Origin of the sequence: Mycobacteroides sp. H003, from assembly GCF_001440135.1 — a bacterium.
Taxonomy (GTDB): domain Bacteria; phylum Actinomycetota; class Actinomycetes; order Mycobacteriales; family Mycobacteriaceae; genus Mycobacterium; species Mycobacterium gwanakae.
Window position 1 is genome coordinate 1,028,895 of sequence record NZ_LJYL01000034.1, and the last position, 230,686, is coordinate 1,259,580.

Annotated in this window: 207 protein-coding genes, 4 pseudogenes and 1 riboswitch (2 of these 212 only partly in view); of the genes and pseudogenes, 94 read left to right on the forward strand and 117 right to left on the reverse strand. The window is 63.5% G+C overall.

Features of this window, described 5'->3' with window-relative positions; genetic code table 11:
• On the reverse strand, positions 1–22 hold the beginning of the coding sequence (locus AOT87_RS25050) for an SDR family NAD(P)-dependent oxidoreductase (RefSeq protein WP_057970147.1). Its footprint begins 806 nt before the window's first position; 22 of the gene's 828 nt are visible here — the first part of the coding sequence; it begins with the start codon at positions 20–22; its stop codon lies beyond the left edge, outside the window.
• Positions 23–120: 98 nt separating this feature from the next.
• Here AOT87_RS25050 and AOT87_RS25055 point away from each other — a divergent pair, with 98 nt between their 5' ends.
• On the forward strand, positions 121–753 hold the full coding sequence (locus AOT87_RS25055) for a TetR/AcrR family transcriptional regulator (protein WP_057970138.1): 633 nt from the start codon (positions 121–123) through the stop codon (positions 751–753).
• Between the two features lie 6 nt (positions 754–759).
• Here AOT87_RS25055 and AOT87_RS25060 read toward each other — a convergent pair whose 3' ends face one another.
• Positions 760–1,992, reverse strand: coding sequence for a glycosyltransferase family 4 protein (locus tag AOT87_RS25060; RefSeq protein ID WP_109398618.1), 1,233 nt, complete (start codon positions 1,990–1,992; stop codon positions 760–762).
• Between the two features lie 81 nt (positions 1,993–2,073).
• On the opposite strand from AOT87_RS25060, the gene AOT87_RS25065 reads away from it, so the two are divergent.
• From AOT87_RS25065 to mmsB, 6 genes and pseudogenes are all read left to right on the forward strand, one after another.
• Entirely contained in the window at positions 2,074–2,853 is a 780-nt protein-coding gene (locus tag AOT87_RS25065; protein WP_057967934.1) for a class I SAM-dependent methyltransferase, read from the forward strand.
• A 43-nt stretch (positions 2,854–2,896) separates the two neighbouring features.
• A pseudogene (locus AOT87_RS25070) lies at positions 2,897–4,097 on the forward strand (phosphotransferase family protein).
• Entirely contained in the window at positions 4,094–5,221 is a 1,128-nt protein-coding gene (locus AOT87_RS25075; RefSeq protein ID WP_057965492.1) for a hypothetical protein, read from the forward strand. The pseudogene AOT87_RS25070 and the gene AOT87_RS25075 overlap by 4 nt, the downstream one beginning before the upstream one ends.
• Complete coding sequence (locus AOT87_RS25080) at positions 5,218–6,675, forward strand: aldehyde dehydrogenase (RefSeq protein ID WP_057967932.1); 1,458 nt, start codon at positions 5,218–5,220, stop codon at positions 6,673–6,675. Before AOT87_RS25075 ends, AOT87_RS25080 begins: the two co-directional genes overlap by 4 nt.
• Positions 6,676–6,750: 75 nt before the next feature.
• Positions 6,751–8,097 (forward strand): MFS transporter, encoded by a 1,347-nt coding sequence (locus AOT87_RS25085; protein ID WP_057969256.1) that lies wholly within the window; start codon positions 6,751–6,753, stop codon positions 8,095–8,097.
• 15 nt (positions 8,098–8,112) lie between these two features.
• Positions 8,113–9,024 (forward strand): 3-hydroxyisobutyrate dehydrogenase, encoded by a 912-nt coding sequence (gene mmsB, locus AOT87_RS25090; protein ID WP_057969255.1) that lies wholly within the window; start codon positions 8,113–8,115, stop codon positions 9,022–9,024.
• On the opposite strand, the gene AOT87_RS25095 is transcribed toward mmsB, so the two are convergent.
• Positions 9,012–9,983 (reverse strand): cytochrome c oxidase assembly protein, encoded by a 972-nt coding sequence (locus tag AOT87_RS25095; RefSeq protein ID WP_057969261.1) that lies wholly within the window; start codon positions 9,981–9,983, stop codon positions 9,012–9,014. The genes mmsB and AOT87_RS25095 overlap by 13 nt on opposite strands.
• A gap of 153 nt (positions 9,984–10,136) precedes the next feature.
• Between AOT87_RS25095 and AOT87_RS25100 the strand changes: the two genes are divergently transcribed.
• Positions 10,137–10,361, forward strand: a complete 225-nt coding sequence (locus AOT87_RS25100) for a hypothetical protein (protein ID WP_030097333.1) — start codon at positions 10,137–10,139, stop codon at positions 10,359–10,361.
• A gap of 58 nt (positions 10,362–10,419) precedes the next feature.
• Here the strand turns inward: AOT87_RS25100 and AOT87_RS25105 are convergent, their stop codons facing one another.
• The 5 genes from AOT87_RS25105 to AOT87_RS25125 form a co-directional block, all read right to left on the reverse strand.
• On the reverse strand, positions 10,420–11,253 hold the full coding sequence (locus AOT87_RS25105) for an LLM class F420-dependent oxidoreductase (protein ID WP_057969254.1): 834 nt from the start codon (positions 11,251–11,253) through the stop codon (positions 10,420–10,422).
• A 47-nt stretch (positions 11,254–11,300) separates the two neighbouring features.
• On the reverse strand, positions 11,301–13,121 hold the full coding sequence (locus AOT87_RS25110) for a phosphoenolpyruvate carboxykinase (GTP) (RefSeq protein ID WP_057969260.1): 1,821 nt from the start codon (positions 13,119–13,121) through the stop codon (positions 11,301–11,303).
• A gap of 176 nt (positions 13,122–13,297) precedes the next feature.
• Positions 13,298–13,654: a DUF6802 family protein gene (locus AOT87_RS25115; protein WP_057969253.1), complete on the reverse strand. Its 357-nt coding sequence runs from the start codon at positions 13,652–13,654 to the stop codon at positions 13,298–13,300.
• Positions 13,655–13,662: 8 nt separating this feature from the next.
• A complete protein-coding gene (locus tag AOT87_RS25120) occupies positions 13,663–15,126 on the reverse strand; it encodes a hypothetical protein (RefSeq protein WP_057969259.1) in 1,464 nt (487 codons plus the stop codon).
• Entirely contained in the window at positions 15,123–16,187 is a 1,065-nt protein-coding gene (locus tag AOT87_RS25125) for a hypothetical protein (protein WP_057969252.1), read from the reverse strand. Before AOT87_RS25125 ends, AOT87_RS25120 begins: the two co-directional genes overlap by 4 nt.
• Before the next feature lie 264 nt (positions 16,188–16,451).
• Between AOT87_RS25125 and trmB the strand changes: the two are divergent.
• From trmB to AOT87_RS25140, 3 genes and pseudogenes are all read left to right on the forward strand, one after another.
• Positions 16,452–17,132, forward strand: a pseudogene (gene trmB / locus AOT87_RS28130) (tRNA (guanosine(46)-N7)-methyltransferase TrmB); the annotation flags it as partial.
• Positions 17,133–17,146: 14 nt separating this feature from the next.
• Positions 17,147–17,812 carry an NYN domain-containing protein gene (locus tag AOT87_RS25135; protein ID WP_057969257.1) on the forward strand — a complete coding sequence of 222 codons (666 nt, stop codon included), beginning with the start codon at positions 17,147–17,149 and terminating at the stop codon, positions 17,810–17,812.
• A 36-nt stretch (positions 17,813–17,848) separates the two neighbouring features.
• On the forward strand, positions 17,849–20,824 hold the full coding sequence (locus AOT87_RS25140) for an MMPL family transporter (protein WP_057969251.1): 2,976 nt from the start codon (positions 17,849–17,851) through the stop codon (positions 20,822–20,824).
• Between the two features lie 41 nt (positions 20,825–20,865).
• Here the strand turns inward: AOT87_RS25140 and AOT87_RS25145 are convergent, their stop codons facing one another.
• Positions 20,866–21,495, reverse strand: coding sequence for a TetR/AcrR family transcriptional regulator (locus tag AOT87_RS25145; protein ID WP_131727325.1), 630 nt, complete (start codon positions 21,493–21,495; stop codon positions 20,866–20,868).
• Between the two features lie 115 nt (positions 21,496–21,610).
• Between AOT87_RS25145 and AOT87_RS25150 the strand changes: the two genes are divergently transcribed.
• The 4 genes from AOT87_RS25150 to AOT87_RS25165 are packed head-to-tail and all read left to right on the forward strand — an operon-like array spanning position 21,611 to position 25,078.
• Positions 21,611–22,537, forward strand: a complete 927-nt coding sequence (locus AOT87_RS25150) for a metal-dependent hydrolase (RefSeq protein ID WP_070940472.1) — start codon at positions 21,611–21,613, stop codon at positions 22,535–22,537.
• Positions 22,534–23,664, forward strand: coding sequence for a PDR/VanB family oxidoreductase (locus tag AOT87_RS25155; RefSeq protein WP_057970141.1), 1,131 nt, complete (start codon positions 22,534–22,536; stop codon positions 23,662–23,664). Before AOT87_RS25150 ends, AOT87_RS25155 begins: the two co-directional genes overlap by 4 nt.
• 26 nt (positions 23,665–23,690) lie before the next feature.
• Positions 23,691–24,602 carry an alpha/beta fold hydrolase gene (locus AOT87_RS25160; RefSeq protein WP_081343270.1) on the forward strand — a complete coding sequence of 304 codons (912 nt, stop codon included), beginning with the start codon at positions 23,691–23,693 and terminating at the stop codon, positions 24,600–24,602.
• Entirely contained in the window at positions 24,599–25,078 is a 480-nt protein-coding gene (locus AOT87_RS25165) for a YiiD C-terminal domain-containing protein (RefSeq protein ID WP_070940453.1), read from the forward strand. The genes AOT87_RS25160 and AOT87_RS25165 overlap by 4 nt, the downstream gene beginning before the upstream one ends.
• A gap of 46 nt (positions 25,079–25,124) precedes the next feature.
• On the opposite strand, the gene AOT87_RS25170 is transcribed toward AOT87_RS25165, so the two are convergent.
• From AOT87_RS25170 to AOT87_RS25235, 14 genes are all read right to left on the reverse strand, one after another.
• Positions 25,125–26,996, reverse strand: a complete 1,872-nt coding sequence (locus tag AOT87_RS25170; protein WP_057967240.1) for a DUF2339 domain-containing protein — start codon at positions 26,994–26,996, stop codon at positions 25,125–25,127.
• Between the two features lie 47 nt (positions 26,997–27,043).
• Complete coding sequence (locus AOT87_RS25175) at positions 27,044–27,700, reverse strand: TetR/AcrR family transcriptional regulator (RefSeq protein WP_030097344.1); 657 nt, start codon at positions 27,698–27,700, stop codon at positions 27,044–27,046.
• A gap of 25 nt (positions 27,701–27,725) precedes the next feature.
• Complete coding sequence (locus AOT87_RS25180; protein ID WP_057967241.1) at positions 27,726–28,976, reverse strand: MCE family protein; 1,251 nt, start codon at positions 28,974–28,976, stop codon at positions 27,726–27,728.
• Complete coding sequence (locus tag AOT87_RS25185; protein ID WP_030097346.1) at positions 28,973–30,166, reverse strand: MlaD family protein; 1,194 nt, start codon at positions 30,164–30,166, stop codon at positions 28,973–28,975. Before AOT87_RS25185 ends, AOT87_RS25180 begins: the two co-directional genes overlap by 4 nt.
• The gene (locus AOT87_RS25190; protein WP_057967242.1) at positions 30,166–31,293 is read right to left on the reverse strand and encodes an MCE family protein; all 1,128 of its coding nucleotides are present in this window, start codon (positions 31,291–31,293) and stop codon (positions 30,166–30,168) included. Before AOT87_RS25190 ends, AOT87_RS25185 begins: the two co-directional genes overlap by 1 nt.
• Positions 31,290–32,336 carry an MlaD family protein gene (locus AOT87_RS25195; RefSeq protein WP_057967243.1) on the reverse strand — a complete coding sequence of 349 codons (1,047 nt, stop codon included), beginning with the start codon at positions 32,334–32,336 and terminating at the stop codon, positions 31,290–31,292. The genes AOT87_RS25190 and AOT87_RS25195 overlap by 4 nt, the downstream gene beginning before the upstream one ends.
• Entirely contained in the window at positions 32,329–33,387 is a 1,059-nt protein-coding gene (locus AOT87_RS25200; RefSeq protein ID WP_057967244.1) for an MCE family protein, read from the reverse strand. The genes AOT87_RS25195 and AOT87_RS25200 overlap by 8 nt, the downstream gene beginning before the upstream one ends.
• On the reverse strand, positions 33,384–34,952 hold the full coding sequence (locus AOT87_RS25205; protein ID WP_057967245.1) for an MCE family protein: 1,569 nt from the start codon (positions 34,950–34,952) through the stop codon (positions 33,384–33,386). The genes AOT87_RS25200 and AOT87_RS25205 overlap by 4 nt, the downstream gene beginning before the upstream one ends.
• On the reverse strand, positions 34,953–35,810 hold the full coding sequence (locus AOT87_RS25210) for an ABC transporter permease (RefSeq protein WP_030097351.1): 858 nt from the start codon (positions 35,808–35,810) through the stop codon (positions 34,953–34,955).
• Between the two features lies 1 nt (position 35,811).
• The gene (locus tag AOT87_RS25215; RefSeq protein ID WP_030097352.1) at positions 35,812–36,669 is read right to left on the reverse strand and encodes an ABC transporter permease; all 858 of its coding nucleotides are present in this window, start codon (positions 36,667–36,669) and stop codon (positions 35,812–35,814) included.
• Between the two features lie 491 nt (positions 36,670–37,160).
• Entirely contained in the window at positions 37,161–37,793 is a 633-nt protein-coding gene (locus AOT87_RS25220; protein WP_030097353.1) for a response regulator transcription factor, read from the reverse strand.
• 41 nt (positions 37,794–37,834) lie between these two features.
• Positions 37,835–39,010: an ATP-binding protein gene (locus tag AOT87_RS25225; protein ID WP_030097354.1), complete on the reverse strand. Its 1,176-nt coding sequence runs from the start codon at positions 39,008–39,010 to the stop codon at positions 37,835–37,837.
• 9 nt (positions 39,011–39,019) lie between these two features.
• Complete coding sequence (locus AOT87_RS25230) at positions 39,020–40,219, reverse strand: AI-2E family transporter (protein ID WP_057967246.1); 1,200 nt, start codon at positions 40,217–40,219, stop codon at positions 39,020–39,022.
• Positions 40,220–40,240: 21 nt separating this feature from the next.
• A complete protein-coding gene (locus tag AOT87_RS25235; RefSeq protein WP_057967271.1) occupies positions 40,241–41,119 on the reverse strand; it encodes an alpha/beta hydrolase in 879 nt (292 codons plus the stop codon).
• A gap of 142 nt (positions 41,120–41,261) precedes the next feature.
• Between AOT87_RS25235 and AOT87_RS25240 the strand changes: the two genes are divergently transcribed.
• From AOT87_RS25240 to AOT87_RS29540, 5 genes are all read left to right on the forward strand, one after another.
• Complete coding sequence (locus tag AOT87_RS25240) at positions 41,262–42,785, forward strand: adenylate/guanylate cyclase domain-containing protein (RefSeq protein ID WP_081343246.1); 1,524 nt, start codon at positions 41,262–41,264, stop codon at positions 42,783–42,785.
• Positions 42,786–42,812: 27 nt separating this feature from the next.
• On the forward strand, positions 42,813–44,021 hold the full coding sequence (locus AOT87_RS25245) for a YbhN family protein (protein WP_057965505.1): 1,209 nt from the start codon (positions 42,813–42,815) through the stop codon (positions 44,019–44,021).
• 55 nt (positions 44,022–44,076) lie between these two features.
• Entirely contained in the window at positions 44,077–44,616 is a 540-nt protein-coding gene (locus tag AOT87_RS25250; protein WP_057967247.1) for a YceI family protein, read from the forward strand.
• A gap of 30 nt (positions 44,617–44,646) precedes the next feature.
• Entirely contained in the window at positions 44,647–45,039 is a 393-nt protein-coding gene (locus AOT87_RS25255) for a DUF3054 domain-containing protein (protein ID WP_057967248.1), read from the forward strand.
• 66 nt (positions 45,040–45,105) lie between these two features.
• On the forward strand, positions 45,106–45,231 hold the full coding sequence (locus AOT87_RS29540; protein WP_256364535.1) for a hypothetical protein: 126 nt from the start codon (positions 45,106–45,108) through the stop codon (positions 45,229–45,231).
• An 84-nt stretch (positions 45,232–45,315) separates the two neighbouring features.
• On the opposite strand, the gene AOT87_RS25260 is transcribed toward AOT87_RS29540, so the two are convergent.
• Positions 45,316–46,062, reverse strand: coding sequence for a hemophore-related protein (locus AOT87_RS25260; RefSeq protein WP_030097361.1), 747 nt, complete (start codon positions 46,060–46,062; stop codon positions 45,316–45,318).
• Positions 46,063–46,415: 353 nt separating this feature from the next.
• Between AOT87_RS25260 and AOT87_RS25265 the strand changes: the two genes are divergently transcribed.
• The 3 genes from AOT87_RS25265 to AOT87_RS25275 all read left to right on the forward strand — a co-directional run bounded on the left by AOT87_RS25265 (position 46,416) and on the right by AOT87_RS25275 (position 50,270).
• Complete coding sequence (locus tag AOT87_RS25265) at positions 46,416–49,190, forward strand: MMPL family transporter (RefSeq protein ID WP_057967249.1); 2,775 nt, start codon at positions 46,416–46,418, stop codon at positions 49,188–49,190.
• Positions 49,187–49,717 carry a helix-turn-helix transcriptional regulator gene (locus AOT87_RS25270; protein ID WP_057967250.1) on the forward strand — a complete coding sequence of 177 codons (531 nt, stop codon included), beginning with the start codon at positions 49,187–49,189 and terminating at the stop codon, positions 49,715–49,717. Before AOT87_RS25265 ends, AOT87_RS25270 begins: the two co-directional genes overlap by 4 nt.
• A 109-nt stretch (positions 49,718–49,826) precedes the next feature.
• Positions 49,827–50,270, forward strand: coding sequence for a CD225/dispanin family protein (locus tag AOT87_RS25275; protein ID WP_030097364.1), 444 nt, complete (start codon positions 49,827–49,829; stop codon positions 50,268–50,270).
• On the opposite strand, the gene AOT87_RS25280 is transcribed toward AOT87_RS25275, so the two are convergent.
• Positions 50,271–51,506, reverse strand: a complete 1,236-nt coding sequence (locus AOT87_RS25280; protein ID WP_057967251.1) for a GNAT family N-acetyltransferase — start codon at positions 51,504–51,506, stop codon at positions 50,271–50,273. It abuts the gene before it with no gap.
• A 79-nt stretch (positions 51,507–51,585) separates the two neighbouring features.
• On the opposite strand from AOT87_RS25280, the gene AOT87_RS25285 reads away from it, so the two are divergent.
• Complete coding sequence (locus tag AOT87_RS25285) at positions 51,586–52,005, forward strand: CoA-binding protein (protein WP_057967252.1); 420 nt, start codon at positions 51,586–51,588, stop codon at positions 52,003–52,005.
• Here AOT87_RS25285 and AOT87_RS25290 read toward each other — a convergent pair.
• Together AOT87_RS25290 and AOT87_RS25295 are read right to left on the reverse strand one after the other, a co-directional pair.
• Positions 52,002–52,715, reverse strand: coding sequence for a hypothetical protein (locus AOT87_RS25290; protein ID WP_057967253.1), 714 nt, complete (start codon positions 52,713–52,715; stop codon positions 52,002–52,004). The genes AOT87_RS25285 and AOT87_RS25290 overlap by 4 nt on opposite strands.
• Entirely contained in the window at positions 52,712–53,191 is a 480-nt protein-coding gene (locus AOT87_RS25295; RefSeq protein ID WP_057967273.1) for a hypothetical protein, read from the reverse strand. The genes AOT87_RS25290 and AOT87_RS25295 overlap by 4 nt, the downstream gene beginning before the upstream one ends.
• 126 nt (positions 53,192–53,317) lie before the next feature.
• Here AOT87_RS25295 and AOT87_RS25300 point away from each other — a divergent pair, with 126 nt between their 5' ends.
• Positions 53,318–55,300, forward strand: a complete 1,983-nt coding sequence (locus AOT87_RS25300) for a M13 family metallopeptidase (RefSeq protein WP_057967254.1) — start codon at positions 53,318–53,320, stop codon at positions 55,298–55,300.
• A gap of 60 nt (positions 55,301–55,360) precedes the next feature.
• Here the strand turns inward: AOT87_RS25300 and AOT87_RS25305 are convergent, their stop codons facing one another.
• From AOT87_RS25305 to AOT87_RS25320, 4 genes are all read right to left on the reverse strand, one after another.
• On the reverse strand, positions 55,361–56,365 hold the full coding sequence (locus tag AOT87_RS25305) for a L,D-transpeptidase family protein (protein ID WP_057967255.1): 1,005 nt from the start codon (positions 56,363–56,365) through the stop codon (positions 55,361–55,363).
• A gap of 224 nt (positions 56,366–56,589) precedes the next feature.
• Entirely contained in the window at positions 56,590–57,750 is a 1,161-nt protein-coding gene (locus AOT87_RS25310) for an acyl-CoA dehydrogenase family protein (RefSeq protein ID WP_057967256.1), read from the reverse strand.
• Positions 57,747–59,705 carry a biotin carboxylase N-terminal domain-containing protein gene (locus tag AOT87_RS25315; protein ID WP_057967257.1) on the reverse strand — a complete coding sequence of 653 codons (1,959 nt, stop codon included), beginning with the start codon at positions 59,703–59,705 and terminating at the stop codon, positions 57,747–57,749. The genes AOT87_RS25310 and AOT87_RS25315 overlap by 4 nt, the downstream gene beginning before the upstream one ends.
• An 88-nt stretch (positions 59,706–59,793) precedes the next feature.
• Complete coding sequence (locus AOT87_RS25320) at positions 59,794–61,371, reverse strand: carboxyl transferase domain-containing protein (protein ID WP_057967258.1); 1,578 nt, start codon at positions 61,369–61,371, stop codon at positions 59,794–59,796.
• A 101-nt stretch (positions 61,372–61,472) separates the two neighbouring features.
• On the opposite strand from AOT87_RS25320, the gene AOT87_RS25325 reads away from it, so the two are divergent.
• A complete protein-coding gene (locus AOT87_RS25325; protein WP_057965514.1) occupies positions 61,473–62,075 on the forward strand; it encodes a TetR/AcrR family transcriptional regulator in 603 nt (200 codons plus the stop codon).
• On the opposite strand, the gene AOT87_RS25330 is transcribed toward AOT87_RS25325, so the two are convergent.
• The 3 genes from AOT87_RS25330 to AOT87_RS25340 all read right to left on the reverse strand — a co-directional run bounded on the left by AOT87_RS25330 (position 62,072) and on the right by AOT87_RS25340 (position 64,467).
• Positions 62,072–62,374 (reverse strand): metal-sensitive transcriptional regulator, encoded by a 303-nt coding sequence (locus AOT87_RS25330; RefSeq protein ID WP_030097375.1) that lies wholly within the window; start codon positions 62,372–62,374, stop codon positions 62,072–62,074. The two genes, AOT87_RS25325 and AOT87_RS25330, sit on opposite strands and share 4 nt — an antisense overlap.
• 6 nt (positions 62,375–62,380) lie before the next feature.
• On the reverse strand, positions 62,381–63,010 hold the full coding sequence (locus tag AOT87_RS25335; protein ID WP_057965515.1) for a DUF305 domain-containing protein: 630 nt from the start codon (positions 63,008–63,010) through the stop codon (positions 62,381–62,383).
• 74 nt (positions 63,011–63,084) lie between these two features.
• Positions 63,085–64,467, reverse strand: coding sequence for a wax ester/triacylglycerol synthase family O-acyltransferase (locus AOT87_RS25340; protein WP_078284797.1), 1,383 nt, complete (start codon positions 64,465–64,467; stop codon positions 63,085–63,087).
• Positions 64,468–64,576: 109 nt separating this feature from the next.
• On the opposite strand from AOT87_RS25340, the gene ilvD reads away from it, so the two are divergent.
• Positions 64,577–66,280: a dihydroxy-acid dehydratase gene (ilvD, locus tag AOT87_RS25345; RefSeq protein ID WP_057965516.1), complete on the forward strand. Its 1,704-nt coding sequence runs from the start codon at positions 64,577–64,579 to the stop codon at positions 66,278–66,280.
• Here the strand turns inward: ilvD and AOT87_RS25350 are convergent.
• The gene (locus AOT87_RS25350) at positions 66,277–67,089 is read right to left on the reverse strand and encodes an SDR family oxidoreductase (protein WP_057967259.1); all 813 of its coding nucleotides are present in this window, start codon (positions 67,087–67,089) and stop codon (positions 66,277–66,279) included. The genes ilvD and AOT87_RS25350 overlap by 4 nt on opposite strands.
• 50 nt (positions 67,090–67,139) lie before the next feature.
• A complete protein-coding gene (locus AOT87_RS25355) occupies positions 67,140–67,865 on the reverse strand; it encodes a TetR/AcrR family transcriptional regulator (protein ID WP_109365485.1) in 726 nt (241 codons plus the stop codon).
• A gap of 86 nt (positions 67,866–67,951) precedes the next feature.
• Between AOT87_RS25355 and AOT87_RS25360 the strand changes: the two genes are divergently transcribed.
• The gene (locus tag AOT87_RS25360; protein ID WP_057967260.1) at positions 67,952–69,670 is read left to right on the forward strand and encodes an aldehyde dehydrogenase family protein; all 1,719 of its coding nucleotides are present in this window, start codon (positions 67,952–67,954) and stop codon (positions 69,668–69,670) included.
• Between the two features lie 4 nt (positions 69,671–69,674).
• Here the strand turns inward: AOT87_RS25360 and AOT87_RS25365 are convergent, their stop codons facing one another.
• Complete coding sequence (locus tag AOT87_RS25365) at positions 69,675–70,121, reverse strand: hypothetical protein (RefSeq protein ID WP_057965519.1); 447 nt, start codon at positions 70,119–70,121, stop codon at positions 69,675–69,677.
• Between the two features lie 100 nt (positions 70,122–70,221).
• Here AOT87_RS25365 and AOT87_RS25370 point away from each other — a divergent pair, with 100 nt between their 5' ends.
• Complete coding sequence (locus tag AOT87_RS25370; RefSeq protein WP_057967261.1) at positions 70,222–70,866, forward strand: O-methyltransferase; 645 nt, start codon at positions 70,222–70,224, stop codon at positions 70,864–70,866.
• Here AOT87_RS25370 and AOT87_RS25375 read toward each other — a convergent pair.
• Positions 70,863–71,402, reverse strand: coding sequence for a TIGR04338 family metallohydrolase (locus AOT87_RS25375; RefSeq protein WP_075908922.1), 540 nt, complete (start codon positions 71,400–71,402; stop codon positions 70,863–70,865). The two genes, AOT87_RS25370 and AOT87_RS25375, sit on opposite strands and share 4 nt — an antisense overlap.
• A complete protein-coding gene (locus AOT87_RS25380) occupies positions 71,399–72,151 on the reverse strand; it encodes a DUF2786 domain-containing protein (protein ID WP_030097385.1) in 753 nt (250 codons plus the stop codon). The genes AOT87_RS25375 and AOT87_RS25380 overlap by 4 nt, the downstream gene beginning before the upstream one ends.
• A gap of 137 nt (positions 72,152–72,288) precedes the next feature.
• On the opposite strand from AOT87_RS25380, the gene AOT87_RS25385 reads away from it, so the two are divergent.
• Complete coding sequence (locus tag AOT87_RS25385; protein WP_276203759.1) at positions 72,289–73,542, forward strand: oxygenase MpaB family protein; 1,254 nt, start codon at positions 72,289–72,291, stop codon at positions 73,540–73,542.
• A 13-nt stretch (positions 73,543–73,555) separates the two neighbouring features.
• On the opposite strand, the gene AOT87_RS25390 is transcribed toward AOT87_RS25385, so the two are convergent.
• On the reverse strand, positions 73,556–74,374 hold the full coding sequence (locus AOT87_RS25390; RefSeq protein ID WP_078344344.1) for an alpha/beta hydrolase: 819 nt from the start codon (positions 74,372–74,374) through the stop codon (positions 73,556–73,558).
• 80 nt (positions 74,375–74,454) lie between these two features.
• On the opposite strand from AOT87_RS25390, the gene AOT87_RS25395 reads away from it, so the two are divergent.
• Together AOT87_RS25395 and AOT87_RS25400 are read left to right on the forward strand one after the other, a co-directional pair.
• On the forward strand, positions 74,455–76,149 hold the full coding sequence (locus AOT87_RS25395) for a DUF3556 domain-containing protein (protein WP_057967262.1): 1,695 nt from the start codon (positions 74,455–74,457) through the stop codon (positions 76,147–76,149).
• Between the two features lie 41 nt (positions 76,150–76,190).
• Positions 76,191–77,165 carry a sigma-70 family RNA polymerase sigma factor gene (locus AOT87_RS25400; protein ID WP_030097389.1) on the forward strand — a complete coding sequence of 325 codons (975 nt, stop codon included), beginning with the start codon at positions 76,191–76,193 and terminating at the stop codon, positions 77,163–77,165.
• Between the two features lie 57 nt (positions 77,166–77,222).
• Here AOT87_RS25400 and AOT87_RS25405 read toward each other — a convergent pair whose 3' ends face one another.
• The 5 genes from AOT87_RS25405 to AOT87_RS25425 form a co-directional block, all read right to left on the reverse strand.
• A complete protein-coding gene (locus AOT87_RS25405; protein WP_057967263.1) occupies positions 77,223–78,701 on the reverse strand; it encodes a M1 family metallopeptidase in 1,479 nt (492 codons plus the stop codon).
• A 74-nt stretch (positions 78,702–78,775) separates the two neighbouring features.
• Positions 78,776–79,177, reverse strand: a complete 402-nt coding sequence (locus AOT87_RS25410) for a glyoxalase (RefSeq protein ID WP_057967264.1) — start codon at positions 79,175–79,177, stop codon at positions 78,776–78,778.
• A gap of 71 nt (positions 79,178–79,248) precedes the next feature.
• A complete protein-coding gene (locus AOT87_RS25415; RefSeq protein ID WP_131727313.1) occupies positions 79,249–79,674 on the reverse strand; it encodes a DUF3137 domain-containing protein in 426 nt (141 codons plus the stop codon).
• A gap of 227 nt (positions 79,675–79,901) precedes the next feature.
• Positions 79,902–80,513: a LemA family protein gene (locus tag AOT87_RS25420; RefSeq protein ID WP_057965525.1), complete on the reverse strand. Its 612-nt coding sequence runs from the start codon at positions 80,511–80,513 to the stop codon at positions 79,902–79,904.
• Between the two features lie 9 nt (positions 80,514–80,522).
• A complete protein-coding gene (locus AOT87_RS25425) occupies positions 80,523–81,206 on the reverse strand; it encodes a DUF3137 domain-containing protein (RefSeq protein ID WP_057967266.1) in 684 nt (227 codons plus the stop codon).
• A gap of 113 nt (positions 81,207–81,319) precedes the next feature.
• Between AOT87_RS25425 and AOT87_RS25430 the strand changes: the two genes are divergently transcribed.
• The 5 genes from AOT87_RS25430 (at position 81,320) to AOT87_RS25450 (ending at position 86,970) form a co-directional block, all read left to right on the forward strand.
• Positions 81,320–82,867 (forward strand): long-chain-fatty-acid--CoA ligase, encoded by a 1,548-nt coding sequence (locus tag AOT87_RS25430; RefSeq protein WP_057967267.1) that lies wholly within the window; start codon positions 81,320–81,322, stop codon positions 82,865–82,867.
• Positions 82,868–82,916: 49 nt separating this feature from the next.
• Positions 82,917–83,657 (forward strand): glucose 1-dehydrogenase, encoded by a 741-nt coding sequence (locus AOT87_RS25435; protein WP_057967268.1) that lies wholly within the window; start codon positions 82,917–82,919, stop codon positions 83,655–83,657.
• A gap of 141 nt (positions 83,658–83,798) precedes the next feature.
• Entirely contained in the window at positions 83,799–84,923 is a 1,125-nt protein-coding gene (locus AOT87_RS25440; protein ID WP_057967269.1) for an NDMA-dependent alcohol dehydrogenase, read from the forward strand.
• A 73-nt stretch (positions 84,924–84,996) separates the two neighbouring features.
• Positions 84,997–85,743 (forward strand): pirin-like bicupin family protein, encoded by a 747-nt coding sequence (locus AOT87_RS25445; RefSeq protein WP_057967270.1) that lies wholly within the window; start codon positions 84,997–84,999, stop codon positions 85,741–85,743.
• A 114-nt stretch (positions 85,744–85,857) separates the two neighbouring features.
• The gene (locus AOT87_RS25450) at positions 85,858–86,970 is read left to right on the forward strand and encodes a phosphodiester glycosidase family protein (RefSeq protein WP_057965530.1); all 1,113 of its coding nucleotides are present in this window, start codon (positions 85,858–85,860) and stop codon (positions 86,968–86,970) included.
• Between the two features lie 5 nt (positions 86,971–86,975).
• On the opposite strand, the gene AOT87_RS25455 is transcribed toward AOT87_RS25450, so the two are convergent.
• The 8 genes from AOT87_RS25455 to AOT87_RS25490 form a co-directional block, all read right to left on the reverse strand.
• Positions 86,976–88,229: an MlaD family protein gene (locus AOT87_RS25455; protein ID WP_057969642.1), complete on the reverse strand. Its 1,254-nt coding sequence runs from the start codon at positions 88,227–88,229 to the stop codon at positions 86,976–86,978.
• Positions 88,226–89,434 (reverse strand): MlaD family protein, encoded by a 1,209-nt coding sequence (locus AOT87_RS25460; protein ID WP_057967157.1) that lies wholly within the window; start codon positions 89,432–89,434, stop codon positions 88,226–88,228. The genes AOT87_RS25455 and AOT87_RS25460 overlap by 4 nt, the downstream gene beginning before the upstream one ends.
• Positions 89,431–90,555 (reverse strand): MCE family protein, encoded by a 1,125-nt coding sequence (locus AOT87_RS25465; protein WP_057967156.1) that lies wholly within the window; start codon positions 90,553–90,555, stop codon positions 89,431–89,433. The genes AOT87_RS25460 and AOT87_RS25465 overlap by 4 nt, the downstream gene beginning before the upstream one ends.
• Positions 90,552–91,598, reverse strand: a complete 1,047-nt coding sequence (locus AOT87_RS25470) for an MlaD family protein (protein WP_057967155.1) — start codon at positions 91,596–91,598, stop codon at positions 90,552–90,554. Before AOT87_RS25470 ends, AOT87_RS25465 begins: the two co-directional genes overlap by 4 nt.
• Entirely contained in the window at positions 91,591–92,646 is a 1,056-nt protein-coding gene (locus AOT87_RS25475; protein ID WP_057967154.1) for an MCE family protein, read from the reverse strand. The genes AOT87_RS25470 and AOT87_RS25475 overlap by 8 nt, the downstream gene beginning before the upstream one ends.
• On the reverse strand, positions 92,643–94,160 hold the full coding sequence (locus AOT87_RS25480; RefSeq protein WP_057967153.1) for an MlaD family protein: 1,518 nt from the start codon (positions 94,158–94,160) through the stop codon (positions 92,643–92,645). Before AOT87_RS25480 ends, AOT87_RS25475 begins: the two co-directional genes overlap by 4 nt.
• Positions 94,161–94,376: 216 nt before the next feature.
• A complete protein-coding gene (fadD5, locus tag AOT87_RS25485) occupies positions 94,377–95,966 on the reverse strand; it encodes a fatty-acid--CoA ligase FadD5 (protein ID WP_057967152.1) in 1,590 nt (529 codons plus the stop codon).
• A 13-nt stretch (positions 95,967–95,979) separates the two neighbouring features.
• Positions 95,980–96,786 (reverse strand): enoyl-CoA hydratase, encoded by an 807-nt coding sequence (locus AOT87_RS25490; protein WP_057967151.1) that lies wholly within the window; start codon positions 96,784–96,786, stop codon positions 95,980–95,982.
• A 105-nt stretch (positions 96,787–96,891) separates the two neighbouring features.
• Between AOT87_RS25490 and AOT87_RS25495 the strand changes: the two genes are divergently transcribed.
• On the forward strand, positions 96,892–97,569 hold the full coding sequence (locus tag AOT87_RS25495; protein ID WP_057965537.1) for a GntR family transcriptional regulator: 678 nt from the start codon (positions 96,892–96,894) through the stop codon (positions 97,567–97,569).
• On the opposite strand, the gene AOT87_RS25500 is transcribed toward AOT87_RS25495, so the two are convergent.
• From AOT87_RS25500 to AOT87_RS25510, 3 genes are read right to left on the reverse strand one after another with little or no spacing between them, the layout of a single operon-like run.
• The gene (locus AOT87_RS25500) at positions 97,537–98,046 is read right to left on the reverse strand and encodes an SRPBCC family protein (RefSeq protein ID WP_044105407.1); all 510 of its coding nucleotides are present in this window, start codon (positions 98,044–98,046) and stop codon (positions 97,537–97,539) included. The two genes, AOT87_RS25495 and AOT87_RS25500, sit on opposite strands and share 33 nt — an antisense overlap.
• Before the next feature lie 4 nt (positions 98,047–98,050).
• Positions 98,051–98,968 (reverse strand): alpha/beta hydrolase, encoded by a 918-nt coding sequence (locus AOT87_RS25505; RefSeq protein ID WP_057967150.1) that lies wholly within the window; start codon positions 98,966–98,968, stop codon positions 98,051–98,053.
• A gap of 13 nt (positions 98,969–98,981) precedes the next feature.
• Complete coding sequence (locus tag AOT87_RS25510) at positions 98,982–99,668, reverse strand: TetR/AcrR family transcriptional regulator (RefSeq protein WP_057967149.1); 687 nt, start codon at positions 99,666–99,668, stop codon at positions 98,982–98,984.
• Between the two features lie 152 nt (positions 99,669–99,820).
• On the opposite strand from AOT87_RS25510, the gene AOT87_RS25515 reads away from it, so the two are divergent.
• The gene (locus AOT87_RS25515; RefSeq protein ID WP_057967148.1) at positions 99,821–100,975 is read left to right on the forward strand and encodes a low temperature requirement protein A; all 1,155 of its coding nucleotides are present in this window, start codon (positions 99,821–99,823) and stop codon (positions 100,973–100,975) included.
• Here AOT87_RS25515 and AOT87_RS25520 read toward each other — a convergent pair.
• The 14 genes from AOT87_RS25520 to AOT87_RS25585 form a co-directional block, all read right to left on the reverse strand.
• Positions 100,972–101,352 carry a hypothetical protein gene (locus tag AOT87_RS25520; RefSeq protein ID WP_057967159.1) on the reverse strand — a complete coding sequence of 127 codons (381 nt, stop codon included), beginning with the start codon at positions 101,350–101,352 and terminating at the stop codon, positions 100,972–100,974. The genes AOT87_RS25515 and AOT87_RS25520 overlap by 4 nt on opposite strands.
• An 89-nt stretch (positions 101,353–101,441) precedes the next feature.
• The gene (locus AOT87_RS25525; RefSeq protein WP_057967147.1) at positions 101,442–102,887 is read right to left on the reverse strand and encodes an NAD(P)(+) transhydrogenase (Re/Si-specific) subunit beta; all 1,446 of its coding nucleotides are present in this window, start codon (positions 102,885–102,887) and stop codon (positions 101,442–101,444) included.
• Positions 102,884–103,201, reverse strand: a complete 318-nt coding sequence (locus AOT87_RS25530) for an NAD(P) transhydrogenase subunit alpha (protein ID WP_030097415.1) — start codon at positions 103,199–103,201, stop codon at positions 102,884–102,886. The genes AOT87_RS25525 and AOT87_RS25530 overlap by 4 nt, the downstream gene beginning before the upstream one ends.
• Positions 103,202–103,203: 2 nt before the next feature.
• Complete coding sequence (locus AOT87_RS25535; protein ID WP_057967146.1) at positions 103,204–104,292, reverse strand: Re/Si-specific NAD(P)(+) transhydrogenase subunit alpha; 1,089 nt, start codon at positions 104,290–104,292, stop codon at positions 103,204–103,206.
• Between the two features lie 99 nt (positions 104,293–104,391).
• Complete coding sequence (locus tag AOT87_RS25540; protein ID WP_057967145.1) at positions 104,392–105,417, reverse strand: glutathione S-transferase C-terminal domain-containing protein; 1,026 nt, start codon at positions 105,415–105,417, stop codon at positions 104,392–104,394.
• 41 nt (positions 105,418–105,458) lie between these two features.
• Entirely contained in the window at positions 105,459–106,133 is a 675-nt protein-coding gene (locus AOT87_RS25545) for a hypothetical protein (protein WP_057967144.1), read from the reverse strand.
• A complete protein-coding gene (locus tag AOT87_RS25550) occupies positions 106,130–107,710 on the reverse strand; it encodes a hypothetical protein (RefSeq protein ID WP_057967143.1) in 1,581 nt (526 codons plus the stop codon). Before AOT87_RS25550 ends, AOT87_RS25545 begins: the two co-directional genes overlap by 4 nt.
• A 12-nt stretch (positions 107,711–107,722) precedes the next feature.
• The gene (locus tag AOT87_RS25555; protein ID WP_057967142.1) at positions 107,723–108,019 is read right to left on the reverse strand and encodes a hypothetical protein; all 297 of its coding nucleotides are present in this window, start codon (positions 108,017–108,019) and stop codon (positions 107,723–107,725) included.
• A gap of 78 nt (positions 108,020–108,097) precedes the next feature.
• Complete coding sequence (locus AOT87_RS25560) at positions 108,098–109,024, reverse strand: class I SAM-dependent methyltransferase (RefSeq protein WP_057967141.1); 927 nt, start codon at positions 109,022–109,024, stop codon at positions 108,098–108,100.
• Between the two features lie 11 nt (positions 109,025–109,035).
• Entirely contained in the window at positions 109,036–109,962 is a 927-nt protein-coding gene (locus AOT87_RS25565) for a class I SAM-dependent methyltransferase (protein ID WP_030097422.1), read from the reverse strand.
• A gap of 9 nt (positions 109,963–109,971) precedes the next feature.
• Positions 109,972–110,859, reverse strand: coding sequence for an SAM-dependent methyltransferase (locus tag AOT87_RS25570; RefSeq protein ID WP_057967140.1), 888 nt, complete (start codon positions 110,857–110,859; stop codon positions 109,972–109,974).
• 2 nt (positions 110,860–110,861) lie between these two features.
• A complete protein-coding gene (locus AOT87_RS25575; protein ID WP_057967139.1) occupies positions 110,862–111,794 on the reverse strand; it encodes a class I SAM-dependent methyltransferase in 933 nt (310 codons plus the stop codon).
• A 156-nt stretch (positions 111,795–111,950) separates the two neighbouring features.
• Positions 111,951–112,709 (reverse strand): crotonase/enoyl-CoA hydratase family protein, encoded by a 759-nt coding sequence (locus AOT87_RS25580; RefSeq protein WP_057967138.1) that lies wholly within the window; start codon positions 112,707–112,709, stop codon positions 111,951–111,953.
• Positions 112,710–112,748: 39 nt separating this feature from the next.
• Positions 112,749–113,840 (reverse strand): phosphotransferase family protein, encoded by a 1,092-nt coding sequence (locus tag AOT87_RS25585; RefSeq protein ID WP_057967137.1) that lies wholly within the window; start codon positions 113,838–113,840, stop codon positions 112,749–112,751.
• A gap of 103 nt (positions 113,841–113,943) precedes the next feature.
• On the opposite strand from AOT87_RS25585, the gene AOT87_RS25590 reads away from it, so the two are divergent.
• Together AOT87_RS25590 and AOT87_RS25595 are read left to right on the forward strand one after the other, a co-directional pair.
• A complete protein-coding gene (locus AOT87_RS25590) occupies positions 113,944–115,212 on the forward strand; it encodes a nucleoside permease (protein WP_057967136.1) in 1,269 nt (422 codons plus the stop codon).
• A complete protein-coding gene (locus AOT87_RS25595; RefSeq protein WP_030097428.1) occupies positions 115,209–116,039 on the forward strand; it encodes a tyrosine-protein phosphatase in 831 nt (276 codons plus the stop codon). Before AOT87_RS25590 ends, AOT87_RS25595 begins: the two co-directional genes overlap by 4 nt.
• 8 nt (positions 116,040–116,047) lie before the next feature.
• Here AOT87_RS25595 and AOT87_RS25600 read toward each other — a convergent pair whose 3' ends face one another.
• From AOT87_RS25600 to AOT87_RS25675, 16 genes are all read right to left on the reverse strand, one after another.
• The gene (locus AOT87_RS25600) at positions 116,048–116,527 is read right to left on the reverse strand and encodes a DUF456 domain-containing protein (protein WP_057967135.1); all 480 of its coding nucleotides are present in this window, start codon (positions 116,525–116,527) and stop codon (positions 116,048–116,050) included.
• Between the two features lie 11 nt (positions 116,528–116,538).
• Complete coding sequence (locus AOT87_RS25605; RefSeq protein WP_057967134.1) at positions 116,539–117,273, reverse strand: hypothetical protein; 735 nt, start codon at positions 117,271–117,273, stop codon at positions 116,539–116,541.
• Positions 117,274–117,318: 45 nt separating this feature from the next.
• A complete protein-coding gene (locus tag AOT87_RS25610) occupies positions 117,319–118,689 on the reverse strand; it encodes an MlaD family protein (protein ID WP_030097431.1) in 1,371 nt (456 codons plus the stop codon).
• Positions 118,686–119,858, reverse strand: coding sequence for an MlaD family protein (locus AOT87_RS25615; protein ID WP_057967133.1), 1,173 nt, complete (start codon positions 119,856–119,858; stop codon positions 118,686–118,688). The genes AOT87_RS25610 and AOT87_RS25615 overlap by 4 nt, the downstream gene beginning before the upstream one ends.
• Positions 119,858–120,997, reverse strand: a complete 1,140-nt coding sequence (locus AOT87_RS25620) for an MCE family protein (protein WP_057967132.1) — start codon at positions 120,995–120,997, stop codon at positions 119,858–119,860. The genes AOT87_RS25615 and AOT87_RS25620 overlap by 1 nt, the downstream gene beginning before the upstream one ends.
• On the reverse strand, positions 120,994–122,019 hold the full coding sequence (locus tag AOT87_RS25625; RefSeq protein ID WP_057967131.1) for an MCE family protein: 1,026 nt from the start codon (positions 122,017–122,019) through the stop codon (positions 120,994–120,996). The genes AOT87_RS25620 and AOT87_RS25625 overlap by 4 nt, the downstream gene beginning before the upstream one ends.
• A complete protein-coding gene (locus AOT87_RS25630; RefSeq protein WP_057967130.1) occupies positions 122,016–123,068 on the reverse strand; it encodes an MCE family protein in 1,053 nt (350 codons plus the stop codon). Before AOT87_RS25630 ends, AOT87_RS25625 begins: the two co-directional genes overlap by 4 nt.
• Positions 123,065–124,558: an MCE family protein gene (locus tag AOT87_RS25635; protein WP_030097436.1), complete on the reverse strand. Its 1,494-nt coding sequence runs from the start codon at positions 124,556–124,558 to the stop codon at positions 123,065–123,067. The genes AOT87_RS25630 and AOT87_RS25635 overlap by 4 nt, the downstream gene beginning before the upstream one ends.
• 1 nt (position 124,559) lies before the next feature.
• Entirely contained in the window at positions 124,560–125,420 is an 861-nt protein-coding gene (locus tag AOT87_RS25640) for an ABC transporter permease (RefSeq protein ID WP_030097437.1), read from the reverse strand.
• A 9-nt stretch (positions 125,421–125,429) separates the two neighbouring features.
• Entirely contained in the window at positions 125,430–126,296 is an 867-nt protein-coding gene (locus AOT87_RS25645) for an ABC transporter permease (RefSeq protein ID WP_030097438.1), read from the reverse strand.
• Positions 126,297–126,660: 364 nt separating this feature from the next.
• Positions 126,661–127,110, reverse strand: coding sequence for a MaoC family dehydratase (locus AOT87_RS25650; protein WP_057967129.1), 450 nt, complete (start codon positions 127,108–127,110; stop codon positions 126,661–126,663).
• Positions 127,107–128,069 carry an NADPH:quinone oxidoreductase family protein gene (locus tag AOT87_RS25655; protein ID WP_030097440.1) on the reverse strand — a complete coding sequence of 321 codons (963 nt, stop codon included), beginning with the start codon at positions 128,067–128,069 and terminating at the stop codon, positions 127,107–127,109. The genes AOT87_RS25650 and AOT87_RS25655 overlap by 4 nt, the downstream gene beginning before the upstream one ends.
• On the reverse strand, positions 128,066–128,932 hold the full coding sequence (locus AOT87_RS25660; RefSeq protein WP_057967128.1) for an SDR family oxidoreductase: 867 nt from the start codon (positions 128,930–128,932) through the stop codon (positions 128,066–128,068). Before AOT87_RS25660 ends, AOT87_RS25655 begins: the two co-directional genes overlap by 4 nt.
• Before the next feature lie 66 nt (positions 128,933–128,998).
• On the reverse strand, positions 128,999–130,417 hold the full coding sequence (locus AOT87_RS25665) for an aldehyde dehydrogenase family protein (RefSeq protein ID WP_057967127.1): 1,419 nt from the start codon (positions 130,415–130,417) through the stop codon (positions 128,999–129,001).
• 156 nt (positions 130,418–130,573) lie between these two features.
• A complete protein-coding gene (locus AOT87_RS25670; RefSeq protein WP_057967126.1) occupies positions 130,574–131,524 on the reverse strand; it encodes an SAM-dependent methyltransferase in 951 nt (316 codons plus the stop codon).
• Positions 131,521–132,438 carry a class I SAM-dependent methyltransferase gene (locus AOT87_RS25675; protein WP_030097444.1) on the reverse strand — a complete coding sequence of 306 codons (918 nt, stop codon included), beginning with the start codon at positions 132,436–132,438 and terminating at the stop codon, positions 131,521–131,523. Before AOT87_RS25675 ends, AOT87_RS25670 begins: the two co-directional genes overlap by 4 nt.
• Before the next feature lie 335 nt (positions 132,439–132,773).
• Here AOT87_RS25675 and AOT87_RS25680 point away from each other — a divergent pair, with 335 nt between their 5' ends.
• The 5 genes from AOT87_RS25680 (at position 132,774) to AOT87_RS28755 (ending at position 136,147) form a co-directional block, all read left to right on the forward strand.
• Entirely contained in the window at positions 132,774–134,033 is a 1,260-nt protein-coding gene (locus AOT87_RS25680) for a KasA/KasB family beta-ketoacyl-ACP synthase (protein WP_057965560.1), read from the forward strand.
• A 156-nt stretch (positions 134,034–134,189) separates the two neighbouring features.
• Complete coding sequence (locus tag AOT87_RS25685) at positions 134,190–134,564, forward strand: type VII secretion target (RefSeq protein ID WP_057969643.1); 375 nt, start codon at positions 134,190–134,192, stop codon at positions 134,562–134,564.
• Entirely contained in the window at positions 134,561–135,334 is a 774-nt protein-coding gene (locus AOT87_RS25690; RefSeq protein ID WP_057969644.1) for a hypothetical protein, read from the forward strand. Before AOT87_RS25685 ends, AOT87_RS25690 begins: the two co-directional genes overlap by 4 nt.
• The gene (locus AOT87_RS25695; RefSeq protein WP_057970264.1) at positions 135,327–135,590 is read left to right on the forward strand and encodes a hypothetical protein; all 264 of its coding nucleotides are present in this window, start codon (positions 135,327–135,329) and stop codon (positions 135,588–135,590) included. Before AOT87_RS25690 ends, AOT87_RS25695 begins: the two co-directional genes overlap by 8 nt.
• Before the next feature lie 365 nt (positions 135,591–135,955).
• Positions 135,956–136,147 (forward strand): hypothetical protein, encoded by a 192-nt coding sequence (locus AOT87_RS28755; RefSeq protein WP_131727314.1) that lies wholly within the window; start codon positions 135,956–135,958, stop codon positions 136,145–136,147.
• Between the two features lie 566 nt (positions 136,148–136,713).
• Here the strand turns inward: AOT87_RS28755 and AOT87_RS25710 are convergent.
• Complete coding sequence (locus AOT87_RS25710) at positions 136,714–137,895, reverse strand: acyl-CoA dehydrogenase family protein (protein WP_057967529.1); 1,182 nt, start codon at positions 137,893–137,895, stop codon at positions 136,714–136,716.
• A 119-nt stretch (positions 137,896–138,014) separates the two neighbouring features.
• Between AOT87_RS25710 and AOT87_RS25715 the strand changes: the two genes are divergently transcribed.
• From AOT87_RS25715 to AOT87_RS25730, 4 genes are read left to right on the forward strand one after another with little or no spacing between them, the layout of a single operon-like run.
• Positions 138,015–138,392 (forward strand): DUF427 domain-containing protein, encoded by a 378-nt coding sequence (locus AOT87_RS25715; RefSeq protein ID WP_057965561.1) that lies wholly within the window; start codon positions 138,015–138,017, stop codon positions 138,390–138,392.
• A gap of 45 nt (positions 138,393–138,437) precedes the next feature.
• Positions 138,438–139,082: a methyltransferase domain-containing protein gene (locus AOT87_RS25720; RefSeq protein WP_057965562.1), complete on the forward strand. Its 645-nt coding sequence runs from the start codon at positions 138,438–138,440 to the stop codon at positions 139,080–139,082.
• Positions 139,079–139,807 (forward strand): alpha/beta fold hydrolase, encoded by a 729-nt coding sequence (locus AOT87_RS25725; protein ID WP_030097452.1) that lies wholly within the window; start codon positions 139,079–139,081, stop codon positions 139,805–139,807. Before AOT87_RS25720 ends, AOT87_RS25725 begins: the two co-directional genes overlap by 4 nt.
• An 11-nt stretch (positions 139,808–139,818) precedes the next feature.
• Positions 139,819–141,006: an MFS transporter gene (locus AOT87_RS25730; protein WP_057967530.1), complete on the forward strand. Its 1,188-nt coding sequence runs from the start codon at positions 139,819–139,821 to the stop codon at positions 141,004–141,006.
• On the opposite strand, the gene AOT87_RS25735 is transcribed toward AOT87_RS25730, so the two are convergent.
• A complete protein-coding gene (locus tag AOT87_RS25735; protein ID WP_057965564.1) occupies positions 140,997–142,418 on the reverse strand; it encodes a short-chain fatty acyl-CoA regulator family protein in 1,422 nt (473 codons plus the stop codon). The genes AOT87_RS25730 and AOT87_RS25735 overlap by 10 nt on opposite strands.
• 119 nt (positions 142,419–142,537) lie before the next feature.
• Here AOT87_RS25735 and prpD point away from each other — a divergent pair, with 119 nt between their 5' ends.
• The 3 genes from prpD to AOT87_RS25750 are packed head-to-tail and all read left to right on the forward strand — an operon-like array spanning position 142,538 to position 146,087.
• Positions 142,538–144,052 carry a 2-methylcitrate dehydratase PrpD gene (gene prpD / locus AOT87_RS25740; RefSeq protein WP_030097455.1) on the forward strand — a complete coding sequence of 505 codons (1,515 nt, stop codon included), beginning with the start codon at positions 142,538–142,540 and terminating at the stop codon, positions 144,050–144,052.
• Positions 144,049–144,969: a methylisocitrate lyase gene (gene prpB, locus AOT87_RS25745; RefSeq protein ID WP_030097456.1), complete on the forward strand. Its 921-nt coding sequence runs from the start codon at positions 144,049–144,051 to the stop codon at positions 144,967–144,969. Before prpD ends, prpB begins: the two co-directional genes overlap by 4 nt.
• Positions 144,966–146,087: a bifunctional 2-methylcitrate synthase/citrate synthase gene (locus AOT87_RS25750; protein WP_030097457.1), complete on the forward strand. Its 1,122-nt coding sequence runs from the start codon at positions 144,966–144,968 to the stop codon at positions 146,085–146,087. The genes prpB and AOT87_RS25750 overlap by 4 nt, the downstream gene beginning before the upstream one ends.
• A 72-nt stretch (positions 146,088–146,159) precedes the next feature.
• Here AOT87_RS25750 and AOT87_RS25755 read toward each other — a convergent pair whose 3' ends face one another.
• The 3 genes from AOT87_RS25755 to metE form a co-directional block, all read right to left on the reverse strand.
• Entirely contained in the window at positions 146,160–146,690 is a 531-nt protein-coding gene (locus tag AOT87_RS25755) for a GNAT family N-acetyltransferase (protein ID WP_057967531.1), read from the reverse strand.
• A gap of 62 nt (positions 146,691–146,752) precedes the next feature.
• Positions 146,753–147,652 carry a mycobacterial-type methylenetetrahydrofolate reductase gene (locus AOT87_RS25760; protein WP_057967532.1) on the reverse strand — a complete coding sequence of 300 codons (900 nt, stop codon included), beginning with the start codon at positions 147,650–147,652 and terminating at the stop codon, positions 146,753–146,755.
• 99 nt (positions 147,653–147,751) lie between these two features.
• The gene (gene metE, locus AOT87_RS25765) at positions 147,752–150,016 is read right to left on the reverse strand and encodes a 5-methyltetrahydropteroyltriglutamate--homocysteine S-methyltransferase (protein WP_030097460.1); all 2,265 of its coding nucleotides are present in this window, start codon (positions 150,014–150,016) and stop codon (positions 147,752–147,754) included.
• A gap of 139 nt (positions 150,017–150,155) precedes the next feature.
• Positions 150,156–150,365, reverse strand: a riboswitch (cobalamin riboswitch).
• A 99-nt stretch (positions 150,366–150,464) separates the two neighbouring features.
• Here metE and AOT87_RS25770 point away from each other — a divergent pair.
• Positions 150,465–150,884: a PaaI family thioesterase gene (locus AOT87_RS25770; RefSeq protein WP_030097461.1), complete on the forward strand. Its 420-nt coding sequence runs from the start codon at positions 150,465–150,467 to the stop codon at positions 150,882–150,884.
• Positions 150,874–151,464: a TetR/AcrR family transcriptional regulator gene (locus tag AOT87_RS25775; RefSeq protein ID WP_057967533.1), complete on the forward strand. Its 591-nt coding sequence runs from the start codon at positions 150,874–150,876 to the stop codon at positions 151,462–151,464. The genes AOT87_RS25770 and AOT87_RS25775 overlap by 11 nt, the downstream gene beginning before the upstream one ends.
• Here the strand turns inward: AOT87_RS25775 and fadD8 are convergent.
• Positions 151,461–153,050, reverse strand: coding sequence for a fatty-acid--CoA ligase FadD8 (gene fadD8, locus AOT87_RS25780; protein ID WP_057967534.1), 1,590 nt, complete (start codon positions 153,048–153,050; stop codon positions 151,461–151,463). The two genes, AOT87_RS25775 and fadD8, sit on opposite strands and share 4 nt — an antisense overlap.
• Before the next feature lie 139 nt (positions 153,051–153,189).
• Entirely contained in the window at positions 153,190–154,287 is a 1,098-nt protein-coding gene (locus AOT87_RS25785; RefSeq protein WP_030097464.1) for an LLM class flavin-dependent oxidoreductase, read from the reverse strand.
• A gap of 51 nt (positions 154,288–154,338) precedes the next feature.
• On the opposite strand from AOT87_RS25785, the gene AOT87_RS25790 reads away from it, so the two are divergent.
• From AOT87_RS25790 to AOT87_RS28910, 4 genes are all read left to right on the forward strand, one after another.
• Positions 154,339–154,998 carry a VOC family protein gene (locus AOT87_RS25790; RefSeq protein ID WP_057967628.1) on the forward strand — a complete coding sequence of 220 codons (660 nt, stop codon included), beginning with the start codon at positions 154,339–154,341 and terminating at the stop codon, positions 154,996–154,998.
• Positions 154,999–155,019: 21 nt separating this feature from the next.
• On the forward strand, positions 155,020–155,904 hold the full coding sequence (locus tag AOT87_RS25795; protein ID WP_030097466.1) for an AIM24 family protein: 885 nt from the start codon (positions 155,020–155,022) through the stop codon (positions 155,902–155,904).
• 117 nt (positions 155,905–156,021) lie between these two features.
• Complete coding sequence (locus tag AOT87_RS28905) at positions 156,022–156,255, forward strand: hypothetical protein (RefSeq protein WP_157859034.1); 234 nt, start codon at positions 156,022–156,024, stop codon at positions 156,253–156,255.
• A 45-nt stretch (positions 156,256–156,300) separates the two neighbouring features.
• Positions 156,301–156,480 carry a hypothetical protein gene (locus tag AOT87_RS28910; protein ID WP_057965571.1) on the forward strand — a complete coding sequence of 60 codons (180 nt, stop codon included), beginning with the start codon at positions 156,301–156,303 and terminating at the stop codon, positions 156,478–156,480.
• A 91-nt stretch (positions 156,481–156,571) separates the two neighbouring features.
• On the opposite strand, the gene AOT87_RS25805 is transcribed toward AOT87_RS28910, so the two are convergent.
• Positions 156,572–158,281, reverse strand: coding sequence for an alpha/beta hydrolase fold domain-containing protein (locus tag AOT87_RS25805; protein WP_057967535.1), 1,710 nt, complete (start codon positions 158,279–158,281; stop codon positions 156,572–156,574).
• A 96-nt stretch (positions 158,282–158,377) separates the two neighbouring features.
• On the opposite strand from AOT87_RS25805, the gene AOT87_RS25810 reads away from it, so the two are divergent.
• The 3 genes from AOT87_RS25810 to AOT87_RS25820 are packed head-to-tail and all read left to right on the forward strand — an operon-like array spanning position 158,378 to position 160,603.
• Positions 158,378–159,382 carry a GlxA family transcriptional regulator gene (locus AOT87_RS25810; RefSeq protein ID WP_057965573.1) on the forward strand — a complete coding sequence of 335 codons (1,005 nt, stop codon included), beginning with the start codon at positions 158,378–158,380 and terminating at the stop codon, positions 159,380–159,382.
• A gap of 44 nt (positions 159,383–159,426) precedes the next feature.
• Entirely contained in the window at positions 159,427–159,801 is a 375-nt protein-coding gene (locus AOT87_RS25815) for a Rid family hydrolase (RefSeq protein ID WP_057967536.1), read from the forward strand.
• A 40-nt stretch (positions 159,802–159,841) separates the two neighbouring features.
• Positions 159,842–160,603 carry a DJ-1/PfpI family protein gene (locus AOT87_RS25820; RefSeq protein ID WP_057967537.1) on the forward strand — a complete coding sequence of 254 codons (762 nt, stop codon included), beginning with the start codon at positions 159,842–159,844 and terminating at the stop codon, positions 160,601–160,603.
• A gap of 75 nt (positions 160,604–160,678) precedes the next feature.
• Here the strand turns inward: AOT87_RS25820 and AOT87_RS25825 are convergent, their stop codons facing one another.
• Positions 160,679–161,536 (reverse strand): helix-turn-helix domain-containing protein, encoded by an 858-nt coding sequence (locus AOT87_RS25825; protein ID WP_081343248.1) that lies wholly within the window; start codon positions 161,534–161,536, stop codon positions 160,679–160,681.
• Positions 161,537–161,629: 93 nt separating this feature from the next.
• Between AOT87_RS25825 and AOT87_RS25830 the strand changes: the two genes are divergently transcribed.
• On the forward strand, positions 161,630–162,421 hold the full coding sequence (locus AOT87_RS25830) for an SDR family oxidoreductase (RefSeq protein ID WP_057967539.1): 792 nt from the start codon (positions 161,630–161,632) through the stop codon (positions 162,419–162,421).
• A gap of 22 nt (positions 162,422–162,443) precedes the next feature.
• Positions 162,444–163,517 carry a diacylglycerol kinase gene (locus AOT87_RS25835; RefSeq protein WP_057967540.1) on the forward strand — a complete coding sequence of 358 codons (1,074 nt, stop codon included), beginning with the start codon at positions 162,444–162,446 and terminating at the stop codon, positions 163,515–163,517.
• On the opposite strand, the gene AOT87_RS25840 is transcribed toward AOT87_RS25835, so the two are convergent.
• Together AOT87_RS25840 and AOT87_RS25845 are read right to left on the reverse strand one after the other, a co-directional pair.
• Entirely contained in the window at positions 163,482–164,000 is a 519-nt protein-coding gene (locus AOT87_RS25840) for a hypothetical protein (protein WP_057967541.1), read from the reverse strand. The two genes, AOT87_RS25835 and AOT87_RS25840, sit on opposite strands and share 36 nt — an antisense overlap.
• A gap of 37 nt (positions 164,001–164,037) precedes the next feature.
• Positions 164,038–164,613 (reverse strand): TetR/AcrR family transcriptional regulator, encoded by a 576-nt coding sequence (locus AOT87_RS25845; RefSeq protein ID WP_030097477.1) that lies wholly within the window; start codon positions 164,611–164,613, stop codon positions 164,038–164,040.
• Positions 164,614–164,733: 120 nt separating this feature from the next.
• Between AOT87_RS25845 and AOT87_RS25850 the strand changes: the two genes are divergently transcribed.
• From AOT87_RS25850 to AOT87_RS25875, 6 genes are all read left to right on the forward strand, one after another.
• Positions 164,734–165,987, forward strand: a complete 1,254-nt coding sequence (locus AOT87_RS25850) for an NADH:flavin oxidoreductase/NADH oxidase family protein (protein WP_030097478.1) — start codon at positions 164,734–164,736, stop codon at positions 165,985–165,987.
• Positions 165,984–166,400: a nitroreductase family deazaflavin-dependent oxidoreductase gene (locus tag AOT87_RS25855; protein ID WP_030097479.1), complete on the forward strand. Its 417-nt coding sequence runs from the start codon at positions 165,984–165,986 to the stop codon at positions 166,398–166,400. Before AOT87_RS25850 ends, AOT87_RS25855 begins: the two co-directional genes overlap by 4 nt.
• 18 nt (positions 166,401–166,418) lie before the next feature.
• Entirely contained in the window at positions 166,419–166,847 is a 429-nt protein-coding gene (locus tag AOT87_RS25860; RefSeq protein ID WP_030097480.1) for a tautomerase family protein, read from the forward strand.
• A 61-nt stretch (positions 166,848–166,908) separates the two neighbouring features.
• Positions 166,909–167,856 carry an oxygenase MpaB family protein gene (locus tag AOT87_RS25865; RefSeq protein ID WP_030097481.1) on the forward strand — a complete coding sequence of 316 codons (948 nt, stop codon included), beginning with the start codon at positions 166,909–166,911 and terminating at the stop codon, positions 167,854–167,856.
• Positions 167,853–168,434, forward strand: coding sequence for a helix-turn-helix domain-containing protein (locus AOT87_RS25870; RefSeq protein WP_057980225.1), 582 nt, complete (start codon positions 167,853–167,855; stop codon positions 168,432–168,434). The genes AOT87_RS25865 and AOT87_RS25870 overlap by 4 nt, the downstream gene beginning before the upstream one ends.
• Before the next feature lie 70 nt (positions 168,435–168,504).
• Positions 168,505–169,125, forward strand: coding sequence for a TetR/AcrR family transcriptional regulator (locus AOT87_RS25875; protein ID WP_030097483.1), 621 nt, complete (start codon positions 168,505–168,507; stop codon positions 169,123–169,125).
• Here AOT87_RS25875 and AOT87_RS25880 read toward each other — a convergent pair.
• Positions 169,115–169,669, reverse strand: a complete 555-nt coding sequence (locus tag AOT87_RS25880) for an SRPBCC family protein (RefSeq protein ID WP_030097484.1) — start codon at positions 169,667–169,669, stop codon at positions 169,115–169,117. The genes AOT87_RS25875 and AOT87_RS25880 overlap by 11 nt on opposite strands.
• Positions 169,670–169,906: 237 nt before the next feature.
• Here AOT87_RS25880 and AOT87_RS25885 point away from each other — a divergent pair, with 237 nt between their 5' ends.
• Positions 169,907–170,197: a YiaA/YiaB family inner membrane protein gene (locus AOT87_RS25885; RefSeq protein ID WP_057967542.1), complete on the forward strand. Its 291-nt coding sequence runs from the start codon at positions 169,907–169,909 to the stop codon at positions 170,195–170,197.
• On the opposite strand, the gene AOT87_RS25890 is transcribed toward AOT87_RS25885, so the two are convergent.
• The 3 genes from AOT87_RS25890 to AOT87_RS25900 all read right to left on the reverse strand — a co-directional run bounded on the left by AOT87_RS25890 (position 170,194) and on the right by AOT87_RS25900 (position 173,194).
• Positions 170,194–171,096 (reverse strand): hydroxymethylglutaryl-CoA lyase, encoded by a 903-nt coding sequence (locus AOT87_RS25890; RefSeq protein WP_057967543.1) that lies wholly within the window; start codon positions 171,094–171,096, stop codon positions 170,194–170,196. The two genes, AOT87_RS25885 and AOT87_RS25890, sit on opposite strands and share 4 nt — an antisense overlap.
• Positions 171,093–172,292, reverse strand: a complete 1,200-nt coding sequence (locus tag AOT87_RS25895; RefSeq protein WP_057967544.1) for a CoA transferase — start codon at positions 172,290–172,292, stop codon at positions 171,093–171,095. Before AOT87_RS25895 ends, AOT87_RS25890 begins: the two co-directional genes overlap by 4 nt.
• 128 nt (positions 172,293–172,420) lie before the next feature.
• A complete protein-coding gene (locus AOT87_RS25900; protein WP_057967545.1) occupies positions 172,421–173,194 on the reverse strand; it encodes an SDR family oxidoreductase in 774 nt (257 codons plus the stop codon).
• Between the two features lie 148 nt (positions 173,195–173,342).
• Here AOT87_RS25900 and AOT87_RS25905 point away from each other — a divergent pair, with 148 nt between their 5' ends.
• From AOT87_RS25905 to AOT87_RS25915, 3 genes are read left to right on the forward strand one after another with little or no spacing between them, the layout of a single operon-like run.
• A complete protein-coding gene (locus AOT87_RS25905; RefSeq protein WP_057967546.1) occupies positions 173,343–174,347 on the forward strand; it encodes a LysR family transcriptional regulator in 1,005 nt (334 codons plus the stop codon).
• Positions 174,337–174,969: a phosphoribosyltransferase family protein gene (locus AOT87_RS25910; RefSeq protein WP_057967547.1), complete on the forward strand. Its 633-nt coding sequence runs from the start codon at positions 174,337–174,339 to the stop codon at positions 174,967–174,969. The genes AOT87_RS25905 and AOT87_RS25910 overlap by 11 nt, the downstream gene beginning before the upstream one ends.
• Positions 174,970–174,995: 26 nt before the next feature.
• Positions 174,996–175,424 (forward strand): hypothetical protein, encoded by a 429-nt coding sequence (locus tag AOT87_RS25915; RefSeq protein WP_070940450.1) that lies wholly within the window; start codon positions 174,996–174,998, stop codon positions 175,422–175,424.
• 3 nt (positions 175,425–175,427) lie between these two features.
• Here the strand turns inward: AOT87_RS25915 and AOT87_RS25920 are convergent, their stop codons facing one another.
• Positions 175,428–176,465 carry an endonuclease/exonuclease/phosphatase family protein gene (locus AOT87_RS25920; protein WP_057967548.1) on the reverse strand — a complete coding sequence of 346 codons (1,038 nt, stop codon included), beginning with the start codon at positions 176,463–176,465 and terminating at the stop codon, positions 175,428–175,430.
• A 155-nt stretch (positions 176,466–176,620) separates the two neighbouring features.
• On the opposite strand from AOT87_RS25920, the gene AOT87_RS25925 reads away from it, so the two are divergent.
• Positions 176,621–177,280 (forward strand): DedA family protein, encoded by a 660-nt coding sequence (locus AOT87_RS25925; RefSeq protein ID WP_057967549.1) that lies wholly within the window; start codon positions 176,621–176,623, stop codon positions 177,278–177,280.
• Here the strand turns inward: AOT87_RS25925 and AOT87_RS25930 are convergent.
• The gene (locus AOT87_RS25930) at positions 177,277–177,897 is read right to left on the reverse strand and encodes an ABATE domain-containing protein (protein WP_057967550.1); all 621 of its coding nucleotides are present in this window, start codon (positions 177,895–177,897) and stop codon (positions 177,277–177,279) included. The two genes, AOT87_RS25925 and AOT87_RS25930, sit on opposite strands and share 4 nt — an antisense overlap.
• A 135-nt stretch (positions 177,898–178,032) precedes the next feature.
• On the opposite strand from AOT87_RS25930, the gene AOT87_RS25935 reads away from it, so the two are divergent.
• Complete coding sequence (locus tag AOT87_RS25935; RefSeq protein ID WP_057967551.1) at positions 178,033–178,347, forward strand: hypothetical protein; 315 nt, start codon at positions 178,033–178,035, stop codon at positions 178,345–178,347.
• A gap of 225 nt (positions 178,348–178,572) precedes the next feature.
• On the forward strand, positions 178,573–178,857 hold the full coding sequence (locus AOT87_RS25940; protein WP_030097496.1) for a hypothetical protein: 285 nt from the start codon (positions 178,573–178,575) through the stop codon (positions 178,855–178,857).
• 83 nt (positions 178,858–178,940) lie between these two features.
• On the opposite strand, the gene AOT87_RS25945 is transcribed toward AOT87_RS25940, so the two are convergent.
• Complete coding sequence (locus AOT87_RS25945) at positions 178,941–179,729, reverse strand: SDR family oxidoreductase (protein WP_057967630.1); 789 nt, start codon at positions 179,727–179,729, stop codon at positions 178,941–178,943.
• A 352-nt stretch (positions 179,730–180,081) separates the two neighbouring features.
• Here AOT87_RS25945 and AOT87_RS28915 point away from each other — a divergent pair, with 352 nt between their 5' ends.
• Complete coding sequence (locus AOT87_RS28915; protein ID WP_157859035.1) at positions 180,082–180,369, forward strand: hypothetical protein; 288 nt, start codon at positions 180,082–180,084, stop codon at positions 180,367–180,369.
• Complete coding sequence (locus AOT87_RS25955) at positions 180,354–180,812, forward strand: GNAT family N-acetyltransferase (protein ID WP_057967553.1); 459 nt, start codon at positions 180,354–180,356, stop codon at positions 180,810–180,812. The genes AOT87_RS28915 and AOT87_RS25955 overlap by 16 nt, the downstream gene beginning before the upstream one ends.
• Positions 180,813–180,873: 61 nt before the next feature.
• On the opposite strand, the gene AOT87_RS25960 is transcribed toward AOT87_RS25955, so the two are convergent.
• Positions 180,874–181,587: a DUF1326 domain-containing protein gene (locus AOT87_RS25960; RefSeq protein ID WP_057967631.1), complete on the reverse strand. Its 714-nt coding sequence runs from the start codon at positions 181,585–181,587 to the stop codon at positions 180,874–180,876.
• A 142-nt stretch (positions 181,588–181,729) separates the two neighbouring features.
• Between AOT87_RS25960 and AOT87_RS25965 the strand changes: the two genes are divergently transcribed.
• Positions 181,730–182,623: an amidohydrolase family protein gene (locus tag AOT87_RS25965; protein ID WP_057967554.1), complete on the forward strand. Its 894-nt coding sequence runs from the start codon at positions 181,730–181,732 to the stop codon at positions 182,621–182,623.
• Here AOT87_RS25965 and AOT87_RS25970 read toward each other — a convergent pair.
• The 7 genes from AOT87_RS25970 to AOT87_RS26000 are packed head-to-tail and all read right to left on the reverse strand — an operon-like array spanning position 182,620 to position 189,074.
• Positions 182,620–184,281: an AMP-binding protein gene (locus AOT87_RS25970; RefSeq protein ID WP_057967555.1), complete on the reverse strand. Its 1,662-nt coding sequence runs from the start codon at positions 184,279–184,281 to the stop codon at positions 182,620–182,622. The two genes, AOT87_RS25965 and AOT87_RS25970, sit on opposite strands and share 4 nt — an antisense overlap.
• On the reverse strand, positions 184,278–184,583 hold the full coding sequence (locus tag AOT87_RS25975; protein ID WP_030097502.1) for an acyl carrier protein: 306 nt from the start codon (positions 184,581–184,583) through the stop codon (positions 184,278–184,280). The genes AOT87_RS25970 and AOT87_RS25975 overlap by 4 nt, the downstream gene beginning before the upstream one ends.
• Positions 184,580–185,266, reverse strand: coding sequence for an ABC transporter ATP-binding protein (locus tag AOT87_RS25980; protein WP_057967632.1), 687 nt, complete (start codon positions 185,264–185,266; stop codon positions 184,580–184,582). Before AOT87_RS25980 ends, AOT87_RS25975 begins: the two co-directional genes overlap by 4 nt.
• A 5-nt stretch (positions 185,267–185,271) precedes the next feature.
• On the reverse strand, positions 185,272–186,378 hold the full coding sequence (locus tag AOT87_RS25985; protein WP_057967556.1) for an ABC transporter permease: 1,107 nt from the start codon (positions 186,376–186,378) through the stop codon (positions 185,272–185,274).
• Positions 186,375–187,565, reverse strand: a complete 1,191-nt coding sequence (locus AOT87_RS25990; RefSeq protein ID WP_057967557.1) for a cysteine desulfurase family protein — start codon at positions 187,563–187,565, stop codon at positions 186,375–186,377. The genes AOT87_RS25985 and AOT87_RS25990 overlap by 4 nt, the downstream gene beginning before the upstream one ends.
• Positions 187,540–187,941: an iron-sulfur cluster assembly scaffold protein gene (locus tag AOT87_RS25995; protein WP_057967558.1), complete on the reverse strand. Its 402-nt coding sequence runs from the start codon at positions 187,939–187,941 to the stop codon at positions 187,540–187,542. The genes AOT87_RS25990 and AOT87_RS25995 overlap by 26 nt, the downstream gene beginning before the upstream one ends.
• The gene (locus tag AOT87_RS26000) at positions 187,941–189,074 is read right to left on the reverse strand and encodes an acyl-protein synthetase (RefSeq protein ID WP_057967559.1); all 1,134 of its coding nucleotides are present in this window, start codon (positions 189,072–189,074) and stop codon (positions 187,941–187,943) included. Before AOT87_RS26000 ends, AOT87_RS25995 begins: the two co-directional genes overlap by 1 nt.
• A gap of 110 nt (positions 189,075–189,184) precedes the next feature.
• On the opposite strand from AOT87_RS26000, the gene AOT87_RS26005 reads away from it, so the two are divergent.
• Positions 189,185–190,729, forward strand: a complete 1,545-nt coding sequence (locus tag AOT87_RS26005) for a carboxyl transferase domain-containing protein (protein ID WP_057967560.1) — start codon at positions 189,185–189,187, stop codon at positions 190,727–190,729.
• On the opposite strand, the pseudogene AOT87_RS26010 reads toward AOT87_RS26005, so the two are convergent.
• Positions 190,730–191,266: pseudogene (locus AOT87_RS26010) on the reverse strand (hypothetical protein); the annotation flags it as partial. It abuts the gene before it with no gap.
• On the opposite strand from AOT87_RS26010, the pseudogene AOT87_RS26015 reads away from it, so the two are divergent.
• The 6 genes and pseudogenes from AOT87_RS26015 to AOT87_RS26040 all read left to right on the forward strand — a co-directional run.
• Positions 191,265–191,699, forward strand: a pseudogene (locus AOT87_RS26015) (lipase family protein); the annotation flags it as partial. The pseudogenes AOT87_RS26010 and AOT87_RS26015 overlap by 2 nt on opposite strands.
• A 75-nt stretch (positions 191,700–191,774) precedes the next feature.
• Complete coding sequence (locus AOT87_RS26020) at positions 191,775–193,112, forward strand: hypothetical protein (protein ID WP_057967562.1); 1,338 nt, start codon at positions 191,775–191,777, stop codon at positions 193,110–193,112.
• Positions 193,113–193,539: 427 nt separating this feature from the next.
• Positions 193,540–193,950, forward strand: a complete 411-nt coding sequence (locus tag AOT87_RS26025) for an MmpS family transport accessory protein (protein ID WP_081343249.1) — start codon at positions 193,540–193,542, stop codon at positions 193,948–193,950.
• Complete coding sequence (locus AOT87_RS26030) at positions 193,947–196,850, forward strand: RND family transporter (protein ID WP_081343250.1); 2,904 nt, start codon at positions 193,947–193,949, stop codon at positions 196,848–196,850. Before AOT87_RS26025 ends, AOT87_RS26030 begins: the two co-directional genes overlap by 4 nt.
• A gap of 40 nt (positions 196,851–196,890) precedes the next feature.
• Positions 196,891–199,749: an RND family transporter gene (locus tag AOT87_RS26035; protein WP_057980226.1), complete on the forward strand. Its 2,859-nt coding sequence runs from the start codon at positions 196,891–196,893 to the stop codon at positions 199,747–199,749.
• Positions 199,750–199,791: 42 nt separating this feature from the next.
• Positions 199,792–200,130: a hemophore-related protein gene (locus AOT87_RS26040; protein WP_057967565.1), complete on the forward strand. Its 339-nt coding sequence runs from the start codon at positions 199,792–199,794 to the stop codon at positions 200,128–200,130.
• A gap of 49 nt (positions 200,131–200,179) precedes the next feature.
• Here AOT87_RS26040 and AOT87_RS26045 read toward each other — a convergent pair whose 3' ends face one another.
• Positions 200,180–201,592, reverse strand: a complete 1,413-nt coding sequence (locus AOT87_RS26045; protein WP_057967566.1) for a hypothetical protein — start codon at positions 201,590–201,592, stop codon at positions 200,180–200,182.
• A 332-nt stretch (positions 201,593–201,924) separates the two neighbouring features.
• Here AOT87_RS26045 and AOT87_RS26050 point away from each other — a divergent pair, with 332 nt between their 5' ends.
• Both AOT87_RS26050 and AOT87_RS26055 read left to right on the forward strand, forming a co-directional pair.
• Entirely contained in the window at positions 201,925–202,704 is a 780-nt protein-coding gene (locus AOT87_RS26050) for a methyltransferase domain-containing protein (protein WP_057967634.1), read from the forward strand.
• Positions 202,705–202,729: 25 nt separating this feature from the next.
• Entirely contained in the window at positions 202,730–203,725 is a 996-nt protein-coding gene (locus AOT87_RS26055; RefSeq protein WP_234795786.1) for a sulfotransferase family protein, read from the forward strand.
• Between the two features lie 30 nt (positions 203,726–203,755).
• On the opposite strand, the gene AOT87_RS26060 is transcribed toward AOT87_RS26055, so the two are convergent.
• Positions 203,756–204,541, reverse strand: a complete 786-nt coding sequence (locus AOT87_RS26060; protein ID WP_057967636.1) for a GAP family protein — start codon at positions 204,539–204,541, stop codon at positions 203,756–203,758.
• Between the two features lie 134 nt (positions 204,542–204,675).
• On the reverse strand, positions 204,676–205,470 hold the full coding sequence (locus AOT87_RS26065; protein ID WP_057967567.1) for a GAP family protein: 795 nt from the start codon (positions 205,468–205,470) through the stop codon (positions 204,676–204,678).
• Positions 205,471–205,599: 129 nt separating this feature from the next.
• Here AOT87_RS26065 and AOT87_RS26070 point away from each other — a divergent pair, with 129 nt between their 5' ends.
• The 3 genes from AOT87_RS26070 (at position 205,600) to AOT87_RS26080 (ending at position 209,448) form a co-directional block, all read left to right on the forward strand.
• Complete coding sequence (locus AOT87_RS26070) at positions 205,600–206,580, forward strand: class I SAM-dependent methyltransferase (protein WP_057967568.1); 981 nt, start codon at positions 205,600–205,602, stop codon at positions 206,578–206,580.
• A gap of 314 nt (positions 206,581–206,894) precedes the next feature.
• Complete coding sequence (locus AOT87_RS26075; protein ID WP_057967569.1) at positions 206,895–208,175, forward strand: glycosyltransferase; 1,281 nt, start codon at positions 206,895–206,897, stop codon at positions 208,173–208,175.
• A 7-nt stretch (positions 208,176–208,182) separates the two neighbouring features.
• Complete coding sequence (locus AOT87_RS26080) at positions 208,183–209,448, forward strand: glycosyltransferase (protein WP_057967570.1); 1,266 nt, start codon at positions 208,183–208,185, stop codon at positions 209,446–209,448.
• 25 nt (positions 209,449–209,473) lie between these two features.
• Here AOT87_RS26080 and AOT87_RS26085 read toward each other — a convergent pair whose 3' ends face one another.
• Positions 209,474–210,877 carry a cytochrome P450 gene (locus AOT87_RS26085; protein ID WP_057967571.1) on the reverse strand — a complete coding sequence of 468 codons (1,404 nt, stop codon included), beginning with the start codon at positions 210,875–210,877 and terminating at the stop codon, positions 209,474–209,476.
• Between the two features lie 540 nt (positions 210,878–211,417).
• On the opposite strand from AOT87_RS26085, the gene AOT87_RS26090 reads away from it, so the two are divergent.
• On the forward strand, positions 211,418–211,648 hold the full coding sequence (locus tag AOT87_RS26090) for an MbtH family protein (protein ID WP_030097524.1): 231 nt from the start codon (positions 211,418–211,420) through the stop codon (positions 211,646–211,648).
• Between the two features lie 17 nt (positions 211,649–211,665).
• On the forward strand, positions 211,666–230,686 hold the 5' portion of the coding sequence (locus AOT87_RS26095) for a non-ribosomal peptide synthetase (protein ID WP_057967572.1). Its footprint extends 5,375 nt past the window's final position; only the first 19,021 of its 24,396 coding nucleotides appear in the window; the start codon lies at positions 211,666–211,668; its stop codon lies off the right edge, out of view.

Consider the following 230,686-nt stretch of genomic DNA (forward strand, 5'->3'; position numbering starts at 1 on the left):
ATCCGAATCCCAAGAGGCTCATCACAGACCTCTCGTAGCACACATTGGTGGCGCCCGCCATAACTGATGGCGCATGCCACCATATTGACCTGTCGCACGCGCAGCTGTCAACATGGAGCCATGACTGCATCACCGGGTCTATGGGGTGGGCGTACCGCAGCCGAGCGCCGTGCCGAACGCCGTGATCGGCTGATCAGCGCCGCCCGGGAAATCTGGATGGAGCAGGGGTGGGCCGCGGTGACGATGCGCGGCGTTTGCTCACGTACCTCACTCAATGACAGATACTTCTATGAAGATTTCGCTGATCGCGATGAGCTGCTCGCTACCGTGTGGGATGGCATGCGCGACGAACTCGTCACACAGATTTCCGCCATCGCCACCGAAGATCCTGACCGCCCTCCCCTGGACACACTCCTCAACACAATTCGATTTGTCATCGAACGTATTTCCGCTGAACCCGGCTGGGCACAAATCATGCTTGTCCGGCACGTCGGCAGCGCGGTGCTTGAAGACCGACGGACCGCCCTGATTCATCAGGGCACGGATGTACTTATCACGGCGGCGCAGCCCTATCTTGTGGACGACGCCGATCGCGTCGGACTTCGCATAGACACGATCCTAGGGATCGGCGGCTTCATCGAGCTGGTTAATGCCTGGCGTGCAGGGCTTCTAGATCTCGATGCCGCCCAACTGACCGATCACGCCGCAAGGATCGGTGCCTCGCTGGCGTCCCGATATCTCACGCCGAGGTAACCGGACTTAGGCGGGGACTTCGACCTGCGGAGTCACTATCGGCTCGTCACCGATGATCCCCGAGACCGGCACGCCGAGAATCGCCGCCTTGAGCACCGTCCACACACCAGACGCGCTGCGCTGCCATGACAGATCGGCGCAGCGAGCTCGCGCTGCCTCGCCCATTCGGTAGCGAAGCTTGTTGTCCGCCAACAGAGTAGCGGTATGCCGGACAAACTCATCCTGATCGCGCGCCAGCAGGCCGGTGATGCCGTCGGTGACCGAATCGGTGAGCCCACCGGAGGAGCGGTAGCCGATCGTCGGCACGCCGTGTTGCGCGGCCTCGGTGACCGCCAGGCCCCAGCCCTCCTTGCGTGACGGCATCAGGTGCACCCAGGCGCGTTGCAGTACCCGATGCTTGGCCTCCTCGCCGAGGTAGCCGTGGAATGTCACCGACTCGGAAATCCCTAGCCGGGCAGCATGTTCCACCAACGGATCCATCCACCAGCCATCCCCGACGACATCGAGGTGCACATCGGACACGTGATCGCGCAGCAGCGCAAGAGTGGTCAGCGCATGCTCGATCTGCTTATGCGGCACCAGACGCGAGAGCACCACGACCCGTGGCGTTTCACTGCGCACGCCGTCCAGCGCGCCGATTGCCGGCGAGCCCGGAATCTCATCGATACCGTTGCGTACCACCGCAATCCGCCCAGGCGCTACACCCAGCGACACCAGGTCCGATGCGGACGGTTGCGAGACCGTCAAATATTGGTTGCGCCGATGCATCCGCGGAGACAACCGCGATTCCAGCCACCAGCCCAGCCTGCCGATGAGCTGCCCGGCGACGGGCCACTGCTCACGGTGGCAATGATGCACGAGTACCACAACGGGCGCACTGACCACGGTGCTTGCGAAAAAGGGGATGCCATTCTGGGTGTCGATGACGACATCGGGCCGCACATCGCGCAATGCCCCCAGGCCTACGCGGCTGGCCAGCAGCGACAGCAGTGCCCGCGGATACACGGTGAAGCGCCCGCCACCGCGCGAGATGTGCACTCCGTTGACCACCTCGCGGCGGGGGGCGCCCGGGTAGGCGGCGCATCGCAGCGTCACCTTCACGCCGGATGCGGCCAGTTCGGCACCGATGCGCTGTAGGTAGGTTTCGCTGCCGCCACCCTGCGGATGGTCGGTATCGCGCCAACACAACATGAGGACCTCCCGCGGGAGGCCCTGCTGATCTGACACTTCGCTGAACACCGCTATGCACCCTAGGCCGTTAGGGTGGGCCTCCAGAAATTCCGTCTCCCTTAATAAGGAGACCAAGCAGAACGAGAACCCGTGCCGGAAATCACCGACCTATTTGCCCAAAGGGCCACTCTGCGCCGTTCCGCCAGCTTATTGTCCTCTTTCCGCTTTGAGCAGAGTGCGCCGGAGAAGTTTTACGGCACGGTGGCACAGGACACAGTTCACCTGGTCGCCGACTTGTGGCGACAGGAGATGAACATCGGGCTGCGGGGCCGCACGGTGCTCGATGTCGGGGGCGGACCGGGCTACTTTGCCTCGGCCTTCGCCGACGCCGGAGCGCGGTACGTCGGCGTCGAACCAGACCCCCGTGAGATGCATGCGGCCCCCGAGGGAACCCCGGGCATCCACGACCCACGAGCGGCCTATCTGCGCGCGTCCGGCATGGCCCTGCCGATAGCCGACGACAGCGTCGACATCTGCCTGTCCTCGAACGTCGCCGAGCATGTGCCGGAGCCCTGGCGGCTCGGCGCGGAAATGCTGCGAGTCACCCGGCCGGGGGGACTGGCCGTCTTGTCCTACACCGTCTGGCTCGGTCCGTTCGGTGGTCACGAAATGGGATTGACGCATTACTTCGGCGGCGCCCGCGCCGCCCGGTGGTACACCCGCAAGCACGGCCATCCGCCCAAGAACAACTACGGGTCGTCACTTTTTCCGGTATCGGTGCGCGATGGTCTGGAATGGGCCCATGGGACGGGCGCGCTGGTCGCCGCTTTTCCCCGCTACCACCCAAAATGGGCATGGTGGATCACCAAAGTTCCCGCTGCGCGGGAGGTTCTGGTGAGCAATTTGGTGCTTGTGCTGCGCCCCCACTGAATCGGAAATTGCAACAGGTTCCACTTCCCCTGACTGCCCGGTAGTGTTGCGTGCGTCACGCAACGAGGCGGACATGAAACGGAAGTCACGACACCTTGACTGAGCAGACAGCGACGCATGAGGACGTTGCACGCCCCGCCGAATCACAGCGGGACCCGGAGACTTTGCGCGGAGCACTGGCCGATTGGATTTCGGGCCAATTGCCATCCGATGCCGCACTGAGCGTCGATCACGCGGAGCTGCCCAGCGCCAACGGCATGTCCAGCGAGACGATTCTGGCCGATGCGCAGTGGACCGAGAACGGTGAGCGGGCCGCCCATCGCCTGGTGATCAGAACGGCGCCGCAGCCCGATTCGAGCCCCGTATTTCCCACTTATGACATGCGCCGCCAGTTCGACGTGATGGACAAGCTCGGCCAGTACACCAGCGCCGTAGTGCCCCCGGTGCTCTGGTACTGCGACGACACCTCAGTGCTCGGCGGAGAGTTCTTCGTCATGAAGCGCGTCGACGGGGAGGTCCCGCCCGACCGCATGCCCTACACGTTCGGATCCTGGGTGACCGAGGCCTCCGACGCCGACCGCCGCAAGATGCAGCGGCTCACCATCGACCAGATCGCCCGGGTTCACTCCGCCCCCGTCGAAGAGTTCGCGTTCCTCAACGACGCCCGCGAGGGCGAGACGGGTCTGGATGCCCATGTACGCCGGACCCGGGACCTGTATGAGTGGGTGCGCGGCGACGGCCCCGCCATCCCGCTTATCGATCGCGGATTCGAGTGGCTGCGGGCGAATTGGCCGACCGAATCTCTGCGCGCGGCCGACACGGTCAGCTGGGGAGATTCGCGCCCGGGAAACGTCATCTATCAAGACTTCGAGCCGGTGGCCCTGCTCGACTGGGAGATGGCCACCATCGGACCGCGCGAGCTCGATTTGGGATGGATCATCTTCCTGCACAGGTTCTTCCAGGACCTGGCCGAGATCGCCGGCCTGGCTGGGCTGCCCGGATTCTGCCGGCGCGAGGACATCGCCGCCGAGTACGCCGCCCTCACCGGGCACCACGCGAGCGATCTGGACTTCTACACCACCTATGCGGCGTTGCAACATGCCGTGATCATGGTCCGAATTCAAATGCGCGCCATGGCCTTTGGTATGGCGGAGATGCCGAATGACCCCGATGACCTGATCCTGCACAGGGTCACCCTGGAGAAAATGCTGGACGGAAAGTACTGGAGCGAGGTTTCCGCGTGAGCCTGTCTCCCTTCGACGATTACCCGATCCATCAGATCGCCGATGTGGTCCGCCATGTCGGCACGTCGGACCGAAACTTCTACGACCGCTACTACTTCGGCTGTCACGGAGGCCGCGCCGACCTGCCGTACCTGATCACCGGGCTGGGCGTCTACCCGAACCTGGGTGTCACCGACGCATTCGCATCGGTACGCAATGGCGAGGACATCGTGGTGTTCCGCGCGTCGCGCGCGCTCGGAGACGACCGCGCCGATCTGAAGGTCGGGCCGTATCGCATCGAGGTTGTCGAAGGTCTGAAGAAGGTGCGGGTGATCCTGGAACCCGGCGACGACTACGACCTCGCCTTCGATATCACCTACACCGGCGAGATACCGGCCTCCCTGGAGCCGGGTCATTACCAGCGCCAGCTCGGCCGTGTCATGTTCGATACCTCGCGATTTGCCCAAACCGGCACCTGGGCAGGCCAATTGACGGTCGACGGCACCACCCACGAACTCGATGGCGTCAACTGGTCGGGCAACCGGGATCGCTCTTGGGGCATCCGGCCAGTCGGCGAGGGCGAGCCCGCCGGGCGGCGTGCCACCCTGGCGGGCGGCTTCTTCTGGCTCTACAACGTGATCTCGTTCCCCGAATACTCGATTGTGTTCATCAACCAGGAGGACGAGCACGGCACCAAGGTGGTCAGCGGTGCACGCCGGGTGTGGCGCGATCCGGCGAAGGGGATCGAGGAACTCGGCCCCATCACGCACGACATCACCTTGGTTCCCGGCACTCGCGAGGCGAGTTCTGCGGTGATCACGTTGGGTGACATCACCATCACCGCCGAGATAGTGCTGCCGCACTACTTCGGCTTCGGTACCGGGTACGGCCTGGATCCGGACTGGCGCCACGGCATGTGGCAGGGCGACCTCGTCGTGCAGGGCAAGCGGTACAAGACCGCGGAACTGGACGCCACGCTCAAACTGCTCTGCCCCGTCGACAATCTCGCGACGTTCCGCCTGGTCGAGAACGGCGTGGAGAACCACGGCAGTGGACTGTTCGAGTTCGGGCCCATAGGCCCACATAAACCCTCCGGCTTCACCGGATTCGTTGACACACATCAGGAAAGAGACAGCGATTCATGACGAATTACGACAAGCTCTTCATCGGCGGCGTATGGACCGAGCCGGCCACCGACCAGGTGATCGAGGTCATCTCGCCCGCCACCGGACAGAAGGTAGGCCAGTGTCCGCTGGCGTCCCCCGCCGACGTCGAAGCCGCGGTAAGCGCTGCCCGCCGCGCCTTTGATGACGGCCCGTGGCCCAAGCTGACTCCGCACGAGCGCCAGGCGATATTGCAGAAGGCAGTTGCCGGGCTGGAGGCCCGCAAGGACGAGATCTGCAAGGCCATCGCCGACGAGACCGGCGCTCCCCCTATGGTTATCGAAACATTGCAATGGTTGGGCGGCTTCGGTGCCATCCAGTACTACGCCAATGCGGCAGACGCGGTGAAGTGGAAGGAACTGCGCAACGGCGCCTACGGCCAAACGGTGGTAACCCGGGAGCCCGCCGGCGTGGTAGCCGCCATCGCGGCCTGGAATGTGCCACTGTTCCTGGCGCTCAACAAGATCGGCCCGGCGTTCCTCGCCGGGTGCACGGTGGTGCTCAAGCCCGCTGCCGAGACCCCGCTGTCGAGCTTCATCCTGGCTGAGGTGTTCGCCGAAGCGGGCGTACCCGAGGGCGTGCTGTCGGTGGTTCCGGGTGGAGCCGAGACCGGCCGGGCGCTGACCAACAATCCCGCCGTGGACGTGTTCAGCTTCACCGGCAGCACCACGGTCGGCAAGGAGATCGCAGAGATCGCCGCCAAGAACCTCAAGAAGGTCACGCTGGAGTTGGGCGGTAAGTCCGCGGCCATCGTGCTGGAGGATGCCGACCTGGCGGCAGCGCTGCCGATGCTGGTGTTCTCCGGCTTGATGAACGCCGGCCAGGGCTGCGTCAACCAGACCCGGGTGCTGGCACCGCGGTCGCGGTACGACGAGGTTGTCGACGGCATTGTGGGGATGGTCTCGCTGATGGGCGTGGGCCTGCCCGACGATCCCGCCACACAGGTGGGCCCGCTGATCACCGAGAAGCAGCGCGCCCGTGTCGAAGGCTATATCGCGAAGGGCATCGAGGAGGGCGCCCGGCTTGCTTACGGCGGCAAGCGTCCTGAAGGTCTGGACGGCGGATACTTCGTGCAGCCAACGATTTTCGCCGATGTCGACAACTCGATGACCATCGCGCAGGAGGAGATCTTCGGTCCGGTGCTGTCGATCATCGCTTACGACTCCGTCGACGAGGCCATCAAGATCGCCAACGACTCCAACTACGGTCTGGCCGGCAGTGTGTGGACCACCGATGTCCCGAAGGGCCTGGAGGTGGCGGCGCAGATCCGTACCGGCACCTACGGCATCAACTGGTACGCCTTCGACCCCAGTTGCCCATTCGGCGGCTACAAGCAGTCCGGCATCGGCCGGGAGAACGGGCCCGAGGGCATCGAGGAGTACTGCGAGCTCAAGAGCGTGCTGCTGCCGATGGGTTACACCCTCGACTCGATCTAGCCTCGCGTGCGAGCCTCGCGCGGAAATCTTGCCCGAAAACCGCGTGAGGCTCGCGCTCGACGCTAGGGTTCGACGGTGTCCACCATCGCCGAGGCCGACGCTGCTCCAACCGGTCTGCGCAAGGTGGTCGCCGCATCAATGGCGGGCACCGTCGTCGAGTGGTACGAATTCTTCCTCTACGCCACCGCCGCCACCCTCGTCTTCAACAAGGTCTTCTTCCCCGCGGTGCAGGCCGGGGGCAATGACCTCGACAACATCATCAAGGCATTTCTCACCTACGCGGTAGGGTTCGTCGCCCGGCCCATCGGCGGAATCGTGTTCGGGCACTTCGGGGATCGCTACGGACGCAAACACCTCCTGCAGATCGCGATCGTGCTGGTCGGCGTGTCCACCTTCCTGATGGGCTGCCTGCCGACCTTCGCACAGATCGGCTACGGGGCCCCGATCCTGCTGGTGGCGCTGCGATTCCTGCAGGGTTTCGCGGTCGGCGGGGAATGGGGCGGCGCCGTGCTGCTGGTGGCCGAACACTCCCCCGACTCGCAACGCGGCTTCTGGGCGAGCTGGCCGCAGGCGGCGGTACCGCTGGGCAATCTGCTAGCCACCCTGGTGCTGCTCACGTTGTCGTGGACCCTCTCCGATGCCGCCTTCCTGGCCTGGGGCTGGCGCGTTGGATTCTGGCTGTCGGTCGTCATCGTGGCCATCGGGTACTACATCCGCACCCGGATATCCGATGCGCCGATCTTCCAGGAGGCGCGCAAGGAGATCGAGGAGAACCAGGCCGGCTCGTACGGCGTCGTCGAAGTGTTCCGCCGCTACCCGCGCGGGGTGTTCACCGCCATGGGGCTGCGGGTGGCCGAGAACATCCTGTACTACATGGTGGTCACCTTCTCGATCACCTATCTCAAGATCGAGCTGCACATGGATACCAGACGAATCCTGTTGCTGCTCTTAATCGCTCACGCGGTTCAGGCGATCGCCCTGCCGATCGTCGGCCGGTGCACCGATATCGTGGGGCGGCGTGCGCCCTACGCATTGGGGGCCCTGCTGGCAGCGGGGTGGGGCTTCATGGCGTTCCCGATGTTCAACACCCAAGACGAATGGGTGATCCTGGCGGCCATCGTGATCGGTCTACTGGTTCACTCGCTGATGTTCGCGGGGCAGCCGGCCATCATGGCGGAGATGTTCCCCACCCGTATGCGCTACTCCGGGGTGTCGGTGGGTTATCAGGTGACCTCGATCTTCGCCGGATCACTGGCCCCGGTCATCGGCACCGCACTGCTGAGCAAGTACCACAGCTGGGTACCGGTGGCCATCTATCTGGCCGCCGTTGCCCCCATCACGCTCATTGCCGTCTGGGCGCTGCCGGAGACCAGGGGCAGCTCGCTGCATGCACTGGATGCTGCCGACAGGGCGCGCGCCTGACGCTAGGTTGGACCCATGGCGACCTATGGCTGGATCGGTTTGGGGAACATGGGCGGCCCGATGGCCGCGAATCTGGTGGCGGCCGGGCACACGGTACGCGGTTTCGATCTCTCGGGTGACGCACTGGCCGCCGCAGCGGCCAACGGTGTGACCGCGGTGGAAGAGATCGCCGAGGTGCTGGCGGGCGCCGAAGTGGTGTTCACCATGCTGCCCAAGGGTGAACATGTCCGCTCGGTGTTCGAAGGTCCCTACGGCATCTGGGAAAACGCTTCGCCATCAACGCTTCTGGTAGACAGCTCAACCGTCGACATCGAAACCTCGCGGTACTGTCACGCCGAATCGGCGCGCCGGGGGTTCCGGTTCGTCGACGCCCCGGTGTCGGGTGGAATCAGCGGCGCGCAGGCTGGCACGCTGTGCTTCATGCTGGGTGGGGATTTGGAAAATTCCGGCGCGGCAACCGATTACATCAAACCGATGGCCGGGCGCGTGATCCACGCCGGTGACGGCGGCGCCGGCGTGGCCGCGAAGATCTGCAACAACATGATGCTGTTCATCGACATGATGGCCAATTCGGAAGGTTCACAGCTGGCCGAGCGGCTCGGCCTGGATCCCAAGGTTTTCTGGGAGATCTGTTCGGTGTCCTCGGCGCGATCCTGGGCGCAGCAGACCTGGTACCCGGTGCCGGACATCATCGAATCCGCCGCCGCCAACCGGAACTTCGATGCCACCTTCACGGTCGACCTCGCGCACAAGGATGCACGCTTGGCGCTGGCCGCCGGTGAGGCCACCGGCGTGAAGCTACCCGCCGCGACCATGGTGACCGAGCAGTTCCAGCAGCTCATCGACGAAGGCCTGGGCGCCAAGGACTGCTCGCTGATCGTCAAGTACGCGACGCCCGACGGCTCGGCGCGCGGTTACGCGCCGTGACCCGGCCGTTCTTCCCGTAGCTGCTGTAAAAACCGGTTGTACGAGGCTAATTCGTCTTCTTGCCGGGCGTCATCGGCCTCGCGTTCCTCCGTTTCGGCCTGTTCCTCACGCCGCCACCTGATGGCGAAGATCAAGGTAGTCGCGAGCGCGATCGGCTCACCGTAGGACCAGGCCAGCGCGCCTGCCACCGCCTGGTCCTTCACCGGGTCGACGGCCCACGCGGCGGGCGGATTGGCGAAGATGCCGATCAGCGGCCTGGGCGCCATCATGAGGATGACGCCGATGAACACGTGCAACGGCATTTCCACGAAGATGTCGAACATCCTGCCGAGATTGGTCTGCCGGACCGGCAGCGGGTCGGTGGACAGGATGGGGATGACGAACAGCAGGCCGCTGGCCAAGAAAAAGATCTCTAACCCGTTATGCCCCAACCAGGTAACGGCAATGGTGTCGAACAGCTGGGATAAGTACAGGCCGTAATAGCTGAACAGGAACAGCGGAATGGTGACGGCGGGATGCAACAGCAGCGCGGCCGCGCGGCTGCGCAATCCGGTCAGCGCAGCCACCAGTACCCATCTGCCGGGCCCGTGGTGCGGCGTCGAGCGCAACAACAGCCGCCCCGGTGAGCCCAGCACCAACAACGGCGGCACCAGGATCGACAACGTCAGCTGCTGGAACATGAACGCGCTGAACAACCGAAATCCGTAGCGGTCTATCGACAATCCCATGACCGCGCCCATAATCAGGCACCCGGACAGGAAGCACGCGGTTGACCACCACGGCCAGCGGCGGCCCATCCGGCGCAGCTGGAGCACGCTCAGCAGGTACCACCCGGCCAGCAGCGCCGCTACAACAGGAAGCACCGGAATAGCGGGCGGGTTCCAGGCGAACAGTGACCACACTGTCGGCGGTTCGGCGGGGATTGTGGTCAGCCCGCTGAGCCACCTCACGTCGTTCATTGATTGCATTATGCGCATATTTGAATGGACTGGCCATCCAGGTGCCGAACCAGGCGTTCATCGGCAGTTCGGATCGCCGCTAGCCAAACGGCGTTGGTTCACAGCTTTGGTAGCTAGGGTGCGCCACGGGCGGGGCAAACCACAGGAGGAACGATGGCTGTATCCGTCAATCTCGAGAAGGCACTCGACAAGGCCTACGAGAACAAGGACCTCAAGGACGTCCTCGACGCTCCCCCGTCTGCTCTCGCTGGTCTCACCGAGAAGCACGACGCCGCACTCAAGGAAGCCCTGAACATCTCGACCGTGCGCGAGCTGGGCACCAACAAGTACGTCGCACTTGCTGCCGCGCTGGCGGCTTTGGAGAGCAAGACCGGTTAAACCGTTGGCCGAGAAGGCATCTACGAACGCCTGCCGCTACGTAGATGCCTTCTCGTCGTCAGCCTCGCAGCGCCTCCGCCAACGGCTCCAGCACCGCTGTGTCGTACGGCGGAGGCAGGTAGATGATCGCCACGTCGAGCCCCTCGGCCCCTAGCGCGGCTGCCTCATCGACAACCTTCGCGTAATCGCGATCCTCGCCGAGCCGGATGTGGGCCGAGAGCGTGATCTCAGCCGGATCCCGGCCGATGTCGGCGCAGTGCGAGGCCAGCACATCGCGCTTGCGCGCGAACTCTTCGGGCGGTCCGCCCACGAAATTCCAGTGCTGCGCGTACTTGGCGGTGATCCGCAACGTGCGCTTCTCGCCGCTGCCGCCTATGCAGATCGGCGGGTGTGGTTTTTGCGGCCCCTTGGGCTCGTTGCGAGCGTCTTTGAGCTGATAGAACGCGCCGTCAAAGCTCGTCGTCTCCTGGCTCAGCAGACCGGTGAGCACCTCGCAGGCCTCTTCGAACCGGTCGAATCGCTCCTTGATGCTGCCCAGTTCAATGCCGTAGGCGCCGGATTCTTCCTCGTTCCAGCCAGCACCGATACCGAGTTCGAGGCGACCACCGGACACGATGTCCAACGCCGAGGCCATATTGGCCAGCACGGCCGGATGCCGATAGTGGATACCGGTCACCAGCACCCCGACGCGCAGCCGCCGGGTGGCCTGCGCGAGCGCGGTGAGGGTTATCCAGCCCTCCAGACACGGCCCGGTGGAATCCGAGAAGATCGGATAAAAGTGATCAAAGGTCCAGCCGGACTCGAAGACGTCGATCTCGTCGGCCACCTTCCAGATGGCCAGCATGTCGTCCCAGCTGGTGTTCTGCGGAGATGTCTTGAATGCGAAGCGCATTGCACAACCCTATGCAGGATCCACCTGGAGTGTCGACCAGATACGAACTATCCCAACCGCTGCTTGAGCGCGTCGAACTCGTCCTTGACGCCGCTAGGCAGCTTGTCGCCGATGAACTCGAACCACTCTTCGATGAGCGGCAACTCCGCGAGCCACTCGTCGTTGTTCACCGCGAGCGCCTCGGCCACATCGGCCTCCTCGACGTCCAACCCGGCCAGATCCAGGTCCTCGACGCCTGGAACGGTGCCGATCGGGGTGGATACACCGTTGGCGCGGTGCTCGATCCGGTCGACGATCCACTTGAGCACCCGGCTGTTCTCGCCGAATCCGGGCCACAGGAAGCGTCCGTCATCGCCACGGCGGAACCAGTTCACGAAGAACACCTTGGGCAGCTTGGACTCGTCGGCCTGCTTACCCACGTTGATCCAGTGGTTCAGGTAGTCGCCCACGTGGTAACCCATGAAGGGCAGCATCGCCATCGGGTCGCGGCGCACGGTGCCGACCTTGCCCTCGGCGGCCGCGGTCTGCTCCGAACCCAGGGTGCCGCCGATGAACACGCCGTGCTGCCAGTCCCGGGCCTCGGTCACCAGCGGCACAGTCGTCTTGCGGCGGCCGCCGAACAGGATGGCCGAGATCGGCACACCCTGCGGGTCATCCCACTCGGGAGCCAGGATGGGGCACTGCGACATCGGGGTGCAGTAACGCGAATTCGGATGCGCCGCTTTGGTCTCGGTCTCGCGCAGAACCCAGTCCTGACCCTTCCAGTCGATCAGGTGCTCGGGCTCGCCCTCCAGACCTTCCCACCACACGTCGTTGTCGTCGGTACGTGCGACGTTGGTGAAGACGGTGTTGCCGGCCTCGATGGTCTTCATGGCGTTGGGGTTCGAGCTCCAGTTGGTGCCCGGCGCCACGCCGAAGAAGCCGAACTCCGGGTTGACGGCGTACAGACGGCCGTCCTTGCCGAAGCGCATCCAGGCGATGTCGTCACCCAGAGTCTCTGCGCGCCAGCCGGGGATGGTCGGCTGAATCATGGCGAGGTTCGTCTTACCGCAGGCCGACGGGAAGGCCGCGGCCACGTAGTAGGCCTTGTTCTCCGGCGAGATGAGTTTGAGGATGAGCATGTGCTCGGCGAGCCAGCCCTCGTCATGGGCCATCGCCGAGGCGATGCGCAGCGAGTAGCACTTCTTGCCCAGCAGCGCGTTACCGCCGTAACCCGAACCGTACGACCAGATTTCACGGGATTCGGGGAAGTGGGTGATGTACTTGGTGTCGTTGCACGGCCACGGCACGTCTTCCTGACCGGGCTCCAGGGGCGCACCGATCGAGTGCAGCGCCTTGACGAAGAATCCGTCGTCGCCCAGCTTCTCCAGAGCGGCGGCACCCATGCGGGTCATCACCCGCATGGAGGCAACGACGTACTCCGAATCGGTGAGCTCCACACCCAGCTTGGGGTCCTCGGCACCGAGCGGGCCCATGCAGAACGGCACCACCCACATGGTGCGTCCGCGCATGCTGCCCCGGAACAGCTCGGTCATGGTCGCGCGCATCTCGGTGGGGTCTACCCAGTTGTTGGTGGGACCGGCGTCCTCTTCACGCTCCGAGCAGATGTACGTCCGCGATTCCACCCGGGCGACGTCCGACGGGTCCGACAGCGCCAGGAACGAGTTGGGGTGCTTCTCGGAGTTGAGCCGCTGGAAGGTGCCCGCGTCCACTAGTTGCTGAGAAACGCGCTCGAACTCTTCATCGGAACCATCAGCGAACACGACCCGATCAGGTTGTGTCAGCTCAGCGACCTCGCGGACCCAAGCGAGCAATCCGGCGTGTTTCGTCGGAGCGTTGTCAAGACCGGGAATGGTCGCTGCTGTCATCGAGAGCATCTCCTCGTTGAGCCGGGTGAGGTACGCAGTTGCCGCACCGGCGCTGGTCGGAACCTAGATATATGAGGTTAGCGCTGGCGCTATTCAGCGTGAAACGGGGTTGGTACGTATCCATCAATAACAAGCGAGCTTCGGCCAGTACTCCCCGCGGTACAACCCCAGCCCATTTACTTACCGCCGACGCGACCGTGCTCGATGAGCTCCCAGTGCGCCCCCGCACCGCGGGCCCAGGTCTCATACGTGCCGTCCGCCCCGAACGTGGTCACCTTGTCGGCGATACCGTCCTCGTCGATGTCGGACACCACCGATAACCCGTCAGGTTCATGCAGCGTGACGGTGTCGCCGATGCCGTCATGGTCGGTGTCGATGAGGTCTGTTCCGAGGTCCACCAGACCGCCATCGGTGGGCAGGTACATGTGGTGATCGACGTGCAGATCGGGGCTGAGCGCATGGCCTGGTTCGTGCACACCTTCACCTGGCCCCCCAAGGCCCACATGGAAACCCTGGTCAAAACCATCGATCATGTCTCTGCCTAACCCTCGCGCGCGCGGCCTATCGATCTATTCTCGGCCGTCCCCGCGATCGCGTCCAGCCGTTCGGTAACCGCCGTTAACGCTTTGTGTACGGAGGGCAGGTCGCGGTTGCGCAGCGCCGTTGCGCGCGCGGTGTTCATAGCGGCCTCACGCAGCTCGGAATCGATTTGCCCGACCCGGGCGGCCAGCTTGTCGTTCTCACGTTCGTCGATCTCGACCAGATCGGCGTTGAGCCTGGTCTCCACCTCCAGCACCCGCGCGGCGACCCACTGCTCCAAGTAGGCCCGCAGCTCTCCCGTGGTGTCTCCCAACCACCGGTCCAGCACCGTCCGATCGTGCAGGAGCCCCCGCACCGCGACCAGCCACACCGCGATGCAAGCACCGGCGATGAGGCCCACCGCCAAGCCCGCCGGCGCCAGGCCGGGACGCGCATACGCCACCAACCGGGACACCGTCAACGCCGCGCCCAGACCGAAGAACACCCCGAACAGCGCCATCATCCGGGTCTCCAGCCGACGTGATCGCACCGAAGGATCTGGTGCTTCGGGCGGCAGCGGCCGATTCGCGCTGGGGCGCGGCGCCGCCCAGCGTTGGGTTACCTCGGCCGAGATCTCGGCCAAGTGTTCCTCGGTGCCCTGTTCCACTTCGGCCACCACCTCGGCCGCCCGGCGCCGCACCCGATCACCGAAGCCGGGCACATCGCGGCGCTTCAGTTCCGCGATGTCCTCGCGCAGCTCGCCAGCCACCGAGCCCACCCGCTTGCGTGCGAAGTACAGCAGCGTCATGCGTGCCTGCGCGATGCGGTTGCGCAACGCCAAGGTCCGTTCGGACTTACCCGAACGCGTGCGCCGTACCGCCGCCTGCCGCTGATTGCGCAGTTCGTCCGCGCGTGCACCCTCCCCCGCCTCCGGCGGCACATTCAGCATTCCCTGCAGACGAGTCGCCCAGGCACGCAGCCGGTTTCGCTCAGCCAGGGCGGGTTCCTCACGAACCTGGCGCACTGCCCGCACCAATTCGTCGAGTCCCGCCGCCGTGCCACGCGTCGAGACCCCCAGCCAAGTGACACCGCTGAACCGCGAGTCGTGCTCGGCCAGGATCTCCCGATTCCGGTTCATGACCTCACGCCAGGACTGGTGCACATCGATCTTGGAAACCACCGCGACGAGCGCATCGGTGTTGGCGGCGGCCAGCTGAATCAGACCGCAGTCCGACGGTGTGAGCGGTGCGGTTCCGCTGCACACGAAAACCACCGCCGAGGGCGCCTGCCCGTGCTGCAGCTCCTCAGGCTCGACGATGCGCACACCCGATATGCGTGAGGACAGCTCGGTGGCCAGGGTGCTCGCGCCGGCCAGCCAGCTGCCGGTCACCATCACGGCGTCGTGCACATGCACGCCGAGCGGACCGAGTGTGGGGTCCACCGTCAGCACCAGCTCGTCGACCCGCTTGTCGGTAGGAGTTGTCACGCCCGGCCCCCCGCCAGCCGCCACAAGCGCAGCGATCCCCGCACGATGTCCGTGCCCATTGCGGCGTATGTGGCGTTCACCGGTCCGGCGGCGAATCGCTGCCAGTGTTCGGCGCGGTAGCGGTGATCCTCTGGATGATCGCTCAGCTCCACCGTCAGGCCCGCCGCGGTCGCGGCATCCACCGCACACTGCATCGCCGCGACCACCACATCGTCACTGGTCAAGAAGGCGTCGATCTGCACCGGCAGAACACCCGTCACGCCGATCCTGCGGACTTCGGCGAGCACGGCGCGCATTCGGCGGTACCAGCCCTGGGCAATGGCCGCGCGAATCGCGTTCACCACCGCATCGATGCCCGACAGGTCGCGCAGCAGTGCGGCGAGTCCCGGGGCCGCCAGGGTGGGAACCTGCCGAAGCGCCCCGATCGCGCACCCCATCGGGTACAGGTCCAGTTCATGGAGCAACCGCTGCCTCATCGAAACCGGCACCTGGTGCGTGCCGGTGACGAAGGCATCGACGGAGCTGGTGTCCGCAGGGTCCCCGACCATCAGTTTGAGGGCCTCGACCATGGCTTCATCGATATCCGCCAGCGGAACGTGCGCCGATAACGGCAGTGTCGGCACCCGCGTCTCCAGGCGGTACTGGGCGCACCGCTCCACAGCAGCGGTCCAGGGGCCGCGAGCGGCGCCGGGATCGGTCAGATCTGCCTTGTTGAGAATCAGCACCTTGGGTGCGTGGGATGCCTCCAGTACAGCGCGGTCCTCGGGCTTGAGCGCCTCCGCGAACACCACCACGTCGACGTCAGCCACGATCGGTTCCGACGGGATTGGCACCTCGATAAGCGCATGCCCCGGCCCGTCCGCTACCGGCAGCGTGCGTCCCAACGCGCCGATCACGCTGGTGACGCCCACACCGGCCCGGCCCCGGACGGTAACCCGAAGAGGGTCTCCCGACCGCACCGCCAGATCGTGAATCCGCTGGCCGCCGTGCACCTGGCGAACCTCAGGACGCGTGACGAACCGGTCGAGCGCTCCCCGGAAGACCTCAAACCCCCGCGTCATTGCTTTGCAGACCCAATCTCATCGCGCTTACGGAAATGCTCACATTGTCACCTGATCCGATGGAGGGTTCCACCCTGGTAGGCAACTGTTGAGTATCAATATGCGCTGGGATTATGGGATCTGCCGCCCATGAGTGACCATGGGAAGATGCGTTGTGACGGCCAGGAGCGGGGCTGTGTGGCATCTGAAACAGCCACCGACGAGCTCCCTGGGACCGGCGGGGTCCAATCCACTGCCGGTACGGACGGCCGCGACCACCACCCCCGCCGCGTATCCAGCTTCCGTTCACGGGGGTCATCGCTGTCCGACGGCCAGCAGAAGGCCTGGGACAAATCCTGGCCGACCTATGGGCGCGTCGCCCGGGAAGCCGACGGCACCTGCCCACCGCTGGAACCTGCGGCCTGGTTCGGCCGCACTGCGCCCTTGATTCTTGAAATTGGCTGTGGCACAGGCACATCCACCGCCGCGATGGCGATAGAAGAACCACAATTCGATGTGCTTGCGGTGGAGGTATACCGCAAGGGCCTGGCGCAGTTGCTCTCGGCGATCGATCGTGAGGGCATCGAGAACATCCGGCTGATCCGCGGCGACGCCCTGGACGTGCTGGAGTACCTGCTGCCGTCGGGATCGCTGACCGCGGCGCGGGTGTTCTTCCCGGACCCCTGGCCCAAGGCCCGCCACCACAAGCGGCGGCTGCTCCAGCCGGGCACCGTGGCGCTGCTGTCGGACCGCCTCCGGCCGGGCGGCACCCTGCATGTGGCCACCGATCACGCGAACTACGCCCAGCACATCGCCGAGGTGGGCGATAACGAGTCCACGCTGCGGCGCCTTGAGCTCGATGATCCGTGCATTCCCGTCTCCGTGAACCGGCCCACCACTAAGTTCGAGGGGAAAGCGCACACGGTCGGCAGTGCGATCAACGACTTCGTCTGGGAGCGATTGTGAGCCTCGCCGAGGACTTGGAGCGCCCGAACACCGTGGACGAGACGGCCCACCGACGCCGGGTGCTGCGAGTACTGCTGGTGTGGGACGCACCCAACCTCGACATGGGCCTGGGCGCCATCATCGGCGGCCGCCCCTCCGCGGAGAACCGGCCCCGGTTCGACGCCCTGGGCCGCTGGCTGCTCGAACGCACGGCCGCCTATTCGGCGGATCACCCCGATTGCCTCGTCGAACCCGAGGCCACAGTGTTTACCAATATCGCGCCGGGAAGTGCCGACGTGGTGCGCCCATGGGTCGAGGCGCTGCGCAATGTTGGGTTTGCGGTATTTGCCAAACCCAAGATCGACGAAGACAGCGACGTCGACGTCGACATGCTTGCTCACATCGAGCTACGGTCCGACGAAGGCCTGGCCGGGGTGCTTGTGGCCTCGGCGGATGGTCAGGCTTTCCGAGAACCGATGGAGAAAATCGCCAGTGACGGGGTGCCCGTCAGTGTGCTGGGATTTCGCGAACATGCGAGTTGGGCGCTAACCTCGGATACTCTGGAGTTCGTCGATCTCGAGGACATACCCGGAGTTTTCCCCCGAGCCTTACCGCGGGTGGGTCTAGATTCGCTCCCCGACGAAGGCGCCTGGTTGCAGCCATTCCGACCCTTGTCGGCGTTGCTGACGTCCAGGACATGAAAACCGGCGCGTGAGAGACGCTAGTTAGGAGATTCTGTGTTCGCCTGGTGGGGCCGAATGGTGTACCGGTATCGGTTCATCGTCGTTGCCGCGTTCGTCACGGTCTGCCTGGGTTCCGGGCTTTTCGGGATAACGCTCGGCGACCACGTGACGCAGAGTGGCTTCTTCGCGGACAACAGCGAGTCGGTGAAGGCCTCCGTGATGGCCGACGACGCGCTCGGACGCGACCGGACCACCCACGTCGTCGCCGTCATCGCAGCCCCCGAGGGTAAGACGGTCGACGATCCCGCTTTCCAGAAGAAGGTCATCGACCACTTCGACCAGCTTCAGAAGGACAACCCCAACGAGGTCTACGGCTGGGCCGGCTGGTTACGCGCCCCCACCACCACAGACCCCACCGTCAAACGGATGGTCACCGACGACCGTAAACACACCTTCGTCTCGGTCAGCCTCAAGGGCGACGACGACGACACCATCCTCAACAACTACAAAGCCTTGTCTGATCCGGATAAGGACCACGACCCCGCCAAGAACAAGTTCCTGCTCAACGGCGTCGACATCCAGCTGGCCGGCCTGCAGCCCGTGGCCAGCGAGCTGACCGGAACCATCGGTACCGACCAGCAGCGCATGGAGGTGCTGTCGCTCCCGATCATGGCGGTCGTGCTGTTCTTCGTCTTCGGTGGTGTGATCGCCGCGGGTCTGCCGCTGATGGTCGGCGGTCTGACCATCGCGGGCGCACTCGGCATCATGCGGTTGATCACGCTGTTCGCCCCCGTGCACTTCTTCGCTCAGCCGGTGGTCACGCTCATCGGCCTGGGTATCGCCATCGACTACTCGCTGTTCATCGTCAGCCGCTTCCGCGAAGAAATCGCCGAGGGTTACGACACCGAAACCGCGGTCCGGCGCACCGTCATCACCTCCGGCCGCACCGTCATGTTCTCGGCCACGCTGATCGCGGCCGCCCTGATGCCGATGCTGATCGTGCCGCAGCAGTTCCTGAGGTCGCTGACATACGCCGGTATCGCCTCGGTGCTACTCGCCGCGATTCTGGCGGTCACCGTGCTGCCAGCGTGCCTGGGTGTTCTCGGGCGCCATGTCGATGCCCTGAGCATCAAGCGGTTCAGCCGCACCAAGTCGCGCGAGGAGCTGGAGAACGGCTTCTGGGGACGCACTGTCGTCTTCGTGATGCAGCGGCCGCTGGTCTTCGCCGTCCCGATCGTCATCGTGATGCTGCTGCTGATCATCCCGCTGGGCAACCTCAAGCTCGGCGGATTCAGTGAAAAGTACTTGCCGCCAACGAATTCGGTTCGCGTAGCTCAAGAGGACTTCGACAAGCTGTTCCCCGGGTTCCGTACCGAGACCATCACCATCGTGACCAAGGGCGCCACGGATTCGCAGCTCAACCAGATCCGGGCCGACGCCATGAAGGTTCCCGGGTTCGTCGAACCCGGCGGAGACAAGAGCCAGATGTGGCAGCGCCGCCAGTCCGTCAAGACCGACGGCGACGCCAGCGTCAAGGTCATCCAGAACGCCCTGATCAACCGTGATACCGCCGGGGCCAAGGTCAAAGAGCTCCGCGCGATGTCCGTTCCCAAGGGCGTCACGATGTATGTCGGTGGTACTCCCGCCCTCGAGCAGGACTCGATCGACACCGTGTTCGACAAGCTCCCGCTGGTGATCGTGATCCTGATCAGCGTCACCACAATCCTGATGTTCCTGGCATTCGGCTCACTGGTCTTGCCCATCAAGGCAGCCGTCATGAGTGCCTTGGGCCTGGGTTCGACGATGGGCATCTTGACCTGGATATTCGTCGACGGACACTTCTCCAAGTGGCTGAATTTCACTCCGACACCGCTGACCGCGCCGGTGATCGTGCTGATCATCGTCGTCATCTACGGCCTGTCCAGCGACTACGAAGTGTTCCTCATGTCCCGCATGATCGAGGCGCGGCATCAGGGCCTGTCCACCACCGAGGCTGTGCGCGTGGGTACTGCCAACACCGGGCGGATCATCACCGCGGCCGCGTTGATCCTGATCGTGGTGGCCGGCGGCTTCGCCTTCTCCGATCTGGTGATGATGAAGTATCTGGCCTTCGGTCTCATCGCCGCCTTGATCCTGGACGCCACCGTCGTCCGCATGCTGCTCATCCCGGCGGTCATGAAGCTGCTCGGCGACGACTGCTGGTGGGCACCGGCCTGGATGAAGCGCATCCAGGTGAAGCTCGGCCTCGGCGAGGTCACCCTGGCCGACGAGCGCAAGCGCCCGACCGGACGCGAGCAGGCCATCGCGGCTGCCAGTTCTCCGGTCGGGTCCAACGCACGCACTACCAAACTGCAGATCGCCTCCGAGCGCACCCGGTTGCCCTCGACACCCACACCGCGCCAACATGATCCGTCCGCACCGGCGCGGCCCACTCCGCCGCCTCCCGCTCCTCCGACCACTCCGGTCAACATCGCGAGCGACGACAGTGGGGACGCCCCTGCGACAACGCGGATGTCGGTGCCCGGCAAGAACATTGCGCCTACCGACGCGCCCACCGCGCGCGTACCCGGTGGCAACCCCACCGGCCCGGACGCTCCGACCACCCGCAGCGGCGTCGCCGGCGCTCAGCGCCCCGCCCCCCGGAACGCCGATCGGGAGATCGAATCGTGGCTCGGTGAGCTGCGCGGCCCCAAGCAGCCCGGCTCTGGCCCGGCCGAGGCGGGCGACGCGACCACCGCGATTCCCGTCGCGAAGCCCAACCCTGCCAATGGCACCTCGGGTGAGGATGCGACAACGGCAATGCCTGTCGCCAATCCCGACGCCACTCGACAGGGACCGCCGCGGGCACCCCGTCCGTCACGGGCCCAGCAGACCGCGCCGCCGTCCGCCGACGCGACGGAAGCATTGCCTGCGTCCGATCAGAAGCGCACGCCGCAACAGCAACAGGAAGCGGACGAGGCCACTCGCCGCAGCCGTGGTGGCAGTGTCAGCGCGCAGGATCTGCTACGTCGCGAGGGGCGCCGCATCTAACGCGACAGCTCCTCTGCTTCAACGTGTTACGGCCATGCCGGCTAGTTGGCAACACTTCCGGCATCGACGATGAGGTTCACCAGAGTCTCTTGTAACTCATCGGCTGTGATGGCGCCTAGCCGTCCACCAACCCAAAGAGTGACGAGTTCGATGGCACCGTTGGCGATCAGGAGTGTCGAAAGCTCCAGATGCCGATGTCCACGCGGCAGCGGGAGTTCTCCTTTGATGGCCTCGCTGACCATCGCGGTGGCCACCAGAAACGCTGCCTGCTGCCGAAGCTCCGTGAGCGATTCGTCCCCGCCGTGTCCCATGCTGAGCAGCGCTACCCGCCGGGGGTCGTCTACGAGGAAGCTCATCGTCGCCTGAACGTTCGCCTGAATACGTTCCCGCATTCCACCGCGTACCGAGGCCGACACCGTTGCGTAATGTGCGGCCAACTCGCCTAGCTGCCAGCCATATACGGCTTCCATGAGCTCGTCGACCGACGCGAAGTTCTCGTTGAAATACCTGTCATTCAGGTTCGCCGCAGCAATGACGCGCCTTTTGGACAATCGATCGCGACCGCTCTCGGCAAGGAGGTCAAAAGCCGCCTCGAGAAGCTGCGCCCGACGACGCTCTCGGCGGGCGTCTGCTGTTTCCCCAGCATATGACCGGTCCACCTTTACCACCACGTCCCCGATTTTAGCGGGGGTGTTGACAACCCAGGTGGCCACGCGCAAACTGAGTCAAATCTGATGGCAGAGTGCCACCAGATTGCATGGCACTACTGACGAGGTGAAGCGGATCGTGAACAACGCAACTTCGAAGCACGGCACCGGAGTTTCAGTCTCCGCGGCTCCTGGCGAGGATCGGGTGGCCGTCCGGGCGCGCAACATTGAGTTCGACATCTCCGACTCCCCCCTGCATTGGATTCCCGGGGACCCGATCGCCTCACATGGCGCATCGATCTTCAATTTCTTTCTGCCCGTGGGTGAACGGTGGTTCTGCGCAGTCTACGAACGGGCGCTGCCGTTCGTGAATGACGACAAAGTGCGCGAGGACATGCTGGGGTTCATCGGGCAGGAAGCAACGCACGCCCAGACCCACGATCACATATTGCATTACTGGTTCGATCAGCACGGAATCACGTACGCCAAAGGCTTTGTGACACTGACGGAGTGGGCGGAACAGAAGATCTACCCGCTCTTCGACAAGCTGTCCGGCAACGCCCTGCTATGGGTGCTCAAGCCACAGATATGCGCGATAGCCATCATTGAGCACCTGACCGCCTACTACGGGGACTTCATCCTGAACTGTCACGAATGGGACAGGCGAGGTGCCGACCCCGTAATCCGCGATCTATACCGCTGGCACGGCGCCGAGGAAATCGAGCACCGGTTCGTGGCCTACGACGTCGCCGAGTACTTCGGGATAAAGCGCTACCAGAAGAATATCGCTGCGATCCTCGTGGCGATCCTCTACGAACCCATCCTGCTCTTTGCGATGCGGGCCCTGGTCAAACACGACCCCGCGCTGCCAAAGATGGGCTATCTGAGACTGATTCGCGAATGGCGCGGTGCGGCACGGCGCGGAACCCTTCCTCCGTTCGGCACGATGCTGCGGCAGTTGCCGCACCTGCTCAGCAAGACTTACTCACCTGCAAGGGTCGGCAATACCGCACAGGCCGTCGCCTACCTCGCGCAGTCACCTGCGGCGCGCGCCTTCGCCGCATGACCTCGGCGACCGAAATCGGCCCGGGGCCAACGCCGCCGAGTATCGGCGGACGCTTTCACCGTGACCCGCTGATGCGGGTTCTCGGTGGTGTCACAGACGCCAGCAGTTGGATACTCGACCGCTCCCAGAGCGTCCAAAGGCGTCTGAACCGCCGTCCCAGGCAACTACCAAACAATGTCGACCGGCATACCGTGGTGGTGTTTGACAAGAAGATCGTCGCCGAGGACGAGCACGTCGTCCAGATAACACTCTGCGCCCCAGCCGGTACCGTTCTACCGGCCTGGCATCCGGGGGCACATATCGACGTATTCCTGCCGTCCGGCCGCAGGCGGCAGTACTCACTATGCGGTGATCCCAGTGACGTCGCCGAATATCGAATAGCAGTACGACGCATCCCCGACGGCGGCGGCGGTTCCATCGAGATGCACGATCTCACCCCTGGGACACGGATCCAGATCAGCTCACCGCGCAATGCCTTCTATATGGCCGTCCCCGGTGCAGGCTCACCCAGCACACGCCTGCGATTCATCGCGGGCGGCATTGGGATTACCCCGATACTGCCGATGCTCAGACTGGCCGACCGACTCCAGCTGGATTGGACCATGCTTTACACCGGCCGACACCGCGCCAGCCTGCCGTTCCTCAACGAGTTGTCTCCGTACGGAGAGCGAGTCACGGTCCGCACCGATGACGAGCACGGGCTTCCCCATGCAAGCACCCTTCTGGCTGGTGTCGACGAACGCACCGCGATCTACGCATGCGGCCCGGCTGCCATGATTGCCGCCACGCGAGCCGGTCTGCCCACAGGTTCACAGACCGAGCTGCATCACGAAAGATTCTCGGCACCAACGGTGGTCAACGGAAATTCATTCGAGATCGAGCTCGCACGAAGCGGCGAGACCGTCACAGTGGAAGCCGAGGAGAGTGCGCTGGACGCCATCCGGCGCGTCCGACCCCACCTCACCTATTCCTGCCAACAGGGCTTCTGCGGTACCTGCGTGCAACGGGTCCTCAGCGGCGAGGTCGAGCACCGGGAACAGCTGCTCACCAATCTGCAGCACCAAGACGGGCAGATGCTGATCTGCGTCTCCCGCGCCGAGGGCCAGCGGCTGGTCCTGGACCTATGAACTCGCCGCAGACTGTAAAGGATGACATGTCCAGGCTCACCAGCTTCGAGCGACAGGGGCTCACCTTCGAGGTCCGCGATAGTGGCCCGACAGAAGGAATCCCGGTCATACTGCTACATGGCTTTCCGCAGACCTCGGCGTCATGGCGCTCTGTCGCCGAATCACTGAACAGGCTGGGGTTTCGAACGTGGGCGCCGGATCAGCGAGGCTACTCACGAGGGGCGTCGCCGTCGCGGCGACGCGACTATCGATTCTCCGAATTGGTTGCCGACGCCGTTGCGCTCATCGAAGAAGCCCACGCCGGTCCAGTGCACCTGGTGGGCCACGACTGGGGCGCCGGAGTCGCCTGGGGCGTAGCCGACAAACGCCCTGATCTCCTGAGAACGCTGACTGCGGTCTCGGTGCCGCATCCCCTGGCCTTCGCACTATCGACGTTGACAAGTGCACAGGCATTCAAGTCTTGGTACATGCTGCTCTTCCAAATTCCGTGGATCCCAGAGCTGCTGATGCGCAAGAAGGACGGCTTCTTCTACCGCAGGCTCCTGGGCACTGGAGCAACACCCGAGAACGCAGCCCGGGACCTGAATGACCTTCACCGGCTCGACGCCATAACAAACGCTTTGCATTGGTACCGCGCCCTTCCTTTCGCATTGTCTTCCCTTCCGCTGCGCAAGATTTCGGTACCCACGCTGCAGGTCTGGAGCGATCGCGATACAGCAGTCGGCAAGCATGGGCACGACTTGTCTGAAAAGTTCGTCAGTGGGCCGTGGGAACTACGAACGCTGGAAGGCGTCAGCCACTGGATCCCCGATGAAGCCGCAGGCCCGTTGACCACCGTCTTGGTCGAACATTTCAGAAGACACGACGCTTGCCTTCCGGGCGATTCCACACAAGGCCCACAGGGTGACATGGGGAGCGTGGACGGAGCGACGGCATGAACGCTGGCACCGAGACTGCCTCTGACTCGGAGAACCTTGCCGAGGCGGTCAATCAGATTGTCGCCGTGTCGGTTCCCGCCATTCACCAGATGAAGGTAACTGCCCTCGAGGTCACTCCCGGGCATGCCGTATCGATGGCTCCGCTGGAGGGAAACACCAACCACGTCGGCACTATCTACGCGGGCGTCTTGTTCACACTCGCCGAGTCGTTAGGCGGCGCACTTGCGATCGGCACATTCGATATGGCGCAGTACTACCCGGTTGTCAAGGGATTCAACATCACATACCTCAAACCAGCGCGGAGCGAAGTGCGAGCAGAAGCTCGTATCGACACGAAGAGTGCAGCCGAAATTGCGGCCCGAGCAGACAACGTTGGCAAGGCCGATTTCGACGTTGAATGCGAAATATCAGATACAGCGGGAGTCGTCGTGGCCACCAGTCGCGGCAGTTACCAACTTCGCCGCCACGGAACATGAAGCCGCGAGGGGCGCCGCATCTAGCGACGCCCCTCGCGAGCCCGGACTACTTGGTAGGCACCTCGGTTACGGATTGTTCTCCGCTCGTTGCGTATTCACGCGCGTATAGCGTGCCGCCACCGAGCAGCAGCAGACCGGTGACAATGAACGCACCGATCCGGGCAATACCGTCGAGGGTGGCCAGGTCGAACAGGAACAGCTTGGCGACGGCCATCGCCGCGAGCACGAACCCTGTTCTGGTGAACCAGCTCTGGTCGCGATAGCGGCGCAGACCGGCGAGCAGTAACGCCACCGAGAGCGCCATCCAGGACACCGTCGCCACACCGTGGCCCAGCAGGAACCCATCGTTGTTGCCCAGCAGCGCGGTGCCCGAGAGCACGATCGCCGCCGTCCCCGAGTACAGCATCGACACCGCGGCCAGCACACCGCGCACGGGAGCGGACTGTGCACTCGCCCAGCCCACCCGATGCATGGCCGCCATCATCATGCCGGTTGTCGCCGCGGCGAGCACACTCGCGACGATCAGCAGCGGCCCTGCCGCATGCACGGCATAGTTCGAGTTGGCCAACATCTCCGGCGGTACGCAAGCGATGTAGGCCATACCGCCCAGCCCACCGAACACCTGGCCCAGCACCAGCGAAATACGATCCCGGATTTGGTATCCCATGGTGCAGAAGGACAGTGCGATCGCCAGTAGCACCACCACGAGCAGACCCTCCCGAGTGCCGTCGACCGCTGCTTGCAGCAGTGCCAGCCCCGCCACCGCGGCCATTGTGATGCGTGCATGCATCGGAAGGCCACCGACAAGAAGCAGCACCGCGCCCATCACCGCGGCGACCCCGACCGGCACGAGCACTCCCAGCGGCCATACCGGGAGCAACAGAGCGTTGTAGAGCACCGGCACGCAGGCGACCGCGATCATTATTGACGAGGTGGGGTCATTGTCCTCACCGGTCAGCAGCCACAGCGACCCCACCAGGGTGACCCCCAGCGCCAGTACCGCCATAGCCAGCAGGGCATGTGGGTGCCTATCAGCCGCATCGTGGCCGATGGCCGCCAATAGTGTCAGCGCGACGCCCACGGTCCGGAAGGCATGAAGCACTGGCCAATTGCGGCCAATCTGGGCGGGCAGGCTGGCGATCAGCAGCACCAGTGCGAACGCGGCGAGTTCGACGGTGAACCCGTCGGTCAGGAACGGCGCCAACACCGTGATCGCGGCCACCATCCCGGCCGCAAAGGGCTGAGAATTCCACTGCCGCGCCAGCACCAGGCCCGCGCCCGCGATGGTCAGCCCGAGCGCCAGTCCCGCCATCACCGGAATCCGTTGATAGATCACCGTGAGTGCCAGCACATCAAAGTACCCCGCCGCGAATCCTGTTGCTGCGGTGGCGATACCACCGATACGGCCACCAGGTCTGGATTGCACCCGGACACCCAGGCCAACCAGACCCGCGGCAAGGACGGCGCCGGAGGCCATGCGCGGGACCGGACCGAAGTACCCGCTCTTGGCGGCGAGGACCAGGAGCATCACCACACCCGCGAGTGTCACCACCGCGCCCGCGAGGGCCATTGCCTTGCTGGCGAATCCTTCGCGTGCCCAAAACGGCTCCCGCGGCGGGGGCGTGGTAGGCAACGGGGCCTGAACGGGCGGTACGGGAGCAGCCGCCGGAGTGTGTGTCGCGGGTACCGGTGCAGCCAGTGGGGGCGCCCCCTGAGCACGCCGGTAGTCATCCCAATACCGCTGCGCCTTGAGATATTCGGCCTGAGTCCATTCGACCATTCGGCCCCGCAACGCATCGAGCTCTGCACGCAGCGCGCGCTCACGCCCGTCCAACTCATCGAGCGCGGCGGTCATCTGCTGCAGCTGTGGATCTGTCATGCCTCTGAGCGTCGCGGCTACGGGTCCCGTAGTGAACACGTAGACCTACCTCGAGGGGTAGGGGTTTCTCACGCCGTTAGGTAGCGCTACTCAGCACCACGCATCCGGTCCGGCGCATCCGCGGCCACGTGACCCAGATACGCGGTGTACAGGGTCCGGGAGGCAAAGGACTCCTGCTCGCCCCACGGCAGTTGCGGCCTGGTGACGAGCAGCGAGGCAACCCCATGCGTGGTCGCCCACAGCTGCAAGGCCGGTTCCAGGGTATTGCCCGGCGGGAACAGTTCCTCGTCGACGAGTTCCTGAACGACGCCGCGAAGATGCAAAAAGGCTGAACTGTTGAGTATCTCGTCAGATTCGATACCCCGCCGTGGTGGTCGGGTGGTCGCGAACCGGTACATCAACGGGTTCTGCGCGGCGAAGCGCACATAGGCGAGGCCGAGCGTGTGTAGACGTTCCACCCCGGCAGCGATGTTGGACGTTGCCCGCTGCAGTGCCTCACCGAGTTGCTCGAAGTACCTGGAGCACAGCGCGTCCGCCAACTCGTCGGTGCTCGAAAAATGCCGGTAGAAAGACGGCGCCGTGATGCCCAGCGCCCGCGTCAATTCGCGGGCCGACGGGGCCCGGGCCTCGCCCGACCTACGGATGAGATCCATTGCCGTATCGATGATCTGCTGTCGCAGCAGCCAACCCTGCCCCCGGGGCAGGCGCTTTCTCGGTGCGGTTGCGTTGTTTTCGTCATCCATGTGTCACTCCACCGCATGTCCTGGATCAGCTCGGGGGCGCGATGGGGAGCGTCGGCCCGCCCTGAGGTGTAGGGATGGTGAACCTCCCCTTGGGAGTAGGGTCCGTGGTCTTCCCGAGATCGGCACCGGCCGGCGGCCCCGCGGTGTCGTCGCCCGCAGGGCGCGGAGCGTTCTTGGCCCCGCGGATCAGAACCGCCGGATCGTCATTGGCGCAATACGTATAGATAGGCGGTTCCGGGAAATCGGCCGAAGAGGGCGGTACTCGCGGAGTGCCGTAGTCACAGGCGTAGCGCGGGTACAGATCTGCCGTGGCCCACACGCCACCGTCGCGCATGGTGTCAGCGATGCCACCGAACACCGAGCCACGGTAGTTGGGGAAGAACGCGTTGATGGCTGGGGTACGCACGTACAGCATCTGCGCTGTCGAAGCGAGGTTGGCCAGGAGCGCGACCATGGTGTCGGAGTTGTCGGCGAAGAGACCGTCGACGGCGCCCAGGGTCTTGGGGGTTTGACCGACGAGGGTGCGGTAGCCGTTTTGCATCTTCTCGATGCCGCGCAGGGTGCGGCCCAGCTCGTTGGCGGTGGCCTGGATGCCCGAGTTCTTGTCGGCGGCCAAGGTGAGCACCACCCGGCTGGTCTTGAGCAGGCTGGTGGTCTCAGGCAGCACCGAATCCAGGGTGCTCAGCAAGAAGGTGCCGCCGTCGATGATCTCGGTGAGCTTGCGCGGGCCTTCCTTGCTCAGGCTCAATTCCTTCTTAATGAGCTCCAGCTTCTTGGGATCCACCTGCGCCAGCAGACCATCGGCATCAGCCAACAGCTTGGCCAACGTCACCGGCACCTGCGCACCCTCAGAGATCACGGCGCCGTCCTTGAGGAACGGGCCTTGCTGACCGGGCCCGCCCTCGAAGTTGATGTACTGCTCACCGGCTGCCGACAAACCCGTCACGCGGACTTTCGCCGCAGTCGGAATCCGGTACCTGGATTGAATCTCGGCGGTCACATTCACACCCTGCTGGGTAATCTCGAGCGACTGCACCGTCCCAATCTTGACCCCCCGCAACGCCACATCCTGATTAGGTAACAACCCACCGGACTCCGGCAGCTGCACCATCACCCGATACGTCGAGGCAAATGGGTTGACGCGCAACGCGCCAACGAACAGATAGACCACCGCCACGACCATGGTCAGTGCCAGAGCGATACCCGACAACGCCGCCTTCTGGCGGTGGCCCGCACGGACAGCGCCGACCAGAGTATTTGCAAGCGCGTTGATCATCGCCCACCTCCCGGAGCGGGCGGGATGGTCTCGATAACACCGGGCTCGGTGGGGCTGGGGCGCACCGGAACTTCCTGCCCGTACGCACCCTGGCCGACGACGCGTTCCTGCAAGCGCCATAGCGTGTACTTAACGGACCCCACCAGTTGCGCCCAGTTGTATCGCTTAGGGCCGTGTAGACCTGTGTCGGCGTGAGAACCCGCATCGGGTATCGAGCCGAGAACCAACTGGTCTATTCCCGCAGTGAGGGACAGCGAGTTACCGGCGGTTGCTTTGATCGCGGTGGGCATGATCCGGTTGAAGGCAGCAAGGCTGGTATCGGGATCCAGCGCCACGTCATTCCATGCCTTCGCAACGGTATTGGCGTCCTTGATAACGCTGCGGCCGCTGGTGTCCGTACCGGCAATCGATGGGAACTTCTGCAGCTGCTTGGTGGTGTCGCCCGCCATCACCAAGAGTTCGGACAGCTGCGCTGTATTGGCGGCCAGCGTCTCCGTGGCCGGCCCCGCCGCCGTCACGATATCGGTAATAGCCTGGTTCTTGGCGTCGATCCGGTCAGCCAGCTGCGAAGTCTGGGTAAGGGCATCAGAGATCTCCGCTGAGCGTGAATTCAGCTTTCCCAGTAACTGATTGGAGTCGTTGATCAGATCGCCGAATGCCTGGCCCTGGTCACCGGTCGCCTTTCCGAAACCATTGACAATATTGGTCAGGTTGCGTACGGCGCCCCCGTTGGAGGCTAGCGCGGCCGAGCTGAGCACCGATTCCACTGTGGCGGCGGCGGTCGTCGAGTCCAGACCGATGGTGTCACCGTCTTTCAGGAGCGGGCCATCCGACAGTGCCCCCGCAGGGGGACGGATCGAGACAAAAACATCACCGAGTGGTGTGGCCGAACGCAATTCGGCGGTGCTGCCCTTGGGCAGCCGAACCCCGTCAGAGATGCGCAACGTAGTGATCGCCGTGTAGTTACTCACGTGCATCTCGTCGACCTGTCCCACATCGGCACCGGCGAGTTTGACCTTCGCACTGTCCGGCAGGTTGAGGACGTTGGCGAACAGCGCCGTGAGGCGGTATCCACCACTGCCGATACCCGGCGCGGGCAGGGGCAGGTCACCGAGACCGTTAGTGGCACAACCACTCAACACAGCAGCGGCCGCGACCGCCGAAGCCGCCAGTATCTTGCGCGCGCCCATCACTTCTGCCCCATCGCCGCGAGTCCGTCCAGCATGTAGGTCAGCCCAAAATCGGGTCCATAATCCTGCAATGTCCCGGTGCCACAGCCCAATTGACGTAGGCCCATCATGTTGCAGATTTCCTTGTCCATCTGGCTCTCGAATAGCAGCCGATCGGTCATGAACCGGACACGCAACCGCTTGTTGTCCTGGTCCACGACGTTGTACATGTTGTCCCACGCCAACGGCTGGACGTCGATCCACTCGGAGATCTCACGCTGGTTGTCCACGACCGCTTTGAGCGCGGTGTTGGAGTTGAGGATGGTTTGTTTGAGGTTGTCGCGATTGGCCTCGACAATGTCTCCAGCTTGCTTCACCAGATCGTTGAACTTGTGCCCAGTGGACCCGGTTCCCAATGCCTCATCATCGAGGATTTGGCTCAGTTGGTGAACAGTAGAGGCGAATTCACGCAACTTGCCATCGTTGGCTGCCGCTGCGTCAAACAGCGAGCTAACGTTCTTGATGATGGTGGTCAACTGCTCGCGGGTGGTCACCCCACCTTCGGAACTCAGGCGCAGCGCCTTGGATAACTCACCAAGCCCGGACTTGATCTTCTCCCCGTTGTTATCGGCGATCCCGACAGCCGAGTTGACGATATCGGCCACCGGCCCCTGACCCTTGCCATCTCCCTTGAGGGACAACGAAAGACGGTCCAGCATGCCCAGCACCCTGTCGAACTCCACCGGGGTCTTGGTGTGGTCCAATCCGATGGTGTCACCGTCTTTGAGAGTCGGCCCGCCGCGATAGGGCGGAGACAGCTCGACCTGGCGGTCGGTCAGGATCGAGGTGGACAACGTGACTGCCTGGACATCGGCGGGCACTTTCACATCTTTGTCGACCGTGAACTGCACCTCGACGTAGCCGGATTGCGGCGTGATCTTCGTAATCTTTCCTACCGGCATACCGAGCACCGCAACGACATTCGACTCATACAAACCGGAGGCATTGTCGAACTGCGCGGTCAGCGTGATGTGATCGAGTTGCGATTTCACGAAATACGCCCCCGCGCCGATGACGGCCGCGGCCAGCACCACTACCGTGCCGACCATCGCGATCAGCCGGCTGCGCCTAGCGCCCATTGTCATCATTTGCAGTCCTTGAAGTACGGGATCATTCCGAATTGCTTGGCGCGCCCACTGATCGCACACATCCACGAATCGACCAACAGGCCATTCGACAGGTTGATGTCGATAGCGTTGCCGGTACCTGTCGAGTTGGCGATACCGCGTATCAAGACCGGCGCAATCGGGTACAGACTGCGTAGCAGATCGTCGTGCTTACCCAGCATGTCGGAAAGCCCCCGCGCCGTCTTGAGCATCTCGTCGAGCTGCGGGCGGTCCTTGATCAGGACCTTGCTGAGCTGCTCAACCAGGTTCGTGAATGACTGCAGCATTGCGTGAAAAGTGGCGCGGCGGGCCACGAGTTCACCAAGCAGATCTTGTCCCTGGTTGATCAGCACGCCAATGCCGGACTGCTGGCGACGCAAGGTGTTAGTCACCTTTTCGGTGCTCCTGAGCAGCGTCCCCAACTGATCGCGCCGCTCGGCGATCACCGAGGACAGCGACTGGATGTTCGCCATGGCCTCTGGCACCACGTTGGGCAGTCCCTGCAGCTGCTTGCCGAGGATGCTCAGTGACTGAGCCACCTTGTCGAAATCGACTTGGTCAAAGGTGTTCGTCGCCCCAGCCAGCGCGGCCTGCAGATCGTAAGGAACCTCGGTATGCGCGAGATCAATTGTCTTGCCAGGCAATGCCCCCGCACCCTTGGGCTGCAGATCCAAGTACCGGGATCCCAGGATGGTGGTGACGCGGATAGAGGCTTTGGTGTCCTTACCCAACATGATGTCGTCTCGGACGCTAAGCCCGGCTTCAACATGGTCACCGACCAGTCTCATGCCCGTGATGTTTCCGACGGGTATACCCGCCACCGTGATCGGCTGACCCGCGCGTAACGAGGCAGCCTGCGCGAATTCCGCCGTGTAGGTGGTGTAGCCCAAGCCCATGGCCTTGACCAGCAGCATGCCACCCACCAGCGCAGCGATTGCCGCGATAGCGATGAACCCGAGCCAGGTCTTGTTGTACGTCTCGACCGGCCGATTCTTGATCCTCTGCCATCTGGATTGCTCAGCCATTGGCCATGTTCCGGCATCGCGGGGTGTGCTGGGCGACGTTTCCAGGCGTAGCGGCGTTGACGATGATCGGTATCACGTCATTGAGACCGGGGAAGAAGCCGGTGAGGTTCAGGTCGCACATGTAGACGTTGATGAACGCTCCCTCGGAGTAAAAGCGAGACAGCCCCTTCAGAGTGAGCGGCAGGTTGGCTCCCAGGAACGCGTACTGCGGTTCAATACTCACCACATGCTTTCCGAATCCGGGCTGGCGGGTGATGAGTTCGTCGAGCGAGGGGTATACCTCGTCGGTGATCTTCGACAGGCGCCTCATGGACTGCGCCATCGAGCCCACCGAGGACACCAGCTCGGGCCGCTTGCGATCCAGATCCGACACCGTCTGCCGTGTCTGGGTCAGCATCTTGTCGAGGTTGTCGTTCTGCTGCGCAAGATTGCCCGTGACGGTGTTCAGGCTGGTGATGGCATTACCCAACGCCTGGTCACGCCCCGCAAACGTCTTTGTCAGAGTTGATGTTTGACTAACCAGCGTGACAATCGAGGCATTGTCACCTTGTAGTGACTGAATAACGCCCTTGGTCAGATTGTCGGCCTGCTCGGGCGACAGCGTGCTGAACAGCGGCTCGTAACCGTTGAGTAGCGTGGTCACGTCAAACGACGGGTCCGTGCGCTCCACTGGGATAGTCGACCCGCCCGGCAGCACATTGGTGTCGCCCGACTTACCCAGCGCCAGACCGAGGTAACGCTGGCCCACGATGTTCTGATAGGTCACCGAGGCAACTGTGTTGCCGTACAGCTTCTGGTCGTTCTGGACCACGAAGTCGACCCTGGCCTGGTCGTTGTTGACCAGCTCGATCTTCTGCACGCGGCCTACCCGGACCCCCGCCATGCGCACGTCGTCGCCGTCACGCAGTCCGTAGACATCGGTGAACACCGCCGAATACGCCGTAGTACTTCCCGATACATCGCGGCGAAGCGTGGCGTACACCAACCAGCCGAGTGTCAGCGCCACGGTCATGAAGACCGCAAGCCCGATCAGCGGGCCACGGAATTTCATTGCTGTCCTTCCTTCACGAACGACACCGCGGTGCCGCGGGCCACGGGGCCAAGCAGCAGTTGTGTGGCAGGAGTCCGCAGACCACCGGTGATCACGCCCAACTGATCCCGTTCATGCTGACTACCGACTGGCCCGACGTTCCCGCCGAACGATGCGGGAACGACGGGCACGCCTCCACTGTCACGGGCGCCGGGAGCTACCGGCGCGGGCGGGATCGGTGGCGCCTGAGGCGGCGGAGGCGGCTCCAGATCATCGGGATCGTGGGTGCCCGGAACACGCGGCGCCGGAAATGGATGCCATGGCGGCAGAGGCGGGTTGGGGTCCGTAACGTTCGGGCCGCCCGGCGGCACCACGTACGGCGGACCCACCGCAACCAGATTTCCGTTGGGGCCCACGACTGTTCCGCGAGGCGGTTGCAGATTCGGCGGCACCTTGTAGTTCTGCGGAAGCAACGTCTCGGGCAGATCCGGTCGCACTACCTGTTCCGGAGCGGTGAAACAGCTCGGCCCCTTCAGATCCCCGTACCGCGGGCAGTCCACGCGCGTATAGGTGTAGCTCGGAGCCAGCGTCACCGCGATTGGCATATGCGGCAGGTCCCGATCTGCCACCCACATCTGCTCAAACCAGTTGCGGGACAGCTTGTTCATGTTCCGGAAGATCGGAACGAACTTGTCGGCATTAGTGGCGAAGACACCGATCGGGGGCGTCATGTGTGTGGTGATACCGATCAACTGGTCGGTGTGGTTATCGAAAGCCTGCTTGGTGGTGCCCACCGTGGTCAGCCCCGCGTGTACCAGACTTGTGAGCTGCTCACGATTTTCGGCGAGCGTCTGCATCGGCCTCACCGCCTGATGTAGCGAATCCAGCAGATCGGGTGCAGTCTGCTTGAGGCCTTCGGTGGCATCGAGAAGTGCCGAGATCGTTGAGGGTCCCGAGTCAGTCGCCACGACCTCGTTCAATTGGGTAATAAGCCGGTTGAGCTGTGCGCCGCCGGTGAGCAGTTTGACGCGGCGACTGTCTGTAGCGGCGGCTACCGCTGCGAGGATGCCCACCGAATTGTCCTCGCGGCCACGGCCGGTGGCATTGAGAACATCACGCAACTTGCTCACGGTGGTCTGGAACAGCACCGTCGGCAACTCTTGGTCTTCGGCGATATGGGCTCCGGCACGGATGGGTGCACCCGGCCCGCGGTCAACAAGCTGCACCGAAGACACCGCGAACACATTGCTCGGCACCACACGGGCGGTTGCTGTCGCCGGGATCGCCTTGGCGTACTGCGGTTTGAGGTTGATGTGTACGAAGTTCGGCTTGTTACCGGTGGCCGGGGTGACGTCGTCTACCTCGCCGACCAGTACGCCGTGATACTTCACGTCCGACTTCTGCGGCAGCCCGTCCCCGACATTCGTCAGGTCGGCGACCACGCGCAGGTAATCGTCGAGGCGGCCCGCAGACTTGAGCAGCATGGTCGCGGTGAGGGCCACGATTGCGACGAGCGTGACCGCGGCCATGGTGAGCAGCTGCCTCTCGGATGGCCCCCGGCCGTCCACTTCGAAAGAGTTTGGCATCTAGCCACCCAGCCTCGCGCCGGCGTCCACACTCCAGAGCGCCATGGTGAGCAGCATGTTGACGACGATCACGATGGTGATGGCCGCACGCATGGCGTGCCCGGCGGCGATGCCGACGCCCTCAGGGCCGCCGCTTGCGTAGAAGCCGTAGTAGCACTGGATAGTTGAGGCCAACCACACGAACACAACGGTCTTGATGACGGAGTACACGACGTCGATACCACTGACACCGATGCCGAAGTAGTGCAGATACGAGCCCACCGAGCTCCCGCTGAGAATCTGCACCATGACCTGGCAGGACAGGTAGCTGACGGCCAGGCACGCGACGTACAGCGGGATCACGGCGATGATCGATGCCATGAGGCGAGTGGTCACCAGGAACGGAATCGGTCTAATAGCAACCGAATCCATCGCGTCGATCTCCTCCGCGATCCGCATCGAGCCGAGCTGCGCGGTGAACCGGCAACCCGCCTGCATCGCGAACGCCAACGAGGCCATGATCGGCGCTAGCTCTCGCGTGCTGGCCAGCGAGCTGATGATGCCGGTTGCCGGCCCCAGACCCAGCAGGTCCAGGAAGTTGTACGACTCGATGGCCACCAGTGCGCCGGCCGTGATCCCGAGGACCAACGCCACCCCGGCCGTTCCTCCACCCACCACCAATGAGCCATTGCCCCAAGCGATATCGGACAGGTGTCGCAGGAACTCCTTGCGATACTGCCGCAGCACCACGGGCACACCGGCAAGAGCCCTGAAGAAGAAGGCAACCATATGGCCGAAACGGGCCATAGGAGAGCGAATCTTGTTGTAAACGACGACAAACGGGCGAAACCGTGGCGACAGATAGCTGGATACCGTCATGTCACAGCCCCGTCCGCGGGAACATCATGATGTACAGCTGGCTGATGGCGACATTCACGATCATCAACAGCAGGATCGATTCCACGACCGCTGCGTTGACGGAGTTGGCGACACCGATGGGTCCACCCTTGGTGGACAAACCCTTCTGGCACGCCACCACCGCCACGATGGCGCCGTAGATGATGGCCTTCAGGACCGCCAGAATCATGTCGCCAGGCGTCGCGAAGGAGGCGAACGTGGACACGAAGCTGCCCGGCGCACCGTTCTGCCAGTAGACGTTGAACAGGTACGCGCCGAGAAACCCGACGAAGCAGACGATCGCGGTGAGCGCCACGGCGATCATGATGGCGGCCGCGAATCGGGGCACCACCAGCCGCCGGATCACCGATACACCCATGACTTCCATGGCGTCGGTCTCCTCACGCATGGTGCGTGAGCCCAGGTCGGCGGTAATGGCCGAGCCCACGGCCGAGGCCATCAGCACCGCGGCAACCAGGGAGGCTGCCTGGCGGATGATCGCGATGCCGCTGGCGGCGCCCGCCAACGAAGTCGCACCTACTTGGCCTGCAAGTAGCGCGAATTGGATCGACAGCGTGACACCGATGGGCAGTGTCACCAGGATGACCGGCGTTACGGCCGTCGCGGCCTGGAATGCACCCTGCCGAACGAACTCCTGCCACTGGAACTGCCCGGTGAACAGGTCGACAAAGAACCATTGAATGGTGCGCACGCCCAGCATGAACTGCTCACCAACCGTGCTCAAGGATTCCAGCGGGTGACGCCTGACGTACCCGGTGGCCCAGTCCTCGATTGCCGCGACGCCGTCTCCCGTAGCGACTCCGGTTTCCGACCCGCTCACGGCCGACACTGGCGCAGCGCCACCCCTAGTCCAGTGGGACCAGACGCATGAATCGTCGCACCACGCATTCCAGACTCCTCGCTGACCCGGTATTCGCTGGGCGCCAAGGGCTGCAGCGCCAATGTGCGTTGACGCTAGATGATGAAGCGTTAATTTAACAGTTGGTAATATCCTAAATCACACCGATCGGTGTACTGTGCCTTGGGTCACAGTTTGTGATGATGTGCCGCCGGGACCGGTCGGAAGCACGCGCTCAACGGGCTGAACTACATTGGTGAAAAGCATTTTTGGCATAACGTGCGCCCGCTCACAGTCCCACTGGACGGAGGCGCCATCCTTGGCTGGCCGCCCGCGGAGTGCGGTGCCGCTCATTGCGTTCTGAGCCATAAACGCGGGTCCGGGAGCTGCGCGTCACACTGGCGTTGATCTGCCAATGTTTGCTGAAACAGCGCTCGCCGACACTAACGGTCAAGCAGGGAATCCGGAGAGCCCTATTCGTCCAGTCCGTGTTCGATGGCGTACCGCGTGAGTTCCACACGGTTGCCCAGCTGCAGCTTGCGCAAGGTTGACTGCACATGGTTCTCGACGGTTCGGTGACTCAGCGACAACCGCGTGGCAATCTGCTTGGCGCTCAAACCCTTCGCCACCAGACGCAGTACCTCGGTTTCCCGTTCGGAGAGCCGTGGCGTGTCGTCGCTCTCGGTCGACGGCGCGCTCGACATCCGCCGAAACTCCCCGAGTACCAGCCCAGCCAGGCCCGGAGTGAATACCGCCTGCCCCTTGGCCGTCGCCTTCACGGCATCGATGAGCTCGGTGGCAGACGCACTCTTGACCAGATACCCCGTGGCTCCGGCCTTAACCGCTTCCAGCACGTCCTCGCGTTCAGCCGAAGCCGACAGCACCAAGATGTGGCTTCGGGGAGAGGCCGCGAGTACAGCGGCTGTTGCCTGCGCTCCGTCACCGTCTGTCAGCTGCATATCCATCAGCACCACATCGGGTCTCACCGTCGCGGCAATCCGTCCAGAGGAGGCAACCCCGTCCGCAGTGGCCACAACCCGCAGCCCCGCCGCCTGCAAATCGCGAGACACCCCATCGCGCCACATGGGATGGTCATCGACCACCATCACCGAAATCTGCTCACTGTCAATGCTTTCCGGATTTTCGGTCACAACCCCACCTCCTGCGACTTGGGCACCGTGATCTCCCATTCGGTGCCTGCGCCCGGCGCTGTCTCCAGCAGGACAGCCCCGCCCAGATCGGCTACCCGGCCCAGAATCGATCGGGACACCCCCATCCGTCCCTCACGTTCTGCCTGATCCAGCCTGCCTGCGGCGATACCACTGCCGTCGTCGCGCACCGTCACGACCACCGAATCGTCGAGATCTTCGATAAGCACGTAGGCGTGTGCCTGCGGCCCGGCATGCAAGGCCACATTGGACAGCGCGCTACGCACCACGGCCGCCAGCTCGCTGGCCATGTGCTGACCGATGAGCACCGGAGAGCCCGGCGCCGAGACCGAGACCGCGGTACTGGCCTGTGTGCGCAACAGTGGACGCAGATCGACCAATTCGTCGTCGGCCAACATCGTCTGGGTAGCCCCCGAGATCAGCTCCCGGAGGGCCACTTCCTGCTCGCCCGCGATGGCCGCCAGTTCGGCTGTCGGGCCACCGATCTCGGTGCCCCGTCGCTTCACATAGGACAGCACCTGGAGCACCCCGTCGTGTACCTGCCGCGCGAGCCGCTCGCGTTCGATGGCCGCTGCGGCCGCACGCTCCGCGCGCCGCAGCTCATGGAAGGTGCGCTTCGCGGTGGTCGATGCGGCACCAATCGCGAGCCCCACCACCACCAAGGCCGGCATGGTGGAATCGAGCCACAACGCGCTCACGGGCAGCCCGCGCGCAGCGATGCTGATGGCGGCCAGGACGAACCCCGAGATGACGCCGGCGAGCTGTCCGCGCAGCAGACCCATGGACACCACCGCATTGGCCACCCATAGCGTAGTCGGCAGCGTCTGATGTCCGCTGTACCACTGCACATCGACTACCAGCCGGCCGGCAAGCATCAGCGCGATGACTATCACCTGATCGCACAGCACCAGCTGCCAGCGCCGGAGCCAGTTGCGCGACAGTGCGACTGCCGCGAATCCGGTCCATATCGCCATGCCTGCGTACAGTGCCCAGCTCAGTGCTTGCCGGTCGTAATGGGTGTAGGAGGTCAGCTGTGAGGCCAGCAGCGCGTACCCGAAACTTGCCAATCGGAACACCTGCGCGGCACGCCACAGCGATGCCGTCGGATCGTTACCGCTCACCCAGCGTGGGACGGTTCCGTGTCCGGATGCCATAACGGTCCGTCAGTCCTTGGGCGGAGCCGGGCCCAATTCCGGCACACCGTTGCTTGGACCGGCGCCGACTGCGGGTGGGCCACCGTCGGGCACCATCTCTGGATCGAGGATCTCCGCTTCCTCTTCTCCTTCAACCAGATACGGATCGGCGGAGCCCTCGGGTTCGATGAGTGCCCGGATCGCGGTGTTGAGCACCGCAACGGTCGGCACCGCCAGAAGTGCGCCGATGATTCCGCCCAGCACGCCGCCCGCAGCGATGGACAGCACCACCGCCAGCGCGTGGATCTGCACCGCATGGCCCATGATGAGTGGTTGCAGCACATGGCCTTCCACCTGCATCACCACGATCACGATGACCAAGATCATCAACGCGGTAAAGGCTCCCTTGGTGATAAGTGCGATGAATACCGCCACAAACCCGGAGATCGCCGCACCGATGATGGGGACGAAAGCACCCAGAAACACCAGCGAGGCCAACGGAAGCGCCAGCGGCACACTGAAAGCCGCGAGGCCCACGCCGATACCGATGGCATCGACCAGTGCCACCGCGACCGTGGCGCGCACGTAGCCGATCAGCGAACCAAAGCCGAGGACGCCGGCGCGACGCACCCGCGGCCGCACCGCGGTCGGGAAGATTCGGGTGACGAACTCCCAGATCTCCTTGCCGCCGTACAGGAAGAAGATGGTGGTGAACAAGGTCAACACCGCACCGGTGATGATCTCGGTGACCGTGGTCGCCGTCGCCAGCGCCCCGCTGGTGACCCTCCCTTGGTTGTCCTTGATGGCGTTGACCAGAGCATCGCCGGCCTTGCCGATCTGGTCCTCACTGACGTGGAACCGACTGTGGATCGCCCAGTTCTTCAGCGACTCGATGCTGTTGGTCAGCTGCGTCGACAGGTCCGGCAGACCCTTGATGAACTGGTCCACCACGAAAGTCAGGATCCCGCCGACCGCCGCGGTACCGGTCAGCATGACCACGACGACCGCCAGCGAACGCGGAACCTTATGCCGCTGAAGGTAGTTGACCGTGGGAACCAGCAGTGCCGAACCCATCAGGGCGAGCAGCAGCGGGATGGTGATCGTTTTGAGATGCCAGAACAACCACAACGAGGTGAGCCCGAAGGCAAGCAGCACCAGCAGGCGCCAAGCCCATGCCGCCCCCTTGCGCACATACGGATGAACCGACTCGGCTGCGTCAGCGTGCGTCATGCGGCGAGCCTAGCTCAGCAACTATCCCTTCGGCGCAGGCTCGGCAAGTACCTCGGTCAGCCACTTCACGACGAGCTCGGGCTGCTCATCGACGATGAAGTGACCACAGTTGGGCACCTCGGTGATGTTCAGATCGTCGGCGTGGTCTTTGAAGCCCTCGAGCAGCGACGGGTGCACGGCGACATCGTCGAGCCCGAACAGCACCCGCACCGGCATCGCGAGTTTCTGATCGTCGTATGGGCCGCGCGCCAACCTGGCGAATTCCTTGCCGACCATCGACCGGTAGATCTTGGATCCGGCCACCCGGCGGTCGCGGTCACGGAAACAGCCACGGAAGAAGTCCACCGAATCCTTGGGCATGCCGCTACGGCGGATGAACCACCACAGGGTCGGCGACAGGTGCGATAGCGGTCCGACGACGGGGGCTCCCACCACGAGCTGGTAGGCCAGCTTGTGGGCATGCCTGGCGACACGGCCCGGCTCCTGCCACACCGGTGGAATGTTGAGGATGGCCAGCCGCTTGATCCGCGACGGCGCCTTCAGGGCCACCAGCTGCGCCGTCCAACCACCCCAGTCATGTCCGACCAGGTCGAAGGATTCGAGCCCCAGCGCGTCGGCTGCGGCCAGCACATCGGAGGCGAACTGCTCCTTCTCGTAGCCCGCCGGAGCGACCTCGCTCCACCCGGCGCCACGAAGATCGACGGCGTGCACGCGGTACCCGGCATCGGCCAGGGACGGAATCACCTTGTGCCACATCCACCAGTTCTCGGGCCAGCCGTGCAACAACACGACCGGTCGTCCATCCTGCGGTCCGGCTACGGCGACGTGGATCTTCACGTCCCCGGCTTGCACATATTCGTGGGTCACGCCCTCGAGGACGGGCATGCTGCGCTGCGTCATGAACCGCACCCTACCGCGCAGTAGGTTCCGTGGCGCGAGCGCGGCCTCCACATACGCATCCGTAAGACCTGCAAGAACTGGCATGCTTCGTCATAGCGGGCGAATAAGAGTACAAGTGAAGTAGACCGATCGGAATACCTAGGTGATGGAACGGCTGCGCGAATGGTTTCGGGCCATGCATGTGCTGGGCCCCCGCTGGACGGTGTTCGTGGCATCGATGGTCGGCATCAATGCCGCCACCCTGCTGTTGCTGTTCTACTTTTTGCGCCATTGGATGCCGTTCAAACGGCCGGCCGACGACTGGGTCTTCGAGAACGGTCCCCCACTGTTCTGGCTGCTGTTCGGAGTCATGATCGTCACCAGCGTGGGCTGGGCACTGCACATGGAACACCGGCTCGCCCGCTGGTACTGCCGAGGCGGGCCGCCCACCGCGCTGGAGTTACGCACTGCGTTGACCGCCCCCCTTCAGCAGTCGCTACTGCACCTCGGTGGTTGGGCCATCGGCGCGGGAGTGTTCATCGCGGTGGGCGCCATGCACGACTCCAAGTGGACTCTGGCCACCATCATCGGGTGTGTGCAATCGGCGACGGCCAGCTTCGGCCTCACCTACCTACTCGGTGAGCGCATCCTGCGCCCCATCGCGGCCAAAGCGTTGAGCGCGAGCGAATTTCACGGACGATTCGCCCCCTCTGTATTCGTCCGAGTCCGCCTGAGCTGGTGGATCGGCACACTGGCGCCGGCCATCGGAATCATCGCGCTGTGCGGCATGGCCCTCTGGAATCCCGAGGACTTGACCTCCACGCGCGACCTTGCCCTGACCGTCCTGCTCATCGTCTCGACCACCCTGGTCGGCAGTTACGGGCTCGCCCTGCTTACCGCCGGACAGCTGGCCGACCCGGTGCGCCAGCTGCGCACCGCCATCAGTGATGTGGCGCAGGGCGACTTCGAGGCGCGCGTCGACGTCTACGACGGCAGCGAGCTGGGCGTCTTGCAGGCCGGGTTCAACAGGATGATGCAGGTGGGTGAGGAACGTCGTCAGCTGCGTGAACTATTCGGTAAGCACGTGGGTGCCGACGTGGCCAGCCAAGCCTTGCAGCTCGGCACCAACCTCGGCGGCGAGAACCGTTATGTCGCAGTGTTCTTCGTCGACATGATCGGGTCGACGTCGATGGCTTCCGACCGCGACCCCGAAGAAGTGCTCACCATCCTCAACGACTTCTTCCGCATCGTGGTGGAAGTGGTCGACAGCCGCGGCGGCTTCGTCAACAAGTTCGTCGGCGACGAAGCGCTCTCGGTCTTCGGCGCCCCGTTGCACCGCCCCGATGCCACTACCGCCTGCCTGGCGGCGGCCCGAGAACTGCGCGACCGGCTCAACGAGGACTTCCCCCATCCCTTCGAGTTCGCCATCGGGGTATCGGCAGGGCTGGCGGTCGCCGGGAACGTCGGTGCGCCGGAACGCTATGAGTACTCGGTGATCGGCGACCCGGTGAACGAGGCATCTCGCCTTACTGAGCTGGCCAAACACCGGCCCAGCCGCCTACTCGCCTCCACAAATGCGCTCTATTTCGCCGACCCCGACGAACAAAAACACTGGGATCACGGCGACTCTGTGCTGCTCCGGGGCCGCACCAGGGCGACACACCTAGCGTGGCCTGCGGGAACCTGAAAGAAGTGGCCAGTCCGCGCCGTTACTGTGGTGCCCGTGCCCGATGACCGTGACCCACTCGACGGCGGCTGTACGCCGCCCGAAGGAAGCGGTCCGGCTTCATGCCCGGACGATCCCGAAGCGGATACCGCACCCCAACCCGTCATCAAGCAGCGGGGAAAGTACTGGTGGATCCGCTGGGCGGTCCTCGTGGTCCTCGCCATCGTGCTCGCGGTGGAAATCGGATTCGTCTCCGATCAGCTGGCATCGGCCTGGCGCAGCCTCAAGACCGCCAACCCGTGGTGGGTGCTGGCGGCAGCGTTCGCGGCGATGGCCTCGATGCACAGCTTCGCGCAGATCCAGCGCACGCTGCTGCGTTCGGCGGGCGTGAAGATACGTCAATGGCGCTCTGAGGCCGCGTTCTACGCCGGCAACGCGTTGAGCACCACATTGCCCGGCGGACCCGTACTCTCGGCCACCTTTATCTATCGGCAGCAGCGACTCTGGGGCGCGACCCCGGTCGTGGCGTCCTGGCAGTTGGTGATGTCCGGGGTGCTACAGGCGGTGGGTTTGGCGATCCTGGGATTGGGCGGGGCATTCCTGTTGGGTGCCAAAACCAACCCGTTCTCGCTGATCTTCAGCATCGGCGGACTATTGGCCATCTTGCTCCTCGCGCAGGCGGTCGCATCGCGACCGGAGATGCTCGACGGCATCGGGGTGCGAGTCCTTCGCTGGGTCAACGATGTTCGCGGTAAGCCGCCGATGATGGGGGTGGCGCGCTGGCGCGAGATCCTCAAGCAGATGGAAGCGGTGACGCTGACCCGGCGGGCCCTCGGCGAGGCGTTCGGCTGGTCGCTGTTCAACTGGATCGCCGACGTGGCGTGCCTGGCCTTCGCGGCCTACGCCGTGGGCAGCCGCCCCTCCCTGGTCGGTGTCATGGTTGCCTATGCCGCGGCACGTGCCGCCGGTTCGCTCCCACTCATGCCCGGTGGCCTCCTGGTGGTGGAGGCCTTCCTGGTTCCCGGTCTGGTGTCCTCCGGGATGACGCTGCCCGACGCGATCTCCGCCATGCTCATCTACCGCGCAGTCAGCTGGATTTTCATCTCCGCGATCGGCTGGGTCATCTTCTTCTTCCTCTTCCGCAACGAGAGCCAGATCGACCCCGACGCCACGCCGAGCCCATCCAAGGAGCCCGAACCCGCGCCTGACGCTCGTCCAGCCGACCCGCCAAAAAATTCTTCCGATCCCCCGAAATAAAGCGGACTGTGGTCCGGTTGGCATGAATGTCCTACCCCAACTTTGAGGAGCATTCATGACCACCACCACGCCAGTTCTCGCCCCTGGAACCTGGACCATCGACTCGGTTCACTCAGACATCACCTTCTCCGTACGCCACCTGGGCGTTTCGAAGGTTCGCGGCTCGTTTACCGACTTCAGCGGTGACATCACCGTCGCCGAGGACGGCACTCCCTCGGTATCGGCCACCATCAACGTGGCCTCTGTCGACACCCGCAACGACCAGCGCGACGGCCACCTGCGTTCGGCCGACTTCTTCGACACCGACAACCACCCCACCGCCACCTACCGCTCCACCTCGGTGCGTGCCGACGGTGACGACTACATCGTCGATGGTGAACTGACCCTGCACGGCGTCACCCAGCCGGTCTCGCTGAACCTGTCCCTGGAGGGCGTCGGCCCCGGAGCGCAGGGTGGCGCTGTCGCCGGCTTCGAAGCCAGCACCGAGATCAACCGCGGCGACTTCGGCGTCACCGGCGGTGCCGGGCTGGTCGGTGAAAAGGTCACGCTGACCTTCAACATCGAAGCCGGTCACCCGGAGGCACCCTCCAACTGATCGCCGCACGGCACCCGCTACGGTCGGGGAATGCCCAGCGTGCAACAGAATTCGTCACCCCAAGCGCCGGTGACATCCGTACTGCTCTCCCTGGTACTGGATGTCATCGGCGTCTTGGTCTTCTGCACCATCGGCCGGCGCAGCCACGCCGAAGGCATCACGCTGGTGGGTGTGTGGGAGACGGCGTGGCCGTTCTTGTCGGGCGCCGGAGCCGGTTGGCTGCTGAGCCGGGGTTGGTCGCGACCGACATCCGTCGCCCACACCGGCATCGCGGTGTGGGTCTGCACGGTGCTGTTCGGGATGATCTTGCGCCGCCTGAGCAACCAGGGCGTGGCGTTCAGCTTTGTCATCGTCGCCTCGCTGGTGACTGCCCTACTTCTGCTGGGATGGCGTGTCATCGCGAACCGCACGTCAAAAAGCTGAGACCTCGCCGTCAGGATCTCGTCAACGCGCTTGGATACACGGCCGGCGCACCCGCAAGCTGGCTGCATGGAAGGTTTCGCCGCCGTGCTGGTGCCCCTCGCCGGTTACGCCGCAGTACTGCTCTCTGTGCGGTACCTCAATCGTCATGACGATGTCGCCCCCGCGGCGGGCCCGGAAGCCTTGACTCGCTAGCCCCTCAAACACCGAGTGCGAGCCTCGCGCGGATATCTCCAGGAAAATCCGCGCGAGACTCGCACTCGAATGACGTATGCGCCCTTAGACGCGCGGACCGGGCGCGGGACCTGTGCCCACCGGGCCGGCCGGAGCCGGAGCGACAGCGGCCGGGGCCGGTCCGGGCGCGGGACCGGGGCCCTGCGGGAAGTTGGCAGCCGGTGCCTGGTTCTGAATCGCGGACTGCACTGCCGGGTTCTGCACGAGAGCCTGCGCGGCCGGGTTCTGCGCCACCTGCTGCGCCGCCGGGTTCTGCGACAGCGCGGTCAGCAGCGCGGGGTTGACGCCCATCGCGGCCGGGTTCAGTCCGCCACCGTTGACCACCTGGGCCAGGTCCAGCGGCAGACCGCACTTGGTGCGCAGGTCATTGAGCGGTGCGGCGATGCCACCGAGCGAACCGGCCACATCGGGCCGCGACACCAGATAACTCTGCGTCTTCGCGGCGATCTGATCCTGAGGGGCCGCCTTGATCTCGGTGAAAGCCGCATCGACGTCGGGATGCTGCTCCAGGTAGCCCGCGGCGTTCTGCACCACGTTGCCGACGGTCTTGGTCATCTTGCTGGCCTGGCATCCATCCGGCGTGGGTGTGGCAGGAGTCACCGTCGCCGCGGCAGGTGCGGCGGCGTTCGGGGCGGGTGCCGGTGCGACGGGGGCCGCCGGAGCCGGGGCGGGGGCCGGGGGGATTGGTTCGGCCGCGGCAATCGGTGCCAGGGCGCTCATCGCGAGCCCGCCAGCGAGAACACCTGCGCTCAGCAAGCCGTAGGCCGTGCGCCGCGAGGTTGTGGCTGACATGACATTCCTCCTACTTGGTTGGGGGATTACAGCCAACGTATCGAAATTCGGCGCCATTTCGAAACACGCACGCGCGTAGTGACCAGAGCGTTACCCACTCTTTATCGTCGGCCAGATTCTGAATTTCAAGATCCTATTTTCAGCTCAGTGCAACGTTGCCAGGGAGCGCGAAAAGCATGTCCAGCCACCACTGGTTTTTCGCCAAGGCAGGCTGTTAGTAAGCGTGTCATCGCAGGTTGCCGGGATATATATAGACAGGGGGCGAGGTTGGTCGCGTTGCTGTAGCATCACGACCACGCCACAGGAGACTGCGTGCGTCACACCGAACGACAGGAACCATCGTGCAGTCAGTCATGATGCGCACCAGCGACTACCTTCGCAGGTATAGGTGGTTGACGGTCGCTGTCTGGCTGATTCTTATTGCCTCCGCGGCGGGCCTGGTAGCCAGTCATGGAGAAAAGCTCACCGGTGGTGGTTTCGAGGTCGCCGGTTCGCAGTCGCTAAAGGTTCATGACGCGATGGAGACCGGGTTCCGTGATCACGGCGCCTCCCCGCTGGCGCTGGTCGCCGCGCCCCGGCCCGACGCGACCGTCGCCGATATGACTGCCGCCGTCGACTACCTCAAGCAGGTGGCGGCGCAGATCCCTCAGGTCTCGGTCGAGCCCATCCCCCCGCAGCTGACGCCGCAACCGGATCGCCCGTTCGTCGTCACCCTGCGGATCGGCTTCGATAACACCGGCGCGACAGACATTGCCAAGGACCTTCGCAAGAAGATAGGTGTGCACGGCGGTGAGCCCGGGCAGATCGCCGGTGGCCGCGTCTCCCTCTATGTCATCGGCCAAGGTGCGCTGGGCGCCGCGATGACCGAACAGATCGCCGGGGATATCAAGCAGGCCGAGAAGTGGAACATCCCGGTCATCCTGATCGTGCTGATCGCCGCGTTCGGCTCGCTGGCCGCGGCCTCCTTGCCCTTGCTCCTGGGCCTGTGCACGGTCGCGTTGAGCGTCGCGATCGTCCTCGCGCTGTCCAACATCACCACTATCTCGGTATTCGCCCTGCCGACGGTGACCATGATCGGCCTCGCCGTCGCGGTGGACTACTCCCTTTTCATCCTCATGCGATACCGCGAGGAGCTGAACTCGGGGAAGAACCGGCAGGAGGCGATCGCGGCGGCGATGGCCACCTCCGGGCTCACCGTCACATTCTCCGGCCTGACTGTGATCGCCGCCCTCGCCGGCATCTACTTGATCGGAACCCCCGCGTTGGCATCGATGGCCTCCGGCGCCATCATCGTCGTCGCGATCGCCGTTCTCAGCTCCACCACACTGATGCCCGCACTGCTCGCCATCTTCGGTAAGGCCGCAGCCAACCAGTCCCGATTCCTACGCCTCTCACCGCTACGCAAACATTCAATTCCATTCTGGCGCAAGTGGACCCAAGAGGTTATGCGCCGGCCCTGGCTATCCGCGCTGGGCGCTTCGATTTTCTTGCTCGCACTGGCCGCACCGAGTCTGCACATGCAGGTCTCCAATAGCATGTTGCGCCAATTCGATTCGTCCCATGAGATCCGACGGGGCATCGACGCTGCGGCCGTCGCAATGGGACCGGGCGCGCTCGGACCGGTACAGATACTGCTCACTTTCGACGGCAACGCGCAAGATCCTCAGCATGGGCAAGCCCTCGAGAACGCGAAGGAGACAATCGCGCAGGCCCCCAACATCGCGCGGGTCTCCGATCCGATCTTCTCCACGGGCGGGCATGACGCACTGATCTCGGCAGTACTGTCGGTGGACCCCGAGGCGAACGCCGCCCGCGACACCGTCAGCTGGCTGCGCGCAAATGTGCCCGATGCGCTCAAGAATTCGGGTGCCGATATCAGCGTCGGCGGGCCTACTGCGCTGCTGTTCGACTACGACAACAGGGTGGAACACGCATTGCTGGGAGTGTTCGCTTTCGTCTGTGTCCTGGCATTCGTCATGCTGCTGGCCACGCTGCGCTCGCCGGTGCTGGCGCTCAAGGGCGTGGTGATGACGGTGCTCTCCGTCGCCGCCGCTTACGGCAGCCTGGTGATTGTCTTCCAATGGGGATGGCTGGAATTCCTGGGCTTCCACAAGGCCAACATCGACAGCAGCATCCCGCCGTTAGCGCTCGCACTGACCTTCGGTCTCACCATGGATTACGAGATTTTCCTGCTGGCACGCGTGCGCGAGCGCTATCTGCGCACGGGTGATTGCGCCGACGCGGTTTCGTTTGGCGTACGGACGAGCGCGCGCACCATCACCAGCGCGGCGCTGATCATGATCGCGGTGTTCATCGGATTTGCCTTCGCCGGAATGCCGTTGGTCGCCCAGCTGGGCGTCGCGTGCGCCGTGGCCATCGCCGTCGATGCGACGGTGGTGCGCTTGGTGCTGGTACCGGCGCTGATGGCAATGTTCAACCAGCGCAACTGGTGGCTTCCGGGGTGGCTGGATCGGGTACTGCCCACCGTGGATTTCGAAACCCCGTGTGTCGACGAGCTTCCGGGCCCGCATACCGAGAGCGCCCTGCGACTTCAGGGATCCGGACTCGAGGAACCGCGCATCGACTACCACGCCATCGCTGTCTCGGCGGCCCGGCTCAAGCGGCTCGCCGATGGCGGCACCGTCGCCGCACCCGATGCCCAGTCGGTGCTCGTGGACCGCTGGCGTGACAACTTGACTGTGGCGCTGGAGGCACTGCAGGCCGGCAAAAACGGATCCGATGCCGACACTGTCGCCATGCCAGGTCCCCTCTCGCGAGTGACACCGGTCGAAATCACCCAGGTAAAGCTGCCGACGGGACAAAAGTGTGTCGTACCCACCGACGCTGAAGCACTGCGCATGCAAGGACTGTTGTTGATGCGCCGCAACGCCGAACGCGATTACACCGAGTTCGCCAGGCTCGCATCGCTGATGGAACCGCAAACTGCGGCAAAGGTCCTCGCCGGTCTCGATCAGCATTACTGTGTACAGTCCAATCAGAGGTGGGTTTCCAGTCAGCTGGTGCGACGGCTCGCTGACCCGAAGCCCGGCGACGGTGCAATGGAATGCCCCGCGGTACGCAGGCAGTGCCTGTCCGTGGCGGTTGCGATGTTGGAGGATGCGAGGTGACGGTCACGAGCGACGCTCCAGCCGTCTCCCCCGAAGTGCCCGATGAGCCTTCGGGTTCCGGCGACATCGGCTCCGGTTCCGCTCACGCCGAGCAGCCGGCGCGCAGCGACAAGCCGGTCACCCACTGGACCACCTCCGAGATACTCGACGCCCTGCAAAGTGGTGACCTTTCCGATTGGCAGGCGATAGTCCACGCGCTCAAGCGCGATCCCTTCGGACGAACCGCACGCCAGGTTGAGGAAGTCGTGGGCGCCGATGAGCTCTACGGCATTTCGACCGTGCTGCAAGAAGTCCTCACCCGGGCGCGCGACAACCTTGCCGAAGCCGAGCAACGAGAAGCAGCCAACGAGATCAACCTGCTGTTCGAGGCATCCGGTCTGCGCCAGGCCGAGTTTGCTTCCCGCATAGGTGTTTCAAGCGGCGAACTCTCCTCGTACCTGGCAGGCACAACCAGCCCCACGGTCGCGATGCTGGTGCGGATGCGCCGGGTAGCCCGGCGGTTCGGGCGCACCCGTCCCCGCAGATAGCCACCGGGCACATCGCGTTACATCCGGGTACCTGCGTAACCAATGTCAGTTCCCTGAGAGCTGTCCGATCGTTATGGCAGCCCGCCTGAAATCGGCCTAACCTCGTGCCATGACCGACGAGACGAAAACTGACGAACCTACCGGCGCCATTTCGACGCCCGCGCCCCCGCCCGCACCGACGGCCTCCGCGGGAGTTCCGAAGCCTCCCCCCACCAATGTCGGCTGGGCAGTGGCCTCCATTGTCTTCTTCTGGCCGTTGGCGTTCAGCGCATTTACCAATGCACTGAATGTCACCCAGTACTGGCTCACCGGCCAGTACGACCGCGCGCAGGAATCCTCGGATCGCGCCAAGCTCCTCGGCAAGATCGCCCTGCTGACCGGCCTGGTGCTGCTGTTCCTGTTCATCGCCTTCCGGATCGCATGCGCCATCTGGTGGCACACGCACGGTGGCGGCGGTGGCGGCTGGGGACACCACGGCGGCTGGCACCGCACCTGGGATGACGACGGATGGAACGGCCCGGGCCCGATGGGCCGTCCCGGTCGCGACAACTAGTTAGAAGTCATCGGGTGCACTAGGTGCGACGGGCCAGCCGAATGCAATCGCGGCCCGTTGCACCGCACCTGTTCGAAGTTCTCTGACCAAACCTGCCCTGGCCAGTGCCTGCAGGCTGACCCCACCCATGTAGACGGACCCGAGATCGCGCACGGTCAACGCGATATCGGCGTCCGCCGTGGTGATTTCGCAGCTGGCACCGGTCAGACTGCCGCGCAGACGGTAGCGTCCCGAATTCTCTGGCAGGAATTCGTCGGTGACCTCCAGCACCACGTCCACCTCGGTGGCGTAGCGCCGCTGCGACAGCGCCTTCGCAATATCGACCAATCGCACGTGGATCGCGTCGCTCACAGCGCATTCCAGTGCAGGGTGGTTCGCCACCAGGTAGCGCAGCTCCTCATGTACCGATGCGCCGTGATATTTGATCTTGCGCACCAGATCCATATCCAGCAGGTAGCGCCACGTCCGCGCGTAGGCGCGTGGGTTGGCACCCAGCACCTCTTGCACATGCAGCTCCGCGTCGGGGCCTGCGTCGCCCCACCCCGGTTTCGGCCGATAGATGGCGAATCCGCTGACTGTTCCATCGGATTCGTAGTGCAGGACGAAGCGGATCTTGCCGGACTCCTTCTGGCGTTCCTCGTTATCCAGCGTCCAGATCGCCCACCACTCGGGCGTACGGGACATTTGGCCGGGCAGTTCGGCGATGGCGCCGTCATACACAGCAGGGGCCGATGCCAGGAAGGTGGCGGCGTCGACTTCCTCCAGGGTGCCGTCGCCCAGATCCACATCCGGCCGGAAAGACAGCTCCTTGACCCGGCCAGACAATTCCGCGGCTTCCGTCGCGACTCCATAACCAAATCGGCCGTAGATCAACGCTTCCGAGGCGAACAGCATGGCGATGGCCTCACCGCGCGAGCGGACGTCCTCCAGTTGACGGCGCATCATCGCGGTCAACAGACCGCGACGCCGATGCGTTGGCGCCACCGTGACGGCGGTGATGGCGGCGACAGGTGCGACCGTTCCGCCCGGTAGCACCACGTGACGGCTGTATGCACCCGCCGTCGCCACCCACGTGCGCCCGTTGTGGAATCCGATCATGCGGTCCAGCTCGGTGAATTTGCGGCTGGCCGCTATCTCGTCCTGCTGGGGATCCTGCAAGAACACGGAGTACGCGAAGCTCACGTACGACTGGTAGTCGGCCTCGTCTTGAATGGTGCGTAGGGTCAGCTCAGACACATACCCATGTCTACCGTGCCATGCCAAGGCCTGTCACTTGAGTTTTCGGCGTGCCACGGGCCAGCAGGAAGGAACCGCGGTGTGGACTGCCCCCGATGACACGGCAATCGCCGAGATACTGCTCGAAACTAAGACCGTTGCCATCGTTGGCATTTCGGCCAATCCGGACCGGCCGAGTCACGGCGTCTACCGCTATCTGGCCACGCACAGTCCCTACCGAATCTTGTTGGTGAATCCGACGCTCTCCGAGCTCGACGGCCACACGGTCTACCCGAGCCTTGCGGCGCTGCCGGAGACACCCGACCTGGTCGATGTGTTCCGCCGCCGCGAGGAATTGGCGGGCATCACCCAGGAGGCCATCGACATCGGGGCACGCACACTCTGGTTCCAGCTCGATCTCGTCGACATCGACGCCGCGAACAAGGCCACCGATGCGGGGCTGCGGGTTGTCATGGACCGCTGTACCGAAATCGAATTCGCTCGTATCAGTTCGCGTTAGCCCCTGGGCGGCTGCGCCCCGATCCGGTCGATCGGTGCGATGTTGTCCACGAGCCAGCGGCCATCACGCTTGGCGAGGGTCATCCGCAGCGCCAGCACCGACTCTTCGGGTTGCGCTTTCGCGGCAACGCTCGTGCGTCGCACCAGGGTGGCGGTCACGGCGTCTTCGGGTCCCAGGGCTTCGATGCCAACCGAGATGATCTCACCCTGCTGCGAGATTCCCTTGGCCTTGAGCTCGGCAGTGGCCCTGTCGAAGTCACGTGTGAAGGACTGCCTCTGCCCTTCCGTCATATGCTCGGTGGCCTTGCCCACGTAGGAATCCGGGCTACCCGGGGCGAAATTCACCACCGCCCCGGCCACCGTCGCGACGACGTCGGTCACCGCCGCGCGGTCCGCGTTCCCCTCCCGGTCGGGAACCGTCCAATGCCGGTACCCCACGACCGCGACCGCCAACACCGAAATCGTGGTCAGTGCGACGATTCCGGTACGCAGCGCCGGCCCGTCATCGTCGGTGCCGACGGTCACCGAGTCACGTCGGGCCAGATAGGCGTTCACGGCCAGACCTTGAGCGATAAGCAGACACGATGCCGTACACACCACCACCCACCAGGTGGGCCAGCGCAGTATCACGCCGAGTTCGACAATCGCCAGCATCGTGACCAAAGGCGCCAGTAGGTCAAAGATAATGACCCGCACTGTATTACGGCTCATCGCAACAGCTCCAGACCAGTGACCAGCAACTGGTCCCCAACCTTGGACACCGCAAGCCGGAGGTGCCATTGATTGACCTTCGGGGCGGCATCGGCGTCACGCGTCACCGACGTGGCCACCACCATGACGCGATCCAACCGCTCCACGGAAGGCAGGCCGATATCCTCATCGGGAATTCTCGCGCCGACCCTGTCAATGGCCACCGCATCGATCTCTCCCGCCGCGTCGGCATCGACCGTTCGCGCGAGCTTCACGACGCCCGCGAGCATCTCCCCCAGATGATCACTCAACTGCCCAGCAGTGCCGTCCTGCAGCATCTGCACGCTGGAGTCGACATTGCTCTTCTCCATGTTGATCAGGGTGTTGACCCAGGTCACCGCGGTATCAAGCACGCGCGAGTCGTAGCGGTCACGGGCCGCTTGGCTGCGATGACCGGCAACGACGAAGACCGAAAGCACCAGAGCGACAACCGTGATCGCACCGAGAACGGCCGACAGCACGCCGTACCGGGAGAAGACGGGTCCGTCTGCGCTGCCTTGGCTGGTTGCCGGGGCCTCTTTGCTCACGGGCCTCACCCTAGCGACCCGTGCCACCATGGACGGGTGACGACAGAATCCGTGCTGCCAAAATCCGGTATCGACCTGAGCCACCGTGACGAATCCATCCGCCCGCAGGATGACCTGTTCGGCCACGTCAATGGGCGCTGGCTCGCCGAATACTCCATTCCGGCCGACCGTGCCGTCGACGGGGCGTTTCGAACTCTGTTCGACCGCGCCGAAGAGCAGGTGCGCGGGATCATCACGGAGGCCGCCGACTCGGGCGCACCCGAAGGTACCGAGGCGCAGAAGATCGGCGACCTGTTCGCGAGCTTCATGGACATCGAGACCGTGGCGGCTGTCGGCCTGGCACCGCTTCATCAGGAGCTGGACGGGATCACCTCGGCAGCCGATGTCACCGCACTGGCCGCCGTCATGGGCACGTTGCAGCGGGCCGGGGCCGGCAGCGGGGTGGGCTGCTACGTGGACACCGATGCCAAGGATTCCTCCCGCTATCTCCTGCACATCAGCCAGTCCGGTCTGGGCCTGCCCGATGAGTCCTACTACCGGGAGGAGCAGCATACGGCGACACGCGACGCGTATCGCGCCCATATCGCCGCCATGTTCGCGCTGGTGTACGGCGAGGGTGACAACACCGATACCGCCGGCCGGATCCTCGCGCTGGAGACCAAGATCGCCGCAGCGCACTGGGATGTGGTGAAGCGGCGCGACGCCGAGCTGAGCTACAACCTGGTGCGGTTCGCGGACCTGGAACACACCGCCCCCGGATTCGATTGGGACGGATGGATCTCCGGGCTGGGTGCCGCCACCGGCCAAGTCACCGAACTGGTGGTGCGACAGCCCGACTACCTGACCGCCTTCGCCGGCCTCTGGGCCTCGGAGCCGCTGAGTGATTGGAAGCAATGGGCAAGCTGGCGGCTCATCTGTGCCCGCGCGGCATACCTCACCGAACCGCTGGTGGCAGAGAACTTTGACTTCTACGGACGCACGTTGTCCGGCACCGAGCAGATTCGTGACCGCTGGAAGCGCGGCGTCGCGGTGGTCGAGTCATTACTCGGCGAGGCCGTGGGCCAGCTCTATGTCGAGCGCCATTTCCCGCCGAACGCCAAGGCGCGCATGGAGGTTCTCGTCGATAACCTGCGCGAGGCCTACCGGGTCAGCATCACCGACCTGGCGTGGATGACGCCGGAGACCCGCGAACGCGCCCTGCAGAAGCTCGACAAGTTCACCCCGAAGATCGGCTACCCCGCCACGTGGCGTGACTATTCGACCATCGCCATCCGGCGCGATGACTTGCTGGGGAATGTCCGGCGCGCGACAGCCGCCGAATGCGACCGTGGCCTGGCCAAGTTGGCCGGACCCGTCGATCGTGACGAGTGGTTCATGACCCCGCAGACCGTGAACGCCTACTACAACCCGGGCATGAACGAAATCGTCTTTCCCGCAGCGATTCTGCAGCCGCCCTTCTTCGATGCGGACGCCGATGACGCCGCCAACTACGGTGGCATCGGTGCCGTCATCGGCCACGAGATAGGCCATGGATTCGATGACCAGGGTTCCAAATACGACGGCGACGGCAACCTGGTCAACTGGTGGACCGATACCGACCGCGACGAATTCGGTGTGCGCACAACGGCGTTGATCAAGCAGTACGACGAGTTTGTGCCCCGCGAGCTCTCCGATCAACACGTGAACGGTGCGTTTACCGTCGGCGAGAACATCGGCGATCTGGGCGGTCTCTCGATCGCCCTACTGGCCTACGAGATCTCGCTGCGCGGCAAAACGGCTCCGGTCATCGACGGACTCACCGGAGCACAGCGGGTCTTCTTCGGCTGGGCGCAGGTATGGCGCACAAAGGCCCGCGAGGCTGAGGCCATTCGACGTCTGTCGGTGGACCCGCACTCCCCGCCTGAATTCCGCTGCAATGGCGTAGTGCGCAACATCGACGCGTTCTACGAAGCCTTCGAGCTGAGCGCCGAGGACGAGCTGTTCCTGGAAGCCGATCAGCGTGTACGCATCTGGAGCTGAGCTCCACCGACGAGAAAGCCCCCGGCCAGTGGCCGGGGGCTTTCTCGTGCGCTAGGAAATCTAGAAGCGCTGCCAGTCGTCGTAGCCGTCGTAGTCCTTGTACGGGCCACCGGGCGAGTTCTTCACGATCACCGGATCGCCAGGGTGGGACTGGTTGAAGTACCAGGTGGCGTTGTCGGTGCTCAGGTTGATGCAGCCATGGCTGGTATCGCTCCTGCCCTGCTGGCCGACCGACCACGGTGCGGCGTGGACGAAGATGCCGGAGTTGGACAACCGGGTGGCCCAGTAGACGTCAAGCTTGTAGCCCTCGGCCGAATTGACCGGCACCCCATACGTTGACGAGTCCATCACCATCTTCTGGAACTTCTCGCTGACGTAATAGGTGCCGTTCTTCGTCTCGTGCTTCTTGTCGTGCTTACCCATCGACATGGGCATGGTGCGTTCCACAACCCCGTTGCGGGTCACCGTCATCGTGAAGGTGGCATCGTCGACTGTCGACACGAAGGCGTCACCGACCTTGAAGCTCCACTTGGTTCCGCCGGCATTTACGTTCACATCGGTGTTCGCGGGCCAGAACTGGGTGGGCTTCCAGCGCAGCTGCTGATCGGTGTACCAGTAGAAATATCCCGGCGCGGGCTTGGACGTGGTGATCTTCACGGCGGCCTCGGCGGCCTTCTTGTCCGTCACCGGAGCCGCGAAGACAATCGTCACCGGCTGAGCCACACCAACAACATCGCCATTGTTGGGCGAGTTCTTCAACAGGCCCACCGGCAGCGGCGGCACATCGCCCGTCGGGGGCGCCCCGGGAGGTGGCGTGGTCGGCGCCGGAGCCGGCGGAACCTCCCCGGGAGGCGGCGCGTCAGGTGCGGGTGGCGGCGGCAGCTCCCACGGCAGCGGCGGGGGCGGCGGCAGCTCGAACGGCGGCGGCGGGGGCGGTTCTTGAATACCCGGATCGCCGGGGTCACCCGGCTCTGCGAAGGCAGGAACCACGCCAGCACCCAGCAGTCCTGCAACACAGATACCGCTGATGAGGGCGCGCCGGGACCAACGAGTTAAGACAAGCATGCTCACTCCTGTAGACGCGACACATCCAGTGTGTCATAGGGTTCGTCGCCACCAGGCAACACGATGTTTCACCGGCTCAAGAAAATACGTCTTGACCAGGCCTTATCGCCGTTGATTAGAAAAGGTCACATTCATAACCCCGTGGGGGTACCTGATGTGACTCAGCGCGCTGGGTGACCGCCGCGGAAGCCCAGCTCACCTAGCCAGCTAAGTACTCCGACAGGCTACCGGCTCAAAGCGCGGGCGATGAGCATCAGCTGTACCTCGCTCGTGCCCTCGCCGATCTCCAGGATCTTGCTGTCGCGATACTGACGAGCGACCGGTGACTCGTTCATGAACCCCGCTCCCCCGAAGATCTGGGTGGCATCCCGCGCGTTGTCCATCGCCGCCTCGCTGGCCACCAGCTTGGCAATCGAAGCCTCGGTCTTGAACGGCTTTCCGGCCAGCAGCAGGGCGGCAGCGTGGTAGTAGGCCAGCCGGGCCGTGTGCGCGCGCGCCTGCATCCGGGCGATCTTGAACGACACCGACTGATAGTCGATGATCGCGCTGCCGAAGGCCGGACGGCTGCTGGCGTACCGCAGGCTCTCGTCGACGCATCCCTGTGCGGCACCGGTTGCCAATGCCGCGATGGCGATTCGCCCCTCATCGAGGATCCGCAAGAATCCCGCGTAACCGCGGCCACGCTCACCCAGCAGATTCTCGTAGGGCACCCGCACATCGTCGAAGCTCAGCGGATGAGTGTCCGAGGCGTTCCAACCGACCTTGTCGTACCCGGGCTCGACGGTGAATCCCGGTGCACCTGAAGGTACGTGAATAACCGAGATCTCCGGCGATCCGTCCGCCGAACGTCCGGTCACTGCCGCAACACCCACCACCGCGGTGATATCGGTCCCGGAATTGGTGATGAATGCCTTGGAGCCGTTGATGACCCAGCTGCCGTCATCCTCGACGGCCCGGGTACGAATCGACCCGGGGATGTCGGTGCCGCCACCGGGTTCGGTCAAGCCGAAGGCGGCCAAGGATTTTCCGGAGGCTAGCGTCGGAAGCCAGCGCTGCTTCTGCTCCTCGTTCCCGAATCGGTAGATAGGCATGGCACCCAGGGAGACGGCAGCCTCGAGGGTGATGGCCACGCTCTGGTCCACCCGCGCCAGTTCTTCCAGCGTCAGGCACAGCGCGAAGTAGTCACCACCCATTCCGCCGTACTCCTCGGGGAAGGGCAGACCGAACAGCCCCATCTCACCCATCTGCGCCACCACCGCATAAGGAAAGGTCTTGGTGGCGTCATGATGGGCGGCCACCGGCGCGACCACCGAATTCGCAAATTCTTCAACGGTTTTACGTAGCGACTCGTACTCGTCGGGCAGTTCCGCGGTGCTGAATGTCATGCCTTCCCCTCCTCGGGGTTGATAACGGGGTGGATGGTGGCCAGAAGTTGATCGACGGCCACTTGGTCGCCGGCGGCCACCGCGACGGTCACGGTTCCGGCGATCGGGGCGCGCAGGGTGTGTTCCATCTTCATGGCCTCGACCACCACCACCGGGGCGTGGCGCTCGACAACGGCACCCGTGTTCACCGACACCACCCGCACGAGCCCGGGCATCGAGCTCCGGATCTCGCCGTCCTCGTCTTCACCGTCGTGGTGCCGCAACCGGGGTTCCGGCGCGATATCGGCGTGCCAGGTTCCTTCTTCGGTGGCGATCCACGCCGCACTGCCGGCCTGTGCGGCGTTCGCGCGGTACAGCTGGCCGGCGAATTCGACACTCACCTGCCCCGGGGCGCGATGCGCCCTGGCAGAAGTGCGCTCGCCGTCCCCGATGCTGACCTCGGCCACCGGGTCACCCCAGAGCTGGACCAGTTCGATGGTCTCTCCGATGCGCAGCCGGTACGAACGCGGCGCGTGTTCCCCAATACGCCACCCGGACTTGCTGTTCCACAATGTTCCGGATTCCGACTCGCCGTCCAGCAGGGCCGCCGCAGCCACCCATACCCAATGCGGAACGACGGGCGGACGATATTCGGACGCGATCTTGTCGAGCAGCGCCGTGTCGATGTCTCCGGATATCACGACGGGATTCGTGACCAGCGCGCGCAAGAAGTCGATATTGGTACCCACACCGAGTACCTGGGTGTGGGCAAGGGCCCGGTCGGCGTCGGCCAGTGCGGTGGCGCGGTCGTGCGCGTGCACAATGACCTTGGCCAGCATCGGGTCGAACCGCGAACCCACCACCGAACCAGTCGACAATGCCGTGTCCGTGCGCGCACTACTCGAAAAACACGCCAGCGCAACCGTTCCTCCGGTCGGAAGGAACTCACGGGCCGGGTCTTCGGCGTACACCCGCGCTTCTATCGCATGGCCGCTGAGCGAGATCTGTTCTTGCGTCAACGGGAGGCGTTCACCGGCCGCGACCAGGATCTGCCACTGCACCAGGTCGATCCCCGTCACCATCTCGGTGACCGGATGCTCCACCTGAAGCCGCGTGTTCATCTCCATGAAGTAGTAGGACTCGGGAGCATCGCTGTCCAAAATGAACTCGACGGTTCCGGCCCCGAAATATCCAACGCTGCGCGCGATCTGGCATGCGGTCTCGCCCATCGCAGCCCGCAGCTGCGCGGTCAACAGTGGGGAGGGCGCTTCTTCGATCACCTTCTGGTGCCGCCGCTGCAGACTGCACTCACGCTCGCCCAGGTGCACCACATTGCCGTGGGTATCACCGAAGACCTGAACCTCAATATGCCTGGGACGGGCCAGATAACGCTCGACGAGCAAGGTGTTGTCGCCGAAGATCGCGGTGGCCTCGCGCCGGGATGCGATCAGCGCATCGGGCATCTGCTTCAGATCGTGCACCACGCGCATGCCCTTGCCACCGCCGCCCGCGGACGGCTTGATGATCAGCGGGGTCCCGATTTCCTCGGCGGTGACAACCAGCTCTTCATCCGAGAGTGCACCGACGCTGCCCGGCACGACCGGCTCGCCGGCCGCGGCAACGGTGTCCTTGGCTCTGATCTTGTCGCCCATAGCGTCCATCGCTTCGGCGGGCGGCCCGACGAAGACGATGCCCGCCGACTGACACGCGCGAACAAAATCGGCGTTCTCCGAGACAAATCCGTATCCGGGATGGACAGCGTCGGCGCCGGCCTGTTTGGCGGCGCTGATGATCGCGTCGATGTCGAGGTAGCCCGCGGATTCCGCGCCGAGGTACACCGCGGTGTCGCAGGCACCGAGATGATCGGTGTCCCCGTCGGTGTAGACGGCGATCGATCGAATCCCCATGGTCCGCAACGTGGATGCGATGCGTACCGCGATCTCACCGCGGTTGGCGATAAGCACTGAACGAATCACTGGCCGCACCTTCTGTTTTTCGTGTAAACGGCTCCCGCAAGCGGGTGGGGGCACCTCCCGCTTGCGGGGGAGTACCCCCACATCACTGTCACATCCGGAAGACGCCGTAGGAAACGGGTTCAAGTGGTGCGTTGGCGCAGATTCCGAGCGCCAGCCCGAGCACTGTGCGCGTGTCGGCAGGGTCGATCACGCCGTCGTCCCACAGCCGCGCTGTCGAGTAGTACGGATTACCTTGCCGTTCATACTGTTCGCGTATGGGCGCCTTGAACGCTTCCTGCTCGTCCTCGGTGAACTCCTTGCCCGACGCCGCGCTTTGATCGGCGCGCACCGTCGCAAGCACCGAGGCGGCCTGCTCACCGCCCATCACCGAGATGCGTGCATTCGGCCACATCCACAGGAACCGCGGCGAGTACGCGCGCCCGCACATCGAGTAGTTGCCGGCCCCGTAGGAGCCACCGATGACCACCGTCAGCTTCGGAACGCGCGCACACGCGACGGCGGTGACCATCTTCGCCCCGTGCTTGGCGATGCCGGCGGCCTCGTAATCGCGGCCCACCATGAATCCGGAGATGTTCTGCAGAAACACCAGCGGTATGCGTCGCTGATCGCACAGTTCGATGAAATGCGCCGCCTTCATGGCACTTTCGGCGAACAGCACCCCGTTGTTCGCGATGATTCCGACCGGGTGGCCGTGCAGCCGTGCGGTTCCCGTGACGAGCGATTTTCCGTACTCCGCCTTGAACTCGGTGAAGGTGCCGCCGTCCACGAGCCGCACGATCACCTCGTGGACGTCGTAGGGGATGCGCGGATCAGTGGGCACCACGTCGTACAGGGTGCCCGGATCGCGCTCTGGGGCAATTGTTTCGGTAATCGGCCAGGGCGCCTCGACCTTGGGCGCTAGCGTCGACACGATGCGGCGCACGATCCGCAATGCGTCCTTGTCATCGGCTGCCAGATGATCGGTCACACCCGAGGTACGCGAATGCAGGTCGCCGCCGCCGAGCTCCTCGGCGGTCACCACCTCACCCGTGGCGGCCTTCACCAGCGGCGGGCCACCCAAGAAGATCGTGCCCTGCTTGCGCACGATGACGGCTTCGTCACTCATCGCCGGCACGTACGCGCCACCGGCGGTGCAACTACCCAGCACCGCCGCGATCTGCGGAACTCCCTTGGCGCTCATGGTGGCCTGGTTGTAGAAGATCCTGCCGAAGTGCTCGCGATCCGGGAACACCTCGTCTTGCTTGGGAAGAAAGGCGCCACCGGAGTCCACCAGGTAGATACAGGGGAGCCGGTTCTGTAGCGCGATTTCCTGGGCGCGCAGATGCTTCTTGACCGTCATCGGGTAGTACGTGCCGCCCTTGACCGTCGCGTCGTTGGCGGCAATCACGCATTCGCGCCCCGAGACGCGGCCGATGCCGGCGATCATGCTGGCTCCGGGCGCATCGTCGTCGTACATGCCGTTCGCCGCCAGTGGTGATAGCTCCAGGAACGGGCTGCCCGGGTCGAGCAGCGCCTCGACGCGGTCGCGCGGCAGCAGCTTGCCGCGGTCCACGTGCCGCTGCCGGGACTGTTCACTGCCGCCGAGCGCGGCGCGTGCGAGCCGCTCCCGCAGCTCGCCGACCAGTCGGGCATGCTCGGCCCTGTTCTGCTCACCAACCAGAGTCATACCCAGCTCCGAAGTCTGAAGTTTCAGTTAATGAGGATTAACTTGAATTAAGATAATCTCCATTAACTGATTTGTCTAGAGCGCGCCGCCGAGGAGGTGTGATGACCAACCTGGTACCCGAGTCGGAAACCCCGAACAAACGCGAACGTGCCAAAGCCGATCGCCGGGATCAGCTGCTGCAGGCCGCAGCCCGGCTGGTGGCCATGCGCGGATATGCGCGGGTGCGCCTGGAAGATCTCGGCTCGGCCGTGGGGATTAGCGGCCCGGCGATATACCGGCACTTCCCCAACAAGGAAGCCCTGCTGGTGGACCTGCTCACCGACGTGAGCCGCCGGCTTCTCGCCGGGGGAACCGATGTCGTCGAGGCGGCAGCCGGAGCGTCAGAGGCACTCTCGGGTCTCATCGATTTCCACCTCGACTTCGCGCTCAACGAGAGCGATCTGATCCGGGTGCAGGACCGCGATCTTGACTCGCTACCGGAAAACGCACGACGTCAGGTGCGCCAATATCAGCGCCGGTATGTGGAGGCCTGGGTCCAGGTGCTGTGCCAGATCGATGGTGAACTCGACGAGTCGGATGCGCGTATCAAGGCGCATGCCGCGTTCGGCCTGATGAACTCCACGCCCTACAGCGCCGGTCGATCAGCGCCCACTCAGACGCGAGCGGTGCTGCGGCAGATGGTGGTTGCCGCGCTCGGCTCCTAGCTGCGAACCAGCCGGGCAATCGCCGCGGAGGCCTCGGCCAGTTTCTCGTCGGCGTCGGCGCCGCCAGAGGCAACGGCATTGGAGACGCAGTGACCGAGGTGCTCGTCGAGGAGCCCAAGCGCGACCGAGCGCAGCGCGCTCTGCGCGGCGCTGATCTGGGTCAGCACGTCGATGCAGTACTTGTCCTCGTCGATCATCTTGGCGATGCCACGCACCTGCCCCTCGATACGCAGGAGCCGCTTGGCGTAGTCATCCTTTTTCAGCGAGTAACCGTGTGGAGTCGAAGTCTTGGTGCTCATGTCCATTTATCCCTTGAGGAGGCCTTGCATCGTGTCGATCTCAGGCTGCTGATTATCGATGATCTTTTGCGCCAACTGCTTTGCCGAAGGGTACTGGCCTCCGGAGAGTTCCGCATTCGACATGGCGACGGCACCCTGATGGTGAGCGATCATCGACTGCAGCCACAGCTGGTCGAAAACCTCGCCGTTGAGGGTCTTCATCCGGTCCAATACCGGCGTGTCCACCATGCCAGGCATGTGTCCGGCGGGGTCATGCCCCTCCGGTATGAGCGGCTGACCCCAGCTGGTGAGCCACTCGGTGAAGGTGTCGATCTCGGGCTGCTGTGCCGTCTGAATGTTGTTCGCGAGCTCCAGTACCGCCGGGTTGGCGGTGCGCCCCTCGGTCAACTTCGACATCTCGACGGCCTGCTGGTGATGCATGATCATCTGCTGGGCAAACGTCACATCAGCGTCGTTGTGATCGGACGGAGCCGTCGCGGGGTTGGTATCGAGGGTCGTCGTCATGCCCGGCATGCCGGAATGACCTGAATGCTCGGACTTCGTCTCATCACCCTTTTTGTCCGAGCTACACGCTGACAGAATCAGCACCGCAGCAGCAGCGCCGGCAAGGATCGCAGTCCGAGTTCGGTTTCGCATGCCACTATCGTAGCTCAGATACCCCCGTAGGGTACGAGATCGCGAGAGGGTATACCCCTCGCGGGTACAACGCGCTAAACGACGGACTCCTCCAGCTGGGTCAGCGCCTCCTCCAAATGGGTCAAAATCCGCTGCAGATGCGGCACGCTGGTGCGGCACCCGGTCAATCCGAAGTGCATCGCCGACCCGCTGCTGGTGCACGTAATGTTCAACGCCACTCCGTCGATCGGAATCGACGCCGGATAGCACCCGTCCATCTCGAACCCGTTCCAGAACATATCGGTGCGGGGGCCCGGGACATTAGAAATGATCACGTTGAATGCGGGAGCCGCCCGGTCCACCAAACCCGGGACGGCGCCGCTCAGCGCAGGAGCTCCATTGAGCGCGCCAACCAGCATCCGCTGCATGGGTGTCATCTCCGAGAGCACCGACTTGGCGGCCTGCACCGAGTCGCGGATCGCACTGAACCGCTCCAGCGGATCGGGCTTGTCGGTCGCCAGGTTGGCCAGCAGCGCGGTGATCGAGTTCCCCGCGTTCTGGTCCCCCTCGGCCCGGATCGACACCGGGCACATCGCGATGAGCGGCTTGTCGGGTAGCGCGTTCTGCTCCTCCAGATACGTGCGCAACGCACCGGCGCACATGGCCAGCACCACATCGTTGACGGTTCCCCCCAGGGCTTTGCCCGCCTCCTTGATCCGTGTCATCGACCAGGTTTGCGCCGCGAAGCGCCGGGCGCCTCCGATCGAGACATTCAGCATGGTGTGCGGGGCCGACAACGGCCTGACGAGCTGTGGGTCCGACAGCGCGTGGCGTCCGTACTTGAGCAGACCGGGCGGAATCGACACAACCTGCCGCACGGCACCGGCGGCTCCCTTGACGAGGTCCAGCGCCGAGGTGTTGGTGGTGCTCACGATGCTGCTCTTCGCGCGCCGCTTGGCCGGGGCCCACACGGCCTGGCAGTCGCGCGCATCGGGATCATCGGAGAGCGAGCGCATCATCATGCGCAAGGCACCGACACCGTCGATGACGGCGTGGTGCATCTTCGTGTAGACAGCCAGACGCCCATCCGAAAGCCCTTCCACCACATGCATTTCCCATAGCGGCCGGTGCCGGTCCAGCGGGGAGCTGTGCCACCGTGAGGTGACGGTCAGCAGTTCACGCACCCGTGCCGGGCGCGGCAGCGCCGAACGGCGCACGTGGTACTCCCAGTCGATCTCGTCGTCGATGATCCAGGTGAGGTTGCCCATCACCGCCAGCGGCTGCCCGGGTCGTTTGCGGAAGTCCGACGACACCTCGGTGGTGGACATCAGCTGTTCGTAGAACACCTCGGCATAATCCGGGCCTGCATCAACGGGCGGTTTGAACAGCTGTAGGCCGCCGACGTGGAAGGGATGTTCCCGCGTCTCCCCGATGAGAAACATCGAGTCGCTGACCGGCATGAATGGCATGGCGGTCATGCTGCCACTTTGCTCGGCTTCCGGAGGCGGAATCCGCAGCGATGAGCTGCTGGCGCGAAGAGCGAATCCCCTTTGACCGGCTAAGTAGCCGCCGGGGATACTTAGGCGCATGTCAGCCCACGACGCACCTGATATCAAGCCGCGTAGTCGCGACGTCACCGATGGTCTGGAGAAGACTGCCGCCCGCGGGATGCTGCGCGCCGTAGGCATGGGCGACGACGACTGGGTGAAGCCACAGATTGGCGTCGGTTCGTCGTGGAACGAGATCACCCCGTGCAACATGTCGCTGCAGCGCCTGGCCCAGTCGGTCAAGGAGGGTGTGCACGCGGCCGGAGGTTATCCGCTGGAGTTCGGCACCATCTCGGTGTCCGACGGCATCTCGATGGGCCACGAGGGCATGCACTTCTCGCTGGTGTCCCGCGAGGTCATCGCCGACAGTGTCGAGACCGTGATGCAGGCGGAGCGGCTGGACGGCTCCGTGCTGCTGGCCGGATGCGACAAGTCCATCCCCGGGATGCTCATGGCCGCGGCGCGTCTGGACCTGGCCTCGGTGTTCTTCTACAACGGTTCGATCATGCCCGGCAAGGCCAAGCTGACCGACGGCACCGAAAAGGAAGTCACCATCATCGACGCCTTCGAGGCGGTCGGTGCGTGCGCACGCGGTCTGATGTCGCGTGAGGACGTCGACATCATCGAACGCGCCATCTGTCCGGGCGAAGGAGCCTGTGGCGGTATGTACACCGCCAACACCATGGCCAGCGCCGCCGAGGCACTCGGCATGTCGTTGCCGGGCAGTGCTTCTCCCGTCGCCATCGACAAGCGTCGCGAGGAGTACGCACGCAAGTCCGGGGAGGCCGTTGTCGAGATGTTGCGCCGCGGGATCACCGCGCGCGACATCCTCACCAAGGAGGCCTTCGAGAACGCCATCGCCGTGGTGATGGCGTTCGGCGGGTCCACCAATGCGGTATTGCACCTGCTGGCCATCGCCCGTGAGGCAGAGGTGCCGCTGTCCCTGGATGACTTCACCCGCATCGGCCACAAGGTTCCGCACCTGGCCGACGTGAAGCCCTTCGGCCGTCACGTGATGAAGGACGTCGACGAGATCGGCGGCGTGCCCGTGGTGATGCGCGCGCTCCTGGACGCGGGCCTGCTGCACGGCGACTGCCTGACGGTCACCGGCAAGACCATGGCCGAGAATCTCGCACACATCGCGCCGCCGGACCCGGATGGCAAGGTGTTGCGCGCCATGAACAACCCGATCCACCCGACAGGTGGCATCACCATCCTGCACGGCACACTGGCGCCGGAGGGCGCCGTGGTCAAGTCGGCGGGCTTCGAGTCCGATGTTTTCGAGGGCACTGCAAGGGTTTTCGAGCGGGAGCGGGCAGCACTCGACGCCCTGGAGGATGGCACCATCACGCACGGCGACGTCGTCGTCATCCGCTACGAGGGCCCCAAGGGCGGGCCCGGTATGCGCGAGATGCTGGCCATCACCGGTGCGATCAAGGGTGCCGGCCTCGGCAAGGACGTGCTGCTGATGACGGACGGCCGATTCTCCGGCGGTACCACCGGTCTGTGCGTCGGGCATATCGCGCCCGAGGCCGTCGATGGTGGCCCCATCGCCTTCGTCAAGGACGGTGACCGTATCCGCCTCGACGTTGCCAACGGAAAGCTGGATCTCCTGGTCGACGAGTCCGAACTTGCCTCGCGCCGTGAGGGATTCGAACCGTTGCCGCCGCGGTACAAGACCGGGGTGCTGGCCAAGTACACCAAGCTGGTGCAGTCGGCTGCTGTCGGAGCGGTCTGCGGCTAAGCCTTCCGGCCTCTCTTGAGCGCGGGATGGCTACGCGCCACCATGCGGGTGAGTAATCCGCGCGGAAGCAGATGGTTGGCGGCTGCGCCGATGCGGTTGGCCAGCCCGGGCACGATCACCGTCTTGCCCGCTGTCAATCCATCGACCGCCGTCCTGGCAACGGTCGCCGCGTCCACCCACATGACCTTGGGCATCGCGGCTTCGGCGTCCTCGTCGGAGATTCCCACCGCCGCACCGAATCCCGTCTTCACTGGACCCGGACACAGCGTGGCGGCGCGGACGCCTGTCCCGCGCAGCTCTTCATTCAGCGCGTGGGTGTAGGAGACCACGAATGCCTTCGCGGCCCCATAGGCGGCTTGCCCGGGCAGCGGGCCGAAGGCGCCGACCGAGCCGAGGTTGAGCACGACCCCTCTGCCGCGTGCCACCATCTGCGGCACAAAGCGCGAGCAGAGATCCACCACCGCACTGACGTCCACCTCCACCAGGTTGAGCTCGGCGGCGGGGTCGGATTCGGCCACGGGCCCCGCCGTACTCAGCCCGGCGTTGTTCACCAGCACGTCAACCGCGAGTCCAAGCCGCGCCACGCGCTGAGGCAATTGAGCGCGCTCCTGGGCATTCGAAAGATCAACGGGCAGTATGTGAGCAGACGGTCCCAGGCTCTCGGCCAGCCCACGTAGCCGATCGGCACGCCGCGCCACCAGCACCACGGGATAACCACGCCGCGCGAATTCTCGTGCGAGTTCTTCGCCAATGCCCGATGAGGCTCCGGTGATCAAGACTGCGGCGTCGGCGCGCGGGGAGGGAAGCACCTACTGAGCCTATGTCGCTGGCGATGCGGCGACATCAGAAATCTTCGGCGCTACGGGAGGCGTGCGGGATCTCGGTAACGCTGCACGTTCCGAGCGATTTCCCCGGGTTCTGGCAGTGGCTCCTCGCTATCGAGGTAGACACCGCCCGCACGCAAGCTGTCCTCCACGATGAGCCAGATGCGCCGAACCAGGCTCTCGATCAACCGTTCTTGTGAGGTCTGCCCTGGCTGGTCCAACCAGTAACTCACCGAGGTCTCGGCCATCCCGACAATGCCCATCGCCAGCAGCTCGGCATCGGTGTCAACCCCGAACGCTTCGAGGTACACCGCAAATACCCGCGAAAGATGCAGTCCTGCAGACATTTTGATATCGGCAATGGCATCGGGCGCATCCGAGCCCTCCGAAAGTGAGCATCGCGCAAGATACCGATACAGGTTGCGGTGCCCAACCAGGAAACGGACGTACGCACCGATACCTGCCTCGATGATCTGTGCCATCGAGCCGAGCGGCTGCCATACGGGTGCAAGCTCAGCGATGATCATGTCGCCGGCCCGCCGAGCCACGGCGCGCTGTAAGTCCGCGGCGCCGTCGAAGTGCCGGTAGAGCTTTGTTCGGGTGACCCCCACATAGACCGCGATCTGCTCCGTGGACGTCTGCGGACCGTGCTCGGCAATGGCGGCAAGGGCGGCCTCGACGAACTCGGCCCGGCGCCGTTCGCGCTGGCCATCCCACCTGCCAGCTGGGAGTTCTTGGCTGTCGGGCTGCACGAAGCTCACTCTAGCAATGGGGTGGTACGTCACGTACCATGTGACCCACCGAACACATCACCACCCGACTTCGATTAGAGCGCGAGCTGACATCCATGACCGACGTACAGATCGAATCCCCCGTCGACCAAGCCCTGCAGGACTTGACCGAAGGCGAAAAGGCCTGGGCCAAAACCTCGTTGGCAGATCGTTTGCGCTTGTTGGCGGACACCCGCCAGCGCGTGATCGACAATGCGCACCAGTGGGTGCAGGCGGCGGCATTCCAGATCAAGAAGCTCGACCCGGAATCTCCCCTGGTCGGCGAGGAATGGATCTCGGGCCCGTACGCCGTGGCGGGGGCCATCGCTTCCCTGATCGCCAGCCTGGAGCAGCTCCAAGCTGGGCAAAGCCCGCTTCAAGGCGCCGAATTCGGTGTCACTCCCGGCGGTCGTACGACGGTTTCGGTGTTGCCGCTCAACATCTTCGACAAGCTGCTGCTGTCCGGGTTCAGCGCTGAGCTGTGGTTGCAGCCCGGCGTGGATAAGGCCGAGGCGTTGCGCACAGCCGGCCTGGCGCAGCGTGACCCCAGCCGCACCCAAGGTGTCGGCGCGGTGCTCGGCGCAGGCAACATAACCTCGATCGCGCCCCTGGACACCCTGTACGAACTTTTCGCGAATAACCGCGTGGTGGCCCTCAAGCTCAACCCCATCACCGATCCACTGCTGCCTGTGTTCACCCAGGTGCTGCAGCCCTTCATCGCGATCGGCGCGGTACGCATCCTGACCGGCGGCGCCGATGTCGGCACCTATCTGGTGCACCATCAGCTGGTCGATCACGTCCATATGACCGGCAGCTCGGTCACCCACGACGCGATCGTGTTCGGCACCGGAGAGGAAGGCGCGCAGCGCAAGGCCGCCAACCAGCCGGTCCTGGACAAGGCCATCACCAGCGAACTCGGCGGGGTTTCGCCGACCATCGTGGTACCCGGCCAGTGGAGCTCCTCCGATATCGAGTTCCAGACCCGGCACATCGCCACCCAGCGGTTACACAACAACGGCTACAACTGCATCGCCTCGCAGGTCGTGGTGCTCTCGAAGGCATGGCCGCAGCGCCAAGAGTTCCTCGCCGCGCTGCGCAAGGCCGTCGACGAGGCGCCGTCCCGTCCTGCCTACTACCCCGGTTCAGATGACCGGGTGGCCGGTGCGCAACAGTCCTACCCCGACGCCGAGCGCCTCGGACAGAACGGCGCGCGCGTGCTCGTGGTCGATCCGGAGGACCGCACGGCTCTGCTGCGTACCGAGTACTTCGGGCCCGTCCTGGGCGTCATCGAACTCGATGTCGCCAATGACCCGGACGGAGCCCTCTTCCTGCAGGAGGCCGCACGGGTGGCCAATGACGAGTTCGTCGGAACGCTCGGCGTGAACGTGCTCGCGCACCCCGACACCATCAAGGCGCTGGGATCGCATTTCGACACCTTGGTCGAAGACCTGCGGTACGGCACCGTCGCGATCAACGCCTGGACCGGGGTGGGGTATCTGACCCCCTCCGCGACGTGGGGCGCATTCCCCGGCCACGTGCTCAACGACGTACAAAGCGGGATCGGCGTGGTACACAACGGCTTCCTGGTCGAGAAGCCGGAACGTACCGTGGTCCGCGGCCCCTTCCGGCCGTTCCCTCGGTCCTTTGCACATGGCGAATGGGCCCTGTCCCCGAAGCCACCGTGGTTCGTGAGCAATGCCACAGCGGCGGGCACTGGCGAACTGCTGGTGGACTTCGCCGATAAGCCCAGCCTGCTGAAAGTGCCTCGGATCTTCATCTCCGCGCTACGCGGCTGAGGTCTTACGACGGCCACCTGACGGTGGTCGTCGGGGTGAATATCCTCGTGGGACTAATTCGCGGGGACTTAGGCGTAGGAAACCGCCATGGTGTGGGTGGTTTAGGCGGCACATAGGCGAAAATATCGATGAAGTACGCGATTCCGCCGACGAGGCTGACCAGACCACACACAAGCAAGATCAAATCCCACGGATCGAATGTCGCCGTGCCCGATTCCGCGGCCATGTACACGTACAACACCCGGATAAACACGATGATCAACGAAGCTCCGCCGATCACGGCGAAAATCGAGAAGCACGTGTACAGAAGGGCCTTGTGATGGGAGCCGCCTGCGTAAGCGACGGCGTTGCCCCAGCGACTGGCCATGAGCGTGCCCAAGCCGAGTATGGCCGGGACACTAACACCGACGACGATTTTCCCGAGCACATCGCGATAGTCGACAAGCGCCATTACCGACTCCTTCGGCCGCGACGACAGCGGGTTAGGTGTTAATACCACGCGATTCACGCCCGCGACTCAAAATCCAGGAAACGAGCGTACCCTCACGGAAGTGACTCTCTCCCAATCAGTGTGGACCGACACCGACCAGTACCTGGAGCGCACAGTCGCTACCGATGCCGCCGAGCTGGACCATATTCGGCAGGCACAAGACGACGGTGGCCTGCCGGATATCGCGGTATCGGCCACTCAGGGCAAATTCCTGTACCTGTTGGCGACGATCGCCAAGGCCAGCCGCGTGCTGGAGATCGGCACGCTCGGCGGGTACAGCACCGCGTGGCTGGCCAAGGCGGTCGGACCCGAGGGCGCCGTCGTGACGCTCGAGTACGAGCCCAAGCATGCCGCCGTGGCTCAGGCGAGCCTGGAGCGCGCCGGACTGGCCGAACAGGTCGAGATCTTGGTGGGTAGCGCCCTCGACAATCTTCCGTCGGTCCAGGGGCCGTTCGATCTGGTCTTCATCGACGCCGACAAGGCCAACAATCCCAACTACCTGGGCTGGGCATTACGACTGACCACAGCGGGGTCGGACATCGTGGTAGACAACGTGATTCGCTGGATCTCCGAAGACGGACCGAACGCCGAGGGGACGCGGGACGCGCTGGAACTACTGGGGTCCAACCCACGCCTTGATGCCACCGCGCTGCAGACGGTGGGCGTCAAGGGCTGGGACGGGCTGGCGATCGCCGTCGTGCGTTAGCGCGCTCCCTCGCGGGCATAGACGGTGCGCAGAACGAACTCCACCTCCGGCCCCATGGCCAGCCCCGCCAGTTCCGGATAAAGGGCCACGAAATCGTGCCCGTGCGCCGGAGCGTCGTGCGGGCACAGGTGATGCGCCAGCTCATGCAGGATCACCAGTTCACGCATGGCCCAGGCGCTTCCGTTGCGATCGTCGGGAACGGCGATGGCCGCCCGGTCTCCATCACGCTCGTAATGGGCGGCCGTCGCTCCCCGCCGGGCACGCACCGTGACGGGTCCGGCAGACCATCTGGTCGCGACGAGGGCCAGCACGTCGTCGACGTAACGCTGCACCGATTCGACCGACGCGAACCGCGCTTCGGGCGGCAGGGTCAACCTGGTGCCGAAGAAATCGATATCCCGTTGGCTGTGGCTGGCCGCGCGCTCGAACATGGTGCGCACAAACTCTTCGGCCGCGTATACCTTGGCGCGCTGGGTGTCACGCGGATGAGCCGTCCGCGTGACGGCATCCGACTGAGGCCGTGACTGATCGCTCAGTTCTGCTCCAATGCGCCACGCGCACCTGCCAGTTCGGGACTGTTCCCAAGCCTCGCCCGGCGGCCCGCACGATCACCCGCACGCCGGGCGTGTGAGGAATAACCGGCCTGTGCGCTCACCGCACGCCACTGACCGCGGGCCGTCGAGGCACCCTTGTAGAAGTCTCGCAGCTCGATGTCTTTGTCACGCAATACCAGTTCGGTTCCCGTGCCCCGTTTCTCGGTCTTGACCGCCTCGGCGCGCGCCTCCTGCCGCGCGTCGGCCAGCCGCTGCCCCACCCGTGTACCGAAGGCCAGCTGGAAGTTCAGGCGGGCCGTGATCGTCGGCGTGGGCCGGTGCGCACCCGAACCGATGTACGTATCCGAGGCCCTGACCATCTGGACCACCAAACTGGCGTAGAGCGCGTGGACGGCGTCGATGTCCTCGGCGAAGCCATAGGCATATACGTACGTCGAGTTTGATGCGACATCACACGTGACGTCATTGGCGCCGGCGATCAACGCGAACAGGTTGACGTAGGTCCGCAGGCCACGGGTGCCCGCCTCACCGATGGTGATGGTGCGCTGGGTGGGCCGCGCCTGGGCGTCTCGTTTGGCCGAGTGCGCACGGGCGACCGCCAGGTCGATCGAGGTCGCGGTGGCAAGGCGCTGCGCCGCCGCCATGAAGGCCTCGGCTTCATGGGCGTTGTCCGTGCCCTCGGCCTGGCGGAGCAGTGCGGCGATCCGCGAGAGCTGCTTGTCCTCTGTCACGAAGGCCAGATTAGGCGAGCGCGGGGACATGCGACCGCGGCAAGCATCACCCCCACTTCTGACAACCTCTGTTGTCAAGTCGTTCGAGTTGTGTTTCGATAGCCGCACATGAGACATACGGAGATACCGGAGGCCGCGTGACCATTCAGGAAAATGCAGTACTGCCTGCGGCTTACGCGGAAAATCTCGCACATCCCGCACACACAGGGCTGCGCAACACCCTGCGCCGTTGGACGGGATTCGATCTCACCCCATCCGAAGAGGTAGTCCGCCAATACGGGGCCGGCCTGTGGATAACCGATCCGGTCGCCGAGAGCTTCGTTGAGGAGGTCTACTACGGGGAGATCGGCCCGGAGCGCGGCCGCGCGTTACTGGAGCGCGCGCTCAGCGAGGGAATCGACGCCGTCGAGGAGGCACCGGAGTCGATGCGGGCGTTGTTCGCCGAATTCGACACGCTGCCACCGTGGGCCGATCCGCAGCTCATCGAGGCCGGTGCTGCCGTGTGGCGGCGGTGGGGCTATGACATGGGCTCCATCGCCAACGCCGGCACCATGGACACCTACACCGAGGGCTGGCTGGCGACCCCCCTGTCGCTGGCCGGTGGTTATGCGGGCCAGGGCGCGATGCACCGGCATCTCGAGACCAGCCGGTGGTGGCTGGAATGCGCACGACCCGGCGCCGCCCTGGACCGATACTCGGTTGCCCGGCAGATCACCATGAAGATCCGCGTTATGCATGTCTCGGTACGCCGCGGGGTGCGCAAGCATCCCGAGTGGCGCCGCGAGCAATGGGGCGAGCCCATCAGCCAATCAGAGATGCTGCTGACACTTATCGCCGGCAGCGTGGCGCCCGGGCTCGGCCTGTGGGCGGTCGGCTATCTCACCACACGATCGGAAATGATTGCGGCCCTGCATTTTTGTCGATACCTGGGATACCTGCTCGGGGTGCGCTGTGATGACATCTATCCCAAGACAGTCGCCGATGCGGTACGGATCCTGTACCACTTCGACGCCACCCGCGCCTACGACGGCGGTGACGCCTCACGTGAACTCGTGGAGTCCTTCGTCCCGTCGTTCACGCCGAGTCCCGACTCATCACCGGCCAATCGGCTCCGGGGCCTGTTCCATCTGCAACTGCAGGCGGGTTTCACACGGCTGTTCATGCTGCCGTGGAACCGCCGGCTCTATCGGATTCCCAATGGCTGGCTGGGCACCGCGGCACTCGTCGCCCGTGCCCCGTTTGTCGCCGCGATCGAGCTGGCGCGCCATGCCGTCCCGGCGGTAGACCAGCGCTGGCAGCGGGGCAAGATGCGGCGCTGGGAGCACTGGATCGACTGGCAGTCCGGCGCCCACACCCACGACTTCCAAGACCTGTCCGCCATGCGGCGGTAGCGGCGGCCGCGCGTCAGAGCCGGGCGTCGATCCAGGACAGCACCTCGTCGAGCACGAGTTCCTTCTCGAACTCGTTGAAGATCTCGTGGTACAGGCCCTTCCAGATCTTCAGCGTCGCATCGGGCGCGGACTCGGACAGCCACACGCTGCCTTCGGGCGCGGTCAGCCGGTCGTCTCCTCCGTGCATCGTCAGCACCGGGCGCCGCAGACCGGCAGCGCGCTGCCGCATCGTCTTCCCCACCCCCAGCAAGGCCCGGCCGATGCCCGCGGGCACCCGACCGTGATGCACCAGCGGATCGGCGTTGTATGCGGCAATGATCGCCGGGTCATGGGAGATCGCGTTGACATCGAGCTTCTGCACCGGCAGCCCGGGCGCCAGACGCCCCACCACCGGAGCCACCAGCGTCAGCACGTACGGCAATCCGACCTGCGCGGCAATCGCAGGCCCCGAGAGCACCATCAGGTCGTAACGGTCCTGGTGGTCCACACCGTAGGCGAAGACGATGCCACCGCCCATGCTGTGCCCGAGCACAATTCGCTTGAGGTCGGGGTACTCGCGTGCCGCGATGTCCACCAGGGTGCCGAAGTCGTCGGTGTACTCGGAGATGTCCCGCAGATACACGCGCTTACCCCCGGAACGACCATGACCACGGTGGTCCAGGGCGTACACCAGGTACCCGGCATCATTGAACCGCTGGGCGACGTGGTCGTACCGCCGCGCATGCTCGCCGAAACCGTGCGAGAGCACGACGACGGCACGCGGCGGTCTCTCCGGCGTCCAGGTGTCATAAACAATCCGCACGTTGTCGGCGCCGTCGAAGGCGCGCTGCACCCGAGATCCACTCACCCCGAAAACTCTACGGAACCGCCGAACCTGCCATCCTCAACTAGAACACGTTCTAGTGTGGGGCCATGGGATTCCTCAAGCCCACACTGCCCGTCGTCGATATCGCCGAATGGAGCAAGGGCACCCGCGCCGAGAAGATACGTCCGATGGCCCGGCACTGGGCCGAGGTGGGCTTCGGGACACCGGTGGCCTTGCATCTCTTCTACGTCCTGAAGATCGGCCTGTACATCCTTGGCGGCTGGCTGTTCGCCATGGTCTCGACCGACGGAGTCGGGCCCGCCGACTGGTCCGCACCCATCGTCTTCCAGAAGGTGGTGCTCTACACCATGCTGTTCGAGGTCATCGGCCTCGGCTGCGGCTTCGGCCCGCTCAACAACAGGTTCTTCCCTCCCCTGGGTTCAATCCTGTACTGGTTGCGTCCCAGCACCATTCGCCTGCCGCCCTGGCCACGCATCCCCCTCACCCGAGGCAGCGCGCGAACCCCCGTGGACGTGGTGCTGTACGCCGCCTTGCTGGCCATGCTCCTGGTCGCGTTGTTCTCCCAGCCCGCACCGACGGGGCTGCTGCCCCTCTGGCCGGTCGTCGCCATCCTCGGATTGCTGGCCATCGCCGGCCTGCGCGACAAGGTGATCTTCCTGGCGGCCCGCGGCGAGGTGTACGGCGCCCTCACCGTGACATTCCTCTTCACCGGGGCCGACATGATCGTCGCCGCCAAACTGATCTTCGTCGTCATCTGGATGGGTGCGGCAACGTCAAAACTCAACCACCACTTCCCCTTTGTCATCTCGACGATGATGTCCAACAACCCGCTCATCCGCGCCAAACGGCTCAAGCGGGCGTTCTTCGAGAAGTTCCCCGACGACCTGCGCCCCGGACGGCTCTCCCGCGTCGTCGCACATCTGAGCACCGCAATCGAGATGCTGGTACCCATCGCACTGTTCTTCAGTCACGGCGGCTGGGTCACCACGGTCGCCGCCATCGTGATGGTGTGCTTCCACTTGGGCATCCTCACCGCCATCCCGATGGGTGTGCCGCTGGAGTGGAATGTGTTCATGATCTTCGGCGTGCTGTCGCTGTTCTTCGCGCACGCGAACATCGGTCTGCGCGATATGGAACACCCCGTGCCCGTGCTTGCCCTATTCGCCCTGAGCGCCGGGGTGGTTGTCACGGGAAACCTGTTGCCCCGCAAGATTTCCTTCCTACCCGGCATGCGCTACTACGCCGGCAACTGGGATACCACACTGTGGTGCATCAAACCGTCCGCCAGCGCGAAAATCGACAAAGGCATCGTGGCGATCGCGAGCATGCCGCAGGCCCAGATGGAGCGCTACTACGGCACCGACCAGGCACCGCTGCTCATGTACATCGGCTATGCGTTCCGCGCCATGAACACGCACGGCCGGGCCATGTTCACGCTCGCGCACCGGGCCATGGCGGGCCCGAGTGGTCGCGACCGCGAAGATGACTACGTCATCACCGACGGCGAACGGATCTGCAGCACGGCGATCGGCTGGAACTTCGGCGACGGGCACATGCACAACGAGCAGCTGATCGCCGCGATGCAGGAGCGGTGCCAGTTCGAGCCGGGTGAGGTGCGCATCGTCTTGCTCGATGCCCAGCCCATCCATCGTCAAACCCAGCAATATCGACTCGTGGACGCGGCCACCGGCGAGTTCGAGAGCGGCTACGTTCGGGTGGCCGACATGGTCAACCGTCAGCCCTGGGATGACGAGCTGCCAGTGCACGTCAACACCCGGTAACCGGCTGACACGTGTCGGTGGACGCGACTATTGTCGCCCCCGTGACGGCACAAGCCATCGAGGATGAATTTCTTTCGCACACCGAACAATATCGGCGCGAGATTCTGGCCCACTGCTACCGGATGACGGGCTCCATCCACGATGCCGAGGACCTGGTGCAGGAGACCTACCTGCGCGGCTGGAAGGCCTACGAACGGTTCGAGGGCAAGTCGTCGGTGCGCACCTGGCTGTATCGGATCGCCACCAATACCTGTCTGACGGCGCTGGAAGGCAAGCAGCGCCGTCCGTTGCCCACCGGACTGGGAGCCCCCAGCGCCGACCCGCTCGCCGAGTTGGACGAGCGCACCGAGATCCCGTGGCTCGAGCCACTGCCCGATGACGCGACCGATCCGGCCAGCATCGTGGGTTCACGGGAGTCGGTCCGCCTGGCGTTTGTCGCCGCACTGCAGCATCTACCCGCCAAGCAGCGCGCGGTGCTGGTGCTGCGCGAGGTGCTGCAGTGGAAAGCCCAGGAGGTCGCCGAGGCGATCGGCTCCACCACCGCCGCGGTGAACAGCCTGCTGCAACGTGCCCGTGCACAGCTGCAAGAAGTGTCGCCACGGGAAGAGACCCTGCTGGAACCCGAGGACCCGATGCTGCGCGAGCAGCTCCGCCAGTACATCAACGCATTTGAGCGCTATGACGTCGATGCGATCGCGAAAATGTTCACCACCGAAGCGATTTGGGAGATGCCACCGTTCACCGGTTGGTATCAGGGCGGGCAGAGCATCGCCACACTCATCAAGGAACAGTGCCCGGCCGAGCACGCCGGCGATATGCGCCTGCTCGAGACGTCAGCCAACGGGCAGCCCGCCATCGGCCTCTACATGCGCGAGGGCGACGGGGTGCACCGCCCGTTCCAGATGCACGTGCTGGACGTCACCCCCGACGGCGTAGCCCATGTGGTGTGCTTCTTCGACATCTCACTGTTCGAGAAGTTCGGTCTCCCAACCGAACTCACCGAACTCGAAACCTAGGTTGTGGCGGGTTCGTCTCGCCTTTTCGCGCCACAACCTCGGTCTCGGCGTAGCCGCTTACCGTTGAGCGAGGCTCCCCGGGAATAGGTACTGGTCCGCGGGGCGGGTGGTGCTGTGGAACCACGCGGTGAAGAATCCGGAGAGGTCCTTACCGGTGACCTTCTGCACGTACGCCTCGAACTGCGGCCAGGTCGCATTGCCCCATTTGTGCACCGACGGCCATGACCGCAGAATCTGCAGGAACGGCCCGTCCCCGATGGTGCGGCGCAGCGCATGAAGTGCCAGCGGGCCCTTGCCGTACACACCGAGCGGGTTGAAGACCTCGTCCGCATTGCATTCGGCAGCGTCCGGGCACATGTCGTAGAGCAGGTTCCCCCACACCTTGTCCTCATCCCAGATCTTCTCGACGGTCTCGCGATAGTGCTTGTCGATGGACTTACCTTCCTTCTCCTCCGACCACATCCACGGCAGGTAAGAGGCGAAGCACTCGTTGAGGCAGATATCGCGCCACTGCTCGACCGACACCACGTCGCCGTACCACTCGTGGGTGTTCTCGTGCACCACCACCGACAGTCGCTTTTCCTCCTCGGTATCGCGGCTGAACGTGTAGTACGGGCGGGTCTGAGTCTCCAGGGCGCTGAATGAAATGTCCTCGCGCATCGGGTCGGCGAAGATGCCGCCCGCCGCGACATGCGGGTACTTGCCCAGTTTGGATTCCAGGAAACTGAGCACCTCGGGCAATCGTGCCTCGGCGTTACCGGAGCCGGCGTCGGGCGCAAACGCGCTCACCACCGGAGTACCACTGGGCAAGGTGGACCGGAACACCGAGAAATGATCCACCGCGAACGGAACCAGGTACATGGCAACGGGATTCGGCTCATTCCAGGTGGTGGTGGTCCAGCCGCCGGACTCGGTGGCTTTGCCTTCCCGGCCACCGCCCACGGCCACCCACGAGGACGGCACCGTCGCGGTGAGTTTGAACGGCGCTTTGTTCACCGGGGTGTTGTTTGACGGGTACCAGTTCTCGGCACCGTCGGGTTCACCGCCCTTGGCATAGCCACCGCTGGTGCTGCGTACCCAACCCGCCAGCGCGCCGAGACCACGTTCCTTGGCCTCCTGTTGCTCGTTGAACGCGTACGTGACCGTGGTCGTGAAGGAACTTCCGGTGCGGATGCCCTTGTCCGGCGTGACAGTCATCTCGTGCTCGCCGCTGAATTCGGTGGCGGCCGGCCGGCCGTCCACGGAGGCCGTCACCGTTCCCAGATCCGAGAAGTCCAGGTTGAAGCTCGACAGGTTCTGGGTGGCGGCCGCGCGGATCACCATCGTGCCGTTCACATCGGTGGTCTCCGGATCGAAACGCAGCGTCAGGTCGTACTGGGTGACCCGGTAGCCGCCGTTGCCATCCTGCGGAAAGTAGCTGTCGATCCCGTTGGGTGATCCCGGGGTGAAGACGTCGGTCGCCTGCGCGGGGGCCACGCCACCACCGATCACGAGCGCCGCCAGAGCGGCCGGGATCCCGAGAGTCTTGAAAATCATGTGAGCCTTACGTAGAGCGGGCCCCTGTGACCCTGATGAACGACTCTACGTAAGGCAGCACCGATCGCGGGTAGCTACTGCAGGTGTGCCGGATCCATCCAGCTGACCTCCCACACGTGTCCGTCCAGGTCGCGGAACGACCGTCCGTACATGAAGCCAAGTTCCTGCGCCGGCATCCAATCCACCCCACCGGCAGCAAGCGCCGCATCCGTCAGTTCGTCGACACCCTCGCGGCTGTCGGCCGAAACGCAGAGCAGCACTTCACGATTCTTGGACGTGTCGGTGATGTCGTCGGCGATGAAACCGCGGAATCGTTCTTCCTCCAGCATCATCACCCAGCTCTGTTCGTTGACGACCATGCAGAGGGTGTTCTCGTCGCAGAACTGGTCGTTGAAAGAGAAGCCGAGGTGATCGAAGAACTTACGACTGGCCGCGGCATTGGCGATGGGAAGGTTGACGAACAGCATGCGGGACATCGGGTCTCCTCAGTGCGTAGACGGCGGCGTTTCCACCGTTCATCAGTACCGACCACCCGGAGTCCGGAAACTCATCGCCGCTCCCATGCGTACTCGGGAACGGCGCGCAGAATATCGATCAGGTGCCGCACGTGCGGCTCAACCCATTCTGGCCTGAGCGCCTCCCACCTCCAGGTAAACAGGTTGGAATTATCGAACCTCATCGGCAGTTGAAACCGCCGGTCGGTCAGCATGCGGTGCATGGTGCTGGGATTCAGTACGTCGTAGGCGAATCGGTTGTTGTTGGTGCGGATGTGAAAGCGCCGATTGAAGTCCTCCGACTCCAACTTGAGATCCCCGAGCCCCATGGCCTCCTTCAGTCCGGACAGCGCCCCTTCGGGAGTCACCACCAGCATGTTCGGCGACGGCGGAGTCCGCACACACGTCACCATAGCGGTGTAGGTGACCTCGGAGTTCTCCGATGAGTCGCCCGTCCGATACGTGTAGGTGAACGACACGAAGGGCGCCCCTTCAATGACACCGCGAATCACGTCCGTCGCGGATCTACTGTGTCCCAAACCAAATGGCGCATGGGCCGAAAGCCTGACGAGACCGGGTTCATTCTCGGCGAAACTCCATCCCCGCCCGGACGCGAAGGACCACAACCACGCCGAGCGCCGTTGACGATTCCGCTGAACTGCCTTGAACAACCACACGCCCAGCAGCACAAGTCCAGCGCACTCACCTACTGCTGTGGAGGTGGATTCAGTCGGTCGAAGGCTCCGCGAATGTTGGGCACCTTTCGCGCCGCTGGATCGTCAAGCTCGAAGTAATCGGCCGCGGTGAACCCGAACCATTTCGCCACAATGTTGGAGGGGACCGTCTGGACCTTCGTATTGAGCGCACGCACATTGCCGTTGTAGAAGCGCCGGCCCGCCGCGATGCGATCTTCGGTATTGGCGAGCTCGCCCTGAAGTGCGACGAAGTTCTGAATCGACTGCAGCTGTGGGTAACTCTCGGCGATGGCGAAGAAGCGCCCCAAGGCTCCAGAGAGCTGCTGCTCGGCCTGGGCCTGAGCCGTCACGCCCTGATGTGTGGCGGCCGCGTCGCGGGCAAGGTTGCGCGCAGCGGTCACCTGCTGCAAGGTATCTCGCTCGAATTGCGCTGCCGTGCTGGCTACTTCAACGAGGTTGGGAATGAGGTCATGGCGTCGCTGGAGTTCGACATCGATCTGCTTCCACGCTTCCTGGACCAGATTGCGGATCCTGACGAAACCGTTGTATGTGGTCAGGAGCCAAAGTCCAATCGCCAGCGCGAAAAACACCGCCACGACGATGACAATCAGAAGTGGAGTCATTTCCTTCTCCTAGTGTTGTTCCCACGCATACGCCGGGATTGGTTCAACGGTATCTATCAGGTACTGCACCTCGCTGGCGATCCTCTGCTCATCGAGCTTGCCGCGGCGCCAGGTCAGCAGTCTCCCGTTCTCGAATCGCAAGGGCTGCGAATATCTTTGGTCGGCCAACATCCGCTCCATGGCCCGCGGATTGAGCACGTCATACGCAAACCGCTCCGGATTGGCCTTGACGTTGAACCGCTTGTTGAACTCGTCCGATTCGAACTCCAGATCCGTAAACCCCACCGCACGAGCGAGTCCCGCGAGTAGGCCCTCGGGCTTGATCTCGAGCCGATACGGCGACGGAGGCGTGACGAGGCAGGTCACCATGAAGTAGTAGGTCTCGGTGCTCCGCTGGTCACCACTGCCGGTGGTCACCTTGTATATGTACTGGAATGACACGAATTCGTGACGGCCAATGCTGCCGTTGAAGACGTCTTGAAACCTGCGGCTATGCCCCTGCCCGAAGGGCTCATCATGGGACAGCCCCAGCAGGCTCTGGTCCTCGGCGGTGTACGTCCAACCGTGCGCCTGGGCCCAGGCGCTCAGGGCGGCGATTCTCTTCTGCCGCATCCGGGACGAAAGAAACCACACCCCCGCAAAGACCAGCACGAAGAGAGCGACACCCGTCGCGATCAGCAGCCCCTCAGACACGATCCCCCCTCGCTAACCGTTGCCCCTGCACACATCGTACCGGGACACCGAGCATTGCCTGTTAGCTCGACGAATTCCACACTCGAGACAGCCCAGGACGGCAAGATCGGGGTATGCAATTCACCCAGTGGCTGCACCGTGCCCTACAGCAGGACCCGAACCGCCCCATCACGATCGATCAGGGTCGGGAACGCACCGTGGAGCAGTTCGCCGACCGTGTCGCCCGGCTGGCCGCGGGGCTTGCATCGCTCGGCGTCCAACCGGGCGACCGCGTGGGCATGCTGTCGCTGAACTCCGACCGTTACGTCGAATACCTCACCGCGGTGCCGTGGTTGGGCGCCGCACTGAACGCCGTCAACATCCGCTGGAGCCTTGCCGAGATCGGATATTCCCTGCGCGAGTCCGGCACTCGTGTGCTGCTGGTCGACGACGTGTTCAAGGCTGCCGCCGCGCCCTTGCGCACCGCGTGTGCATGCCTGGACACCGTCATCTACTGCGGTGACGGTCCGACACCCGACGACATGACCGGGTATGAGCACCTCCTGGCCGCACACGAACCCATCGGCGACACCCGCACCGGGGGCGCTAGCCTGCTGGGCGTCTTCTACACCGGCGGGACCACCGGAAACCCCAAGGGCGTCATGCTGTCTCACGACAATGTGTTGACGTCGGCGATGGGGTCGCTGTCCACCGGCAACTTCCTCACCCGGGGCGGCCGCCTACTGCATTCGGCACCGATGTTCCACATGGCCGACTTCAGCGCCGTGATGGCGGGGAACCTGTCCGGTTCTACGCACGTGATCATCCCGTCGTTCACTCCGCAGGGCGTGCTGGATGCCATCGTCGAACATGACGTTCAGGACATGCTCTTGGTACCCACCATGATTCAGATGCTGGTGGATCATCCGGCGGCCGCCGAGCTCGACCTCAGCGGCATCCGCGGAATCACGTACGGCGCCTCGGTCATCTCCGAGGCGGTGTTGCAGCGCGCCAAGCAGGTGTTCCCCAACGCGCGATTCACCCAGGCCTACGGGATGACCGAGGTCTCTCCCGTGGCGACACTGCTACTACCCGATGATCATGACGACCCCGCGCTGCTGCGCTCGGCGGGACGCGCGGCGCCGCACTGCGAGGTCAAGATCGTCGACCCGGACGACAACGAGGTGCCTCGCGGCGAGATAGGCGAGGTAATCGTCAAGGGCGACAACGTCATGCTGGGTTACTGGGAACTGCCCGATGAGTCGGCAAAGGCCATCCGCGGCGGGTGGATGCACACCGGCGATGCCGGCCGGATGGACGACCGGGGCTACGTATACATCGTCGACCGCATCAAGGACATGGTGGTGACCGGCGGCGAGAACGTCTACTCGGCCGAGGTGGAGAATGCGCTGGCCAAGCATCCGGCGGTGGCGGCATGCGCGGTGATCGGTATCCCCGACGAGCAGTGGGGTGAACGCGTGCACGCCGTAATCGTCAAACAGACGGAAGCCGTGTGTTGCGACAGCGACTTGCAAGAGCACTGCCGCGCGCACATCGCCAACTACAAGGTTCCTCGCAGCTTCGAGTTCGTCGACGAGCTTCCCCTGTCGGGAGCAGGAAAGATTCTCAAACGAGTTCTCCGCCAGAAATATTGGGAGAAACGAGACGCCGGCGTCTCCTGAGATACCTGGTGTACGGTGGCGCCCACGTCGACCGACAAGGAGACATCGCATGGGACGCGTCACCGGGAAAATTGCTCTGATCAGTGGAGGAGCACGTGGGATGGGCGCCGCCCATGCGCGCGCCCTCGTCGACGAGGGCGCCCACGTGGTGATCGGCGACCTTCTCGACGAGGCCGGTCAAGCCCTAGCCGCCGCCCTGGGCCCGAGTGCTCACTACGTGCACCTGGACGTCACTGACAAGCAGCAATGGATCGATGCCGTCGCGGCCACTAATACGACGTTCGGACCGGTGAATGTGCTCATCAACAACGCGGGTATCGCCAACGGCAACCTGCTCACGGACTTCGAGCTCTCCGAGTGGCAACGCATCCTCGATATCAACCTGACGGGCACATTCCTGGGTTGTCAGGCGGTAGCGCAGACGATGATCGACAACAAGGCTGGGTCGATCATCAACATCTCGTCGGTTGAGGGCTACCGCGGCAGCCCCGGCCTGCACGGCTACACCGCGACGAAATTCGCGGTGCGCGGGCTGACCAAGTCGGTTGCACTCGAGCTGGCACCGCACGGCGTCAGGGTGAACTCCGTACATCCCGGACTCATCCGGACCGAAATGACGGCGGGTATCCCGGAAGACTTTCTACAGATCCCGCTGGGCCGGGCGGCGGACCCCGCCGAGGTCTCGGCTCTGGTTCTTTACCTGGCCAGCGACGAGTCCTCCTACTCGACGGCAGCGGAGTTCCTCATTGACGGCGGCCTCATCGCAGGCGTTCCGCACAAGACCTCATAATCATGCATAGATAGTCGTCAGAGCCCCTCTTGGCTCGCTGACCACGCGCTTTTAGAACGCGTTTCACTTTTCGCCCAAAGCCGCTATCCTCGTCCACGAGAGTGATCTGGTTCACGTGTATCTGGAAGGACTAGCCAGTCAATGAAGACAAAAGGCGCGCTGATTCGCGAGCTCAACAAGCCGATCGTCGTCGACGACATCACGCTCGGCGATCCCGCTGAAGGCGAAGTTCAGGTCCAGTTGCACGCCGCCGGCATGTGCCACTCCGATTACCACGTGCTGACCGGCGCCACCCCGATGGAACTGCCGGTGCTGCCCGGACATGAGGGCGCGGGCGTCGTCACCAAGGTGGGCAAGGGCGTCACCTCCGTCCAGGAGGGCGACCACGTCATCTTCGCCTTCATCCCGGCCTGCGGTAAGTGTCCGCCATGTATGCGCGGCTATCGATCGCTGTGCGACCGGGGCGCAATCCTGCTGGGCGGCAAGGCTATTTCCGACGGCACCAATCGCATCCACACCGGCGACACCCCCGTCTCGGCAATGAACCTGCTCGGCACCTTCTCGCCGTACGCCGTGGTCCACGAGGACTCCGTCGTCAAGATCGACGACAGCGTGCCCTTCGAGTCGGCCGCTCTGCTCGGCTGCGCCGTGCCCACCGGCTTCGGCTCCGCCACCAACATCGCCGAGGTCAAGGCCGGCGAAGACGTCATCATCGTCGGCGTCGGCGGAATCGGCATGAGTGCCTTGCAGGGCGCCGTCGTCTCCGGAGCCCGGTACGTCATCGCGATCGACCCAGTGCCGTGGAAGCGCGAGCAGGCCCTCAAGTTCGGCGCCACCCATGTCTACGCCTCGATGGCCGAGGCCATCATGCCCGTTATGGACCTGACCTGGGGCATCATGGCGCAGAAGACCATCATCACGGTCGGCGAGATGAAGGGCGAATACATCGAAGAGGCCATGATCCTCACCGCCAAGACCGGCACCTGTGTGGTTACCGGCATGGGCGCCATGGTCGACGTGGACGTCAAGTTCAACCTGTTCCTGTTCACCATGTTGCAGAAGACGCTGAAGGGCAACATCTTTGGTGGCGGAACCACACACACCGAGACCCCGCGCCTTGTCGGCCTGTACAAGCAGGGCCTATTGAAGATCGACGAGATGGTCACCACCACCTACAGCCTGGAGCAGATCAACGAGGGCTACCAGGACATGCTCGACGGCAAGAATATCCGCGGCGTCATCAAGTACACCGAAGCCGACTGGTAAGCCGAATCTTTCACCGGCAGTAACGCCACGCAGACGATTCCCCGGATTCTCTGCGTGGCGTTACTGTCGGTATATGGCCATCGACATTAGGCGCGCGAGTGAGCGGCTCGCGACCACAATCTCGTGGCTGGATTCCAAGCACTCGTTTTCCTTCGGCGAGCACTACGACCCGCACAACACCCATCACGGGCTGCTCCTGGTCAACAACGACGACATCGTGCTGCCGGGTGCCGGATTCGACACGCATCCCCATCGCGACATGGAAATCGTCACCTGGGTCCTCCAGGGATCCCTGGTCCACCAGGATTCTGAGGGTAACGCCGGGGTGATCTACCCCGGTCTGGCACAACGGATGTCGGCAGGTACCGGCATCCTGCATTCGGAGAAGAACGACTCCTGGCGGTTGTCCGGAGAGCGGCATAGCGATCCGGTGCGATTCGTCCAGATGTGGGTGACCCCGGATGACTCCGGGATCGATCCCGGTTACCAACAACGAGAGATCGACGCAGAGCTGCTCGCCGGCGGGCTGGTGACCGTGGCCTCCGGAATGCTGCGGCACCGGGATCAGACGGCGATCACCATCGCCCAGAAGAACGCGGCGCTGCACGCGGCCCGTATCCGTGCCGGCAACAGCGTCGAGCTTCCCGCCGCACCCTTCGTGCATCTTTACGTCGCGCGCGGCGCCGTAGCCCTCGAGGGCGCGGGTGAGCTGACCGAGGGGGATGCCGTGCGGCTGACCGACACCGGGGCCGCCCGGGTCACCGCGACCATCGACGCGGAAATCCTCGTCTGGGAGATGCACACCCGTCTGGGCGGCTAGCGCGCCAATCGCGACGCTGCCGATGTGGGATCGATCCCCACTTGTTACCAAAGTTGACTGTGTTGCTGCTGTGATTATCGTTGACTGTTCAGGAACTTCACAGAAGGGGCGGCCGTGGGCATTTCACCCTTTTCTCGCCTTCGGCGGCCCACTTCCGGACGTCGCCTGATGACCGCAACCGTCGGCATGATGCTGATAGCCGCGCTGCCCGTTCCGGCCACCCACAACACCGCCCGCGCCGAGGCGGCTCACGATGCGGTGCTCGCGGCCATCGCCAACACCAAGGGCACCTTCCTGGTCTACAACTTCGGAGGCGGCAACCCGGCGCCGTTTCGCAACGCCGCGGGTAGTGAGTACACACTGGACAACGGCGGCCATCTGATGGTCATCAAGAGCGCCTCGTCACGACTGCGCGCAAATCTGTTGGTGGACACCCATTCTGGGTATCAATCCCGATGTGAACGCGATGCACGCGCGCGTACCTCCGAAGGTCTGTGGCAGGCCTCCGAGACATACAAGCCGATGGCCGCCTGGACGCTCATGGGCAAGCCCACCTTCATCATCAACGCCAACTTCTTTGACGTCCGCGGCCAACAGGGCGGCACCTGGAAGAGCACGGGATGCACCTCCCCCCTGGGCGCCTATGTCGATACCGCCAACGGCAGCGCCAACTACAATAAGCAGGTCACCGGAACGCGCGTGTACGCGGGGAAACAGGCACTCTCCGGCGGTGACGAGATCTGGACGGCGCTGGCCACCATGGTCTTTTCTCCGGGTTCGGCGCCCGAGGTTATCGCCTCCGCGGGACCGAAGGACTATGGGTATGCCACCGCACCCCTAGAAGGCCTGATGGACAAGGGAGTTCAGTTCGTCGCGGTAAGCGGCTTGAAGCTGTTGCTTCCAGGATTCACCGAGCAGCTGAACGACCCGGGCCCGGCCGCCGCCCGCACCGCGCTCGGCTACAAGTCCGCGACCGATGAGCTGATGGTCTTCCAGGGCGGTAGTTACACCCCCGACAACCTCCAGGATCTCTACCGCGGGCTGGGCGTCGACAAGGCCATCGCGCTCGACGGCGGCGGCTCATCGGCCATCGTGCTGCGCCGCGATGCCGGTGGCATGTGGGCCGGATATGGCTCACCCAAAGGCAATTGCGATACCACCTACACCCTGTGCGATGCCGCGGGCGGTGTCGGCCGGGCACTGCCCAGCTGGCTGGGATTCAGCTAGACGGGTTACTGCGGCGGTTCGATGGGGAGTGTTGGACCGCCATACGGTGTGGGAATAGTGAAGCGTCCCTTGGGAGTCGGATCGGCCACCTTGCCCAGGTCCGCACCCATCGGCGGGCTGGCGGTGTCATCGTCGGCAGGTCGGGGTGCATTCTTGGCGCCGCGTACCAGCACCGCCGGATCATCGTCACGGCAGTACCCGGCATACAAATACGGCTCCGGATAATCGGCGGCGGATGCGGCGGTCCGTGGCATGCCGTAATCACAGGTATAACGGGGATAAAGATCGCCGATGGCCCAAACGCCATGATCGTAGAAAGTATTGCCGACGGCCTCGATCACCGATCCCCGGTAGGACGGGAAGAGCGCATTGAGTGCCGGCACCCGCACATAGGACAACTGCGCCACCGTTGTGAGGTTCCCGAGCAGCTGTGCCATGGTGTCCGAGTTGTCGGCAAAAACCGCGTCCGTTGTCGCCAGCGGCCCAGGGACCCTGTCGATCAGCGTGCGGAAGCCGTTGTCCATTCGTGCCACACCGTTCAGAGACCGGTTCAAACCCTGAGTGGTGGTGGCAAGGCCTCTGTTCATCTCGGCGGCCGAGGACAGAGTGACACGACTGTTCTTGAGCATACTGACGGTCTCGGGAAGTACGGAATCCAGTGTGGATAAGAGGAATACGCCGCCATCGATGATGTCGGTCATCTTGCGCGGTGCCTCACGCGACAGATGAAGTTCCTTCTTGATGATCTCAAGTTTCTTCATATCCGCCTGAGCGAGCACACCATCGGCATCAGCGAGCAGTCGCGACAGCGATACGGGAACCGCCGCCTGTCCACGGCTGATCACGCTGCCATTACTCAGGTATGGGCCGGCCGTGGTCACGGGCGCAAAGTCGACGTACTGTTCCCCGGCAGGCGAGAGCCCGGACACCCGCACCGGGCTTCCCACCGGGATCTTCACCCCGGAGTCGATATGAATCAGCGCAACCGGCCCCGCAGGCGACGGGGTTACCGAATCGACGCGGCCGATCCGCATCCCACGCAATGCCACATCCTGGTCTGGGATCAAGCCACCCGACTCGGGCAACTCGATCGACACCTCGTACGACGACGCGAACGCCCGGGCGCGCAAGGCACCCACCATCAGATACGTGCAAGCCAACAACAAGGTGGCCAGCAGCGCAAGCCCCGACAGCCAGAAACGTTGGCGGTGGCCCATTTTCACGGCATCGACAACCGCGTTCGCGACTGCATTGATCATCGCGGAGGCCCCTGAGGCACAGGCGCAGCACCCGGCACGGGTTCGATCACACCGGGTTCGGTCGGGCTGGGACGCATCGGAACCGTCGGAGCATCCGGCCCCTTACCCACCACACGCTCCTGCAGGCGCCATAGCGTGTACTTGAACGAGCCGACGAGTTTGGCCCAGTCGTAACGCTTGGGCCCGTGGAACCCCGGATCACCCAGGTATCCGATATCTGGGATCGATCCCAACGCAATCTTGTCGATCGACACCTTCGTCGCAAAGGCCGATCCCGCCATGATCTTGACGATCGGAGGCATCAATCGATTGAGCGCCGCAATGCTCGTATCGGGACTGACCGCAATGTCATTGAACGATCGCGACAGGGTATTAAAATCTGCGATGACGCTTCGCCCGCTGGTGTCGGTACCCGCGATGGACGGGAACTTAGAGAGTTGCTTGGTCACCACGCCGACCTGGTCGGCCAGATCCGCGATATGGGTTGCATTGGCAGACAAAGTATCTGTGGCCGGTGCGACCGCAGTCAACAGCTCCGAGACCGTCTCATGCCGGGTGTTCAACTCTGCGGCAAGCTGTGCGGTATCGCGCAAAGCACCATCTAACTGACCGGAACGGGCGTTGAGCGTCCCAAGCAGCCGGTTCGACTTACCGATCAGATCTCCGAATGCCTGACCATTGGTCCCTGTAGCCCGGCCGAGTCCATTGATGGTGCCGGTGAGATTACGCACGGCGCCTCCGTTGACGATGATCGCCGCCGAGCTGAGTAGCGCCTCCACGGTGGCTGCGGCCGTGGTGGAATCCAGACCGAAGGTGTCGCCGTCGCGCAGCAGAGGCGCGTTGGGGTCGGCCGGTCTCGGTGGTTTCAGCGCCACGAAGACGTCGCCCAAGGGCGTCGCGGTACGCAGTTCTACGGTTGTTCCTTTCGGAATCTCCACATCCGTACGGATCCGCATGGTCACCACGGCGGTGTAGTTGCGGGTGCTCATGGAGTCGACTTCGCCGATGTCGGCACCACCTAGTTTCACCTTGGCGCGCGACGGCAGGTTCAAGATATTGGTGAATATCGCCGTCAAGCCATAGGAACCACCGCTCATACCCGGCGCCGGAAGTGGCAGGCTGGCAAGACCATTGGTGCCGCATCCGCTTGTCAGCAGGACGACAGCGCCCGCCGTAATCCCTGCGAACTTTTTCAATCTGTTCATTTCTGCCCCATTGCCGCGAGACCATCGAGGACGTACGTCAATCCGAAGTCTGGTCCGTAGTCCTGCAGTGTTCCGGTGCTGCAGCCCAGTTGCCGCAGGCCCATAAGGTTGCAGATCTCCTTGGCCCCCTGGGTGTCGAACAGCAGCCTGTCGAGGGGAACATGGGCGCGGACAACGTTATTGACGGGATCGACGACGTTGTAGACATTGTCCGCCAACAACGGAAGTAGGTCGAACCCCTCCGATAATTCGCGACGGTTGTCGTAGACGGCCTGGGCGATTTGGTTCGAGTTACCCACCGATTGCTTAATGGCATCGCGATTCTGCTCGAGCAGTGAACCCGCTTGCAGCAGGATGTTGTTCAGCTGTTTGCCGGTCGTCCCAGATCCCAGCTGCTCCTCGTCGAGCACCTGCGACAACTGCCGCACCGTCGAGGAAAACTCGCGGATGTTCTTGTCGTTTCGCGCCGAAGCTTCGAAAAGCGAGCTGAGCCGGGTAACGATCTTGGTCAGCTGATCGCGAGTCAGTGCACCGCCGTCAGCACTCAACCGGAGTGCCTTGGCCAACTCGTCCAAAGAGGTCCTCATCAACTCACCGTTGCCAGACAACGAGCTCGCGCTGGCATTGACGACGTCTGCCAACGGACCGCCGCCTTTACCGTCGCCCTTCATAGCCTTCGAGAGCCGGTCGAGCATGGCCAACACCTTGTCGAACTCCACCGGAGTCTTCGTGCGGTCCAATCCGATGATGTCACCATTCTTGAGCACCGGCCCACCGTGATAGACCGGTGTTAGTTCGATGTGGCGGTCGGTGAGAATCGAGGAAGACACCGTGACCGCCTTGGCGTCTGCCGGAACCTTGACCTTGGAGTCGACCGTGAACTCCACTTCCATATACGTTCCTCGCGAGGTGATCTTGGTGACCTTGCCCACCGGCATACCCAATACCGACACCTTGTTGTCGGTATACAACCCGGAGACGGATTCGAACTGTGCCGTGACGGTGAGCCGGTTGCTCCGCTCACGCAGATAACTCCATCCGACGGCGCCCACCACCACCGCGACCACCACCGCGAGTGCTCCCGCGATCCATAGCATCCGTTTGTTGGTCAATGCGCTCATTGGCAGTCCTTGAAATACGGGATCATGTTGAACTGCTTGGCTCTTCCGCTGATCGCACACATCCAAGAATCCACTGCGATGCCGCTGGGCGCGCTCAGCTCGAGTGCGTTGCCGTAGCCCGTGAGGTTGGTGACGTTGCGTGCGGCGACCGCAGTCACCTGCAAGAGGCTCCGGAACAAGTCCTCATGACCCCCGATCAACGTGCTGAATGTCTTCACATCGGCGATCAGTGCGTCGACCGCCCGCCTGTCCTTGACCACAATCTTGCTCAGGACGTTCACCAGCTCGGTCACCGCTTGCATCATGGAGTGGAAACTCGCTTGGCGAGAGACGAACTCACCCAAAAGATCGCGCCCCTGAACGATCAACTTGCCGATATCACCCTGCTGTCGGCGCAGCGTGCCGGTCACCAGCTCGGTGCTTGCCAGCAGTGTCCCGAGCTGGTCGCGCCGATGCGATATCACCGAGGACAGCGTTTGAATGTTCTGCATGGCCTGCGGTAGCACCTCGGGCAGGCCTTCGAGCTGCTTGCCCAGTATCGCCGTCGATTCGGCGATCTTATCCGCGTCGACCTGCTCGAACGTGGCGGTCGCATCCTGGAGCGTCGCCTGGAGATCGTAGGGAACCTCGGTATGGGCGAGATCGATTCGGCGGTCCGGCAGCGTGCCTTCGCCACCGTTGCGCAATTCCACGTACTGATTACCGAGAATCGTAGTGATCTTGATGGAGGCCTTGGCTTCCTTGCGTAGCGTGATGTCGTCACGCACCCGCATGCCGACCTCGATATGGTCGCCCGCTAGCTCCACGCTGGTGACATTCCCCACCGGCACTCCGGCATAGGACACGTTGGCGCCCGGTTGTAGCGACGCCGCCTGCAGGAACTCCGCGGTGTAGTGGCGGTAGCCCACACCGACGAACTTCACCAACAGCATGGCGCCGATCAGGGCGCCAATTACCGCCAGCGCTATCGCGCCCAACCACACCTTGTTGTAAGTCTCGACCGGTCGGCGTGAAATTCGTTGCCACACTGTAGATTTAGCCATCTGACAAGTTCCTGCACTTCGGGGAGTATTGGGCCTTGTTTCCAGGGGTAGCGGCATTCACGATGATCGGAATCACGTCGTTGAGTCCGGGAAAGAATCCGGTGAGATTCAGGTCGCAGACGTACCCGTTGATGAAAGCGCCCTCTTGAGTGGTGCGCGCGACGCCCTTGAGGAGCAGCGGAAGGTTGGCCCCGGTGAAGGCCAGCTGCGGTTCGATACTGTTCAAGTGACTGACGAAGCCCGGTTCCCGATGCAGGATCTCGTTCAACTGCGGGTACACAGTGTCCGAGATATTCGACAATCGACGTACCGCGAAGGCCGTCGAACCGACCGAATCGACCAAAGCTGCCCGGCGGTTGTCCAGGATCGCCACCATCTCACGCGTATGCGTCAGTACGCTGTCTAGGTTTTTGTTCTGGCTGGCAAGGGTTTTGGTCAAGCCATTGAGATTAGTAATCACGTCATCGAGAACCTGATCCCGACCCGCGAAGGTCTCGGCGAGCTGTGAGCTTTGGTTGATTAATCCGACAATCGAACCGGTGTCTCCCTGTAGGGATTTGACGACACCGTCGGTGAGGTTGTCGACCTGCGCAGGATCCAAAACGCTGAAAAGTGGCTCAAAACCGTGCAACAGCATGCCGATATCGAAAGAAGGCTCTGTCCGCTCCAACGGAATCACACTCCCCGGCTTGAGCCGATCGGTGCTGCCGGTCTTACCCAGGGACAAACCGAGATAACGCTGTCCGACGATGTTCTGGTACGTGATCGTCGCAATCGTGTTGCCGTACAACGGTTGATCGGTCTCTACCCGGAAGCCAACCCTGGCGAAGTCACCGTCAATGGCCACCGACTCCACACGGCCCACCCGTACGCCCGCGATGCGCACGTCATCCCCGTCACGCAACCCGGTGACATCGGTGAACACAGCGGAGTAGTTGTAGGTCGATCCCGCGACCTCGCGCCGCAGCGTGGCGTACACCAGCCATGTCATCGCCAGCGCGATCACCATGAACACCGAGAGCCCGATCAACGGCCCACGAAATCTCATCGCTGACCTCCCGACTGCACCTGCTGGGCAACAACGGGTTTGGTACCACGCGCAACCGGCCCAAGCAGCAACTGGGTAGCCGAGGTTGCCGTACTGCCAGTGATCATGCCCAGTTGTTCGCGTTCACTGTTACTACCGACAGGCCCAACATCCCCACCGTAGGAAGCGGGGGCGGTACCCGCGGACTGTGGCGGGGGTTCGGCGTCTCCTGGGTCAGCAGTGCCAGGTACTCGCGGCACTGGGTTGGGTTGCCACCAGGGCAGCGGCGGGTTGGGGTCCGCCAGGCTGGGATTCGGATTGTGCAGCGGCGGCCCCGTGACAATCAGGTTGCCATCCGGGCCGACTGTCGTTCCCGGCGGCGGTAGAAGATCGGGCGGCGGTTTGAAGTTCTGTGGGAGCAGGGTTTCCGGGAGGTCGGGGCGAACCACGAGCTCGGGGGCGGTGAAGCAACTCGGCCCCTTCAGCTCCCCGTACTGTGGACAGTCAGCGCGGGTGTACATCGTCGACGGCGTAAACGAGGCAATGGCTCGGATATTGACTACACCATGCTCTGGATCCCAGACATCACTAAAAAACTTGTCGGAGAACACCTTCAGCCGCGTAGCGATCGGAAGAAACTGCACGGAGTTCTGGGCAAGCACGCCGACGACCGGTGTCAGCTTGGTCGTGATGTCGATCATTCGATCGGTCTGGTTATCCAGCGACTGCCTGACCGTACCGGTGGTGTGCAGCCCGGCATTGAGCAGACTCTGCAATTGCTCCCGTTTCTCGGCCAGCGTCTGCATCGGTTTGATCGCTTGATGCAACGCATCGACGAGCTCTGGAGCGGTGGTCTGCAAGCCCTTGGTCGCGTCGAGAAGCGCGGAAAGAGTGGACGGACCCGTGTCGGTGGCCACGATGTCGTTGAGCTGATCGATGAGCCGAGTCAGTTGGCCGGCCGCATTCAGCAGCGTCGCGCGCCGGCCCTCCGTTGCCGCGGCGATGACGGCGAAAATACCCACGGAGTCGTCGTCACGGCCGCGGCCGTTCGCCAGCAGGATGTCGCGCAGCTTGCTGATGGTCGTTTGGAACAGCACTGTCGGCAGTGCGGTTTCTTCCTTGATGACGGCCCCGTTGGTGATCGCCGGGCCGGGACCGTTATCGACCAGCTCCACCGAGGAGACTGCGAACACATTGCTCGGAACCACACGGGCCGTCACCGAATTTGGAACCGTGTGCGCCAGATTAGGTTTCAGATTGATATGGACCACATTGGGCCTACCCCGCTGCGACGGAGTCAGATCGCTCACCGAACCGACCAGTACGCCCTGGAATTTCACATCCGACTTAGCCGGCAGCCCATCACCCACGTTGGTCAGCTCAGCGTCCACCCGGACGTAGTTGTTGAGTCGCCCGGTGGACTTGATGATCAGCACCCCGCCCACCAAGGCGGCCACGAGGGCAATCGCCACACCACACAGGAGGAGCTGGCGGTCCGACGGACCACGCCCATCGGTTTCAAAGGAGTTCGGCACGCAGCCCCCCTCCCGTACCGCGCGCGTCGGTATGGCGCCACCACAGGATCCGAAGCATCACATGGTCCCTTCCGTCAGCCAACGCGGCCTGCAGTGCCTACAGGTTCGGTCACGCCAACCCCTCCGATGTGACGCCGATTACAGGAATGTACATGACGTACAGTTCTACGTATTACGCTTTACCAAACTTTTCTGAATCCAGATTCATATTTGCTGTCAGGCTCCGCCGAACTGCTTGCGCAGTTCATTCTTGAGGACCTTGCCCGACGGATTACGGGGTAACGCTTCCACGACCACGAGATCCTTGGGGTGCTTGTACCGTGCCAATCGCTCGGTGAGAAACCCGTCGAGATCACCGATGGTCAGTCCGTCACCATGGATGGCTGCCACCGCCACCGGCACCTCGCCCCATTTTTCATGAGGCCTGCCGATCACCGCGACCTCGGTGATCTGCTCGTGCTCGGCGAGCGCGTTCTCCACCTCCGCGCAATAGATGTTCTCGCCGCCGGAGATGATCATGTCTTTCTTGCGGTCCACCACCCAGACGAAGCCGTCCGCGTCCTGACGGACCAGGTCACCGGAGTGGAACCACCCACCCGTGAACGCTTCGGCCGTGGCCTGGGGGTTGTTCCAGTAGCCCTGCATCAGCGTCGGCGCCCGGTAGACAATCTCCCCGACCTCACCGGCCGGCACATCGTTCATGTTGTCGTCGACGACCCGCGCGGACACCGTCGGAATCACCCGGCCGACGGACCCCATCTTCCGGATTGCGTCCTCCCCCATCAGCATGCAGGTGACCGGAGACATCTCGGTCTGCCCGAACGCGGCCAGGATCTTGGCGTCGGGGAACGTCTCAGACATCGTCCGCAGCAGCACGTCGCTGGCGGGGGCCGCACCCCAGGAGAGTGTCTTCAGTTTGATCTTGCGCGGGTTTGCTTGCTGGGCCGCGCAGACGGCTTGCCACTGGGCCGGGACCAGAAAGATCCCGGTGACTCCCTCGGACTCCAGAACATCCAGCAGCGCACCGGGATCGAAGGCGCCCAGCGGGTGAATGACCGTGGGCAGGCCCAGCAGCAGGCCGGTGATCATGTTGCCCACGCCGGCGATGTGGAACATGGGAACGCCGATGAATCCCACATCGGCGTTCAGATCAACGGTGGTGCTCAGCAGATAGCTCATGGCCTGCCCGGACAGATTGAGGTGCGTCAGCACCGCGCCCTTGGGCCGGCCCGTCGTCCCGGAGGTGTACATGATGAGCGCGGGGGTATCGCCGGGCAGATCCACCTCTGGGTGCGGTTCACCCACTTCGGCGATGACCTCTTCATATCCGAGCGCGCCGTCTTCGGACTCCGAGCCCGCGATGATGACCGTCTCCAGCGCGGGCACCTGCTGGCGTACCGCGGCCGCCACCGGAGCCAGCACCGTCTCGGTGATCGCTACCTTGGCCCCGCTGTTCTCAACCAGGAACGCCACTTCCGGTGGCGTCATGCGGAAGTTCACCGGAATGGCGATGGCTCCGAGTTCGTTGATGGCGAGCCATGATTCGACGTACTCGGGGCGGTTGAGCATCAAGATGAGCACACGGTCCCCAAACCCGACACCCCGGCGGGACAGTGCATCGGCCAGGGATTGCACGCGCTGGTTCAGCTCTCCCCAGGAGATGCTGCGCCCGAGATACCGGATCGCCGTGGCATTGGGTTGCATGAGCGCATGCCGGGCCAGCTGGTTACACCAGTTCTGCCGTCGCGCGCGGTAAGGCTGGTCAAGGCTCGCGGACGTCGCGGTCGCATCGATTGTGTCGGTCACAGACTCTCTCCTACTAACTGAAATTGGGGCGTCGGCCCTCGAGGAATGCGGCGAAGCCCTCTTGGGCATCGGGTGAAATCAACAGTTCGATCTGCCCCTCACGCTCACGGGCGATGGCCTCGTCGAACAGCTTGAGTGACACCGAGTTCATGGCTTCCTTAGTCAGCTGCAACGCACGACGGGAACCATGGGCAAGCCTGCGCGCCGATTTATCGACACGTTCGCGCAGTTGATCCCCGGGCAGTACTTCGTTGACCAACCCGGCCGCATGAGCATCGGCAGCGTTGAGGGGTTGGGCCAACAGCGCCATCGCGTTGGCCTTCACACGACCGATCGAGGCCGACACCAATGCGCTCGAACCTCCATCGGGCATAAGCCCGATGTTCGCAAATGCCAGCAGAAAGAATGCCGAATCGGCGGCATAAACCAGATCGCACGCCAGGCCCACCGACGCACCGATCCCGGCGGCCGCGCCCGTGACTTCGGCGATGGTGGGCACCGGACAATTCAGGACCGCGCGCACCAACCGCTCGGCGTTGTCCATCGTCAGCTCGGCGGCTTGCAGCGGAGTCAGGTCTCCGGTCCCCGCAGCAAGCTCTGCGACGTCGGCGCCCGCCGTGAACGCACTCCCCGGTGCACCCCCGCTGATGACGACGACTCTCACGTCATCTCGCCCGGAAACCGAGTCCAGCGCTTCGATCAATCCGGCGGTAGCGGGCGCGTTGAGCGCATTCATCCGATCCGGTCTGGTGAACGTGATCCGCATGATGCCGTCCTCGACGGCTACATCGGGTGCGCCGACAGATTCATGGGGACTCAAGTCACTGCCTCCTGGGTTTGTCGCTTCGTCGCGTCGGCTCAAATATATTTGATATGACTTTAGATGCAAGGGCGTCACCACACATGGAAATGGCAGGCAGATCGGATGAATGCTCCCCGGGCACAAACCCGTGAAATTCGCAGGCCGCAGCTGTCCGAGGAGGTTGCCGGCCGGCTCCGCGCGGCGATCATGACAGGTGAACTGCGTCCCGGTGAGTACATCCGGATGGATGAGACGGCCGCCCAGCTGGGCGTCAGCGTCACACCCGTGCGCGAGGCGCTACTGACCTTGCGCGGCGAGGGCCTGGTCGAGGCCGTCCCTCACCGCGGGTACATGGCCGCCGCATTGAGCCGGGCCGATATCGAAGACATTTTCGCGCTGCAGGCGCACCTCGCCGTCGAGCTGGCGAAGACCGCAGCCGAACGCATCACCGCGGACCAGATCGACACCCTGGCAGATCTCAACGACACCCTGCGCCACGCCGCTTCGCCCGAATTGATCTCGGTCGCGGAGTTCGAGTTCCACCGATTTCTCAACCACGTGGCCGACCGCCCCAAGCTGGCCTGGTTTCTCCTGCAGGCCACCCGGTACACACCGCACATGATGTTCGCCTCGGCCGACGCGTGGGCTCGGCACGCGGTGGAGGCTCACGACAAGCTCATCGCGGCTTTGCGTGCGGGCGATCTCGCCGAAGTGATTACCCAGACCGAGGTTCAGTTCGTCGACGGAGCACGCCGACTCACCGAGTATCTAGACCGCGCCGGGATGTGGCCCGGGGGGTAGTGGCGCTGCCTGCGGCGGTGCCGCCGGCGGTGCGATGGCCCCCGACGCGATCTGCTCGGCGCGGCCCTTCAATCCCTCGGCGAGATGTTCGAGGACCTGGTTGGCGAGCTTCTTCACCATCGGCTTGGGGATCGGGAGTTTGGTCTCGACATCCATGTCGACCGTGAGCAGACACGTGGGCCCCATCGGGACGATCGAGAACGTCTGTTCCTGCTTCTCGAAGATGTCGCTCTCGAGCAGACGCGTGGCCACCTGCGCGGCATTGAGGTACGCGATCTCCGCGACGTTTGTCGAAGCCATGCCCGTCATCTCCACCCTCAAGCGCACGATGCGGGGACGGCCGTCCGGGAGCCGATCCAGAATCTCGACGCTGGAGATCTCCTTGTTCCACTCGGGGTAGGCCTCGTAGTTGGTGACGATGGAGACGATCACCTGCGGCGGGGCGGCCACCTCGACGGTCTGACTGACGACTGGCATTGGTTCACTCTACCTTTGTAGTTGGCATGCGCAGGAACTCACGCACGAGCTCGTGCACTACGTCCGGGCATTCGAGATGTACGAAATGTCCACCGCCATTGATGATTTCAACGCGGCGATCGGGCAGATCCGGGCGCGCAGAATCTACCAGCCGCCACGTCATGCACCCATCGTTCCGGCCATGCAGGTAGAGCAGCGGGGTGCGCGCATCGTCCAGCAGAGATCGCTGGGTCTTCCAGTACTTCCGCGAAGGAACCAGGGCCCGCCGAATGTTTGCGCGGTAGTAGCCGATGACGGCGCGGCGATTCCCCTTCTGAAGCATCGCCTCACCGGTGTACAGCAGGTCCGCGCGTGCGTCGTATCCCGGCGACCATCGTCGCCAATACAGACGAAGAAGCCAGGGCAGCAACAACTCCGGCAGCACCGGAATCTGATGGAACATCGTGTACCAGCTCATCGACAGCTGGCGCCCGAGCACGCCGGGCCAGCCGAGCGGCCCGATCGACGCGAAACTCGAACCGAGGACCTCGAACGGGGGCACGGCCATAGTGACAATGCGGGCGAACGGCGACAGCCGGCTACGGGCAAGGGCGTTACCCACCAGCGCGCCCCAGTCGTGACCGATATACACGGCGCGCTCGTCACCGCCCAGCAGCGTGTGGATGTCCAGGACGTCCTGCATCAGCGCACCCAGCCCGTACTCGGCGTCGGCCGGTATCTCGCTGGGCGAGTAACCGCGAGTGAACGGCGCCACCACACGCCACCCGTCGGCGGCCAGCTTCGGCCCCAGCAGGCGCCACGTGTGGGCGGAGTCGGGGAAGCCATGCCCGCAGATCGCCAGCGGACCGTCCTGCGGTCCCCAGCACAGCGCCTGCAATCTGACGTTGGGCAGATCCAAGGTCAGGGTGGAATCAGCGGCCACTACAGCTCCGCCACTACGGGGTGCCGTCAACGGACGTCGCCGTCGCGACGCCCAGCGGATCGTTGATCCGCGTTTCCTCATCGCGAATCAACCCACGCAACAGCGTGGTGCTGAACTCCACGGCGATCTCCTGGGCGCTGCGGCGGCCGCTCGGGTTGAGCCAGCGGTAGGACCCGAGAACCATTCCGATGTAACCGAGCGCCATGACATGCGAGTCGCACTCGACGAACTCGGAACTGGCGATACCCCGCTCGATGATGTTCTGAACCCGCTCCTGCACCATGTCCTCGCGCTTACGGATCTCGGCGACCTGCTCGGGCGAGAGCCACTCCGACAGGAACGGGTTCTCCTGGAAGTACACCGCCCCCTGCTCGCGATTCGAGAAAATGAGCGCCAGCATGCGGCTCGTGCATTGGTAGAGCGATTCACGCGCCGACCATCTCGGGTCGTCCTGCAGGCAGGCCAGTGTCTCCTCGGCAGCCTTGAAGTAGATCTCATACAAGATGAGTGCCTTGGAGGCGAAGTAGTGATACACCGTCGCCTTGTTCAGGCCCGCGACATCAGCGATGTCGTCCATCCTGGTGCCGTGATAGCCCCGCGCGGCGAACAATTTGGAAGCCACCGCCACCAATTCCTCGCGGCGGCCGGCACGGCGCTGCGAGGAATTGCCTGCCTTCGGGGCAGCGGGGACCGGTTGCATGGTGCCTCACTATATGCGCAGGCCTTCCACGCACGGACGAAATCCCGATCAACTGGTTGGATTATTCGGCCGTTATGTTCGCCGGCCCCGACGCCAGAAGCACGTTAAGCTGCCCCCGTCCGGCGCTCCACCGACCCTGAATAGGTAACCACATGACCAGTGGCCTGCGGGCCATGGTGGCACGCGATCCCACGCAACCGCACCGCGCGGCCACCCCGCTAGAACTGCTTTTCGACCTCGTCTTCGTGGTCGCGGTCTCCCGCGCCTCCGGAACTCTCCACCATTTCTGGGCCGAGGGCCATTTCGCCGAGGGACTCGTCGGGTACGCGATCGGCTTCTTCGCCATCTGGTGGGCCTGGATGAACTTCACCTGGTTCGCCAGTGCCTTCGACACCGACGACTGGCTGTACCGCTTGACGGTGGTCGTCCAGATGGCCGGGGCGCTCACCGTCGCGGCCGGTGTCGAGCGAGCGATGACCGGTGCCGATTTCGGCATCGCCATCAGCGGGTACGTGCTTATGCGTATCGCCGCGGGCAGTCAATGGGTGCGCGCGGCCATCAGCGATCCGACCATGCGGGCCACCTGCCTGCGCTACGTCTCGGGTATCGCCGTCGTCCAAGCGGCGTGGGTTTGTTGGGGGCTCTTCGCACCGGAACATCTGCGCATACCGCTGTTCGTGGTGATCGCGCTGGCCGACCTGTCGGTGCCCGTGTTCGCCGAACGCGTCGCCCCCACCTCGTGGCATCCTCAGCACATCGCCGAGCGCTACGGCCTATTCACCTTGATCGTGCTGGGCGAGTCCATCCTGGCCTCCGCGAACTCGATCATCGGCGGCGCCGAGGAAGCCGACCACACCGGCACCATGATCGGTATTGCGGTGTCGGCCTTGGTCATCGTCGCCGCGGTGTGGTGGATCTACTTCGACCAGGAACAGGAGTGCAAGGACACGTCGCTGCGCTCAACCCTGCTGTGGGGCTACAGCCATTACTTCATCTTCGCCGCCGTCGCGGCAATCTCGGCGGGGTTCGAGATCGCCGTCGACGAGGGACTGGGCAAGAGTCACCTGAGTTCGACCGTTGCCGCCTTCACGATCACGGTCCCATTCGCGATCTACCTGGTGCTGGCGTGGCTGGTGCTGCTCCTGCAACGCCGCGACACCATCTTGAATATCGGGCTACCAGCGATCGCCGTTGCCTCAGTTGCCATCTCGACGCTGCCGCACACGTTGTACTGGCTGGCCGGCTTAGCGGCACTGGCTGCCGCGCTGGTGACCTGGCGGCGCATCGAGGACACCGAGACCTCTTAACGCATCGGGCATACCTGTTCCAATGCCGCCAAGGCATTGACCGCATCGGCCATCTCCTCGCCCGGCGGCGCGAGCACACCGTCCACGGAGGTCGCGGCGGCCATCACCTCGGCGTAATGCTCGGCGGCCGCCGCGGCGTCCAGGGCGCGGCTTTGCACTGTCAGGTCGGCGGTGTCGCGCGCGGCCGTCCGTAGCAACGCGGCAATCGCCCGGTTTCGCGCGACAGCGGTCTGACGCACCGCGACGCCGTTCTGCTGCGAGAGTCCCCGCATCTGTACCCGCGCCCGATCGACCGAAGCACAGTCATGCGGCTCCGCTGCGGCCACCGGAGCCCACGCGGCCCACGCCACCACGAGTGCGACCAGCGGCCAACGCATAAACCCCTTCATACGCCGAATGGGAACCTCGCGAGGATTTCCGGCTGGATTTCCGCGTGAGGTTCCCATTCGACGACAAAGAGGTTGGGCTACAGCGCCTTAAGCTCCTCGATGACCGCGGACACCGACTTCTTGGCATCCCCGAACAGCATCGAGGTCTGCGGCTGGAAGAACAGCGGGTTCTCGATACCGGCGTAGCCCGAGCTCATCGAACGCTTCAGCACGATCACCGAGCGCGACTCGTCGACGTTCAGAATGGGCATCCCGTGAATCGGGCTGGACGGGTCGTTACGCGCCGCCGGGTTGGTGACATCGTTGGCGCCGATCACGATGGTGACATCGGTGCGGTTGAACTCGCCGTTGATGTCATCCATTTCCTTCATGGCGTCGTACTCGACGTCGGCCTCGGCGAGCAGCACGTTCATGTGGCCGGGCATACGGCCGGCGACCGGGTGAATGGCGTACTTGACCTCAACACCCTTGCTCTCCAGCAGGTCCGCCATCTCCTTGACGGTGTGCTGGGCCTGCGCGACGGCCAGACCGTAACCGGGCACCACGATCACCTGGTTGGCGTAGGCCATCTGGATCGCTGCGTCGGAAGCAGACGTGGCCTTGACCGTGCCCTGCTCGGCCGAGCCAGCGGCGGCCGCGGTGTCACCGCCACCGAACGAGCCGAACACGATGGCCGGGATCGACCGGTTCATCGCGACGGCCATCAGGTTGGTCAGGATCGAACCAGAGGCGCCCACGATCATGCCGGCGACAATCATCGCGGTGTTGTTCAGCGCCAGACCTGCGGCGGCCGCAGACAAACCGGTCATCGCATTGAGCAGTGAGATGACCACCGGCATATCGGCGCCACCGATGGGGAACACCACGAACAGACCCATCACACCGGCGAAGACCAGTACCGCGACGATCCACCAGACCGGCAGTCCGGGGTGCAGCCCGATGTAGACGGCGGCGCCGACCGCGGCCAGCAGCAGCACGATGTTGGAGACCTGGAAAAGCTTGGCGGAAGCGACAAGCCGCTTCTCGACGTTCTTCGGGATGGACTCCTGCAGTTTGGCGAAGGCCACCAGCGAGCCCCAGAACGACACCGAGCCGATGACCGCGGCGAACAGCGATCCCACCACCAGCGCCACGGTCGGCGACTGATCCGGCTTGAACTCCGAAAAGCCCTTCGTCTCAATGAATTCCGACCAGGCGATAAGAGCCACGGTGCCACCACCGACACCGTTGAACAACGCCACCAGCTGAGGCATGGCGGTCATCTTGGTCTTCAGCGCCGGCGGAATGCCCAGTACGACACCGATACCCAAACCGGCACCGATCAGAATCCAGTCCAGCGTGGTGGCGCTCTCGCTCACCTTGATCAGCGTGGCCAGTACCGCGATTCCCATACCGACGGCGGCAATCCAGTTGCCGCGCACTGCGGTCTTGGGCCCGGTCAGGCCGGACAGACCGTAGATGAAGAGGGCGAACGCGGCGATGTAGAGAACATCGACGAGGTAGTTGAGGCTTTCGGTGCTCACTTGGCCGCCTCTTTCTGCTCAGGCTTCTTCGACTTGAACATGCCCAGCATGCGGTCGGTCACCAAGAAGCCACCGATCACGTTCAGGGTTCCGAAGATCAGCGCGACGAACGCGATGATCCGGGTGCCCCAGCTGGCGTCGGCGGGCAGGTTGCCCAGCACGATCAGCGCACCCAGCACCACGATGCCGTGAATGGCGTTGGTGCCCGACATCAATGGGGTGTGCAAGGTGTTGGGCACCTTGGAGATAACGGCGAATCCAACGAACCCGGCAAGCACCAGGATCGCGATGTTGGCCAATAGCTGTCCGTACATGTCTAGGAGACCTCCCGGGTAACGCAGGAGCCCGCGACGATCTCATCATCGAAGTCCGGTGCCAGAGCGCCGTCCTTGATGAGGAGTTCGAGAACGGACGTGATGTTCTTGGCATACAGCTCGCTGGCGTGCTCGGGCATGGTGGCCGGCAGGTTGAGGGGCGACGCGATCGTCACACCGTGCTTGACGACGGTCTGACCGGGTTCGGTCAGTTCACAGTTGCCGCCGGTCTCCCCCGCGAGATCCACCACGACAGAGCCGGGCTTCATGCCCTCGACCGCCGCTGCGGTCACCAGACGCGGAGCCGGACGCCCGGGCACGAGCGCCGTGGTGATGACGACGTCGAATCCCTTGATGGCCTCTTCCAGCGCCTGCTGCTGCTTCTGACGCTCTTCCTCGGTGAGCTCGCGGGCGTAGCCGCCCTCACCGGCCGCATCGATGCCGAGATCGAGCCACTGGGCACCGACCGAGCGGACCTGATCTGCCACCTCGGGGCGAACGTCGTAGCCGGTGGTACGCGCACCGAGCCGCTTGGCCGTGGCCAGGGCCTGCAGACCGGCCACACCGACACCGAGCACCAGTACCAGCGCGGGCTTGACGGTTCCGGCGGCCGTGGTGAGCATCGGGAAGAAGCGGGTCGATTCGGTGGCCGCCACGAGCACGGACTTGTATCCGGCAACGTTGGCCTGTGACGACAGCGCGTCCATCACCTGTGCACGGGAGATACGCGGAATAGCCTCTACGGCAAAGGCTTGCACGCCCGCGCTCTTGAGCGCTCCGATGCTGTTGTCGGCATTGCGCGGCGCCAGGAAGCCGATGAGGGTCTGCCCCTCACGCAGGCGAGCGACCTCGGCGGGCGAGGGCGGCGCAACCTTGACGACGACATCGGCGGACCAGGCGTCACCCACCGTCGCACCGGCCTCGGTGTACAGCTCGTCGGGCAGCAGCGCGCGCTCTCCGGCACCGCTTTCTATGACGACGTTCACACCCTTGCCAATCAGGCCGGCGATCGCCTTGGGCACCAGCGCAACGCGGCGCTCGTCCTCACCCGACTCTCGGACAACTCCGATAGTGACTGGTTGATCGGTCATCTACTCGCCCTTCACCCTGTGGTGCAGCATGCCGACGGATACTAAGGAAAGGCATGCTTGTTAACAAGTCTTCCGTTTTTGTAAATCCTGCAAAGGTCGTTAACCAGGGCAAGGACCGTGATCTGGCACGCGTTCCGACTCTCTCGGCGGCCCCGGCGGGGTGCCATCCCCGAACGGTCTGCCCCCCAGTGTCTCGCGTCCATGCGGGGTAAGCCAGCCACTCAGATCCGGCCCCTTCGGGACAATCCGAGTGGGGTTGATATCGGTGTGCACCACGTAGTAGTGCTCCTTGATCTGCCCGAAATCGACGGTGTCACCGAAGCCCGGTGTTTGGTACAGATCCCGCGTGTACGCCCACAGCACCGGCATCTCGCTCAGCTTCTGGCGATTGCACTTGAAATGCCCGTGGTACACCGGATCGAACCGGGCCAACGTGGTGAACAGCCGCACGTCCGCCTCGGTGATGGTGTCCCCCACCAAATATCTTTGTCCGGCAAGCCTTTCCGACAACCAATCGAGTGCGGTGAACAGGCGATCGTAGGCGGCGTCGTAGGCGTCCCGGCCTCCGGCGAAACCGCAGCGGTAGACACCGTTGTTGACCTCTGTGTAGACGCGGCGGTTCACTTCGTCGATTTCGGTGCGCAGCGCCTCGGGATACAGCTGTGGCGCACCCGGCCGGTGATACTCAACCCATTCGGTGGAGAAATCCAGCGTCATCTGCGCGTAGTCGTTGGTCACGACCTCGCCGGTGGCCTCTTCCACGATGGCGGGCACGGTGATGCCGCGGGGATAGTCCGGATACCGCTTGAGATAGGCATCGCGCAGGAAGTGGATACCCAGGACGGGATCGACACCACCCGGATCCAGATCGAAAGTCCAGCTGCGCTTGTCGTGCGTGGGGCCGCAAAGCCCGAGAGATAAAACGTCTTCCAAACCGAGGAGGCGACGGACGATGAGCGTCCGGTTCGCCCACGGACAGGCACGCGCGGCGACGAGCCGGTACCTCCCAGGCTCTACCGGATAGCCGTCGCGGCCGTCTGCCGTGATCCGCGTATTGATGTAGTTGGTATCCCGCTTGAACTCACCGGGCTCGACGTACTTGGTGTTCTCCGGGTTCTGGCTCACACACTCCAGTCTCGCACCGTCAGCATTCGAGGCGACGTCCTTCAGCCGGCCGATCCGTCAGGTTCGCCCTTCTCGTTCAGCGGATGGCCACCCTTGACGCCTTGGACGATTCCCGATGGAAATGCCGACGTCGTATTGGAGCCTGCACTGGGCGCACCAGGTATCACCAGGCACGTGGTATCCATCGCGACGCCCGGCAGATTCGGCCAACCCCTATCCGAGTGATACTGGGCGAAAGCGTTGATCTCCATGTTGACCGTTCCCTGCCCGTCCGGGTCAGGTTCCACACGGTAGGCCGTCAGCTGTGCCATGGCGGCATTCTCGGGGTCGGCCGGCGACTTCTCGAGATTTACTTCAACACCCGACAAGGTCTGGGGTGCGCTTGCCGACGACATAGGCCTCGCCACAGAGCCGCAGTGGGCATAGGTCAGCACCCATCCGTTCTGCAGGGCCTTCCGTGTCTCTCGGGTGACAACGTCCAATGGATCGCCGTGTGTGAAAGACGCAGTCCTGACCACCGACTCACGTGAGATGTTGTTCAGCCCGTTGTACGAGGCGTGGTACGCCTTGGCGGGAGCAAGCCAGGCATCCGCCGTCAGCCGGGCAGATCGCGCCGAGTCCACACTGTTCGGCTCAAAGTTCTCGGGATGCTTAGGACACGATGCGGCCAGCACGAAAACCAGCAACAGCGCCGGTGAAAGTCGTAGGACCTTCACTTCGGGATCACCTCACCCCATGGCCGATAGCGCGTTTCGCCACCGAACGATATTCGGTTGTTGACGAAATCATCCTTCGGGATTGTCATCTTCTGTCCAGAAGAGGGCTCGTAGATTTCCAGTGAGTCGCCCTGCATTCCTGTCACCAAGACGATGTGCCCGTTCACTCCGCTGCCGACGAACAGCGGAACTGACTGACCGGACTGGACAGCCGCTGTGATCGCCTGATAGTCCCCAGACGGGCCCAGCGGATTAGCCACCTCGAATCGATACGCGCTGCCCGGGACACCAGGACCGCCGGGCTTGCCCATCTCATCGGCGGCGCCTCCCGGGGGTGTCCCCAACGACTCGGGCCAGGTCGTGCCCCAACCCGGGACGATCGCGTTGTTCGTCGAATCGTGCATCTTCTTGGCTTCATCCGCGAACTTGGATGTGACCTCGGCGCTGGTTATCGATTGCCCAGACTGTGGCGGTTCGGACCCGGTCGCGTCATATCCCGTGAGCATCTTCATCGCGTACACCGGGTCGTTGATCATCTTGGCGACAACAAGCGAGGAAGACCCGCAGGTGGTGCCATCGGGTTGCGTCAGGACGCCCGGATGATTCTTCGCGTACTCCACCGGGTCAAGCTCACGCACCTGTTGATCGTCCATGAGCGCCAACTTGTCCGAGAAGCGTTGCAGCGTATGAATATCCCCGCCCCGCGCGAGGGCGGAGATGATCCAGTTCCGTCGGGCCTCATCCTTCGCGTTGTCGAGCATCGCCTGCGCTCTGGCGCGATCCTCGGGGCTCATCGCCGCCAGGTTGGCATCTGCGCGCTCCTGCACGCCCGGCCGCAAACCGGTTCCGTCCTTATGACCATCCGGATCGTCCTTGACGCCCGACCAATTGTTGACCGAACCGATCGCACCTGCCGCTACGGAGGTGTGGTCGGGCAGCGTGATGCCCTCCACCGCTTTCCCGAGTTCACCCTTCGCGGTGTTCACCGCCTTGTCGGCGTCCCCATACGCGCCCGCGAGTTCTTCGACACCGTGCACGACATCGCCCACAAGCTTGCGGACATAGGGAATGGCGTCCCATGGCGCCTTGGGGATGTTGCCCCAGTCGACGTCGTCCTTGAGCGAGGCGAATGCGTTATGCCACCGTTCCCGCGCCTTCTCCATCGACCCGCCAAACGTGTCGAGCGAGGCTGCCACCCCGGTAGCGGCCGGACCGATCGTCGTGGATCGTGTCTTGAAGTTCGCGATGCTGGTGCGCGCCTTATCCCCGGTCGTCTCACCGTACGGATCACCCGGCGTACGCCCCCACACCGTTTCGGGGATCGTGTTCTGAGCCTGCTGAACATCGTTGGCGTGCCATTCCCCCATAGCGGGCACCATTTCCCGCCAGCGAGCGGCTACCTCGCGCACGGTCGCCGGGTCCGGAGGAGGTGGCTCGGTGGCCACCGCGATGACCTGCCGGACAGCACTGACGACCTTGCGCGCTATCGGCCAGACCGTGCTCACGGTGATCTCGCCGATCTGTCGCAGGTCGGCGATTACCTGCTCCAGCTGTTTTTGCGTGTCACCCAGCGTCATCGCGCGCCGGCCCTAGTTGAGCACCGGAAACTTGATTCCGGTGTCGCTGAGATTGCCCGCATTACGCTGATCCATCTCGACAAGCGCCTTGGTGCACGACCGGATGTTCTGCGAGATCTCTTTTTGCACAGCGGTAACCGTGCTGAGCGCGCCGGACACCCGGCTCCGCGCAGCGTTCATGGCATCGCTCAGGTCACCGAGGTCCTTGCCCTCCGTGGCACGCAACTTTCCCTTGGCGAACTCGACATGGGTATCCGATGCGTCGAGTTGTGCCGCGCATTTCTCCGTAGCTACCGGGTCGATCTTCATGGGCTCCCCCTCCAGACATGCCCCTTCCGCATGTTAGCCCGGAACCGGTGGCCCAACCACCCCTTGGGGATAGACCACTTAGCGCGGCAGAGCAGCGGTGAGGTAGTTGCCCTGCTCGATGAGTTCGACGATCTCGTTCGGCAGCTCCGGGATCTGTACCCCATAGCCGGCCGCCAGCTCCAGCGCATCTGAACCCCGCACGGTCCATCCGCGCGCGGCGAACCACTCCTGGACATCGGCCCGCTCTTCGTCGTAGAACAACGCACTGATGTCCACCTTCGACATGGGATGGCTATCGTCGGCGTACTTCTTCTGGACCTCACCCCACTTGGCGATGTCGGGCCGTCCGCGCGTGGCTTCCACGGCGACCTGACTGCCCGGCGCCGAGAGCGCGACAACCCGCTCGAACAGCAGATCCTGTGCCGCAGACGGCAGATAGACGATCAAGCCCTCCGCCGACCACGCCGTCGGAGCCTCAGGGTCGAAGCCTGCGGCCAGTAGAGCGGCAGGCCAATCGTCGCGGAGGTCCACGACAACCTCCCTGCGGTCACTCGTGGGGGTGGCGCCCTGTTCGGCCAGCACACGGTCCTTGAACTCCAGCACCTGGGGCTGATCCAACTCGAAGACCTTGGTGCCTTCCGGCCACGGCAACCGATGCGCCCGCACATCCAGCCCGGCAGCGAGGATCACTGCCTGCGTGCAGCCGGACTTGGTCGCGTTTACGAAGAATTCGTCGAAAAACCTGCTACGAAGACCGATCTGGCGAAATGCGGTCGTCGGGTTCAGCGCCTGGGCATCGGGATTGTCCAGCAGCCCAATCAGATGCGGCTCACCGGCGGCCCGCACGAAATGCTCCGCGTACTCGTCGCGCACCAGGGGATCAGGCTGCGCGTTCTCGACCGCGCGAGCCGCCGCGACTCCCAGGGCGGTGAACCCGACGCTCGACACAATGTCCCAGGAATCGCCCTCGCTGCGCGACCAGTCCTTGTCCTCGATGTTGGTCATAACGTTTCCTTTCAGGCAGGCAGTGTGCAGGTCAGGTAATGCATCGAACCGGCGAGCTCCCGGATGTCCTCGGGGACTTCCGGATACTGCACGCCATAGCGTTCTGCCAGATCAAACATGTCCACCCCCAGCGTGTTCCATCCTCGTGTGGAGAACCACTCGACGGGCGGCGTCTTCTCCTCGTCGTAGAACAGCTCGGTGATGTCGATCTTGCCGAAGGTGTCCTTCTCGGATCGGTACTTCTGCTCGACCTTGGCGAATTGACTCACGCCCAGCACGCCCGTGGGGCCCTCGATCGCGGCACGACTGCCGGGGGCCGACAACTCAACAATCCTCTCGAACAACAGTTCCTGCGCGACGGCAGGCAGATACGGCAGCAGTCCTTCGGCTGACCATGCGGTGGGCTGGCTGGGATCAAATCCAGCCTCCTTGAGCGCGGCCGGCCAGTCATCACGCAGGTCCACGGCCACCGCCCGACGATCACTGGTCGGCGCGGCGCCCTGCTCGGCATACACCCGGTCCTTGAAGGCCAAGACCTCCGGCTGATCCAGCTCGTAGACCGTGACCCCGGCGGGCCAGGGCAGCCGATGTGCCCGTGCGTCCAATCCGGCGGCAAGGATGACGGCTTGCCGGATGCCAGAGGCGGCGGCATCCAGGAAGAATTCATCGAAGAACCGGCTGCGCATACCCATCCCACGCAGATACTCGAACGGGGAGGCCCGGGGCACATCGCGTTTGGTGATCGTATCGATCAAATGCGGTTCTCCCGCTGCGAGCACGAAATGCTTGGCGAACGGGTCGACGATCAGCGCGTCCGGCCGCTCGCTCTCCACGGCACGCTGCGCACTGACCCCCAACGCGGTGTATCCCACGCTGGACACGATGTCCCAGGAGTCGCCCTCGCTGCGCGACCAGTTCTTATCCTCGACGTCTGTCATGGCGTCCTCTCAGCCTGTCCGGGTAGCGGTGAAAAACTTTGTACGCAGCAATGTTTCGAATGATCGGGGTATTTCCCCGAACGGCCTGCCGTATCCCACGGCCGCCTCCACAAGGTCGATTCCCGCCACGGTCCAGCCTCTTTCAGCAAGCCACGACGTGGTATCCCGCCGGGGATCGTCGTACCAGAGTTCGGACACCTTCGGCTGACCAGGAGAATCTGCATGCGACGGCATATCCCGTTCAAACTGTGCAATCTCCCCGGGCAAGGGACCCAGCTCGGCAGCGATCCGGCTTCCGGGAGCCGACAGCTCATGCAACTTCTCGAAAAGTGCGTCCTGTGCCACCCCGGGCAGGTAGGGCAACAGTCCTTCCAGAGCCCATGCGGTGGCCTGTTCGGGATCGAACCCGGCCCCCACCAACGCCTTCGGCCAGTCATCACGCAGGTCGACGGCCACCGGCACCCGACCGGCCGCCGGACCAGCATCCGCCCCGGCTAGTACCTGATCTTTGAATTCGAGAACCCGCGGTTGGTCCACCTCGAAGACGGTCGTGCCCGTTGGCCAGGGCAATCGGTATGCGCGGGCGTCTAATCCGGCGGCCAGAATGACCACTTGCCGCACCCCGGCGCCGGCCGCATCGGCAAAGAAGTTGTCGAAGAATCGCGTCCGCACACCGACCCAACCGGCATTGGCACCGGCGAGGCCGCTGATGTCTCCGGCGGCCACGGCTTGGGCCAACTGCGGTTCGCCGGCGGCGGCAACGAACTTCTCGGCGTACTCGTCGTGCGCCAGTGGCGGATCCAGTTTCGCGTCGAGTGCTCGAGCGGCCGCGACCGCCAGCGCGGTGTAGCCAACGCTCGTGACGATGTCCCAGGTGTCTCCGTCGGTGCGCGCCATGGTCATGCCCCCAGAGATGCGGTGAAGTACCGGCTCTGCCCCATGGCATCCGTCAGCTCATGCTCACCGGCCAACGGAGCCCGGTTGTACCGCTTCAGCAGTTCACCCGCCGTGGTGGCCTCCACGGTCCAGCCGTGCCCGGTCAGCCACTGCGCCGGATCCTCGCGCTCGTCGGCGAACCAGAGGCTCGACGGGGGTGCGTCCTCCTCAACGATGCTCTTGAAGATCCGGCGCAGTGCGCCGTCTTCGTTCTCCATCGCGCTCGACATCCGATCTGCCTGGGTACCGGGGGCACCGAAATCCTCTACGGCAACACGGCTTCCGGCTGCGGACAGCGCGACAATGCGCTGGAACAGCAGGTCTTGCGCGGTACCGGGCAGGAACGGAAGCAGCCCCTCGGCCAGCCAGGCCGTCGGCTGGGTGGGGTCGAAACCCGCTGCTGTGAGCGCCTCGGGCCAATCGTCGCGGAGGTCGACGTGCAGGTCGTGGACGGCAGTCGTGGCCCGCACCCCGTGCTCGTCGAGAACCTGTTTCTTGAACTCGAGCACCTTCGGAAGGTCAAGCTCATAGACCGTGGTGCCCGGCGCCCAGGGCAGCCGATACCCGCGGACGTCGAGGCCCGCCGCCAGGATCACCGCCTGGCGCACACCCGCATTTCCCGCAGCCAGGAAGAACTCGTCGAAGTACTTCGTCCGCGCCCCCAGATAACTCGAGAACAGCTGCACGTCGGGCTCCTGGGCGACAGTGGGGTCCTCCAGGAGCTCGGAAAAGATCGGCGCCTCAGTCTTGGTCGCAGCCACAAAGTGCTGCGCATAGTCGTCCCGCGCAAGCGGCTCTGCCTTACGCGCCTCGACAGCACGCATGGCAGAGACGATGAGCGCAGTCGCGCCCACGCTCGTCACGATGTCCCAGGTGTCACCTTCGGTTCTGGCCACAGCAGTGTCTCCCATCAAACGCGCATGTCAGGTGTGCGTACATCTAAAAATGCAGGTCACGGGGTTTTACCCATGAAAAGTTTGCACAACTAACTACAGTACGCCGATTGACTGGGAGCGCCACTGATCCTTTTCGAGATGACAGATGCGAGGGGGCTACTTGCCCTTCCAGACGGGTGCACGCTTCTCGGCGAACGCCTGCGCGCCCTCCTTGGCGTCCTCGGAGACGAAGATCGGCATGAGGATCTCGCCCTGCTTGGCGAAGGCTTCCTCAGGGGCCCAGCTTGCCGACTCGATGACAATGCGCTTGGTGGCCGCGACGGCTAGGGGCCCATTGGCGGTGATCTTGTCAGCCAACTCCAGCGCGGCCTCCAGTGCCTGACCATCGTCGACGAGCCGGTTGATGAATCCGTACCTGGCGGCGTCCTCCGCGGTGAACGAGTCTCCGGTGAGCGCCAACTCCATGGCTACCTGGTACGGGATTCGCTTCGGCAGACGCAACAGGCCGCCGGCGCCGGCCACCAGACCACGTTTGACCTCGGGGATGCCGAACTTTGCACTCCGGCCGGCCACCACCAGGTCACAGGACAGCACGAGTTCAGTGCCGCCTGCCAGGGCGAAGCCCTCCACGGCGGCGATGATCGGCTTACGCGGCGGCACATTGGTGAAACCAAGGCCGCGCTCGGACAGTACCGCCTCGCCGCTTACGAATGCCTTGAGATCCATTCCCGCACAAAAATTTCCACCCGCGCCGGTGATAATGGCGACGGACAGGTCGTCGGAGCTGTCCAGCTGATCCGCCGCTGCGGCGAGCCCCTGGCTGACGGCCCTGTTTACCGCGTTACGCGCGTCCGGACGGTTGATGGTGATCAATAGGACACGGTCACGCTGTTCGATCAGGACTTCGTCGGCCATGACATTCCTCCAGGTGGTCGGTGAGTTTGTTTCTTGATGCTAGCCAGTAGCCGGAATCAGGCTGCGAGCCACCGAAAGTAGCCTCGGAACACCCTGGTCCAGTTCGGCGAAGAAGGGGTCGTCGGTGGTTCCGGCGAGATGGCGCTGATAGGACACCTCCAGCAAGGTGGCGAGCTTCCACCCACCCAGCACCTGGTAGTAGATCAAATCTTCTGGTGTCCAATAGCTTTGGTCGCCAGTTCGGGCTCCACGGTAGGCCTCGGCGATCTCGACGTGCGAGGGGCAACCCTCTTGTGCGGTCACCGAACCGGTGAGCTCCGACATGGCGACCTCACCTCCCGGCTCGGGGGTCATGTACAGCAGATATCCCAGGTCCGCCAGTGGATCGCCGACGGTCGCCATCTCCCAGTCCAGCACCGCGGTAATCCGCGCCGTGGCCGCGTCGACCAGCACGTTGTCCAGCTTGTAGTCGCCGTGCACGACTGCCGCGGGGCGGTCCCCCGGATAGTTCTGGGTGAGCCACGCGGTAATGGCCGTGTGATCCTCCAGATCACGGCCGGTGGGCAGCTCCTTGATGGACTCCCATTGCCCACCCCAGGTCTTCAATTGTCGTGCTAAGTAACCCGATTCACGACCCAACTTGGCCTCCACCAACCGCATCGGGTCCGCATTGTGAATCTCGGCCAATGCGACCGCCAGATCGAGCACCAGCTCCCGGCGCGCCGTGCCGACGAACCACTCCGGCGAGACGTCCCTGATCACCTCGCCTTCCTGACGCTCCATCAAATAGAACGGGGCGCCGAAGATCTCCGCATCGGTGCTGGCCAGCGTCACGCGCGGAACCCGCACCTGGGCCGCGCTGAGCGCGTCGAGCACCCGGTACTCACGCATCACGTCGTGCGCACCGGCCTGCAGCCGTCCGAACGGTGGGCGCCGCATAATCCACTGCACACCAGAGCTTCCCGTGACCACGTAGGTCAGATTCGAATGTCCGGCCGAGAGCCTCCGGACGCTGACCTCCTCCCCCAGCTCGCGGTTGAGGTACTCCAACAGGCTCGCGGGAATGGCATCGGCATCCAGCGACACGTCGCCGGCGGGGCCTTCGGGTGAAGCGGACACGTCCTTGTGCATGGGTCATGTTTACCTGACGGCACAAACGATCAGTGAGGGGCCGGGACATTCCTTAGCGGTTCGCGCTGCCAACTGGGCCGATGTCCCCCACTATTGGTGTCCAATGAACCTCTCTACCCGCCTCATCGTCATGAACTTCCTGCAGTTCTTCGTGTGGGGAGCCTGGCTGTTGACGCTCGGGGCGTACTGGTTCAACGCGAAGCACTGGTCGGGAGCGCACTTCGGGGCGGTCTTCTCCACCATGGGTATTGCCGCGATCCTGACGCCGCCGATCATGGGGGTGATCGCCGACAAATGGGTGAACGCCGAAAAGCTCTACGGGATCTTGCATCTGGGCGGAGCCGCAGCGCTGTTCAGCCTCCCCCAGGTGAACAGCCCCACCGTCTTCTTCTGGGTTCTGCTGCTCAACATGCTGTGTTACATGCCGTCGCTGTCCCTGGCCATCACCGTTGCCTTCAACGCCCTCAAGGATGCCGGCAAGGACACCGTCGTCAGCTTCCCGCCGATCCGCGTGTGGGGCACCGTCGGATTCATCGCCGCATTACATACGGTGAGCCTGCTGAAGCTGGAAACCTCGGCCGGCCAGTTCTACGTCGCCGGAACTGCGGCGCTGCTCCTGGGGCTCTACGCGTTCACGCTACCCAGCTGTCCCCCGAAGCTGGACCGCACGCGCAGCACCACATTCGCCGACAGATTCGGCCTCACTGCCTTCACCCTGTTCCGTCACCGCAATATGGCCGTCTTCTTCGTCTTCGCGATGCTGCTCGGCGGGGCGCTGCAACTCACCAATGCCTACGGCGACACGTTCCTGCACGACTTCGCCACCATCGACGAGTACAAGGGCCTTTTCACCGTCGAACATCCAGCGATCATCATGTCCATCTCACAAATCTCCGAAACGCTGTTCATCCTGGCCATCCCATTCTTCTTGCGCCACTTTGGAATCAAGGGGGTCATGCTCATGAGCATGACCGCTTGGACATTGCGCTTCGGGCTGTTCGCCTATGGCAATCCCGGCGCCGGGCTCTGGATGATCGTGTTGTCCTGCATCGTCTACGGCATGGCCTTCGACTTCTTCAATGTCTCAGGCCAGCTGTTCGTCGAGGACCAGTGCGACCCCGCGATCCGGGCGAGTGCGCAGGGCCTGTTCATGTTGATGACCAATGGGGTCGGCGCCATGCTGGGCAGTCTCATCAGTGGAGCCGTCATCGAGTACTTCTTCACCTATCCGGATCAGAGCAAGGACTGGCATGGCATCTGGTTGAGCTTCGCCGCGTACTCGTTGGTGGTCACGGTCGCGTTCTTCCTGCTGTTCCGCCACAAACCGGGCGAGAACGCCGTCAAAAACGCGCCCGCTACCGTGGGGGTGTGACGATCTCCAATGCTGAATCGACCGCCTCCCCCGCAGACAGCCCTGTGGAGGGCATCTGGAACTTCCGGGACGTCGGCGGCGCGGATTCACCCGTCACCCTCAGACCTGGAGTGCTGTTTCGGTCTTCTGAACTAAGCGGTCTGACCGCGGCGGGCGCCCAGACACTGCGCACCCTCGGCATCACTGATCTGTATGACCTGCGCAGCCCCACCGAGATTGCACGCACCGGTTCTGATCGGGTGGACGACGCAATCCGTGTACACGAGGTTCCCTTCGCCACCCCGGCTGCCGGGGAGGAGCGCGCTCCGCATGAAATCGCCTACCGACAGATGATGATCACGAGCATGACTTCGGGCCGTGGCCCGGATCCGGCATCCCAAGTGGAGTTCATGCTGGCCGAGTACCGCCGGTTCGTCGAACTCCCCGGCACGCTCGTCGCCCTCAAGGCAGTGGCCAGCCAACTCGCAAGCGGTGCAACAGCTTTGGTGCACTGCGCGGCAGGCAAGGACCGTACCGGTCTTCTGATCGGGGTGTTGCTGCACACGGTAGGCATCGACTATGCCGATATCGCCGCGGACTACCTGCGCAGCAATGCGGCGATCGGCGCGATGCGGGCCCATATCTCGGCACAGATGGCTGCCGCCGAACCAGAGCTGGCGCAGACCATGGCCGCGATGCTCTCCGATGAGGTGCTCGGCGTTCGCGAGGAATACCTCGACACCGGATTCAGCGAAATCGCAAAGCTTTTCGGGTCACCCGAGGCGATGGTCACTGCTGCCGGAATCGACGGCGATGGCCTTGCGGCACTGCGGAAAGCACTGACCTAGAAGACGATTCAGATCAGTACGGCACCCAGCCAGATGCCTGCCGATACCATCGCGCCCACCATCTCGATACCGATCGAGGTGGCGACCGCCTTCACAGCCGTGACGGTCGCGGCCCACGCCTGCTTCTGGCTGCTGCGGCGCAGGAATTCCGCGAGGTAGATACCGAGCACGAAGCCGATCACCAACCCAACCACCGGGATGACAAAGAACCCGATGATCGCCACGACGCCGCCAAGCACCAGGCTCAGCGTGGGCACTCCTGCCTCGCGCATGCGCGCAGCGGGCCATACGTATTTCACCACCGTGGTCACGACGGCCAGTGCCACCACAATGCCAAGGACCACCCAGGCTTTGGCGGTCGATTCGACGAGGGCCCACGCCCCGATGGAGAGCACCACCAGCGTGGTTCCGGGAACCATCGGCACCACGATGCCGACCATCCCGATGGCTATCCCCAGGGCGACGAGTAGCAGTCCGCCGACACTCATCAGAGGGGCGGCTAAGTCAGTTCGACATCGCTGGCAAGCCAGCGTCCGTCGACCTTCTCCATGGTTATCTGAACGCGGCTACGGTCCATGCGCGCATCCGGAACCGCCACATTGGACACTGCCTGATCGATGAACATGAGCACCTCGACCTTGTCGGGCGTCGCCGACTTCACCGCGGAATCGACCACAACACCCGTTGCCTTGGCCTTGTTCTCGATCATGACCTGGCGCAGCGTGGTGCTGGACTCGGAGTACTTCTGCTTGAAGTCACCGGTAGACCTGTCCAGCGTCTTGCTGGAACTCTCATCGAGTTTGGCGCTGTCCACGTTGATCATGACGTTGGCGAATTCCTGTGCCGCGGCCAGTGCCTCACGAGACGACCGCTCCTCAATGCGCTGCTCTTCGTAGAGCCGCCCGATGATCGCAGTCCCGGCGGCGATCGCAATGACCACCAATGCGGCCGCGGTCAAGGCCCAATGGCGGGCCCCGAACCGCTTCGGGCTCTGTTCCTCTTCATCGGGTTCGAGGCTGATGTCCTCGTCATCGACGTCCTTGGAATCCTTCGAGCCCTCGGCGGCCTTCGGATCCGTGGAGTCTTTCTCAGATGCGTCCGCGTCGAGGTCAGCGACCTCTTCTGCTGCAGCTTCCGTTGCCTTGTCCGCCGAGGATTCGACCTTCTCCGCATCCGAGGTCACCGCAGACTCATCCGCGTTCTTGGCGTCCTTGCCGACAACGTCATCTGCCATGGTTGTGCTCCTTGCGCGTGTTGCTTGGTACCGGTCCGAACGTACCTAGCGTCCGGTAGGTGGAGTATTACCGAAACCGGGTGGCGGCGCAGGTGCATCGGGAGGCAGAGGCGCATCCCCGGGAATCGGCAGAGGCCACTGCGGTCCACCATACGGCGTCGGAATACTCCACTTACCGCGCGGCGTCGGATCGGACACCTTGGACAGATCGGCGTTGGGCGGCGGGCCCGCGGTGTCGTCGTCGGCCGGACGCGGAGCGTTGCGAGCACCGCGCACCAGCATCGCCGGGTCCGGATTGGCACAGTACGTGGAGTACAGCGCCGGTTCGTAGAAGCTGGCATCCGAGACGGGCTTGCGCGGTGTCGCGTAATCACATGTGGGTCGCGGATACAGCAGGTCCGCGAGCGCCCAGATGGCGCCATCATGGAAGATCGTCGCCGCGCTCTCCAGCGCCGACCCACGCACCTCGGGTCCAGGGAACAGCGCGTTGAGCGCCGGGACGCGCACGTAGTTCAACTGAGCGACCGTCGCGAGATTGCCCAACAGCTGCACCATGGTGTCGGAGTTGTCGGTGAAGAGATTGTCCACGCTGTGCAACGTCTGCGGGGCGCGCCCGAGCAGCGTGCGGAAGCCGCCATCCATCTTCTTCAACCCGCCGAAGGTGCTCCCCAGCTGCTGGCCGGTCGCATCCAATCCCGCATTGAGGTCGACGAGCGTCGAGAAAGTCACCTTGCTCGACTTCAACAAGGTCACCGTCTCCGGCAACACACCATCAAGGGTCGTGATGAGGAAGGTGCCGCCGTCGAAGATGTCGCCAAGCTTCTCCGGGCCTTGCGTGCTGACGCCGAGTTCCTTACGGATGGTGCTCAGCTTCTCGGTATCAAGCTGTGCCAGTAGCCCATCAGAATCGGCCAGCACCTGCGCCAGGGTTATCGGAGTGGTCGCCTGACCCAGCGCGACCACGCTGTTGTTCTTCAGAAATGGGCCGTCGTTCGTCGTCGGCCGGAAGTCGAGGTACTGCTCACCAGCGGGCGATAGTCCGGAAACCCGCACCTCGCTGTTGACCGGCAGCTTCACGGCGCCGTCGATCGCCGCGGTCGCGACCACGCCGCCCTTCTCGAGATTGACGGACTGCACCCGGCCGATCGGCACTCCGCGCAGCGTCACTTCCTGATTCGGCAGCAGCCCACCGGATTCGTGCAGCTGCACCTTCACCTGGTACTTGGACTCGATCGGATTGACCTTCAGAGTCCCGAACATCACGTAACCGACGCAGATGACGAGGATGGCCACCAGGCCCACTACGGACAGCCATTTCCAGCTGCGCTTGAAGACATCGGACAGCGCAACCAGCCCTCGCGAGAGCGATTCCAGCAGACCGTGGGACTGGGTGGGTCCCGTCGCGGGGGCGGTCATCGGCCCGGTCCCGGTTCGGGCGCAGGTGCCGGCGCGGGAGCAGGCGGCATGGGCGGGTTCGGTCCCTGACCCACGACGCGTTCCTGCAACCGGTACAACGAGTACTTGAAGCTACCGACCAGATAACCCCAGTCGGCCTGCTTGGGGCCATGGAAGGTCGGATCGCCCTTGTATCCCGCGTCGGGCCAGTTACCCAGCGCGAGCTTGGCCATGTTCACATCGACGGCCAAGGCGCTACCCGCATTCGCCTTCACCAACACCGGAAGCAGCCGGTTCAAGGCGACCAGGCTGGTGTCCGGGCTCACGGCAATGTCGTTGAAGCCCCGCGCAATCGAGTTGAAATCGGCGATCATGCTGCGCGAGTCGGTGCCCTGGATCGACGGGAACTTCGCCAGCTGATCGGAGATGTGACCAGCGGTGTCGGCGAGATCTCCGACCTGGTCGGGATCAACAGCCTTCAACGCCGGCGCACCGGCCTCCAGCAGATCGTTGATGGTCTTCTCCCGAGCCGACAGTGTCGCGGCCAGCTGGGAAGTCCTGTCCAACGAGTTCTGAATCTGTGAGGACCTGCCGTTGAGCGTGCCCATCAACTGATCGGACTGCTTCACGATCTCACCAAACACGATGCCGTTACTGCCATTACCGCCAGAAGACTTACCGAGCCCGTTCACCACGTGCGTCAGATTGCGGATGACGCCACCGTTGACCAGCACGGCAGCGGAGGCCAGCACACCTTCGACGGTGGCCGCCGACGACGTGTTGTCCAGATCCAGCGTGCCGCCATCCTTGAGGAGCTGACCGGTGACCTTGGCAGGCGGAGTGACCGCCACGAACACATCACCCAATGGGGTGGCCGTGCGCAGTTGCGCCGTGGTTCCGACAGGCAACCGCACGCCTTCGCGGATACGAAGCTGGACTACCGCGACATAGTCGACGGCTTCCATCGACTCGACCTCGCCGACGTCGGCTCCGCCGAGACGCACCTTGGCCTTCGCGGGAAGGTTGAGCGCGTTGGCGAATCGCGCGGTCAGCTGGTAGGACTTCGAGCCCATGTTGGGGGCCGGAAGCGGCAGGCTGTCGAGTCCCGGTGGGGTGCACGCAGATACAGACAGCACACCGGCCGCGGCCAGCGCGGCGACTCTCAGCTTGGAAACCTTCAAGCGGCTCATCACTGCCCCATCCTGGCCATGCCGTCGAGCATGTAGGTCAGTCCGAAATCGGGTCCGTAATCGGCTGGCGTTCCGGTGCTGCAGCCGAGCTGCCGCAGACCCATCATGTTGCAGATCTCCTTGGTGAACTGGCTCTCGAAGAGCAGCTTGTCCAACAGCGGGTGCAGGCGGATCGACCCGTTCACCGGGTCGATGACTCGGTCCACGTTGTCGAGCGTCAGCGGCAGCAGATCCAGAGTTTCCTTGAGTTCACGCTGGTTGTCGGTCAACGACTGCAAGGTGACATTGCCGTTTCCGATGAGGCCCTTGATGACGTCGCGGTTCTTCTCGAGGAGTTCGGCAGTGCTCTTCAGCACCTCGTTGGCCTTGCGGCCGGTGTCCCCGGTGCCGAATCGCTCGGCGGCCAGCACGTCCGCCGTGCCGTGTACCGCGGAACCGAACTGACGAATCGCCTTGTCGTTCTCCCCCATCGCGTTCACCAGCGAGCTCACGCTCTTGATGATCGTGGTGAGCTGATCCTTGGTCTCGGCGCCGTCGGTGGTCATCTTCAATGCCTTCGACAGCTCATCGAGGGCGGTCTTGACCTGTTCACCGTTACCCGAAGCGGCTTGCGCGCCGATGCTGACCAGGTCAGCCGCCGGCCCGCCGCCCTTTCCGTCGCCCTTCATCGCCGAGGCGAGCTTGTCGACAGTGGCAAGTACGCGGTCAAACCCCACGGGCGTGCGAGTGCGGTCGAGCGGAATGACATCGCCATCCTTGAGCACCGGGCCCTCGGTGTACGGCGGACTCAACGCCACATGCCGATCGGTGAGGACCGAGCTGGTGAAGGCGGCGGCAATGACATTCGCCGGTACCTTCACATCCTTGTCGACGTTGAACTTGACCTCGACATACGTGCCCTTGGCCTCTACCGATTCGATGGCGCCCACCGGCAAGCCGAGTACCTCGACCACATTGCCGACGAAAAGGCCAGAGCCTTCATCGAATTGGGCGGTGACGGAGATCTTGTCGTCCACCACACCGGCCTTGCGCAGCCCCAGGTAGCCACCAATCGCGGCGGCAATCACCAGCACCGAAACCACACCGATCATGAAGACGCGGCGGGCGGTGGACCCCTGCTGTGTCACGTTCACGCTCATGCGCAGTCCTTGAAGTACTCGAGCAGACCCCATTGCTCCGCGCGGCTGCTGATCGCGCACATCCAGTTGTCCACCACCAGACCGTTGGTCAGGTTGATGTTCATGGAGTACGCCGAACCGGTGGCATTGGTCAGGTTCCTCAGCGGGACGGGCAGGATCTGCAACAGGTTTCGTACGTAGTCGTCATGGTCGCTGGCCATCGCCGTGACTTCCCGTAGCTGCTGCAACAGTTTCTCGAATGCGGGCCGGTCCTTGACGACGACCTTGCTCAGCAGGTCGACCACCTTGGTGATCGAGGCCATCAGGCGCTGGAACGATGCCTTACGGGATACGAACTCTCCCAATAGGTCCCGCCCCTGGAAGACCAGGTGCCCGAGGTTGGCCTGTTGCCGATGCAACGTGGCGGTGACGGTGGACGCACTCTTGAGCAACTCGCCGATCTGCGTGCGGCGGGTGGAAACAATCCCCGAGAGTTCCTTCAGGTTCTTCATGGCCTCGGGCAGCGCCTCGGGCAGCCCCTCGAGCTGCTTGGCCAAGATGTCGATGGACTGCGCCAGCTTGGTCGTATCGACCTGTTCATAGGTGGCAGCGGTGTCCGCGAGCAGCGCCTGTAGGTCGTATGGCACCTCAGTGTGCGACAACGCGATTCGCTTGTTAGGAATGGCCCCTGCACCGCGCGGCCGCAGCTCGACGTATCGCGAACCGAGCAGCGTGGTGGTCTTGATCGCGGCCTGGGTCTCGGCGCCCAGCTTCACCTCATCCCGGACGCGCATGTCGACGAGGACCTTGGTGCCATCGAGCACAACGCTTTTGACCTCGCCGACATCAACCCCGGCGACACTGACGTAGTCGCCCTTCTTGAGCTGTGCCGCCTGCGCGAACTCTGCCTTGTACCGGGTGTATCCGAAGCCGATCTGGCGGAACAGCAGCATCGACGCGATGATCGCCGTAACGACACCGACGGCGATCATGCCGATCCAGAACTTGCTGCGGTCTTCTAGCCTGCGTTCACGGGGGCTCATTCGATCCCTCGGCATTTCGGTGTGTACTTCGCGACACCACCGTGCGTGGCGTGCCGGACAATGGCGGGCACCAGGTCATTGAGGCCCGGGAAGAATCCGTTGATGTTCAGCTGGCAGGCATACGAATTGCCGTACGCACCGTCTTGCATCGTGCGGGCCAGTCCCTTCAGAAGCAGCGGCAGGTTGGAGCCCAGGAAGGCGAACTGGTCCTTGTTGGCAAGGATGTGCGCTGCAGTGCCCGGCTCGCGATAGACGAGCTCCTGCAACTGCGGGTACACGTTGTCGCCGATGGTCTGGATCCGGCTCACAACATGCGTGGCCGAACCGATGGACGAGACCAGGCTCTGGCGGCGGTTATCCAGCTCCCCGACGACGTTCTGGCTCTGCACCACGAGCTGGTCCAGATTGTCGTTCTGCTTGGCGACGTTCTCCAGAACCGTGTTGAGGTTCTCGATGAGCCCACCCAGCGACTGATCGCGCCCGGCAAAGGATTTCGTGATCTCGGTGGTCTGTGCCACCACATGGGCCAGCGCGCCCCGGTCACCGGCGAAGGCGTCGATGAGCCCGTTGGACAGGTTGTCCACCTGCTTCGGATCCAGCAAGGTGAACAGCGGCTCGAATCCGTTGAGCAGCGCGCCGACATCGAAGGACGGCTCTGTGCGCTCCACGGGAATCACGCTGCCTTCGGGCAGGCGCTCCGGGCTGCCGTCCAGACCACGAGAGAGCGAGATGTATCGCTGTCCGATGATGTTCTGGTAGGTCACCGAGACGATCGAATTGCCGTACAGGTTCTGGTTGCTCTTCACCCGGAACTTGAGCTTGGCCAGCGAGCCGTCCAGTTCGATCGAGTCGACGCGGCCCACACGCACACCCGCGATGCGCACGTCGTCGCCGACGCGCACACCCGTGACATCGGTGAAGATCGCGCTGTAGCTCTTTGTCGAGCCCGTGGTGTCGCGGCGCAGCGTGCCGTACACCAGAGTCGTCACGCCGATGGCGAACACGATGAATAGCGATAGTCCGATCACCGCGGCCCGGAAGTTCTTCATCGTCCGCCTCCCTCGACCGCATTGGGCTGTACCGAATCGCGGCTCACCGAAATCGTGGTCCCGCGAGCCACCGGGCCCAGCAGCAGCTGCTGCGAGGCGCTGGGATCTCCGCCCAGCGCCTTGCCGAGCTGTGCGCGCTCCATCGCGCTTCCGACCGGCCCGACGTTCCCTCCGAAGGAGGCCGGTGCCACTCCGGCAGGTGCCGGGTTAGGTGGCGGGCCGAACGGCGGCAGCACCGGGTTGGCGGCCCGGTCGACTTCCTGTGGGTTGGGACCCGTGCCGTGCAGCATGATGTCGGCTGCGGTCGGCGGGAAGATGGTCCCCGGGGGTGGCGCGATATCCGGCGGCGGCTTGTAGCTGCCCGGCTGCAGCACCTCGGGAATGTCGATCCACTGGCGGGTCTCCGGTGCGGTGGTGCAACTGGGTCCGGCCAGCTCTCCGTACCGGGGGCAGTCGTCGCGGACATAGGTCCACGCCGGGCTGAACGACAGGATCAGGTTCAGGCCCAGGACCTGACGGCCGGGATCCCAGCCGTTCTCGAAAATCGCGTCCGACAGCACCTTGATGCGCGATGCGATCGGCACGAACTGGCCCGAATGCTGTGCCAGGACACCGACAACGGGCGTCAGGTGCGTACCGATGCCGATCATCTGGTCGATGTGGTTATCGATGGCAGTCGATGCGGTGCCCGCGGTGTGCAAGCCGGCCGAGAGCAGCCCCCGCACATCGGATTGCTTCTGGGCCAGGGTGCGCAGCGGCACCAGGGCGTTCTCCAGGTTGTCCAACAGTCGCGGTGAGGTGGTGCTGAGCGCCGCCGACACCTTCTCCAGCGCCGCGATCGTCGAGGGATCGTTCGGGCTGGCAGACACGATGGCGTTGAACTCGGTGAGGATGGATTGCAGCCGGGCGCCGGAGGTCAGCAGCTTGTCGCCGCGTCCCTGGGTGGCTTCGCCGAAGACCCCGATCAAGCCGATCGGTGCATCGCCGCGTTGCCGCTCGGTGGCGGCAAGCACCTGACGCAGCTTGTTCGTGGTGGTCTGGAACAGCACGGTCGGCAGCTTGGTGTCCTCGGTGATCACCGCACCGTCGCGCAGTGCGGCACCATCGCCGTTATCGACCAGCTGCACCGACGACACCGCGAACACGTTGCTCGGCACCACCCGCGCGGTGACCGTGCTCGGAATGCCGCTGGCGTGCTCGGACTTCAGGTCGATGTGCACGATGTTCGGCTTGCCGTCTTCGGCCGGCGTCACCGACGTGACGGCGCCGACGAGCATGCCGCGGAATTTCACATCGGCACGTTCGGGCAGACCGTCACCGACGTTCATCAGCTGCGCGTTGACCTTGACGGTGTCTTCCAGCAAGCCCTTGGACTTGGCGAGCAGTAGCCCGGTCACCAATCCCAGGATGGCCAGCACGGCGATGCCGGAGAGAAGCAGCGCGCGATCGGACCAGCCGCGGCCGCTCGATGAGAATGAACCACCACTCACGTCAACCACCGAACCTTGCGCCAGCGTCGACTCCCCACAACGCCATGGTGAGAAGCATGTTCACGATGATCACGACGGTGATGGCGGCGCGCATCGCGTGTCCGGCGGCCACACCCACGCCCTCGGGTCCACCCGAGGCGTTGAATCCGAAGTAGCACTGGATGGTTGAGGCGATCCAGACGAAGACGACGGCCTTGATCACCGAGTAGACGATGTCGGTGCCACTCAGCATCATCGTGAAGTAATGGTTGTAGGCACCGCCGATCGAGCCGCCGCTGGAGATCCCGACAAGCAGGCGACACGTGATGTAGCTGATGACCAGGCACAGCAGGTACAGCGGAACCACCGCCACGGTGGAAGCCATCAGTCGAGTGGTGACCAGGTACGGGATGGGCCGGATCGCCAGCGCGTCCAGTGCGTCGATCTCCTCGTTGATGCGCTGAGCACCCAGCTGCGCGGTGAAGCGGCAACCGGCCTGCATCGCGAAGGCGAGGGCCGCCATCACCGGCGCCAACTCACGGGTCGACACCAAGGAGGAGATGAATCCCGTGGCCGGCCCCAAGCCGATGATGTTCAGCAGGTTGTAGGCCTCGATACCGATCAGGGCACCGATCGTGGCACCCAACACCGCGGCCACGCCGACGGTTCCGCCACCGGTGACCAGCGAGCCATTACCCCAGGTGACATCGGCCAGCAGCCGGAAGAACTCCTTGGAGTAGTAGCGCAGCGCGTTCGGGATGGACGCGATGGCCTCCACGAAGAACGCCAGCATGTGTCCGAGCCGCCGAATCGACTGGGCGACCCGATGCCCGGCATCGATGATCGGCTGGACGCCCTTGGGGCGGTATGTAGAGATAGTCATGGCGCGCCCCTATATCCCATGCCTGGGGAAGACCATGACGTACACCTGGCTGACGAGCACGTTGATCAGCATGAGCACCAAGATCGACTCGACGACCGCGGCATTCACGGAGTTGGCGACACCGGCGGGACCACCCTTGGTGGTCAATCCCTTGTCACACGCGACGATGGCGACGATGAGGCCGTAAAGGATCGCCTTGAGCAGCGCCAGGATCAGGTCGTCGACCCGGGTGAACGACGCGAAGGTCGCGACGAAGCTTCCGGGTGCGCCGTGCTGGAAGTAGACGTTGAACAAATAGCTGGCCAGGAAGCCGACAAAGCAGGTGGTGCCCGTGAGGCCGACACCGACGAGAACCGCAGCGGCCACGCGTGGGACGACGAGCCGCCGAATTACCGAGACACCCATGACTTCCATGGCATCTATCTCTTCGCGCATGGTTCGTGACCCCAGGTCCGCGGTGATGGCCGAGCCCACCGCGGAGGCCATCAGCACCGCGGCAACCAGCGAGGCGCCCTGACGCACGATCGCGACACCACTTGCCGCACCTGCCAACGAGGACGCACCGACCTGGCCCGCGAGCAGGGCGAACTGGATCGACAAGGTGACGCCGATCGGAATGGCCACCAGCAGCGTCGGGACCACCGCGCTGCCCGCCATGAACGCACCCTGGTGGATGAATTCCTTCCACGGGAACGCGCGGTGGATGAGGTCCGAGAACATGTACTGCATCGCCCGTACACCGAGGACGATCTGGCTGCCTGCGGTTTCTACCGCCTGCACCGGGTGCTTGCGTACGTACTCCTTGAGGGCGCCGGATACGGCGTCACGAGACGGTGTTGCGGGGCGGCCGGTACCGGCCGTGTCGAAAGTGGTCATCACGCGCTCACGATCGAATGCACCGAATACCCCAGGGCAACACGTCCGTGTGCTGGCTGACCCACGTGATGCCCTCTCGTCCAAACCTCTCGGGCCCACCATCTTCGCTGGTCACAGAGAAAGCACGGCCCAAACTGAGCAGTAACATAACACGTGACTGACGTGATCTACACATCGTCGTAGATCACGGTGAGATTTTGGACACTCTGCTATATGCGCTGTCTAAACGATGGACAAATCGCAGGTCGCGATTTCATTGGGCGAGAATAGCTATCACACCGACTGGCGTGCAGTTTCTCACCCTTGTCACGTACCGGCCGAAATGGGCTGTGGCCCCGAGCCTCTAACGCGATATCCCGGTCGGCTAGGCGATAAAGCGCGAAATCGATTCGGCCACACAAGCCGGCTTGTCGACACCTTCGATCTCGACGGTCGTCAAGATCGTCACGTCCACGGCGCCCGGCTTCTGTTCCACATGGGTCACCTCGGCCCGGGCACGCAGTCGCGATCCCACCAGGACCGGGTTGAGGAATCGAATCTTGTTGTACCCGTAATTGATCCCCATCGCGATGTTGTCGACCTGAATCAGCTGGAACTGAAACTGCGGCAGCAGCGACAACGTGAGCAGCCCGTGGGCAATGGTGCCACCGAACGGGCCATCAGCGGCCCGTTCGGTATCGACGTGAATCCATTGGTGGTCACCGGTGGCGTCTGCAAAGGTGTTGACCCGCTCCTGATCGACCACAAGCCAATCGGTGGCCCCGAGATCACCCACCGCGACGTCGGCAATTCCGTTGAACACCTTGGTGGTCACGGAACGAGGACCATCTTCCCGTAGACCTTTCCATCGGCGAAGTCCTGGAGCGCCTGACGGCCCTCTGACAGCGGTATCCGCGCGCTCACCGGCGGCCGCATGCCCTCGGCCACCAACTTCTCCAACCCCGCCTGGGTCTCATAGAGGTAATCCGTATGGGTGCGCAGGAATTCGCCCCAGGCCACACCGATCAGCGAGGCGTTGCGCAGCAGCAGCCGATTCACCTTGATTGTCGGTATCGCACCGGCCGCAAATCCGACGACCAACAGCCTGCCTTCGGAGGCCAGGGTGCGTACCGCGTCGTCAAAGGCGGGCCCACCGATGGGATCCACCACCATGTCGACACCGACACCGCCGGTCGCCTCGCGCACCGCCTTAGCCCAGCCATCCTCGAGGGGCAGGACGATATCGGCACCGACACTCTTGACGAATTCCGTTGCGGCGGTCCGGTTGACGACGGCGATCACCTTGGCCCCCAGGCCCTTGGCAATCTGGATGGCGGCAGTTCCGATACCGCCGGCCGCGCCGAGTACCAGCACCGTCTCCCCCGCACGCAGTTGTCCACGGCGGGCGTACGCGAAGTACATCGTGTGGTAGTTCGCGATGAGGGCGACGGCCTCGGCATCGTCTAGCTGCGGGGGCGTCGGAAGAATGTTGGATGGCGCCACTGCCACCCGTTCGGCATACCCGCCAATGAAATTGAAGGCCATCACCCGGTCACCGGGGTTGATCCCCGAACCCGCGGGTGCCGACCGCACTACCCCGGCGGTTTCGATACCTGGGACGAACGGGGGCTCCATTCGTAACTGGTACTCGCCCTTGGTCATCAGGTAGTCGGGAAAACAGACTCCCGCGGCCTTGACGTCGACGACCACGACGTTGTCACCGCGCGGCTCCTCGACATCGGTGTAGACCAGCCCCTCTGGGCCCGACAGCGACTGCGCCTGTACGGCTTTCATGCGAGCGAGGGAGGGCCGGCCTTGACCGCATTCGACAGATCCGCGATCTGCGACCACTTCTCGGCGACCTCGTCGACGGTGGGCGGGGTCTCGAAGTCCGCACCGGCGTTCTCGAACAGTGCGACGCGTTGCACCTTGCCGCCACCGACGACGAAAACCGAGCCGTTGTCGGTGCTTTCCTCGGTGCACAGGTATCCGACAACCGGGGCCACGAAGGACGGTGGCAGCTTGTCCAGCACAGCCTCCGGGGCGATGTCGGCTGTCATCCGGGTGGCCGCGATCGGCGCGATCGCGTTGGAGTGGATGTTGTACTTGGCGCCCTCCAACGCGAGGGTGTTGATGAGCCCAACTAGTCCCAGCTTCGCGGCGCTGTAGTTGGCCTGCCCGAAGTTGCCGAACAGACCACTGGTCGAGGTGGCGACCACGATGCGGCCGTAACCCTGCTCGCGGAAATGCGGCCATGCGGCGCGGGTGATGTTGTATCCGCCGTACAGGTGAACCTGTTGCACCGCATGCCAACTGTCATAGGTCATCTTGTGGAAAGTGCCGTCTCGCAGGATGCCGGCGTTGCTGACCACACCGTGGATGGCGCCGAACTCGTCGACCGCGGTCTTGACGATGTTGGCGGCGCCCTCTTCGGTAGCGACACTGTCGTAGTTGGCAACGGCGCGGCCCCCGGCCGCCTTGATCTCGTCAACCACGCTATCGGCCATGGCGGACCCGGCACCGGATCCGTCTCGGGCACCACCCAAGTCGTTGACGACCACCGAGGCGCCCTCGCCAGCGAGGGTGAGCGCGTACTCACGGCCCAGGCCTCCACCGGCTCCGGTCACGACAATTACCCGGTCTTGCACTCCCGGCATGCAGAACTCCTAATTCACTTGGCACTTCATTGGGTTGCTGAATGATATGGAGGACGAAAACTACAACTACATAAGCTTTTTCATCAGCTTAAGGTTCTTCTCCAGGTACGGCGGGTACGGAAGCTTGAGGTCCATCTTGGTGCTCTTGTACAGAGTCGACTTGAGGTGACTGAACTCGTCGAATCCGGCCTTGCCGTGGTAGGCGCCCATACCGCTGGCACCGACCCCGCCGAAGGGCAGGTTCGGGATGACGGCGTGGTACAGCAGATGATTGATCACGGTGCCACCCGCGGGCACATCGTCGATGAATCGGTTGCCGATGCGCTTCGACTCCGTAAAGGCATAGGCTGCCAGCGGCTTTGGCCGCGAATTGATGAAGTCGATGGCGTCGTCAAGGCTGTCCGCCGTCAGCACCGGAAGGATCGGGCCGAAGATCTCATTCTGCATGAGCGGCTCGTCAGCGCTGGGATCAACAACGATCGTCGGCTCAATGGTCAGCGCGGACGCGTCGGAGGCACCGCCGGTGGCGACCTCTCCTTCGGTCGCGGCCAGGTAGCCCACCAGACGATCGAACTGGCGCTGGTTCACCACGCGCAGTCCCTTGGATTCCTTGTCCGCCTGGAAATCTGCCCATGCCGCGGTGATCTTCTCGACCAGCTCGTCGCGAACCGCCGGGTCCACCAGGACATAGTCGGGAGCCAGACACACCTGACCGGAGTTGAGGCCCTTCATGTATCCGATGCGGCGGGCGGCCACTTCGATGTTGGCATCGGCGGCGACGTAGACCGGCGACTTGCCACCCAATTCCAGTGCGACCGGTGTCAGGTGTTGCGCGGCGCCTTCCAGAATGCGCTTGCCGATCTCGGTGCCGCCGGTGAACAGAGCCTTGTCAAAACCCTGCGCCAGCAGTTCCTGTGTCACCGACCCGTCGCCCTCGACAACAGCAACGGCGTGCGGGTCGAGGTACTGCGGAATGAGTTTGGCCATCAACGCCGAGGAAGCGGGCGCGATCTCCGAAGGCTTGATGGCCACGGTGTTGCCAGCGGCCAACGCGCCGACCACGGGACCCAGCGTCAGATACAGCGGGAAGTTCCACGCACCGATGACGAGCACCGTGCCGTAGGGCTCCGGTACCGACCATGCCTTGGCCGGTTGCTGTGCCAACGGAAGACCCCGTACCCGCTTGCGTCGCATCCAGCGCCGCAAGTTCTTGCGCGCATAGACCACCTCGACAACCGACCCGACCACGTCGGCGATCCAGGCCTCGGCCGACGAGCGACCCAAGTCCTCGTGCAATGCGGTGGCGATCGCCGCCTCGTTCTCGGAGAAAAGTCGCTCCAAGCCGACGAGCTGCGCCTTGCGCCAGTGGTACTCGCGGGTCCGGCCTGTTGCGAACGTCTCCCGCAGGCCCCGGACGATCCCCGGAATGCGGGAAGGCTCGGACGCAGCGTGCTGGTCGGCAGGCGTAGAGATCTCGGTGGTCATATCCGTTCCTCTCGATGGCACGCTCATCAGTGAGTGCATCTACGCAGGTCACGTACGCGCATACGGACTAGCGATGGCAGCTACGTGAGCTGTATCACCGATGGTAACCAACCAGTTGGGACCTGAGAACCCCGCACCCCTGAGGGCCGCGCTCCATCAGCCCTTGAGCTCGGCTTCTATCAGGGTGTTCCCCCGTATGTCTTCCTCCGAGTGCACCAGTCGGCCGGCATCCGCCATCTCGGCCTCGGCCGGAATCGCCCGGACCGTCCACCCACGCCCGGCGAGCCATTGCGGAACATCGGTGCGGTTCTCGTCGTGGTACATCAGTGATCCGACGTCCAGGGACTCGCCCTCGATTCCCGCCAGCTTGCGGGCCCGGTCGAAGTGTTCACGCATCTTGCTGCGGACCTCATGCCGTTTGGCGTTGTCCGGCCCGACGGCCTCGACGGCGATCCGGCTGCCCGGTGCGCTCTGATCCACGATCAGTTCGAAGAGCCTGTCCTGCGCCTCGGTCGGCAGGTACATGAGCAGGCCTTCGGCCAGCCACGCCGTGGGCACAGTGACGTCGAACCCCTCGCGTTGCAGCGCGACCGGCCAATCCTGTCGAAGGTCGACGGCCACCTCACGGCGCAGGCAGGCAGAGCGCACGTCGTGCTCGTCGAGTGTCTGACGCTTGTACTGCAACACGAGTGGCTGGTCGATTTCGTACACGGTGGTACCGGCTGGCCAGTCCAGGCGATACGCACGCGAGTCCAGGCCGGCGGCCAGGATCACCACCTGGGTGATTCCCGCCAGCGAAGCCCGCTCGAAGAAGCCATCGAAGAACCGCGTGCGGACGGCCTGATAGTCCACCGCGTACTGCATGATGCGGTCAGCTTCGGGATCGAGCTCGGCAAGCTGCCGTCGCACGTCGTCGCTCGCAATCACCGACCATGCCCCGGCACCGGCGCGCTCTACGAGAAGCTGCGCAAAAGGGTCCCTGATCAGTGGCGCGTCACTGCGGGTTTCAGCCGCCCGCGCGGCGGCCACCATGACCGCGGTGGCGCCCACGCTGCTCGCGATGTCCCAGCTGTCGTCGTCGGAGCGCGTGGTGGTCACATTGCTCACCGGAGTTCACCCTGGATCAGCTGGCCGCGGAATGTCCCCTGTTCGACGTCCTCGGTCACCGGCCTGCCCAGCCGTGCCATCTCGTCGTGCGCATCGGTCTTGGTCACCGACCAACCGTGTGCACCAAGCCATTCCGCAGGATCGGCGCGGTTCTCATCTTCGTAGATCAAGTTCTCGATCGCGACGTCGACATCCACGGCGGTCTTGAATGCGGCTCGCACCTGCTCCCGACGGGCGGCTTCCTCCTCGCTCTCGTCCAGAACCAGCTTTCCCTCATACCCCTCGACCGCGATGTGGCTGCCCGGAGCGCTCAACGCACCGATGCTGGCGAACAGACTGTCTTGGGCGTCGGCGGGCAGATACGGCAACAGGCCCTCGGCCAGCCATGCGGTGGGTTTCGCGGCATCGAACCCCGCCTCACGCAAGGCGGCCGGCCAGTCCTCGCGCAGATCGATGGCTACGGCGTGCCGTTGCGCCTTCGGTTCATGGGCGGCCAGTGCGGCGGCCTTGAATTCCAGAACCTGCGGCTGGTCGATTTCGAACACCGTGGTGCCGGCCGGCCAGTCGAGGCGGTAGGCGCGCGAATCCAGACCAGAGGCCAAGATGACCATCTGCCGGATGCCCGCAGCCGCCGCTGCCAGGAAGTAGGCGTCGAAGAAATTGGTGCGGGTGGCCTGGTAGTCGACCATCCGCCCGTAGATCCGGCCCGCCTCGGGATCTGGCCACTCGATGTCGCCGGCCGCCAAACGCTCCCAGCCAGTCGATTTACCGGTCGCGTCAACGAGTATCTGCGCGAACGGATCGTGGATGAGCGCGTCGGTCCGCAGCGTCTCGGTGGCGCGTGCGGCTGCCACCCCGAGGGCGGTCGCCCCCACGCTGGAAGTGATGTCCCAGGTGTCCCCGTCGACCCGCATGCGGCTCCTCTCAAGGCAAACTAGACCCAATAGTGAGCAATGCTACAGATCTCCGTCTGTGGCCGGCATTGTGCGACGGGTCACATTCACCCAGGTGAGACCCAGGTAACCGAGCCCTAAATTCATTTGCCCGTTGCGTTTCGAGCACTGTGCTGGAGGACGTCAACCTCCCGGACACACTTCATCGATTTGTGCAGTTCCTACCCGAATCTCGCATAGGGTTCATGAGCGCATCCGCATAGATACCCACCCTGGCGGAGTTCGCTAGCAGAGACATCATTAAAATTCGGTTCAGCAGATAGCTCAGAAGAGTTTGAAAGGGGAGGGCGCTTCCAATGCCGAAGCCATCCACCGCCAACGGCGGTTTCCCAAACATTGTTGTGACCGGTATGGCCATGACGACATCAATCGCACCCGATGTCGAGGGCACCTGGAAAGGGCTCCTCAACGGCGAGAGCGGCATTCGCGTACTCGACGACGATTTCGTCGCCCAGTACGACCTGCCGGTGAAGATCGGCGGGCACCTTAAGGTCCGCGACTTCGACAAGGACATGACGAAGATCGAGCTTCGCCGCCTGTCCTATGTGCAGCGCCTGGCCGCGATCCTGGGCCGTCAGGTCTGGGCAGACGCCGGTGCTCCCGACGATATCGATCTGGAGCGCCTGACGGTTTCGGTGGGCACCGGCCTAGGCGGCGGCGAGAAGTTGGTCGAAGCCTATGACGAGATGCGCGCCCGAGGTACGAAAGCCGTTTCCCCCCTTACCGTTCAGATGTTTATGCCCAACGGTCCCGCCGCTGTCATCGGCCTGGAGCGTAAGGCGCGTGGTGGTGTGATCACCCCCGTCTCGGCATGTGCCTCCGGTAACGAGGGCATCGCCCACGCCTGGCGCCAGATCGCTTACGGCGACGCCGATATCGCCATCTGCGGCGGTATCGAAGCCGCCATCGAGGCCGCACCCATCGCCGCATTCGCCAACATGCGCATCGTGATGTCTACCGACAACGACAACCCCGCGGGGGCATCGCGACCGTTCGACAAGAACCGCACCGGCTTCGTGTTCGGCGAGGGCGGCGCACTCATGGTTATCGAGACCGAGGAGCACGCAAAGGCACGCGGCGCGCGGATCTACGCGCGCCTGCTCGGCGCGGGCATCACTTCGGACGGCTTCCACGTAGTGGCACCGCATCCCGATGGCATCGGGGCGGCCAAGGCGATGGACCGGGCTCTGGAGACTGCCGGGCTCGATGCCAAGGACATCGACCATGTCAACGCACACGCCACCGCCACCAGTGTCGGTGACGTCGCCGAGGGCAAGGCTATTCACAAGTCCGGTCTGCAGAACGCCGCGGTCTACGCACCCAAGGGCGCCCTCGGGCACTCGGTGGGTGCGGTCGGTGCCGTCGAGGCCATCATCACGGTGAAGTCGTTGCAGGAGGGCATCATTCCGCCCACCCTCAACTACGAGACGCCGGACCCCGAGATCGATCTCGACATCGTCAGCAAGGAGCCCCGCAAGGGCGACTACAAGTACGCGATCAACAACTCGTTCGGGTTCGGCGGCCACAACGTGGCCATCGCCCTCGGCAAGTACTGATCACCGCTCTTCCCCGACACGCCGTCTGGCGGCGGATTCGTATCGCACGATTCCGCCACTGGGCGGCGTGTCGGCGTTCGCACACAAATTCGATGGAACCAGAGGCCTGGTAGGGACGTCCCACAAGTGGATGCATGTTGAAGATCAAGGGGGCGCATGACCACGACAGAACCCGGGCCAGCACAACCGCTACCGCCGGTCAAGAAGTACACGTTCCACGCGGACACCGCCGCGATCCGGAAGTGCGCCCAGGCGTACCACGACCTGGCAGACACTAAGAACACGCTCACTAACTACATAAACAAATGGCTGACCGTGGACGCCTCGGACGGGGTGATTTTTGTGCTGCTCCGCAATGTCATCAACGACGCGCACAACGACACTGCGAAGAATGCACAGACTCTTGAGCGGCTGGTCGATGACTCGGCCGACGAACTGGATGGCGTGGCCAAGATGTATGACGAGACCGATGCATCCAGAGCCGCAGCATTCGACCGCACCAACTGTTCACCGAATCCGGGCAACGTATGAGCAGCCCTACGGACAAACTCGTCGTCCCCGAAATCAAAGAACCTCAGAGCCTCATCGACGACGTCCTTCACCTTCCGGATTACCTCACCGCATCGAAGTGGTTCGCCCGCATCATGGAATCGAACTTTGGAGTTGACCCCTTCAAGGAAGCCGGCAAGGCCCTCGCTGGCAACTGGCCGGCGATGCAACAGGCAGGCGGCGCGCTAGTAAAGATTGCGGACTATCACCGCGAGTACGCAACCCAGATGCGCCAGCAGATCAGTGTCCTGACAGAGGTAAGCGCCACGCCTTTGGGGAACGGTCCAACGAGCGGCGGTGACGGCGTCAACGCAATGTGGGTTGGCAATGCCGCAACAGCAGCTAATGGGTACTTCCGGATCTTCTCCGAACGACTTAACGCTCAGGCCAACGTCATGCAAACGGTCGGCGAGGGCATCCTGCAAGTAGTTACCAAGGTGTACGACGCCGCGCATTTACTCGAAAACCTGCTCCAGGATGCGTTCGACGCGGCCTATCAATTTGCGCTCACCGCAGCGGTAACCGCCATATTTCCACCCGCCGGCGTTGCTGTTGGCGGCGCTTCACTCTTCGACCGGGCGCAGAAGGCAATCCGGCGCGTCATCGAATGCCTAACTAAAATAAAGACATTCGTCGACCTCGCTAAAGGTGTCTTAGGCGGAATACTCGCGAACAACGGTGTGGATGCCATGCAGCTTCCCGAACTGACCAAGGGCGGTTACGACCATCCGGGGGTGTTCGGTGATGCCTGACGAGGACGACACGCTACTCAACGCCGCTGCTCAACGCGATTTGCGTAATCGCAATCTGAAGGTGCTTGCCGCCTACAGTGACTCCGATGAATTCAAGCGGCTGGTGGAGGAAGTAATCAGCGGCAAAAAAAGCGCGCTGGAGGCAAGCATGTCACCGATATTCGGACAGGTGATGGGGCCAATAGCCGAGAAGGCAGCCGAACTGAACCCTGAGTGGTTCCAATCGCCAGCACCAGAGGACCGGAATGGACGATGAATCCGCTACCCCCGCTAGCCATTCCCACTGAGAACGTCGGCCCAGGTCGTTTTTCGATCACCTGGTTTCACTCGGCCGTGTGTGCACCACACGGCCGACCGGCCGTCACTCAGTTCGATTGGACCATAGACCGTTCCGAGGTCAACACCATGTCTCGATGGCTGATGCAGCCGAGCACCTTACTGACCAGGCAAGGTCGCACAGATTGGGACCTTCAGCATCCCAGCATTGCCGCGACTTGGCCCCTCTGCAATATATGCACACGCCGTCGCACCCTACTGATCTGCGCCGCGATTGCGCTTGGACTGGCCAGCCTGTTCTCTCTGACTGCTGCAACAATGCTGAATCAGGGAACGACACCTGTCGTGCTTTTCGTCGGAGCCTTGGTGCTCTTCATTGCCGCGGGTGTCACCGTCGCGGAGTCCGGGATCGGGAAGATCACCCACACAACGCCTTCTAACGATCTTGACGCCGTTGTCGTCGTCAATCCACATCCAGCCTTTTACGGGCAGGCCCGGTTGATGATGAACCTCCCGGAAAGAGACGACCGATCGTGACATATCCCGTTGATTCACTTCGCATTCCTGCGGAGCGCGACATTGATGGACGCATGTCGATCGAATGGTTCCGGGTATCGGTCTGTGCAACCCACGGGAGTCCGGCGACCGTCCAACGAGATATGCCGATTCTTGGGTCCACAAGCGAATGGTCCGCCTGGTGGATGGTCAACCGTTCCGCACGAATGATCCCCTCAGCCAGCCGGGAATGGGCTCAGCACCATCCGAGCATTGTTGCGGTATGGCCGTTGTGCGAGGTGTGTCGGACCAGAGCCAAACGGAAACTGACCTGGGTGATCGCGTGCGCTGTGGCCAGCGTCGTTTCCCTTCTCGCTGCAGCCGTCGTTGGTGTGAAAATACTCGTGGGTGCACTCCTTCTAACGAGTATCGGCTCCATCCTCATGCTGATCTTCCTGGCAAGCCGTCGAAACGACGACGGAACCGCATGTCAGGCAACCCCCGATCTTTCCGCAGTGGTGGTGACACGACCTCATCCGGCCTTCTACGAGGAGGCCACCCGGGCGATTCGCAACAGGGGTTATGGCGGGTACGGTCGGCCGCGCTGATCAGCGGAAGGCTGCGATCCCGGTGAGCGCCTGGCCGATGACGAGTGTGTGCATCTCGCTGGTGCCCTCGTAGGTCAACACCGACTCCAGATTGTTAGCATGCCGCATGACGGGATACTCGCCCGAAATGCCGTTCGCACCAAGAATTGTCCGGGCCGTTCTGGCGATCTCGATCGCCTCGCGCACGTTATTGAGCTTGCCGAGGCTGACCTGGGGAGTACTCAAGGTGTCCGCATCTTTACGACGTCCTAGATGCAACGCCAACAGCACGCCCTTGCCGTATTCGAGCGCCATGTTGGCCAGCTTCTCCTGGGTCAGCTGGAATCCCGCAATCGGCCGATCGAACTGTTCCCTGGTGTTGGCGTAATCGAGTGCGGTACGCAAGCATTCACGCGCCGCGCCCATCGAGCCGAAGATGATGCCGAAGCGCGCCTCGTTGAGGCATGACAGCGGCGCCTTGAGCCCAATGGCCTGCGGCAGCCGGTTCTTCTCCGGCACCCGCACATCGCTGAGGTTGAGCTCAGCGGTCACGGACGCACGCAAGGACATCTTGGAACGGATGGTTTGAGCGTTGAATCCCGCGGAATCGGTCGATACCAGGAATCCGCGAACACCCTCGTCGGTCTGTGCCCAGATAACCGCGACATCGGCAATCGACCCGTTGGTGATCCACATCTTGGTGCCGTTGATAATCCAGTCGTTACCGTCTCGCCGGGCATGGGTGCGCATTCCCCCCGGGTTGGAGCCAAAATCGGGTTCGGTGAGACCGAAACACCCCAGCTCCTCGCCTGTCGCCATCCGCGGCAGCCACTTCTGCTTCTGCGCATCACTGCCGTAGGCATAGATGGCGTACATCGCCAGCGACCCCTGCACGCTGACCAGCGAACGAATCCCCGAGTCGCCCGCCTCGAGCTCCATGCATGCCAATCCGTATGCGAGAGAAGATGTTCCGGAGCATCCGTAACCCTGAAGGTGCATGCCAAGCACACCGATCTTGCCCAGTTCCAACGCAAGCTTGCGCACCGGGAGGTCACCGTCTTCGTACCACCGCTGCACGTTCGGAACCACGCGCGCCTGAACCAGGGCTCGCACGCTGTCGCGGATCGCGCGCTCCTCGTCGCTGAGTAGCGCGTCGATACCGAACAACTCGTCGGGGTCACTTCGATCAGCATCCACAGCCATGCCGCCGACCCTAGCGCCCCCGGGCCTTCCCTCGGCCAGAAACCGAGGCGGGACAGCCGCTCAACCTGCAGAGCCAGGGCAGCCTAGCCATAGTCCAGAACAGGCCTACCCTCGGAGATATGTCCACCCCCGACAGGCCGCGATTGGTTCCCGGCCCCGACCATCCGATCACCATCGAGCCCGCCAGCACCCGCGTCGTGGTCACGTCCGGCGATGTCACCATCGCCGACACCACCGGCGCCTTGCGGCTGCAGGAGGCCAGCTATCCGCCCGTGTACTACCTCCCACCCGATGCGGTGAACTGGGAGGTGCTGCAGCGCACCGACACCCACACGTACTGCCCGTATAAGGGCGAGGCCTCGTACTACTCGGTGCGCACACCCGAGGGAACGATCGAAGATGCCGTCTGGACCTATGAAGATCCCTACCCGGCGGTCGCCCGGATTGCCCGTCATCTGGCCTTCTATCCCGACCGGGTCAACGTCATCGCGGACTGACGCACCCGTCTGGCGACCCCCTGATTGCTGGCGTACGTTGTGCCCATGACGACGGTTCAACGACGAGCTTTCAACGACCAGGTGACGCGGTTCTGGGGACGCGCTGCCAAGGCATACGACTGGGCACCGTTACAACAATGGGTGTACCGCCCGGCACAGGACGAGATGATCGCCCTGCTGCGTCAGCACGAGTCGCAACGTGTTGTCGATATCGCCTGCGGTACCGGCATTCTGGCGACACGCATCCAGGAAGAACTCGAGCCCGAGCAGGTGCACGGGGTTGATATGTCCGAGGGGATGCTCGCCCAGGCGAAGGCCCGTTCCGCGTTGGTCGACTGGCAATTCGCGCCGGCCGAAAAGCTGCCGTTCGACGACGGCGCACTGGATGCGGTGGTCTCCACATCGGCGTTCCACTTCTTTGACCAGCCCGCCGCCCTCGCCGAGTTTCATCGCGTGCTGGCGCCCGGCGGCTTCACCGCGATCACCACCTTCACGCCCGACCGCGCCTCCGCCCCCATCCTGCGCCGGATCTTCGGCGATCGCGTGCCCGCGAGCGTTCCGTCGAAGGCCGAGATGCGCCAGATGTTCGAGGCCGCCGGATTCGAGGTCGCGGTGCAGCGACCGGTGCACCATCCGTTCACCCTTCCGTTCGTGGAGTTCGATCGACTCACTGTGGGCATCAAGCGATGACACGGTGGCTGCTGCTTCGTGGCTTGAGCCGCGAGAAGCGCCACTGGGAGCAGTTCCCACAAGTCTTTGCCGAATCGCTTGGCGTTCAGGTGGAATGCCTGGATGCGCCCGGATTCGGCACCGAATTCCAACGTGTCTCGCCGGCGAAAATCTCGGCCATCACCGATGACATCCGGTCCCGGCTGGACCGGGATAGCGACGGTTGGTCACTGCTCTCGATATCTCTGGGCGGCATGATCGGACTCGACTGGTGCGCGCGTTACCCCGGAGATTTCGAACGCGCCGTCATCATCAATTCGAGCACTGCCTCGACACCGATATGGCAGCGATTTCAGCCGTCGTCGATCCCCAACTTGGTACTCGGACGGTTCCGCGCCGACGTGCCTCGCGAACGTGCCATCCTGGAACAGACAGCCAATAGCCCCGATCTGGATCTCGACGCGCTGTCCCAGCGGTGGGCCGGTTACCTACAGACCCAGCGTCCGTCGAGCGCCAGTGTCGCCCGGCAGATCGCCGCGGCCATCAGCTTCCGGATGCCGAAGCGCGTCGATACTCCTCTGCTGGTTCTGACCTCCACGCACGACCGGCTTGTGAGTTCCGCGGCGTCACGCGCGATCGCCAACAGCTTCGGCGCACCCCTCGCGGTGCATCCCACCGCCGGCCACGACATTCCCCTCGACGACGGCGCGTGGATCGCCGAGCAGGTAAGACGGTGGATCGACTAGATTCACCAGCTGTGCCACAACGTCTTTCGGCCTGGCGATTCGTCACGACATTCGGCGTCATCAGCATGTTCGCCGATATCGTCTATGAGGGCGCGCGCTCGATCACCGGACCACTTCTGGCATCGCTCGGGGCATCGGCTCTCGTGGTCGGCGTGGTGACCGGAATCGGCGAGGCCGCCGCCCTGGCGCTGCGTCTGGTGTCGGGCCCACTCACCGACCGCACCCGCATGTTCTGGACCTGGACCATCGCCGGTTACGCACTGACCGTGATCACCGTCCCGTTCCTGGGCGTGGCCAGCGCGCTCTGGGTTGCCGCCACGTTGGTGATCGCCGAACGGGTGGGCAAGGCGGTACGCAGCCCCGCCAAGGACACCTTGCTGTCGCACGCCACCTCCGTCACCGGCCGTGGCAGGGGCTTCGCGGTGCACGAGGCCATGGACCAGGTCGGTGCGATTACCGGCCCACTCGTCGTCGCGGGCATGCTCACCCTCACCCACGGGAACTATCTGCCGACGTTCGCCGTGCTGGCGGTCCCCGGTGCCGCGGCGTTGGCTCTGTTGTTCTGGCTTCGCCGCCGGGTGCCCCACCCGGAACGGTATGAGGCCAGTGCGGACACGCATGACTCACCCACTGCGCGCCAAAAACTCCAACTACCGATGCGTTTTTGGCTGTACGCGGGGTTCTCCGGGATCACCGTGTCCGGGTTCGCAACGTTTGGCGTGCTGTCATTTCACATGGTCGACCGGGGCATCCTGGCGCCCGCCGCGGTGCCGTTGGTGTACGCCGTCGCGATGGCCGCAGCCGCCATATCCGCCCTGTTCTCCGGCTGGACGTACGACCGGATAGGCCCCAAAACCCTTGTGGTCTTGCCTATTGTCGGCGCGGTCGTGCCCATGTTGGCATTCACAGACTCACTCATGGGCATCGTGCTTGGCGCGCTGTTATGGGGTGCCGCCATCGGGATTCAGGAATCCACCCTGCGTGCGGTGGTCGCAGACCTGGTGCCGCCCGCACGACGGGCCACCGCATATGGGGTCTACGCCGCTGTGCTCGGCACGGCAACCGCCATCGGCGGGACACTCACGGGGTACCTCTATGAGGTGTCGATTCCCATGCTCATCGGGGTGGTCGGCGTGATTCAACTGGTCGCGCTGGTCGCCGCCGCACCCACAGTGCTGCGGCACGCCGATCAGGTGTAAGGCAGGCGACTGCTGGCGTCTTCGTCGACATGGACGCTGCGGCCGATGTAGGGAAAAGCTCGCTGGGCACAGGAATCGCGGACGCACACCTTGCAGCCCGGGCCGATCGGCACCGCGGTTGACGGATCGTCGATGGCGATCCCCGTCGAGTACACCAGACGATGCGCATGGGCGATATCGCATCCCAGACCGATCGCGAACGATTTTGGCGTGCTGAGGAATCCGCCTGTCGATGTACTACTCGTGCGTGCCACCCAAAAATACGTGCGGCCGTCGGGCATCTCGGCAACCTGGGTCACAAACTGTCCCGGATTCGAGAACGCCTCGTGAACGACCCACAGGGGGCAGTTTCCACCCACTCTGGAGAAGTGAAACGCCGTGGCGGATTGGCGTTTCGAGATGTTCCCCGCACGGTCGGTCCGGACCAGAATGAACGGAACTCCCCGCATGGAGGGGCGCTGCAGGGTCGACAGCCGGTGGCAAACGGTCTCGTGCCCGACCTCGAACTGTCGCGCCAGGATGTCGACGTCATATCTAGTGGACTCCGCCGCATGGTGAAACTGTTTGTACGGCAACAGGAAAGCACCAGCGAAGTAGTTGGCCAACCCGATCCGGGCCACACCAATGGCCTCGGGGCTCAGCTGCTCGGCACCGGAGAGAATTGCCGCCATGGTTTCGGTCTGCGTCAACAGCGCCAGCTGCGTGGCCATTTGAAATGCGCGCTGGCCGGGCGTGAGCCAATGCGCGATACGCAAAACCCCTGCGTCCGTGTCGAACCGGCGTTTCGAAGAATCCGAAAGCGCCCCACCCTTGGCCACGGTGACGGCAATACCGTGGTCTTGCTTCAAGACCGTGGCCAGCTGCGTGTCGAGACCGCCGATGTGCAGCCCGTAGTGCTCGAATAGATCTTCGGCGGCGGTGTCGAGTTCACCAAGATAGTTCTTGTGATCGTAGAAAAGGTCGCGGACTTCTTCAAATGGCATGGGACGCAGCGGTTCTCTTATCGAATCACCGATCGTGGCCGCATTCTCGGTCGCGCGATAGCTCTCCAGCTCAGCGGTGACGTCCCGCAGCCTGCGGTGCATGCCCACCAGGGTCTGACCCACCGACGGCATCCGGGCGACTAGCTCTTCGAGCTGCAGGTCACTGATCTCGCCCACGGCAGCCTCGGTGAATATCTCGCCAAGGTCCGCGACAAGCCGGGCGTCGGAGTCCGGGGAGAAATAGTGCGGTGACAGATCGAATCGTTCGGTGAGGCGCAGCAGCACCGCGACCGTCACCGGGCGCGCGTCATTCTCCAGCTGGTTGACGTAACTCGTCGACAAATCCAGGACGCGTGCGAGCGCCGCTTGCGTCAGGCCGCGCTCCTCGCGCAACCTCCGCAACCGCGCTCCGGCGAACGGTCTGGACATGTTCGCCAGGATAACTCCATAACCATTCGCAATGTTTGCAAGATATGCGAACTAAGGATACAGAAATACGCATTTACATGGTCTTTTTATCTACTGACCACGTGCGTAATGTGCGAATCATGCACGTTCACTCCGTACACACCCGCCGCAGCGCCGACGTCTTCCCTCGCGACCAACACCTCGCCTGGAAGATCGCCGAGGTCGCTTCGGATCCCGTTGCCGTTCCCGCCGACACCGAGGCGATGGTCATCAACCGGATCATTGATAACGCCGCCGTCAGCGCCGCGTCGGTCATCCGCCGTCCCGTCACCGTCGCACGCCGACAGGCGCAGGCCCATGCGGTGTCGTCCGGTGGACGTGGTGCCAATGTCTTCGGTGTCAGCGGTGGCTACTCGGCCGAGTGGGCGGCGTGGGCCAACGGCGTCGCAGTACGCGAACTGGACTTCCACGACACCTTTCTGGCCGCCGACTATTCGCACCCCGGCGACAACATTCCACCGCTGGTGGCCGTGGCCCAGCAGCTCGGCATCGGCGGGGCGGACCTCATTCGCGGTCTGGCCACCGCGTACGAAACTCAGATCAACCTCACCCGCGGAATCTGTCTGCACGAACACAAGATCGACCACGTCGCACACCTCGGCCCTTCGGTCGCCGCCGGCCTGGGCACCATGCTAAAGCTCGACACCGAGACGATCTATCAGGCCATCGGCCAGGCCCTACACCTGACCACCGCGACCCGGCAGTCCCGCAAGGGACTCATCTCCAGCTGGAAGGCCTATGCCCCGGCGTGGGCCGGCAAGGTCGCCATCGAGGCCGTCGACCGCGCCATGCGCGGCGAGGGTGCTCCGTCCCCCATCTGGGAGGGCGAAGACGGCGTGATCGCCTGGCTGCTCGGCGGTCCCGACAAGGTCTACGAGGTGCCGCTGCCTGGCCCGGGTGAGGAGAAGCGCGCGATCCTGGACAGCTACACCAAGGAGCACTCGGCCGAGTATCAGAGCCAGGCGCCCATCGACCTGGCCCGCAGGATGCGCGAGCGCATCGGCGACTTGGATCAGATTGCGACGATCGTGCTACACACCAGCCACCACACGCATGTCGTGATCGGCACCGGATCGAATGATCCGCAGAAGTTCGACCCCGACGCTTCGCGCGAGACACTCGACCACTCGGTCATGTACATCTTCGCCGTGGCCTTGGAGGACGGCACCTGGCATCACGAACGTTCCTACGCGCCCGAACGCGCACACCGCCCCGAAACGATCGAACTCTGGAACAAGATCAGCACCGTCGAAGATCCCGAGTGGACTCGTCGCTACCACTCAACTAACCCCGACGAGAAGGCGTTCGGCTGCAAGGCCGTCGTCACTCTCAAGAACGGCGAGGTGATCACCGATGAGCTCGCGATCGCCGATGCACATCCCCTGGGGGCGCGGCCGTTCGCCCGGGAGAACTACATCAACAAATTCACCGTGCTGTCCGACGGCGTCATCGAGCAGCACGAGCAGGAGCGATTCCTTTCGGTGGCACAGGGGTTGGCCGATCTGAAGGCCGGCTCACTGGGCGCGCTCAACCCGCTCGTGGATGCCGTAGTTCTCGACAAGGCGCCCACGACACCGGAGGGGATCTTTAAGTGAGCGCGCTTCTTGCCTCCGCCACGGACGCGGCCACCAAGCGTGCCGCGTTCCGGGCGGGCTTGTCTTCCGGTGAACTGCTGCGTTTTCCCGGCGCATTCTCGCCGTTGGTGGCCAAGCTGATCCAGGAGGTCGGGTTCGAGGGTGTTTACGTCTCGGGTGCCGTACTGTCGGCCGATCTCGCGCTGCCCGATATCGGATTGACGACGCTCACGGAGGTGTCGGCCCGCGGCCGTCAGATCGCGTCAGTCACCGACCTGCCGACCCTGATCGACGCCGACACAGGATTTGGCGAGCCGATGAGTGCGGCACGCACGGTCGCCGTGCTCGAAGACAGCGGAGTAGCCGGCCTTCATCTCGAGGACCAGGTGAATCCCAAGCGGTGCGGGCATCTTGATGGCAAGGCCGTCGTCGAGAGCGCCGAGATGGTTCGGCGGCTCCGTGCGGCGGTCTCCGCCCGGCGCGACCCCAACTTCGTGATCTGCGCCCGCACTGATGCCGCGGGCATCGAGGGGTTGCCCGCGGCAATCGACCGCGCAAAGGCCTATGCCGACGCGGGCGCGGATCTCATCTTCACCGAAGCACTCAGTGATATCGGCGAGTTCGAGAAGTTCCGTGCCGCGGTCGATGTTCCCTTGCTCGCCAACATGACCGAATTCGGAAAGTCCGAACTCGTGACGGCCGACCAGCTCCGCGACGTCGGGTACAACGTCGTCATATATCCCGTCACGACCCTGCGGCTCGCGATGTTCGCCGTGGAGCAGGGTCTGCGCGAAATCGATTCGGCGGGAACACAGTCTGGCCTGCTGGACCAGATGCAGCACCGCAGCCGTCTGTACGAGCTGCTCCGCTATTCCGAATACAACCAGTTCGACACCGAGATCTTCAATTTCAGCCTCAATGGAGGAGGAGCCCGATGACCACCGCGACCCCGACCATTCACAAGGGACTTGCCGGCGTCGTGGTGGACACCACCGCCATCTCCAAGGTGGTGCCCGAGACCAACTCGCTGACGTACCGCGGATATCCGGTACAGGACCTAGCCGCCCAGTGCAGCTTCGAGCAGGTCGCCTACCTGCTGTGGCATGGCGAGTTGCCGAACGATGCCGAGCTCGCGCTGTTCAACCAACGCGAGCGGGCGCAGCGCCGCCTGGACCGTTCCCTGATGGCGCTGTTGGCCAAACTGCCGGAGACCTGCCATCCGATGGACGTGGTGCGCACCGCCATCAGCGTCCTGGGTGCCGAGGATCCTTCCGAAGACGACAGCACTCCGGAAGCCAACTACGCCAAGTCGCTTCGCATGTTCGCGGTGCTGCCGACGATCGTCGCGGCCGACATGCGGCGCCGCCGTGGGCTGGACCCCATTCAGCCCCACAGCCACCTCGGCTACTCGGCCAACTTCCTGCGGATGTGCTTCGGTGAGGTACCGGACCCGGTGATCGTCACGGCGTTCGAACAGTCGATGATCCTGTACGCCGAGCACAGCTTCAACGCCTCGACCTTCGCCGCCCGCGTGGTGACCTCGACACAATCCGATATCTACAGTGCGGTCACCGCAGCGATCGGCGCACTCAAGGGCTCCCTGCACGGCGGAGCCAACGAGGCCGTCATGCACGACATGATCGAGATAGGCGACGCCGCCAAGGCTGCGGAATGGTTGCAGGGCAAGCGGACCCGTAAAGAAAAGGTCATGGGCTTCGGGCACCGCGTATACAAGAACGGCGATTCCCGGGTGCCGACGATGCGCGCGGCGCTGGAGGACGTGGCCCGGGTTCGTGACGGTCGCCAATGGCTCGAGATCTACAAGGTGCTGGAATCCGAGATGGATGCCGCCACCGGAATCAAGCCCAATCTCGATTTCCCCACCGGGCCCGCCTATTACCTTATGGGATTCGATATCCCGTGCTTCACACCGATTTTCGTGATGAGCCGGATCACCGGCTGGACCGCGCACATCATGGAGCAAGCAGCGGCCAACGCCCTGATCAGGCCGCTGAGCGAATACTCCGGTAAGCCCCAGCGGTCACTCGCGTCGTAAGTGCGATCGCCGAGTGTGCGGTTTGTGTCGAAATCTCGCTGATTATCGACACAAACCGCACACTCGAGCTGGCTAGTTCGGCCGGGACAAGAGCCCGCCAACCCACCAATCCGCCGGGGCCTCTCGCCGATACCCACGCTGACGCAGCAAGCCCTCCATGTCGAATCCGACGGCTTGCGCCACCGCCCGCGAGCCACCGTTGCCGACGACGGCCCACCATTCGATGCGGTGCACCCCCAGCACGTCAAATCCCCACTGGCACAGCCGCCGAATCGCCTCTGTTGTGAGCCCCTTGCGGCGATGCCGTGAGGCAGACCAATACCCGACTTCCACCACGCCGGGCGCAATCGACTTAAGTGAACAGGTGCCCACGAGTTCATCTGTGTCGGCGAGGAAGAACCCAAAGCCGTATCGCGCGTTGTCCGCCCATTCCTGCGCCGACCTGGCGACGAAACTCCGGGCGTCTTCACGGGTGTACGGAACCGGCAGCGGAAGGTAGTGCGCGATCTGCGGCTCGTTGCACGCTTCGACAATCGCGGCCTCGTCCGCAGCAGTGACCGCGCGCAGAACCAGCCGGTCCGTCTGCAACTCGGTAGGTTCCATGCGACCAGTCTCAACCACGAATTACCACGTGGTCAAAGGAATTCCGTACGACCGGGTCTGCGTCAGGAGGTCGCGGGTACCGGCGACCAGTACTCCAGCATTTCCGCGAAGGTCTCGAAGGCCGGCTTGGCCAGACCGTACGGCGCTTCGAAATGCACGCTCAGAGGAAACCCGAGGTCTGCCACTCCATCGATGACTCGCTTGTAGAGATCCACAAGCTGTGGCCGCCGGACATCTGGTTCGCAGGCAGCCAGCGACTTCACGAAATCCTGTTCGCGCGCAACAGCTTCATTGCCGGGGTCTTGGATCAACCAGTCGATGAGCCCGACCTTGGACTCCAGCTTCGGGACGAAACCGAACGAGAGCAACACCTCTGGCCGGTGTTCGGTTGCGCGCGCGAACTCCTGCAGAAAGCCAACCACCGCATCGGAATACAGCAGCTGGGTCATGGCGAAGGTGGCACCCTTGTCGCATTTGAAGGAGAAGCGGCCCTGTTCGCCACTGCGGGTGGGGATCAGGATCACTCCCCTGTTGTCGACGATGTCATCGAACTTCGACAACGCATCAGTCGGTGGAATGCCCGAACCGTCGCCGTCGCTCATGGTGCGCGGTACGCCGACGAAGATCACGCCGTCCATCCCGGCTTCCGTGAGGCCGGTCAGCCGGCTCCGTAACGACGTCTCATCCGAAAAGGAAGTGACCTGCGTGCACAGTCCCCGCATAGTGGGTAGCTCCGACCGGATGATCGACCAATAGTCGACGACATCCAGCTTCGGCTTCATCTCCAGCGGACGATCCGCGTCTTCCACGATCATCGACGGGATCATGACGTGGTCGATGCGCCCATCGATGCCGAACTCCGCCGAGAACCTGGACAGTTTCTGCAGTTCTTCGGATGCCTTCTCGAGGCCGCCATCGACATTGGGAGGCACCAGCTCCAGCGCAACGGTATTCATGGACACCAAGGACCTCCGATTAGTCTCGCTAATGGTTTATACACCAATCAAATTCACGCGCGAGCAGTCCCCCGCGAAGGGGACTGCCCGCGCGTTCGTCGGGAACTAGGCGCCCGCACGCACCTCGGTCGCAGCCGCCACCAGGTTGGCCAGCGAGGCAGTTACCTCGTCAGCCTTCCGGGTCTTCAGTCCACAATCAGGATTGACCCAGAGACGCTGGGCCGGAACGGCCTGCAGCGCCTCACGCAGCGAGTTCGCCATTTCGGCCGTCGAGGGCACCCGCGGCGAGTGGATGTCGTACACACCCGGGCCGACGCTGTTGGAGAATCCGATCGCGTTGAGGTCGTCGAGCACCTCCATATGCGAGCGAGCCGCCTCGATGGAGGTGACGTCGGCGTCCAGATCGGCGATCGCACCGATCACCTCGCCGAACTCCGAGTAGCACAGATGCGTGTGAATCTGGGTCGCATCGGACACACCCGAGGTGGACAGCCGGAACGCACCGACCGCCCAGTCCAGGTATGCGGGCTTATCCGCCGAGCGCAGCGGCAGGAGCTCGCGCAATGCGGGCTCGTCCACCTGGATGATCGCAATCCCGGCGTCCTGGAGATCCACCGTCTCGTCCCGGATGGCCAGTGCGATCTGGTTAGCGGTATCCGCCAACGGCTGATCGTCACGCACGAAGGACCACGCGAGGATGGTCACCGGCCCGGTCAGCATGCCCTTGACGTACTTGGGAGTCAGCGACTGGGCATAGGTGGCCCACTCGACGGTCATCGGGTTCTGCCGTGCGACATCGCCGTACAGGATCGGTGGGCGCACGCAGCGGCTGCCGTACGACTGAACCCAGCCATTCTGGGTGGCAAAGAATCCATCGAGCTGCTCGGCGAAGTACTGCACCATGTCGTTGCGTTCAGGCTCACCGTGGACCAGCACGTCCAGGCCCAGCTTCTCCTGTAGCGCAATAACATCGGCAACCTCGGCACGCATCCGCCGCACGTACTCGGCCTCGTCGATCTCGCCCTTGGTCAGGGCCTGACGGGCCTTGCGGATCTCGACTGTCTGCGGGAACGACCCGATGGTGGTGGTCGGCAGCTCGGGTAGCTGCAGACGCTCATCCTGGCTGCGGCGACGCTCTGCGGCGTCCCCGCGGGAAACACCAGCCGCCAGAATCGAATCCAGCCGCGCACGGATCTGGCCGTTGTTCAGACGCGGATCCGTCTTGCGAGATTCGACAGCCGCATTCGACGCCGCGAATTCCGCGGCGTCGCGATCCCCGCCCAGTGCCCGGGCCAGCACCACAACTTCCTTGACCTTCTCGTCGGCGAAGGCCAACCAGCTGCGCAGCTGGTCATCGAGTTCGGTCTCCGGTTCCAGCGAATAGGGCACATGCAACGTCGAGCAGGACGTGGAGACTGCCACGGCACCGGCGGATCCCAACAGCGTCCCCAGGGTGCTCAGCGCGGACTCCAGGTTGGTGCGCCAGATGTTTCGTCCGTCGACAACGCCCGCGACGATGGTCTTTCCGGCCAGCTCTGGCACCAAGGCCACACCCGATGCGGACCCGTAGACCAGGTCGACGGCAATCGCCTCGACGGGGGTACGTGCCAGCGCCGGCAGTGCGGCACCAAGGTCCCCGAAGTAGGTGGCGACCAGGATCGCGGGGCGATCGGCCACCGTGCCGAGACGGCCATACACCTGCTCGGCCAGTTCGGGACCATTCGGCAGGATGTCGGTGACGAGCACCGGCTCATCGATCTGCACCCAGCCGACGCCTGCCTCGGCGAGCTGCACCAACAGCTGCTCGTACAGCGACACCACCTCGTCGAGCCGTTCGATGGGCGCGGGGGCGCCGTCGACTGACTTACTCAACGCGAGGAAGGTGATGGGACCGACGACGACCGGACGTGCCGGAATGCCCAGCGCCTGAGCTTCTTTCAGCTCTCCGAACAGCTTGGCCGGGTTCAGTTCGAACTTCGTGTCCGGCCCGATCTCCGGCACCAGGTAGTGGTAGTTGGTATCGAACCACTTGGTCATTTCCAGCGGTGTCACATCATCATTGCCGCGAGCGGCGGCGAAGTAACGATCGAGCTCATCGGCGATACCGGCGACACGGGGCGGGAGCGCTCCCAGCAGCACCGCGGTGTCCAGCACCTGGTCGTAGTACGAGAAGGTGTTCACCGGTACGGAGTCGAGCCCGGCGGCCGCCAATGCGGTCCAATTGTCGCGCCGAAGCCCTGCGGCGACAGTTTCGAGCTCGGTACGGCTGGTACGTCCGGCCCAGTAGCTCTCGGTAGCCCTCTTGAGTTCACGCCGCGGGCCGATACGCGCGGATCCGAGCGTGGTGGCGGTCAAAGGTTGAGCAGTCATGAATTAGTCCTTCATCAACAGCGGGGTAGCCACCGCCCGGGGACGAAGAACCGAGCACGGAACCACCGCGACAGATATCTGCTCGGTGAAACCGCTTCGGCCATACGCCCATTCCGCGAGGCGATGATCCGCCGGGTGCGGCGCACCCGGCACAGCTGGCAGGTCTTCGGACTTACAGGCTTTACCCGGACTCAGGTTTTCCTACTGGCCGCCGCTTCCCAGGCTTCTTGGTGCTCAACCCAGTGCATATGACGACTGTCGTTCCTGCATACCGCTGCGGGACAGTCCCGGATTCTCACCGGGTTCCCTCTTATGCCGGACCCGAGGGCCCGGCACTCGATGCTGATAACGGCTCGGATAAAACCCGTGCCACTACCAGCAGACCAGCTGCGTTTCTCATCATATGCGCGCTATCCAACACAAATATTAGCGACTATTCTCTAATATCGTGATCACCCTGGACCAGGCTCAGCGGGTGCTCGATGCGCAGCCCTTCAGTCGCCTCCTCGGCGCATCCGTGTGCCGGGTCGATGAGTCCGGAATCCGGCTCGCACTTGATATCCGTGACGAGCTACGGCAGCAGAACGGGTTCATTCACGGCGGCGTATTGAGCTATCTCGCCGACAACGCGATCACCTACGCCTGCGCCCTTGGTTTGGGTGCGGACATTGTGACCAGCGGATACACCATCGAGTACGTGTCCCCAGCGGGCGATGGGGTGCGACTACTCGCGGATGCCTCGCTGGTCAGCGCCGGCCGCACCAAGGCGCTGGGCCGCTGCGAAATCTCCGTCGAAGGTCACGACGGCAAAACCAAGCTGGTTGCGGTTGCTCAGGGCACGAGCATGGTCCGGCGCCGTGGGGCGTAAAGCGCAGTACACCGCGGACGACATCCTGGACGCGGCGCTGGCCCTGGTGACCTCGGGAGGCCCACCAGCGGCCACCGCCTCCGCCATCGGACGCATCCTCGGAGCACCGTCGGGTTCGATCTATCACCGATTCGCCAGCCGTGACGAGCTCATGGCCCGGCTCTGGCTGCGATCGATCGCCCGCTATCAGAACGGGATACTCGCGGCCCTGTGTCTGCCGGATCTCGACGATGCACTTACGGCGACCATTGACCACGCCTTCGATTGGACGGCGGCGAACCGCAACGAGGCGCAGCTGCTACTCCAGTACGAGAAGGCCGATTTGGTCGCGCACTGGCCCGACACCCTCGCCGCGGAGCTCACGACACTCAACTCACGGGTCCGCACGGCGTTGCGCGAGTACACCGGGCATCGGTTCGGCGCGATCACTCCCGAACTAATCGACAAAACGATGTTCGCATTGATCGACATGCCGTACGCAGCGGTGCGCCGTCACCTGCCCGACAGGGGCGAGCCCGCGCCGTGGCTGCGCGAGTTCGTCCGGACCACCGCCCGGGAGCTTCTCGCCCGCGAGAGTTAGACCGTGGCGTATCTCTGACGCAGGGCCTTCTTGTCGAGCTTGCCCAGCGCGGTCAATGGCAGCGAGTCGGCGACGATCACGTGTTTGGGTGACTGCACCGAACCCTTGCGGTCCTTGACCGCGGACTGGATCTCGGACGTCATCTTGGACACCGCGTCGCCGCTGTGGTCGGCATCCGCACGCAGCACCACGATCGCCGTCACCGCCTCGCCCCATTTCTCATCGGGCACCCCGATGACGCCGACCTGCGCCACCGAGGGATGTTCGGCGACAACGTCTTCCACCTCTCGTGGGAACACGTTGAAACCACCGGTGACGATCATGTCCTTGGTTCGGTCGACGATGAACCAGAAACCGTCCTCGTCTTCGCGTGCGACATCGCCGGTGCGCAGCCAGCCGTTCTTGAACGTGTCGGCGGTCTGTTCGGGCAGCCCCCAATAGCCACCCGCCACCAGCGGACCGGCCACACAGATCTCGCCGGGCTCACCCTGCTTCACCGGCTGATCGTTCTCGTCGAGCAGCGCCGTGCGCAGGAACGCCGAGGGCCGGCCACAGCTGGAGAGCCGCTGGGTGTCGTGATCGCCCTTGGCCAGATAGCTGATCACCATGGGCGCTTCGGATTGGCCGAAGTACTGCGCGAAGATCGGCCCGAATCGCTTGATCGCCTCCGCGAGCCGTACCGGGTTGATGGCCGAGGCGCCGTAGTAGACCGTCTGCAACGACGACAGGTCGCGGGTCTGAGAATCCGGGTGATCCAGCAGCGCATAGATCATCGACGGCACCAGCATGGTGGCGGTGATCTTGTGCTCCTCGATTGCCGCCAGCACGGCGCCCGCATCGAACTTGGGCAGCACCACCATCGATCCGCCCTTCATCAGGGTCGGCATGAAGAAAGCCGCCCCTGCATGTGAAAGCGGGGTGCACATCAGGAATTTGGGGCGATCCGGCCACTCCCACTCGGCCAGCTGGATCTGCGTCATGGTGAGAATCGACTGTGAGGTTCCGATGACGCCCTTGGGCTTGCCCGTCGTGCCACCCGTGTAGGTAAGGCCGTTGATGTGATCCGGCGACAAGTTGATCGGAACCAAAGGCCTCGCCTCGAAGCCTGCGGCCGCGGCAACCAGGTCATGCCCCACCTCAGCCAGCTCAGCGGGCACCGGCCCGAGCGTCAGCACGCGGGTCAGCGTCGGTACCTTCTCCACCAGGGCGGCGGCGCGCTCCACGAACTGCGGCGTGGGGTCGATGACGAGGGTGGTGATCTTGGCGTCGGCCAGCACGTACGCATGATCGTCGAGCGAACCGAGCGGATGCAGCGCGGTACGCCGGGTGCCCAGCAGCTGCCCCGCGCCGATCACCAACAGCACCTCGGGGCGGTTGAGGGCCAGCATGCCCTGGCCATCGGTCGGATCCGGCACCAGCGCGGTGAAGGCCCGGATGTACTTGCTGATCTCGTCGGCCATCTGGGCGCCGGTGAGCGTGACATCCCCGAGCACCAGCGCCGGCGCGCTCGCGTTCTTTTTCAGCGCGGCGACCAGCAGGTGCCCGGAGTTGATCGACCCGTGCAGCAGGTCAAATGAGTCAGGCATCGCGCTCCTTGAGTGGATAGTCGCCGATCAGGCACTTCGCTCGACGTTAGAACATGTTCTAGTTTTGGGCAAGAACGCGCTCCTGCCCCGCTGCACCAGGGTCAATGGCCTTACAGGCGCTGCCCGCGACGGATGCCCCTCAGACTGCGGTGAATCCCTTGGCCCGCTGCGCGTCCTGCGCACCCCACAACGTCGACGTGATCTCCGCCTTCACCAGCGGGACCACCTCTTCGGCGAATCGGCGCAGGGTGTCCTTCTGCTCCTCGAAGTCGGCCTCAGGGCTCAACGAAATCGACTGGAACTCGTGGCCGAAGGCCTCATGCCACTGGATGATCTTCTCGGCCACGCGTTCCGGCGAACCGGCCAGCACCGGGCCGCGATCCGCCGCGTCCTCGATGGATTCGAAGGAAGGAAACTTGCCAACGGCCTTCGGGTGGTCCTTGAGCTTGGCCATCTGCGCCAGGCGTGCCTCGTAGATCGGCCGGTACTGCGCGATGGCCTGTTTGGTTGTATCCGCCAGGTAGAGCCCTCCCGAACCCGCACCCACGTGCAGATTGGCCGGGTCGTGCCCGTTCTGCGCGTACAGCTCCCGGTACCTGTCGATGAGAATCTTGTAGTTCTCCTTGGGCTGCAAGGCATTTGCTGTGACTATCGGATCGCCCCACTTCGCGGCGAGTTCAACCGCGAACGTCGAGGTCGCCGACCCATGCCAGATCCGGAACGGCCCGTCGTACGGCCTGGGCAGGGTTGTCGCGTCGGCCAGCGGATGCCGGTGCGTGCCCGTCCAGTCGACGTGTTCCTCGCGCAGTAGCCGCCGTAGCAGCTCATAATTCTCTTGCAAGTACTCATACTGCTTGGCGATATCCAGCCCCATCAACGGGTACTGCCGGTCTTCATTGCCCTTCCCGATGACGATCTCGAGCCGGCCGCGGCTCAGCTGGTCGATGGTGGCGAAGTCCTCCGCCGCACGCACCGGGTCCAAGAGGGAGAGCACCGTAACGCCGGTGGACAACAGGATCCGTTCGGTCGCCGCAGCCACCGCTCCCAGCAGTACCGTGGGCGCCGAAGACAGCACGTCTCCCGCATGCCGCTCCCCGACTGCAAAGGAATCCAAACCCAGGCTTTCAGCCAAGACCGCGGTCTCGACCACGCGGTTCAGCCGGTCGGCGGCGGGCGCCAATGCCCCCGTGGCGGGGTTCGGCAGATAGAAGACAATGTCGAGAAGCTGAAAGCGCATATCGTCAGTATGCCGAAACGGACCCCGGTCCGGCAGGGAGGAAATGTTCTGATGATCACCGAACTGGACTCGGTGCTTCTCGACGTTCCAAATCTCGCTGACGCAAAGGCTGCCTATGCGCGGCTGCTCGGAACCGACACTCCGCACCCCCAGCTCCATCTCGGGCTCCCGGATTGGGCAACGTACCCCGGGTTGCTGTTCGGCGTCGCAGACCTGTCGTCCGCGGCGCGGACGGTCGATCGCCGCGGCCTAGCACTGGCCTCGCACGGAGAGCTCGTAGCAGGACAGGCCGACGGACTCACCCTGGGACTACGCGCGCGACCGACAACACACGCGGCCCCGGCGAGCGAGCAGATCGATCACCTGGTGCTGTTCTCCCCCAATCGTGACAGGATCATCGCGACGCTCTGCGGACGGCTCGGCTTCGATCTGCGCCTGGACCGCATGCAGTCGTGGGGCGTACACCAACTGTTTTTCCGCTGCGCGGGCCTGGTGGTTGAGGTGGTGCTGCGCGATGACGACCCCGCCGGACCCGACTCACTGTGGGGAATCGCCTGGCGCACCAATGATATTGACGCCTCGCATGCTCGGCTAACGGATGCCGACGTCACTCTCAGTGCCATCCGAGACGGCCACAAGCCAGGCACCAGAGTCGCGACGGTCAAAGATCCAGGGCTGGCAGTCCCCACAATTTTGATTGAACAGCGCTAGCCGCCGACTAGGTTGGGGTCTATGACGACTCCGAACCCGGGAAGCTGGCAACCCGACCCCGACGGACGATTCGAGTTCCGCTGGCACGACGGTCACCGCTGGACGGATCAGGTAGCCCATCAGGGAAAAGTCAGTTCAGCTCCGCTCGGAGGCTCCGCACCGGCCGCCCCACAGCCCAGCCCATCAACCCAAGCCGCACAACCGGCAGCACAGGCCCAACCTCTCGGGGACCAATTCTCAGGTATCAGTGGAGATTTGGTGGACGGCCGCTTTAGCGAGAATGAGGCGAAACCAATCTCGAACCAGAACGCCAAACTGTTGCGCGTTCGTCTTGGCGAGCCATTCCTGGCGCGTCAAGGATCAATGGTGGCCTACCAGGGCAATGTCGATTTCGCCTTCGAAGGCGGCGGTGCGGCGAAGTTCTTGAAGAAGGCACTCACCGGAGAAGGCTTGCCGCTCATGCGGTGTTCGGGCCAGGGCGACGTATTCCTGGCCGAGCGCGCCTTCGACGTTCATCTACTAAACCTCAACAACGCGGGCCTTTCGATCAGCGGCAAGAACGTGCTGGCCTTCTCGGCAGGCCTGAACTGGAACATCGAGCGGGTCAAGGGCGCCAGCATGGTCACCGGCGGCCTGTTCAACACGACATTGAGGGGAACAGGGTGGGTGGCCTTGACTACCGACGGTCCGCCGGTGGTGCTCAATGCCGCAGAGGCGCCGACATTCGCCGACACGAACGCCGTGGTGGCGTGGTCGGCCAACCTTCAGACACAGCTCAAGACGAGCTTCAAGGCCGGCGCCCTCATCGGCCGCGGTTCGGGCGAGGCACTCCAAGTCTCATTCCAGGGCCAGGGATTCGTCATCGTGCAACCATCCGAGGGCGTTCCTGTCGTCACTGCCGGCTAGAGCGTCATCAGCCCCAACAGCTCCCGGCCCCGGATCAGTGCCTCAAAATTTGAGCATCGGTGCAGGTCGAAAGACGCTTTCACGAACCCCACGGCGCCAAGCTCGGAGAAGCACGCGGTGGAAGCCAGCACGGGGGTAACGGGTGAGCAGTTGCCCATACTCATCCCGGCGCACGCGGGCCAACGCCGGTATGCCGGTGATGTCAGCAGCATCTGCTCTCCGCATCGCCTCGACCAGAGGGTGCGGATGTCTGGCGCGGCGTATTCGGTGATGTTCGTCGATCATCGCATCAACTACCGACGAGAACCCTTGTTCTTCGGGTCGCAGCTCTGCCAGTGCTCGCCGGCGTGATTGAGGAAGATAATCCCAGGTCTGGTCATACCAAACCGCCGAGTCATGGAAGTACACAGCGACCGCTACAGGTCGGCATGTCTCTACGCCCACGGGAAACTGCAAGCCAATGAGACCAGCGACTCGCTGAACATGGCCTCGGTACGCTGCAAGGTCCTCGCCGAACACATCGGCGTCGCGACGGAACAACGCGTCAATCTCTTGATGTACACGTTCGACCGGTAATTGACTTATATCCAAGTTAACGCCTCTCAGTCTTCAAACCGAACGAATCAGACTCAAAAGCCTTGTACAACTTACTTTTAACCGCCTCAGTTCAAGGCCGGGACCGTTGTGCGATGAATCCGGCCATCCGTCTGATGGCCTCGTCAGCCTCGGGCATTTGTCCGGCGGACATGTGCCAGACATGCCAGAGGCCCGGCGAGACATCGAGTTTGGTTTCCACGCCCGCAGCATCGGCAGCCGCAGCCAGGTCCACCGCGTCGCTGTAGAGAATTTCGGCGTCTGTCACCTGAATCAGCGTTGGAGGCAGACCGCTTAGATCGGCGAACTGCGGGGACGCGAGCGGGTCGCCGGGGTTCTCGCCCGCCAGGTAGGCCTGGCCTGCATCTGTCAACGACTTCACCGTCAGTAGAGCATCGGTTGACTCGTTGGTGGCGACGCTGATTCCGGATAGTGACAGGTCGCTCCATGGTGATAGGCAAATCAGCGCGGAAGGCATCGGAAGACCTGCATCGCGCGCCTGGATAGCGCACGCGAGCACGAGTCCGGCGCCCGCGGAATCCCCCGCCAGAACGATCTTTTCGGCAGGAGTGCCGTCGGCGAGAAGAGCTTTGTAAACAGTCAGAGCATCATGCGGTGCGGCCGGGAACGGGTGTTCGGGAGCCAACCGATAGTCCACGACCGCGACCTCGGCACGGCACTCTTTGGCAAGCTTGGCGGTCAGGTTGCGGTGGGTGAGCGGCGAGCCCACCACGTAACCGCCACCATGGAAATAGATAATCAGATACTCGCGGAAGCCTTTCCGGGAACGTACCCACTCAACCGGCACGCCGTCCAAATCCTGGTGTGTCACGTGCGTGCCGGACCGGCTGGCGAGCACGTTGAATCGCGCGACGCGGTTGAGTTGTGCGCGTTTGGTGGCCGGTGCAGCCTCGGAGGTCAGGATAGGACGCAGCAGCTTGCCCGTTACCCACCGAGAAGCGCTAGCACGCAATGAGATAGGCGGAATGTTCTCCCGATTCCGAAGTAGTGCTACCCCGAAGACGAGGAGCCACAGCGGAAGGATGATCACCGCGACAGCTTCCACCAACTTCATCGCTTCGAGGGCCCCGAAGCCGCCGGTCACAAAGTACGCCGCGTACAACAGCCCCGCCGTCACGAGTAACCACCAGGACTTGAATCCAGAACCACGCAGCTGCGATCCGGTAAACAAGGCCCAGATCGCCATGGCCGGCCCCTCGAACCACCACAGACCGCGCTGCGTCGCGTACACGATTGCGAGCCAAGCACTTTCCGCCCCGGCTCGCACGGCGGCGTCGGGGGAATCATGAGCCGCCATCAGCGGGTCGATCGTGGCGAACTGGATCACGGCACCAGCAATGCCCAGTAGGGCATAAATCACGATGGCGAGCACTGCCATGTCTGCCCGCGCCTGCCCCCGTGACCGAAACCGCGACCACAGGTATCCCCCGACGACCACGAAGGAGAAATAGAAGCCGAGGCTGTCAGCCAGCATGCCTGCCCGGAACCACTGCGCCGAACTCTGCGACATGTTCAGCGCTTCGCGTGGATCGAACAGAAGCTCGGTACCGCCGGTGGTGATTCCCACGGCGACGACGGTGAACCATGCCAGCACTGCCGCGACGATCGCCGACCACCCAGTCAGCCGTCGGCCGGCGTTCGTACCGGGATCGTCATGGACTGAACGCGGAGGCGCAAGTTGCTGAGCCGGGATCAGCGGAGGTCCGGCACGAAAAGTGTCATGCACAATCTCATCCTCGACGGCGATGCAGCCGGTAGCCACGACACACTTATGTCAATTCGCGCCAACCTGCACCATGGCGTGAATTGCAATAGACGTGACGTAGACGCCACGGCGTCCCGGGCTCACGATGGATGCATGGCTCCTTCTCCTCGTCAGGTCAAGCTGGTGGTGTACGACGGGTTCCAGATGCTGGACCTGGCCGGACCAGCCGATGTCTTCAGTGCCGCCGCGGTTCTCAGCGGCAAGCCCCTGTACGACGTCGAGGTGGTCGCCACCCAAGCCGGACCTGTTCGAGCCTTGAACGGCTTGCAAGTCAACGCGTCTCGTATCGACGATCTCGATGCCGATATCGACACCTTGGTGGTCACCGGGGGGCTGTCATTCGACCACGCAGTAAAGGACCCAGCGTTAGTGGGAGAGATACAGCGTGTCGCGCGACGCTCCCGGCGCGTGGCAGGGGTGTGCGCGGGCGCGTTTCTGCTCGCGGAGGCCGATCTATTGAACGGGCGGACAGTCACCACACATTGGGCGGGGGGTGCCTTGCTCGCCGAGCGATACCCCGAGGCCAGCGTGGCCCCGGACCGCATCTACGTCCAGGACGGCCCGATCTGGACCTCCGCTGGGGTGACCGCCGGCATTGATCTTGCGATCGCGTTGATCAGCGCCGATCACGGCCCCGACCTCGCGCGCGAGGTATCGCGTTGGTTGGTCGTCTATCTGCACAGGCCCGGCGGTCAGAGTCAGTTCAGCGCACCGGTCGCGTCGTTGCCGCCGCGCAAGGAACCGCTGCGGGCGCTACAGATATGGATCGAGGAAAACCTCGCCTCGGACCTCTCGCTGGACGCTCTCGCCAAACAATCGCAGATGAGTACCCGCAACTTCTCGCGTGTCTTCGCCTCAGAGGTCGGTGTGACACCCGCTCGCTATGTCGAGACCGCACGCGTCGCCGCCGCACGTCGACTGCTGGAGACCACTGACTACCCGCTGGATCGGGTGGGTCTCGCGGTGGGAATGCCAAGGCCCGAAACCCTTTACCGCGCATTTCAGCGCTCGCTCGGAGTGGCCCCGGGGGAGTATCGCGAACGTTTCGCACGCCCTCGCCCGGCACATGAACTGCCATTGCAACCCACCGGCACATAGCCAATCGTCCGCATACCGACCACACAAAGTTAGGGAATTACAGCATGATTCACCGCCTGCCGCAGGATGCTCCCTGGGAAGTCGATTATGGATACACCAAGGCAGTTGTCGCCGGGCCGTGGGTTCTGGTCTCAGGCCATGTGTCCCTCGAACAAGAGGATTCGGTGGGGCAGGCCCGCGCCGCATTCCGCGATGTGTTGGCCACGGCCAAGCGTGTAGGGGCGCAACCATCCGACGTGGTTCGCGTCCGGATCTTCTATACGGAGACCGATGACGCCGACGCCATCTCGCGGGCCTTCAAAGAAGTCTTCGGTGGGGACCACCCACCGGCAGCCACGATGGTGCGCGTGGCCAGTCTGATGCTGCCGCAACTGAAGATCGAAATCGACCTCGACGCGTATCTGGGCAACACGCACTGACCCAATCACCCCGTCCTTTCGATCCCGAAAGAGAACTCTCATGCAGATCGCATTTGTCACCTACCCCGGTATGACCGCGCTAGACATGGTCGGGCCCTACGAAGTGCTCCGGATTCTGCCGGATGCCGAACTACGTTTCGTGTGGCACGAACCCGGGCCCATCGCCACCGACTCCGGCGTGCTCTTTCTCGGCGCGACGCATTCGTTCGCCGAGACGCCCACACCCGACATCGTCCTGGTCCCCGGCTCCGCCACATCGACGATGTCCACCGCCAGAGACGAGAAGTTGTTGGCGTGGCTGCGGGCAGTCCACGAAACCACCATCCACACAGTTTCGGTGTGCAGCGGGTCGGTAATCCTGGCTGCCGCAGGGCTTCTGGAAGGTAGAAGGGCTACCTCGCACTGGCGGGCCCTTGACCTTCTCGCCCCCTTCCGCGCTCGTCCGGATTCTCACGAGCGCATCGTGAAGGACGGCAAGATCATTACCGCTGCCGGTGTTTCCGCCGGAATCGACTTGGGGCTGTCCGTGGCCGCCGAGGTCGCCGGGGTCGCGCATGCCGAGGCAACTCAGCTCGCCATCGAGTACGACCCGCAGCCCCCATTCGATTCTGGACACATGAGCAAGGCGACGCTGAAAACCAAGACACGTGCCCATGCGTTGATGGCTAAACACGGAATGTTCAAGCCTGCCGAGATGAGCTCCGGTGCCCGCCTGCTGTGGAGCGCCGCGCTGTCCCGGCTGCGTCAACCCAAACGCAGAGCACTAAGACATCGCGACGGCGAGGTCGCTGAATGGGTTTAGTGGCATAGGCACCCAGATCCTGAACCTGACGTTTGAGTGATTCGGTGTTGCAACGGCACCTATCCGGACAGTCCGCTAGAGCGTCATCAGCCCCGACAGCTCCCGGGCCCCCCGGGTCAACGTCGTAATCAGTACTTCTCGCTCCGCGCGGGTCGCACTGGGCAGCAGCGGCCCCAGCTGAAGTTCGTAGGAGGCATCGGCACCCACGAAGATGGGCGCCGCTAGATAGCTGATCGGCAGCACATCGTCGGATACCAGCTCGTCGCGCGAGTACAGACGCGAGGTGAGCCGGGACAGCTGTCGCAACAACCGTTCGCGGAGCGCCGCCTCCATCACCTCCGAGCCCACCGAACCGAGCAGATCCGAGAGCAGATCAACCATCCCGGTGTCGTCATGGTCGGGGCGGTAGATCACGTATCCGCAGTCGGAAACCTGCCGCAGAAGCCGCTGGCCGGAACGCGCGCTCAAGCCGCGGGCGGTGTCGAGCCACTGCGCGCGTTCTTCCGATGAACGCCAGGGCATCACGGCCGAACCCGCGGGAAAGGCCAGAGGTATCGTCTGCCCGACCGCGAATCCGGTGACAGCCCTGTGTCCCGCTTGCGCCTTGGCGACGATCGTCAATGTCTTCGGACTGATTCGGCTGATGGTCGCCCCCGCCTGCGCTGCCCCGGCGATTCGGCCCAGCACGTCCTGAACCTCGCGGGGCATGGTCGCCTCAACCGCACGTGGCATCGCCGGCCCAACCCGATAACGAAGCTCACCATCGCGCGTCAACCATCCCGCCGATTCCAGCTCGTTCACCACGGCGGTGGCGGTGGCACGGGGAATACCTGTACTTGCGGCGATCTCGCTCAGCGATTTGGGTTGTGTTGCAGTAGCGAGCATTTCCACGATTCTTATGACGCGTGCGGTCGGCGGTGAAATGGTCGGCATAGGTTCCCTCCCTCTTGCGCGTTGCAGTGCCCAGGTCTACAGTGCATCGACTATTCGCCCCAAGGTAGTCGAATATTCGACACGGAGGTAGACATGATTCTGGACCGCTTTAGGCTCGACGGCAACGTCGCGATCGTTACCGGCGCGGGTCGCGGACTGGGCGCGGCGATCGCGGAGGCCTTCGCGCAGGCGGGTGCCGATGTGCTGATCGCCTCGCGTACCGAATCCCAACTGCACGAGGTCGCCGCGAAGGTGGCTGCCGCGGGACGCCAGGCCGAGGTCGTCGTGGCCGATCTGTCCGATACCGAAGCATCCGCCTCCCTGGCACAGAAGGCCGTCGACCGGTTCGGGCGACTCGACATCGTGGTCAACAATGTGGGCGGCACCACGCCGAAACCCTTCTTGGACACCACTAACGACGACCTCGCCGAGGCCTTCTCCTTCAATGTTCTCAACGGTCACGCACTGTTACGTACCGCGGTGCCGCACCTACTCAAGTCTGACAACGCTTCGGTCATCAACATCACGTCCACCATGGGCCGGCTTCCGGGCCGCGCCTTCCTCGGATACTGCACCGCCAAGGGTGCGCTTGCGCATTACACCCGCACGGCTGCAATGGATTTGAGTCCGAGAATCCGCGTCAACGGCATCGCCCCCGGCTCTATACTCACCTCTGCACTGGAGGTCGTGGCGGGCAACGACGAAGTGCGCGGGACTCTCGAAAAGAACACGCCACTGCACCGGCTGGGCGATCCGGCCGATATCGCGGCGGCCGCAATCTATCTCGCATCGCCAGCCGGCAGCTTTCTCACCGGCAAGGTCCTCGAAGTCGATGGCGGCCTCATCGCACCCAATCTCGACATTCCCCTACCCGACCTCGCCTGACTTCTTCCAGAAGGAACCTGATATGACGAAGACACGTGTAGCCGTCTGGGGCACAGGAAATGTCGGCCAGCATGCGCTCGCCGGGGTAATCACCGACCCGACCATGGAACTCGTCGGCGTATGGGTGTCCGGAGCCAACAAGGCCGGAAAAGACGCCGGTGAGCTGGCCGGGCTCGCCACCACCACCGGTGTCGCCGCGACCACCGATGCCACCGAGATCTTGGCACTCAAGCCCGACTGCGTGGTGTACACCGCTATGACCGACAACCGCCTGATGGAGGCGATCGAGGACTTGCGCTCGATCCTGGCAGCCGGTATCAACGTCGCCGCCAGCGCGCCGGTGTTTCTGCAGTATCCGTGGGGCGTCCTGCCGGATAACATGCTGGAACCCATCGAAGCCGCAGCACGGGAAGGCAGCTCGTCGATCTTTGTCGGTGGTATCGATCCTGGTTTTGCCAACGACCTGCTGCCGCTGGCGCTCATGGGTACCTGCCAGCACGTCGATCAGGTGCGCTGTATCGAGATCGTCGACTACGCGACGTACGACAGCGCAACGGTGATGTTCGACGTCATGGGCTTTGGTAGGCCGATGGACGAGACCCCCCTCTTGCTGCAGCCGGGAGTACTGTCGCTGGCCTGGGGTTCGGTGGTGAGGCAGCTCGCGGCCGGTCTGGGCATCGAATTGGACGAGGTCACCGAGAAGTACGAAAAGCTATCCGCACCTGAGGATTTCGATATCTCATCGGGACATATCCCTGCGGGCACCATGGCCGCGCTGCACTTCGAGGTTCGTGGGATGAAGGGCGGCAAGGTGGTGACGGTCCTTGAGCACTTCACCCGCCTGCGCGAGGATCTAGCGCCGGACTGGCCACAGCCCGCACACGAGGGTGGCACCTATCGTGTCGAGATCACCGGGGAGCCCAGCTACATACTGGATTTGGGATCGTTCAGCGCACACGGTGATCACAACTACGCCAATCTGATCGCGACGGCGATGCGCGTGGTCAACGCGGTACCTGCCGTCGTCGCAGCCGATGCGGGTATCCGCACTACTTTGGACCTACCGCTGATCACGGGAAAGGGGCGCGCGCGATAGCGTCCGGGCAATGCTCCCGGCGTGAATCCAGTTGCCCAGCCACACCGGCATCGCGAGCGCACCGCCAACCAATCCAAGCGGCCCGGGGAGCAGTGAAACGATTTGCAATGCGCACCACGCTAAACCCGTTGCACGCCAGATATTTCGATTGATATCGCTAATGGTCGGCGATGCCGCAACGCTTCCGGCGATGTCGTTGACGATGAAGAAATCTTCAACGAAGTTGAAGGGCAGGGCGAACATCAACCACACCGACCGAGGAGACCGCGTGCGCCCCCATTTGGGCAGGCGCACGAGAATGCGCTGCAGGGTAAGGCAATAGAGAGCCACCAGGCCGAAGAACGTCACGATGGTGGTCACCGCTGCCACTGGGCCGGTTGCGGTGATTTCCCCGAGAATTCCCGATCCCCACCGCGGCGCCCATAGCGGCTGTAGCAGCAGTGCTACCACCGGGATGGTGAGCACCACGCTCCATGCACGCATCAGCAGACCCTACTGGCGGCTCTTGCGTGGTGGAGGATTACGGCGCGGTGCCGGCGGGGACGTACAGCCTGATGAGCTCTGCCAGCCGCTCACCGACGTCGTCGAGCGTCTCCGTCGACTGCGCGGCGATCGACATGATGACGGCGCCTTCGATCGCCGCGATCATGGTCCGGGCCAGCGAGCGTGCCGCCTCGGCAGCCACGTGATAGCGCGTAAGCCGCTCGGTGAGAATGGCCTGCCAATCCTCGAATGCATCCGCCGCCACCGCCGAGGCCTCGGGCGCCTCGGTGCGTCCCAGCACGGCGGCGACGATCGGGCACCCCGCCTGCATCTCGGTTTCGCCGAGTTGCGCCTTCCACAGTTCGATGAACAACTGAATGCCGTGTGCCGGATCGATATCGTCACCGGCCGCCTTGATGATGGCCGTCAGCTCTTGTCCCGCGAGGCGGGTCGCCTCGGCGACCAGTTCCTGCTTACCGCCGGGAAAGTTGAGGTAGATGGTTCTCCGTGACACACCGCTGTCTTCCAGCAGTGCGTTGAGACCGGTTCCCGCGACGCCCCGGCGCCGCACCAGACCCGTCACGCTAGCGATCAACGTGTCACGTGCCGACATCCTGCCCGCCTCCCAACTTGTCAGGTGTTAACTATACCGCTCAGTCTACCGAGTCGCCGCCGGGCCCGGGCATTTATCGGAACATTGCGGTAAACCAATCGGTGTACTACCGTCGGCCGAGTGGCAGACCTACACGATCCTCTTCCACTGGCCTCGGGCCAGGTACTGCGCAATCGACTGATGAAGTCGGCCCTCAGCGAGGGCCTCGGCGACACCTCTCAGGGACCCGACCACCGGCTCGTCGAGTTGTACCGCCGCTGGGGCACCGGCGGGTTCGGCCTCGTCGTCACCGGCAATGTGATGGTTGACCGCAGCCACCTGGGTGAGCCAGGAAATGTGGTCATCGAAGACGACCGGCATCTCGATGGCCTGTCGCGTTGGGCTAAGGCAACCAAGGATGGCGGCGGCCTGATCTGGATGCAGGTGAACCACCCAGGGCGGCAAGCCAACCCGCTCGCCACGGCGTCCCAGCCGGTGGCACCGTCCGCGATCAAGATGAACGTCCCCGGATGGCAAGCGCCACGTGAACTCACCGATGACGAGATCGAGAACATCATCGACCGGTACGCGACCACGGCGTCGATCGCCGATGCGGCCGGGTTCGACGGTGTTCAGATCCACGGCGCACACGGCTATCTGGTGGCACAGTTCCTGTCGCCACGTACCAATCGGCGCACCGACCGGTGGGGAGGCGACCCGGAACATCGGATGCGTTTCGTTCTCGAGGTTGTCCGCCGCACGCGGGCGGCGGTGAGCCCCGGCTTCTCGGTCGCCATCAAGCTCAACTCCGCAGACTTCCAGCGTGGAGGCTTCACCGAGGAAGAGTCGCGGGCAGTCATCGCGGCACTCGCCTCCGAAGAGGTCGACCTCATCGAAATCAGCGGTGGTACTTACGAATCACCGGCGATGGAGGGCAGGCCGCTGGTGACATCGGCGTCGACCCAGGCCCGCGAGGCCTACTTCCTCGAGTACGCCCGCACCGCCCGCGAGGCGGCCGGTGACGTCCCGATCGCCGTAACAGGAGGTTTCCGCACGGAAGCCGCCATGTCCGACGCCATCCGATCGGGCGATTGCGATGTCGTGGGGCTCGGACGCCCGACAACTGTCAATCCCGAGTCCGCCGACAGCCTGCTGACGGCGCGTAAGGACAAGCTGACCGTTCCGGATGCTTCACTGCCCCTACCTGGCTGGCTGGCATCGACCGGCAGGGCGAAGTCTTTCCTGAGCGCACTGGAACTCCAGTGGCATAACACCCAACTGCACCGCCTGGGCGCGGGGACCGACCCGGACCCCACCATCGGCCCGTGGATCACGGCACTTCGACTCCTCAAGAACAACGGGGTCGACGCCTTTCGGAGAAGGAGAAGTTCATGACGGACAAGACACTGCGCAAGTTCCGCAGAGAGCGCGCCATGGGCCGTTACCTGCTCAACCCTGCCGTCTCGGCCCTGACGAAGCTTGGTCTGCGCACAGCGCTCGCCTCGGAGCTGGAAACCACCGGACGCAAGACCGGCCAGCTACGGCGGGTCCCGGTCTCGGTCCAATTCGATGCGACAGGCGCGTGGGTGATCAGCCAGCACGGCACCCGCTCGGGCTGGGGCAGCAATATTGCCGCGAATCCCAATGTCCGCCTGAAGCAGGGAAACCGGTGGCGTACCGGAACCGCCCAGTTCCGGCCCGATGACGATGTCGTCGCGCGGGGCCGCAAGTTCGGGGCCGTCGGCGCCCGGGTGGTCAAGGCACTGGAGACCACCCCCATATCGGTGCGCATCGATTTCACCGACTGAGGACAAGGAATACGCGATATGCCTCTCTACCAGTGCATAACACGCGCGGAGAGCCTCACCGACGAGGTGCGGCAGACCATCGCCCAGGAATTCACACGTATTCACTGCGAAATCACCGGCGCTCCGGCGGTATTCGTCCACGTGGTCTTCAATGAATACCAACCAGGCCACCACTATCTGGCGGGAAAACCGGAAAGCGACACCACCTTCATCGCAGGCACTATCCGTTCAGGGCGTTCCCTGGAACAACGTCAACAACTGCTCCGTGAACTCTCGTCCGCCTGGCACGAGCTGACGGGCCAGCCGGAGGAGGAACTCGTCCTGAGCATTTCCGAACAGGACGCCTCCGCAGTCATGGAAGCCGGGCTCATTTTCCCCGAGGCAGGCGCCGAGGCCGCCTGGTTTGAGCAGAACCGAGAGAAGCTGGGCTTCCTTCTCAACCAGTAGGCCCAAACCCTCTCAATGGCACACTTGCGCACTTTTGTGCCATTGAGTTAGCGTGGTGCTCATGGTTGATCAGAGCGCCATCACCCGTCCCGTCAGCCTCGACGAGGGGCTCCGGGAAGCAATCCCCATGCCCGTAGAAGACCCTGCGGACGACTCCGTGGAAACCCCGCGGCTGGGCGCCGACTCCCTGGTGTGGAAGTTCTACGGGGATGTCCGTGGCGTACTCGGCTTTCAGCGGCTCGCCGGCACCGAGAACTGCATCGAACAGCTGGGTAAGGCGGTCGAGGACCATTCGGTGATCTTCACCGACACCCTTGGCCGCGCACGCCGCTCCGGGCCGCCCATCATGAAGACCATCTACTCGGCGGACCCACAGAAGTGGGGGCGGATGGTGCGTGATTTCCACAAGCCGATCACCGGAACCATCAGCGACGGATCGCGTTACCACGCACTCAATCCCGAGCTCTTCTATTGGGCGCATGCGACTTTCGTCGATCAGGTCTTGTACATCACCGACACATTCATCCGGCGTCTCTCCTACGCCGAGAAGGTGCGGATCTTCGAGGAGAGCAAGGTCTGGTACAGCCTCTACGGGGTCAGTGCACGCAATCAGCCGCAGACGTACGACGAGTTCGTCACCTACATGGAGGGCATGTTCGACCGGTTCGTGCCGACAAAGACGATCCTCTACGCGACGGGTTACATCCGCCAGGGCGTGCCCGGGCCCAAGCAGATTCCCAAGCCGCTGTGGCGTCTGCTGTCGGCGCCACTGAACGCCTTCATCCGGACGGTCGTCGTCGGAACGCTCCCGCCGCAGATGAAGCAGGTCTGCCGACTGGAGTGGAGCGACAAGAAGGAACGCAACTTCCAGCGCTTCGCCACGGTCATGCGCGCATTGAACCCGTTGTTCAACAGGCTGCCGGTGCGGGCGCTGTACCTGCCGTGGGCGTCCGAGGGCTGGAATCGTGAAGGAGTCGACCCCCGCCCGCTATACAACCGGGCGGCATGACCACACTCGTGGGGGTGACCAGCGCCCCACCCACCGATGCCGTACTCGATGCCGCCCGCATTGAGTTCGAGCGGCACGGTATGCGCCGCGCCAACATGGACGCCATCGCACGTCGCGCCGGGGTGAGCCGCCGCACCCTCTACCGTCGCTTCCCCACCAAGGAAGCGCTGTTCGAGCACCTCATCGAGGCAGAGAGTCTGGGCATCTTCGGCCAGCTCGCCGTCGCCGCCAACGGCCAGGATGCCCAGGGCGCCATCGTCGAGTGCTTCACGCTGGCCATGCGGCTCATCATGGAAAGCCGGCTAGCGGGCACCATCATCGAGAACGAACCCGAACTCGTCATCGGCCTCAACACGCCTTCTGGCGAGAAGGCCATTGTGCGAGCCAGCGCGCTGGTGGCGTCCAGCCTGCGGCACAGCGGCGCCACAATGCCCGATGACGCGGTGCTGGCGGTGTCGGAAATCCTTGTGCGACTGGTTGGTTCCCTGCTCACCAACCGCGCCGGCGTACTCGATATCACCGATACCGTGGCGGTACGGCGGTACGCACAAACCTATCTAGCTCGATTGGTCTGGTAGTACTGCTCGTTCAGAAACCGACCTTGAGTCGGCATCTGACTAAACTGCCTGCATGGCGACACGGCGGCAGATGTACGCAGAACAGACTCGTTCGGACCTTCTGGATTCCGCGCGCCGGCATTTCACGACGACCGGCTACAACAGCGTGACCGTCGACGACATCGTCAGCAGCATCGAAGTCAGCAAGGGCACGTTCTACTACCACTTCTCCGACAAGCAAGCGATGTTCAGCGCCCTGCTCACCGAATGCCTGACCGAGACCGCCGATACCGTCACCACGGCCATCCGCCTCCTGGACAAACCCGGCGCCAACGGCCCGCAGGTCGCCGCCACGTCAGCATGGGTGTACCTGTCCCGATCGCGTGACGACAGGACCTACCGGGAGCTCATGCGCCAAGCGCCGATGGTCCTCGGCGAGGAGACCTACCGCCACATCGACGAGACCATCGTGCTGCCTCCCTTGGTCACACTCATGGAGACTCTTGCCGCTCGTCATGAACTGAAGGCCGGCGTGCACACCCATATGGCCGCCCGGATGCTCATGACCATGTTTGTCACCGCCAACAGCATCATCGCCGAATCCGATGATCCCGCAACGACAATGACAGAAGTCGCCGATACGATCGCCACTATGTTCAGCGGGATCGTGCTCGGAGACGTCCCGCTGTCGCGGGCCGCCGCTAACGGATAGCCAGGAACAACAGCGTCCGCAGGAAGGGGCGCACCGCGAACGCCGTCCAGCGCAACGGGAACCATCCCACCCACTTCGGAGTGAACGCCACTGTCCAGCGCACCAGCACCTTGTTCCCATCAGCGGCGAGCTCCCAACGCTCACCGAATGCCTTGAGAACCAAGGGAACCGAAACACCGGTCCCGATCGCGACCAGCTTGAGGCCCTCTTCGCTGTGAACTACCTTCTCGGTGATCGCGAACAGCGGAGTGCGAGTCACCACCTGGTCACCCGATCTCACCGGGCCGGACACAAAGGGAATCGTCTCCAGGTAGCCGCCCTCGGAGACCTGAGTCCACACCCGCTCGACAGGCCCCGGCACGGTGACCTGCGCGGTGACAGCGAACGATGCCCCCTTGTCGAAAAAGTCGGTGTCCGGCATGGTCACCCCGAAGCGTCGCGGCCCGCTGTCGCCGGAAGCCAGGGCGAAGAGCACCACAGCCCCCAGCAAGCCCCCGAGGGCCAGCACTCCCACGACGATCCCGATCAGCACCGGAGTGGACATGGTCCTCCTTGAGTACGAGTTGCCATTAACTGACTCGCGAGTCAGTTAGCAAGCTAGCCCTCCTACCAGCACCCACAGAAGCGCAATCGCACAAGTTCGTGACCGAAGCCAGTCTGAGGCGCCCATTTCTTGTGACCCAACCCCGTATCGCTACCGGCGGCCCGCACGCAAACTTGCGTCGACAATTCGGGTAGCTCTACTCATGCCCTATCGGGCCTCAGCTGCCACCGTGGTCTCATGAGCACATCGGAGCCCACCGTCCGCGCCTCCACGGCGTACTACGTTCAGTCCGCAATCGCCTTCGCGGTCGCATTCGCCTCCACGCTGGGCGGCATCGTCTACCTACCGATATCACCGTGGCCCCGCGCGTTCCTCGCGGTGTGCACCCTGTTCTTGGTCACCAGTTGCTTCGGGCTGGCCAAGGTCATCCGGGATACCCACGAGTCACAACAGGTCCGCAACCGCATCGACGAGGCGCGCATCGAGCAGATTTACGCCGAGCACAACCCGCTGAAACCGGCGATCTAGTTCAGCACCCGATCACCGGCACGCAACAAGGCACTGGGCACCTCGTGCCCGACGACCGATTGCACCACCCGGGCGGCCGCGATCGCGGCTTCGAGGTCCACATCGACGCCGATACCGCTGTCCCGCAGCAGATACACCAGATCCTCGGTGGCGATGTTGCCGGTCGCGCCCGGCGCGAACGGGCAGCCACCGAGTCCGCCGATCGAGGAGTCCAGCCGCGTCACTCCGGATTGCACAGCGGCGTACGCGCTGGCCAAACCAGATCCACGGGTGTTGTGAAAATGTGCGCCCAGCGGTGCATCACCGACGATGGGCCGCACCGCCGCAACGAGATTCGCGACGCGGCGCGGTGTCGTAGTGCCGATGGTGTCGGCAACGGCGTAACGGTCCACCCCCCAATCGCGGGCTCGGCGCACGATGTCGAGCACTCGATGTTCCGGGGTGGGCCCGTCGAAGGGGCAGTCCCATGAACAGGCCACTATCACCTCCACCGTGGCATTGGCTTCACGGGCGAGCGCCACGATTTCCTCGATGCGCGCGGTGGCCTCGGCGCTGCTAGTGCCGACGTTGGCTCGACTGTGTCCATCGGATGCCGAAACCACATACTCCAGCGAGGTCAGTCCCGCCGCCAGGGCACGCTTGGCGCCGTTGGGGCTGGCGATGAGGGCAGAGAATTCGATATCCGGGTAGTTGTGCAGCTGCGCCGACAACTCGGCGGCGTCGGCCAGCGCCGGCATCTTGGAGGGTGAGACGAATGCGGTGGCCTCCACCTCTCGCACCCCTGTCGCCGCTATCGCATCGAGCAGTGTCAGCTTGTCCGCCAACGAGATCGGTGCCTCAAGCTGAAGTCCGTCCCGCAGCAGGACCTCGCGGATAGTGACGTGGGCAGGCAGAATCATACGACCCCCTCGGCCCGCAACTTTTCGATATCGTCGGCGCTCCTGCCCAGCAGTCCCCCAAAGACGTCCTCGTTGTGCTGGCCGGGCCGGGCCGGGCCGGCGTTGCGGACACCGCCCGGCGATTCGGACAGCACCGGGACCACGCCGGGCCCCAGCACCGACCGGTCGAGCCGTTCATCGAAATGTTCGACGAGCATCTCTCGGGCCTTGAGCTGTGGGTCCTGCACCACATCGGCGACGGTGTTGATAGGGCCTGCGATGACACCGGCCGCACTGAGCACGTCGATGATGTCGGCGGGTAGACGCCCAGCCGCCCATTCGGCGATGATCGCGTCGAGTTCGTCCTGATTGCGGCCCCGCGCAACGTGATCGACAAAGCGCTCATCAGTGCTCAGCTGCGGCTGATCCATCGCTTCGCACAGCCTGCGGAACACGGTGTCTTGATTGGCCGCGATGACCACCCAGCTGCCGTCCGCGCTCTGATAGATGTTCGATGGCGCAATGCCCTCCAGCCGGGTTCCCGACGGGCCACGCACCACCCCACCCACGTCGTAATCAGGAATGGTGGATTCCTGCACTGCCAAACAACTCTCGGTCAGTGCCGTGTCGACGATCTGTCCGCGGCCGGTGACGGTTCGCCGGTACAGCGCGGCCAGCGCACCCTGGGCGGCGAACATCCCGGCAAGGGTGTCGCCGATCGAGAGCGCCATCCGGGGCGGCGGACCGCCCGGAAAGCCGTTGAGATGCCGCAACCCACTGGCGGCCTCGGCCACCGAGGCGTATCCGGCCTTGTGCGCGTCCGGACCGGTCTGCCCGTAACCGGAAACACGAACCAAGACGATGCCCTTGTTGCGTTCGGCCAGAACGTCGTAGCCAAGGCCCCATTTCTCCAGGGTGCCGGGCCGGAAGTTCTCGACGATCACATCCGACTTCTCGACGAGATCGAGGAACAGCGCGTGTCCGGGCTCGGTCCGCAGATCCAGAGTGATGGCCTTTTTGTTGCGTGCGTGCACCGTCCAGAAAACATGGTGCCCATCGACCTCGGCCTGCCCCCACGTCCGCAGCGGATCCGGCGCACCGGGCGGCTCGATTTTGAGCACCTCGGCGCCCATATCCCCGAGTAACCGCCCTGCGAAAGGCCCGGCGATCAGGGTGCCCAACTCCAGCACCCGGATCCCATCAAGAGCACCCGTCATGCAGTCACCATAATCCGCGCCGAGTGTCGACTTGTCGCGCCGTCGACTCGCACTTTCGCCCGACAAGTCGACACTCGGCGGTGGTCAGCTGCTCATAGAGCTATAGGGGTCGCTATCGCAACCGGTGACTACTTCGTGGTGTAGCCACCGTTGATCAGGATGGTCTGCCCGGTGATCCACCAACCGTCGCTGACGAGGAACCGGATGAACGGAGCGATGTCTTCGATATCGGTCAGTCCGGTCTTCGAGAACGGCGAGAGTGCGGCAGCCGTCTTGTGGTACGCCACCGCGTCTTCACCCTCGGCCGGGTAGAAGAACGGGGTGTCCATCGGACCCGGGCCCACGGCGGTCACCGAAATGCCGCGCTCCCCGAATTCCTTCGAAGCGGCGCGGGTGAAGTGCTCGACAGGCGCCTTGGTCCCCGCGTAGGCCGCGTAGAACGGGGTATACGCCCCCAGCAGCGACGTCACCAGCGTGACGATCTTGCCGTTGTCGTTGACATGCTTCCCGGCCTCCTTGAGGAACAGGAAAGCGGACTTGGCGTTCACCGCGCTCGCGGAGTCGTACTCCTCCTCGGTGATCTCGGTGAACGGCTTCTTGATGACCTTGCCGACGGTGTTGATCGCGATGTCGGGACGCCCAATCGCTTCAACGGTATCTGCGAACAGTTTGCTTACCGCGTCCCCGGTGGTCAGGTCTCCCTGGAACGCCACTGCCTTCGCTCCGGCCGCTTGGAGGGCAGCCACCGTCTCATCCGCGGCATCCTTGCTCGACGGGCTGTTGTAGTGGATCGCGACCGCACCAGCGCCGTTGGCGACCAGATCCCGGGCAATGAGACCACCTAGATTCTTGCCGCCACCGGTGATAAGAACAGTCTTGCCCTTTAGTGAATGATCTGTCACTCGAGTATCTCCCTCTAGTACGTTGTGGCCTTGTCATTGCGGGTGGGCTCCACGATCGCCCACATCTCCATACGAATCGTAGGTTTAGGTAGCACAAGGGAAAACCACATTATTCTTGTATAAACACAATCAGGAGTTGTCATTGCAGATGAGCGCGACAGCAGAGGGTAGTTCACTGGTCAATTTGCTGGATTCCCGGCGATTGTTTCAGTTCGTCGTGGCCGCGGAAGCCCCGACGCTCGCGGCCGCGGCGGCTGAGCTGTTCATCACGCAACAGGCACTGTCCTCGGCGATACGCCAGCTCGAGCGCGACCTCGGCGTCGCGCTCTTCTCACGCGCGCAACGCAGCCTGCAACTGACCGATGCCGGCCACGAGCTGTACACCGGTGCAAAACCACTTCTAGCCGGAATACGCGTGCTGGCCAATGCGACACGAAACCACTCGAATCCCCAGCGGGCCTTTGTCATCGGACACTCTCCGGCGATTTCCAGTGAGGAGGTCTACCGGATCATCGAGCCGACGGTCATCGCGGATCCCACAGTGTCGATCACCGTCCGACAGGTCTTCCCGAGCACCATCGGTGATGGCCTCCTGGACGGCTCACTGGACTTGGCCCTACGGCGCGGGGTGGATATGCCCGCAGATTTGGCCACCGACACCCTGCTGTATCAGCCGTTGCGTATCGCCGTCGTGCGCTCTCACCCCCTTGCCGCCCACAATCGCATCGACATCACGGAGATCGCCGAGCACCCCATCGTGGTGTGGGCTCCACCTCGACACTCGTACTACACGGACTTGCTGGTTTCACATTGCCGTCGAAGCGGTTTCGAACCCCAATTGCTGGTCAATCCGGTGCAGGGCACTCCGCCGCATACGGCCGTGCTGGCCCACCCCGATCATTGCGCGTTCGTCACCGATGACCCCGGCGCCGTCTACCACGGCAAGGTGAAGGTGATCGAGATCGCCAATCCCCCATTGGTTCCCGTTCAGGCGGTCTGGCTCCCGCATTCAGTGTCGACCGTCCGTAACAGGCTTTTCGAGAATGCCCGTGGTGCAACTGTTGTCAGCGCGGGATCGCAGTTGGAAGATGGAGACATCCGGGCAAGCATTCCGAGTCCCTCCCATGTCGCACACGCATCGGATGTTCAGTGATCGCCAGGACGCGGGCCGCGTACTGGCAGGCATCCTTGCGCCGTACCAGGAGCAGGATGTGGTGGTGCTCGCGTTGCCTCGCGGCGGAATACCGGTGGGGCGGGAGATCGCGACAGCCCTGAATGCCCCGTTAGAGGTGCTGGTCGTTCGTAAGCTCGGCGTACCCGGACACGAGGAGTACGCGATGGGTGCCATCGCCAGCGGCGGAGAGGTAGTCGTCGACGAGGGCATTGTGCGCACCATGGGGATCAGCCAGGAACAGCTCCGCACTGTGACCACCAATGAACGTCGTGAGCTCGCCCGGCGCGAACGGCTGTACCTGAGACATCGCAGTATCGAAATCGAGGGCAAGACAACCATTCTGGTCGACGATGGCGTCGCCACCGGCGCCACGATGCGGGTCGCACTGCTCGCGATCAGGCGAACATCGCCGGCTCGGGTGGTGGCGGCCGTTCCTGTTGCACCTCGATCGGCGTTCCACCGATTCAATTCCCTGGTGGACGATTTCGTGGTCGCCTGTTGTCCCTCTCCATTCCAGGCAGTGGGGGATGCGTACGAGGACTTTCGTCAGGTCTCCGACGAAGAGGTCCGTGCCCTGCTCTCGCCGCAGATCGCCAAATAGTCCGGTCGGGCGCATACCGTGGTGCCATGCACCTGGTTGTGATGGCAGTCCTCCCCCTCGCCCTCCTGGTGGGCTGTGGCGACGGCGGGCTCGATACGCCACGAGCAGCAGCCGATACCTCGGCGGCTACCCCGACCGAGGTCGCGCTTCCCGCTTCATCTGTCGTGTTTGAGGACGACGCACGAATCCTCGACAGCCGTCCGATGACATTCGACACGTGGAGTCGGTCCCCCGACAGCACGGCCGTGATCGTGTACTTCACCAGCGGCACCCCACAGTGCCACGGCGTGCACGCCACTGTCCGAGAGACCGACGACGCCGTCGCGGTTGCGTTGCGCGGTGGTACGCCGCCGGAGGCCGCAGGCAAGGCCTGCATCCTGATCGCCGTTCAAGGCAGCCTCGCCGTGCCACTGGCGACCCCTCTCGGCGACCGAAGAGTTCTCAGCGTCTCGTGACTGTCACTTCACGGGGTCGTGTTTAAAGCTCACCCTGACGATGCCGTGGTCTCCGGTACCAGTCTCCCGATGATTCTCGAAGTTGAGATGATCGTTGTTGATCAGCAGCCCTTCGAAGAGCCACACCCGCTTGCGGCTGTGGTCATAGAACTGCTCGCTCACCATCACGTGGTCGAGCGACTCCCGCAGATCTTGATGCACGTGGGTGTAATACACGTCGCGGGTGTCCCGGTACTCCTGCAACGTCTGCGCCGAATAAAGACCAAAATCACTGCCCCCCTGCGAGTCTCCGACGAGATAGCGCGGCTGGCTCGTCAGGATGTTGGCCGTGTTGCTCTCCTTGCCGTCGTTGATATCGCCCAGTACGACGACCGGAGTCTCCGTGTCGCGCATGACGCCGTTGAGCAGCACCCGTACGGCTACCGCCTCGGCCGTACGGCGGATGGTTGAGATCCCATCGCCCAGCGCCTGTTGATGTGGCCGATACGTCGCCGAGGACTTCTTGTACCAGGCCTCCTTGCTGATCTGCGTGGGCAGCTTGGACTTGAGGTGCACCACAAAGATTTCCGTGGCCGGTTCGTCGTCGCGCAGCTGAACCTGAAAGTTCAAGACCGGCCGGGAAAAGCTCTTGATCGAGACGTCGATGACAGGCGCCTGGGGATCGGCCGGGTCATCCCTGGATTCAAGCCGCACCGCCTTGGGGAAGTCGGTTATCCATTTGGGCTCTCCGGTGAGGAGGCCCTTGCGCACCAACGCGGCGCAGGTAATCGAGGTTCCTACCGCCGGAGTGGCCAGGACGTCGTACTCGTCGGCCAGGCTCTGCGGATCTACCGCAAGGACCGCCTCCAGGGCACTTTTGCTCCACACTTCCTGCAAGCCGACGATGTCGGCGCCGAGAGTCCCCAGTTGCCATGCCGCCCATTCGGTCTTGCGCTTGAACTCCTCGGGAGTCCATGGCTTCGACGTGGCATAGAGCGGAGTGTCTGCGTCCTGCAGGTTGTACATGTTGAACGTCGCGACGCTGAAGGTGGTGCGGGCCATGCTCGTCAAGGTATTCCGCGAACCGTCGAACGTCGAGAGTATTCACCCGGTTGCCACTCATCAGTCACACCCGAACGCTCACCGACCGCGAGCACGCCAGGTGGGGTTCTCGTGTTGTTTCCTGTCCCGCCATGTTCCGTGGCTAACTTCCAGCCATGGACATGGGTCTGGCGCCCTCGGACGTCATGGATCCGATGTATTGGCTGGGCGAGGGCGGACTATTCGGCGGCGCCGTCCTGGCCGGCGTCATGGTCATCGTCTTCATCGAAACTGGCTTACTATTTCCCTTCCTGCCCGGTGACACGCTGTTGTTCTCCGCGGGGCTGATTGCCGCTCAGCCGAATTCCCCTGTCTCGATCCAGGTGCTGGCGCCATGTGCGGCGTTAGCGGCCCTACTGGGAAGTCAATGCGGGTACTTCATCGGACGCCGGCTCGGCCCGGCATTGTTCAGAAAAGAAGACGCACGTTTCTTCAAACAGCGGTATCTGACCGCCTCTCGAGAGTTCTTCGACAGACACGGACCCAAGACGCTGCTCGTCGCGCAGTTCATCGGCGTGGTCCGCACCTTCACCCCGGTCATCGCCGGCATGTCTGGCATGAGGTATCCAATTTTCTTGCTGTACAACGCTATTGGTAGTGCGGCATGGGGTGTCGGGCTGACGACGGTCGGCTACTTTCTGGGTAACGTCGCCTTCGTCGGTGAGCATCTGGACGTCTTCATCCTGGTGATCGCCATCTTGTCGACGCTCCCGGCCGCCGCCACAGCGGCCAAGGTGTACTTGGAGAAGCGGCGCGCAGTCACCGACAGCGGCTAAGCACCCGTCGAGGTTTGGCGGTCGTAATGCCGCTTCACCCGCGCACGGTTACCGCATTTCGGGGTGCACCACTCGCGACGGGGATGTTCCTTGACGAAATAGAGCACGCAGTGCGACGACAGGCAGGCCCGCAGCCGGTGACGTTCCGGGCCACCGAAGAAGTCGATCGCCTGACGCGCGATCAGACCGACCGTCAACCGTGCTTGCGATCCGCGGGCCGTCGCCGCCCTGCTGGGTTCTCCGCCCACCGGCCATACCAGCTCTGCCCGAGCACGAGCAAGCGTGTTGATCATGGTGACGGCCTGGGTGTGCGTCATGCCCGATGTCGGCGGTCTCGGATCTGCGGTGACCTCCGCGGCCAGACACCGTAGGGCGTCACGCAGAGCCCGCAGATCGTCGGCGATGAACTGGGCATCCTCCAGCGAGAAGGCAATAGTGTGCGCCCCCGATTCGGCCAGTATCCGATCCGCCATAGCCTCGAGCCACGCATGCACAGGCTGATCGCCCTCCAGAGCATCCATTACCTCTCCGCGCCCACCGCGGACGGTGTTCATCAGCTCCACGGGGAGTGGCTCACCCAAGATGGCGGCGATAGTGCCCGACGTGCTTGTTTCCATGCCACGACCTTATCTCTCCTAATGGATAGGACCACTTGTAACCATGTGTCCTATCTAACAGTGCAGAGGAAATACCACCTAATGCTTAAAGGTTCCTCTAAGCGTTAGAACTTTCCGACGGTGGAAGGAACCGCCATGAACACCCAGATCACCTCATTCACCCGGTCGGCCATCCGATCGGCAGTTTCGTTCATGGTGGCGCTGGCCGCACTCGGGGCGATGGCCGTGGCCTCATTCGCAGTCACCGCACAAGCCTCTGCGTCCGCCGGGGGCGGCTCGTCGGCCGCAGACACCGTGAACCAACTACAGGCGCAGGGTTACACGGTTCAGTTGAACGGCATCGCAGACACACCACTATCGGAGTGCGTGGTGACCGGTGTCGAAGGACTGCGCGGCGCCACCGCTTTCTCCACGGTCTACGTCGACATCTCCTGCCCCATCCACAACTGAAGACACGCTACAGAAGCTAACGCGGACTGCCCCCGGTCGAATGGCCGTGGGGAGTCCGCGTTTGACGTATTCGGTTGTCTTGCTTAATCGAACAGGCCGGTGCTCGAGATTATTCCGGCCCCGGCTGACTGACTTATCACAGGTGATGACGGATTGCAGCCGATAGCGCTCACGTTATTAGAAGCATCGCAAGTAGATCTTCAAAAGCATTGGAGCACAGACAAAATGACCGCTATCACCGCCACCTCGCAGGCAATCTCCACTAACGCTCGCCGCGTTGTCGCCGCGGCCGGCATCGGTCTCGCGATCCTGGTGCCCACCTTCGCCGCCATCGAATTGGCAACGGCCCCCACCTCCGCTCTGGTCGCTGGCGCCGGTAACAACGGCTCAGGGGGCAACAACCGCGACCACGCCCGGCTGGGCACCGGCCAGTACACGATGAACACCTCCGGCCCACAAATGCGGTACACCCCTCCCGCTAGTGGCCAGTACATCGGCGGCATCAACTAGTCCGTCGGAAACACTAAGGGCCGCTTCCGGAATAACCTCCGGAGGCGGCCCTTAGTGTTGTTCGGCGCTAAGCCCGATTGGGACTAGGGCAGGATCGAGTCCACGTACCCGCCGTCGGCGCGAACCGCAGCACCTGTCGTGGCCGAGGCCAGCGGCGAGCTGAGATAGACCACCAGATTGGCGATCTCCGCCGGCTCGATCAATCGCTGCAGCAGCGACTGAGGGCGATGCTTCTTCATGAATTCACGCTGTGCCTCATCCCAGGGCAGCGACTTATCGACGAGCTGATAGACGAAATCTTCCACACCCGCGGTGTGCGTCGGACCGGCGATGACCGAGTTGACGGTGACACCCGAGCCGGCCGCGTCCTTCGCGAATCCTCGTGTGACTCCCAACAGCGCGGTCTTGGAGACCCCGTAATGGATCATCTCCTGCGGGATGACAATCGCCGAGTCACTGGCGATCTGAATGACGCGGCCCCATCCGGCGTCAATCATTCCCGGCAAGTACTCACGGATAAGGCGCACGGCGGACAGCACGTTCACCTCGAAATAGTTCCGCCACTGTTCATCGGTGATCTCGCGGGCCGGTGCCGCCCCGAAGATGCCCAAGTTGTTGACCAGGATGTCCACTTCGGGGAGTTGCGCACGAAGCGACTCGACACCTTCCGCTGTCGAGACGTCCGCCGCAACACCGATCACGCTGCCGTTCTGAAGCCCAACCTCCGCGATAGCCGCGTCAACGCGTTCCTGGGACCGGCCGTTGACCACAGCGCGCGCACCACTGGCCGCGAGCTGCCTAACAATCTCCAGGCCAATGCCCTGTGTGGATCCCGTTACTAGCGCTGTCTTACCGGTCAGGTCGATGTTCACGTATTCAATGAAGTCGCCCCGCACCCGAGTTCATTCCCGAACGGGCTGATTGACTGGAATCATGAACCCGTTCCATCGTCGACGCGTCCGCTGGAGCGGTCGCAGTGCCGTACCTGCCTGGCGAGTCAGGAACGTTCACGAACGGTTACTCCCAGGAGCAACACTCGACGCCGTCAAGCCGTTGTTCGCGACCCTCGGATCGCCGCAAGACCGAATATGGCCGGGAACCGACTGGAGCCCAATGATTTTGGATCGCTTACTGGCCGACGGCGCCAGCGGGGGGCATGGGAGTATCCGATACACATGCACTGCATATCTTCCCGGACGGTTCGCTGAGTTCACCTTCGACAGCGTGAACGGGAACGTCATTGACGGCAGGCATGTCTTCGAAGCGGTACCCCGCCATGCTGGAGTGCTGCTTCGGCACACACTCGACCTCGAATGCAGCGCCAGCGATTGGATCAAGCTCAAGGCTCTCGTCATCCCAGCACACGACGCGGTCGTCGAACAACTTCTCGACAACATCGAACGCTCCATCACCGGGACCGTCACGGATCCACATCGATGGGGACTTCGTGTGCTGTTGATTCGTCGGCTCTTTGGCCTACCAACGACAATGGCGCCATGGTCGGACACGTAATCACTCTGGGCGATCCGGCCGATGTCGCCGCATTACGTTGGCACTGGGCACAAGAAGACCTTCCAGGCCACCACGTCACCGAGACACCGCCGCCTGAGTTCGTGTCTCAAGTCGCGTCCTGGATGATTTCGCGCACCGTCTGGACGGCGCACTACGAGGGACACGCCGTTGGAATGGTGTGCGTGACGAGGCATGAAAGGATGCCCAGCCCCAACCCTCGATCGGCGGCGAGCTGGGGATACCTCGGCCACTTGTATGTCCTCCCATCCGCGCGAGATCGCGGCATCGGCGAAGGACTCATTCAGACCGCACTTGCGGAAGCCGAGCGTCGACACTACGCCAAACTCGTTCTCTCTCCTTCCGAGCTGTCCGTCCCCCTTTACCGGCGCTGCGGATTCACAGACGCCCACGCGATGATGGTGTGGCGGCCGCAAGACGGCTAGTCGCGTGAGAACCGGAAACACCCCCGGACCGCATCCGAGGGCGTTTCCGGTTCGGTCCTGCTCAGTCCGAGCAGCAGCATCCACCCTGCTGAGCCGACACCAGCTCCTCCGAGACAACCTCAACCTTGCCGTCAGGACGCCAATCGAACGGGAAATGCTTGCTCGACTCACCGCGATGCTCATGTGACCACTCGAACCCGACCGAGTGGTCCTTCTTGACCACACCCCAGGTCGCGATCTGACCAGGGCCTACCTCGGCTCCTGGGGCGTTCGCGGTGGTAACCCGACGACTTGGGTCGGCGGTCGGGCCGGTCAGGGCCTCAACACGGAGATCCACTTTGCCGGGGATCTCCGCACCCCAGCTCGCCAGATCGTCGGCCTTGTCGAAGTTGATCGGGACGTACTCGATGCCGCGCAACTCCTCGATGAGGCTCGCGAACTCCGCGGGCCAGCCGCCCTCTTTACCGGTGAAGATCCGCTCGAGGGCGATGCGCTGGCGGGCGTCCGCCGACTCGTCGATGTAGAACATCAGCTTCATGGTCGCGTCAGGGTCACCTATCCACATATTCCCCTTGAATTCGCCCTGGGCAACCACGCCCAGATTGCTCAACTCAACGTCACCCCAATGGCCTTCGCTGACATGCCACACCAAGGTGAACAGGCAGTCCCCGTGTGTGGGCTCCTGCGCAAAGCTGCACGGGCAGGGCAGCTTGCAGCTGCACACGTCGAACCAATCGCCCTTGAGATTCCAGTCGTAGGTATCTGTCGCCGACATTTCGTCCATTCCTTTCTATACCCCATAGGGGTATCTGACATCCCGAACGTAGCAGCGGTCGACACACCTTGGCAAGTACCCCTAGGGGGTATATTTCGAAGCCGCTGGAGGCCAAGAAAACTCGATTGATATAGATAGGCGTATGCCCGAATCAGCCTTCGACCCCACACCTGTCACAAAGATCTGGCAGGAGCTGGGTGTCCCGGGGATCGTGGACGTGCACACCCACTTCATGCCCAAGCCCGTCATGGACAAGGTGTGGGCGTACTTCGACTCGGCGGGGCCTCTCATCGGGCGCCCCTGGCCGATCACCTACCGCACCGAAGAGTCCCAGCGGGTGCAGACGCTGCGAGAGTTCGGCGTGCTCCGGTTCACCTCGTTGATCTATGCCCACAAGCCGCAGATGGCTGCCTGGCTGAATCAGTGGGCCACCCAGTTCGCGGCGCAGACCCCGGACTGCGTGCACACCGCCACCTTCTTTCCCGAAGCCGACGCCATCGACTACGTGCGCGAGGCTATCGAGGCTGGCGCGGGCGTCTTCAAGGTCCACATCCAGGTGGGAGCGTTCTCCCCCGTCGATCCGCTGCTCGTCCCCGTGTGGGGGCTTCTCGAGGACGCCGCTGTTCCGGTGGTGATCCACTGCGGCTCCGGACCGGCGCCGGGCGAGTTCACCGGGCCCGAGCCAATCCGGGTGCTGCTCAAGCAGTTCCCCCGCCTGCGCCTGATCATCGCGCATATGGGTATGCCCGAGTACTCCGACTTTCTCGATATCTCCGCGCAGTACGACGAGGTACGTCTCGACACCACCATGGCCTTCACCACGTTCTCGAATGAGAAGGCGCCGTTTCCGGAATCCGCCTACCCCCGACTGATAGATCTCGGTCACAAGATCTTCTTCGGCAGCGACTTTCCGAACATCCCCTACGGATATGCCGAAGCGGTCACCGCGCTGCAGACGTTGCCCGGTGTCGACGACAACTGGATGCGCGATGTCCTCTACCGCAATGGCGCCGCACTATTCCGTGTTGACAGCTAGACGAGCGAGCCCGCCCGATAGGCCTCCCGGACCATGAGCCGCTGACGTTTTCCGCTCGTGGTCCGGGGAATGGTCCGCGCCGGCACCACAACCACCTCATCGAGGGAGAACCCGAAGGCGGCACGCACACCCCCGGCGATACGTGTCCGAAGTTCCGCATACTCGTCGACTGCCGCGCGGGTCCCGACGACGGCGATCACCGACTCACGGGCCCGCTGTTCGTCACGCAAGGAGAAGACGACAGATACTCCACCGGCGCCGGACATACTGTCGATCTCCCGCTCGATGTCGTAGGGCGGGAAATTGCGACCCCGCACGATCAGCATCTCCTTGTGCCGGCCCACCACGAACAGTTCGCCATCGGTGAGAAAGCCCCGGTCGCCGGTGTCATGCCATCCACCCACAGGCGTGGCCACTCCCCCGTCTGCGGTGAGGTAGCCCGCCATCACCGATGGCCCCCTTACCTGAATATCGCCGACCGTACCGTCTGATGAGCGCGCACCGACCGGGGTGACGATCCGAAGTTCCAGGCCATCCACCACCTTCCCGCAGGAGACCACAGGCTCGCCGTCATCCGGGCCGCGACCAACCCGCACCCGTCCGAAGGATGGCGCGTCAGACATACCGGCTTGCAGCGCAACGGTTGTGGCGAGCACTGTCTCGGCCATGCCGTAACACGGCACCAACACATCGGTCCGCATCCCTAGCGGTGCAAACCGTTCGGTAACCTCGCGCAGCACCGAGAACGCGATGGGCTCGGCGCCGACGTAGGCGTGCCGCAGTGACGACAAGTCCACGTCTGCTATCGAGCCGCCACGCGAGATCGCCTCCGCCACTGCTCGATACGCGAACGGCGGCCCTGCGGTGTGTGTGGACCCGTGCTGGGACATGTGCCGAAGCCAGGACACCGGATCCCGCAAAAACCCCATCGGGGTCATCACACCGATCCGAAGGCCGTAGAGCAGCGCGGCCAGCACCTGGATGAATCCCATGTCGTGGTAGAACGGCAGCCAGCTGAACACTCGGTCCCGCCCGCGTAATGCCTTTGTGCCGTAAGCGATTGCCGTGGCGTTGTGCACCACATTGCCGTGCGTCAGCAGTACGGCTTTAGGGGCCGACGTGGATCCGGAAGTGAGCTGGATGTGGTGGATGTCGCCGGGATCTGCGTGTGAGCACCGCTGCCAGTCAATCGGTTCAGCATCAGTCAGCTCGTCATACATCACGACCAACGGGTGCGTGATCGCCACCTCTATCCGTGGCTGTGTGATGACCATGGCCGGGTTCAGCACCCCCAGCGCCGCAACCAGATGCGCCACTCCTGCAGATTCCGGTCGGGACGGCGTCGGAGGCGGTGCGATCGCGCACGGTACCGCGCCCAGCAAGAGTACTGCCAGCAGCGTGGTCAGGTACTCCTCGTCGCTCGCCGCAATCATTGCCACCCGGTCGCCACGACGAAGACCCCGAGCAGCCAGCGCCGCCGCACGAGTCCTTGTGGCATGGACTAGGTCTACTGCCGCAAGCGTATACAGATGGCGGCGCGAGTCGTAGAAGTCGATCTGCTCCAACTCCGAGCGCAGCAGCGCGGCGTAATCGATCGCGCCGGAGGCCAGGGCCGGTGCATTAGCCTTCGCATGCCGACTGATTGCTATGTCAGTCATGCCTGTTCGCGGCGTTTCGCCTTATCGCTAAGGCGCTGACGGATGAGCACTCCGATGTCGCCCACCACCGTGAACGCGAAGGCTTCTTCCTCGGGAATAAAGACCGAGAACCTATCCTCCAACTCGTTCATCAACGCCATCAGCACCACCGAGTCGACGGGTAAGGCGAGTAGTGGCGAATCGACATCGACCGCTTCAAGATCGACCTGTGCCAGATCTTCCGCGGGAAGCAGCCGGGTCAAGGCATCTCGAAGTGCACCGATGATTTCCGTATCATCAGGGAGCGCAACGGTTTCGGTCATTCTTCCTCTTTCTCCAGCAACACGCCGTCCTCGAGGTGCAGCACCCGATCAGCGATCCCGGTGAGGCGCAGATCATGTGTCACGATCACCACCGCCGCACCTTGAGTCCGAGCGGCATCCGCGAGTTGTTCCGCCACCTTCTTCCCGGTAGCCGAATCCAGGTTCGCGGTGGGCTCATCGGCCAGGACCAGACCTGGTCGCGCCACCAGGGCGCGTGCGGCGGCGACGCGCTGCTTCTCTCCGCCCGAGAGCGCCGGTGGGCGATGGCCGGTGCGGTGCCCCAATCCCAGCTCGGTCAACAGTTCCCTAGCCCTTGTCATAGCGGCGTCCTTCGTGACCCCGGCATAACGAAGCGGCAGCGCCACGTTCTCAGCGCTCGTCAACGCGTTGAGCAGGTTGTATTCCTGAAATAGGAAGCCCAACCGCTCCAATCGGATTCGTGCTCGTTCCCGTTCGCCGAGCTCGCCAACGTTCTGTCCATCGATCCGGATGGACCCCGAACTTGGAGTTAGCAGCAGTCCCATGACAAGAAGTGCCGTGGTCTTGCCTCCGCCGGAGGGGCCGACAACCAGAACCACCTCGTGGGGTTTGACCATCAGATCCAGACCCCGCAAAGCACGCACCGCGGCATCGCCTGTGCCGTATTGGTGTTCCACATTCTCAAGTTGCAAAACAGGATTCATCGAATTCACCTCCGGAAGGCCTGAGCGGGATCGATCCGTGTGACCCGCCGGACCGGGATCAATGATCCGATGATCGCCATGACGCCCGTGGCGGCCGCCATCGCCGCGAGCATGGTGGGAGTGACCTCCACCATGACGTCGCCCATTCGGTCCTTCAGCAGAAACTGCACCCCATAGGTAACGCTCGCACCCAGCAGATACCCGAGCCCGGCGATCAGCGCGGCCTGAGCAATCACAGTGCGGCACAGCTGCGCCGGGCGGACACCCAGTGCACGCAATACCCCGAAATCACCCATCTGCTCGGTGGTTACCGCGAGCACGGTCAGGCCCACCAGCGCCACTCCGACCAGCGCGGCGATCCCGATCATCGTCTTCAACGGCCTGCCGATCATCGAGATGACGATGGCCCGGCTGTTCTCGGCGAAGGTGGCCGACGTGAGCGCATCCATTCCGGGAACCGACTTGCGGACCGAATCCGCGACCTGGTCCGTGCTGAATCCCTCGGCCGGTTGAACCAGGAAGTAGGACACGCGATTTCCCGCACGCAGTAGACGCGTTGCATCGGGCAGCGAGATGAACGCATAGAAGTTGCCCACGGCGGCCGTTTGGTTCGACAACCCCACAACCGTGAAATCACCGTCTACGAGCTGCACCGTGTCGCCAACATGGATCTTGTTCTTCTTGGCGAGGACACGATCGAGCACGACCTCGCCAGGTCCCGCTACGTTGCGCCCCTCCGACAATGACCACGGGCCGCCCACGCCGGTGGCCGTGTCGTATCCGACGACGAAGTACGCGGTGTGCCCGCCGTCATGCACGAAATCAGATGGGAGCCCCAGAATCGGTTCGGCGGACTGCACACCAGGGACCTTCAACAGCCGGTCCTTGCCGTCAGCGGGCAACCACGACACCGCGCGGAACATCTGGGAAACGCCGGGCTGGGCAACCCACACCGCCCCCTTGGAGTGGTCGATGTAAGTGGTGACCTGATTCGTGGTTCCCACGAAGATGCCGGACATCACCAACACCAGGATCACCGCGACGGCGACCCCGATCACCGAAAGGACAAATCGGGCGCGCTCTGCGACAAGGTTCTTGACGGCAACGATCATCGAACCATCCCACCGGCCATGTCGCGCAACCTGTGTACGGCCTGGGTAGTGACCGCGACGACCCTGTCGACGTCATCCGGTGACACGTCAGGCCCCATCGAGATCCGCACCGTGGCCCGCGCCTGGTCCTGGGTCAACTGCATCGCTTGCAGCACATGAGAAACCGAGTCTTCTCCGGCGTGACAGGCCGATCCGGTGGATACATAGATGCCGTGCATATCGAGATCGTCGGCGAGGGTGTCGGCGCGAATTCCGTCAAAGCGGACGCTGATTGTCTCCTCCAACACCGGCTCTGTCACGTTGAGATGCACACCGCCGACAGCGCGTAGCCCGTCGAGCAGCTGCTCGCGGCGGTCGCGCATGCCCAGCCGGTAGCCCATCGAGACAGAGCTCAGACACGCGTCGGCCGCGGCGGCCATGCCCAGCGCACCGGGCACGTTTTCGGTACCCGCGCGCAACCGGTTCTCCTGCGGTCCCCCGCGCATGACCGGCAACAGCTGATGTCCACCGCGTACCAGTAGCGCACCCATTCCCCGTGGTCCGCCAAACTTGTGCGCGGAGACCGAGATCATTGTGGCACCAATGCTCGTCAGATCAAGCTTGCCGGCCGTGTGCACGGCGTCCACATGGAACGCCGAACCCGACCGTGCGGCGATCTCGGCGATCTCCCCAACCGGCTGGATGGCACCAGTCTCGTTGTTCGCGTGCATCACCGAGATCAGCCGCGTCTCGCGGCGCAACGCACGAGCCACCTGCGTCGCATCCACATGCCCGGTCGGCGCGGGATCGACGAAGGTCACCTCCACACCCAGGTCCCGCAGCGCATGAGCATTCGCCAGGACTGCCGGATGCTCGATCGATGAGGTCACCAGGTGGCCCTGAAACCCCACAGCCGCAAAGGTTCCCCATAGTGCCAGAGTGTTGGCCTCGCTTCCGCCGGAAGTCAGCACCACCTCCTCGGCATCGGCGCCGAAGAGCCTGGCAACGGTCTGGCGGGCATCGCTGAGGGCGTCCGCGGCGTCCCGCCCCGCGCTGTGTCGGCTCGACGGATTTCCGACTAGCCGGTGCCCGCTCAATATCGCCTGTGCGGCACGTGGATGCAGGGGTGCGGTGGCGGCGTAATCCAAGTAGATCTCTGCCGGCGCTATCTGCGCGGGTGGACTAAGTACCGGGGAGGGCGCTGACATCTTCGTGAATTCCGTTGCGATAGTTGTTGGCTAGGCGTTGTGCGACATCGGCGCCCAGGGCGGCGACGTGCTGCTGTTCCGGCGAGAGGCCCCCCGACCATTCCGCGACCTGCACCGCTTCGATCGCGGCGATCGTTTCCACCGGCATGCCGGTCAGCCGCTCGGTGAGGATGGACGCGACCGCCAGGGAAGCCGAGCATCCGTAGGCCTCGAAGCCGATCTGACTCACGGTCTCGCCCTGCACCTGCGCGGTCAGCAGAATCTGGTCCCCGCACACCGGGTTGCCAATGAAGGCCGAAACATCGGATTGCGCAAGGCGGCCCGAGTTGCGCGGGTTGGTGAAGTGATCGACCACCGTCGGACTGAACCGGGGCACTAGGCGTCCGCCAACTCGCACTCGGAAACGACTTCCCGAGAGTCGATGTACTTTTCGATACTTACTGCGCAGCAGCCTAATTCAGCGCCCTGGCGCCGCCGCCGGAACTTCACGGTCTGGCCGGTACGGCCGCACGGACAGTCACCCTCGTCTACCTCCCCGACGTCGTCGGAGAGCAGGAAGCCGGGATACGCGGTGTTCAGCGCGTCAAGGATCGCTATTCCGCCGGTCTTACCGGGTTCAAGCTCGACGGACGCGTCGGTGACGTCGCGGATCGAGATGTAGCACCACGGCGGCACATGTTTGCGTTGATGTTCGCACTCGATGGCGAGCATGTTGGACTCGATCATGCCGTACATGTCGCGGATGCGGGTGCGGTCAATGCCCAGCATGCGCTGTGCCTTTTCGTTGAAGTCGTCCCGGCTGATCGAGTTACCGGTGTACTGCTTCCAGCCGCCCAACATGATGATCAGTGAGTCGGGATCGAGGGCGAGCGGAATATCCTCCAACTCCAGGTACTTGAGGAATCTGGCGATGATGAACGGCGGACCGATCAGGTGCCGGGTCATCCGGCCCTCCCAGCTCCGCAGCTGGACCAACGCCTCCTCGGGGTCGAAGGAGTACTCACGCACGATATAGCGATGGTCATCGAGCATGCCGGTGAGAAGGTTAAAGATCTTGACCATGCCCATCTCGGGCACCTCGGCAGTGGATGGGCACAAGAACAGCCCCGCGCCCTGGGAGATACCGAAGAAGTCCCGGTATCCACCGAAGATTCCGACCGATGCCCGGGTGACCGTCGTCGAATCGCGCCGCGCCACCGATGGCACACCGCTGGTGCCGGTGGAACGGATCTCGATCTCTACATCCTCAAGGCCACAGGTCATGAGGACATGCGCCCCAGCCTGTTTGAACATGCTGACGGGAAGCAGAGGGATGCGCTGCAGGTCAGCCCAGTCACGGATGTCACTCGGGGCGAGCCTGGCGGCGTCACACTGGGCGCGGTAGAAGCCATTACGTTCGAAGTGCAGCGCGAAGGCCTGACGCACCACGTCGGTGAGCGACTCTCGCCAGTCCTCACGCGCCACCCGGAGGGCTTCCCCCGGCATCCCGAGCATGGTGACCAATTCCACTGCGCATCTCCTTTGACTGCCTAGCCCACACAGGGCACCGGTGGAGTGGTCGAATCATCGTGAGGAAAAGTTCCCGCAGAGTTTCGGGCCGTTATGGAAGAGTCCGGGCCATGGCTGATGAACCAATGCGCGCGGACCACGCCGAGCTATTGAGGCGACGTGCGCTTACCGAAGACGCGGCTCGTCCCGATGCAGTTGCCCGCCGCCACGCGGCCGGCGGCCGCACCGCGCGAGAGAACATCGCCGACCTGGTCGATGCGGAGTCGTTCGTCGAATACGGCCGATTCGCTATCGCTGCGCAGCGCCGGCGACGGGACATCGCCGACTTGATCGCCCGCACACCCGCCGACGGCCTGGTAGCAGGGACCGCACGGATCGCAGGTCATCCGTGCGCCGTGCTGTCCTACGACTACACCGTGCTCGCCGGGACGCAGGGGGCGCTTGGACACCACAAGAAGGACCGGCTGTTCGACCTCATCGAGCGCATGAAGCTGCCGACGGTGTTCTTCGCCGAGGGCGGCGGCGGACGTCCCGGGGATACCGACTATCCCGTTGTCTCGATGCTCGACGTACGGGCATTCAAGTTGTGGGCCGCGCTGTCGGGCGTGGTGCCGCGGATCTCCGTGGTCAAGGGCCGGTGCTTTGCGGGCAATGCCGTGATCGCGGGATGCTCGGATCTGATCGTGGCAACCAGAGACACATCCATCGGCATGGGCGGTCCGGCCATGATCGCCGGCGGCGGTCTCGGCGAGGTACACCCCGACGAGGTCGGGCCGCTGTCGGTGCAGTCGCCCAACGGGGTGGTCGACGTTGTCGTCGACGACGAACAGCAGGCCGTCGCTGTGGCCAAACGGCTCATCGGGTACTTCCAAGGGGCAGAGGAGCCAGGACGTGCAGCGGACCAAACCGTCTTGCGCACAATGATTCCCGAACGTGCTCGGAGAGCCTATCCCGTGGGGCCCATCATCGAGACGCTGGCCGACGAGGACTCGGTGACATTTCTGCGAGAGAAGTTCGCACCCGAGATGGTGACGGCACTCGCACGTATCGAGGGCCGTGCCATCGGGATCCTGGCCAATAATTCGATGGTGATGGCGGGAGCGATCACCGCGGCCGCATCGGATAAGGCCGCTCGGTTCCTGCAGCTGTGCGACGCATTCGGGTTGCCGGTTCTTTCGTTGGTCGACTGCCCGGGATACATGGTGGGTCCCGCAGCGGAGGCCGATGCATTGGTGCGGCGCGCCTCGCGCATGCTCGTCGCCGGAGCGGCACTTCGCGTACCGCTCGTCTCAGTCATCCTGCGCCGAGGGTACGGCCTTGGCGCGCAAGCTATGACCGGCGGCAGCCTGCACGAACCACTGCTGACGGTGGCTTGGCCCGGCGCACATCTGGGACCCATGGGCTTGGAAGGCGCGGTGCGTCTGGGGCTGCGCAAGGAGTTGGAGGCCATACCCGACGAGGCTGCCCGGGAGGAAGCGGTGCGTCAGGCCACTGCAGCGGCACAAGAGAATGCCAAGGCGCTCAACGCTGCTCAGATATTCGAGATCGACGATGTGATCGATCCTGCAGAGACGCGATCGCTCATCGCCTCGACATTCGCCGCGGCCATGCGAGAGCCGCTGCCGCCGCGCAAATCCGTCGTCGACACCTGGTAACTATTCCCCTGTCGCTATGAAATCGCGTTTTCCATACTGAATACTGGCGTCCTGCCAACGGCCACCGGCCGCATCCACGAGGCGATGCGCGATGCTCACATCCCTGATGTCGGCAATCAGGATCAGCCACCCGTCTTCGGTGATCGACCCACCGACCAACGCCTCCCGCGCGGATGCGTCCGCCGCGAGCGCGTCGTGGAACCGCACGCGGTCGACGCCCGGAACCTCCACCGCCACAGCGTTTATCTCCGCATCTCCGGCCGGTAGGTATTCGAAGGTGAGCACCGATTCCTGACCGTACTGCCGCCGCACCTGCTCACCGATGCGTTGCAAGTCATCGCGATCCACGCACGCGAGTTCGAACGCACGCGACCGCTCGTAGGTCATGTGGTTGTTGTCCTGAGACCAGTACACGCCGTCAACCGGTGTCGACCGCACCGGCAGCACCAGATTCTGCGCGGTTATCGCGCTCACCTGCAGCGAAAAGTCATCGAGGGGATCCAGCAGACGCCCATCGGCAGGATCGGTGATGACCGCGGCCACGATCGGGCAGGCGCGTGAGTATCCGGACATGCTGGAGCTGTTCGGTGACTTTGCTCTCTATATGACGACCTTGATCAAGGACTTACCCCAGCCGCCCCTGGCTGTGGCCGGGGTGGCACGTATTGATCTGGACGTGTTAGCGGCAATTCCAGAGCCTTTCGAGTCCACGATTGCACAGAATGTGATCGCCGCGAACAAGCCCGGCGCCGCGGCACCCGTGATGCCGACCCTGCTCTACCACGGATCACGCGATCGGTTCATCGGTGATCAGTTCGTCCCGGAGCAAGGCGCGAAGGCGCTCATCGAGAGTTGGCGGTCCAAGGGAGCGACGGTGGACTACCTGCCCGTGCCTGGCGAACATCTGATCGCAGCGGGGTGGGCGATGCCCAGCGTGTTGCGTTGGATGCGCGGCGCACTGGGGGATTAGGCGTCCTCGAATCAGGATGTGACTCAGGGTTTTCCCGGAGGCGGGGAGCACTATCGGACGGCTACGCTCGCTGGCATGACGACCGTTGCGCCCGAGCAATCTGGCACCGCCGAAGATGAGGTAGCCGGTACCGCGCCGCGGTGGACCCCGTTGCAGAAGGTCGGATTCCGTCTGCTGTTCACCATCGGTGGCGGGATTCTCCTGCTTTCGGTGTACGACAACCTGGGTCTTTACAGCTTGTTTGAGCCGGTGCTGTGGCTGACGGCCCAGATTGGTAGTTTCCTCATTCGCGGTCGCGGTATCGAACTCACCGTCTCCTCCGGCGGCGACCTGCTGTGGCTGTGGTGCTACCACCTGGGGTGGATCGTCCTCGCCGTGGCGATCACCGCGATATGGACGGTGTTGGACCGCCGCCGCTCGAACTATCGGGGCCTGGCAGCTTCGCTGTGGGTGTTCGCTCGGTTCGGTCTCGCGATGTCGATGATCACGTATGGAATCGCGAAAGCGATTCCCACGCAGATGGGGTTCATGGCTCTGCCCGATCGACAGCTGCAATTGGTCGGTGACACAAGCTTGTTCAACACGCTCTGGGGTTTCATGGGTGCCTCGGAGCCCTACTCCATCGCCACGGGGCTCGTGGAACTGGTGTCGGGACTGCTGCTGCTGTGGAACCGCACGTGGGTGCTGGGCGCCCTGGGGTCTGTCTTCGCCATGGCACAGGTGTTCCTTCTCAACATGACCTACGACGTTCCGGTGAAACAGGTATCCGGAGAGTTGTTCCTGGTAGCCGTCGCCGTCACCGCACCCCTGTGGCCAAACCTCGTCCGGGTGGTCTTGAATCGCGTGAGCACGCAACCGGTGCGGCTTTGGCGAGTCCTGGGCTCCAGTCGGAAGTGGGTGCTCACCACCGGTGTCGTGCTGAAGTTCGGGGTGGCATCGGTTCTCACCGCGCTCATCATCCTGCAGTCGATCGCGGTGTACTCGACGTACAAGACACCAACCTCGAGTCTTGACGGCGTTTGGCATGCAACGTCATTCACCATTGACGGGCACGGGGCAACGCTAAACCAGATTCAGCCGGCGCCCTGGCCCAACGTCGCGATCTCTCACCGCGACACGGTGGCGGAGTTCAGCGTGATGAAGTTCGTTTCCCAGACGCCGGACGGACGTACCTCGGCGTGGCTGTTACAGGTCAAGGATGATCGGCTCGAGTTGCGCAAGCGTGAGTCCGATCCACCTCAGCTGGTTCTTCAGGCGCATCAACCCAGCCGGGACCGGCTGCTGCTCAACGGTGTCGTGGAGGGCAAGAGGATCGAGGGCACCTACGAGCGCCGGTTCATGGAACGCAGCAAGTCCGGATTCCGTTGGATTCAACCGGAAATGGACCCGGATTCTGTTGACGCTGACGGATAGCCGTGCTGCACAACATTCAGTAGGACCCTTCTATGCGATTCTCTCCCAGCAGATCTCAAGCTTTCATCTACGTGTGATGTGATTACGGATGGGCCTCACATTCGGACGTCCGGCGATTTCTGCACGAGCATTTCATTCCCAAATAGGCTTGGTATCAAGGTATTAGACGTTTCCAGACCGAGATCGCGGATTGTGTCCTTCATGGCGAGTCAACGTGGTTTACTCGTCGGAATCGGGTCGCGCGCGACGAGGCGTGCCGTACGTTGGCGGTGCTTCGCACATGACCGAGCCTGAGTGCCGCCGCATTCGAAGTTCGGTTATCCGTTGTGTTCACATCCGATCTGGAGATACATGTTTGTGCAGCTGACATGCTGCCGAGCGCGGAAGACAGTCGGAGGGACTCGAGATTTTCACGATCTTGAAGCGTGTGTGGATTCCGTTGGTACTCGTGGTGGTGGGAGTTGCGGGCGGATTCACCGTGTCGCGGCTGCACGGTGTCTTCGGTAATGAGCGTCGTCCCGCGTACGCCAACACCGAGCGGGAAGAGAAGCGGCCACACGACCCTAAGTACCTGATCTACGAAGTGTTCGGCCCTCCCGGCGCGGTGGCAACCATCAGCTATTTCGATGCCGACGCGGAGCCGCAGGTCATCAGGGAGGCCCTGCTGCCCTGGTCGGTGGAATTCCCGATCACCGAGGCGACGGCCATGGGTAACCTCACCGCGCAGGGCGACGCAGACAGCATCGGGTGCCGCATTCTCGTGGGTGACAAGGTCAAGGACGAGAAGATCCGATACGGCGTGAGCGCATTGACCTTCTGCATGTTGAAGGCCGCATGAGCACCCTCAATGACCCGCCGACTGAGCCGTTGCCGGTAAGTAACCGCCCGCCGTTCCTGGCGCGGATGATTCGTCGCCTCTCGATTCCGATCATCCTGGGCTGGCTGGCGATAGCTGTCATCTTGAGCATCAGTGTTCCCTCACTCGAGCAGGTCGAGAAGGAGCACGCGGTGGCGATGAATCCGGATGTGGCGCCATCATTTCAGGCAACGCAACGGATGGGCCAGCTGTTCGGTGAGTCCAATTCCAGCGTCGTGGCGATGATCGTCGTGGAGGGGCAGCAATCTCTGGGCGACGATACGCATCGCTACTACGACGAACTGATTCGTCAATTGAAATCCGACACGGCGCATGTGCAGCACGTCCAGGATTTCTGGGGCGACCAAATGACGCAGGCCGCTGCGCAAAGCCTTGATGGCAAGGCCACATATGTGCAAGTAGCCCTTACTGATCCCCGGGAGGGGGCGTCGGCGAATCAATCCGTCGAGGCGGTACGGGCCATTGTGGACCGGACACCGGCGCCGTTGGGAGTGAAGGCCTATGTGACCGGCCCGGCAGCGTTCGCCGCGGACTTGGGTCCTGCCGGCAACAGGACTGTTCTTCTGGTCACGGGTCTGAGCCTCGCGGTGATTTTCACGATGCTGCTCTTGGTCTATCGATCGGTCGTTTCCGTCATTCTCATGCTCGTTGTCGTCGGAATAGAGTTGACGGTGGCACGAGGATTCGTGGCGCTACTCGGCAACCTCGGTCTTATCGGTATCACCACGTTTGTCGTCAATCTTTTGGTGGCACTTGCCATCGCGGCAGGTACGGACTACGGCATATTCTTCACCGGGCGATATCAGGAGGCGCGCCAAGCCGGCGAGGATCGGGAGAGCGCGTTCTACACCACCTTCCGCAGTGTTGCCAAGGTGGTCCTGGGCTCGGGATTGACGATTGCCGGTGCGGTCCTCTGTCTGCACTTCACGCGGTTACCCGTCTATCAGACGTTGGGTGTAGCCACCGCCGTGGGCATGGTCGTCGCCGTGGCGGTAGCGATCACACTCGTTCCGGCAGTTATCGCGGTAGGCAGCCGCTTTGGACTGTTTGAGCCCAAGCGAAAGGTCACGGTCCGTCGATGGCGGCAGATCGGCACGGCGATCGTGCGCTGGCCGGCGCCGATCCTGGTAGCGACCTGCGCGGTGGCGCTCATCGGGCTGTTGACACTGCCCGTTTACCAGCCGAGCTACAACGACCAGAAATACATCCCACAAGACATTCCGGCCAATGTGGGCTACGCGGCAGCCTCACGTCATTTCCCGCAATCGTTGATGATGGCACCCGATGTTCTGTTGATCGAAGCCGATCACGATATGCGCAATCCTGTCGATTTTCTGGTGCTGAACAAGCTTGCCCGCGGAGTCCAGGCTGTGCCCGGTGTGTCCAGGGTGCAGGCGGTGACCCGTCCCGGAGGTGAGCCGCTCAAACACACCACCATCCCGTTCATGCTCAGCATGAGCAGCGCGAGCCAATCCCATTTGATGCCGTTTCAGAGAAATCGCATGGACGATCTGCTGGTCCAGGCGGACGACATGCTGAAGACGATCGCCATCATGAAGCGGATGCAGTCGTTGACCGAACAGATGGTGGGCACCACCCACGACATGGTCGGAACCACGCACGAACTCGAAGTGATCATGAACGAGTTGCGGGACCACGTCATGGATTTCGATGACTTCATCAGGCCGATCCGTAACTACCTCTACTGGGAAAAGCACTGCTACGACATTCCCGTTTGTCAGGCCATCCGTTCAGTCTTCGACACCCTCGACGGCGTCGACGAGGTATCTGACAAATTGGGTGACCTCGTTGCCAATCTTGATCGGTTGGACGAACTGCTTCCGCAGATGGCGGAACAGTTCCCCGTGATGATCGAGACCATGGAATCCACACGGAAAATGATGCTTTCCATGCACAGCACCATGTCGGGGATCTTCGATCAGATGGAGCAGTCGACCAGTAACTCGACTGCGATGGGTAAGGCCTTCGATGCCGCCCAGAACGATGACTCCTTCTATCTGCCTCCGGAAGTGTTCGACAACGAGGACTTCAAACGTGTGATGAACATCTTCCTGTCATCGGACGGAAAGGCCGCCCGGATGCTCATTTCGCAGCGGGGTGATCCCGCGACGCGCGAGGGCATGTCATTGGTGGATCCGATTGAGACGGCGGCGGCAGAGGCACTCAAGGGCACGCCGTTGCGAAACGCCAAGATCTATATGACGGGTACAGCCGCATCGGTCAAGGACATCGTCGACGGTTCGAAGTACGATCTGCTGATCGCGGGGGTCGCGGCGCTTTGTCTGATCTTCGGGATCATGCTGATCATGACGCGAAGCTTTGTCGCGGCACTGGTTATCGTTGGTACAGTGGCACTTTCGTTGGGTGCCGCATTCGGGCTCTCGGTGCTCATCTGGCAGAGCATCCTCGGCATTCCGTTGAACTGGGTGGTGCTGGCGATGTCCGTGATCATCTTGCTGGCGGTGGGTTCTGACTACAACCTGTTGTTGGTCTCGCGAATGAAAGAGGAACTGGGCGCGGGGATCAACACGGGGATTATTCGGGCCATGGGCGGTACCGGCAAGGTGGTGACCTCTGCGGGTTTGGTGTTCGCGTTCACCATGTTGTCGATGGTGGTCAGCGACCTTGTCACCATCGGCCAACTGGGATCGACGATCGCGATCGGTCTGTTGTTCGACACCTTGGTGGTGCGCGCGTTCATGACGCCGGCGATCGCCGCGCTGTTGGGCAGGTGGTTCTGGTGGCCGCAGCGGGTACTCCGCCGCCCAACCAGAGCACAACGGCACTCGACCGGTCCACGCCCTTTGGTGAGCTTCTTGTGGCAGAAGCAAGAGCGCTAACGGCCATGAATTCTTTTGTGTACCGATGGGCAAAGAGCACATGAGTATTCACCGGATGCCCAACAGGCCACCCTTCGTGGCGGGGCTGATCCGTCGTCTATCGGTGCCGATTGTCCTTGGCTGGTTGGCGGTCATCGCCGTGGTGACCTTTGGGGTTCCGTCACTGGAACAGGTGGGGCGGGAAAGCTCGGTATCCCTGGTTCCCCAGGCCGCGCCGTCGTTCCAGGCGATGCAGCGTATGGGTCAGGTATTCGGAGAATCGAATTCCGACAGCGTGGCGATGGTGGTGCTGGAGGGACAACAACCCCTCGGTGATGACGCACACGGCTACTACGACAACTTGATTCGCCAGTTGAGAGCCGACACCGCCCATGTGCAGCACATCCAGGACTATTGGGGCGACCCACTCACCGCGACGGGTGTAGAGAGTGCCGATGGTAAGAGCGTCTACGTCCAGGTGAACCTTGCAGGCAACCAAGGCCAGGCTCTGGCGAACCAATCGGTGGAAGCTGTCCGGGGCATCGTGGCACGGTCGACTCCGCCGATAGGGGTCCAGGTCTATGTCACGGGGCCGGCACCGTTGGTGACTGATATGAACCATGCGGGTAACACGTCGATCGTCAAGATCACCGTTGTCACGCTCGTGGTGATCCTAACGATGCTGCTCTTTGTATACCGCTCGCTGATCACCGTCATTCTCCTGCTGATCATGGTGGGAATACAGGTACAGGCCGCCCGAGGAATCGTTGCATTTCTGGGAGACCATGGCGTCATTGGGCTTTCGACATTCTCCGTGAATCTCTTGGTGTCTCTCGGTATCGCCGTGGGAACGGACTACGGCATATTCTTCACCGGGCGATACCAGGAGGCCCGACAGTCCGGCGAGGACCGGGAGACCGCGTTCTACACCACCTATAGCAGCGTCGCCAAGGTGGTCGTGGCCTCTGGACTGACGATCGCCGGTGCGATCTTCTGTCTCAGCTTCACGCGGCTGCCCTATTTCCAGACGATGGGCATTCCCGCCGCAGTGGGTATGGCCGTCGCGGTGGCGGTGGCTGTCACGTTGGTACCGGCCGTCATAGCCCTCGGCAGTCGTTTCGGACTATTCGAGCCCAAGCGGAAGATCATGGTCCGCCGCTGGCGGTGGGTTGGTACGGCGATCGTTAGGTGGCCCGGACCTATCCTCGCCGCGGCCTGCGCGGTTGGACTCACTGGCCTGCTGGCACTTCCGGGATATCAGACGAGCTATGACGACAGGCTCTATGTGCCCCGGGGCATCCCCGCCAACCTGGGGTACGCCGCCGCCGAACGTCATTTTCCCGAGTCGCGGATGACGCCCGACGTCCTGGTGCTTGAGGCAGACCACGATATGCGCAACCCGGCGGACTTCGTGGTTCTGCACAAACTGGCCAAAGGCCTGTACGCCGTTCCCGGTATCTCCATGGTGCAGAGCATTACCCGGCCAGAGGGAAGCCCTATCGAGCACACGTCGATACCGTTTCAGATCAGCCTGCAAAGTGCCGGCATGCTGCAGATCCTGCCGTTTGGAAAAGAACGCGTGGACGACATGCTGAGGCAGGCCGAAGACACGACGAAGATGATCAACCAGATGCAGCACACCTACGAGCTGATGCGCAGCATCTCCGACATCACCAACGAGACGGTCGTCATGAACCGGGAGCTGACGGCGACCGTTGATCGGCTACGCGATTACATCGCCAATTTCGACGATTTCTTCAAACCTCTACGCAACTATCTGTACTGGGAGAAACACTGCGAGACCATCCCGATCTGTTTCGCCATCAGATCGGTGTTTCAGGCCCTCGACGGCACCGACCAGCTCAGCCTTCGGACACACCAGATCCTGGAACGCGTGGAGCAGATGAACGGGTACCAGCGGGACCTGATCGCCCTTTTCCCGCCGATGATCACGACCATGAAGGCAATGCGCGCCATGATGCTGACGATGCACAGCACCATGTCGGGGATCTTTTCTCTCATCGACAAGACGGCTGCGAATGCGACCGCGATGGGAAAGATCTATGACGGCGCCCAGAACGATGACTCCTTCTATCTGCCTCCGGAGGTGTTCGAGAACGAAGACTTCAAACATGCGATGTCCCTATTCTTTTCACCAGATGGAAAGGCGGTACGTCTGATCCTGACGTATCGGGGTGACCCGGGGACGCCGGAAGGACTGTCGCGGGTAGATGCGGTGCGGACGGCAGCCGAGGAGGCGCTCAAGGTAACTCCGTTGGAGAATGCGCAGATTCAACTCGCTGGGACCGCCGCGACGTTCAAAGACCTACGTGACGGGTCCGCATACGATCTGCTGATCGCGGGGGTCGCGGCGCTTTGTCTGATCTTCGGGATCATGCTGATCATGACGCGAAGTTTTGTCGCGGCACTGGTTATCGTTGGTACAGTGGCACTTTCGTTGGGTGCCGCATTCGGGCTCTCGGTGCTCATCTGGCAGAGCATCCTCGGCATCGAACTGCATTGGCTGGTGCTGGCGATGTCCGTGATTATCTTGCTGGCGGTGGGTTCTGACTACAACCTGTTGTTGGTCTCGCGAATGAAAGAGGAACTGGGCGCGGGAATCAACACGGGGATTATTCGGGCCATGGGCGGTACCGGCAAGGTGGTGACCTCTGCGGGTTTGGTGTTCGCGTTCACCATGTTGTCGATGGTGGTCAGCGACCTTGTGATTGGGCAGGTTGGTTCCACGATCGGGATCGGTCTGTTGTTCGACACCTTGGTGGTGCGCGCGTTCATGACGCCGGCGATCGCCGCGCTGTTGGGCAGGTGGTTCTGGTGGCCGCAGCGGGTACTTCGCCGCCCCTCCAGAGTGCAGCGAGACGTGGAAAGACCCCGCCCCCTGGTGATGCAAGATGCCTGACTTTGGATTACGAAAAATATTGGTAAGAAAGGAAGTACGTATATGTTCTCTGTGTCGCTTGCTCGAGTGTCCGTAGGGTTGGGAGCACTGGCGTTGTCGCTGACCGCGGCGGCCGGGATCGCATCCGCGGATCCTGACCTGGATTTGGCCATCAACACCACGTGTAGCTATCCGCAAGTGGTGGCGGCCCTCAATGCGCAGGATCCGCAATTCGGAAAGGCGTTGTCCCAATCGCCGATACTGCAACGCGGATTACGCGAATTCCTTGCGGCCGGGCCAGAAAAGCGGGCACAGACGGCTCAAGACGTGGCGAATGCACCGGCCTTTCAGCCCTACCTGGGAGCGATGGAACAGGCCTACCGCACCTGCCACAACTTCTGACCCGCAAGGATCGCCCGTTCGGCGCGACCGCACGTGGCGCAGAAATCCGTCAGTGGATCTCGCCGATCAAACCGAAATCGGCCAGGGTGAGCTCGGCCAGTTCACGCAGGGACTCTTTGGTGTTCGTGGCGCCCGGCTGGTAGGCGCCGACACTGATGAAGATCTTGCCGTTGAGGCGCCCGGAGAGTATGAACATGCGACCACCTGTGCGCTCGAGTAGCTGTCGTCTCTCGCGTTGCCCGGTGGCTCGTGCGTTCTGGAAATCGGCGAGTGTTCCGGCGGGATAGCCGATCATTGAGCTGAGATCGCCGAGATACGAACAGAACACCGACTGATCGGGATCAGCGGGCATCCTGGCGACCATCCGTTGGAGCGTCCGTTTCGGTGCGAACGAGGGCAACCACAGGAGCTGTTTGGACTCGTCGGGCGTCTCCCTCAGGACGGTCAGCGTCTTTTTGATGGCAGACCGGACATCGCGTAGATCCGTTGTGAGCGAGGTTGGGTCAATGCTGACGCGGGCATAGGAAAGTGCCATGGCACGGGTGTCGTCCTCAGTGCGCTCGCTGATCGGGATCTGCAGGGTCACTGTGCCGCCGTCTGCGCGTCGCCGCCCGATTCGCTCCCCGAACCGCGCGGCAAAGGCGGCGGCAAGCGTATGGCTCGCCCCGGCGAGGACGTTCGCGCGGGCATCCCAGGCATCCAAGCTCACGTAGATCGTGAGGGCCGGTACGAGAACAACTTCATCGGCCTTGTCCGGCTCGACAGCGACGGGTCGAGGTGCCGGCACACGGTCCGATTGCCTATCGCGCGCCTGCTTTCGGCCGAGCTTCACCGCCGCCACCAGAGCTTTCGCGACCTGAGGTACGTCACGCGCGGTCTGTCGCGCATCCTGACCCAATGCTCGTAGCCGGGTGCGCGATTGTGGCAGCGGATAGCCAAGATCGCGGGTCTTGCCCAGGGCCGCTTCAACTATCACAAGCGCCAGCCCGAGTCCATCGATCAGATTGTGCGAGAGCACCAGGCTGATCGCGGTCGTTCCGTCGTCGAGAGGCTGGACACCGATATGCCAGCCGGGGCCTGCCTCGGGGTCGATGCGCATCTGCGAACGTGCATCGACCCAGTCGCTGAACTCGCTGCGGGGCCGTGCGTGTTGAACGACATCGATATCGGACGCCCCCCGGTCCTCCACCCAGCGATGCCGGGCGATCGACAGTGCGGGGCGTTCGATGCGTCGGCCCAACAGGCCCCGACCGAGATTGTGATGAAAGCGCCGTAACGCCTCGAGGTCGACGGCGTGGCTGTAGAGCCAGGTCACCTGAATGATCACGTTCATGCCCGCGGCGTGATGCTCAGCCAATAGGGCCTCGTCTGCCAGGGCCAGCCGATTATCCAGCCGTACAGTAGCTTTGGCCTTCTTCCGGTCGCCGAGAGACTTTCGCACCCGATGTAACTGCCCAGGCACCAGTCCGACTCCTTCATTCCTAGCTATGCGTTTGCGGTTTCGCGTGGTGGGCGACAATGGGTTTGACGACGCGCGTACTCCAGATTGCGGTGCACGCTGCGAGTTGCCCAGCCGAGCTTGATCAACCGGATTGATCGGGAGCCTAGCTGTTCGGTGGACATGTTGTGGTGAAATCTTTTTCGCCGAGGGCGCCGGAATATCTGACGGACGCATGGACCCAGATCTAGGACCTGGTACACAGACAAGTAACTGTGTCGTCATTGCATTTTTCATGCCCTGCAGCGCATTTGATTTCACGACTGTCCTGCCGTACACCGCCGCTGTGATCCATGATGTTCTACGTGGAGAACAGAGCCCGCGATATCTCGTGCATGCCTCGGGGCGGCCCGGATGCTTCCTGGCTGGACAGGCGGTTACAGACCGGACGTCTGGAGTATCTGGACCGCGATGACGTCGATGATCTCAAGAGCAAGGTCATGTGCTCGCTCGATCGTGCGGGGCGGCGACGGTGGATAGGTATCCACGAGAAGTGTGCCCGCATGGCGCTACGCGAGGTCGCCGATGTGAACTCTCCGAAGATCCTTGAACTTGGTGCGGGTCTTGGTGGATTGTCACGCAAGTTGTTGGACATGCACCCAGCGGCCCTGGTGACGATTACCGACATCGACCCCAGCTTCGTGGCCGCGGCGGCCGCCAGTGATCTCGGCAGCCACCCCCGCGCCACGGTGCGGGAGATGGATGCCACCGCGATCGACTCCCCGAACGGCCATTACGACCTTGCGATATTCGCGTTGTCGCTACATCATCTTTCGCCCGATCTCGCTGCTCGAGTGTTCGCATCGGGAACCCGTGCGGCGAGGAAGCTCTTGATCGTGGACCTGCCCAGGCCGCCGGTCCCCCTTCATATCGCGTTGTTGGCAGTGGTGCTACCCCTTGTCAGGCTCTCGCCACTGCAGCACGACGGCTTCATCAGCTCCCTACGCGCCTACAGCCCGTCCGCGCTGCGCGCGCTGGCCCATCACGCAGATCCGGACATCGCCGTCGAGTTTCGGACTAGACGGGGGCTGGGCCCGACGGTGATGGTTGCCAGTCGCGCTGGGCAAAACGATTGAGAAACAAGGAAGAATTCATGATTCGATGTGCGGCAGTCAATTACGTCTTGAGACGGGCGGTCTTGTGACCTCGGCTGGTCAGTCCCGCCCCGTGATTTTGTTTGTCATGGGTATGGCCCGATCCGGGACATCGGCGATAACCCGTGCTTTGTCCCTGTGCGGCGGCGCGCTCCCGTCAGCCCTGGCGGGTGCGAACCCGGCCAATCCACGAGGATATTGGGAACCACGCAAAGTCATCATCCTCAACGAGAGGATTCTGCATCGCAACGGCAGCTCGAGATTCGACACGACGTTGCGTCTGCAAGAAAAGGGCGCGTTCGATGCCGGTGAAAGGGCAACCTGTATCGCCGAGATCCGGACATACCTGGGGACGTTGCCGTCGGCGCCAGTGATTATCGTCAAGGACCCGAGGATAAATCTGCTGTCGGATATGTGGTTCGAAGCAGCAGATCTGGCCGGTTTCGATGTCGCGACGGTGATAGCAGTGCGCCACCCAACGGAGGTCATTGCCTCGGTTGCCGCCCAGGCCGCCGCCTCGCCGGAGTTCTCGAGCGCGCTATGGCTCAAGTTCAATCTGTTGGCCGAGGCATGTACACGCGATGTGCCGCGGGTGTTCGTGGGGTACACGAACCTCCTCGAGGACTGGCGCCGGGAGATGAAACGTACTTCGTTAGCGCTCGGGCTCGACTTAGACGCCAGGGACGAGGCCGCGATAGAGGATTTCCTGGAAACCGACCTTCGGCGCCAGAAGTACAGCGGGCCCGTCACAGAGCCCTTCGGCACGGACTGGATGTCGGTGGTGTACGAAACGCTCTGCGCGGCCGCTGCCGACGAGCCCTGGGAGCCGTCGGTATTGGACCAGGTCTTGGACGCGTATCGGACGAGCGAACGAGGTTTCCGGGCGATGCTCGAGGATTTCCAGCGATTCCACAAGCTCAGCCGGCGCACTCGCCCGTCGATGATGAAGTTGATCTACGAAGTCATGGCGACGGCCAACGGGCGCAGTGGGACATGGGCCTGACACGAGCGAATCTCGTATCGAGCCGTCTATTCAGGCAATACCGTTGACTACCTGAATCATTCCAGCGACTGAGAAAATAGCAATCAGCATCTGGCGCCGGTGTGCGAGTGCCCAGTCGTGCAATGGCCTTAGTACCGCAAGGGTTTTGGTAGGTGCAACGAGATAGCTGACGAGCGTGATCTCGACAACCGTGAACATTCCGAAGACGAACAGGATGACGGCGATGACCTGGGTACCGATCGGGGTACCAGAGGCCACTATGGGAGTGAGTACGAAGATCACCAACATGGGCGGCGGTAGCCCGGCGAGGCCAAAAACGAACGCAACCCACAGGGCCCCGTCTTCCCAGGCCTTTTGAAGGCGGTAGAGAAGTCTGCGGAACACCGAACCACCCGCCGCGGTCTCACTCTGGGGTGTGCCGAACGGCGATGTGATGTGGTGGGCCATATCCGAGTCGTGTGGCTGAGCGGAGGTGTCGCCTGTCATTGCGCCCACGCGTGACCGCTCACGAAGTGACCGTACGACCATCAGTGCGGATATCGACAGCATGAGGACACCCATGCTGAGGTTGATGAGCCGCGTGGTGATGCTGTTGCCCGGTGTGGCCATATTCTCCACAAAGGTGCGAAACGACGGCGCTATGTGCAGCACCATCAGCGGAATCAGTAGGCCGGCAAGACTGACGATGGTGCTGCCGATCCAGTAGGCCGCCAGATTCTGTACCGGCTGAGGGCGCGAGATCATCAAGACGATGATGGCAAGAAGTACCGGATTGACCGCGAACATGATCGCCATCGCGAGCAGTAGACCCCACACGGCCCGGAACACTACCCAGGTGGCCGCAATTTCTCGGCAGAATTGGGAACCGAGTGGGCCGGCAACCCCGCTGAATAATTTGGCGAACCGTTGTGCCCGAATGAATTTCGCGCAAGTATCGGGCTTTTGGTTCCTCAGATACCGCCCAGGCCGTGAATCAGAAGTGATATCCCAGCCACTATGCACATGGCTACCAGAATCTTTCGACGATGAGCCAACGCCCAGTCATGCAGCAGTTGCACAACCACTTGGGTTTTCGCGGGCGCGACAAGATAGCTGACCAGGGTGAGCTCCACGATCGCCAGCACCCCGACGATGAAAACGGCAGCCACGGCGATCTGTGTCCCGACTGCGGCACCGGAGGTCACCAGAATGGCGATAAGGAACAGGCCCGCGTCGGGTTCGATACCGCCGAGGAGTAGGCCGATCAGGAAGGCGACCCATAACGAACCGCTCTCCCAGGCGTTGGTGGCCCGGCGCACCAATCGTTGGAGCAGCGAGCCGCCGTCAGTCGGCGCGTCTCCCGCACGCCCCAGGAGCCGCGAGATCGGGTTCTGGGTAGGAAGATTCGTCTGGGGTGCTGCCGCGGTTGCACTCGTTGCCCCCTGAAGCTGGAGCTGGCGGCCACGCAGCAGTGGCCGCGATGCGATGAGTGCAGCGACCGACAGTGCCAGCACTCCCATGCCGAGTTGGACGTGCCGAATGGTGGGGCTTCCCGCCACACCTTGTGCGAATGATCTAAACATCGGTGTGACATGCAGAAGTGTCAACGGAACCACTACGGCGGGGATGCAGCCGATGAGACAGCCCGCCCAATAAATCAGCAGATTCTGCACAGGCTGCGGCCGCGAGATCACGAGGAGGGTGATGCCCAGTCGTATCGGATTCAGGGCGACCAATACCACGAGCGCTAGCACCGATCCCCACACGTACAAAGACACTACGCGGTAGGTTCGTCGTCTGGGGTTCCTTTGAAAGCTGTTCTGTGGCGCCCGGTCACAATCCCATGGCAAGCGGTGCGCGTTCTCCGGACCCAGAGTCTCGTAGGGGAGATGTGAATGACGGCGGTTACCAGTACATGCCGACTGTGCGGCTCGACGGGTCCTCATCGAACCCTTGAGATACGCGAAATGATGTTTGGCACCCGTGAGGTGTTCGAGTACTTCAGTTGCGCCGCGTGTGACACGTTGCAGATGGTCGACGTGCTGCAGGGCGAAGAGCTCATGCGGCATTACCCGCAGACCTATTACTCGCACAACGGATCGGCCCAGCCGAAGGTATTTCAATGGTTGGTCACGCAGCGCGACAGATTCAAATTACGCAGTGGTGGAAGAGTATTCGGTCCTGTTATGACCTCCCCCATACCGGAGGGCATCTTCCGAGTGCTGCTGGGCGGGGATGCTGTCAAGATGCTCGCCGGGCTCGGAATTGAACGTGATGCGCGGATCCTGGATGTTGGATGTGGAAGCGGCGCGCTGCTCGACAGGCTGGCACGGGTCGGCTTCGTCAGCCTGCTCGGCGCGGATCCTTTCATCGCCGAAGATGGTGAGTCGCGTGAACGGATACCGCTCCTGAAGCGCTATTTACGTGACGTACCAGGTGAATTCGACCTCATTATGTTCAACCATTCGCTCGAACACATGCCCGATCCGGTGGCCACACTCGAGGTAGCGTCCAAGAAGCTGGCCGTCGGCGGCACATGCCTGGCCAGGGTGCCCACAACGTCATCGGAGGCGTGGTCCATATACGGGGCTGACTGGGTGCAGGCCGATGCGCCTCGGCACATGGTCATACCGTCGCGTCAGGGAATGGCGCTCGCTGCCGAGCGTGCCGGTCTGCGAGTGGATCAGACATTTGACGATTCAACTTTCGGTCAGTTCACCGGGAGCGAGGCCTATCGGGATGATGTTCCGGTCACCGACCCCAAGATCCTTCGCATGTTCCATCCCAAACAGATCTGGGAATGGGAGAAGCGGGCCACGCAGCTCAATCAGCAGAACCGTGGTGACCAGACCGGCTTTGTGCTGCGGCTCAAATGATCTGAATCTGTACGTCTTGTCTAGAGATGCGATCGTATTCCTTTGCTACTCAAACGATTCAGGTCAATTGAAGGCGATCCGACGAGCGCCGATGATTCCGGCCAGACATCTTTGGATTGTCGCTGGAGCTGGCCTGTAGCGGCCGAGGATCATCCGTAAGGTCCGCCCCGGCGCGAGAGGTTGTTGAGGTGCAGCCCAAATCTCTTGAATTGAAAGACGATAACGGAGGCACCGGGATATGCTGCCGGGCGGTTGAGCTGTGGCGAGGCTCCCGCTCTCATTCCGCAGGAACACTGGATGTGAAGGGCTCTGCGATGAAATTCGTACTGTCATTCTATGGCACACGCGGCGATGTCGAGCCGGGCGTGGCCGTCGGCCGCGAGCTCCTACGCCGTGGGCATGAGGTACGCATGGTCGTTCCGCCCGACCTAGTCGGCTTTGCGGAGGCGGCCGGACTCTCGGCGGTCGCCTGTGGACCAGATGTTCGAGTATGGCAGGACGTGAATCGCGACTTCTGGGCGCGCTTCTTGCGGAATTTCTGGAAGAACTTCTGGCGCATCCGGGATCTCCGGGAGCTGCTCCGCGAAGACTGGCGATTCTTGGTTCAGTGTTGGGAGGACGTCAGTACAACACTGAGATCGCAGGCGGCGGATGCCGACTTGCTTTTCACGGGTGTCCTCGGTGAGGAGTCGGCCGGCAACGTCGCGGAGTACTACTCCCTTCCGTTCGCCACGCTACACGTGTTTCCGATTCGCGCGAACGGCCAGCTCGTCCCGGGACTACCTGCGCGGCTTGGCCGGTCGATTATGCGGCTGTCTGAGTGGCTGGGCTGGCCGATGTTCAAGAGGCTCGAGGACCCACAGCGTCGCTCGCTGGGCCTCCCCAAGGCCACCGGACCTTCGCCGTGGCGGATCGCGGAGCGTGGTTCTTTGGAGATCCAGGCCTACGACGAGGTCTGTATGCCTGGTCTGGCCGACGAATGGGCCCAATACGATGGTCGACGGCCCTTCGTCGGTGCACTGACACTCGATCTACCAACAGACTCCGATACCGAAGTGGCCTCGTGGATAGAGGCGGGAAGACCGCCCATTTGCTTCGGCTTCGGCAGCATGCCCGTCGAATCTGCCGCCGAGACACTGGCCATGATTAGCGCGGTATGTGATCAGTTGGGAGAGCGGGCGCTGGTGTGCGCCGGCGGAAGTGATTTCAGCGGTGTCTCACTTGTCGGGAACGTCAAAGTGGTTGCCGCGATGAACTACACCGCGGTCTTTCCGGCATGCCGCGCGGTGGTGCATCACGGCGGCGCCGGCACCACCGCCGCGAGTCTGCGGGCGGGAGTCCCCACGTTGGTTCTTTCGACGGATCTCGATCAGACGCTGTGGGGAGCGCGGGTAAAGCGGCTGAGAGTGGGTACCGCCCGCCGCTTCTCGGCCACCACCGAGAAGACTCTGCTCGCCGACCTGCGGACCATCCTCGACTCGCAGTACGCCACGCGGGCGCGCGAGGTCGCTACCCGAATGACCGGAGTCGCCGAAAGCCCGGTGACCGCCGCCGATCTGCTGGAAGATTTCGTCCGCCTCAAGCGGGCCGGCTGATGCCCCGATGAAGTTTGTACTGGCGAGCTACGGGACACGCGGCGATATCGAGCCGTGCGTCGCGGTCGGCCGTGAGTTGTTGCGCCGGGGCCATGACGTGCAGATGGCCGTCCCACCCGATCTCATCGCCTTTGTGGAAGCAGCCGGACCTACCGCGGTCGCCTACGGCCCGGATCTGCAGGCAGTTCTGGACGCACATCGCGATTTCTGGACGCACTTCTTTCGTAATTTCTGGAAGGTCCGAGATCTGATCAGGATGCGCCGTGAGGTCGTGGAGCCCTTCCTGCAATGTTGGAAGGACATCGTCGCGACGCTGACATCGTTGGCGCAGGGAGCTGACGTGCTCTTTACCGGCGTCAATTTCGAGGACGCAGCGGGGAATGTGGCGGAGTACTACGACATTCCGCTGGCCACGCTGCATTTCTTTCCGTTGCGGGCCAACGGGCGGTTCCTACCTTTACTGCCCGCGCCGTTGGGCCGATTGACGATGAGGCTCGGCGAGTGGCTGGCATGGCAGAACGCGAAGAAGGTCGAGGGGGTACAGCGCGGTGAGCTGGCGCTGCCGCGAGCCACGGCGCCCTCACCGTGGCGAATCACCGCACGTGGATCGCTGGAGATCCAGGCCTATGACCGGGTCTGTTTTCCTGGCCTCGCCGAGGAATGGGCGGAGCATGAGGGCCGGAGGCCCTTCGTCGGTGCGCTGACACTGGATTTACCAACAGATTTCGATGATGAGGTGGCTTCGTGGGTCGCTGCCGGGACGCCACCGATCTTCTTCGGCTTCGGCAGCCTGCCGGTGGAATCTGCCGCCCAGACGCTTGCGATGATCAGTTCGGCGTGTGAGGAGTTGGGCGAGCGGGCGTTGGTGTGTTCTGCCGGGTCTGATTTCAGTCGGGTGCTGTCCGCAGAGAACATCAAGGTGGTGGACGCGATGAACTACTCAGCGGTCTTTCCGGTCTGCCGCGCAGTGGTGCACCACGGCGGTACCGGGACAACCGCTGCGGGCCTGCGGGCAGGAGTTCCCACGTTGATCCTCTCCACAGACCTCGATCAGACGTTGTGGGGTACACGTGTCAAACGATTGAAAGTGGGTACCGCCCGGCGTTTCTCGACCACGACTGCGAAGACGTTGGTGACCGACCTACGCACAATTCTCGAACCGCACTGTGTGGATCGTGCCAGGGAGGTCGCCACCCGCATGACCAGGCCTGCTGAAAGTGTCATGGCCGCAGCAGATTTCGTTGAAGGCCTGGCCAGGAGTAGTCGGCGGTGACCAAGTCCGACCCACGAGGGTAGGTTCACCGCCGAGGGTCGGCCGACTGCGCCGTGCCATGAAAGCCAGCAGGACACCGTGGTGGAGCTGCGGGCGCGCAGTCCCTGATCGCCTGAACCTCGATGTAGCCGCCACGGTGTGGCACAAATGTGACGTGTTTTGCCTGCTGCTTCTCATCGGGCGCGGTGGTGGTGCTCAAGTCGACCCGGCGCAGGATCTCACGGAGCACTACTCGCATTTCGACCATCGCGAAGGTGGCCCCGAGGCAGCGGCGATTACCGCCGCCGAACGGCAACCAGGTGGTTGGACTCTGCGTGGTGCCGAGCATTCGGTCCGGGTCGAAGCGGTCTGGATCCGGATACACCGCGGCACTCGCGTGCACGAGTCCGATGGCCGGATCGACCATGATTCCGGCCGGTAGCCGATAGCCGCCAATCTCCACGGGCTCTTTGAGCACCCTGCCCGAGCTGAAGATCACCGGGCGGATTCGTAGCGTCTCCTTGGCGACTGCGTCGAGGTACTCATCGCCGGCCGGATCCCCCGCTGCGCTGGCATCGGCGGCGTGCACAGCCTTGGCCAGCGCGGCAGGATGCCGTGTCAGCCGCTCCAGCGCCCAGGCCAGTGCGGTCGCGGTGGTCTCATGTCCGGCCGCGATGGACGTCAAAAGGTGATCACGCAGTTCTTGGTCGGACATCGTGCGGCCGTCATCGTCGGTGGCGCTGACAAGCATGGCCAGCACATCGGTGCGCTCGTCCAGGTTGGGGTCAGCACGACGCTCGGCGATCTCCGCGTAGAGCAGGGCATCGGTCTCTGCCATCCGTCTGCCGACCCCCCGCCATGGGAAATACCGCCGCAGGCGAGGATTGGTAATCGCCGGGGTTTCCCACGGCTTCATGTAGAGCAGACGCGGTACCACCTTGCGCAGTGCGGCTAGCCGTACCGGGTCGGTGGCGCCGATAACTGTTCGCAGGATCACCTCGAGTGTGATCTCTGTGGTGAACGGGGCAACGGGGAAGCTCTGACCAACCGGCCATTTGGTTATGTTTGCGGCAGCGATCTCTGTCATCTGAGTCGTCTGGCGCGCGACGGCATCACGATGAAAGGCGGGCATGAGAAGGCGACGCTGATCGTGGTGTTCGGCCTCGTCGAGCACGAACAACGAGCTGTCGCCGAGCAGCCCACGGAAAAACCAGTGTGCCTCTCCGGAATGAAAGACTCGTGGGTCGCCAGCGTAGACCTTCTTGATATCGGCCGGATCCGCCAGATATACGACCTTGCCCGACAAGGGAATACGCAGTGTGAATACATTGCCATAGCGGCGCTGACAGCCGGCGAGAAAGCGCAGACCATAGGCCGCCATCAATATGGATTGCGCCACCAATGGGAGTGGAGGTCCTGGCGGTAGTACCGGTTTCGCAGTTTTGCTCACTGTGCGTGATCCTAAGCAATAGTGGGTATGACAGCTCACATGCCGATGGTCCCAGTCGTCACTGGCGCGAGTTTGCCTGTTGCGGAGAGTGACTCAGTTCGAGACGCTACGGTGCCATCCAACGGTACGAGTGTTGCGGCGGGTACGCACCTACTTTCGGAAGTCGAGTACTTCGTTGGCGTGGAGGCGTACCCAGGTTTGTCGAGTGCGATCTTCACACCACATATTTGGTCACGTACGGTACCTCGTCGGACGTCAATCGATGCGTGCCAGGGGCTGTACAGCAAACTATGAGACAACCGGCCTCATCTGTGCCGTGGCCCTGGCGTCGAGCTGTTCACGACCGGTTTGGTCACGGCTAGCAGCCAATTCACTTCTCCGGGCGCTCACATGTTCGGCAATGTCGGGCGGTACATTCAGGCCTGAACTGGCCAGTAGCAAGTATCGGTGATTTCTCTGAAAACACGCACTCGTCGCGATCTCTCGGTTAGTTTTAGAACAGGTTCCACTTATCGTGCGTGGATGGTGTCGGGAGAATCGTTGAGTATCAATCCATTTGATGACGACAATGGCAGCTTTTTCGTTTTGGTCAACGACGAGGAGCAACACAGCTTGTGGCCGGCCTTTGTCGAGGTGCCGGCCGGATGGCGGGTGGTTTTCGGTGCAGCAGACCGCGCCGCCTGCCTTGACAACATAGAGCAGAACTGGCCGGATATCCGGCCAAAAAGCCTGCGCGAGAGGGTGGCACAGGGTCGGACTGTTGATCATTAAGCAGTGGGTGGGGACCAATGGAATGTGATCATGGGGTGCTCCCGCTTACGCGGGGGCAGTTGGACATTTGGCTTGCCGAGGAAACTGGTCACGCTGGTGTCAAATGGCAGCTGGGCATGCTCGGCCGCATCGAAGGCGTCATCGACCATGGCCTGCTGGAGCGGGCCGTGCGCCATGTGGTCTGTGAGGCAGAACCACTCCGCGCCGTATTTTCTGAACGAGATGGCCAGGTTTTCCAGACGGTAGTCGACTATCCGGAGGTCGAGCTCGCTCACCATGACCTAACCGGCTCTTCGGATCCCATGGGTGATGCCTATCGGATAGCTGTGTCGATCCGGCGTAAGCCGATGCCCCTCAACGGCCCGCTGTTCAAGTTTGCACTGATGCAGGCACGGGCTGACGACTTCTATTTCTTCGTGTGCTGCCACCACATCGCGACAGACGGAATCGGCATGGGACTTCTGTGTCACCGCATCGCCGCGGTCTACTCTGCGATCGCTACGGATGCACCGATACCTGCGCCCATCTTTGGATCGTTGAAAAGTCTCATCGACTGTGAGTCCGAGTATGAGGCGTCTGACGACTACGTCGCCGACGAGGCCTATTGGGCCAATTGCGGACCGTTGGAGAGTGAACCGCAGCGAGGTCCGACACATGTTGTCGTGACTCCAACCAGAGAGTATGAGCCGTCGGCACCGATTCAGTTGGACCCGCCGGTTGTCGCCAAGACCCGTGAGTTGTCCCATGTGTTGGGGGTGCGCCGTGCCGCCGTGATCACCGCGGCGTGCGCACTGTTGGTGCATGGCGAGGTCGGGGGTTCGGAGATCGTCCTCGACTTCCCGGTGAGTCGACGGGTACGCCCGGAGTCGTTGCTGGTGCCCGGAATGAGTTCTGGTGTTGTGCCCTTGCGTTTGACGACATCGCCGACTACCACGGTGGCCGACTTTTGCCGACACGTCGATGGGCGTATCCAAGAAGCGTTGCGCCATCAGCGCTTCCCGTTGCGGGCTATTGAGAACAAGACAGGTTTCCAGCGCGGCGGGCAGGTGGAGAATCGCGCGGCCATCAACTTCATTCCGACAACACGGTTGGCGGACTTCGCCGGTGCGGCGGGGTCGGGGACCGTAACCCACACGGGGCTCGTAGATCAGTTCGGACTCGTCTTCATCAAGAACGATGAGGAGCTTTTCCTCAGTACATCGGGTGTCGGGACGTTGTTCTCCGACTGTGATGCGCGAGCCCTCGCTGACCGCTTCGAGCGAGTGCTGTTGGCAATGACCGCAGATCCGGGCCGTCCGCTTTCGGCGATTGATGTCCGCGACGAGGCCGAATGCCCCCAGCTGGATGTATGGAGTAATCGCGGGGCGCTGATCTCGCCGATGCGTCAACCGGTTTCGATACCGGAGGTCTTTGCCGCTCAGGTGGCACGCGATCCGGGCGCGGTAGCGGTGAAATTCGGCGACAGTGCAATGACCTATCGCGGGCTGGATGCTGCCTCGAATCGGTTGGCACACTTGTTGGTTACGCACGGAGTGGGTCCCGGGCAGCGGGTGGCGTTGCTGTTCTCGAGATCTGTCGAGGCGGTCGTGGCGATCATGGGTGTGCTGAAAACTGGTGCGGCTTACGTGCCGATTGATCCGGTGGTGCCCGATACGCGGCTGGAGTTCGTGCTATCCGATGCTGGGACAGCTGTCGTTGTGACTTCCGCGGACCTGGTGAATCGCCTGGATGGGCGCGCGGTGACTGTGATCGATGTTGACGACCGCACGGTGTATGGCCAGCCGAGTGCAGCATTAGAGGTGACACCGGAGCCCGATGACATCGCGTATCTGATCTACACCTCGGGCACTACCGGTGTGCCGAAAGGCGTAGCCATCCCGCATGACAACGTCATACGGTTGTTAGAAGCGATCGATGCCGACTTTGAACTGCCGCCTGGACAGGTATGGGCGCAGAGCCATTCGCTGGCCTTCGACTTCTCGGTGTGGGAGATTTTCGGTGCGCTGCTCCATGGCGGGCAGCTGGTGGTGGTTCCCGAGGCAGTCACACGCTCGCCGGAAGACCTTCACGCCCTGCTGGTTCGCGAGCGCGTCGGTGTGTTGAGTCAGACGCCGTCAGCCTTCTACGCCCTGCAATCCGTCGATACGCTGCTGCCCGAACATCAGCAGCTCGGGCTCGGGGTGGTGGTGTTCGGCGGGGAAGCCTTGATGCCAGAGCGTCTCGGGACCTGGATGGCCGACCATCCGGGGCTGCCGCGATTAGTCAACATGTACGGGATCACCGAGACGACTGTGCATGCCTCGTATCGGGAGATCACCGCTGCCGATGTGGGCACTGCCGCCAGCCCGATCGGTGTCCCGTTGGCCGACTTGGCCTTCTTTGTGCTCGATGAGTGGCTACGCCCGGTGCCGTCCGGTGCGGTGGGAGAGTTGTATGTCGCCGGTGCGGGCGTGGGCTATGGCTATGTCGGTCGAAATCCTTTGACAGCAACTCGATTTGTGGCGTGCCCGTTCGGTGGCCGCGGCGCGCGGATGTATCGCACCGGTGATCTGGTGTGCTGGGGTCTCGATGGGCAGTTGCAGTATCTGGGACGTGCGGACGAGCAGGTCAAGGTCCGGGGTTATCGCATCGAACTCGGTGAAATCCAGTCGACGTTGATGGCATTCGACGATGTCGAGCAGGCGGTCGTGATCGTCCGGGAGGATCGTTCGGGAGACAAGCGCCTGGTCGGCTACATTATCGGGGCTGCCGACACTGGTGCCTTGCGCACCGCGATGGCGGAGCGGTTGCCGTCCTACATGGTGCCGGTGGCGATCGTGGTCTTGGAAAAATTCCCGTTGACGGTCAACGGAAAACTCGACAAGAATGCGCTTCCTGCGCCGGAGTATCGATTCGTCGATCGGTACAGGGCACCCAGCACCACCACCGAGGAGGTCCTGGCCGACATCTACGCCCAGGTCCTTGGCCTGGACCACGTTGGCGTCGACGACTCATTCTTCGAGCTCGGCGGGGACAGCATCCTGGCAATGCAGGTGTCCTCGCGAGCGCGCGTCGCGGGGCTCGAGTGCCGTCCGCGCGACGTCTTTGTCCAGCAGACTGTGGCGCGACTGGCCCAGGTAGCCGCCGAGACCAGCGGTATCCAAGAACCGAGCGATGAGGGCCTTGGGCCGGTGCCGGCAACACCAATCATGCTCTGGTTGAAGAGCCTTGAGAATACTGGCGGGCCGGTCAGTGAGTTCAACCAGACGGCGCTGATCCAGGCGCCCGCGGGTGTCACAGAGAACGACGCCGTGGTTATGTTGCAGGCCCTGCTCGATCGTCATGCCATGTTGCGGCTGCGTGTGGACGATGACGGCGCAGGCGGATGGTCGTTAGCCGTGCCGGAGGAAGGCGCGGTCGATGCGCGCGCGTGCTTGCGCTCGGTGGATGTGCTGTCCGATGGGGCGCTGACGACAGCGCGGTCGCGATTGAATCCGGCCACCGGAGTGATGCTCAGTGCGCTCTGGGTGACCTCCGCGAGCCAGCTGGTGTTGATCGTCCACCATCTGGCCGTCGACGGAGTCTCGTGGCGAATCATGTTGGAAGATATGAATATCGCGTGGCGCCAACACCGCGGCGGATCGCCGGTCGTGCTGCCATCGACGGGCACATCATTCGCACGGTGGGCCGAGCTGCTGGTCCATGCTGCCCAGAACCCGAGTGCCGTGGAACAAGCACAGGCGTGGCGACAGATGATGTCGGTGCCGGCGACATTGGCGGCACCGTGTGCCGAGACGGATACCTACCAGAATGCTGGACAGCTCTCGGTATCGTTGGACGCCGAGACTACGCGCGCACTGCTCGCCCAGGTGCCGGCGGCCTTCCACACCGGAGTGCACGAGATCCTTTTGATTGCATTCGGATTGGCGGTCGCTGAGTTTGCAGGAAGCGGCAGTCTGCCCGTCGGTATCGACGTGGAGGCGCACGGACGCCACGAGGAATTGGCTGATTTGGGGGGAGCCGCCGGTCGCAGTGTCGATCTTTCGCGCACGGTCGGGTGGTTCACCGCGAAGTATCCGGCCTCGCTGGCATTGGGCGGGTTGCGCTGGGCCCAGGTGGTGGACGGTGACGCCGCGCTGGGGGCGGTGATCAAAGACGCGAAGGAGCAGCTACATAGCCATCCGTCCGGCGTGATCTACGGTCTGCTGCGCTACCTCAACACCGATGTCGACCTCGAAATGCCCGACCCCGTCGTAGCATTCAACTATCTGGGCCGCCTCGGCGGAGCCGCGGGTGACGCGTGGCGAATCTGTTCCGAGGGCCGGTCGGTGACACGCATTGCCGGGATGGTGCCAACTTCACTCGGGCATAGTGTTGAGCTCAATGCCGCTACCGTCGACACGGATACCGGCCCGCGCCTGCACGCCGACTGGACGTGGGCACTCTCGGTGCTTGATCACACACAAGTCGGCAGGCTCAGCCAACTGTGGTTCGACGCGCTGGCCGGCATCTGTACGCATGTGCGCCGGGGCGGAGGCGGACTAACCCCCTCGGATATCGCTCCTGCCGCGCTGAGTCAGCGGCAGATCGACGAGCTGAGCCACCAGCACCGCATCGCCGACGTATTGCCGCTCACCGCTTTACAACAGGGGCTGCTCTTTCATGCCTGCGCGGCACAGGGGTCCGACGATGTCTACGCGATGCAGCTGAGCATCGTCATGAACGGGGCACTCGATGCGGAGCGTCTCCGCGACGCCGTTCGCACCGTGATCGGACGACACCCGCATCTGGCGGCCAGTTTCTGCCAACAGTTCGAGCACCCAGTGCAGGTGATTCCCCTCGACCCCGAAGTGCCTTGGCGATACCTCGAACTCGTCAACGAACACGGCGCCGACTTTGATGTCGACGGGCAGATTCGGCAGATCTGTGCCGCCGAACGCACCGCAGTCTGTGACCTCACGAACCAGTCGGCTGTCCGGGCCGCGCTCATCCGCATCGCCGATAACCGGCACCGTTTTGTCCTGACCGCCCACCACATCGTGCTCGACGGCTGGTCGATGCCGATCCTCATGCGGGAGATCTTCGCCAGCCTCGCTGGGCAACGGCTGCCCGCGTCCACGCCGTACCGCAGCTTTGTCACCTGGTTGACCGAGCGCAATCGCGTGAGTGCCCAGACGGCGTGGGGTGTGGTGCTGGCCGGTCTTGACACCCCCACACTGGTCTGCCCGAGCAGCCGAGACACATTGAGAAGCAGAGGTGTTGAATCCTTCCGGCTGCCGGAAGACACCACGCGAGCGCTCGGTGATCTGGCGCGCTCGCATCACACCACCGCCAACACCGTGCTCCAGGGCGCGTGGGCGTTGCTCCTGAGTTCAATGACCGGCCAGCACGATGTGGCGTTCGGTACCACGGTCTCCGGACGACCGGCCGAGGTCGCGGGTGCGGAATCGATGGTGGGCCTGCTGATCAACACGGTGCCCGTGCGCGCGACCCTTACGCCGACTGCTACCACGTCAGACCTCTTGCACCAACTGCAGAATTCTCATAACGACACCCTTGAGCATCAGCACCTGGCACTGAGCGATATCCATCGCATCACCGGCCAGGACGTGCTGTTCGACACCCTGTTGGTGTTCGAGAACTATCCGATCGACGCCACCGGGTCGCTGAGCGTCGACGGTTTGTCTATTACTGAATTCGACTTCCGCGAATCCAACCATTACCCGCTTGCCGTGCAGGCACTGCCGGGCCGCGAGCTTGGCCTTCGTGTTGAATACGACACCGGCAGTTTCGACCTCGCCGCCGTGGAAGCGTTGGTCGAGCGGCTGAAATTGGTACTAGCGGTGATGATTGCCGAGCCAGGACGGGCGTTGTCATCGATCAGTCTTCTGGACGAGGCCGCGCACGCACGCCTCGACTGCTGGAGCAACCGGGCAGCCCTGGTGAAACATGGAGACCCAAAGCCCATTCCGACGTTGTTCACGGAGCAGGTCACCCGCACCCCCGATGCGGTAGCGGTGACCTTCGACGGCCGGTCGATGACGTATCGAGAACTCGACGAGGCCGCCAACCGGCTTGCGCACGCCCTGGCGGCCCAGGGGGCGCGCCCGGGCGAGATTGTGGCGCTGATGTTCTCCCGCTCTGCGGAGGCCATCGTGGCGATTTTGGCAGTGTTGAAAACTGGCGCGGCGTATGTTCCGATCGATCCGGCATTACCGGTGTCCCGCATTGAGTTCATGGTGGCCGATGCCACACCGATCCTGGGGGTTACCGCCGCGAGGCAGCGGCACCGGCTGGACAGGCTTGGACTTACCGTAGTCGAGATCGGTGATGTGGTGGACACCGATGACGGGCCCAGCGCCGAGCTGGCGGGCCCTGCCGCCGAAGACATCGCCTACCTCATCTACACCTCGGGAACCACCGGTGTCCCCAAAGGTGTTGCCATACCGCATCGCAACGTACCCGGACTGTTCGGATCGCTGGGTGTCAACGTCCGGTCAGAGCCGGGACAGGTATGGGCTCAGTGGCATTCCTACAGCTTCGATGTCTCGGTGTGGGAGATCTTCGGTGCACTGCTGCATGGATCGCGGCTGCTGGTGGTGCCCGAACCGGTCGCCGCATCGCCCGAAGACCTGCACGACTTGCTTGTCGCCGAACAGGTCACGGTGCTGAGCCAGACCCCGTCGGCGGCGGGCATGATCTCTCCACAGGACCTGGACTCGACAGCGCTGGTGGTGGCGGGAGAGGCTTGTCCGCCGGAGCTGGTGGAACGCTGGGCTCCTGGGCGCGTGATGATCAACGCCTACGGCCCGACCGAGGCCACGGTGTACGCGTCGCTGAGCGAACCGCTCACCACGGGGCCTGCGGTGCCGATCGGCGCCCCGGCATCGGGTGCGGCGCTGTTCGTGCTGGATGGGTGGTTGCATCCGGTGGCGCCGGGGGCGGTCGGTGAGTTGTATGTCGCGGGCCGCGGTGTGGGCCTGGGCTACTGGCGCCGTTCAGGTTTGACGTCTTCTCGATTTGTTGCCTGCCCGTTCGGGGAGCCCGGTGCGCGCATGTATCGGACCGGAGATCTGGTGCGGTGGAGTGCGGATGGGCAGCTGCACTACCTGGGGCGCGCTGACGAGCAGGTCAAGATTCGCGGATATCGCATCGAACTCGGTGAAGTCCAGGCGGCACTGGCGGTACTCGACGGAGTGTCTCAGGCCGCGGTCATCGCTCGGGAGGATGAACCCGGACAGAAGCGTCTGGTCGGGTACATCACCGGTACCGCCGACCCACGCCAGATACGGGCATTGCTGGCCGAGCGGCTGCCGAGCTACATGGTGCCGACCGCTGTAGTGGCGATAGATGCGGTGCCGCTGACAGTCAACGGCAAGCTTGATCGCCGTGCGCTGCCGGTACCGGAATACCTCGATAGCGATCACTATCGGGCACCCGCGAGCCCGGTCGAGGAGATCCTGACCGACGCCTTCGCTCGTGCCCTGGGACTCGAGCGCGTTGGCGTTGACGACTCATTCTTTGACCTCGGCGGCGATTCGCTGTCCGCGATGCGTCTGATTAGCGCGATCAACAAGTCGCTGAACGCCGGTATCGCCGTGCGCGACTTATTCGATGCGCCGACGGCTGCGCAGTTGTCCGGTCGCATTGGTGGGGAAGAGGCGCGGCTGGAGCCGTTGGTGGCAGTTGAGCGGCCCGCTACGGTTCCGTTGTCCTTCGCCCAATCGCGACTGTGGTTCCTGGATCAGTTGCAGGGACCGTCCCCGGTCTACAACATGAAGGCTGCGTTCCGGCTGGACGGAGCACTCGATGTCGTTGCGTTGGGTGCGGCGCTGGCGGATGTGGTGGGGCGTCACGAGAGCTTGCGCACCGTGATCGCCGCGCCCGGTGGCATCCCTCGCCAAGTGGTGAGGGATTCGGGCAGTGCCGATTTCGGCTGGCAGATCGTCGACGCGACAGACTGGACCGTCGCTCAGCTTCAGCAGGCCATGGACGCGGCGTCGCGCCATGCCTTTGATCTCTCCACTGAGATTCCCTTGCGGGCTACGCTTTTCCGCATTGCCGAGGAAAGGCATGTGCTCGCTGCGGTGGTGCACCACATCGCTGCCGATGGCTGGTCGATCACCCCGCTAGTCGCCGACCTGGGGGCGGCCTATACCGCGCGGTGCCTGGGACGGGCTCCAGATTGGACTGATCTGTCGGTGCAGTATGCCGATTACACTCTGTGGCAGCGTAAGCAATTCGGGGATCTTGAGGACGGCGACAGCCGCATCGCGAGGCAGCTCGCCTACTGGCAAGGGGCGTTGACCGGGATGCCCGAACGCATCGCCCTGCCCACAGACCGGCCGTACCCACTGGTGGCCGAGCACCACGGGGCGACCATCGCAGTCGACTGGCCCGTGGAGTTGCAGCAGCAGGTTGCGCGAGTGGCCCGTGAACACAACGCGACCAGCTTCATGGTCGTGCAGGCGGCGCTGCTGGCGCTATTGTCCAACCTCAGCTCCAGTTCCGATGTGGCGGTGGGCTTCCCGATCGCCGGACGCCGTGATCCAGCGCTCGATGAACTGGTCGGGTTCTTCGTCAACACGTTGGTGCTGCGGGTTGACCTGACCGGCGACCCCACCGTTTCCGAGGTTCTGGCGCAGGTGCGCGCGCGCAGCCTAGCCGCCTACGAACACCAGGACGTACCGTTCGAGGTACTCGTCGAGCGACTGAACCCGACCCGTTCCCTGTCTCATCACCCGCTGATTCAGGTGGCGTTGGCCTGGCAGAACGTCGCCGGGCAAGACATCAATGATTCAGCGGACGGCGCGGTGCTGGGCGATCTGCGTGTCACCTCGATACCGGTGGAAACACACACAGCCCGAATGGATGTGAACTTCTCACTCGCCGAACGCCGAACGAAGTCCGGCGAACCAGCGGGAATCGGTGGGACGGTCGAGTTCCGCACCGATGTGTTTGACGCCGAATCGATCACGGTGCTGGTAGCGCGGCTTCAGCGCGTGCTGACGGCTATGACGGCAGACCCGATGATGCGGTTGTCGTCGGTGAACGTACTTGATGAGGCTGAGCACGATCGTCTTGCCGCATTGGGCAACCACGCGTCGCTGCTGAGGAACGCGCCGCGACCGGTGTCGATTCCCGAGCTTTTCCACGAGCACGTGACGCGCACTCCCGAAGCGGTCGCGGTGACTCACGGCGTGAGTTCCTTGACCTACCGCGAACTCGATGATTCCGCGAATCGATTGGCCCACTTGCTGATCAAACAGGGCGTGGGCTCGGGGCAGTGCGTCGCGCTGCTGTTGAATCGGTCGGCGGAGGCCATTGTGGCGATCTTGGCCGTTCTCAAGACCGGAGCCGCGTATCTGCCGGTCGATCCGTCCGTGCCCGATGCGCGGTTGGAGTTCGTGTTGGCCGACGCCGGGCCGGCGGTGGCGGTGACCACCGCCGATCTGGCTGATCGGCTGGATCGGAATGGACTGACGATCATCGATATCGACAGTCTCGATGCCGATTCCGTTGCGGCCGAGCTCTGCGGGGCGCTGCCCATGCCGGCCGCGGACGACATCGCGTATCTGATCTACACCTCGGGCACCACGGGCGTGCCCAAGGGGGTCGCGCTCAACCATCACAACGTGACGCAGCTGCTCGAGACGCTCGACGTCGGGCTGCGGCACTCCGGAGTGTGGTCTCAGGCGCATTCTCTGGCGTTCGACGTTTCGGTGTGGGAGATCTTCGGTGCGCTGCTGCGGGGCGGACAGGTTGTGGTGGTCCCGGAGGAGGTGACGAACTCACCGGAGGACTTCCATGAATTGCTGGTTCGTCAGAACGTCGGCGTGATCACTCAAACACCTTCGGCGGTACGAGTGTTACCACGCGAAGGTCTGGAATCAGCGGCGCTGGTGGTCGTTGGTGAATCCTGCCCGCCAGAAGTGGTCGATCAGTGGGCACCCGGGAGGGTGATGATCAATGCCTACGGTCCCACCGAGACCACGATGTGTGTGGCGATCAGCGCACCGTTACAAGCTGGGCAGGGTGTGCCGATCGGTTCGCCCGTGCCCGGAGCCGCGCTCTTTGTGCTCGACGAATGGCTGCGTCCGGTCCCGGCCGGTGTGATCGGTGAACTGTATGTGGCCGGTGCGGGATTGGGCTACGGCTATGTGAGCCGGACCGGCTTGAGTGCATCCCGCTTTGTGGCCTGTCCTTTTGTCGGCGCGGGGACGCGGGCGCAGCGGATGTATCGCACCGGGGACTTGGTGTGCTGGGGATCGGACGGGCAGTTGCACTATCGCGGGCGGGCCGATGAGCAGGTCAAGATCCGTGGTCATCGCATCGAACTTGGCGAGGTACAGGCCGTTTTGGCGGCCCTCGGCGATGTCGGGCAGGCCGTGGTGATCGCACGCGAGGATCGGCCGGGGGACAAGCGTTTGGTGGGTTACATCACCGGCACTGCCGATCCTGGCGAGCTGCGTCACGCGATGGCCGCCCGTCTGCCGGTCTACATGGTGCCCGCGGCGATCGTGGTCTTGGACACCATGCCGTTGACGGTCAACGGAAAGCTCGACTCGCGTGCTCTTCCGGCTCCCGATTACCTTGACCACGAACGGTATCGCGCCCCGGAGGACGCCGTCGAAGAGGTTCTCGCGGATATCTACGCTCAGGTGCTGGGCCTGGAGCGGGTCGGCGTCGACGATTCGTTCTTCGATCTGGGCGGCGACAGCATTCTGTCTATGCAGGTGGTCTCACGGGCCCGGATGGCAGGCTTGGTGTGCCGGCCGCGGGATGTCTTCGTTGAGCAGAGTGTTGCCCGGTTGGCGCGTGTTGTCGACGTGGCCACAGACACCTGCGGACCGATCGATGAAGGAGTTGGGCCGGTTCCAGCCACCCCAATCTTGCGGTGGCTGAATGATATTGACGGCCCAATCGGCGAGTTCAATCAGGCGGTACTGCTGCAGGCTCCCGCCGATATCACCGAGACCGACGTCGTGACGGTGCTGCAGGCCTTGCTGGATCGTCATGCGGCACTGCGTATCCGCGTCGAAGAAGACGGCATGGGCGGATGGTCTTTGACGGTGGCCGAGCCGGGCGCGGTTCTGGCGCGAGAGTGCCTGCATGTGGCGGATGCGTTGTCCGATGAGGCGTTGGTTGCGGCGCGGTCGCGGCTGAACCCGGCGGCAGGGCTCATGGTGAACGCGCTGTGGGTGGCCTCGAAGGCACAGTTGGTTCTGATCGTGCATCACGTCGCCGTCGATGGGGTGTCGTGGCGAATTCTTTTGGAAGATATCAATATTGCGTGGGCGCAGCACCGCGGTGGGCGGCCCGTGGCGCTGCCCCGCACGGGGACGTCGTTCCGGCGGTGGGCCGAGCTGTTGAATGTGCATGCGCGCAGTCCCGAGGTCGAGCAGCAAGCGCAGGCATGGCGACGGGTGGCACAGACGCCTGCGGTGTTACCGGTGGCACGCCCCCGGATCGACACCTACGAGAATGCCGGACAACTGTCGGTGTCGCTGGATAGCACAAGCACCAGAGCGCTTCTTGGCGAGGTTCCTTCCGCGTTTCATGCGGGGCCACAAGACATCCTGCTGATCGCACTTGGTCTGGCGGTGGCGGAATTCTCGGGTACCGGGGCCGCGCCGGTCGGCATCGACGTCGAGGGACATGGACGCCATGAGGATCTTGCCGCCGGCGTTGATCTGTCGCGCACGGTGGGGTGGTTCACAGCCAAGTATCCAGTGGCGTTGGCGTTGGGTGATCTGTCCTGGTCGCAGGTGGTGTCCGGTGATGTGTCGTTGGGTGCGGTGATCAAGGACGCCAAGGAGCAGATTCGGTCACTGCCGGATGCACTGAGCTACGGCCTGCTGCGTTACCTGAACCCAGACATCGACCTGGAGACCGCCGACCCGGCGATCGCGTTCAACTATTTGGGCCGGCTCGGCGGTACGGGCACCGAATCATCCGATGGTATGTGGCGGATCGCCGCCCAGAGCATGTCGTCGACCGGCGCCGCCGCGGCAATTCCGATGCCGTTGACCCATACCGTGGCACTCGATGCCGGCGTCCTTGACACCGGTACCGGGCCACGGCTGCAAGCCAACTGGACGTGGGCATCGTCAGTGCTCGACCATGCTCAGGCCACCCGTTTGAGCCAACTGTGGTTCGACGCTCTGGTCGGCATCTGCGCGCACGTGCGACGCGGTGGGGGTGGACTGACCCCGTCGGATATCGCGCCGGCTCTACTGAGCCAGCGGCAGCTTGATGTGCTAGAGCAGCAGTACCGCATAGCAGATGTGCTGCCATTGAGTGCATTACAGCAGGGCCTGATCTTTCACAGCGGTACGGGTGGTGGGCCCGAGGATCTGTACGTGGTGCAGTTGGACATCGCGATCAACGGCCCACTCGACCGGCATCGTCTACATGATGCGGTGCAAACAGTGGTGGCCCGCCACCCACACCTGGCAGCCAGATTCTGCGGGCAGTTCGATCAGCCGGTGCAGATCATCCCCGTGGATCCCACCGCGGGCTGGCAATATGTCGATCTTGGTATCGACACCGAGATCGAATTCCTCGGTGCCGAAACCGAAGGGCAAGTCCAGCGGGTGTGTTCCGCTGAACGCGCCGCCGTGTGTGATTTGGCCGATCCGCCGGCCTTCCGGGTGGCCTTGATCCGCACCGCACAGGATCGGCACCGATTTGTACTCACTAATCACCACATCGTCCTGGATGGCTGGTCGTTGCCGATCTTGTTGCAGGAGATCTTCGCCAGTTATCGCGGGCACCGGTTGCCCACCGCCACGCCGTACCGGAGCTTCATCAGCTGGCTGGCCGATCGGGATCAGGCCGCTGCGCACGCCGCGTGGGGTGAGGTGCTGTCGGGTTTCCACACACCAACTCTTGTCGCCCCGTCGCAGAAGTCCGTTCCGGGGCACCGGGGGATGCGTATGTATCGAGTGCCCGCGTATACGACCCGGGCGGTTGGAGAGTTGGCGCGATCGCAGCACACCACCGTCAGCACTGTGCTGCAGGGCGCCTGGGCGCTATTGCTCACCGCGTTGACCGGCCAGCACGACGTTACCTTCGGCACCGTGGTGTCCGGACGGCCGATCGATGTAGCGGGCGCAGAGTCGATGGTGGGCCTGCTGATCAACACGGTACCGGTGCGTGCGGACATCGCCGCGCGGACCACCACGGCTGATCTGCTCGATCAGTTGACACGTTCCCACGCCAAGACGCTTGAGCATCAACATCTCTCACTCAGTGAGATCCACCGAGTCGTTGACCATGATCGACTCTTTGACACCCTGTTCGTGTTTGAGAATTACCCGGTCGACGGCGGCGCACTGTCAGGTGCTGACGGGATCAGCATCGCCGAGATCACCACCCACGAATCGACCGATTATCCGCTGACGATGCAAGCGATACCCGGTGAGGAACTGCGTCTGCGTATCGAATACGACACCGCAGTCTTCGAACCGGCTGAGATCGAAGCCCTCGCCCGCCGGATGGAGGCGGTGCTGGTAGCGATGACGGCAGAGCCAGGTCGGTCGTTGTCCTCGTTGCAGATGTTGGACAGAACCGAGCACACCCGTCTGCAGCGATGGGGCAACCGGACCGTGCTGACCGATCTCCCCGAGTCGGGGACAGTGCCGGAGCTGTTTGCCGCTCAGGCGGGGCGTGTTCCGGAGGCGGTGGCGCTGGTATGCGGCGACCGGACCTTGACGTATAGGGAGCTGGAGGAGTCGGCGAACCGGTTGGCGCATCTGCTTATTGGTGGAGGGGTCGGCCCTGGCCAGCGGGTGGCATTGATGTTCTCGCGTTCCGCCGAGGCGGTCGTGGCGATCTTGGCAGTACTCAAGACCGGCGCGGCCTATCTGCCGATCGATCCGGCACTGCCACAGGCTCGTGTGGAGTTCATGCTGTCTGACGCTGGGCCCATCGTCGCCGTCACCACGACGGCGTTCCTCGATCGCTTCAGTGGGCACGACCTGGCAGTCTTCGATGTCGATGACCCGGCGGTCGCCGCCCAGCCAAGTACCCCTCTGCCGGGTCCGGCCCCGGATGACATGGCTCACATCATTTACACCTCGGGCACTACCGGACTGCCCAAAGGCGTTGCGGTTAACCAGCGGAACGTGACTCAGCTATTCCACTCGCTGCGGATCGGGGTGCCGCTCGGGCCGGAACAGGTGTGGACGCAGTTCCACTCTTACGCGTTCGACTTCTCGGTGTGGGAGATCTGGGGAGCCCTGCTACACGGGGGACGGCTGGTGGTGGTGCCCGAAACGGTCGCCCGCTCGCCGCAGGAGTTCCATGAGCTGCTGGTGCGCGAACAGGTGACGGTGCTGACGCAAACTCCGTCGGCGGTGTCGATGCTGCCCGTGGATGGTCTGGAGGCGGCGTCATTGGTGATCGGCGCAGAGCCTTGCCCACCTGCATTGGTGGATCGCTGGGCGCCGGGCCGGGTCATGGTCAACGTCTATGGCCCCACGGAGACCACGATGTGGTTGTGCGCCAGCGCACCCCTCTCCGCAGGAGAGGCGGCACCGCCGATCGGTTCGCCGACGGCGTGGGCGGCGTTCTTCGTGTTGGACGAATGGCTGCGACCGGTGCCTGCGGGTGTGGTCGGTGAGTTGTACCTGGCCGGTGCGGGGGTCGGCATAGGGTATTGGCGACGCTCGAGCCTCACCGCGTCGAGGTTCATGGCCTGCCCGTTCGGTGAGCCCGGAACACGCATGTACCGCACCGGCGACCTGGTGCGTTGGCGCGCCGACGGGCAGCTGGACTACCTGGGCCGCGCCGATGAGCAGGTCAAGATTCGCGGGTACCGTATCGAACTCGGTGAAATCCAGTCGGCACTGGCCGCGCTGGCGGGCGTGGAGCAGGCGGCGGTAATCGCCCGCGAGGACCGCCCCGGAGACAAGCGCCTGGTCGGTTACATCACCGGGAGCGCCGATGCGGTCACCGCACGCAACGCGTTGGCCGATCGGCTGCCGGGTTACATGGTGCCCGCCGCGGTGGTGTCTCTGCAGACATTGCCGATGACGGTCAACGGCAAGCTTGATACGCGGGCACTACCGGCACCGGATTACCAGGATGTCGAGCAATATCGGGCTCCAGCAGGGGCGGTCGAAGAGATTCTCGCCGGAATCTTCGCCCGCGTCCTCGATGTGGAACGTGTGGGAGTTGACGACTCCTTCTTTGACCTCGGCGGCGATTCGGTCTCCACCATGCGTCTGGTTGCGGCGATCAATGCCAACCTGGATACCGATCTTTCCGCGCGCGCGGTCTTCGAAGCGCCCACCGTTGCCCAGTTGGCCCCGCGTATCGGGGCGGGCACGGGTCGGCTGGAGCCGTTGGTGACGCAAGATCGTCCTTCGGTCATTCCACTCTCGTTCGCCCAAAATCGATTGTGGTTTGTCGATCAACTACAAGGCCCCTCACCGGTTTACAACATGCCGGTGGGTCTGCGGCTACATGGGTGCCTGGATACCAGTGCACTGGGTGCGGCGCTGGCAGACCTGATCGGCCGACATGAAAGCCTCCGCACACGCTTCGAGGCGCCCGATGGAGTTCCTCGGCAGGTGGTGATGCCCGCGGACGAGGCAGAGTTCGGCTGGGATGTTGTTGATGCCACGACGTGGTCGCAGAGCCGACTGGACGAGGCCGTGGCATCCGCGGCTTGTCACAGTTTTGACCTCGCCGTCGAAATTCCTTTGCGGGCTACGCTTTTCCGCGTTACCGCGGACGAGCACGTGTTGGTGGCCGTGGTACATCACATTGCTGCTGACGGATGGTCCCTCACCCCGCTGGTGCGTGATCTGAGCGTGGCGTACGCGAGCCGATGCGGCGGCACAGTTCCCGATTGGGAGCCGATGGCGGTGCAGTATGCGGATTACACGCTGTGGCAGCGTGCGCAGCTGGGCGATTTCGACGACAGCAACAGTGCCATCGCCGCGCAGTTGTCCTATTGGGAAGACGCCCTGGCGGGTCTCCCTGATCGAGTGGCGCTGCCCACCGATCGGCCCTATCCACCGGTAGCCGATCAGCGCGGCGCCACCGTGCTGGTCCAGTGGCCGGCCGAATTACAGCAGCAAGTGCGCGCGGCGGCGAGTGAGCACGGAGCGACCAGCTTCATGGTGATGCAGGCCGCGCTGGCCGTGCTGCTTTCCCGGATCAGCGGAACTTCCGATGTGGCCGTGGGCTTCCCGATCGCCGGGCGCCGCGACCCGGCACTGGACGAGCTGGTGGGATTCTTTGTCAACAACCTGGTGCTGCGCGTCGATGTGGCCGGTGACCCCACCGTGGCAGAGTTGTTGGCGCAGGTGCGGCAGAGCAGCCTGGCAGCGTATGAGCATCAGGACGTTCCCTTCGAGGTTCTGGTGGAGCGGCTCAATCCCGTCCGGAACCTGACCCACCACCCGCTCGTGCAGGTCGCGTTGGCCTGGCAGAACCTGCCGTGGCAAGACACCGGCCCTGCTGGCGGACTGCGTCTTGGTGATCTACAGGTCTCCCCGCTGACCGTGGACACCCAGACCGCCCGGATGGACCTGACGTTCTCGTTGGGAGAGCGCTGGACCCAGGCCGGTGAACCCGCAGGTATCGGTGGTGCGGTCGAATTCCGCACCGACGTGTTCGACACGTCCAGCATCGAAACATTGGTCGAACGGTGGCGGCGAGTCGTGGCGGCGATGACAGCCGATCCCGCCCAGCGACTTTCGGCCATTGATCTGCTGGACGAGCCAGAACACGCCCGTATCGACGACTGGGGCAACCGGGCGGTTTTGGCGGCCCCGGCACCGCTCCCGATGTCAATTCCGGCGTTGTTCACCGAACAGGCCATGCGCACGCCGGAGTCTGTCGCGATCAGTTTCGACGGACGCGGCATGACCTACGGGGAACTCGATGATGCCGCAAATCGGTTGGCGCACCGCCTCACCACACATGGTGTGCGACCGGGCGGATGTGTAGCGCTGCTGGCGGAGCGCTCCGCGGAAGCGATCGTTGCCATGCTGGCTGTGCTCAAGACCGGGGCCGCGTACCTGCCGATCGACGCGGCGCTGCCCGACGCGCGGATCGAGTTCATGCTCGTCGATGCTGCACCGGTCGCCGCACTGACAACAGCGGGGCTGGCCGATCGGATGACCGGTTATGACCTAATGGTTATGGACATCTGCGATAGCGCTGATTGCGTCGCCCCTGCCGCGGAGTCGATACGACAGGCACCCAGCCCGGACGATATCGCCTACATCATCTACACCTCGGGCACCACCGGCGTGCCGAAAGGCGTTGCGATCACGCACCACAACGTGACCCAGTTGTTAGGGACACAAGAAACCTTCCTGGCGGGCGGGGTCTGGACGCAGTGGCACTCCTATGCCTTCGACGCATCGGTCGAAGAGATCTGGGGAGCGCTGCTGCACGGAGGCCGGCTGGTGGTCGTGCCGGAGCCGGTGACGCGATCACCAGAAGACCTCACCTCTTTATTGGTGGACGAACAGGTCAGCGCGTTGAGCCAGACCCCCTCGGCCGTCGCGATGCTGGCGCCCGAGTCCTTGGGATCGGTGTCTTTGTTGGTGGCCGGTGAGCCCTGCCCGGGTGAGGTGGTGGACTGCTGGGCACCTGGACGGCTGATGGTCAACGCCTACGGGCCGACCGAGACCACAATTTGTGCCTCCAGGACAGCGTCTTTGGCGGTCGGCACGGGGGCGCCCCCGATCGGTGTGCCGGTCCAGGGCGCGGCGATGTTCGTGCTGGACGGCGCGTTACGTCCGGTACCACCCGGTGTGGTCGGCGAGTTGTACATCGCTGGTCGGGGTGTGGGCGTCGGCTATGTGGGCCGGACCGGTTTGACGGCCTCACGCTTTGTGGCGTGCCCTTTTGTCGGCGCGGGAACGGCGCCGCAGCGGATGTATCGCACCGGTGATCTGGCGCGTTGGGACGGCGACGGGCAACTGCGGTACGTGGGCCGTGCCGATGAGCAGGTCAAGATTCGCGGATACCGCATCGAACTCGGCGAAATCCAGACGGTACTGGCGGGGTTGGACGGCGTCGAGCGCGCAGCGGTGATCGCACGCGAGGACCGCCCCGGAGACAAGCGTCTGGTCGGCTACGTAACCGGAACAACGAACCCTGCCAAGTTGCGCACCCAGTTGGCCGAGCAGCTACCGGCCTACATGGTTCCGGCTGCGGTAGTCGTACTCGAGACGTTGCCGATGACCACCAACGGCAAGCTCAACACCCGCGCCTTGCCCGCACCGGAGTATCACGACATCGATCGCTACCGTGCGCCCGGCACTCCTACCGAGGAGATCCTGACCGGAATTTACGCACGGGTGCTGGACGTCGAACGTGTCGGAGTCGACGACTCCTTCTTTGATCTGGGTGGGGACTCGCTGTCCGCGATGCGTCTGATCGCCGCGATCAACGCCGACTTAGATACCGCCATCTCGGTGCGCACCGTGTTCGAGGCGCCCACCGTGGCCCAATTGGCACCGCGCATCGCCGGAAAGTCGCACACCGTCTCCCCGTTGGTCGCGGTCGAGCGTCCCGCGGAGGTTCCACTGTCGTTTGCCCAGTCTCGGCTGTGGTTCCTGGACCAATTGCAAGGGCCCTCACCGGTTTACAACATGGCGACGGCTCTTCGGATCTGCGGGAATCTGGATGTCGCCGCGCTGAGCGCGGCGCTGGCCGATGTGGTGGCCCGCCACGAGAGCCTGCGTACCCTGTTTCAGTCGGCAGCGGGAGTGCCGCAGCAGCGGATCGTGCCATCCGACCATGCGCAGTTCAGTTGGCACGTCGTCGATGCCACCGGTTGGTCGGCGGGTCAACTGCAAGAGGCCATCGGTGAGGCGGCGCGCCACACATTTGACCTGGCCACCGAAATACCATTGCGAGCAAAGCTTTTCCGCATCACCGGTGACGAACATGTGCTGGCCGCGGTCGTACACCACATTGCAGCGGACGCCTGGTCGATCACGCCGCTGGTGGCCGATCTGGGAGTGGCCTACGCCAGCCGGTCCGCGGGCCAGGCCCCCGGATGGGCACCCTTGGCGGTCCAGTACG

Excerpts from the sequence above, each read along its gene's own strand:
- AOT87_RS25560 (WP_057967141.1), bottom strand. The coding sequence starts at position 109,024 with ATGACCAACATCGAGGACAAGGACTGGTCGCGCAGCGAGGGCGATTCC.
- AOT87_RS25365 (WP_057965519.1), bottom strand. The coding sequence starts at position 70,121 with ATGGCGCTTGTCGACTATCGCGATGTGCTCGGGAAAATCGTCGTCGGT.
- AOT87_RS26070 (WP_057967568.1), top strand. The coding sequence starts at position 205,600 with ATGACGGCGGTTACCAGTACATGCCGACTGTGCGGCTCGACGGGTCCT.
- AOT87_RS25475 (WP_057967154.1), bottom strand. The coding sequence starts at position 92,646 with ATGAGATTTCGTGGGCCGTTGATCGGGCTCTCGGTGTTCATGGTGATC.
- AOT87_RS25330 (WP_030097375.1), bottom strand. The coding sequence starts at position 62,374 with ATGAGCACCAAGACTTCGACTCCACACGGTTACTCGCTGAAAAAGGAT.
- AOT87_RS25610 (WP_030097431.1), bottom strand. The coding sequence starts at position 118,689 with ATGACCGCCCCCGCGACGGGACCCACCCAGTCCCACGGTCTGCTGGAA.
- ilvD (WP_057965516.1), top strand. The coding sequence starts at position 64,577 with ATGTCAGCCCACGACGCACCTGATATCAAGCCGCGTAGTCGCGACGTC.
- AOT87_RS25990 (WP_057967557.1), bottom strand. The coding sequence starts at position 187,565 with ATGTCAGCGCCCTCCCCGGTACTTAGTCCACCCGCGCAGATAGCGCCG.
- fadD8 (WP_057967534.1), bottom strand. The coding sequence starts at position 153,050 with ATGCCTGACTCATTTGACCTGCTGCACGGGTCGATCAACTCCGGGCAC.
- AOT87_RS26040 (WP_057967565.1), top strand. The coding sequence starts at position 199,792 with ATGTTCTCTGTGTCGCTTGCTCGAGTGTCCGTAGGGTTGGGAGCACTG.
- AOT87_RS25680 (WP_057965560.1), top strand. The coding sequence starts at position 132,774 with ATGCCGAAGCCATCCACCGCCAACGGCGGTTTCCCAAACATTGTTGTG.
- AOT87_RS25660 (WP_057967128.1), bottom strand. The coding sequence starts at position 128,932 with ATGCCGGGAGTGCAAGACCGGGTAATTGTCGTGACCGGAGCCGGTGGA.
- AOT87_RS28910 (WP_057965571.1), top strand. The coding sequence starts at position 156,301 with ATGGAAGTACACAGCGACCGCTACAGGTCGGCATGTCTCTACGCCCAC.
- AOT87_RS26055 (WP_234795786.1), top strand. The coding sequence starts at position 202,730 with ATGTGCGGCAGTCAATTACGTCTTGAGACGGGCGGTCTTGTGACCTCG.
- AOT87_RS25930 (WP_057967550.1), bottom strand. The coding sequence starts at position 177,897 with ATGGAAACAAGCACGTCGGGCACTATCGCCGCCATCTTGGGTGAGCCA.
- AOT87_RS25340 (WP_078284797.1), bottom strand. The coding sequence starts at position 64,467 with ATGACCGCCATGCCATTCATGCCGGTCAGCGACTCGATGTTTCTCATC.
- AOT87_RS25725 (WP_030097452.1), top strand. The coding sequence starts at position 139,079 with ATGACACGGTGGCTGCTGCTTCGTGGCTTGAGCCGCGAGAAGCGCCAC.
- AOT87_RS25785 (WP_030097464.1), bottom strand. The coding sequence starts at position 154,287 with ATGCGCTTTCAGCTTCTCGACATTGTCTTCTATCTGCCGAACCCCGCC.
- AOT87_RS29540 (WP_256364535.1), top strand. The coding sequence starts at position 45,106 with ATGGAAGGTTTCGCCGCCGTGCTGGTGCCCCTCGCCGGTTACGCCGCA.
- AOT87_RS25435 (WP_057967268.1), top strand. The coding sequence starts at position 82,917 with ATGGGACGCGTCACCGGGAAAATTGCTCTGATCAGTGGAGGAGCACGT.
- AOT87_RS25870 (WP_057980225.1), top strand. The coding sequence starts at position 167,853 with ATGACCACACTCGTGGGGGTGACCAGCGCCCCACCCACCGATGCCGTA.
- AOT87_RS26020 (WP_057967562.1), top strand. The coding sequence starts at position 191,775 with ATGACGACCGTTGCGCCCGAGCAATCTGGCACCGCCGAAGATGAGGTA.
- AOT87_RS25250 (WP_057967247.1), top strand. The coding sequence starts at position 44,077 with ATGACCACCACCACGCCAGTTCTCGCCCCTGGAACCTGGACCATCGAC.
- AOT87_RS26035 (WP_057980226.1), top strand. The coding sequence starts at position 196,891 with ATGAGTATTCACCGGATGCCCAACAGGCCACCCTTCGTGGCGGGGCTG.
- AOT87_RS25620 (WP_057967132.1), bottom strand. The coding sequence starts at position 120,997 with ATGAGCGTGAACGTGACACAGCAGGGGTCCACCGCCCGCCGCGTCTTC.
- AOT87_RS25195 (WP_057967243.1), bottom strand. The coding sequence starts at position 32,336 with ATGGCTGAGCAATCCAGATGGCAGAGGATCAAGAATCGGCCGGTCGAG.
- AOT87_RS25290 (WP_057967253.1), bottom strand. The coding sequence starts at position 52,715 with ATGAGCCGTAATACAGTGCGGGTCATTATCTTTGACCTACTGGCGCCT.
- AOT87_RS25965 (WP_057967554.1), top strand. The coding sequence starts at position 181,730 with ATGCCCGAATCAGCCTTCGACCCCACACCTGTCACAAAGATCTGGCAG.
- AOT87_RS25590 (WP_057967136.1), top strand. The coding sequence starts at position 113,944 with ATGAACCTCTCTACCCGCCTCATCGTCATGAACTTCCTGCAGTTCTTC.
- AOT87_RS25155 (WP_057970141.1), top strand. The coding sequence starts at position 22,534 with ATGACCTCGGCGACCGAAATCGGCCCGGGGCCAACGCCGCCGAGTATC.
- AOT87_RS25530 (WP_030097415.1), bottom strand. The coding sequence starts at position 103,201 with ATGTACGGACAGCTATTGGCCAACATCGCGATCCTGGTGCTTGCCGGG.
- AOT87_RS25310 (WP_057967256.1), bottom strand. The coding sequence starts at position 57,750 with ATGACATTCAGCACCGCGGAACTGCCCGACGAGTACGAGTCGCTACGT.
- AOT87_RS25405 (WP_057967263.1), bottom strand. The coding sequence starts at position 78,701 with ATGATTTTCAAGACTCTCGGGATCCCGGCCGCTCTGGCGGCGCTCGTG.
- AOT87_RS25910 (WP_057967547.1), top strand. The coding sequence starts at position 174,337 with ATGTTCAGTGATCGCCAGGACGCGGGCCGCGTACTGGCAGGCATCCTT.
- AOT87_RS25460 (WP_057967157.1), bottom strand. The coding sequence starts at position 89,434 with ATGAACAGATTGAAAAAGTTCGCAGGGATTACGGCGGGCGCTGTCGTC.
- AOT87_RS25675 (WP_030097444.1), bottom strand. The coding sequence starts at position 132,438 with ATGCGGGTCGACGGGGACACCTGGGACATCACTTCCAGCGTGGGGGCG.
- AOT87_RS25165 (WP_070940453.1), top strand. The coding sequence starts at position 24,599 with ATGAACGCTGGCACCGAGACTGCCTCTGACTCGGAGAACCTTGCCGAG.
- AOT87_RS25335 (WP_057965515.1), bottom strand. The coding sequence starts at position 63,010 with ATGCGAAACCGAACTCGGACTGCGATCCTTGCCGGCGCTGCTGCTGCG.
- AOT87_RS25440 (WP_057967269.1), top strand. The coding sequence starts at position 83,799 with ATGAAGACAAAAGGCGCGCTGATTCGCGAGCTCAACAAGCCGATCGTC.
- AOT87_RS25905 (WP_057967546.1), top strand. The coding sequence starts at position 173,343 with ATGAGCGCGACAGCAGAGGGTAGTTCACTGGTCAATTTGCTGGATTCC.
- AOT87_RS25325 (WP_057965514.1), top strand. The coding sequence starts at position 61,473 with ATGACCAACCTGGTACCCGAGTCGGAAACCCCGAACAAACGCGAACGT.
- AOT87_RS25115 (WP_057969253.1), bottom strand. The coding sequence starts at position 13,654 with ATGATCGATGGTTTTGACCAGGGTTTCCATGTGGGCCTTGGGGGGCCA.
- AOT87_RS25695 (WP_057970264.1), top strand. The coding sequence starts at position 135,327 with ATGCCTGACGAGGACGACACGCTACTCAACGCCGCTGCTCAACGCGAT.
- AOT87_RS25790 (WP_057967628.1), top strand. The coding sequence starts at position 154,339 with ATGATCACCGAACTGGACTCGGTGCTTCTCGACGTTCCAAATCTCGCT.
- AOT87_RS25890 (WP_057967543.1), bottom strand. The coding sequence starts at position 171,096 with ATGATTCTGCCTGCCCACGTCACTATCCGCGAGGTCCTGCTGCGGGAC.
- AOT87_RS25495 (WP_057965537.1), top strand. The coding sequence starts at position 96,892 with ATGAATGCTCCCCGGGCACAAACCCGTGAAATTCGCAGGCCGCAGCTG.
- AOT87_RS25360 (WP_057967260.1), top strand. The coding sequence starts at position 67,952 with ATGACCGACGTACAGATCGAATCCCCCGTCGACCAAGCCCTGCAGGAC.
- AOT87_RS25940 (WP_030097496.1), top strand. The coding sequence starts at position 178,573 with ATGACCGCTATCACCGCCACCTCGCAGGCAATCTCCACTAACGCTCGC.
- AOT87_RS25265 (WP_057967249.1), top strand. The coding sequence starts at position 46,416 with ATGATGCGCACCAGCGACTACCTTCGCAGGTATAGGTGGTTGACGGTC.
- AOT87_RS25855 (WP_030097479.1), top strand. The coding sequence starts at position 165,984 with ATGACGGACAAGACACTGCGCAAGTTCCGCAGAGAGCGCGCCATGGGC.
- AOT87_RS25305 (WP_057967255.1), bottom strand. The coding sequence starts at position 56,365 with ATGCTTGTCTTAACTCGTTGGTCCCGGCGCGCCCTCATCAGCGGTATC.
- AOT87_RS25535 (WP_057967146.1), bottom strand. The coding sequence starts at position 104,292 with ATGACCGATCAACCAGTCACTATCGGAGTTGTCCGAGAGTCGGGTGAG.
- AOT87_RS25885 (WP_057967542.1), top strand. The coding sequence starts at position 169,907 with ATGAGCACATCGGAGCCCACCGTCCGCGCCTCCACGGCGTACTACGTT.
- AOT87_RS25830 (WP_057967539.1), top strand. The coding sequence starts at position 161,630 with ATGATTCTGGACCGCTTTAGGCTCGACGGCAACGTCGCGATCGTTACC.
- AOT87_RS25225 (WP_030097354.1), bottom strand. The coding sequence starts at position 39,010 with ATGGCATCCGGACACGGAACCGTCCCACGCTGGGTGAGCGGTAACGAT.
- AOT87_RS25470 (WP_057967155.1), bottom strand. The coding sequence starts at position 91,598 with ATGGCTAAATCTACAGTGTGGCAACGAATTTCACGCCGACCGGTCGAG.
- AOT87_RS26075 (WP_057967569.1), top strand. The coding sequence starts at position 206,895 with ATGAAATTCGTACTGTCATTCTATGGCACACGCGGCGATGTCGAGCCG.
- AOT87_RS25665 (WP_057967127.1), bottom strand. The coding sequence starts at position 130,417 with ATGACCACCGAGATCTCTACGCCTGCCGACCAGCACGCTGCGTCCGAG.
- AOT87_RS25810 (WP_057965573.1), top strand. The coding sequence starts at position 158,378 with ATGGCTCCTTCTCCTCGTCAGGTCAAGCTGGTGGTGTACGACGGGTTC.
- AOT87_RS25570 (WP_057967140.1), bottom strand. The coding sequence starts at position 110,859 with ATGGCGCGCACCGACGGAGACACCTGGGACATCGTCACGAGCGTTGGC.
- AOT87_RS25160 (WP_081343270.1), top strand. The coding sequence starts at position 23,691 with ATGTCCAGGCTCACCAGCTTCGAGCGACAGGGGCTCACCTTCGAGGTC.
- AOT87_RS25715 (WP_057965561.1), top strand. The coding sequence starts at position 138,015 with ATGTCCACCCCCGACAGGCCGCGATTGGTTCCCGGCCCCGACCATCCG.
- AOT87_RS25210 (WP_030097351.1), bottom strand. The coding sequence starts at position 35,810 with ATGACGGTATCCAGCTATCTGTCGCCACGGTTTCGCCCGTTTGTCGTC.
- AOT87_RS25510 (WP_057967149.1), bottom strand. The coding sequence starts at position 99,668 with ATGCAACCGGTCCCCGCTGCCCCGAAGGCAGGCAATTCCTCGCAGCGC.
- AOT87_RS25105 (WP_057969254.1), bottom strand. The coding sequence starts at position 11,253 with ATGCGCTTCGCATTCAAGACATCTCCGCAGAACACCAGCTGGGACGAC.
- AOT87_RS25915 (WP_070940450.1), top strand. The coding sequence starts at position 174,996 with ATGCACCTGGTTGTGATGGCAGTCCTCCCCCTCGCCCTCCTGGTGGGC.
- AOT87_RS25080 (WP_057967932.1), top strand. The coding sequence starts at position 5,218 with ATGACGAATTACGACAAGCTCTTCATCGGCGGCGTATGGACCGAGCCG.
- AOT87_RS25935 (WP_057967551.1), top strand. The coding sequence starts at position 178,033 with ATGAACACCCAGATCACCTCATTCACCCGGTCGGCCATCCGATCGGCA.
- AOT87_RS26005 (WP_057967560.1), top strand. The coding sequence starts at position 189,185 with ATGGCTGATGAACCAATGCGCGCGGACCACGCCGAGCTATTGAGGCGA.
- AOT87_RS25960 (WP_057967631.1), bottom strand. The coding sequence starts at position 181,587 with ATGTCGGCGACAGATACCTACGACTGGAATCTCAAGGGCGATTGGTTC.
- AOT87_RS25600 (WP_057967135.1), bottom strand. The coding sequence starts at position 116,527 with ATGAGTGTCGGCGGACTGCTACTCGTCGCCCTGGGGATAGCCATCGGG.
- AOT87_RS25625 (WP_057967131.1), bottom strand. The coding sequence starts at position 122,019 with ATGAGCCCCCGTGAACGCAGGCTAGAAGACCGCAGCAAGTTCTGGATC.
- AOT87_RS25875 (WP_030097483.1), top strand. The coding sequence starts at position 168,505 with ATGTACGCAGAACAGACTCGTTCGGACCTTCTGGATTCCGCGCGCCGG.
- AOT87_RS25925 (WP_057967549.1), top strand. The coding sequence starts at position 176,621 with ATGGACATGGGTCTGGCGCCCTCGGACGTCATGGATCCGATGTATTGG.
- AOT87_RS25095 (WP_057969261.1), bottom strand. The coding sequence starts at position 9,983 with ATGAACGACGTGAGGTGGCTCAGCGGGCTGACCACAATCCCCGCCGAA.
- AOT87_RS25180 (WP_057967241.1), bottom strand. The coding sequence starts at position 28,976 with ATGATCAACGCGCTTGCAAATACTCTGGTCGGCGCTGTCCGTGCGGGC.
- AOT87_RS25430 (WP_057967267.1), top strand. The coding sequence starts at position 81,320 with ATGCAATTCACCCAGTGGCTGCACCGTGCCCTACAGCAGGACCCGAAC.
- AOT87_RS25920 (WP_057967548.1), bottom strand. The coding sequence starts at position 176,465 with ATGGCCCGCACCACCTTCAGCGTCGCGACGTTCAACATGTACAACCTG.
- AOT87_RS25255 (WP_057967248.1), top strand. The coding sequence starts at position 44,647 with ATGCCCAGCGTGCAACAGAATTCGTCACCCCAAGCGCCGGTGACATCC.
- AOT87_RS25795 (WP_030097466.1), top strand. The coding sequence starts at position 155,020 with ATGACGACTCCGAACCCGGGAAGCTGGCAACCCGACCCCGACGGACGA.
- AOT87_RS25585 (WP_057967137.1), bottom strand. The coding sequence starts at position 113,840 with ATGCACAAGGACGTGTCCGCTTCACCCGAAGGCCCCGCCGGCGACGTG.
- prpD (WP_030097455.1), top strand. The coding sequence starts at position 142,538 with ATGCACGTTCACTCCGTACACACCCGCCGCAGCGCCGACGTCTTCCCT.
- AOT87_RS25825 (WP_081343248.1), bottom strand. The coding sequence starts at position 161,536 with ATGCCGACCATTTCACCGCCGACCGCACGCGTCATAAGAATCGTGGAA.
- AOT87_RS25565 (WP_030097422.1), bottom strand. The coding sequence starts at position 109,962 with ATGACAGACGTCGAGGATAAGAACTGGTCGCGCAGCGAGGGCGACTCC.
- AOT87_RS25985 (WP_057967556.1), bottom strand. The coding sequence starts at position 186,378 with ATGATCGTTGCCGTCAAGAACCTTGTCGCAGAGCGCGCCCGATTTGTC.
- AOT87_RS25320 (WP_057967258.1), bottom strand. The coding sequence starts at position 61,371 with ATGACTCTGGTTGGTGAGCAGAACAGGGCCGAGCATGCCCGACTGGTC.
- AOT87_RS25520 (WP_057967159.1), bottom strand. The coding sequence starts at position 101,352 with ATGCGTTGGCCGCTGGTCGCACTCGTGGTGGCGTGGGCCGCGTGGGCT.
- AOT87_RS25100 (WP_030097333.1), top strand. The coding sequence starts at position 10,137 with ATGGCTGTATCCGTCAATCTCGAGAAGGCACTCGACAAGGCCTACGAG.
- AOT87_RS25175 (WP_030097344.1), bottom strand. The coding sequence starts at position 27,700 with ATGGATGACGAAAACAACGCAACCGCACCGAGAAAGCGCCTGCCCCGG.
- AOT87_RS25410 (WP_057967264.1), bottom strand. The coding sequence starts at position 79,177 with ATGTCCCGCATGCTGTTCGTCAACCTTCCCATCGCCAATGCCGCGGCC.
- AOT87_RS25840 (WP_057967541.1), bottom strand. The coding sequence starts at position 164,000 with ATGCGTGCATGGAGCGTGGTGCTCACCATCCCGGTGGTAGCACTGCTG.
- AOT87_RS26030 (WP_081343250.1), top strand. The coding sequence starts at position 193,947 with ATGAGCACCCTCAATGACCCGCCGACTGAGCCGTTGCCGGTAAGTAAC.
- AOT87_RS25200 (WP_057967244.1), bottom strand. The coding sequence starts at position 33,387 with ATGAAATTCCGTGGCCCGCTGATCGGGCTTGCGGTCTTCATGACCGTG.
- AOT87_RS25455 (WP_057969642.1), bottom strand. The coding sequence starts at position 88,229 with ATGATCAATGCAGTCGCGAACGCGGTTGTCGATGCCGTGAAAATGGGC.
- AOT87_RS25615 (WP_057967133.1), bottom strand. The coding sequence starts at position 119,858 with ATGAGCCGCTTGAAGGTTTCCAAGCTGAGAGTCGCCGCGCTGGCCGCG.
- AOT87_RS25515 (WP_057967148.1), top strand. The coding sequence starts at position 99,821 with ATGACCAGTGGCCTGCGGGCCATGGTGGCACGCGATCCCACGCAACCG.
- AOT87_RS25185 (WP_030097346.1), bottom strand. The coding sequence starts at position 30,166 with ATGGGCGCGCGCAAGATACTGGCGGCTTCGGCGGTCGCGGCCGCTGCT.
- AOT87_RS25755 (WP_057967531.1), bottom strand. The coding sequence starts at position 146,690 with ATGGAACCTACCGAGTTGCAGACGGACCGGCTGGTTCTGCGCGCGGTC.
- AOT87_RS25640 (WP_030097437.1), bottom strand. The coding sequence starts at position 125,420 with ATGACTATCTCTACATACCGCCCCAAGGGCGTCCAGCCGATCATCGAT.
- AOT87_RS25275 (WP_030097364.1), top strand. The coding sequence starts at position 49,827 with ATGACCGACGAGACGAAAACTGACGAACCTACCGGCGCCATTTCGACG.
- AOT87_RS25865 (WP_030097481.1), top strand. The coding sequence starts at position 166,909 with ATGGTTGATCAGAGCGCCATCACCCGTCCCGTCAGCCTCGACGAGGGG.
- AOT87_RS25500 (WP_044105407.1), bottom strand. The coding sequence starts at position 98,046 with ATGCCAGTCGTCAGTCAGACCGTCGAGGTGGCCGCCCCGCCGCAGGTG.
- AOT87_RS25980 (WP_057967632.1), bottom strand. The coding sequence starts at position 185,266 with ATGAATCCTGTTTTGCAACTTGAGAATGTGGAACACCAATACGGCACA.
- AOT87_RS25235 (WP_057967271.1), bottom strand. The coding sequence starts at position 41,119 with ATGACGCAGCGCAGCATGCCCGTCCTCGAGGGCGTGACCCACGAATAT.
- AOT87_RS25895 (WP_057967544.1), bottom strand. The coding sequence starts at position 172,292 with ATGACGGGTGCTCTTGATGGGATCCGGGTGCTGGAGTTGGGCACCCTG.
- AOT87_RS25860 (WP_030097480.1), top strand. The coding sequence starts at position 166,419 with ATGCCTCTCTACCAGTGCATAACACGCGCGGAGAGCCTCACCGACGAG.
- AOT87_RS25750 (WP_030097457.1), top strand. The coding sequence starts at position 144,966 with ATGACCACCGCGACCCCGACCATTCACAAGGGACTTGCCGGCGTCGTG.
- AOT87_RS25550 (WP_057967143.1), bottom strand. The coding sequence starts at position 107,710 with ATGACGCTGGGTGACACGCAAAAACAGCTGGAGCAGGTAATCGCCGAC.
- AOT87_RS25735 (WP_057965564.1), bottom strand. The coding sequence starts at position 142,418 with ATGTCCAGACCGTTCGCCGGAGCGCGGTTGCGGAGGTTGCGCGAGGAG.
- AOT87_RS25420 (WP_057965525.1), bottom strand. The coding sequence starts at position 80,513 with ATGACTCCACTTCTGATTGTCATCGTCGTGGCGGTGTTTTTCGCGCTG.
- AOT87_RS25690 (WP_057969644.1), top strand. The coding sequence starts at position 134,561 with ATGAGCAGCCCTACGGACAAACTCGTCGTCCCCGAAATCAAAGAACCT.
- AOT87_RS25655 (WP_030097440.1), bottom strand. The coding sequence starts at position 128,069 with ATGAAAGCCGTACAGGCGCAGTCGCTGTCGGGCCCAGAGGGGCTGGTC.
- AOT87_RS25110 (WP_057969260.1), bottom strand. The coding sequence starts at position 13,121 with ATGACAGCAGCGACCATTCCCGGTCTTGACAACGCTCCGACGAAACAC.
- AOT87_RS25820 (WP_057967537.1), top strand. The coding sequence starts at position 159,842 with ATGCAGATCGCATTTGTCACCTACCCCGGTATGACCGCGCTAGACATG.
- AOT87_RS25685 (WP_057969643.1), top strand. The coding sequence starts at position 134,190 with ATGACCACGACAGAACCCGGGCCAGCACAACCGCTACCGCCGGTCAAG.
- AOT87_RS25710 (WP_057967529.1), bottom strand. The coding sequence starts at position 137,895 with ATGGCTGTGGATGCTGATCGAAGTGACCCCGACGAGTTGTTCGGTATC.
- AOT87_RS25955 (WP_057967553.1), top strand. The coding sequence starts at position 180,354 with ATGGTCGGACACGTAATCACTCTGGGCGATCCGGCCGATGTCGCCGCA.
- AOT87_RS25880 (WP_030097484.1), bottom strand. The coding sequence starts at position 169,669 with ATGTCCACTCCGGTGCTGATCGGGATCGTCGTGGGAGTGCTGGCCCTC.
- AOT87_RS25815 (WP_057967536.1), top strand. The coding sequence starts at position 159,427 with ATGATTCACCGCCTGCCGCAGGATGCTCCCTGGGAAGTCGATTATGGA.
- AOT87_RS25720 (WP_057965562.1), top strand. The coding sequence starts at position 138,438 with ATGACGACGGTTCAACGACGAGCTTTCAACGACCAGGTGACGCGGTTC.
- metE (WP_030097460.1), bottom strand. The coding sequence starts at position 150,016 with ATGACTGCTCAACCTTTGACCGCCACCACGCTCGGATCCGCGCGTATC.
- AOT87_RS25445 (WP_057967270.1), top strand. The coding sequence starts at position 84,997 with ATGGCCATCGACATTAGGCGCGCGAGTGAGCGGCTCGCGACCACAATC.
- AOT87_RS25845 (WP_030097477.1), bottom strand. The coding sequence starts at position 164,613 with ATGTCGGCACGTGACACGTTGATCGCTAGCGTGACGGGTCTGGTGCGG.
- AOT87_RS25555 (WP_057967142.1), bottom strand. The coding sequence starts at position 108,019 with ATGAAGATCGACCCGGTAGCTACGGAGAAATGCGCGGCACAACTCGAC.
- AOT87_RS25465 (WP_057967156.1), bottom strand. The coding sequence starts at position 90,555 with ATGAGCGCATTGACCAACAAACGGATGCTATGGATCGCGGGAGCACTC.
- AOT87_RS25835 (WP_057967540.1), top strand. The coding sequence starts at position 162,444 with ATGACGAAGACACGTGTAGCCGTCTGGGGCACAGGAAATGTCGGCCAG.
- AOT87_RS25645 (WP_030097438.1), bottom strand. The coding sequence starts at position 126,296 with ATGACCACTTTCGACACGGCCGGTACCGGCCGCCCCGCAACACCGTCT.
- AOT87_RS25970 (WP_057967555.1), bottom strand. The coding sequence starts at position 184,281 with ATGACTGACATAGCAATCAGTCGGCATGCGAAGGCTAATGCACCGGCC.
- AOT87_RS25580 (WP_057967138.1), bottom strand. The coding sequence starts at position 112,709 with ATGGCCGACGAAGTCCTGATCGAACAGCGTGACCGTGTCCTATTGATC.
- AOT87_RS25975 (WP_030097502.1), bottom strand. The coding sequence starts at position 184,583 with ATGACCGAAACCGTTGCGCTCCCTGATGATACGGAAATCATCGGTGCA.
- AOT87_RS25605 (WP_057967134.1), bottom strand. The coding sequence starts at position 117,273 with ATGGCAGATGACGTTGTCGGCAAGGACGCCAAGAACGCGGATGAGTCT.
- AOT87_RS26050 (WP_057967634.1), top strand. The coding sequence starts at position 201,925 with ATGTTCTACGTGGAGAACAGAGCCCGCGATATCTCGTGCATGCCTCGG.
- AOT87_RS25630 (WP_057967130.1), bottom strand. The coding sequence starts at position 123,068 with ATGAAGAACTTCCGGGCCGCGGTGATCGGACTATCGCTATTCATCGTG.
- AOT87_RS25395 (WP_057967262.1), top strand. The coding sequence starts at position 74,455 with ATGGGATTCCTCAAGCCCACACTGCCCGTCGTCGATATCGCCGAATGG.
- AOT87_RS25205 (WP_057967245.1), bottom strand. The coding sequence starts at position 34,952 with ATGCCAAACTCTTTCGAAGTGGACGGCCGGGGGCCATCCGAGAGGCAG.
- mmsB (WP_057969255.1), top strand. The coding sequence starts at position 8,113 with ATGGCGACCTATGGCTGGATCGGTTTGGGGAACATGGGCGGCCCGATG.
- AOT87_RS25260 (WP_030097361.1), bottom strand. The coding sequence starts at position 46,062 with ATGTCAGCCACAACCTCGCGGCGCACGGCCTACGGCTTGCTGAGCGCA.
- AOT87_RS25190 (WP_057967242.1), bottom strand. The coding sequence starts at position 31,293 with ATGATGACAATGGGCGCTAGGCGCAGCCGGCTGATCGCGATGGTCGGC.
- AOT87_RS25230 (WP_057967246.1), bottom strand. The coding sequence starts at position 40,219 with ATGACGCACGCTGACGCAGCCGAGTCGGTTCATCCGTATGTGCGCAAG.
- AOT87_RS26080 (WP_057967570.1), top strand. The coding sequence starts at position 208,183 with ATGAAGTTTGTACTGGCGAGCTACGGGACACGCGGCGATATCGAGCCG.
- AOT87_RS25055 (WP_057970138.1), top strand. The coding sequence starts at position 121 with ATGACTGCATCACCGGGTCTATGGGGTGGGCGTACCGCAGCCGAGCGC.
- AOT87_RS25220 (WP_030097353.1), bottom strand. The coding sequence starts at position 37,793 with ATGGTGGTCGATGACCATCCCATGTGGCGCGATGGGGTGTCTCGCGAT.
- AOT87_RS25125 (WP_057969252.1), bottom strand. The coding sequence starts at position 16,187 with ATGACGCGGGGGTTTGAGGTCTTCCGGGGAGCGCTCGACCGGTTCGTC.